Genomic DNA, 230,686 nt, shown 5'->3' with positions numbered 1-230,686 from the left:
AGTACCATGAAGGGTAGAAGGACGTGGGTCATTGCAATCACGACGCCCAACCGGTTGAAGATGAGTGGTACGGGCCCGCTTGTCAAACCAAGGGTTTGAAGCGTCATATTGATGAGGCCATTGTCCTGAAGAATGATGTACCAGGCTGCAGTTCGCACAAGGAGCGAAGTCCAGAGAGGAAGAAGCACAGCTCCCAGTAGCAATTGACGTCTCCAACCATTAGTCGATGCGGCAACCATCGCAAAGGGTAGTCCTATAGCAACACAACATATCGTCACCACTCCGGCCATGATCAGCGTTCGAAAGAGCGTGGTCCGATTGGCGGATTTATCTTCGGGCACATTGATGATACTGCCGTTGGCGTCTCGCTGTAGATCGACAGCCGACAGCAGGTTTCTGTCGGTAATCGTGGTGCCAGCCGCTTCCTGGATTGCAATCCAGAATACCGGATCGCTCCATCGCGGGTCCACCGACACCAGATCGGAGATTGACTGGTTCTCCGCAACAGCGGTACGTGTCTTGGTCATCAAAGTGCGAAAGCCGGACTTTGCGCTGTTCAATCGACGGACCAAGTCGCCGAAAAGCTCATCGTCGCTGACATTTCGGATGTCGTTGGCGAGTGCTAGCTGAGCTGCCGCCGACGGGACAGTTGCTCTGTCCCAATCCTGCAGGGACTCGGATACGGTGGGTAGTGCTCTTGACGCGATAGGATCGGAAACCGCCGACTTCATCATTGTTGCAAGTGGTGCGACGAAGAAAAATGCCAGGAAGAGAGCCAGTGGTGCAATTAGCGCTATCGACTTGATTTGATTTTGGAGCCGAGATGGACGGTTCATGAAACGACCCAGCATTGTTCCGGAGCGAAAGAGGCTATGACCTCTTGCCCTATTTTTGGCGTGATCGCGGTTCTAGTAGCCTTGACCACGAAGGATCCGTTTCCGGCGTCCACTTGTACCTGAAGATGGTCACCGTGATACACAATATCCGCTACCGTTACCTTTAGCTGATTTTTTGCCGCTCCAGGCTGTCCGAGCTCTATACGTTCCGGGCGCACAGACACATTGATAGTGCTTCGAGGTTCCAAGCCTGCGGTAGATGCTACTTTGATTGTTTGACCATCATCCAAAGTGACGTCCACGATGCCATTGGACGATGAAGCGACTGTGCCGCTCACTAGGTTAGTTTCGCCAATAAACTCGGCAACGAATTGAGTTTTTGGCCGGTCGTAAATTTCCGAGGGTTCGCCGATCTGCTCAATCTTGCCATGATTGAAGATCGCTATGCGATCGGACATCGTCAAAGCTTCAGTCTGATCGTGTGTAACAAAGACGATAGTCAAGCCCAAGCGATGATGGATATCACGAATATCCATCTGCATCTGTTCGCGAAGCTTCTTGTCAAGAGCGCCCAACGGCTCGTCCATCAATACGACTTCCGGCTCGAATACCAATGCGCGAGCCAGCGCAACCCTCTGTTGCTGACCACCGGATAATTGTATTGGTCGACGTTCGTGGAAGGCTCCCAGTTGAACCATGTCGAGGGCCTTCGTCACACGCTCGACAATCTCGGCTTTGGAAAGGCCCCTCATCTTGAGCGGAAATCCTACGTTGTCCGCTACAGACATGTGAGGAAACAAAGCGTAATTCTGGAATACAACTCCCATATTTCGCTTATGGGGCGGCAAAGCATCTACGCGCCTGCCTCCGACAGCAATTGCACCGCTAGTTGGATTCTCGAAACCGGCCAGCATCATGAGAAGTGTTGTCTTGCCGGACCCGGATGGGCCCAGCATGCTCACGAACTCTCCCTTGCCAATCGACAGATCGAGATCATCGACAACGGTCATCATACCGAACGCTTTGCTGACCTGGTCGAAATGGATAAACGCGTCACTCATCATAACCTGCGCTGATTCTTGGTAGTCTCGAGGCCAAAGGCTGCTCCGCTGCCCCTGAGGGCAATGGAGCAAGAGATTGCAATCGTTGATTCCTATTGAGCTAGCCAGGCATTGAAACGCTGCGTCAACTCTTCTAGGTTGTCGGTCCAGAAATCCACGTCCAGAGCGATGGCTCCGCCGATGTTTTCATCGGCAGTCGGAAGCTCTTTCTGGAACTGTTCAGGCACCAGCTTCGTCGCCCCAAGGGTCGGTAAACCGTAAGCGATATATTCAGGAAGTTTCGCCTGGTTCTCTGCCTTGCTGGCATAGGCGATGAAATCCATGCCCGCATCCTTGTTCGGGCTATCTTTCAAAATGACCCAGCTATCGATGGCGTATACACTGCCCGGGAACACAAATCCGAAACTCTTGCCTTCGGACCGGTTGATGCCGCTGATACGACCATTGTAAGCAGAAGTCATGACGACCTGCCCGGACGAGAGCAGCTGTAGCGGCTGCGCGCCAGCGTCCCACCAGATGATATCTGCCTTCAATTCTTCAAGTTTCCTGAAAGCCCGGTCAACGCCGCCTTCACTGCTCAAAACTTCATAAACTTGATTAGCAGGAACGCCGTCGGCCATCAATGCGAACTCAAGAGCGTATTTCGGCCCTTTGCGAAGGCCGCGCTTGCCGGGAAACTTCTTCGTATCCCAGAAATCAGCCCATGTCCTTGGCTCTTCTTTGAGCTTTTCGCCGTCATATGAAAGCCCGGTCGACCACACGATATTGCCAACACCACAGTCACTGACTGCTGCAGGAAGATACGCATCCTTCCCGCCAAGCTTCTCCCAATCAATTTTCTCATAAATACCGTCGGCGCACCCTAGCGCTAATTCTTCAGCCTCAACTTCCACCACGTCCCAGTTTGGAACACCGGCCTTCACCTTGGCCTGGAGAACGCCGTAACCGCCCTCCCAACTTTCATCTAAAACTGGCTTGCCGATCGCGGAGGCGAAGGGTTGAAAGAAAATTTTACGTTGCGCGTCCTGAAAATTTCCTCCCCAGGATACAACGGTCAGATCACGGGCCTGGGCACCAAAGACACCTGCTACCAGGACTGTGGACGCTATAATCGAAACTTTGAGTATGTTCATCGGACGCTCCCCTTTGTGCTCTCGATGGCCTATAGCAAAGCACGTTTGAAAACTTTGGAAAGCGGGGTTAACCGAAACGGTCAATATATTCACCATATTTCAGTATAGGGTGAAGGGATTAATAAGTTGGCGGAGTAACCGCGCTGATAATCTCGCTCTGACCGTCGAAGACATTCCGAAACCGATGAGGCACACGGCTATCAAAATAATACCCATCGCCGGGTTTTAGCACCCTCTTCTGGCTTCCGACCGTAACTTCAACCAGACCAGAAAGCACCATGCCAGCCTCCTGTGCTGCGTGAGTAAATTCCTCGCCAGAATCCGCCCCAGGTGCATAACGTTCATGTAACATGAGAAGTTCTCGATTGGGATGGTCCAGACCGATTACTCTATAGGAAATCGTATCTACCTTCCCAATCTCAGCTAAATCTGCCGACGAATAGAAGGGCGAATAAGGAAGGCTGGATTGCAAATCGGAGAAAAAACCGGTCAGTGTTGTCCCCAACGCATCGAGTACTGCACCAAGAGTGTCGATGGACGGGCTCATCCGGTCACGTTCGATCAATGATATTGTGGAGTGAGATATCCCGGAACGAGCGGCGAGTTCTCGAACTCCCAGATCTCGGCGACGACGAAGTTCGCGAAGTTTGCTACCGATTTTAGGCATATATCGTTTTCCATGTTTCTGTGCTTACCCACATTGTCATCGTAAACGCAGGGAGGATACCTGGAGCGAAATTGGTTCACCTGCTTTGGTGATTATAATGAACATATGGTTTGTGGGCAATTGTCGGATAGCCAAGCTTGAAAGATGTTGAGGATGATCATCCCACACAGGAGGTTTTGATGACGTCGCGTCTCGATGCGCTGAAAGGCAAGTTTATTCAAATAAAAGAACCGACACGAGACGCCGTCTCTGATACGGCGCCGGTCGAAAAAATAGTGAAGGACATCATCGCAAATGTCCGAGAACGCGGCGATGCTGCTGTTCGCGAATATTCTCTTGCTTTTGATAAAGCGGATCTCGACCGTTTCGAGGTCACTGAGGAAGAAAAGCTCAAGGCCGTTGCCGACCTTGATCCGCAGACGCGTCAAGACACCGAATTTGCCATCGCCAATGTCCGCCGTTTCGCCGAAGCACAACTCGGCACGATCCTCCCGTTGGAAATAGAGAGCTTGCCGGGCCTGCATCTCGGTCATCGGGTTATTCCGATTGAAATCGTAGGCTGTTACGTACCAGGCGGACGTTATCCTCTTCTCTCAGCTCCGGTAATGACGATCGTCCCGGCCAAAGTCGCTGGTTGTGATCAGGTCATCGCCTGTCTTCCCCCGAATGCGCATCAGGCCATGATTGCAGGCTGTCATCTGGCAGGTGCAGACCGCATCTTCCGCGTCGGCGGTGCACAGGCAATCGCAGCCATGGCATATGGCACGGAGACTATTCCCGCGGTCGACAAAATCGTGGGGCCCGGCAATGCGTTTGTAAACGAAGCAAAGCGTCAGGTTTTCGGCCAAGTAGGTATTGATCAGCTTGCGGGCCCAAGCGAAATCTTCATCGTTGCCGACGAAACAGCCAATCCTGCGACGCTGGCGACCGACATGCTTGCTCAGGCTGAGCATGACGTACGCACACGCGTTGGCCTGGTTACGACAGATCGGAAGCTGGCGGATGAGACCATCAAAGAAGTCGAAAAACAGCTGCGGAACCTTTCCACCGCTGCTGTAGCAGGGGTTGCATGGAAAGATTACGGCGAAGTGACCGTTGTTGACGACGAAGAAACCATGATCGCCTACTCCGACTATATCGCAACAGAGCATCTTCAGGTCCACACACGCGACCCGAAGGCAACGGCGAAAAAGCTGCGCAACTATGGTTCGATTTTCATCGGCGAGCTGGCCAGTGTTGTATACTCCGACAAATGCTGCGGCACGAACCACACACTGCCCACTATGGCGGCGGGCCGTTACACGGGTGGACTTTGGGTGGGCTCATACGTAAAAATTGCCACGCATCAATGGCTGGACGAGCGTGGCGTTGCTGCTGTAGCGCCAGCTGCTGTTCGGCAAAGTGCAACGGAACAGCTCGAAGGACACCGTCGGGCCGCAGCGCTCCGACTGAGCCCTGAACAGTTGGAAACTGTCTAGCTAGCCATCCGGATTATCGCGATGTCGGGAAGAAGCCGCCGAGGTATTTCGGCGGCTTCTTTCTGCTTAACAGGCCCTTCGGAATAAGGGAACGAAGCACTCCACGCCAACCTTGGCGCTTCGAAGGGAAGGCTACCTATTGCTGCTTCGAGAGCACGATGAAATTATTCTGGAGAATGTTAGCGCTGCGACCTGATTGCCAGTCAGAAGTGTGAGAATGCCGAGCCTCCTCATAACAACTTACGATAGCCACGTCATGTTAATCTGAGTGACAACCTAGGTGTTGAAATTAGCACCATTTGGTGATAAATTGACTCAACTGCAGGAGGTAGTTTTATGCGTTCAACCATTAATCTTGATGATAATCTCTTGGAAAAAGCCAGATCCCTGACGGGCACAAAGGAGACAGCCGCTTTGGTCCGCCAAGCGTTAGAAGCACTCGTGCGCGTCGAGACTGGTAAACGGCTTATCGCTCTTGGAGGCACCATGCCGGACGCTGAAGCCGCCCCCCGCCGTCGGAGCTCAGTGAATAAGTGATATTAGCAGATACTTCCATTTGGATTGATCATTTCCGCCGAGGTGATAACGATCTTGTAAAAATTATTGGTAACGATCTTCTGCTTTGCCATCCGGCAGTCATTGGCGAACTTGCTTTGGGCAGCCTACGCGACAGGACCGCTGTGTTAACTTTTCTCCGCGCACAGCGTGAGACTATCGTAGCAACCCACGACGAGGTTATGACTCTCATTGAGAGGCATAACGTTTTTAGCATGGGTATTGGCTACACGGATGCTCACTTGCTCGCTTCTGTCCTACTTGATCAGCGCACATCACTTTGGACCCGAGACAAGCGGCTCAAGCTAGCGGCCCTCAAAGCTGGCGCTGCTCTTTATGAGCCCTTTCATAGTTAAAAAGAATATAACGCCATCCGCTTGATCGGCCGTTTTGATGAGCTCGACCGGGTGACACGGTCTTGAATGGGACCGGAAGCAGAAAGTCCGGTCCGGCCAAAAAATGTGCTAAAGGGGGCATAATGAGCTGTCGGCACAACCACCTGATTGCCAGTCAAGAACCGTGGCTTTGGGAGCCAGTGTCTAACCTTCAATCTTAGCAAAATCATCCCAGCTTAACACCCCAAGCAAATAACGAGTAAATCTTGGCACTTGCAGATTTGTGAGCTGTGTTAAGGGTGTTGTCACGTTAAGTTTCTCTGGCCGGAAAGGCCAGGGGCTCGTAGATATTCAGGCGAAACAGGCCGCAATTTTCCATGCATCGAAAGCTTCGAGGCGATGGTAGCGAATTGTGTGTGCGGCTCGGCGACGAGATGGAACAGAGAAACAATTGCGGGTCGCTGAGTGCATGGAGACGAACCGTTGCAACGCTCCAGTTGACCGATGACCTTGCATGGTTCGCTCCCGTTTCCTAAACGGCAGATGGCTATTTTCGGCCCGATTATTGAGGCCCTTGTGCGACCAATGGTCAAGGCCGGGTGCCACTTCTGCCTTTGCTGCACCGTAGGAGCGGAGCTTATCGGTGATGATCCGTTTGGGAGCAAAGCCATAGCGCTTCATTAACGCCACAAGCAATCGCTTTGCCGCCCTTTTATCACGCCGCTTCTGCAAGATTTCTTCGAGAACGGAGCCATGTTGATCCACCGCACGCCAAAGCCAGAATTTTTCTCCAGCGCATTTGACGACCACTTCGTCCAAATACCAAACATCGCCGGGGCGCGCCTGACGCCGCCGCAAGTTGCGTGTGATCTGGGGGCCGAACTTGGCGATCCAACGACGAACTGTCTCGTATGATACGTCGATTCCACGCTCAAGCAGCATTTCTTCAACTTCACGCAGACTAAGGTTAAACCGCAGATAAAGCCACACCGCATGAGCAACGATCTGTGGCGGAAAACGGTGACGCTTGAAGATGATATCTGATGTCTGCATCGCCAAAATTTACGCCCAAACCGTCAGGCAGGCAACTGCAGCCCAGTTAACGTGACAACACCCGAGGAGCCTATTAAGCCAGACGTCCACCGGCGCCCTCTTTTCCAGATTACCAGAGATAAATGTCCGACGATCTGATTGAGTAACTGTCAAGAATCTGCGCCTTTGCCAATAAACTACAGCTCCTCACTGCATTGAAACCGCCTTATCCAGATTTCTCAATTTCTGCGCAAATCGGTTGGTCAGCCGAGCGAAACGGAATATTTTTGATTTAGTGGAGACCGCCGATTAACTACCTTTTTTTGATACTGCCGTCAAAACCATCTTAACACCGATCAGAATTGGCACAGCAACGACGAAAAGCAGTGCAATTGTGAGAAATGCTGTATTGAAAGCGATCACCGTAGACTGGTTTGCGACTGTCTTCTCCAAAAAGACCATGGACGCCTGCCCTGCACCCACAGTAGTCATCCCGCGGGCCTCGAAAAGTGCCTCACTAGTTCCCAATCGTTCACCTACAGCAGAATATCCAGCTGTAATATGGCTGCCGAGAACCGATACATTGCTTGCAATATTCCGCGTCACTAGAGACTGAAGACAAGCTACACCCAAGAGACCGCCGAACTGGCGACCAGTGTTGAAGATCCCAATCGCAGCAGGGAGGCTGCACGCGCTTACCGTACTGAATGCGATCAAGGTAATAGACAGAAATAGAAAGCCAAGGCTCAAGCTCCGCAGGAGAACGGCGTTCAACATGTCGTCCATTCCGCTGTCGCCTGCGGAGCCTGACAGGAGCCACATAGCGATCATGATCATCACGATCCCGAAGGGTACGGTGACAATTGGAGAGACGCCCAGGCCCTGGAATACGAAGGCAGACAAGAAAAGCGAAAATACAAAAGGAATACTACTGGCGAGCAAAAGAATACCGGTATCCGTTGGCGTGAAAGCCAGGACCGAGATTGCAAAACTCGGAATCAAATAAGTGCTTCCAAACAATGCCGCACCAGCTACAAAACTTACTATGAATGCGAACGTAAAATCGACGGACCTGAAAACACTGAGCTCGAGCAGTCCTTCATCCTCAGGCCGGCTCGCTTGGTGACTAATAAACAGGCAAAGCGTCACCACACCTATTCCGGTCAGCCACCGGATGCGACCTTCATCGAACCAGTTCCAGCGGTCGCCCTGGTTGAGCACATAGACGAGGCAGAAAAGCGTGATTGATGCCAGTAGAAGGCCACTCCAGTCAAAGCGCCTATAGGGAATATAGGTGTCGATGGTTTCTTCTGATAGGAGAACAAGCCCGGCTGCCAGCAATCCGATAGGAACTACTGAGAAAAAAATCCACGTCCAAGAATAGCTGTCCAATAGCCATCCTTGCAGTGCCGGTACGAGGGTCGCCGGTGCAACCACAGCCCCTGTTGCAAACAAGGCTTGTAGAACAGGCTGGCGAGAAGGCGAAAAGTCTCGAAAGATAACGGTTTGTCCGATTACCAGTAGGAGACCTCCCGAAAACCCCTGAAATGCGCGCAGAACAATCAGCAAATCCAATCGGGTCGTCAAGGCAGTGGCCGCACTTGCCAATGTTATCATCACAGTCGCCGCAACAACGATAATCCGCAAATTAACGGTCGTCGCAATCCAAGATGCCATAAGGAACGCGATCATCTTCAGTGTCGTATATCCGATGTCGAGCCAGGCGAATTCGTCGGGAGTAGCGTATACATCACCGATTATATGACCTTTGCCAAGCGTCAAAGCGGTACCCGCAATCGCCTCAGTCAAAGTGGCAATCACAATGCCCGCGAGGAGGAGGCATCCTGTATTCTGCCTGGTTTGGCTCGAGACGCTTGGGGGAGAGAGCATCAATTCTCACTCCCCAAATCGATCTTGACCCGGGCGGAAAGTCCAGGAACCAGACGGCCGGGAAGTGGATTCTGAACAAGTTTGATCTTGACTGGAACACGTTGCACGACGCGGACGAAATTGCCAGTAGCATTATCAGCGGGCAGGAGACTGAAGGCCGATCCGCTACCCGGTGCAAAGCTGTCAACTTTTCCCTCGATAATTGTTCCTGGATAGGCGTCGACCGTTACCTGGGCCGACTGACCGGGTTGAATATTCTCAATCTGTGTTTCCTTGAAATTTGCGACAATCCATACGTCCTTGATTGGGACCAGATCGATCAGTGAAGCTCCAGGGGATACCAGGCGTCCGACGCGAACCTGACGGTTACCAATAACGCCGTCAAAGGGAGCACGGACGACTGTATTGTCGAGATCAATTCGGGCCAGGTCACGCGCAGCCCTGGCTTGAAGCACAGCAGCCAGGGCTGCTTCCTTTTGTGTGGTGAGAACCTTGATACGTGTTTCTTGTGCCTCCAGCGCGGCCTGAGCGCCTAATAAGCCAGCCTCTGCTTTTGACCTCGCAGCGTCACTTTCATCGACCTGAGCTCTGCTGACCGAATTTGTGCGAACAAGTTCACGCTGTCGCTGAGACGCTTTGACCGCGAGAGCAAGATCTGCCTCTGCTGCCCGTTTCTGTGCCGTCGCCTGCTTGACCAGAATATGCTGAAGCTGGATCTCCGCCTCAACATTTTCGATATGTGCCTGTGCCGCCTGCACATTTGCTTCAGCCTGCGCCAGACGTGCGCGGAAATCCCTGTCATCGATTCTGAACAGAACATCATTTGCTCGTACAGTCTGGTTGTCGGCTACATCAACCACGGTGACATATCCGGTCACCTTCGATGCGATTGCAGTCGTATTACCGCGAACATAGGCATTGTCCGTTGTCGTCCGCTCGCTCGAGCGCGCCCACGCCCAGCCTCCCGCAGCGGTTGCAATCGCGCTGAGACAAAACACCAGACCAACGATTTTTTTCTTCTTCCAGGTCATCATCTTGTGCACCAATTGGTAATTGTCGTTACCGTTGACGGTTATGGTAATGTAGGTTACCGGTCAAGCGGAAGTTATTGAAGAAGGCCGATAAAGTGACCGATACGAAAAGCGAACGGACAAAACTTCGACGGAAAACTATTCTTCGTGCTGCAGCGGAGCTTTTCTTCGAGCAAGGCTACGCAACCACCAGCATCGATGCGATCATAGAGCGTACCGGTGGCTCGAAGCGAACGATCTATAGTGAGTTTGGCAGCAAGGAGGGATTGTTCCTGGCTCTGGTTGCCGATAATGCGGATCGCGCGATCTCTGCACTCTCTCTGGACTACACTACCCAAAGTGACTTGCCCGATATGCTGACGACTTTTGGTAACCACCTACTGGACGTTTACATGAGCCCTTCGGTCCTGGGCATTTATCGTATCATCATCACTGAAGCCGGGCGGTTTCCCGATCTTGCGCGCGTGTTTTATGAGAAGGGCCCGGGCCGCACCACGGCTCATCTCGCCAAAGTTCTCCAGGCTGCAGCCGACCGCAAAGAAATTCAGATAGACGATCCTTTGCTTGTTGCCGGGCATTTCGTTGGAATGATCCGGGACAATCTTCATTTACAGGTTGTGCTCGGATTACGACCTCCCCCCACCGAAGGGGAGGCGCAGGCCACTGTCGCCTCTGCTGTAGCGCTGTTTCTTAATGGTGTGCGGCCTCGGTGAGGTTGTTACGCTCAGGCCGAAGCAGAACGCACACATTGGAGAAATCAAGCCTTGGCTGCCACCGGAAGCCGGAACGGCGCGCCGAGGCGATTGAACGCGTTCATCGCGGCGATCGTGATAGTCAAATCGACGAGGTCCTTCGGTTCGAAGGCGGCTGAGGCCGCGGCATAAGCCTCGTCGGAGGCATGGGTCTGGCTGACATTTGTCACTTCCTCGGCCCAAGCGAGAGCGGCCCGTTCCTGATCGGTGAACAGATGAGGCACCTCGTCCCAGACCGGCAGTAGAGTGATCTTGTCCACTGACATCGTTTTGCGCAGATCACGGCTGTGCATGTCAATGCAGTGGGCGCAACCATTAATCTGCGACACGCGCAGAAAGACGAGGTGTATCAGCTCTTCCGGCAGGTTCGTTTTAGCTGTGACGTAATGGTGAACACCATACAGCGCCTTGGCACCTTCGGGTGCGACTTGGGCCCAGTTCATTCGGGACATGTTGTTTTCCTTTCTTGAGGCGCGACTGTTCATAAGCCAGAGAGCCGCCCTTGCTCGGTCAAAAATTAACAAGGTTCAGGAACCGTGTCGTCTGACTACGGTTTGCGCGGGGTCGTCAGGGCGGTATCGTCTGTATCGACGACGAAGACAGCGAGCAGTTTCGCCGGCTCTGTCTTACTGGCATTGGCGGATACATCGTGCAGGTCGCCCGGTAGCTCGGTGAAATTCTGACCGGCGGTAAAGGTCTTCGTCTCGCCACCGTTCACGGCGCTCTGGATCGCGCCTTCTAGGACCGTGGCATAGATCAGCGCGGACTTCGCATGCGTGTGGGCGGAGCTGTAGCCGCCGGGGCCGTACTCGACGAGGACGCCCTTGACGCTCTTGCCTGGAACGTCAGGTAGAGGATGCTCGTACACCAGGGTCACCTTGGCGTCCTTCGTATCGTATACGAGCTCAGGCTTCGTGACGTCGTGAGCCTGAGCTGTGACCAACGAGGCCGCTAGCACAGCGGCAACATAGATGAACCTCTTCATGTTTTTTCTCCTGATTTGCTGTGGGTTAAGCATTAAGCCATTCGGTGATCGTGATCCGGCCTTTGATGTAGTCTCCGCCTGGGACAAGCGATCCGTTGACGACAGGGGCGCCGAAGTAGTCGACTTCAGAGTTCGCTTCGACGACAGGAGCGCTCCCCTTCGCATCGAGATACATCCGGACGATGGATTCGAACGATGCCCGTTCCGGCCCAGCAAGATCGATATTTCCGTTCATCGGTTCGCCTAGCGCAGTCTTCACCAGAGTGGCGGCGACGTCGTCGGCTGCTATCGGCTGTAAGTCGATATCCGGTACCTTCACGCTACCGTCGGCTGAATAGGCGCCGACCAGCGTCTCGATGAACTCATGAAACTGCGTTGCCCGGATGATTGTATAACCCTGGCCCGAGGTTGCGACGGTCTCCTCCTGCACCACTTTGCCCGCCATGTAGGGATTGGCGGCAAGACCGTCCGCGTTGACGATCGATAGGACGACGTGATGGCGCACGCCAGCGGCCTTTTCCGCGTTCGTCAGGTTCCTGCTTGACGTCCCGAAGAAGTCGACGAGTGCTTCCTTGTCAAAGGACATCATGTTTGACACATCAATGACGGCGTCGGCGTCTGCGATGGCTTCTACCAGTCCTTCTCCCGTATAGGCGTTGATACCGTTGCGAGAGCTTGCGATGACGGCGTTTTGGCCGGCGTCCTGCAGCAGCTTCACTACCTTTGATCCGATTAGGCCCGTGCCGCCGATCACGACGACCTTCTTCATCTTGGTCATGTTATTTTCTCCTATGACGAGGCGCGATTGCCCGTCTTGCGTTCGTGGAGTTCAAGGAAGGCGCATCCGCGAGCGGCGATACCGCCGTCGTCGTCAGCACCGAGACCCGCCAAAAGGTCCGCGACCGACACCTTGGCGAGCTCTGCACGATAGGCCTTCTCGGCCTTAAGCATCGCGGCATTAATTTGGCAGGGCTTGGTAAAGTAGCGCTGCGGCAGTGGGTTCGGCCCGCGCTGGCGGATCTCGGCGCACCGAAAGGCGGGGGCCGGTCCCTCGACCGCGAGGACGATGTCCAGGAGACTGATGTCACTAGGCGCCTTTGCCAGCCGATAGCCCCCTTTCGGCCCCGGTGTCGTCGCGACTATCCCGGCGCCAGAAAGCGCTTGCAAATGCTTCAGCAGATAGCTCGTCGACACGCCGTGGAGTTCGGCCAGTGCTGCCGCCGACAGGACGCCGTCGTCGGACAGCCCCGCCAGAAATGCCGCACAGTGGATGGCCTGCTCGACGCCTTCGCTCAGTTTCATGTTACATCTCCTAATCGTAGATATAATTTATCTATGATTAGGTTCATTGTCAATACCTGTTTAGATCGAACGTATTGATCATGGAATTGCCCGCCTTTCGGATAGTAGCGAGTATGATGATCGGTGCCCCCAACGTATAAGCAACCTTCTAAAAATGAAGCTGTCCGCCGTATTTCCAATAGATTCTGACGTTGTGGTGAAGGTTCCAGGAAATGCGTCGGTCATCCGGGTAGCCTTGACTGCATCTTGTAAAAACGCCCCAAACGCAAAACCTCCGCCCCTCCGATCATTTCGCACAAGACGAGAAGGGCAGCACGGGGTGAGATATCGAGCTTGCGGCGATGATGCTGGCTGAAACCAATGGCCTCGCCAGCACCTGTTCAATGAACCCGGCAGTTTTGACGAGGCGCGACGGCCGGTAAACCGCCGCCCTAACATCTGGCGCGCTAGCAACAACTGGTCATCTTCTTCGAAACCGAGGTCGACCCCGGTGATCAACACGAATAGTTCTCAGGCAGCCCATATTGAACGACAGCACATGTGTTTGGCTTGTCATCCCATCGCGGGCAATGGTCAGGGCGTGATCGGTTGAGCGAATATCGCGCACCACCTTCTGCAACATCAAGTCCTCATTGAACCACAGCGATGAAAGGTCTCGACAAACCAGAACTCTTCGATGTTCCCTCTCTCCACTGGCGACTGCTCAAGTCCCTCTCCGAGACGCGCAAGAGCGACACCCACGTCAAAAGACGGTCGCATAAGTTTATTGGGCGGAATATTTGTTAGCGGCTCATTTGTTTTTGACGTAGAGTCAAGAACACGCGCCAATCAGTCTTTACAGATTGCCAGTCAAGAATATTCCGGAGTTGGTTTTGAAAACCTAGGTCGGCAAACGTGAGGCCCGGCGGGGGACGTGCCGGGCCTCGTTTCTGAAAGGCGTTTTGGGGTAATTACCTTTCCGAATTTTCCGCAAAGCTCGAATGGCTGCCTGATTTGGCTCCTACTCAGCCGCGAGCGCTGATGGCGCGGTTGACACGTCTGCTTCTTTCACTGCCCCCTCCGCCGACGGCTGAATTCTGAACCATGCCGCATAAAGGGCTGGAAGGAATAGCAGGATCATAGCGGTCCCGACAGCTGTCCCGCCAATCAGCGTATAGGCCATTGAGCCCCAAAACACTGAATGGGTCAGCGGAATGAAGGCGAGTACGGCTGCTAGCGCCGTCAGGATAACTGGACGCGTACGCTGAACTGTCGCCTCGATGATGGCGTGATAATCATCAAGACCGGCAGACTGGTTTTCCTTTATCTGTTCGGTGAGGATCAGTGTGTTCCGCATCAAAATTCCTGCAAGACCGATCAAACCGAGGATGGCATTAAAACCGAAGGGTTGATTAAAGATCAGCAGAACCGGGACAACGCCTGCAAGCCCTAGCGGCGCGGTCAACATGACCATCGTCATCGTCGACAAGCTCCTGACTTGCAGGATAATGACGATCAGCATTGCTGCAATCATTGCGGGGAAAATCTTTACGAGAGCTACGTTGGCCTTGAGTGACTCCTCAATATTCCCCCCCCATTTCAATGCGGTAGCCAACAGGAAGCGACACTATCAAAGGCTGAAGAGCCGTCATGATCTCTTGAGAAACCTCTGGAGGCTGGGTTGCTTCATCGATATCGGATCGAATGGTCACAACAGACATCCGGTCCCGACGCTTTAAAATCGGTTCCTCCATTCGAATTTCGGTGTGGCCTATCTGATCGAGTGGAATCTGGCGACCATCCCGGCTCATGAGCGAGAAGTCTCCCAATCGGGACGGATCCAGTCTGGTCGACCCAGCGCTTCTGCCCACAACTGGCACATCACGGATGTTTTCGCGAACCTGCGTCACGGGAAGGCCGCTTAGAAGCAACTGCAACTGTTGTGCTGCTTCGACCGGTGACAGGCCGATCAGCTTCAGGCGATCCTGATCCGGTATGAAGCGAACGACCGGCGTGCGGTTACCCCAATCCCGATTGGGCTGACGCACATCTGGCACCGTCTTCATTATGGCAAGCGCCTGTTCCGAGAGCTTGTACAGTTGTGCCGGATCGGGTCCGATGATGCGAAATTCAACCGGAAAGGGTGTATAGGGACCAAAAACAAGCTGCGTTACACGTACGTAAGCTCCCGGCGCAAGACCCTGCGATATAGCTTCGCGAAGTCGGTGTTTGAGTTCCTCGCGTGTTTCTGCGTTCGGCGTCAGAACAACTATTTTTGCAAAAGCCGGATCAGGCAATTCCGGAGCCATGGCGAAGAAGAAACGTGGTGCACCCTGCCCGACATAGCTGGTGACAATCTTTGCTTCCGGTTGCTCCTTCAGCCAATGTTCCAGTTTTTCGACCGTAACCGTCGTTGTCTCGATACTGGTACCTTCAGGCATCCGTATTTCGACCAGAACTTCAGGGCGATCGGACGTGGGAAAGAATTGCTGTTTGACGGCGCCCATACCGACAACCGAGAGCGCCATCAATATACCCACGATCGCGCAGGTCATGTATTTATGACGAACGGCAAACTCGATTGTATGCCGCAGGCGACGGTAGTTTGGCGTATTGTAGATCGCGTGATGTCCGCCTTCCACGGGCTTGATTGCGGGGAGCAGTTTCACACCAAGATATGGCGTGAACACAACTGCGACAAACCACGACACGATCAGAGCGAAGCCCACAATCCAGAATATATTACCGGCATATTCGCCTGCGGTCGAACGCGCAAAACCGACGGGCATAAGGCCAATAATCGTCACGAGTGTGCCAGACAGCATGGGTGCAGCGGTATGGCTCCACGCGTAGGCAGCAGCCTTGATACGATCCATACCTTCTTCCATCTTAACGACCATCACCTCGATCGCGATGATGGCATCGTCGACAAGCAAACCGAGCGCAAGAATGAGCGCACCGAGCGTGATACGGTCAAAAAACCGGCCCGTCTCCAGCATTATGAGGAACACCACGGCCAGCGTCAGCGGAACAGCCAGTGCAACAACAATTCCTACCCGCCAGCCAAGACTGACTAGGCTGACGAAGAGAACCACGCCAAGTGCCATTGCGAATTTGAGCATGAATTCACCGACAGCAGCATCAATATTCACCGCCTGATCGCTTACCTTGTCGAGCGTCATTCCGAGAGGCAGAGACTGCGCAATCGTTGCCGAGCGTTCTTCCAATGCCTTTCCAAGGTCAAGTCCGTTCCATCCCTGTTGCATGACCACACTGAGCATTATTGCGGGTTCGCCCTGATGACGGATCAGATAGGTCGCCGGCTCCTCATAGCCGCGTCTTACTTCTGCAATATCCGACAGCTTTAATGTACGTCCAGCTGAAACAATCGGGGTTTCAGCAACAGACTGGATGCTGTTGTAGGCCCCATCAAATCTTATGAACACCTGAGGCCCGCGTGTATTGATGGAACCAGCCGGCGTGACCGCATTTTGCCGTTGCAAAGCCGTCGCTATATCCTGTGCCGTGATACCAAGTGTGGCCAGCTTCGCGTAAGAAAACTCGACGAATATCTGCTCGGGACGTTCGCCAAGGATATTGATTTTCTTGACACCCGGAACGTGCAGCAGATCCTGGCGAATTGTTTCTGCCTGACGCACGAGGTCGCGCATAGGCATTCCTTTGGCCTTCAGTGCATAAAGGGCGAAACTAACATCAGAATATTCGTCGTTGACGAAGGGGCCAAAGACGCCCGCTGGCAGATTGCGCGCTTCGTCACCGAGTTTCTTGCGGGCCTGATAGAACTCTCCCTCAACTGCATTTGCGGGCGTGTTATCTTTCAACGTGACGGTCAGATATGCGTATCCGGGACGGGTCGTCGTTTCGACCCGATCATACCAGGTCAGTTCCTGTATTCGCTTTTCAAGCGGTTCGGCGACGAGATCCTGCATCTCACGTGAAGTTGCGCCTGGCCACACCGCTGTGACGGTCAAAGTCTTGATCGTAAATGAGGGATCTTCCGCACGGCCGAGGCTCAGAAATGCGTAAACACCTGCAGCCGCCAGCAATATGATGAAGAACAAAGTTACGGCACGTTCACGCACCGCCAATGCAGACAGATTGAAGTTCATTGGTTTGCTACCTTCATCTGTTGCTCGGTTCGAACGGCATCACCTTCCGTGAGGAGATGCGCGCCGAGTGCAACGATCTGCTGTCCGGCTTCGACACCAGAGACGAGAGCATCCTCCTGGCCTATCTCTTCAATTGTCACCGGAACCAGATGGACTGTGGAGGTCGCCGAATTAACGACCCACACGCCAGTTCTGTTTCCATCGTCCAGAACAGCGCTGACGGGAACCGAAATACCGGTAGCCTGACTGCTATCCGAAATCTCGACCGTAACCGTTGACCCAAGAGGCGCAGACGCGGCCGCCCCTTCGAGCACATAGCGCGCTTCATAGGTTCGGGTTTGTGCGTCAGCAGAATCCGATATCTGACGAAGGCGCGCGTTACCGCCACTTTCGCCATTTCCATAGATGTTTGCTCTGGCAACGGATCCGAGCTGGGGCCTCAATGTCTCAGGCAACCAGACGACTGCCTCGCGCGGACCATTGTGAGCAAGTTGAACCACGGTCTGGCCCACGACGACAACCTGTCCCGGTTCGCCCAGAGTGTTTACGACCGTACCGTCAGCATCTGCAGTCAGGACCGAATAGCTGGCTTCGTTTTCTGCAACGCGGGCTTCTGCCTCTGCGGCCGATAGCTGAGCCGCAGCCGTGTCGAGAGCAGCCTTTGCCTGTTCGTAGCGCTGCGGCGTCGCTGCCAGTCCTTTTCTAACCAGGATCGCATAGCGCAGTTCGTCCGCCTGAGCCTGTACGAGGAGTGCCCGTGCGACGTCAACTGCATTTCGCTTCGCAGTCAATGCCAACTGCAAATCTGTCTCATCAATACGCATAAGGGCTTGTCCAGCCTTGACTTGCTGTCCGACGTCCACCAGGCGCTCAACAATTTTCCCCGGCACACGAAACCCGAGATTGCTCTGGATTTTTGCTTCGACCGTACCGGTAAATGAACGTGTCTGGGAGCTGGCTGACTGTGCGGTCACCAGACGCACCAGAGCTGGTGCACTACGTGGATCGGCATCGGTCCGCTCATGGCCGGGTACTTCGAAAAAAATGAACGCAGCGACACCCAATGCAGCAATGCCACTGCCTAATGTCAAAACGTGTTTGCGCTTCATAGCAAGTGGACCTTCTAAACGGACAAATGCGATTGATTTAGATTGCGATTAACATCTAAATTTGTTATAGATGTCAAATGAAATCTAAAGGAGACGGCAAATGAGAGTCAGCCGAGCGCAGGCGGAAGCCAATCGCGAGACAGTGATCGATGTCGCAAGCAGGCTTTTCCGCGAACATGGATTTGATGGCATCGGACTAAAGGACTTGATGAAGGGCGCCGGCCTGACACAGGGGGGCTTTTATAAGCAGTTCGAATCCAAAGATGATCTAGCGGCCAAAGCATCACGCCGCGCGATGGAAGGTGCTACTCGCAGGTGGGCCGACGCTGCTGCGGGCAACGCCGTCCAATTGGAAGCGATTTTGAATCTCTATCTCTCCCTCGACCATCGCGATGAAATTGGTGATGGGTGTCCTCTCGTGGCGCTCGGGGCGGACGTTGCACGCCAAAGCCCGGACGTGAAAGCTCCCTTCGAGGATGGTATCCGCGGCCATCTGGCCGTTCTTGATGAACTCCTCACAAGCACACCGGCCCAAGAAAGAAGCGACAGAGCCATGGCACTGCTTTCCATCATGGTTGGTGCCGTTACGCTTTCTCGCGTTGTGAACGATAAGGACCTATCCAAACGATTTCTCGATGCGGCAGCTGCCGAAGCAAGGCGCATGAGCGGTCTGGCCGGTGCTCCTTCGGAATCAATGGAGTGAAAACGGAGTATTCGTCATGCGTCGTATCGTTGTGACAGGAATGGGAGCAGTCAGTCCCCTTGCAGCCAATGTGCCGGTAACCTGGTCCCGTTTGCTTGCCGGCCGTTCGGGCGTGAAACGACTTTCCGATGACATTGTGGGCGACCTGCCATCGAAAATTGGTGGTGTGGTGCCAACAATATCGGAAGACACTGAGGCGGGCTTTGATGCTGATAGTGTTCTTGCCCCAAAAGATCAGCGCAAGGTAGACCGTTTCATATTATTCGCCCTTGCAGCGGCTGAAGAAGCGCTGAACCAGGCTGGATGGAAACCGGTTTCGGAAACCGAGAAAGAGCGCACTGCTACAATTATAGCATCCGGCATTGGCGGTTTTCCCGCAATTACCGCAGCTGTCAGAACCGTTGACCAAAAAGGTGCCCGTCGTCTTTCACCGTTCACCGTTCCGTCGTTCCTCGTCAATCTGGCGGCAGGACAGGTGTCTATTCGACATGGTTTTAAAGGGCCAATTGGAGCACCGGTAACGGCTTGTGCGGCTGGCGTTCAGGCAATCGGAGACGCCGCACGCCTCATCAGATCCAACGAAGCCGATATCGCGATATGTGGCGGGACCGAAGCCTGCATCAACGAAGTCAGCCTCGCCGGATTTGCTGCCGCAAGATCGCTTTCAACGAGTTTCAATGAAACTCCAGAAAAGGCCTCCCGCCCTTTCGACACCCAACGTGACGGATTTGTTATGGGCGAAGGTGCCGGCGTCCTCGTAATCGAAGCGCTCAGCCATGCATTGGCGCGAGGCGCAACTCCGCTGGCTGAGCTGGTTGGATACGGAACATCTGCTGACGCACATCACATCACCTCAGGGCCCGAAGATGGCAGCGGCGCGCGACGGGCAATCGAGATTGCAATATCTCAAGCGAGCATCCGTCCTGATGATATCGCTCATATTAATGCACACGCAACCTCCACACAGATCGGAGATCTGGGAGAAATAAGGGCAATCAAATCAGTATTCGGCGCCGAGGCCAACGTCGCTGTCAGCGCAACCAAATCGGCGACTGGCCATCTCCTGGGCGCAGCCGGTGGACTGGAAGCGATTTTCACGATCCTTGCTCTGCGTGACCAGATCGCACCACCCACTCTTAATCTGGACGACCCGGATAGTGCCGGTGAAGGTCTCGGGTTCGTGGCGAAAGAAGCCCAGTCGAAAGTCATGGAATATGCACTTTCCAACGGTTTCGGCTTCGGCGGCGTGAATGCCAGCGTACTTTTCCGCCGCTGGAACGACGAGATTTGAAACAGAAACAAAATCCGGACAGACAGGCTTACTACGGTTAGTCGTGAAACACTGAGGACCGCTCCCATGAATCGCTCAAAACCTGATGTCGCTCTTGTCACCGGGGCCTCTTCCGGCATCGGCCTGGCCACGGCAAAAGCATTGCTAAACGCCGGATACCGTGTGTTCGGGACAAGCAGGCGCGCAAATTACGAAAATGCCGACGGCATTACCATGGTGCCTTGCGATGTCACTGATGAGACATCGGTGGGAAAGCTGGTCGAGACTGTCTTGAAGGAAGCTGGCTCGATTGAAGTGCTGGTAAACAATGCCGGCATTGGCCTCCTGGCCGGGGCGGAAGAATCCTCAATCGCTCAGGCGCAAGCCTTGTTTGATGTGAATGTTTTCGGTGTCATCCGTGTTACGAACGCAGTTCTACCCGTAATGCGGAAACAGAAGTCAGGCCGCATTATAAATATGAGCTCGGTACTCGGTCTCATCCCGGCGCCTTACAACGCGCTTTATGCCTCAACCAAACATGCAATCGAGGGCTATTCGGAATCTCTCGATCACGAGGTTCGCACGTTCGGAATTCGGGTGGTTCTGATCGAGCCTGCCTATACTCGCTCCGCCTTTGAGGAAAACGTACTGAAGCCCGATCAGCCTATCGGCCTGTATGAGCCGATGCGCTTTACGATGTCGGAGCACTTGCGCGATCAGATCGCTGTCGGAGATACCCCCGAGACGGTAGCGACTACAGTTCTCGCAGCTGCAACTGCGACCTCTCCCAAGCGCCGCTACCCCGCCGGAAAGCTCGCTGGAAAAATACGATTGCTGCGCCGTCTGGTACCTGAAGCGGCATTCGATAAAAGCCTGCGTAAACAATCGGGCCTACGGGTCTAGTTGGATAGTTATCCCTTAACTTAAGGAATCTCTTATGAAAATCGGTGTCATTGGCGCTGGCAATATTGGTGCTACCCTCGCAAGGAAGCTGGCAGCTTCCGGCCATGAAGTTAAAATCGCAAACTCAAAAGGTCCGGAATCTCTTCGCGCTCTGGCGCACGACATCGGGGCGACAACCGTCACGAAGGAGGGGGCGTTAGAAGATGTCGATGTAGTTATCCTGTCCATTCCATTTTCGAGTTATCGTGAGTTAACCTGTCACTTTCTCAAGGTTCCACGGAACACGATAGTCGTTGATACGTCCAACTACTACCCTTTCCGCGACGGCGTGATTTCAGGCATCGATGGTGGCATACCAGAGAGCGTCTGGGTCGAACTGCAACTTGGACTTCCAGTTATCAAGGCCTGGAATGCTGCATTGGCGACCACTCTGGCCGAACGTGGCAGCCCGAAGGGAACAGCGGGCCGCATAGCGATACCTGTGTCCGGTGATGAGCCAGCTTCTAAATCGATCATCATGGGGCTCGTCGAGGAAACTGGTTTTGATGCAGTCGATGCCGGAGTTTTATCGGAATCTTGGCGTCAACAACCCGGAACGCCCGCCTATTGCACGGAGCTGACCAAGGACGAATTGGTTCTGGCACTGGAATCGGCTGACAGGCTTAAAGCACCAGTTAATCGAGATCGCCTGATTGAGAAATTCATGCAGTCTCAAGGCGGCGTTACACATGATGAAATCGTTGAACTAAATAGAATTGAGACTAAGTAACTGAGCCAGTCGTTTCATTCCCAGATTGCCAGTCAAGATTCTTAACAACCCCACCCTTGCCGATACGCATTGATAGGAACCGAACCAAAGTCCACCGTCTCCTATACACTAGGCTGCTGTAACTTTTATGCTCAGCGTGGAGACGTTCGTTCGCGACATACGCGTTCCATCATCGCTTTACGGCAACACATTTCACCTCAGCGAGGAGTCCCTGGTGCGCGAGCTCAGAGACACCTATCCGGGTCCACGCATAGGTTCCCTTCGGAAAGACCTCGTTTTTGACGGTCCGGAACACGTCCATGTGCTTGGACATTTCGACGTGATAGCTTGTCATTTCCACGATGTCATCGAACGTGCAATGAGCGGCTCCGACGACAATCCGTAAATTGTCCCACATAGCTCTGAATTGCTCTGCCGGATCATGAATGATCTTTAGATCCCTTGTCCGGCCGACTTGGCCGACGACGTAAATTGTGTCTCCGACTTTAACTGCGGGAGCATAACCTGCTCGGCTGACAATTTCTCGCATCTCGTCGGGTATGATGATCTCTCGATCCATAGTGGTCCTCGCAAAGGTTACTTATTGCTAGCGGTCCATGCCTCGCGAATTTTCAAGCGCCGCTGGATTAATAGTCAAAACGGCCGGCGATGTCGGGCAGCCTTTCACTTCGCCCGCCGGAGTGAAATCTGTATATTTGCGTTTGTAATCAAAAACGTTCATCAAACGCTCAAAACGGTAAGGAACCTCACGCGGTTTCAGGCCAATTCGGCCGATAACGCTCTTCATCTTTGAGATAGAGATGGATGCGTTTTCAACGGCTCGTTCCCAAACTCAGATACATGTCTCAAAATAGCCGCGTCACGTTCCCAGACGAGACGCGGCTGGCAGTCCATCGACACAAACGACTTTTGCATAATTCATGCCGCCGCTACTTAGCAGCTTTGGCTGCTTCCTCGATAACCTTTGCGACTGCAGTCGCCTGCGAGATGTAGATTGCGTGGCTGCCCTCGACCTCTGTCACCGTTGAACCAGCACGCTTGTACATCCAGCGCTCCAAGTTGGGGTTTATCGGCATGTCGTCCTTCGCGACGATTGCGTAGCTCGGCTTATCGTGCCAGGCGGCAACAGGTACCTGCGTATCGGTGGCGGCAACGGCGACGGGCATCTGAGACCGGGCCATGAACTCGGCTTGAGCCTTGGGCAGATCTGCTCCGAAATCCGCAGCGAACTTTGACGGGTCGATAAGGAGGAACCCATCCTTCAACGGCTTGATATCCTTGGTGGGTGACGGCATAGACTGGAGCAATTGTGTGGTGCTTTCACCCTTTTCAGGCTGTAGCGCTGCGACATAAACAAGTGCCTTGACCTTCGGATCATCGCCTGCCGCCGTGATGATCGTACCCCCGTAGCTGTGACCGACGAGAACAACGTTTCCGTCCTGCTGATCGAGAATGCGTCTGGTAGCTCCGACGTCTTGTTCCAGACTTGTAAGCGGCTGCTGGACAATGCTGACATTGTAGCCGTCGCGGGTCAGGATGTCATAAACGCCGCGCCAACCAGAACCATCGACGAGCGCGCCATGAACGAGCACAATGTTGCGTGCGTCCGCTAAGGCCGGGGCTGTAACAGCAGTAGAGGATAAAAACGAAACTGCGAGACCAGCCGCTGCTTTGCTAATTATGGACATGATAATATTTCCGTTAATTTTGTGTTTCGAATGACAATACTTCGATCATTGAGCCATGGACATGTCTTTCCCTGTCCAAGAAGAGGCGGATGTGATCGTGGGCGGCTCGGCATCTGTTGGCGTCCTGCAGCGGAACAGGGCAAGACTTCGATACGATCCAATAGCTAGCCGGGATCTGACGTGGAGGTGCGACCTTCCTTCGCCGAGTGCGATAGAAAGCTGCGGCGAGGCGATTTGGTTTAAAACTCTCGCTCATTCCTCATCCTGCCACCGGCGCAGATCCGTCTGATCGTGATAACCCATGCGATCAGGCGTGGTGATAAACTCGATCATCGTGCCCCACGGCGTGCGGCAGTAGCAGACCTTGTTCCCTTGGCCTTTCTCGGTCGTATAGGGAATATCGCGGGGCGCGGTTAGGGGCGAGCCTCCTGCCTTTTCAAAGCGTTTGACCGATGCATCGATGTCGTCGGTATAGACGCCGAAGTGGGTAATGCCGAAATCGCTAGGGCGAACAGGCTGGACTTGTTGGGGGCCGTGCATTTCGAAGAGCTCGATATCGGGGCCGGTTCCGATCTTGACCATCGCCTGTGCACGGACAACGGTGCCTGGGAATGCACCAGTGGCCCGTTCGAATTCGGGGCCCTGCCGCGGCGGATCCTGGGGCCCGAAGGATTGATAGATCACCTGGCCACCGAAAGCTTCTACCAGAAATAATTTTGCTGCTTCAATGTCGGGCACCGTGATGCCGATGTGATTTACGCCGCGAATTTGAGGTGCAGTCATGACAATTTTCCTTTCTTGTTAAATCAATCGAGCGCGATCGAGCCCAATTTGCCCGGATCGCAGCGTTCACTTGGCCTTGAGGAAATCGATGAGAGCAGCGGCCACTTCATCCGGGCGCTCGTCCGCCAAATAGTGACTGCAGCGGGCAATCGAGCCGCCCGTTACATCTGTGGCGAACTCCTTGAGCATCGGGACCATATGCGCACCGAAACGATGCTCCCCGCCAAGCCCTAACGCCGGTATCTCCAGCGGGTGCTTTTTATAGTCAAGCGAAGCGGCATGATCTGCGGTCAGGGTGCGATACCATTCCATGCCGCCTCGGGTGCGGCCAGGGAGGGCCATGGCTTTCGCATAGATTTCGATGTCTTCAGGATTAAAGGTGCTGTGGTCGTAAAACCGCTCCGCCATGAAGGCCGAGACATAGTCGTATTCGCGGCCATAGATCAGACGCTCTGGCAGATCCCGGTTAGCATGGAACGCAAAGTGCCAGATCTTTGCCGTCGCCACCTCCCACCGGCTCCAGCCAGGAAGCGGAACATCGAGGACGGCAAGGTGAGTAACCGCATCTCGATAGATAGCGGCCTGCGGAAGCGCCACCATTCCGCCGATGTCATGGCCGCATACGGCGTAGCGTTCATGCCCAAGGGCGATCATGACCTCGTGCGCGTCGCGCGCCATCGTCGCCTTGTCGTAGCCGTCAAGCGGGCAGTCGGAAAAACCCGCACCGCGCAGATCAATGGCGACCACGCTAAAATGTTCGGCCAGCAGCGGCATGACGTGGTGCCATTCCCACCAGGTTTCCGGCCAACCGTGAAGTAGAAGGATCGCCGGGCCTGAGCCCCCCGTGACGGCATTGATCTTGATGCCATTCACAGGCACCAGCTGCTGGGAAAACCCTTCCAATGTCGGGATCATAACTCTTTTCCGTCGATGTTGATGTTAAACTGAGCTCACGACCAGCTCAGGGCTGATCGAAATCGGTGGCGATCGAGATATCGCGCCAAGCGTCGATATCGCTGCGGAACGAAGCAAGCTTTCGCTCAGCGATCGAATGCGCGACGGGCCCAAGCGGCAGATGAAGCGGGGTGTCATCGGCGTCGGCCGCCTGCAGGATTACCGCGACCGCCTTATCAGGGTCTCCCGCCTGATTGCCGTTATTGGTTTCGCGATAATGCCTACGCGAACTCTCAGCGTATTCCGGCATCTCGTTGGCCGCCATCGTGATCGAACGGCCGAGGAAATCGGTGCGAAACGGCCCAGGCTCGACGATCAGCACGCGGATGCCGAACGGCTTCAGCTCACCGGCGAGCGCCTCGGAAACCCCTTCAACCGCAAACTTGGCGGCATTGTAGTATGCTGCGCCGCCGCTCCCCGCGATCCCTGCGCCGGACGATATGTTGACGATCGTTCCGCCAGAACGTCGCAAGGTCGGCAGCGCTGCTCTGGTGGTTTCGATAAGACCGAAAACGTTCACCTCAAACATTGGTCGATATTCTTCGGACGTGCCTTCCTCGAGCGCGCCAAACAGTCCGTAGCCGGCATTGTTCACAAGTACATCAAAGCCACCGAATGTCTCGACCGCCTTTGCGACTGCGGCTTTGGCTGCCGCTACATTCGTCACGTCGAGCGGCAAGGTGATCATACGGCCGTCGAATGGCCGAGCCATGTCTTCGATCGTTTTGACATTGCGGGCAGTCGCGACAACCTGATCGCCGCGCTGTGCTGCAGCGATCGCGAGCCGTTGTCCGAAGCCGCTCGAGCAGCCTGTGATGAACCACGTTTTCATGACGTTTCTCCACTTGTTTTCGAAGTATGACTTGAATCTATATGTTTATATTTGTACTTGAAGTGACAGTTTTGTATTTTCAATGTTCATTTTTGTAAGGGCTCGGCCGTGGAATGGAGTGATGTAAAAATCTTCCTTGCGATTGCACGATCCGGCACACTCGGCGGCGCTGCGCGTGCTCTTCATACAAGCCATCCGACCGTCGGCAGACGGCTGCGTGCCCTTGAGGAGGCGATCGGCCACTCGCTCTTCCAGCGGACCGCGGACGGCCTCGTGCTTACCGAAGAGGGCCATGGGATCATTACTCTGGCAGAGCAGATGGAAGAAGGCGCGCTGGCCATGGAGCGGCGCCTTGCAGGACAGGAGCAAAACCTCAAAGGCAGTCTGCGTATCTCATCAGCAGACTGGTTCGGTGCCTATGTTCTGCCCCCCATCTTGGCAGATTTCTCGAAAGCCTACCCCAATGTAGACGTCGAGATACTGACCGGCACCCGCCTGTTCAACCTCGCCCAAAGGGAGGCCGACGTCGCCTTTCGTATTGTTCCGTTCGACACTGCCGATGTCGTTCAACGGCGGCTGTTCAGGCTCGAATACGGCGTCTACATCGCCGAGGAGTCGCCTGACCCTGAATATGGCGACGGGACTGGTTTCCGGCTGATCACCCACGATACTTCGACCGGGCAGTTCCCCGATATCGCCTGGCTCGCCGAGAGTTTCCCGAACGCGAGACCCGTGCTGCGATCAAACAACCGAAACGTCCAGGGGCGAATGTGCAAACAGGGCGTTGGAATCGCCGTCCTGCCCCGCGTTGTGGGTAATCAGATCCCGGGTCTCCGCAGACTGGAACTCCCCAAACCCCCGCCGGCGCGAGACGTCTGGATGGGATATCACCGGGACCTGCGACGTCTTCAGCGTCTTCGTGCGTTCATTTCGACCGTCTCAGACCACCTCACAAATGCCTCTGCATGGTAACTCGCCCGAAGAAGATCGGTTCACCCTGCGACGTCGTTTAAATCACTGTGGTGGCAGATAGACGAGGCAGACACGTCACTTGCTGGCCGCAATCTCCTTGTGCCGCTCCACCACAGCCCTCACTATCATTCTCATTAGTCCTTCGACAAAGTGCTGACTGAGACCGACATCATTGGCGATGCTCTTCAGTCGATCCATTTGGCGACGCTCCCGCTCACTATCAATCGCCGGCATCGCCTGTTCGGCTTTCAGGTGGCCGACCTGCTCGGTACAGCGAAAGCGTTCGGCCAAAATATTGAGAAGAGCTGAATCCAGATTGTCGATGCTCTTCCGATAGGAAGCAAATTGCTCTGCCGCATCATGCGTCATGATTTAAATCCTCTCCAGGCAGTTTCAATGGTGCGAAGTGCAGCTCACGAGACGGGATGCGCATTGCGACGTGACAGGGCAATCGTCAACCATATTGCCGAAACCAGAAAGTAGAATGCTCCGACGCCAGCGTAGCCCGCAACCGTGGAGATAGAAGGCTCCTGCGGCATTTGCGCTTGAAAGATGAAGAGCGCCCCGGCCACAGAGGATTGGCCACCGCTCAAAATCATCGCCCACTGACCTCCACTCGTTTTCCAACGCCGCACGGCAGTTCCAAGCTGCAACAGCCCCGAAAAGATCGCCCATAGACCAAAAGCACCGAGAACCCAGTTCATGCTCATTGTTAGCGCCAGGATCACGGCTATCGTCATAAGCGAGCTTGCTGCGACGTTGATCGCCTGGCTTCGGTTGGCGGCAAGACCACCACTCCTTGCAGCATCGAAAACGTTCGCGATTGCATCCCAGGCGGGATAGATGATCAGCAGTGCGGCAGCCACCGCAAAGGAGTGCCGTCCGGCAGTCAATGCAGCCGCGACCCACAGCACTGAGAAGGCCGCTCTGGTAAAGTAGTACTTCTTGAGCCACTGGTCGTTGCCGCGCGGGGCGCGGGAGGTCTGGTTGTTCGACATTGTTTTCTTCCACTTTCTGAACTGGTTGACTAATGGTTCGCACTAGCGTCGTCAGATGAAGCCGATATGCTTGCTAAAGAGGGTTCTCGTTCCATTCAGGACGGCCGATGCGATCTCTTTCGCCGGATAGTTTCCCAGCTGACATTTCGGAACTATCGAGGTCATGCGGGCCGCTGTGAGAGGAACCTCTGCCCCTGCGGCCGTGGATACCCTTGATCCGCATGCTTTTCTCGAAGGTGCCGCCGATCGCCTCCTGCCCGCCCATCGGCCGTCAGGATCGAACTGGTTCGGTTGATTTCAACCTGTCGTGAAGGCGCGATTGCTGATATCGGCATCACTTGTTGGACTTTGCGTCGGCTCATGGATTGTTTTCCTGCGGTTCGCCATTTAATGGCCTTAGATGCCGGCGTACCATTCGTACCCGCGATCTTCCCAATAGCCGCCGTTACCGCCCCACAGGCCGGCGAAGCTGTCGACCAATTCGATGCGCATGATGTACTTTGCCTGTTTGTACCCCAGTTGCCGCTCGACCCTGAGACGCAAGGGCGCCCCGTGGCCAACGCTGAGGTCCTGACCATTCATCTCGTAGGCGAGGATGGTTTGAGGATGAACCGCGTCGATGAGATCGATGCTCTCGTAATAGCGTCCGCTTCCATCGAGCGTCTTTTCGAGCTCGTCCGCACAATGCAACACTACAAAGCGCGCCGTAGGCTCGACCCCGGTCAGGCGCAACAGATGAGCGAGCGGCACGCCCGTCCATTTGCCGATGGCGCTCCAGCCTTCAACGCAGTCATGGCGGGTGATCTGCGTTCGGGAGGGAGCGTTTTCAAATCGGCGAGCGAAAACTCTCGAGGCCGAGCAACAAGGCCGTCGACCTTCAGTCGCCAGTTTGCAAACTTTCCTTCGAGCAGTTCCGCATATTCGTCGCTGTCAGGAGCACTCGTTCCATTGACGCGGAAGGAGGAAGAGATGTCCTTTTCGTCAAACTCACGCGCCAGCGCATCGCGCCCTTGAAGCAGTCTCTGCGCCTTCATGGTCAGGCTCTCGGCTGAGCGAAGGACATTCGCGATATCAGCGTTCTGGTCTAGCAGGTCACAACCTGACAGGGTCAGAGCACTGGCGCCAAGCGTGCCGCCGATGAGAAAGCGGCGCCGGGTAAAAAGCTTGCTCATGATTGCGGGCCTTTTTCCCGGATCGCATAGCGTCCAGTGATCATTGAGCGGATGTTGTTCCAGCTCCCGGACAGGACCACCATTATCAGGTGCACGATTACGAAGACGACAAGCGCCGACGCTGTGATGAAATGGATCGTGCGCGCGGACTGGCGTCCGCCGAAAATATCGACAAGGGACGGCAGAGCGGCATCGACGCCTGGTGACATGGTAAGGCCTGTCAAAACCATCAGAGGCAGGAGGACGACAATGACCGCCAGATAGGTGAGCTTCTGAAGTGCATTGTAATGCCTAGCCTTCTCCCCTTTGGGAAAGCGGAGACGAGCGTGGTCGAGGATTTCGCGAGCGAGGTGGCGCGGCGAAATCTCATGGAGCTTTGGAGCAAGGTCTTTGCGGAAATGTCCGCTCAGCACGCTGAAGCCGAGATAAATAATGCCGTTGATCACGAACAGCCAGGCGAAGAAGAAATGCCAGCGACGTCCGGCCGCAAGATCCTGGAATGAAGGGATGGTTGCCCAGGAGGGAAAAGCGCGTGAGACTTGTTCGCCGTCAGCCTGAGAAACGCCAAGGACGCCTGTGGTGGGTAGTTCCAGGCCTGCAACGCGAACAAAACCGCGCGGTTCGCCGCCTTTGTCATCGGCGCCAATCGTCACGACGGCAGGATCACCGTCGGCGCCAGAATGTCCCCAGTATAGTTCGGGGTGGGCGTTGAAGATCTGCAGCCCGCTCAAAAGAAGGAAACTCAGGCAAAGCACGTTCAGCCAGTGCGTAAGCCGGGTCACAACGGAGTGGCGGCGGATAAAGATCGTCCGAGGATATTGAACATTGTCATTGGAAGCGTGTGCGCTCATCTCAGCGTCTTTCATCTGTGCATTTAGCGGCTGCAGACCAGGCAGCGTCGATCTCTGGTCGCTGGCCGAAGCAGTAAGGCGCCTGCTCCGGCCAGTAGCGGCGTGGTCTTCACATGGGTGGAACCACGCCATTCTTGCCGACGACCACCTGGTGGGCTATCGGGCCTGTTGCAGCCTTTTCGGCGGTGATGAAGACAACGGCGCCAGGATCGAGATCATCCTTGGTGGCCGCGGCAATGGTCACGACCGGTGTCCCATCCGGAATGGCGATCTTCTTTTCCTTGCCATGATAGGTCACGGTGACAGTCCGGCCATCGACGCCTTTAACGGCATCCGCGACCGTCGCATTGGTCATGCTGCTGTCGGGCTTCAGATCCCAGCCGTAGCTCCCCTCGCCTGTGCCTTTCATTGCCGGCGGGAAAATGAGGACCTCAAGCGCGCCATCGCCGCCGTCGGCCTTTGGCAATGATGCGATACCCACAAAATCGCCCGGCTTGATGTCGGTGATCTTTGCCTTGGCAACGCTGGCGACTTTCCAGTCGCCGGCAAGAGCGACATCGACGGTCTCACCTTCGCGGGTCTTCACTTTGAGCGTTGACCCCTGGTAGTCGACTATGCTGCCGCGGACATGGATCGGCGCGGCTTTCTTATCCCCGGCAGATGCGGGTGTCGAAAGGACAGTTACAGAAAGGATGCAGGTCAGCCCGAGGGCCAAGGCTGGGAAAACATTTCTCATTTTTATCTTCCTACTAGTTGGTAGTGTCGCTGACGCGATTGACCCGGGTAGCCTGGCTACCCGGGATTAGTGAGAGACAGTCGGCGTAAGACGATTGAGGGCAGGTTCGAGTATCATTGAGAACACTTCCGGCTTCCCATAGGCCCTCGCCGAGAGCATTGCCCCGTATACAGTTGCCAGAAATGTTTCGGCTTCAACATCCGGCGCACTGGTGAGAGTGAGGGAACCCTCCCTGGAGCCACGCTCAATGACTGAGGTTAGCCATGAAGAGATGAAGCCAAAGAAGGCCGTAACCTCCTTTGCGACCTCCGGCGGCAGGGACGGCAGCTCACCGGCAAGCAGAGCACACACGCAGTAAGGTCGGCTGGCATCCTCAATGCATCTCGACCAGTGGTTTGCATAAACCTTAAGGATGTCGAGTGCATCCGGAACGTTCTGTTCAAGGACTACCACGCTCGCCTGACCATCTTCGCGATACCGCTTGACCAGCTCACGCACCAGATCGACCTTGCTCGGAAAATGGTGGTGAATGCTGGCCTTTCTGATTCCGACCTCTTCCGAGATGTCAGCATAACTGAATCCATTGTAGCCCCCATTCATGATGAGGGTTCGGGCAGAAGCCAAGATGTCGTCGGAGGTCGTTGAAAGATTACTCATGTGTTTTGTCTACCTTCTAGTAGGCAGAACGTCAAGAACAAAATTCCGCTTTATGTCAGCCGTCGGTGGACAGGGTCAGATCAGTCCACGTTTCGATTTCCTGTTTGTCTGGGACTTTTGCCGCCAACCACGGGCAGCTCTCCAATAGCGCCCAGTCCACTTTCCACCCCTTCGCGGTCGCTAACAGTATGAAAAGCGAAACGACCGCTATCAGTAAACTTTTCGGCACCGCGAACGTCCGAAATGAAGGCGCTAAACAGTCCGACCGCTAGCGACCCAATATCGGTCGCCAGAACCAGAAGAGGGCGGCTCCGAAAACGGCCGTTTCAGCCGTGAATGGTCTCTCCGCGTTCAAGCATACCAACAAAATCCCTGATCTTTCGGGCTCTGGTCTCAGCTTTCTTCACCGCGCCAATCCGATGCAAGATCGCATATCGGTTAGCGCCAGTGAGCGTAGCGAAGAAAGCTGCGGCCTTCGGGTTCGCATCGAGCGCAGTCTGCAAGTCCGTTGGGACCTCAGCTTTGCTAGCTGGTGCATACGCCGCCTCCCATCTGCCATCTGCCATCGCTTTATCAATTTCCAATTGCCCAGACGATTGCATGCGCCCCGCCGAGATCAGTTCCAGCGCGCGTTTCCGATTTTCATCCGACCACTTGCTACGCGGTCGGCGGAGTGTAAAGCGGACTAACCAGCTGTCAGCGTCGTACTTGTCGAGTTGACCGTCGATCCAGCCATAGCAAAGGGCACTGTCGATCGCCTGAGCTTTGGTGACGCTTGCGATGCTCGAACCCTTCTTACGAAATCTAACCCACGCACCCTTGGAATCGCTCGGTTGCTCCGCCAACCAGCTCTCCAGTGCAATTTGATCAGCAAATGAAACTATCGGAAGGCCAGAACGCAATTCAGTCATCCTCCACCTTTAGCGCGGTCCGAGGATTCGATAAATATCCGCTTCCGTTAACCCGGGTCCGATAGCTGTCGATCCGCAAACCAACCCTTCGCAGTCATTATTAGTATGAAAAGCGAAACGACCGCTTTCAGCAAACTTTTCGGCAGCCTAAACGACCGGAATGAACACGCAAACCGGTCATGTGCGGATCTGATTGCTAGTCAAGAAGCGAACTTTCGTTAGAGCGTAGACCGCTACGCCTTGAAGGGATGTGAATCTGAGGCCCGTTATTTTCATACTCAATGCGCAGAAATTTTAATTTTTTTGCAGAGACTTAGCAGTTTCATTCGTTGTAAGCGCTGTTTTCAGGCCACGGCTTTGAGATCGTGCGTTGCGGCATAGGCCCAAGGCAGCAGGTCGTCGATCTGGCTATTTGGATGATTGTTGACGATCTTGGTGAGGACGTCTGAGAGATAGGCCAGTGGCTCGACATTGTTGAGCTTTGCCGTCTCGATGAGCGAGGCGATAGTCGCCCAGTGTTCGGCCCCGGCGTCAGAACCGGCAAATAGCGCATTTTTGCGATTGAGGGCAATTGGCCTGATTGACCGTTCGACGACGTTGGAATCGATCTCGATCCGGCCATCGTCGATGAAGCGGGTCAAGCCGTCCCAGCGTGACAAGGCATAGCGGATTGCTTCGGCGAGTTTTGTCTTCTGGCTGATGTAGCCGAGTTGTTCACGCAGCCAGGGAGCGAGGCTGTCGGTAATCGGACGACTTTTTTCCTGACGGGCGACACGACGCTCCTCGTGGGGCCGGCCACGTATCTCTTCTTCGATCCTGTAAAGTTCGCCGATGCGTCGCAGCGCCTCGCTGGCGATGGGTGCCGGACCAGCGGCAGCAAGCTCATAGAAGCGGCGTCGAACGTGGGACCAGCAGAAGGCCAGCGACACGGTGTTCTTTGCCGCGAGCGGGCGATATCCACTGTAGCCGTCTACCTGCAGGATGCCGACGAAACTGTCGAGATGGGCCATCGGTCGTTCGCCTTTGCGATCTGGCGCATAGACATAGGTGACACCGGGCGGGTCATCGCCCTGCCACGGCCGGTCATCTCGTGCATAAGCCCAAAGCTGGCCGGTCTTGGTTTTGCCACGTCCCGGATCGAGCACCGGGGCCGTCGTCTCGTCGGCGAAGAGCTTGGACGATGACTTCAGATGATCGAGCAGCCGCTGATGGACCGGGCGTAGATGCCAGGCGGCGCGACCGACCCAGTCGGCGAGCGTCGAACGGTCGAGGTCGATGCCCTGACGCTTGTAGATTTGCGCCTGGCGATACAGCGGCAGGTGGTCAGCATATTTAGATACCAGCACCTGGGCGACGGTTGCCTCTGTCGGGATGCCGCCCTCGATCAGCCTTGCCGGGGCCGGAGCCTGGACAACGACTTCTTCACAGGCCCGGCAGGCATACTTCGGGCGGCGCAGCACGAGCACCCGGAATTGGGCGGGCACAAGATCGAGCTTCTCGCTGACATCCTCGCCGATCCGATGCAGGTCGTTGCGGCAGCAGGGGCAGGCATGGTTATCGATATCGACCACGATCTCGACGCGCGGCAGATGCGCTGGCAGTGAACCCCGGTTCGTAGGCCGTTTAGCGACCTGCGCCTGGCGCAGAGCAGTCGAGCCTTGTTCCTTCTCTTCCAGCCCGGCAGCCTCGATCTGTTCGGCCTCTTCAAGCCCAAGCAGAAGCTGGTCCTCTGGAAGCGTCTCTGCCCGTCGACCAAAGCGGTGACGCTGTAATTCCTTGATGATCTGCCGCAGGCGGGCATTCTCCGCCTCACGCGAAAGCACCATTGCTTTCAGCGCGTTCAGGTCATCCGGAAGCTCGTCTGCCGTCATCGTCATGGATCGAGAACAGCATATTTTGCCGCTCGGAGCGAGACGCTGAATGGCTCTGATTCAATTGGTCGCGCCCGTTATCCGGCCTTTATCGGCGTGCGCGTTTCGCTCGGCGCATGCACGCGTTTCCAGTCCAATCCTTCGAACAGAGCCGAGAACTGGGCGGCCGTCAGATGCATCACACCGTCTTGCATTCGAGGCCAATGGAACTCGCCATCCTCGATCCGTTTGGCGACCAGGCACACGCCGCTGCCGTCCCAGAAGATCAGCTTGATCCGGTCCGTTCGTTTGGCCCGGAATACGTAGATCGTGCCCGAGAACGGGTCGGCACCCATCTGGGCCTTTACCAATGCCGCCAATCCTTCAGCACCTTTGCGGAAGTCGACAGGCTTGGTGGCGATCATCACTTTTACCGCACCGGACGGGCCAATCACGACTGAGCCTTCAACGCCTGGATGACGGCGGCAATGGTTGCAGCATCGGTGCCAGAGGCAATACGCAGCCAAGCTCCATCAATCCGCAATTCAATGGCCGCCTCCGGAGAAGTTCTTCTTGGCAAACGTGCTTGCCGCGCCCTCTTCGGTTCCGAATTCTCGGGCGACACGACGACTGCTGGTGCAAACATTGGTGCTTGCTCCGGCACCGACAACACATCAAGCGGCTTTCGGGCGAGCCGTCGCCATGTGAACAACTGCTGCGGCGTCAATCCATGCCGCCGCGCCACAGAGCACACCGTGACGCCGGGCTCGCAACTCTCCGCAATGATCTGCGCCTTCTGATCGTCGCTCCATTCGCGACGACGGCCATTGCCTGTGAACACCTCAAACCGGCGTATCGGCTCATCCTTGGATTTAAGCGTAAGTTCTGAAATCGACATATGTCCTAGCCCTCTTTCGAGGTTGAACATCAATGATCAAGCGATGATCCGGAAGGTGGGGTCAGGACAGCGCTTACCATTCGTTAGTTGCGGCTCGCCGCTCCTTCGCCAAAACCGGCTGCCTGTTTGTAAATCCTGCGATCTTGATGAGTGACGCCAATAATCCGACCAGAGCCAGAGCACTCGCCGGCACCAGCATAGCCGCGACAGGCGTCCCGGCCGCATTGGCCACCCATGGCATGAGATTTTGGGCTATGAACCCGCCCAGATTACCAATAGTACTGATTGCCGCGATCGCCATGGCTACCCGCTGTCCGGAGAAGAACAATGAGGGCAGAAACCAAAGGCAAGGAAAGAGCAATGATATACAGGGTGTGCCGATAGACATTGCAACCATACGCATCCAGTTCTCAGGCAGCGCCGTGCTGAGATAAAAGCAGACAAGTCCAAGACACGAAATTGCGATCATTGCAGTGAGTACTGTCTTTTCTTTACGCAAATGACGCGGCACCACAACCAGAGCACAAGCTCCGATAACCCATGGTATTGCGCTAAGAAGACCATTTTCCGTTCCTGATACGCCAAAACCACGCACTACGGTTGGTAGCCAGTATATTACGCCATAGAGGGACGCCAGGATGAGCATGTAGATGATGGCGAGCAGAAGCACCCGCCGGTCCCAAATGACCGCAAGCGGGTTGCCGTGTTGTCCATCTGGCGTTTCCTGCCCGAGCCGCTCCCGCAGCCACTTTCGCTCCAAAGTGGAAATGAATTTTGCATCGTCGGGTCCGTTTGGCAGAAAGACAAGCACGAGAGGGGTCAACAGCACCGCCGGAAGCCCTGTGGCCAGAAAGACCCATTGCCATCCGGCGAAGCCAAGAAAGCCATCGAGATCGAGCAAGAACCCACTGACCAGTGAACCGAACAGGTTGCCAAAAGCGCTACCCAAGGTCAAAAAGCCGAGAACGCGAGCCCGGTATTCTTTGGGAAACCATAATGTGAAGTAATAGATTATCCCGGGATAGGCTCCCGCCTCTGCACAGCCAATCAGAAAACGGAAGGCGGCAAAAAGGCTACCCGACGTCACCCAAGCCGTCGCAATCGTCAAAAGTCCCCAGGTCAAAAGAATTCGCGCCAGCCACAGCCGTGCGCCAAAACGGTTGACCGCATAAGCACTTGGAATTTCAAGCGCCAGATAGCCTATGAAGAACAAAGACGAAGCAAGTCCATAGAGTTGTTCTGTCATGTCCAGTGCGGACACCATCTGCAGTTTTGCGAAGCCCACATTGGCGCGGTCAATAATCGCGATTAGATAAATAAAGACGACGAGCGGCACGATCCGCCAGGTAATTCGCTGAAAAAGCTTCTTTTCGTCGGCAGTGTATATCGCTTGTTTCACGCTTACTCCCCCCTTTCCGTTTGCGTCAATGTGCGGGCGGATCACAGTGGGATATGATTGCGCCAGTTGTCTCGACGTTCCTGCATCTGTGCGAAAGTCTTGCGGTTGTCGGCGGCTTTGCCGATGAGTTCTTGCGCGGTTAATCCCTTTCGCTTCAGATAATCCTCAAGCTCCACCACTGCGTTCGTTAACACACCGAATCCGCGGAGCATGACCTGCGACGACATTTCGATGGCGGAGGCGCCCGCTAACATCATCCGCGCTATATCGAGGCCGGACTGAGCGCCATTTGTGCCAATCAAAGGCTTATCGTCGCCAAGCTTTTGACGGGTGAGAGCGAGCCAATGACAGGTCATCGGCAAATGCCAGGTTCCTCCAACCCCAAGTGTTGTGTCGAGGACAGGTTTGTGTGTTTCGAGGTCGGGGATAAGTCCAAGAAGTCGTCCCGCCATCACCACAGCATCACCGCCCGCGTCAAAGGCTGCCTCGGCAAGATCTGGCACACGCTCACTTTGTCCGGTGATTTTTATCCAGAGCGGAATGGATATGGCCGAACGCACAGTATCGACGATGTGTCTAATGCGCGCCGGATCGAGTTCGGTAGATACCGCGCCTTTCGCCGCCTGACTGGCGTAAGGTGTGCCTATGTTGAGTTCCAGCACGCGCACGCCTGCGGCTTCTATCTGCTTTGCCATGGTGACGGAGTGTTCTAGATCGGCGAGAATTATGCTCGCGACAACGACAGCGTCATCCTTGCTAGCTTCATGATCAAGCCGGGCAGTTTGTTCAAGCCAAGCGTGGAAGGGTTGGGGTGTGAGACCGGAACGACAGGCGATAAACGCATTACGCGGAGCTGCTGCGTTCCAGGCGATACGCTCCCAGTTTTCATCAAGGACCGCATATTCGGCCTGTTGTAACTGCAAGCGAGCGGCATGAGATTCATTGGTGGATTTGACGACAACCGCGCTCGCTCCCGCCTTGATTGCGCGTCGAACGCCATCAGCGTCAATCAGGTGTTCAGCCGATCCTGCGATGACCGGGTTCTTCAACAGAACTGAACCTATCCGCGTTTCCAGTCGCGCGTTTGCCATGACTTTCCATTTCTTTTTGCCGCCCTCCACCCTTTCGAGGATGAAAGGTAAACATACCGGGAATACGTTCCTCAGCTCTCATTGTGCGGTAGCGGATAGTCGTCCGCATTGAGGACCCAATCGGCTTTGAGCGAAAAATCCATCCGAGGCGGGCAAAAAATATCCACCAGGTCGTTCTGGTTTTCGCTCGTTGCTCTGGTCGTGTGAATGACCGGAGGCGGAATGACGAGCGCCGAAGGCGAACCGACCTCGATTGCCTTGTCCCGTCGCCAATCGTTCATGTCCGTAGTCCAAGGCCAGCGCAAATGGTGGATGAAGCGCCCAGCCATTGCAAGAGAACATTGTTCGAAATCATCGTGATGATGCGGTGACATCTTTGCAGGATCGCGTGGGCCAATCTGAGCTGGAAGAGCATTGACCATGAATGTCGTGCAGCGAAAAATTCGACCAAAGCGGCCCGGCTCATCGGAAACGTCCAATGAATAGGAGCGCACTTTCCAACCGCCAGCAGGCTCGGGCCAGGACTGGAAGGGCGGAATATGGTCCCGGGGCGTGTCGTAGGCGTGCGTATTTGGCGCCATCGCTACGAGGTCTTTGGATGCGACTGTGAAGAGCCGGACTACGTTTCCGCCTGTTGGAAAGGTGATGCGACTGTCGCCCGGTGGAATAAATGCGATAGAGCTGCCTGCTACCTCCGTTGTCACCCCATTCCACTCAACCGTGGCGATGTGGTTATGGTCTGCGAGATAAAGGACATACTCGTCGGCTTGAGCTTCGCGTGCGACTACCGTTCCCCGTTCAAGCTCGGAATAGGCGAGCACGAAATTGCATCCACGCAAGAACCAAGTGCGCTCGCCGGGAGCCGTGTGATCAGGAGCAGAGGCATAAAATTCTGCCAGTTGCTCTTCGGCAATAAGGCCAGTGGGGTTCGGCTTGGATGCGGCAGCAAAGAGGTCTGCGCGCGGATCCTTGTCCTTAAACATTGGATTTCCTTTCATTCCCTGGCTGTTGCCAGCATTTGCGCTGCTGATTTGCGCAACAGCGCCTGATCTGATCCGCACACGAAGACGGTGACGCCAAGCTTGTGCCAGCGCGGAACATCAGCGGCATTACCGACAAATAGTCCGACAGCAACGCCGGCTTTCTTGCCAGCGTCGATAACCTGTTCGATGGCTGTATCAAGTTCCGTCGACGGAAAACCCACCCCCATGGATTGAGAGAGATCGGCTGGGCCGACGAAGAGCACGTCGACATCCGGTTCTTGTGCGATTTCGTCCAGTCGATCGAGTGCTGCTTGATCTTCGATTTGCACCATCACCACGTTGTGCGCATCACAATGGGTTCGATATTCGGCAATGCCATAGCTGCCGTAGTTGCCTGCGCGCGGCGAAGGAGAAAGGCCCCGTTTGCCCCGGGAAAAGCGGACAGCATCACAGACAGCGGCGGCCTGCGCCGCATCCATGACATGAGGAACCATGACGCCTTCAAGGCCGAGATCCAATAGCGGCGCAATCCAGTCGGGGGAGTTACCCCACCGACGAGAGAGAAGCGGTAGACCTGCTGCACGTCCGGCTAACGCCAGAATATCCATCTGCGCAATGCTGATCGGGGCATGTTCCTGATCGACGACTGCAAAATCGAGGCCCGCAAAGCCGAGAATCTCAACGATATGCGGTGCGGGCGTCTTGATGAAACTGCCGATCAGCAGTTCACCGTTCCGGATACGAAACCGTAAGCTCGGTTGTGTTTTATCTGAAGGCTGTTTCACCTGACACATCCTCAAATTGTTTGTGTTCCGGCGGCGTCGCCGACAATGCTGTCTTCTTTTCCGGCAATTGGCTGGTCATCCTCGAAGCTGAGATCGCGACCATTGGTTTCAGGAAGAAGTGCGACGGCCACAAGGACGAAGATGTAGGCCAGCATGGCGCACAGAGCCATTGCGTCGCGCAGCGGCAGGAAACCGCCGGTCGCCATCATGCCGACAATTGCGGGGCCGAAAGCACCTGCAGCGCGGCCAAAATTATAGCAAAATGCCTGACCGTTACCGCGGATCGTGTTGGGGAAGAGCTCCGTGAAGTAGGGTCCAAGAGCGGCATAGATTCCGAGCAGTGAGAAGCCAAGCATGAAATTAATGACGAGGGAGAGTGCTCCCATCGGCGGAGTATAAAGAAAGATCGGAATGATAATCCAGTTCAGCACTGTGAACAGGAAGAAATTGCGACGTCGTCCGATCAGATCGCAAAGATAGGCGGCCACGATATAGCCGACGAACGAACCGAAGGTCATGACAAAGACGTAGTAACCAACAGTGACCGATGAAATCTGGTAATGCGACTTGAGGAAAGTTGGTAGCCAGATGAGGATTGAAAACCCTCCACCCTGAATGCCGAGCGCCAGCAATGAACACAGGATCGTTGTCTTCAGATAGCGGGGGTGGAAAATCACAAAAGGACTGATTTTCTCTCCACGGTCGGCAAGCGCCTTGCGGGTCTTGAGAAAGACTTCGGGTTCCTCGACGCCACGCAATCCCCAGAACACCCAGAACGCCGGGAGCGCGCCGATCCAGAACATCCAACGCCAGGCATTTTCAGCTGGCATGGTAGCAAACAGGACTGACGACAACAATGCGGCAAAGCCATAGCCGACAGCGTAGGCGCTTTGCACATTGCCAACCGCTTTGCCGCGATAGGCAGGTCGGATCACTTCGCCCATTAGCACCGCGCCAGCTGCCCACTCACCGCCGAAGCCAATGCCTGACAGAATGCGGGCGACAAGCAATTGTTCGTAGGAATTGGCGAAGCCACTGGCAATCGTAAAGACAGTGAACCAGGCAATAGCGATCTTCATGACGGTGACGCGGCCGATACGGTCGCACATGATACCGGCGATCCATCCACCGATTGACGAGGAAATCAGAGCCGATGTTCCAAGCCAGCCGGCTTCACTGTTGGTAATTGCCCATAAGGCTACCAGTGTCGGGATCAAAAAGCTGAAGAGCTGTGTGTCGAGAGCATCCGTTGCCCAGCCGACATAGCAAGCGTGAAAGGTCTTTCGTTCGGGAGCATTGAGCTCGCGATACCATTGAAACATGTTGTCCTCCCAAAGTCGGGTCTCATTGCACCCGGCTGTTCCCATAGGCGATTATTGTCCCTAATCCTCTTTGTCAGGGTAGGCCGGAGCAATCGATTGCTCAGCCGTTCAGTCCGAGAACATCGGAGGCGTTTTGCGCCACCATGTCGTGAATGTCTCCATCGCGGTAGCCAAGCTCAAGGCAGGTCGCGACGCCGCGACGGAAGCCTTCCAGGGGGCTATATGTTCCAACTTGTCCAAGGTCCGAGCAAAGAATGGTGCGAGACGTACCGACGACATCGATATGCGCCCGGAAATCCTGCCTGTCGCGGGTCTGGAATTTCGAACCGTCGAGGAAGAAGGCCAGCGAATGTTCAACATACGCACCCATGTCGGCAATCTCGCGGGCATCCTCCGGTGTGGCGCCAACGATGTCTTCAGGATGGGTAAAGACCAGGCGTTTGACGCCACGCTTCAACGCTTCTGCGAAAACGGTTCTGGTTTCCGAAACATGGATATGGCCGCTTGCAAGCACCATGTCGTTGGCCGCAATAACATCAAGGACATCGAGAAGTTCGGGAAGCATTCTACCGTCGGCATCGAAAAGTGGAACGGCCGTTGCCGGACGCATTTTCTGGGTGGAGGCAGGGTGCGCCCAGCCGGATGTCTTTTCCCAGCGGAGATGATTTTCAGCGGCCAGCGTGGGAAGCCACACGATTTTCCCGCCTAGCGCTGCGGTATGCTCGACCGCATAGGGGTTAAGCCCGCCAACGACATTGTTGAGCACAATGCTCGAATAAATCTTCGTTGTGAGTTCCGGGTGGTGCTTTCGGATCAGCTGTGCCGCTACGACGCCGGAATAATCGTGATCCTTGGTGACAGCTGCAATGAAACCAGCCTCTGACAACTGGCGCGCAAGTTCGAGGTGATCCAGAGCTCTTGGGGCAATTGACGGACCGCTATGGACATGCGGATCAACGCCGCCGCGCAGAATATCATTGATCTGATGATGAAGCTCATCGGCAGAAGTTGTGTCAGCGGTCGTCATTCCATCCTCCTCAATCATTCTGTTCCGTTCAGCGGAACTTTGTTCTGATTTTTATCACCCAATCGTTTATCAGTGTCAAGCGATATGATTGGACGAGGCGCTCGCTTGAGGCGGGAGGAACGGGAAACGCATGGAAGACAGGAACGCGGCGGAGCCACCAACATTCCCTGTCACAGTTGTTTTCACGATGAGAATCGCTCTGTATAAACGCGCAAGGAACATCGATTGAGGATCTGGTATGGTTGATGACGAAGAAAAAGACGGCGGTAACCTTCAATCCGTAGTTCTAACAATGCAGGTATTGGAGCAGGTCGTCCGCACACCTAAAGGCGTCGGTGTCACCAGCCTTGCAAAAGCCTTAGACACCAGCAAAAGCCGCATTCATCGGCATTTGCAAACACTCGTGCGTCAGGGATATGTGTTTCAGCATGAGGATTCGGAGCGATATGAAGTCGGTCACAGACTGGTTTCATTGGTGCAATCCGTGTCTGATAACGCAGGGATGGTGCACGCCGCCTACGACCCACTTCTCGAACTGCGTGATACGCTTGGTCATTCCGCCGTCGCTTCTCAGCTCACCCCCGACGGCATGCTGGTCATCGCGACGGTTCCCGGTCGCTCACCGATAGAAATTGGCGTGCGCGTTGGATCGCTGTTGTCGTTTCATAGCTCTGCGCAAGGTAAGGTCGCCGCAGCATTTTCGTCCGAGGCCTTTCAATCCCGCGTACTCGCGGGGCAGCTCCAGGCCTGCACGCCCTCAACGATCATAGAACCCACCATTTTAGAAAAGGAATTCGTCGAAATCAGGCGTCAGGGTTGGGCAGTTGCACCTCATGAAACTGCTCTCGGATTGAACACGCTTGCAAGCCCCGTGTTCGACGCATCGGGCATAGTGTGTGGGGCAACCGGCATTGTTGACATGGTGCAGTCAATCGGCGCAGCGCCAACGGAAGAGCAAATAATGAGAACTGTTGAGGCGGCTCGCAAAATCTCGGAGCGCCTCGGATATCAAGTGAAGGACTAGCGGTTTGCACAGAAACAAACATGAGTGACACCAAACAGTAGCTCACTTCCTAAGCGCTCTGATTGCCAGTCAAAATGACGGAACCTTGCGGTTTCTGACTGAACTATCAATACATGATGAACGCCAGGCCAGCGACCACGAACAATGCCCCTAACCATGCTCCGGCTGCAGGACGTTGCCCGGTTCGCAACCACAATAGCGGAAGGATGATGACTGGCGTTGTCGCGGAAATCGTTGAGACCACGCCTGTCTCCCCACCTGACAAGGCAAAGAGCAGCAGCGTCATTCCCATGGCAAGCGACAGAAAGCCTGAGAGCACTGTCAGATAGGTCACCCGCCACGTCAGCGGGTTGCGTGGACGAAAGGCTGTGACGGGAAACATCGAGACGAAGCTGAGGCAGCAGGCCGCCGTTCCGACACGCAGCAGCGAGGCCAGAAACGGATCGATACCGGTTGCCATTACCGGCCGTACGATGATTGATCCGACTGCTTGCCCAAGTGCGGCAAGCAAACCGAACAATAAGCCGACAATCAGAGAGCCTTTTACCGTCTCCCAGGGATGAAGCTGGGTTCGACGGTTATTGAAGAATATCGCCAGGCAAACACCCAGAATGGTGAGGGTAATGCCGGCTACAACCGAAGTCGTAAGTTTTTCACCGAGCACGACCCACCCCAGAACCGCAGCAATGGGAGCATTCATTGCAAAAAGAATTCCGGATCGGCGTGGCCCTAGCCGGTTCAAGGTCACGAAGAGGATCGTGTCCCCTAGGAAGATGCCGATAAAGCCAGACAGGATGAGCGGAAAAGCATTGCCGGAATGGATCTGTTGCCACGTTCCGGTTGCGATCACATAGATAATAAGCAGGCAGCTTACGAAGATCTGGCGCACTTGATTGAAGGTCAGTGCGCCCAAATGGCCAGCAGGTCCAGCCGAGATGAGGCCCGTGAGCGCCCAGCAGATAGCAGTCCCCAGTGCCGCCAGCTCATAAATAGGCATGAAGCCCCTCAGCAAATCCGTGGATTACGACTTAGAGCCTGAATCAAAAATCGCCATTTGTAGCCACACAGGGCGACTTTTGGAACTGGCTCTTAGAATCGCGAAACAAAAACCCTTCTCCCAACTCGCCGTTTCTCCCATCTGACCTTCAATATACTGGCAATGCTATGCTATCCGGCGGCATAATTCCGCAGTGCTTCCCCCAGACGTGCGATACCCGGTTCGATGTTCCCCAGCGGCACCGAGGAAAAGCTGACCCGTGCATGATTGATCTCGGGATCCTTTGCATAAAACGGGTCGCCCGGAACATAGCCAACCTCGAATTTCGGGATTGCGCAGTCGATCAGAAATTTTCGTGCATCAAAACCGTCAGCGAACGTCAGCCAGGTGAACAGACCACCGGCAGGATCGGTGAAACGAATGCCCTGAGGCAGTTCGTTACGCAGTGCATCAAGCATGACATCCTTTTTGTGCCTATAGTGTTTCCGGATGGTTCCGATGTGCTTCTCCAGATCATAGGTTTCCAGGAGATTGGAAATCGCGGTCATATTCAAGGTGCTGCACTGGGTATCGGCGCCAAGCTTGAGCAGCGTGAGTTTATGAATGATCTCTTCGGAAGCGACAGTCCAGCCGAGCCGCAGTCCAGGGGACAATATCTTCGAGAAGCTGCCCAGATAAATGACGCGCCCCTCCTCATCCAGACTTTTCAACGGGACCGGCGGTGGCGCATCGAAATGCACCTCGCGATAAGGGGTATCTTCCAGAATGATCAGTCCGTATTTGTTCGCGAGCCGGATCAGGGCCTTTCGCCGTTCCAGGCTCGTGGTGACGCCCGTCGGGTTGTGATAATCCGGGATTGTATAAAGCAGCTTTGCACGAGGCTGGCGCATCAAATGGGCTTCCAAAGCGTCCGTGTCGAGGCCGTCATCATCCACCGGAACGGTTTCGTATTGCGGTTCGCAGGCCGCGAACGCACCAAGCGCGCCAAGAAATGTCGGGGCTTCAGTAATGATGACATCGCCCTTGTCGATCAGCAGACGTGCCACAAGGTCAAGCCCCTGCTGTGCGCCCTGCAGGATAAGGACGTTGTCCATTGTGCAATGGATGTGTTCCTGTTTCATGCGGTCCGCGATCTGCTGGCGCAGCTTGGGCAAACCGACAGAAAAAGAGTATTGCAGCGCCTCACGGCCAGAATTTACTATCGCCGCGTCGAAGGCGGTCTTGATCGCGTCGAACGGAAAAACGTCCCCATCGGGATATCCCCCACCGAAGAAAATCATCTCGGGATTTGTATTCAAGCTGCGGATAGCCGACGGCTTGATGAAGTCCATACGGGATGCATACTGAATATTCATTTGGCTTGTCTCTGGTCTGGAGAAAGGCGCAGACGGGGTCAGGATCCCGCTGGCAAGGCGAGAAGAACCGGCAGGTGTCGAGCATCGGGAGCCATGTCGAGGTTCATGACGAAATCACAAAGCGCGCGGCAACGTTCCCCTGGCAAAACACGCCCGGCAAGCCCCTCGAACTTGGCTATGACCGCAGCCTCGCTCATCGGATTGGCCATACCTCCCAGTGGAAACTCGACCGTTTCGCTGAACATGCGACCATCGTGCAGCGTCGCCGCGATTGCGGGTTCCGCATTGGCAGCGATTGCGGTATTAATTCCGACATTGGTGAGTGCAAGCCACTGCTCTATCTCTGGAGCAGACCATGCCTCCCGTTCGAGCTCGTCAAGCCCGACCTTGCCATATTGGAGCCGCGCCGCAACGGCATAAGCCAGGCTCATTTGCGCGTCAGCGCGGCTGGCGATGATCTTGCCGCCGCACATGCCTGCCTGAAACTCGCTCATCGCCACATCAATACGAGCGATATCCTGCGGTGCAAGACCGCGTTCGGTCAAAATCTTATCGATAGCGTCGATAGCCGAATGGGTGCCACGGCATGTTGCATAGGGCTTTATGGAGCAACGGTTAACACGCCAGAACTGTCCAAACTCCGCATTGAGCAGATCCGGCCTGGTTTCGCCACGACAAAAGGTCGTAAAGAAATTACCCCAACCTGTGGCATCCAGTACCGAAAGCGGACCATCGAACCCGGAGGCTGCTAGCTTTGCGGCGACGAAGCCGCCTTCAGCGGCACGACCAGCATGTAGTTTCTTGGTCTGGCTACCATCGTGGATGAACGCCCACGTACCACCCGCATATGAACTGGCGATGCCCAGCGCCGAGGCGTGCCGGTCGGCATCCAGGCCGAAAAGTGTACTCGCGGCAGCCGCTGCAGCGAACGCCCCGCAAGTGCCGGTGGAGTGCCAGCCCAGCTCGTTATGGGTTTCGTAGCCGCCGCTGGCTTCCAACATTCGCCGCCCGACTTCGTATCCGGCGAGAACTGCGGTCAGAAAATCCTGCCCTGTGACTGTACCGCGAACCTCGCCCAATGCTGCGATTACCGTAGGCACCACGACAGCGCCCGAATGGTCGCAACCACCGCTGTCATCGAGTTCAAACGCGTGTGCCGAGACACCGTTGACGAAGCTCGCGGTGCGGCTGTCGAGCATCGTCGTCGTGCCCCAGACCGGCGCTGGACCGGTTCCACCGCCATGAACGGGACCAAAGGCTTGCAGCACCGTCTGGGCCTCAAGAGAGGTAATGCCTGCGATCGCCGCCCCAAGCGTATCGAGGATATGGATTTTTGTCTTATGAATCGTCGCTGCCGGAAAGTCGGCAAAGCGCATAGCCGCGACATTCCGCGCCAGCGTCATGGACGGATGGTCAGTCACGGCCCTGTTCCTTACGATAATGTTCGAAGATGTTTAGAGGATGCTGGGTTTCGAGCGGTCCTGCCTGCTCTGCTGTCCAGGCGGCAATCTCGCCGCCGGTGGCGAGCCATACATCGTCATGTTGAAGTATGTGTTGCAGAAGCTGTTCGAGGATGAAAATACGTCCCGGTGTTCCGATCATTTCGGGCCGTACTTGCAGCACATAACAGCGTCCATATTGGCGGTAAGCGTCGAATTCCGCCTTCCAGTTGTGCAGCACGCCCTCATAGGAGCCGATGCGACCCAGCCCTTTGGGAAAAGCGGGGGCGAAATTGAACTGGAAATAAGGCCGATCCTCAAGTTCAACATGAACCGGAATTTCAACCAGAGACGAAGGATGGACATAAGGCGCGTCGTCACCGTTGAGCGAAGCTGACCAGTCGAAACCTGCCTCTTTCAGCACCTGGTCGAAATGGCGCGGCCACAAACCTCGCGGCAGGCGGAAGCCGTTCGGACGCCGTCCTGTCACCTCAGCGAGCGTGTCAGCAGAACGCAAAAGAACATTCTCTCGCGCCTCATACCCGAGCGTCGAAAAATCCTCGAATGCCACACCGCGCGCTGCAATTTCATGACCGGCTCCGGCCACAGTCGCTACGGCGTCGCGATGCTTCATCGCAACCTCTCCCGGAACAAACCATGTGGTCTTCACACCGAGATTGTCGAAAAGCACGCACAGGCGGTCAACACCGCGCGCCGCGCCATATTCCCAGACAGAAAAACTCTTGGCCCGTTCTGCCAGATCCGGCGCGCGGGCAATGGCATCAAGCCCGTCATCGAACAGTACGGTAACCGCTACGGCACAACGCTTGCCATGCGGCCACGGGAAGGTCGGGATCATCGTGTTTCTCCTTCACCGCATGGCGCATTCTGGTCTTTCCACCATTGAGCGATCTCTCGGCCACGCGCGACCCAGACATCGTCGTGAGCGCGAATTGCCTCGAACAGCCCCTTCAGAATGCTGAGCCTGCCCAGTTTTGCCGAGACTTTTGGATGCAGGATTGTCGTCCAGCACAGGCCATCACGGTGAAAGCCCTCGAACTCGGCACGCCAGTTAGCTTCCACAGTGCGGAAATCCGCTATGCGGTCGTGACCGGTTGGAAAATCAGGCTCTTCGAAATAGGCAAGCGCTGTGTAATCGTCGATATCCCAGCGACCCGGAATCTCCACCAATCCCGGTTCTCCGTCGGGACCAGGATGGAAATAAGGCCGATCGTCGCCTCGCATCGAGCTGGAATAAAGTACGCCGAATTCCTTGAGGATCGTTGCGGTATGCGGGCTCCAATCGCCGGAGGGCGTGCGAAATCCAACCGGCTTGATGCCGAGACGGCTTTCAAAAACCTGAGCGGAACGCTGCATGATAGCGAGCTGTTCCGCAGGCGTCCGGTCGATAAACACTTCATGGTAATGGCCATGATAAGCCATCTCGTGACCGGCTTTCAGGATAGCCTCGCAGCGCTCGGGCCACTGTTCCACTACCCATGTGGGAGTGAAGAAAGTAGCAACCAGATCATATTCGGCCAACAGATCCAGCAGGCGCGGCAACGCACGCCACGGCCCGTAAGAGCCTTCGGTAAAATAGCGCAGATTGTCGAGCAGGCTGCCATCGAGCATAGCGCCACCGGTCGGACCATCCAGATCGAAGGCAAGTGCCACCGCCGAACGCTTGCCGGTCGGCCACTTCGGCGAACCGGGACAACGTCCCCTAACACCTAAAACTTCCACCTTCACCTCCACCATTTTAGCAAGTTTTCACCGGGTCGGTGCCGCGTTGAAGCGGAACCGACCTGTCATTTTATTACTGCTGATATTGTGCAGGCCGGTTGCAATCCCGACTGCTATTTCACCGGCTCTTCATTGATCTTGACCGTCTTGACACCGGCAGACTGCAGTTCCCATTTCTTGAGAACAGCGTCGTAGGAACCATCGGCAATCATGTCCTTGAGCGCCTTGGCAATGAGATCGCGCAGTTGCTCGTCCTTCTTGCTGATGGCAATCCCCTGATGCACGGTCGTGAATGGCTCGCCGACGATGGTGTAAGTGTCCGGCTCCAGATTCAGAAGATATGGGAGCGTTTCGCTTCCCTGCACGGCTGCGTCGAGACGTTTCTGGCGTAGCTGGGTACGGGCATCGGCCGACCCTTCCGTGCCAACGATCTTCAGAGCTCGCTTGCCGTTCTTTTCACAAGTTTCCTTGCTCCAGGCTTCCATTTCCTTCGGGAATGAAGTGCGTCGGCTGGCTCCAACTGTCTTGCCGCAGAAATCTGCCGGTGTTTTGTATTGTTCTGCCCGGTCGGCCGTGGTGTAGAACTGGGCACCCGAAGCGAGGTAATCAACGAAATCCAGTGTTTCCCGGCGTCCCGGCATATCTGTCATGCCGGAGATGATCATGTCGGCGCGTCCGGTATTGAGCGCGCTGACCAACTGCTCGAAGCTGATCTCTTCCCATTTGACGGCGACGCCAAGTTTTGCACCGATGGCGTTGCCCAGATCGATATCAAGACCCGTCAGGGTACCCGTTTTCGGATCCTTGAATTCGAGTGGCGGATAGTTCGGGACATTGGCGATAACGATTTCTTTCTTTGCCGCAATTCGCTCCGGCAGATCCTGTCCCGTCGCGGCGTGGCTTGCTGCCATCAAGGCGAGAACGGAAAGTGCAAGCTTGCTCTTGATCATGTCCTTATCCCCTGTTGTGTAAGTCCGATGTTACTTCTTGTGTACGGCTTTGATGAAGTTTTGCGTTCGCGTCTGCTGCGGATTTGTAAGAACCTGTTCAGGCGAACCGATTTCGATGATTTCGCCCTGATCCATGAAGGCGACACGGTCAGCAACTTCACGGGCAAAGCCAAGCTCGTGGGTCACGACGATCATCGTCATCCCGCTTTGTGCCAGATCGCTCATAACACGCAGAACTTCCCCGACCAGCTCCGGATCGAGTGCCGAAGTCGGCTCGTCGAACAGCAGCAGCGTCGGTTGCATGGCAAGCGAGCGGGCGATGGCGACACGCTGTTGCTGTCCACCCGATAACTGGGCCGGATAAGCGTCACGCTTGTCGTAAAGCCCAACCCGTTCAAGAAGTGCATGAGCGCGTTTTCTGGCAACGTCAGGTTTCTCCCGCAGCACCTGTATCGGACCCTCGACTATGTTCTCGGTCACCGTCAAATGCGGGAAAAGGTTGAAGCGCTGAAACACCATGCCTATCGAGCGCCGTTGGCGGGCAACCTCCGCATCGCTCAGTTCATGCAGGTGATTGCCTTCGCGACGATAGCCGATCAACTCGCCGCCGACCCAGATCGCGCCGCCATTCATGTGTTCGAGCTGATTTATGCAGCGCAGGAACGTGCTCTTGCCGGACCCCGAAGGGCCAATGATGCAGAGAACTTCGCCCTTGGCGATCTGGAGGCTAACGCCTTTCAGAACTTCGAGCGTCCCGAATTTCTTGCGCACATCTGCGGCCACGACCAGTGGCCCCTGAGACGAGAGATTTTGCTTTGCGACGTCAGTTGAAACAGTATTTGCCATGTCCATTACCTCCGTCACTTCGATTCACCCGGCGACATGACGCCCTTTGAGAAGTATTTTTCGATACGCCCCTGGATGAGACTGAGTATGGTCACGACGATCAGGTACCAGAACGCAGCAACGATCAGGAGTTCTACGACTCGGGAATTTGCGTAGTAGATGTTCTGGGCGCTGTGCAGGATTTCCGCATACTGGATCACACTTGCGAGCGAGGTGAGTTTCACCATGCCGATGAATTCATTGCCGACCGGCGGCACGATGACACGCATGGCTTGTGGCATGATGATCCGGCGCAGCAATTTCAGGCGTGTCATGCCGATGGTCTGGGCGGCTTCATACTGTCCCTTGTCCACGGAGAGCAGCCCGGCACGGACGACTTCGGCGGTAAATGCGCCTTGCTGGATGCCAAGACCGAGGAGCGTGGCCACAAAAGGCGTCATGATTTCAACGGTCGAGACCGAAAAGACGCCCGGTATGCCCATAGTGGGAAAAACCAGTGCCAGATTGAACCACAACAGCAGTTGCAGAAGTGCTGGAACCGCCCGGAAGAACCAGACATAGCCGATGGAGACATAGGAAAGTAGCGGATTGTCCGACAGGCGCATCACGGCAAACACGATCCCGAGTGCTATGCCCAGCGCCATGGCCAGAACCGACATGATGATGGTGTTCAACAGCCCGGTCATGATGGCCGGTACGGTGAGGAATTCTCCCACATAGTTCCATTCAATCTGTCCGACGGCAAATGCATGGATGATTGCGGCAAGCGCGAGAACCACGACCGCAGCCGCGACAAGACGGCCATAATGGCGTCGCGGTACATGTACCAGATGGCTGATTTGATAAACGTTATCAGTCATTGTTGTTTAACCTTTCGCATTCCGGTCGGCGTCACCTCTGACCCTGAGAACGATCTTCCCGACATGCTGGCCGCTTTCCATGTAGCTGTGCGCACCTGCTGCATCCGAAAGAGGAAACTCCCGATCGATCAGGGGGCGGATACGCCCGGTTTCGACATCGGGCCAGAAATCCTTGAGGACGCCTGACACGATACGCGCCTTATCCTCGACAGGACGGTCTCGCAATGATGTGGTGAAGAGCGAACCGCGCTTGCCCATCATTTTGCCCAGATGAATGTTGGCTTCACGGCCTCCCTGAAGGCCGATCATGACGATACGCCCGTCATGAGCCATCGCGTCGATGTTCCGCTCGAGATAGAGGCCGCCCATATTGTCGAGAATAATATCCGCGCCACGACCGCCGGTTTCGTCCATGATAACCGAAACGAAGTCTTCGTTCCTGTAATCGATGGGACGGTTGGCACCAATACTCCGACAATATTCCATTTTTTCGTGACCGCCCGCTGTCGCAAAGATGCGCGCGCCGCGCGCTCGCCCGGCCTGAATGGCAAAACTACCGATACCTCCCGCCCCTCCATGCACAAGAAGCGTATCTCCCGGCGCGAACCGGGCGATATCGATAATGTTGGACCAGACCGTGCAAGCCGCTTCCGGCAAGGCCGCCGCCGTGATCAGGTCGATATTCGCAGGAACCGGAAGCACAAGGCTTGCGGGCACGCAGACCAGATCCGCATAACCTCCGCCGTTGATCAGAGCGCAAACTCTATCGCCGATATTCCACCCTTTGACGTCGGATGCCATGTCCACGATGATACCAGAGCATTCAATGCCGAGAATGGTCGGGAGCGAAATGCCCCCACCATAAGTTCCCCGACGCTGCAACAGATCGGCATGATTGAGCGCGGTGGCATGCACCTCGATCATGACGCTTCCGGGTGAGAGCCTGGGCGCGGCCACCTGACCGAGATTCAGGACATCCGGGCCCCCGGTGCGGACGAGTTCAACGGCACGCATGGTATCGACTGGAAGAGTTTGCGCCACTGACATGCTCATTTTCCTGCGTCGATCGCCACTTCGGTGACGCCCTGGCGCTCAAGTCCATATTTTTTTTAGAATCTGCTCGTATGTTCCATCCTTTATGAGACCCTGAACCGCTTCGGCCACGCCATCGCGAAGGCCGGTTTCGTTCTTGTCAAAGGCGAGCCCAAACAGGCTTTCCATCAAGGGATTGCCTGCCAGTGCATAGACGCCTGGCTCATCCTGCATCAGATATGCCACATATTCAGGCCCAAGCACCGCCGCATCGAGGCGACCCTGTTTCAGATCAAGACGTGTTGCGGTCGCACCAGCAGTACCATTGACTGTAATCGCCGGTTTGCCAGTTCCCACACAGTTGGCCTCGCTCCATTTCTGCGTCTCAGGAAAAAAGCTTGTCGTGCGCGGTGCCCCGACCTTCTTCCCGCACAGATCGTTCTCGCTCTTGATGTCGCCGCTCTTGGCAGCGAGTGTGAATGGTTGGGCGCCGGTGCGCAGATAATCGACGAAGGTGAGCTTGTCGCGACGCGATGGGTAATCACTGATAGCTGTGCCGATCATGTCGATGCGCTTGCTGGTCAGCGACGTCATGAGCTGTTCGAAGCTCATTTCCTGCCATTCGACTTCGAGCTTCATCTCCTTGGCAAGGCTATTGACGAGATCGACGTTAAAACCGACACGTTCATTGGTAGCCGGGTTCTTGTAGCCCATCGGCGGATAGGTGGTCTCTATCCCGACGATGATTTTACCCGAGCTTTTGACGCGGTCGGGCAGATCGCCCCCGGCAGCCGAAGCGGCGCTGGCACCGGCAACACATGCAATTGCGATACCGCAGCCGAGTGCTTTCAAGATATGCGTAATCCCCATGATAGTTCTCCCATTTTGGTCTGATGCTTCCGGTGTGTTTCACCGGTATTGATTGACGCGTGACCGATGGTCCGTCACGCCTTCTTGTTTTTCCCGAATGCGTTCAGTTCTTTTCCGCCCATTGGCGTTGCAACTGGAGGAGCTGCTGCAGCCGATCAATCTGCTCTCCCACCCGTTCGGGCGCGGTGCCGCCATATCCCTTGCGGGCTGCAACAGCCGCTTCCGGGGAAAGATGCTTGAGGACATCGGCCTTCAGGCGCGTATCGACGGCAGACAGATCATCAGACGACAGATCTTCCAGGCCGATTGCTTTTTCCTCACAGTAGCGCACCAGTGCACCGGTAATTTCATGTGCTTCGCTAAAGGGAATACCCTGTCGGGACAGCCAGTCGGCCACTTCCGTGGCAAGAGTGAAGCCCTCGAACGACTGCTTTCTCAACCGCTCTTGATCGACTTTCATCGTCGCGATCATGCCCGCCATTGCCGGCAGCACGAGTTCAAGCGTGTCGATCGCCTCGAAACATGACCATTTGTCTTCGCTGAGATCACGATTATAGGCGAAGGGTAGTCCCTTGAGGGCAATCAGCATTCCATTCAGCGACGCGATCAGACGTGCTGAACGACCACGCGTCAGTTCCGCAATATCGGCATTCTTCTTCTGCGGCATGATGGACGAGCCGGTGGCGTAGCTGTCATCGAGCTCTATCCAATGAAACTGCTTGGACGACCACAGAAAGACCTCTTCTGCCAGGCGGGAAAGATTGACGCCGAGCATGGCGGTCGCAAACAGAAATTCGGCGACATGATCGCGGCTGCCCACGGCATCGATCGAATTTTCACACGGTGCGTCATAGCCGAGCTCGCTCGCCGACAGCTCCGGATGTAAAGCAATCGCCGACCCTGCAAGGGCGGCAGCTCCCAGCGGCGAGCGCCCTGCTCTCTTGTGCCAGTCGATAATCCGGCCAATATCGCGCGAAAATCCTTGTGCATGGGCCAGAAGCTGATGCCCGAAGGTCACAGGCTGCGCAGGTTGAAGATGGGTAAAACCGGTTGCCAGTGTGTGCTGGTGTGCTTTTGCCTGTGCAACAAGTGCGTCCTGGAGCGAGGCGATGTTTGTGACAAGCGTGGGAGCGATCTGGCGCAGATGAAGCTTGAGATTGTTGGCTGCCTGATCGTTGCGCGAACGCCCGGCGCGCAATTTTCCGCCAAGAGCACCGAGCCGGCTCGTCAGCACGCGTTCCAAAAAGGTGTGAACGTCTTCGTCATCTTCGGAAGGTTGCAGGCGGTTGGCCTGCCAGTCCTTGCCGATAGTTTCCAGCGCAGTCGTGATTTGCTCAGTTTCGATTGCATCGAGGATGCCGGCGCGCTCCAGCTCATGGGCGTGAGCTATTGACGAGCGCAAGTCTTCCGGAACGAGCCTGAAATGGTTTTGGGGAGAACGCGACAGGCGCACGAGTTCGGGAGATGGAGGAGAGCGGAAACGGGCTCCCCAAAGCCTTACAGATTCATTCATGATTGTCCTCCTGACCGGTCGGATAGTTGCAAACGGTCGTTGACTGGACAATTGAATAGATTTCCGGAATGGTAGTCCAAAAAGGAATAGGGGAGCTGATTCAACGATGCGCCAGCATTTGCCAACAACGACGGGTCTTCGTGTATTAGCTGCTCTCGCACAACACGGAACGATTTCCGAAGCGGCAAAATTTCTCCACATGACGCAAAGTGCCGTGAGCAAGCAGCTCAAATCTGTGGAGGATCTGGTCGGCCTCGGGCTCTTCTCGCGCACAAGCCAGGGTCTCATGCCAACCGAAGCCGGAACGGTTTACATAGAACAGGCACGTGTCGCTCTGGGTGCCCTTGAAACTGCCGCTGCACGGGTCATGCACCTGCGCTCCAACAAGCCAACATTGCGACTGCACGTATTGCCAATACTTGGCGACCGTTGGTTTATTCAGCGGTTCGTACAGTTTGCCGAAGCCCATCCCGACATAGACGTTCAGTTCAGTTCATTTGCACCCAGCGATACGGAAGACGAGGCTGATGTCGTCTTCCGTTTTGGTGAGGGTGAATGGCCCGGATGGCATATGGATTATTTTCTCGGTCGCGATGTCGTGCTGGTTGGTTCTCCGCATTGTATCGCGCGTCATGGCGGCATATCGGACCCCATGGATATCGGTAGCTTCCCAATGTTGGAGCACTTGAAAACGCCCCTTTACTGGAACGATTTCGCTATCGCGAACGACATCAGCGAATTTCGCCCAGAGCGAATTCTGAAACTTGGCTATTATTCTCTCGTCATTCGCGCGGCAATCGGCGGGCACGGTCTGGCGCTTATCCCGCAAAGCCTGATCCTTGACGAGCTCGAAAGCGGTCAGCTCGTCAATCCATTGAATTTGCGCTACGACAGTCGCAATTGTTACTGGCTAACAACCCATGCGGACCGCGTCCGCAATCCGCAACTTGAAGTGTTCCGCAATTGGGCGCTGCAAGAAGCTGAGAAGACCGAAAGCAGCCTGATAGTGCGATCGTCGTAGGATTTCCCATTGCCTGGCATAGTTTGCAAATGGGGCAGTTAAATAGGCTTGTCCTCTGAAATAATGCGATTTCCCAACAACCCGATCGCCTGTAATGTGGTAGCATTAAAGACACCCTCCCGACGATGGATGAAACCAATCTCGGTGGCATATTGGCACCGTTCCTGATGAACTTTCCTTATCTGATGCCTGTCTTCAAAGGCCGCTGCAAAATGTCCGGGCAGGAAACCCAGATAATTTCCCGACAGAATAAGCGTTAGCACCGCTTCCAGTTGAAGAGCAGACGGACCGTCGCCGCTTTTATCCTTGAGTGTCGGAATGAAACGTCTGTCAACATAAAGATGCTCTACGCAGGGTGCGGCATCGACAGTCCTGCAGTCCAGTTCCTCATCCGGATTCGCAAAAAATGGGTGTAGGTGTCCACAGTAAAGATAGGAAACTTCATTATACAAGGACGTATATTGCAGGTCTGGATTCCGGTGATAAATCGGTGTGATGCCGATATCGAAAATGTTTCCGCAAATCCCTTTTTCGATTTCTTCTGGCTTTGTTACAATCACGCTGACATGGCAGTTTCTGGCATCGAAATAGCTTATGAGCCATGGCAACGGAGAGTTTTCATCAGTAATGATGTTGTCGATAACCGCAATTCGAAGCAGTTCTTTCTTCTTCTTGATTTTACCAACATCATTCCGAAAATTCTCGATCGATGAAAACAGCTCCGTGCTTGCCCGATAAACTTCGTTACCGTCCTGAGTAAGTTCGAATTTCGAGCCACCGCGAACGCACAGGCGAACACCGAGTCTAATTTCCAGATCGGAGAGCTGCTTGCTGATTGTCGGCAACCCGACGTTCAGCGCCTTGGCAGCACCTTTCAACCCTCCATTGGCAACAATGGTTCTGAAAACTTTCAGTAAACGCACATCGAGATCGGTCATTGGCAATAGATTGGAATCATAGTGGTTTGATACTCGTGAAACCTTCGTTTCCGTCAATGATATCGCCCAATCGGGAGGATGTCTCTATCCTATGGTACCAAACACAGTGTTCTTGCAGGCTTGCCTGCAAGAACACTCCATCGTTACGTGATCAATCGACGGGCACGTCTCAAAAGGAAGGCCTGTTATAACAAGAGGATGGTAGATCGATATGGACCAGAAGAAGCTTCAGGCGCTCCGCGAAAAATATGCCGGGACCGAAGGTGGGGATATTTTTGATCCGGTTTTCCGCAAGGCCGCCAGCGCTCAATTTTCAGAAGCTGGAAAGCGTGCCTTTCCCTATGCAAATGTCTCGACATTTCTCGATCTGCCTCATCTGCCCGATGCTATTGCCGATCCGTCTTTCTGCGGTCTGGAAGCCGCTATTGTGGGCGTACCGATGGACCTTGGCGTAACCAATCGTTCGGGCGCCCGTTTCGGTCCAAAAGCTGTTCGTTCGATAGAAAGAATCGGACCGTTCGATCATGTTTTACAGATGGCGCCCTCCACTGAAATCAAAGTGGCTGATATCGGCGACGTGCCGCTCAATTCGCGTTTCGACCTGGCGCGCTCACATGCTGATATCGAGACGTTTTATACCGCAATCGTGGACGCCGGAATCTACCCGCTTTCAGTCGGTGGCGACCATTCGATCAGCGGTTCCATTCTCCGGGCCCTCGGACGTGAAAAGCCTGTCGGAATGATCCATATCGACGCCCATTGCGACACGAGCGGGCCTTATGAGGGCTGCAAGTTCCATCATGGCGGCCCCTTCCGACAAGCGGTTCTGGACGGTGTTCTAGATCCGCAGAGAACAGTTCAGATCGGTATCAGGGGCGGTGCCGAATATCTTTGGGAATTTTCAATTGATTCCGGCATGACAGTTCTGCATGTCGAAGATGTCATATCACTCGGCATTGACCGGGTGATCGAGATTGCGCGCGAGGTTGTCGGCAAAGGTCCAGTCTATCTTTCTTTTGATATCGATAGCCTCGATCCCGGCTTTGCTCCGGGCACCGGTACGCCCGAGGTCGGCGGCCTGCAGCCCCGTGAGGCAATGCAGATCTTGCGCGGTCTCAACGGCTTGAATTTCATTGGATCGGATGTGGTTGAGGTTGCGCCGCAATATGATTCAACGACCAACACGGCACAGGCTGCTGCCCAAATCCTTTTCATCCAGCTATGTCTGGCGGCAACAGCCATTCAACAAAGAAAACTCGGATGATAAATTAATGGGTTCATCGGCCGGACAAACCGGAAATCCAATACGCGCAAGGTACTGGCTACGGGACTTCCGTCCAAGGATCCTTGTCCGCAGCGACGGTTTCGATGTTAGACGGCCGAAGAGCTAACGGTAAGCCGCTAAAATATAATAATGCTCTCGAACGACCCGGCCTCGTGCTTATCGCGTCCGGCGAGTATACGCTGCACAACACTGATCGCCGCCTTTCCTGTGGTGTTTGCCTCGGAGTGATCAGCAGCAGTGGCATTATCTGGGACTGCCTTTCCAGATTGCCAGTCAAGATCTGGTTGGCCTCGAGGATGATCCTTTCGGCTTTGTGGCGATCAGCTGACGCCGCCGCGCTCATAAAGCAGGATAACCAACCCACCGGACCAGCTGTTTATCTGTATTTCTGCCAACTCCTGTCGTTCGATGCTCCTGCAATATAAAGCCGAACTGTTTTCCCAGCAAAACCGCATTGCGTTAATGCTCTACATTTATTATTTCACTGTATTGCAACCATATGAGGGGCGGCATGCGCATTCAGTATTCATTCGGCACTCCATTTAGCGCGGGAACTGCAAAAAGAAGCATTAACGTCGAGAGTGCAAATTACTTAATACGAAGTTTGACCGCAGATGATGCATCGGGACCATTAATCGATTGGCTTCGAGATTCTCGCGTTATGAATGGTCTTAATCTGCCAATGCGAGAATGGAACGTTCCGACGTTAAAAAAATTCCTGGATTCTTTTGACAATCTCACTAGCCATATAGCGGGTATTATTGATCGATCCAATGGTAGACTGATCGGTTTCTATACGCTCGATGTCAATCTTCTACAGCGTACGGGCCATATCACATCGGCTATTGGAGATATGGACTATGTGGGGAAAAGAGTGTTGTACGAGACCGGGCCGGTTTTCGTAAGGCATATGCTCAACCATTACAATATGGACAAGATTAGCGCCCGCATTCTGGCTTCCAATAGACAGGCACTTTTCAATTTTATGATTCCAGACGTTTTTGTTTTCGAGGCTCGCCTAAAAAAGGAAGTTATAGGAGCAAATGGCAACCGAGAGGATATCCTAATTTTCTCAGCGTTTAAGCAATGATCGATCTGTCATATCAGATATCTCCAACGCCCACGTTGAGTGATATCACATTGAGACGTGGTGGTTTCGTCACAATTTCAGATGCTCTCGATTACGCCGCTACGGGTAAGTCAGGCACGAATTTCTACTCATCAAAAGGGCTACTTACCCACGCGACTTCATATAAGGAACTCCGACAGCAATCCTTGTCAGTCGCTGCACAGTTGCTCGATACGGGTGCCCAGCCAGGCGAGTTCGTCGGAATAATCGCAGAAACCAACCGATCTTTCCAACATGCATTCTATGCCTGTCAGTACATCGGCCTCATCCCGGTTCCAATATCCTTTAACCGTTATATCGGCGGCCATTCAGCTTACCTGGAAAGAGTAAATCGTATAGTTCAAGATTGCCGGGCAAAGATATTAATAGCACCATCATCTCTGATCCAGGCATTTAGAGATGCCGATACAAAAACGACGCATCTGTTGTCCTTTGCAGAACTGGACCTTAAACGTGAATTGCGGCCAGAGGATAGAAAAACCTCTGAGATCGCCTATATTCAATATTCATCTGGTTCCTCATCTTTTCCTAAGGGTGTGATTGTTACACAAACTGCCGCCACAGCTAACGCCACAGCCATTTTGCGTGACGGACTACAGCTACGGCCGGATGATAGGGCGAATTCCTGGCTGCCTTTTTACCATGACATGGGCCTGATGGGCTTCATGATTGCACCTATGTTTGGACAATGCTCTGTCGACTACATGGCGCCGTCGACATTTGTGCGAAGACCGACGCTTTGGCTTGAGTTGATTTCTCGTAACAAAGCCACAATTAGTTTTGCACCGCCTTTTGGATATGAAGCCACAAATCGGGCACTAGCGGTCACGTCAACAACGACACTTGACCTGAGCTGTTGGCGCGTAGCGGGCATTGGCGGCGACACCATCAATGCCGCAATACTGGCAGAATTTGCAGAACGCACCGTACACATGGGTTTTGGTCAGAAAGCTTTTGCTCCTTCGTACGGAATGGCCGAAGCTACATTGGCGATTTCGATGACAGAACCCGGAGCAGGTCTTAATACCATAAGTATCTCGGAAACCGGGCCTGCCGAGCCAAGCAATTTCGTGAAGTGCGGCAAACCACTCCGAAATCTGCAGATAAGAGTTGCTGATCAGAGCGGCTATACGCTGCCCGATGGCGTGCAGGGTGAGCTGCAGGTCAAGGGCGACAGTGTATTCAAGGAATACCTCAATCAGGATGAACAGAGCAGCTCCCCCCCTAATGCAAGACGGATACTTCAAAACCGGCGACTTGGGTTTCATTTATGAAGGACAGATTATTATAACCGGGCGTTTAAAGGATCTCATCATTGTAAACGGCCGGAATGTATGGCCCGACGACATTGAGTGGATCGCTCAAAGAATTTCTGGAATTGGACACGGTGATGTGGTCGCGTTCGAAGGCGAGAATCTGCAAAACCTTACAACGCCACCTATCGTGGTGCTCATACATATCCGTGGAAATCAGCAATTGGTCGAGGAGAAAAAAGAAAAGATCCGATTTGCTATTAGCGAAGAATTGGGCGTCTCTGTCGCGGTTCACATAGTTTCGGCTGGCGCAATCTCGTTAACTAGCTCTGGAAAGATCAGGAGATCAGAGGCCCGAAGAAATTTTCTCACCTCTTGTAGTAATCAACACGTACCGGCTGACCATTATCATGCATCAGCTGAGTCTGGAATATAAACTGTGGTGGCTGATCTGAAGTCTGTTCAAATCGACCTTCTCTGATGAAGAGGCATAGTATCGCCATAAGTTCAAGCATCGCAAACCGTGACCCACCACACATTCGAGGGCCTATGCTGAAAGATATTTGGTTTCCCGTGCTTGAAGCATCGGCAGATAAATCGGCCAAATTTACGTTCCAAAAGGATTGATTTTCACGCCTCTCGCGCTGGATTCCAATCATTGATACGAGAATCTGCTCACCAGCTTCAACGGAATAATCTCCGATCCGATCGTGATCGATGGCTCTACGAGCGATAACTGGTGTAGAGGGAAATATCCGTAAGACCTCCGACACGAAGTTTCGTAAAAGTCCATGTTGTTCAATTTGGCGCCAATCACATTCCTCTAAGGGTGGAAGCCCATTTAGCGCACCGCGCAAACTTTCTTGAAGTTCAGGATTTCTAGCCAAGATGAAGGCGGCCCATCCCAATGTGGCGGCTGTTGTTTCGCTAGCCGCAGCAAAAAACATCGCGACTTCGTGTTCTAGCCTGAAACCATATGAGCCTTCATTGTCCAGTTTTCTCATTGCGTCCAACAGCCCGCCCTGAGTTGCATCGCCCATGCGAAAACTTTGCAAAGCCTTCAAAACACGAGAACGCACTTTCAAAAAATTGCGTGTTTCGTCTGCATTTCGCGGAAACTGGGCCTTTGTCGCAACGAAGGAATACTCGGACCCGAACTGAAGCATAGCGGCAATGTCATCAAGGGCGACACCTGTTTTAACCAAGTCTCTCTGAAAAAAGACGTCAAGCATAATAGAAGCGGCAAGATCCCTTAATACGGAATCGCTTATGTTCTTATCGCCTTGGTTGCTGTTTTTTACAAGAATATCTAAAGCTGATTTCCCAAATAAAACCGAGGTTTGATATGCGCGATCTCTGTCGAGATCTTGATAGATAAGTCTGCGATAATTCCTGACGTATACGCCAGCTTTCGTCATTTTCTGTAAAGCGGGATGCTCCAAAAGTCTGCCGGAACCAATCCATGCTTTTCTTATAATTTTTCGAATTATGACGAAGCACATAGTGCGCAGATTCTATATTCTGAACAATAAATGTCTTTACACCACCCAAAATGAGCGTTGTATCGCGCCTAAACTCGCTATCTGCGGTCTTATATAGGAGATCCGCAAAAGAGTTTGCTTCACTCATGTTAATGTTTCTATCAGATCCGCCAGATCGCGTACTGTCTTGATCTGCATAATCTTAATGGGGTCTATCTCTCGATCGGTGATCTCCTCAACTTCCAACAAAAGCGCTTCAAATGACAGGCTATCCAGCTCTTTGACGTCATTGATCGAGGCATCGTCAGAAATTTTTTCTACCGGCACAAATAAGGATTCAGCCAATATTTTTTTTTGCAATCACCAGCGAATCCATATTGCCACCTGCATTTTACTAAATGACCGTCACATAAGCGCCGTTGGACACGCGATCAAAGAGATCAATCACATCTTCATTCAGCATTCGAATGCATCCCGAAGAGGCCTCCGTTCCAATGGTCCAAGGTTCCGATGTTCCATGTATTCGATATAGGGTATCGCGTCCATTGGAATAGAGATAAATCGCCCTCGCACCCAACGGGTTGTGTGGACCCGGATCTATTCGTTGCGGAAGGTCGGGTGTAGTGCTGCGCATATCATCGGTCGGATACCAAGCTGGCCACTTTGCTTTCCGTCCGACAACGGCTTCTCCAGACCAGCCATAACCTGCCTGGCCGACTGCAACACCATATCGCATCGCCTTTCCGTCTGGCAAAATGAGATACAGGAATTTATCTTTCGTCGAAACGACGATTGACCCCGCTTTCCTGGGATAAGGCGAGACCACCAATTTGGGCTTAAAGCGTTCATCGAACTTCGTTCGGTCGACAATGAGAACCTTGTAACGTTCACCTTGATATCGGCTTTCTAGTTTTTCCAAATCAGCCCGGGACACCACGTCATTACTGTGTGCCGTGCATGCAGCCATTAAAACCGCCGATGCCCCACAGACAATATGCCTTAAACCCGCGCTGCCCATGCCGAATATCTTATACCTTTATAAGCAGCACCTGGTTGAACCAGGTGCTGACTTAAAAATTTACCAGCTGACTTTCATCCCGAGTGATGCGGAAACGTCGTAACTGTCGCCAAAGTTTTCAAATGAGGTGCTAGAACCAACTTCACCAAATAACGAATATTTGTCATTCGACCAATTGTAGGTAAAACCAAGGCCCAATCCGCCCCAAAGCCGCTCATTGCGACTACGGAAATCAACTCCTGACAAGTCTACCTTCGTGCCACCAAGAAACTCATTATAAACGTTGCCGATACCGTATAACGACAATCGCGATACTTTTCCTTCCCCATCAAGCCATCTGCGCTGCTTTTCGAGCGACAGACCAACTCGACCGCGCAAACTATCACCATCTTCTAGATCAACAGTGCTGCCAAATGGATCCACAAAGCGATCAAAATCCACTCTCGAATAGACGAGTTGCGCCTGGGGAGTAAGGGCCCAGTCTTCATTCAGAGCAAACCGCTTACCGATCTCTGCACTGATCGCGTATCCGGTTCCGTTATTACCGTCGACTAACGTCAAATCGCCCAGAGAATTTGAGACAATGTCGGTATCAAACCAGCTCATCTGCGCTTGCCCATCGACATAAAGACCATTAGCGCCATACCAGGTCAGGGTTGCGCCTATGCCGTAGCCCTGGGTATCTATCTCACCATATCCGTGTCTGGATTTTACATCCGAGTTGATTGAGCCGTAATAAGCATTGATCCCACCGATAACCTTACCAGCTTCACTCTCAAACAACATGCCGTCGACGCCGGCCTGAAGCTTGTAGAGGTCGTACTCGTATTCACTTCTAGTTGTGCTATATGCAGGCGCACGCTCACCGTGGCTAGCCTCAATTCGTCCCCAGACACCGTTGGCAGTTACGACAGATTTTCCGCCGTTGCCAAGATAATAGCTCGATTGCGCTGTCGTCACAGGACAACGGAAGTTGAGGCTTGCGTCCTTACAATATATTGTCTCGGCAGGCGGGCTTGGCTCGTTCCAGAACCGGTTCCCCACTCGCTGCTGCATCGTTGGCAACGCATTGAGAACCTGCAATGTTTGCGGATAAGTCTCATAAAGCGGGGCGCCGGGATGATACTTTGGCTCCTGAGGCGCTTCGGTAACTGGAGGATTAACCACGGGCGGCTGGCCACCAGGGGTTTCCGTGGGAGCTTCGGGCTCGGGATCTTCCGGTTCAAGGGGTGCCAAGATCGAGCGAAGATACCAATCATTCGCGCTTGCAGGCCCTTTCCCATCAGCAAGAGCATTTCCAGGACCTTTTACGAGGGCGTTGTATTCGTAAGCACCCGCAATCACCGAGTGGCCGAGAACAAAATCTCCGTTGCTGCTGTCACCGACGACCTGGATAACAGGAATGCCATTGCCAGTGGTAAGAGCGCCTACGCCGCCGAGATTATTTATATAGACCGAAGTGATCCCGGTCACGTTACCATACACAATAAACTTGTCGGCCGGAGAGGAGGAATCTCCGAGGACGACATCGAGCGTAAGGGCACCACCATTAGAGTGGTAATTGCTCAAAGTTGGCTGATTAAAATTGGGCTGGAGAATGCCGCCTATTGAAAGATTGTCAATCCGACCGTCGGCCATGTTGATCATGCCGGAATTATTCGTCGTTCCATGAACCACATAATTGTCGGTTGAAAAGCGAAAAGTCGACCCGCTTTCTATCGTAAGCCCCTTTTCCTCACTGCCAGTTATGTCAATGAGCATGTAGCCCATGGCGTAAGTAGATGTAGGATCAAGGGGGCTGGTCTGATCGTTCGGATCACCAAATGTAATATCAGCGTTGTTTCTCAGTACGACCTGATCCCAATTGCGGAAACCATCGTAAAAACCTGATAGGATGTCGCGAGTGCCACCATCGAAAACAATTTCGTTATTATTGGTCGTGGAGGTAAATTGACTACCTCCTCCTGCAAAAGAATAGGATGAAGGCAGAATGGCGCCTTCTTTGATGATCAAGGAATTATTATCCCCTTGTAAATGAATATTAGTGCTAGCGGTATTTGGAGGGGGCGGGCCGCCGTAGTCCCCTCCGCTTCCGCTATCTAAGATTAACTCTGTGTTGCCGTATGAGATAATCTTGCCATTTATAATGCCTTTATTGACAATTCGAACTGGACCGTTGGATGAGCTATCGGTGTAAAGTGCGGCCTGATCGCCGGATAAAGTTCCGTTAATGGTAACGTCAATGGCGCCACCCGCTAAAATACTAAGGCCCGTATCACCGGAAATCACCGTGTCGGACTGATCAGCATAAACGACGTCAAGGCCCCTAATGTCTAAAGCCAAAGCGCCGGAGGCATTGATCGAGGCTCCGGTCGTAAAACTGATAGATGTATTGACGCCAGAAGCGCCCAGCGTCTGCGGTGAAGTTTCGGTGCCCGAGCACGTATACTCGCCAGGAATGCTTGAGATGCAAGCCGAGGCTGCGGGTGAGGCGAGAGAGACAAGTGCCGTCGTCGAGAACAGCAATGGATACAAACGCAAAGCGCACGCCTTAACACTTTCAAACCGCTTAACTGTTGCGTTCCGATCTCTCATAATTATGCCCCTCTAAATTTCCGTCCATATTTTATATTTATATAATTAAGTGCAAGTCAACGTATTCGCCTTATAAAAACTATAAAGCGTCACATTTTTAAGTGGACCGAGTATTAGCATACTCTAATGTATTAGGTATCCCGGTGCAACAATAGCAGATCTAATGTGTATTTCAGCATAAACCTTGGCATCCCAGGCTTCCATCGCGTACATTGGCTATTCGGACACCTTCATCTTTAGAACGTCTCTTAAATCGATTAATCCTTTTCCAATCGCGCAACTCTGCTTCTTTGCCGAGTGCGGCAGCATCAGCAAAAGAATAGGTTCCGTTTTCAGATACCTAGATTACTAACTTCGAAAGGGCTTCACTTTTAGATTGCCAGTCAAGAACCGTGGCTTTGGGAGCCAGTGTCTAACCTTCAATCTTAGCAAAATCATCCCAGCTTAACACCCCAAGCAAATAACGAGTAAATCTTGGCACTTGCAGATTTGTGAGCTGTGTTAAGCACTCGTTCAATTCAAGGCGAACTAATACCGATTATCTCTTCCTTCCGAGCGCCGAAGCGAGATATGGCGCGCCCACAAGCGCTGCGAAAAGACCAAGCGGTAGCTCATAGGGGAATGTCGCATTGCGCGCGCCAAGATCTGCTATCGTCATCAGCAGCGCGCCGAGGATTGCGGATGCCAGCACATGGCTTGCCGCACGGTCGAACCCCATGCGTCGCGTCATATGCGGAGCCATCAGGCCCACAAAACTCAACGGACCGACGAGCAGCGAGGCAGCGGCGCTTGCAATACAGGCGAGAAGGATGGTCGACATACGCGCCATACCAACGGGGAGCCCCAACGACACAGGCGTCGTTTGCCCGAGTGGCAGGATCGTCAGCCAACGGGTCAGGAGCAGAGCCGCCAATGTCACGCAGACACCCAGAACCGCGAGAAAAATGCCCGTATCGGGCGTCGCGGATGCCGACGAACCGCCGAGCCATGCGAGAATTTGCCATGACCTCTGGTCGCCAATGGCGAGGAAAACACTCAGTACAGCCGACGCGAATGAACTGACGGAAATGCCCGCCAAAAGCAACCGGTTGGGGGAAAGATGTCTCTGGCTCGCAAAGCTGAGGACGACGATCATCGCTGCAAATGCACCTATAGCGGCGCACACCAACAGCTGAAAATTGTTGGGCGTGGCAAACAGGGTCAATGCGATTGCAAAACCAATCCCCGCGCCGCCGCTGACGCCGACGACTTCCGGGCTTGCCAGCGGGTTGCCGGTGAGACGCTGGAGAATGGCGCCTGCCATCGCCAGCAGGCTACCCGCCGCCGCCGCTGCCAGAAGACGCGGCCAGCGCAGAGGCAGAAGTTCGACAAAATCCCTTCCCGTCAGCAACGACCAGCCATCGGGTGTGCGCACCAGCGAAAGCGCGAGGAACGCGGCAATCGCAAGCAAGGCCAGCAAGAACATGGCTTTGGTGGCCGAGGCGCGCGCGAATATGGCTGAGCTGCCGCCAGCCGATGCGGAAGAGCGAACACGCGGGATCAGCCACAGCAGCAGCGGCCCCCCGATCAGAGCCGTCACCGCGCCGGTCGGGAATGTTTCACCGAGACCGGAACCGAGCCATTGCACGCCGCCATCGCACAGCCAGAGCAGAATTGCCCCGGCGAGCGGTGCCGCAACCAACACCGTACCGGGCTTGCGAACACCAAGTCCCCGTACAATTGCAGGCGCGGCAAGGCCAATGAAGCTGACAAGTCCGACATTGGCAGCAACACTCGCCGTCAGCGTGACGGCGACCATCACCACCGCCACGCGCAGCCATGCCAATGGCACGCCGAGCGCCCGTGCGCTGCTATCGCCAATGCCGATAAGCGTCAGGGGGCGGCTCAACATGATCGCGGCAACCAGACCTATGACGAACTGCACCGCCAGCACTTTTGCCGAAGACCAATCCTGCTGGCTGAGCGAACCGCCGTTCCATGTCACCAGCGACATCAGATATTCGCCTTGCGAAAGGGTCATGGCGGCGGAAATTGCGTTGCACGTTACGCCGACAAGCAGGCCCGAAATCACCATAGTCACCGGCTCAAGGCGGCTTCGCCATCCCAGCAGAAAGACGATAGCGGTTGCAAGCCCCGCTCCCGCAAGCGCGACCGCCCAGCGAAACTCATCAAGCAGGGCCGGGAAAAACAATGTGGCCGTGACGATGGCAAGCTGCGCGCCGGACGAAACGCCAAGCGTCGATGGATCGGCAATCGGATTGCTTAAAAGCCTTTGCAGCAGCGCACCGGCAAGCCCCAATGCGGCACCGGCAAAGATGGCGACCGCTGCGCGCGGCAGCACCGCGTAGGCCAGAATGACCTGTTGGGTATTCATTTTATCCGGATTGAACGGAACGGCAGGCCATTGCGCGAATGGCAGAAACGCGCTCGCATTCCACAGACACAGCGCCAACGCGGCCACGATGCCAACCACAGCCGCTACGCTAAAATTCCTTTGCGTCACCGGCTGCCCTCCGGTTGTTCCAGCAGGGCATGTTTCAAAAGGCGCGCGAAGCGCAATCCCGCAGTGATGCCGCCATAAGGATTGACATTACCCAGCATATGAACGCGTCCCTCGCGGACCGGCTGCAGCGAGCGCCAGATCAAGCTGTTACGCAGGCTGTTGCGCGCTTCGACTGGAATATCGGAAATGATAACGATCCGCGCTTCCGGCTTTTCTGCAAGAGCTTCCAGCGGCACGGGAGCCGCGAACGTAAAGCGCGAACGGTCCGTCCACGCATTGGGAAGTCCCAACCTAGACAGAATATCACCGAACATGCTGTCATCGCCGAAAGCGCGAAAATGGCGCGCATCGCCGATATTGATGAGATATGTCGCGCGATCCACGAAAGGCTTCAGCGTCCCTGCGGTTTGCGCAAGAAAAGCTTCCTGCTCGCTTAGAACAGCCTCTGCCTTTGCCCCGAGTCCCAGCCTGCTTCCCAGTTTCGCTACCGCCGCAAGGGCCTTCTGATAGGGTGGTTCTCCCTGCACATAAAACGGCAGGGACAGAACCGTAGCGGTAGCTTTCAGCGCCGGTTCATGCCGGGTGTAGAATGGAGAACTCAGGATCAGATCAGGTTTCAAGAGATAAAGAAGTTCGAAATTCGGCGACCCCCGAAGGCCAAGATCGGTAACCAATGCGGGGATATCCGGCTCGACTGCATCCTTGCGAAACTGAATCAGTTCCGTCGCAGCAATCGGCGTAACGCCAAGTGCTATCACCGTTTCGAGCATTGCCCAATCGATGGCTGCGATGCGCAGCGCCGAACTGGCGCGTGCGCCCTGCGGCAAAGCCAAAGCCGCCAGAAGGCCCAGAGCTTTCCGGCGGCTGATCTTAAGGGACGAGAAACCCGCCCCGTGTTGCGGGTTTTCTACCATGAAAAGGTCAGCGTACTCATATAGGTTCTGCCGTCACCATAGTTACATCCAAAGGAACTGCAACTTGCGACATACTTCTTGTCCGCAATATTCTTGACACTGAGTATCCCCTTTATGCCATCCTTCTGATAGTGGACGGCTGCGTCTACCAATGTCACTCCGTCGAGGTCGTAGGTATTTCCCGTATCGCCGTAGCGTTGGCCCAGATAGCGTACTCCACCGCCGAGGCCGAAACCGTGGAGAGCCGAGCCCTCCTCAAAGGTATAATCCAGCCAAAGGCTTGCGGAATGTTCGGGCACATTGGGCGGGCGATTGCCGTCGTCTTTCCCGCTGACGATTTCGGCCTCCATATATGTGTAGGCGGCGCGCAGATTGAGCCCCTGGGCGAGGCTCGCTACACCTTCCAGTTCCAGCCCCTTTACCTGCACTTCGCCAATCTGTTCGGTCGTTGAGCCACCGCCCGGCAGCGCAACCGAAATCGGTACATTCTGCTGGCGGAGATCATAGACTGCAGCGGCGAAATAACCGTCCCAGCCATTCGGCTGATATTTGACGCCAGCCTCCAACTGCTTGCCCGTCGTCGGCTGCAGAACCCCTGCCGTCGCGGAAACTGCCACCGGTTCGAAGGAAGTTGAATAGCTTACATAAGGCGCAATGCCGTTATCGAAGACATAGCCTATGCCGGCCCGTCCGGTCAGCTCTTCGTCATCCTGATCAAGCGAGCGGGCAACCGGCGTTGCAGGCACATAGTTGGTCGAGGTGCCGCGCGTCGTCGCCCAATCCTGACGCAAGCCGAAGGTCGCACGCCAGTTGTAATAGGTCAGTTCATCCTGCGCATAGATACCGAGCTGCGTCATGCGGGAATCCACATGGGTGTTCACCGAGTCGCGCAACAGCTTTATCGGCCCACCATAGACCGGATTGAAGGCATCGAGAGGCGTTGCGCTCCAGAACTGTGTCTTGGCGCTGTTGTCGAAATAGCGATAGTCGACACCGAAGAGGACCTTATTTTCGACAGGTCCCGTGTCGAACTCCGCGACCAGATTGTTGTCGATATTGAATGTGTTGAGCAGTTCATCCTGAAAGGTCGCCGTTCGGTTGATGGTCCGCCCATCGGCTGCAAGCCCTGCCGTTGCATAGCCAAGCGCCGTATAATCCCAGTTCTGATTGGAGTAACGGGCGTTCTGGCGGAACGTCCAGGTTTCGTTGATGCGGTGCTCCAGCTCATAACCGAGATTGACGACATTGCGATCGGAATCGTCGAAGCTCGGGTCACCGACGTAGAAATGGGGGGGGGAGACTGTAATTTGTGGCATTCAGTGTCAGACTTGGCGGCAGGCCTGAGGGCGAGCTGGGATTGTCATGCTGGAAGCTGGTCAGAATTGTCACTTTGGTATCTTCGTCGGGCTTCCAGGTGAAGGCCGGGGCAATGAAGTACCGATCATTGTCGAGATAATCGGTTTGGGTTCCAGCTTTGCGCACCAGACCCGTCATGCGATAGGCAAGACTGTCATTGTCGAGAACCGGGCCACCCACATCGAAAAATGTGCCGTAAGTATTATAACTGCCAGCCTGAAAGCCGATTTCACCGAACTTCTCGAAAGTCGGGCGTTTGCTGATCATATTGATGAGCCCGCCGGGATTGCCCTGCCCGAACATGACCGAAGCAGGGCCGCGCACCACCTCGATACGCTCCAGCATATAGGGATCGACCGCCGAGGCGCCTGCAGTCCGCATCAGGCGCAACCCGTTCAAGAACTGCACCTGCCGGCCGTCGAAGCCGCGAACGAGAGGCGAGTCAAAACGAGGGTCGGAACCGTAGGGTTCAGAAACAACTCCTGCCGAATAACCAAGCGCTTGCCCCAAAGTCTGGACGCCCTGCGCCCTGATCTGATCGGCTGTGACGACTGAAATCGATTGCGGCGTCTCAACCAGCGGAGTTCCGGTCTTGGTTGCACTGATGCTCGTCTTTGCGACATAGCCTTTTACGGGGGCCGTCGGGTCCTCACGGCTACCTTCAACGACGATGGGTGCAAGAACTGTAGGTGCCGCGGCCTCCTGTGCAAACGCTCCGGTCACAGCGGCAAAAGTGGTACTGGAAATGGCTGCAGCGGACAATAGACCGTGCAATCGGGCTAGGACGCTCACTGGGTTCCCCTCAAAACATAAACTGGACTGCATTAATCATCTTTTGTCGATCGATCCAATAAGTTGAGGGTGTCTTTTTCATAATCATAACTTATGATGCTTACTGCCGTCATAGTTTTGAATTATTCAAAAAAGCACGCAAATGCCGCCAGCTCCGAATAAAAACACTGCCGCCCGCTCCTTCGAGTTGCGCCACTTGCGCTATTTCTGCGCTCTGGTGGACGAGAAGAATTTCGAGCGCGCTGCCGCGCGACTGGGCATCGCCCAACCCGGCCTCAGCCAGCAGATCATGGCGCTAGAGGCAATCATCGGCTCGCCTTTGATCGACAGGTCACGGCGTTCGGTGCAGCTGACCCAGTCTGGCGAGGTGCTTTACCGCGAAGCGCTCAAGATCCTCGCACAGACCGACGCGGCCATGGTGGCAGTCAAACGCGCCGGGCGGGGCGAAATCGGGCAGGTCTCCATCGGCTATGTCGCATCGGCCGCCTATTCCGGCATCGTTTTCGAAACCATCCGTACATTCCGGGCGGAATATCCCGATGTCGCGGTCAACCTCACTGAAATGGAACTGCGAATGCAACTCTCGCGCATTTCGGAAGGCTTGCTGGATATGGGTTTCATCCGCTGGCCCGCCCCGATGCCGCCCGGATTGACCAGCCTAATCGTGAAGCGTGAACCTCTCGTTGCCGTGCTGAATGAAGCCCATGCCCTAGCGAATTGCAGCACACTCCGGCTCGACGCCTTGAAGGGAGAAACCTTCCTCACACCGCGCCAGCCGGCCGACACCGGCTTTCACAGGACGACACTCGAAGCCTGCCGAAGCGCCGGTTTCGATCCAGATATCAATGCGCATGCACTGGATTTCACCGAAATAGCAAGCCGTGTCGCAATTGAACTCGGTGTGGCACTGGTGCCCAAATCTATGAATGCCGTGGGCCTTCCTGGCATATGCTATGTGGATGTAAGCAGCATCACTACGACCTCAGATGTCGCCATCGCCTTCCGAAAGAGCGAATCCTCATTAGCCGCAAGGAGCTTCGTTGCGCTCTGCCGCCGTGCAGCCTAAGAACACTGTTTTGGCCCAGCCCGCCAGAAGCAGTTCGGTGGCGAATGCTTCGGGGCGATGCTGGCGTCCGCGGTCAATGGCGATCAGGATGCATAGAACCGGTTCGTATCGGACCTCGCCGACATTAAGAACTCACTCGATCAGACATTCCGGAAGTAAGATGCATAATCCGGCTGCCATCGAACTCTTCGGGCTCCCAGTCGAAGAGCTTTATGGAAATATGCTGGGTAGGTGGCGGTTCGTTGCAAAGGAGCAGGCTATTGCCGAACTTCGGCGGCTTCCGACGCCGGCAACAGCTGTGGCCGAGTCAGCATTTCGGGCAGAAGCACTGCGACAAGGCGTTCTTTCGACATCAATCGCTTTTCAAGAACCAGATCATATACGCTGCGACCGGTACGTTGCGCCTCAACCGCGATCTCCGTCGCATTCCGATACCCGATATATGGATTGAGCGCTGTCGCAATACCGATCGATTGTTCGACCATGCCTCGCAATCGTTCTGTATTGGCGGTGATGCCGATAACGCAGTTTGCTTCAAGTGTGCTGCATGCCGCAGTGAGATGATTAATCGATCGCGACAGGCTGTAGAAGATGATCGGTTCGAAAGCGTTCAATTGCAGCTGGCCGGCTTCGGCCGCCATTGTAATAGACACATCATTACCGATGACTTCGAAAGCAACCTGATTCACAACTTCCGGAATGACCGGGTTGACTTTGCCAGGCATGATGGATGAACCAGCCTGCCGGGGTGGCAGGTTGATCTCGTTGAAACCGGCGCGAGGCCCCGAAGACAGAAGCCGCAAATCATTGCAGGTCTTCGAAAGCTTGACGGCCACACGCTTGAGTACGCCGGAAATCTGAACGAATGCGCCGCAATCCTGTGTCGCCTCTATCAAATTGGGTGACGTTATCAGTTCGATCCCGACGATATCCGAGAGCCGCGCCCGGACTTTCGCTGCAAAGTCTGGATGAGAATTAATTCCGGTTCCTATCGCTGTCGCACCGAGTTAAATCGGAGCTTTAGAGCTAGATTTCTGTAGGTGGCTCAAAATAGCACTTCGGCGGTGGCTGCTATTGTTAAGCAGAGTGATTGGTAGGGTATACTGAACGGGCGGCTTAACCCAGAGGAGCATTGAACGTCACAATAGACTGGGCGTTAATACTCCCTATAAAACTTGATTCTACGATGGGGCAATATTCATGAAGAAGAGATTTCGGGGGCAGAATTACATTCTGTCGCACGTAATTGGATATTCGATAGATGCAGCTGCCATCTATTTGATGTGCTGGTATTTCGTTAAGAACGGGAACGTCCCCGGAACGGCAGCACTGTTTTTCCTTTTCTATGTAGCGTTCGGCCAATTGAATAGGTTCTACTCTGGCCTGAAGCATGTCCTTTGCTATATTTTTCTCGGGCGAAGAAAGGAAGAAACAGAGCGATTAAAATCCCAGTTTGAAAGCCACGGCATCGAACCCATCACGCTGAAAAATAATGAAGTCGATAATTTTCTGATTTCCTCGGCCGAGGCTGGCAAATATTCGGATAACAAAGAGGCGAGTTCAATGCTCGCTTCTCAGTGGCTGAAAAACCAAGTTCTCGAACTCGGATGCCCACCGATGGAAGCGTGGATTCATCGTGATATGATCAAGAGAGCACTTGAGCCGAACAAGCAGTAGTAAGCTTCGATGGCCCGCATGATCTGCGAGGTCTGCTCCTGCATGCCTGCGCAGATCTTCGCGGATAGGTGACTATCACCATCAGAATATAACGAGGCCAACCATGAGCCGCACGATAATCCACCAAGAGCTTAGCCCCGACGCGCAAACCAAACTGAAATTTTTCAGCGGTCAGATGGATCTGTTATTTGCATCGCGGAAAAATTCTGGATTGATGATGTGCCTGAGCACAACTACCACGCAGAATACTGGGCTGCGTTTACCGACAACGGCTCGATATTCGATAGTTTAGAAACAGCTATTCGTGAGCTTCCCGTGGAGTATCCGTGGCTGGCACCGGAGAAAGGCTAGTGTACCGCGCGATGGACAAGGTCACTAACTACGCGCTCATCGCGTTCATCATCGCAGTTATCGGCGTAGGTCTATACCGGCTATATCCGGAAGCAACTAATCCTTACGTGAACTACTTTGTCGATCACTACTATAAGGATATAACCAATGGCAAATAAGGCGCTGATCGAAGCAATCGCAGAAATTCTCTGCACCGAATGCGACGGTACCGACTTTGGCAGCCTGAGGTTCTTTCCCCGCTACAGGATCACGCCAAGCTTGCTGGCAGCAAGCAGATTTCCGACGGCTGGGAGATGATAGCCCGATTGGGGCGTGGGGATAGGTGCGGCTGGCCCAAGAGCGCATTGCGGAAAAAGTGGTACGATAGCCAACAAGACCGAACACGCATTTTGCACAGTATTGATCTAATCAGCGAATTTTATTCGCTAAACTCGGAGGACGCAGTGGCTCTTACGAACAGGCTAGCCATGCAATCCAGGATACGCCGGACATGGTGGCAAGCCACTATGGGAGATTTTTGCCGCAGGATAAGGCCGCGCTGGCCGCAAAGATACTCAATCAGGTCTGGATGGAAGTGTGAAGAGAACCGCGCCTGACATTTGTCGTCTTATGGGAGCGGTGCTGCACGCAGCCGCTCTCTCACTTCATCGAAGCTCAAGCCGAACCTCGCCAGATACTTGATCAGGCGATCTGCATCGTTGGCGCTTTTCTTCTCCTGCCGCGATTGCGCAAAGAGAACGCGTCCGGCCGCACTTGCCGATTGGCTCTCACCGCAGGTTTTCAAGACCGCAGAGAGTTGCGCTTTGTCGAAAAGGTCAAGCTTATTGGCGCCATCTTTCCCCATCACCATTTCAATAGTCTCATGATCGGGATCTTCGCCCGCTTTTGACCGCCACAGTCGTGAGAGCCTGGCAATTTCCTCTTTGACTTCATCAGCCGTAATGCGTCCCTGAGGAGCAAGTGTGGCCATGCGGGTAATTGAGGCAGACAGATCCCGGAAGTTGGCATGCCAGTGGCCGTGAGGACCGGTTGCGAAATCAAGATAATATTGGCGGGCCTCCTTATTGAAGGTTACGTTCTGCCCTTCCCTTTCCAGATAGCGTTTTAGCTCAAAGTCGACATTCGGCTCGATGTCCTCGGGGCGTTCGCGCAAAGCTGGCAATTGAAACGTCCAGAGATTGAGACGAGCATAGAGATCCTCGCGGAAACGCCCGGCCTGAACATCATCGCCCAGATCGCGATTGGTGCCGGCGATCAGCTGAAACTCTGCCGAGGCTTCCTTGTCCGAGCCGACGGGCAGAAACCGTTTGTCCTCAATGGCTCTCAGACACATCGCCTGTTCATCAAGGCCAAGATCGCCAATTTCATCGAGAAACAAAACGCCCTTGTCTGCCGATTTGAGAAGGCCGGCACGTTCTCCGACTGCTCCGGTGAACGCACCTTTTGCGTGGCCAAACAATGTGGACATCGCCTGATCCCCCCGCAAGGTTGCGCAATTGACCTCTACAAAAGGGCCGGTGACTTTGTGCTGGGCCTTTTTCAGATCATAGATGCGACGCGCCAGTTGCGATTTACCCGCACCTGTCGGGCCTGTCAGCAATACAGGCGCAGTGGAGCGGATAACCACGCGCTCGATCTGATCGATCATCCGGTTGAAGGCCTGATTGCGTGTAACGATCCCCGATTTCAGGAAAGTTGCCGCATCCTCACGTTCCGATGCAAAGCGTTTTGCGATCTCATCATAGCGAGAGAGATCGAGATCGATGATGCTATGCGTGCCAGCAACATCAATTTCAGCATCCGGATCGGCGTCTTTATAGCGCGGCGGGGAAAGCTGCAAAAGGCGTGCGGGGATGATGCGCGCTTCGGTCAGCAGGAACCAGCATATCTGCGCGACGTGAGTGCCTGTGGTGATATTGACCAGATAATCTTCCGCATCCGGATCGAAAGGATAATCGCGGGCGAAATCGCGAAGCTTGGTATAGACCTCCGAGAAATCCCAGGCGTTGGTATAATTGACGATATTGCAGTTGACCTCTGTTGCCGGTGATACCGTGCCAATATCTCCGATAATGCGCTTTGCCAGCGTTTCGGAATGATTGTCGTGCAACAGTTCGACACGATCGATGAACAGCCCCTGCTGCTGGCAAAGCGCAACATTCGGCCTCCAGCGCGACCATCGTTTGTCCCACTTGCCCACATCAAGGGTTGTGCCGAGAATGCTGAAGGCGACGCGTTTTTTCATTTTATCTTTTTGTATAAATGCTTCTATCATGAGATAGAATAATCGAAGCTCGTTCTTTGCTCAACAAATGGTCTCCATATTTCTTCGATTTTTATTTCTCTTCTTTTTCAACATGTTATAAATTTTTTCCGCCATTTTTAAATGCAGCTTCGCAAACTGGCACGCTTCTTGGAATGTAAGGGTCAACGAACATTCAAAAAAGGTGACGCCATGGTGAACAAGGCAATCTTCAAAACTTATCTGGGCAAGCTGCTCCCAGTGACAAACACGGTGAACGAAGCTGGTGCCCCCGCATATAAGCTGACGCCGAAGGAAGCCCTGGCTCAATTCGCAGTTACCGGCACTTTCAACGGAACGTTTTATGTAGATGGCGAAACGCAAGTGAGTGCCCTGCATGAACTCAGCTCCCAGGTCGAGCCAGAATTTCTGGCCAGACTTGCCGTTTATGCTGCGCAAAAAGGCCTCATGAAGGACATGCCGGTCACGCTGCTGGCACTTCTTTCGACCCTCCAAAGCAATGCATTTGCTGCTGCATTCCCGCAGGCAGTGAAGAGCGGCAAGATGCTGCGCGGCTTCGTGCAGGTCATGCGCTCCGGCGCAATGGGACGCAAGTCACTCGGAACAAGGCCAAAGAAAATGGTGCAGGCATGGCTTGAAACGGCCAGCACGCGCCAGCTTCTCAACGCCATGGTCGGTAACGACCCGTCTCTCGCGGATGTCGTCAAAATGGTTCATCCGAAACCGGCAACCGAAGAACGCAAAGCGTTTTACGCCTGGATTGTCGGCAAGCCATACGACTACGCAGCGCTGCCAGTCGAAGTGAAATCTCTGGAAGAGTTTCGGCGCGATTTGTCGAAACCAGTACCGGACGTTCCGTTTCATCTGCTGACTTCGCTGCCGCTGACACGCGAGCATTGGGTCGAGATCGCACGAAACGGAAGCTGGCAGATGGTTCGCCAGAATCTGAATACCTTTGCACGCAAGGGTGTATTCGACGTCGAAGGGATGACAAAGGAGGTTGCCCACCGTCTTTCGGATCCGGAAGCTGTGCGCAAAGCCAGAGTTTTCCCGTATCAGCTGATGACAACGTGGAAAGCGGCGTCGGCAGCGGTACCGGAAGAGGTTCGCGATGCGCTCCAACAGGCAATGGACGCAGCTCTGGCCAATGTGCCGGCGTTGGACGGCCAGGTGGTTCTTTGCCCCGACGTTTCCGGTTCGATGGGATCCAGCGTCACCGGCTATCGCAAGGGGGCGACCTCGGTCGTTCGATGCATCGACGTGGCTGGCCTGATGACTGCCGCGTTCCTGCAGCGAAACCCGAATGCTCGAGTGATGCCGTTCGAATATGACGTTGTCGATGTTCGGCTGAACCGTCGTGACTCGGTCATGACCAATGCCGAGAAACTGGCAAGCATCGGCGGTGGCGGCACCAACTGCGCTGCACCTCTGGCGAAACTTGCCAATGAGCGGACAAAGGTCGACCTGGTGGTGTTCATCTCGGATAACCAGTCCTGGGTAGAGCAGTCGTATTATGGCAGCCCGTCAACAAAGATGCGGGAATGGGCGCGGATAAAAAGGCTCAATCCGGCTGCAAAGCTGGTATGTCTCGATATCCAGCCGTACCAGACGACGCAGGCGCAGAGCCGAAACGACGTGCTCAATATAGGCGGTTTTTCTGATGCCGTCTTCGAGGTGATTGCAGCTTTTGCCAATGGCAAAAGTGGTCCAGAGGCCTGGCTGCAAAAGATCGAAGCTATCGAGCTTCAATAAAGGCAATACTCGCGCCGGTTTCCCGGCGTGAGCAACTGCAACGAATGCCGGTCGAAACTACAGATCGTTACTCTCCAGGTCGCAGGTTCGAATCCTGCCGGGTTCTCCTTTTCTATGGACCCGTAGCTCAGCGGTAGAGCAGGCGTTTCACCAATTCTTGTCGTTGCAGACAATCTAGATATCTGGCGAATGCCTGAGGAACTACATTGGTAAAGCCGCAAGGCAAGCAGATTCAAATTCTGCACTCTCGCAAGAGAGACGGTTTCTCAAAAATTTGTCGCCAGATCAAAGACGGGCAGTTGCGAATGCCGGGTGGAACTACAGCACATCTTTGGGTGGTCTGGCAGGTTCGACTCCTCCTTTGCAACACGCTCTCTGGCACGAGCGGGGCCATCCTAGTTTCGCCCATCGTTGTCGCCGCTGTCCGTCTTCACAAATGCATTTTCGCAAAATGCAAGACATGCCCCTCACCTCGGTGAAGGATCAATTTTAGAAACGAAGACAATTGAGAAGGACTGCAAAAGCAGGAAAGACAATGGTTGAGAAACTCAGCGGCCAGGATCTGATCGATGCAGGATTACTGCAGGGTAGATGGTTTCGTGACGCACTCGATGCCGGAAATGACGTTCTGCGTGACGGCGGATCGCGCGAGGCGGCACTTGCGGCTGCGATGGCGTATCAACCCGCGCCGAAACTACCGCTGAAGGGAGCCGGCGATATCGATATTCACATGAATATCCGGGCTGAAAGTGCTGCGGAACAGGCAAACGTCGAAAATGTGCGCGCAACCATGCGTGAACTCTCGCGCACGCCCGGTATTCGCGCGGCCGCGATCATGCCCGACGCCTGCCCATCCGGGCCGATCGGTACGATCCCGGTTGGGGGTGTCGTCGCTTCTGAAGCAATTCATCCAGGTATGCACTCGGCTGATATTTGCTGTTCGATGGCGATCTCCATTCTTCCAGGGGTAGCGCCGCACGAACTGCTTGATGCAGTTCATGCTGTGACGCATTTCGGGCCAGGCGGACGTCCTCGTGGCGCTCAACTCAAGCCATCCGATGCAACGCTTACAGCTATCGAGGCGAACCCATATCTGAACCAAATTGCAAGTGTCGCTGTTGAACATTATGCGACGCAGGGTGACGGCAATCATTTCGCTTATGTCGGGCAGATGAAGTCAACGGGAGAAACGGCGCTCGTTACCCATCATGGTTCGCGTGCGCCCGGCGCCCGGCTCTACGACCGGGGCATGAAAGTCGCCAATCGCTTCCGCGAGGTGCTTTCGCCGGAAACCTTAAAGCAGAATGCCTGGATTCCAGCCGAAAGCGAAGAAGGAGAACATTACTGGAAGGCGCTCCAGATTGTCCGTCAGTGGACAAAAGAGAACCATTTCGCCATTCACGACATGGCTGTGTCCAGACTCGGAGCGAAAGTTGCCGACCGTTTCTGGAACGAGCACAATTTCGTCTTCCGGAAGTCTGACGGTCTCTTTTATCACGGCAAAGGCGCAACACCGGCCTTCGACGGATGGGCGGACGATGCAACAGACCTTACGATCATTCCGCTCAACATGGCGGAACCGATCCTGATCGTACGGGGTTCGAATGCAGCGCACGGTCTTGGCTTCTCGCCGCACGGTGCGGGACGTAATTTCTCCAGAACCGCACACCTTCGACAGCTGGCTGCGGAATATGGAGCAGATTCACGCGGACTGAGCCCGAACAACATTGCCGATATTCTGGCAAAGGAAACGAGCGGGCTTGATGTTCGTTTCTTCAGCGGTAACGCCGACGTTTCGGAACTGCCCGGCGCTTACAAGAACGCCGCTCAGGTCAAGGCGCAGATCAGTGAATACGGACTGGCCGAGATTGTCGATGAGGTCATTCCCTATGGCTCGATCATGGCCGGCGACTGGCAGAAGAACGCACCCTGGCGTAACAAGAAAAAGGGCTCACAGAAGTCTGAATAACGAGAATGGCCCGGATATCCGGGCCATTCTTTTACATCGATCACAAGCGATAGCTCTTCACCTCATTTCCGCGTTCCATGTTACGGTTTTCAAGATGACGTGCGGCCTTGGCCTCTTCAATTTTGTCCTCCTGGAGATGCTTCAGGACCATTCCAAGACGTTCTAGCGCCGTTGCCTTGTTTCGATGCTGAGATCGCTCATTGCGGGCGATTAACTGGATACCCGTTGGAATATGGACAACACGTACGGCACTGTCGGTTGTGTTCTGGTGCTGACCGCCTGGCCCGCCAGCTCGCAAAGTTTCAAATCGAACGTCATTTGGCAAAATGACGATCTCATCAATTCCTGGCTGCGCGATCCGGCTCACTGATATGAACCAGTTCTGTCGCTTATGCTGCGGTCGAACAAGGCTTTTGAACACCAACCTTATTGTTCCGCAAAATTCTTGCGCAATCTGGTCAGCCGCTTCTCCCTCGATAGTCACCAAAGCGGATTTAGGGCCATGCTTATCGGACGCAATTTCTGCTGTAACGTCGAACAGGCAATCGCGATCTTGTGCCTCTTTAGAAAGGATGTCGATGAAGCGTCCGACTGCAATACGGCATTCAGCAGGCCCACTTCCCGAAGATATAAGTAGATCAACGCTTTTCATTGCGCATCTCCCTCTTATTCCGTTTGTCAGAATTTTTGCGAGAATATCCCGGTCGATTGACGGCTTTCTCGTAAGTAACAAGTGGACGCATAGTTGCAACACGTTCTACCAACTGATGTGCCTCCAGATCCGTCACGACCTGGCCGCAGTCTTTATAGGCGGAGGCAGCTTCTTCAATGAGGAGTGAGCGGTCATCGCAGATCGCCCGCCCACCCCAATCGTTGCGTGCTAATTGCTCTCGATGTGAACGTGAAGTGCCGACACGACCGTGCATGCTTGCCCGATCATATTTACGCCCCGCTCCGTGAGAAACTGCGCCGAGAGACTGATGCACTTCTTCCCGAGCCCGCACGATGTAACTGAGGCTTGCTCTCGATCCGGCAATTGGAACGAGATCGCCGCTCTCAACCGCTGCCGCGCCTTTGTGGTGCACAATCCCCTCGGACCGAACGCGCACCAGATTATGCGGCACATCTGCTACGAGGCGAATATCCGCTCGTAATGCTCGTGCAGCGCGTTCCGCAATCAAGTGGCGGTTCAGTGTTGCCCAGGCGACACATCGATCATGCATTGCCATCCATCGCGTAACAAACGGATCGTCTATCTCAATTCCAACGTTCGGTTTTTCGTTAGTGGCGAGGAATTCTGCAAATAGCGCAGCTCCCACGCCGCGAGAACCCGAATGAACGAGAAGATACAAGCATTGATCGTCGATCAAATTTGCCGAGGATGATCCGGAAACCTGATCGACAGCTTGCAATTCGCAAAAGTGATTGCCGCCGCCAATCGTTCCCAAGGCTTCCGCGAAGAAATCGTGCGGAAGGCCGTGAGCAGATAGCGCGTCCTCTGGATCGCTAACTTTTTGGTGCTCCAGTTCTCTTAGTCGCTGTTCGGCCTTATCGATGCTTAACTTACGCAATGGCAAATCGAGTGCGAATAAAGCCATCCCGCAACCGATATCGTTGCCGATCAATAGCGGATGAAGGCGATGAGAAAGAAGTGCAACGCCTGTTGCGCCGTATTTTCCCGGATGCAAATCGGGAAAAGCAGCAAGTGCCTTTGCTCCATCAAGACGTGACATTTCTTCAAGCTGTCGAAGGGCTTCACCCTCAATCCAACTTTGCTCGGAATAATAACGACGAATAGTTGCCGGAGAATGTCCTCCGGCGTTGATAGAGCCGAAGCTCCCAGTTTGAATGCCCATGATATAAACTCTGGATATGGGATATCGTCTGCTGGCGTAACCAACAGCTCAATCAGCATCCGTCAGTAAAGACTGAATTAGGCTGAAGCCCCAACGGGTCGAAGGATGATGTTTTGCATCGTCGTGCTCCCTTTCCAGATAAAGCCGCATCGGCCGTAGAATAGGCGGCTCATACAAAGCCAATGGCAAGAAATCAACCTGATGTTCCGCAGAGCATGGCCACGCTTGAACGAAAGAACCCAGTTTTTAGTCTATTGTGGTAATGCCGCATCACTAAAGGGCTTACCTGTTTTCATAGCAAATCTTGCCTTTCACCCACATATACAAAAAGCTTGTTTCTTTCTGCATCTCATGCGATATGCGCGGGCACTCCGTATTGCCGCGGCTGCTGAACCCTGGCACCCACGGAGAACAAAATGAACACAATACCCATCTGTCGCACCAGCAACATTGCTGGTCATGAAATTCGGTCGGTCGTAGCTCACGACGAACCGGAACGCAGCTTTGCGCGATCACTTTCGGATCTTGCAAGTGCTTTGCCCTCGCAAGAAGACTTCGCTCGAAAGAATTCCTCGCTTCGTGCTGTCGTAACAACTCCCGACTTCCATCCTGGAAAGCCGGTCCCAGTCGGCGTAGTCGCGGACATTGAAGGCGCTGTACTGCCGCATATGATCGGCTCCGACATAGGCTGCGGTATGCGCATGATTGTCCTTGAAGGCGTCACAGCGGATCAACTATCAATACCAGATCTCGAACATCACCTTCGACATGTCTTCTTTCAGGGCGAGAGAGACATCGCTTTGACGGGAATGGATCGGCACGCAATTTTACGCGATGGACTGCCTTCCAGGTTTACGGCGTGCGTAAAGTCTGGCGGCAGTTGCAGCGAGAAGGCTACGACATCGCCCGCTGCACGGTCGCTCTGCTTATGAGGTTGATGGGACTACAGGGCATCATCCGTGGCAAACCCGTCAAAACCACCGTGTCGGACAAGGCCCCACCATGCCCGCTCGACCGGGTGAACCGGCACTTTTTCGCGCCTGCGCCCAACATGCTCTGGCTTTCTGATTTCACGTATGTGGCCACTTGGCAGGGCTTTGTTTACATCGCGTTCGTGATCGATGCCTTCGCTCGCCGCATCGTCGGTTGGCGAGCAAGCCGGACTGCCCATGCGGGTTTTGTTCTCGATGCCCTCGACCAGGCGCTTCATGATCGGCGGCCCGTCCACCGTGGCGGACTGGTTCACCATTCCGACCGCGGATCGCAATATGTGTCCATTCGCTATTCCGAACGGCTGGCGGAAGCGGGCATCGAGCCGTCGGTCGGGAGTGTTGGAGATTCCTATGACAACGCTCTCGCTGAAACGATTAATGGTCTTTACAAGGCCGAGGTCATCCATCGGCGAGGACCGTGGCGCAACTTCGAAGCGGTGGAGTTCGCCACGCTGGAATGGGTAGATTGGTTCAACAACCGTCGCCTTCTGGAGCCCATCGGCAACATACCGCCAGCCGAAGCCGAAGAACGATATTACGCCATGCTGGACGCACCGGCCGTGGCCGCATAGCTTAAACGAAATGGCCTCCGGCAAACCCGGCGCGGTTCACACCTCCCTCCTACCTGGATCAGAGCAGTATCGGGTTCGCCTCTGGGCGCGCTCAGTCTATTCGCGCAACCAGTTTTCGACCCTCAGAGCACGGATGCGTGAGAATTCTCCGGTATGGGCCGTGACTAACACCACCCCGAGCGCATAAGCATGGGCAGCGATGAGGAGGTCATTCGGACCTATGGGCTGACCAACGGCTTCCAATTCGGCTCGGATTCGTCCAAATTCGGCGTCGGCAGGCATATCAAGTGCGAGCACTTGCATACTTCCAAGAATGGCCTCGATGTGCGCCAGTAGCTTCGGCGATCCTTTCTTGGCGCATCCATAGCGTAACTCCGCTGCCGTGATAATGCTGACGCAAACAGCTTCTGGTCCAACCTCGGCGATGCGTTTGGCGACAGCGCCCTTGGGGTTTCGTGCAAGCTCGGACACGACATTGGTGTCGAGCATGTAGAGCGCGCTCACAGATCGATTTCTTTCAACGGTAGCAGGGTATCGTCAATATCAGGGAACTGATCTTCCGGCCCAAGCGGTTCCAGCCCGGCAAGCACTTCCACCAGGTTCAGGCGACGCACCGGCTCTATGATAAGTCGATCTCCATCGCGATGGATCATCACCCGGTCGCCGGGAAGTTCGAAGTCAACTGGAATGCGCACAGCCTGACTCTTATTGTTACGGAAGAGTTTCGCTTCCCGTGCTGGTGTAGGTTCGGAGTGTCGGAGCTGTGGCATATTGGTCTCCTTTGTATATACACGAGTATATACTTTGCAGCCGGATACATTTCAAGCGGAGCGCGGTCGCTAGCGCGCAATTGTACGTCGTTCAGCGAGATTGCAGTGGTTCATAGCGGGCAAGAAACTATGATGTGGGAAGGCACCGTCTGCGACGGGAGTGCATGACGGAGGAGACGCCATTCTTCGAAAATATATATAAAAAGCAAAAACTTACAAAAAATCGTGTAATCGTTTTTATGGAACTTTTGGATGTGCCGACGTTGACGCCACGCTTCGCCCATTTTTTCACGAGGCCACGCCTTCAACGCTAGGCCATTTTCTCCGACGTGGCGACTGTATCGGGATCACGCTTTGCAATCGCCTGCGGGACGGTTTTCCGTCTCATGATAGATAATGTATGTCCGATATCAGCGCCTTTGAGACAAAACTGGTTTAATTAAGAAGAGAGGATTTTCGGCTCATCATGGCTTATTCAAAGGAAGCGAAGATGAGACAGAAAACCGGGCCACATACATCTGCGGCGGAGAAGACGATCAAGGATATACGTCGCGCGACGCGTAAGCATTATTCGGCAGAGGATAAGATCCGTATTGTTCTGGACGGTCTTCGTGGCGAAGACAGCATCTCTGCACTGTGCCGCCGCGAAGGTATAGCGGAGAGCCAGTATTATAGCTGGTCGAAGGAATTTCTCGAAGCAGGCAAGAAGCGCCTTGCTGGCGATACGGCCCGCTCGGCGACCAGTGACGAGGTTCGGTCACTGCGTCGTGAAAGTCATGACCTGAAGGAGGCATTAGCCGACGTCACACTGGAAAACCGACTACTCAAAAAAAGCATGATCGGGGATGGGGGCGACGACGAATGAGATATCCCGCCACGGAAAAGCTTGAGATCATACAGCTTGTCGAGCAGTCGCATTTGTCAGCCAGGCAGACGCTGGAAAAGCTGGGCATTCCAAGGCCGACCTTCTATCGATGGTATAATCGGTTCCTTACCCACGGTGTCGAGGGGCTGGAAGACCGGACGTCTGCACCTTCGCAGGTGTGGAATCGTATCCCTGATGATATCCGAGATCGCATCATCGCACTAGCGCTCGATCATGCCGACCTGTCACCGCGTGAATTGGCGGTGAAGTTCACTGATACGGAAAGTTATTTTGTATCAGAGGCTTCGGTCTATCGCTTACTCAAGGCTCACGACCTGATCACGTCGCCAGCCTATATCGTCATCAAGGCCAATGACGAGTTCAAGGACAAGACCACGAGGCCGAACGAGATGAGGCAAACCGACTTCACCTACCTGAAGGTCATCGGTTGGGGATGGTTTTACCTATCGACCATCCTCGACGATCACTCCCGCTACATCATCGCCTGGAAGCTGTGCACCAGCATGAAGGTGGATGACGTCACCGATACACTCGATCTTGCATTGGCCGCCTCAGGCTGTGACAAGGTCAGTGTCGAGCATCGTCCCCGCCTGTTGTCGGACAACGGTTCGTGTTACGTCGCATCCGATCTCGGCGAATGGCTGGAGAAATACAAGATCGACCAGGTTCACGGCGCTCCCGGCCACCCGCAGACGCAAGGGAAAATCGAACGCTGGCACCAGACGCTGAAGAACCGCATCCTGCTTGAAAACTACTTCTTCAAGGAGGACCTTGAAGCCCAGATCGCGGCCTTCGTCGAGCATTACAATCATCGCCGTTACCATGAGAGCCTCGACAATCTCACTCCCGCCGACGTCTACTTCGGACGCGGACAGACCATCCTGCTCGAACGCGAAAGGATCAAACAAGACACGATCAAAAAACGCCGCTTGAACCACCAGGCCAAAGCGGCTTAAATCAACCCCTAAACCGAGCCGGAAACTCCAATCTTCAAAAGCACAAATAGTCTCAAATCATTCGACGACGGACAGTCATACACCACCTGGGTTGAGAGCTCTGCTTGCCGAAATACAATGTCTCGTGATGTTCGATTTCTGACGGCGACTCCGGCCCTCCTTTGCAGGCAAGATAGCTCGGGGCCGCTAGAAGTATCCATGGCACTTTAGCTAGCGGTCGCTGTATCAAACGAGAGTCTGGCAACGGTCCAGCATGAGTTCGGATCGCCACGTCGTAGTTCTCTGAAATTATATCCACGAGATGATCCACCGGATACTGCACCAGGCTGACCGTTGGATATCTCGTTAGAAATGAATGGACCATTTCTGGCATTGCACATTGCGCTAGCGATGTGGATGTCGTGTACCGCACGACGCCTAGAGGTTCCGCCACTCTGCACTTCATAGCGGCCTCTGCCTCGTTCGCACGCTCAACGGTCGCAGCAGCGTGACGGTAAAATTCCAGCCCTGCCTCGGTCAGAGAAAAATGTCGAGATGATCGGCGAAGGAGAACCAGAGACAGCCTCTCTTCCAACTGCTTTATTCTGGTGCTTAGCGTCGAAGTAGGAAGACCGAGAGCCCGACCTGCTCCCGTAAAACTCCCGTGCTCCACGATTGTCGCGAAATATCGAAAGTCATTCATGTCTAGCATTCGGTCCCGGTACCTCCTCCAAAAGACAATGTTCAAGGGTGGCTGCTGAACCTCAGCCGATGCACCGTCGAGTTGCTTATGGAAGGATGCCCCCGTCAGCTGCTTTCGTGTCGCCTGCCCTTTGATCGATTCAAAGCTCTAACCTGATTGAAGATCCGAGGCGGGTCTTGGATATAATCTGCGTGTTTTATCGAATTTTGCTATGCCTTTATGAAGCTACGTAATGGGCCGAGCAGTATAACGCTGACCTTAAGCGTCCCATTTCCACGGGTCACCGCGCATAGATGGCGGCTTTGGACACCTGGACCTTGCTAAGGTGACGGGGTCGCGTCGTTTACATTACCGCATACTAGTCAGCCAAAGCATCGGCGACACGCCACATTTCGACTTGAACACGCGCGAAAGATGACCTTGATCTGCAAATCTGCACTCTAGAGCGACCTGAGCCAGCGGCATGCCCCTTTTCAGCATTTCCTGTGCTTTGCTTATACGGAAATCCAGAAGCCACTGATACGGCGTCGCGCCAGTCGCGCTTGAAAGCTCGGATGAAATAACTGACGGATAACCGAAGAAGAGAAAGAGGAGCTTGCCGCGAACATGAACAGGCTGACATTCCGCAAGGGCGAAATTATCTCTCAGCGGGATACGGCATTGACATCCTTGATGATCGGCCGCAGCGGGGTCGTGGCAATCGATGAACGCGATGACAACGAGACATTGGAATTGTCGCGCCTTGCTCCGGGAGACTTCTTCGGAGAACGTGGCGTGCTTCTGGGCGCGCTGGAGTTTGCGGATTATCGGGCGCTGACGGCTGCCGTCATCTACGAAGTCCCCAAAGATAAGATTGCTCAGATCATGCGCGAACGACCTGCAATTGCCGAAGAACTAGCTCTTCTTCTAGACAATCGGACGAGAGCTGAAGAGGCGCTGCATCGTGATGACCACCCGCACGCCAGTGCGCATCAATTAGCGCTTTCTAAGCGGATCAGACAACTTTCCATGGTCTAGGATGATTGTACTCCTCATGCTCGGTGCGGCCGGACGGGGTATAGGGCGCGAAAATTGTAACGCTTATTGACTTATTGCTACGTATCAATAACCTATTATTACGTAGAAACTAGGGCAGCTCCGTGAGCGGACGACGAATTACGCAGAAGGAAGTTGCAGAAAGAGCCGGCGTTGCGCAGGCCACGGTGTCGCTCGTCCTGAATGGCGGACGCGACAAGGTGACCCCCGGAACAGCCGAGCGCATCGAGGCGGCAATTTCCGAGCTCGGCTACCAGCCGAACCGCTTCGCGCAGGCGCTGCGCACCAAGCGCACCTATGTCATTGCCTGTGTCGTTCCCGATCTTGCCAACCCCTTCTACCCCTCTCTGGTCGTCGCGGTGCAGAAGGTGGCGCGCGCCGCCGGCTACGAGGTCGTGACGATCGATACAGAGGGTGAGCTTGCCAACGAGCGCCAGGTCATCCTCGCCGCGCAGCAGGGCCGCTTCGACGGCGTCGTCGGCGTTTTCTTCAAGACCAGCGCGCGCGATCTGGCGCCGCTCGGCAAAAGCGGCGTCCCCGTCGTGCGCATCGAGGTCAGCCCCAAGATCGGTGGACCGCTGCCCATCGATAATCTGTTCATCGACAATGTGGCGGCAGCCCGGACCTTGACACTCCACCTTCTCGAACTCGGCCACCGGTCGATCGCGATGATCGCCGCACCGGGCGGGCCGCAGCAGGTCCGTCTGCAGGGCTATCTGGAGGCCATGGCAACGATTGGCGCGGCGCCGATCGTTCTCGAGGCCGCGCATTTCACGCTGGTGGCGGGCCGTGAAGTCGCAGAACGGCTAATCGAAAGCGGCCGCTCGGTGAGCGCCATCATCGCTGCCAACGACCTGATGGCAATCGGCGTTATGCAGGGTCTCTCGGCGAAGGGACTGTCGGTGCCCGGTGACGTTTCGGTCGCCGGTTTCGACAACATACTCGCCGCGGCGCTGGTCACGCCGGCGCTGACGACGGTGGCGCAATTCCAGGACCGGCTCGGCGCCCGCGCCGCAGAAAAGCTTATAGAGCGTCTGGCAAGCGATGCCTCGGCCCCGGGCCAGGCGGAGGAAATGGCATACGAACTTATCGTCAGAGCTTCGGTCGCTCCGTTTTCGGCGCGGCCGGACCAAACGCATTCAGTAAGGGAGGAAATATCATGACCAGGCTGAAGCTCTTAGCCGCCACCGCATTGATCGCCGGTACCGCACAGATGGCCGCCGCACAGGAGAAGGTCTCCTGGTGGTACGAGCAGGCGACGCCCGACCAGCAGAAGCTGATCCAGCAGAATATCGTCGAGCCCTTCGCCAAGGCGAACCCGGATTACAGCCTCGTCATCGATTACCGCGGCAACGAGCTCGACAAGCAGCTACGCGTCGCGATGCTCTCCGGCAACGGCCCCGACGTCGTCTATACCGCCGGTCCGAGCTATGTCGCGCCGATGGCCCAGTCCGGCCAGCTGATGCCGCTCGACGACTATGCCGCCAAGTACAAGTGGGACGACCGCATCCTGCCGGTATTCCTGAAGATGGGCGAGTATAACGGCAAGATCTACGCTCTCCCCAAGACCTACGAAACCGTCGGCCTGTTCTACAACAAGACGCTGTTTTCCCAGAAGAACTGGCAGCCGCCGAAGACGCTGGACGAGTTGGAAACCGTCGCAGACGCCATGCTCAAGGACGGAATCACGCCGTTTGCGGCCGGCAATGCCGACTGGCGCGGCGCAAACGAGTGGTTCGTAACGCTGGCGCTCAACTCCGTCGCCGGCCCCGAGAACCTCAACAAGGCGCTCCGCGGCGAGATGCCCTGGACGGCTGAACCCTTCGTCAAGTCGATCGATCGCCTGAACTCCTGGTGGCAGAAGGGCTACTTCGGGAAGAACTACTTCTCGGTGACGAGCAGCGAACAGGCCGCCGATGCCATGGCATCTGGCAAGGCCGGCATGATGCCGACAGGCACCTGGCAGTTCCAGAACGTCGATACCTACGGCAAGAAAGCAGGCAGCGAGGCGGGATTCGTCGGCTTCCCGAGCGCTTCGGGCGACCCCGTCTTCCCGCTCGGCATCGGCTCGACTTTTTCGATTGCCACCAAGGCCAAGAACCCGGATGGCGCCGCAGCCGCGATCAATTACGTCTTCTCGCCTGAGGTCTACGGCACGATGAACTCGGCCTGGCAGGGCGAGTGGAACATCCCGTTGAAGGACATCTCCAACGTCAAGATGGCAAGCGAGGTCACGCCGCTCTTCACCGAGACGATGAAGGAACTCTCCTCGTCGGTGAACGACGGCAAGTATGGCTACACCACCTGGACCTTCCTGCCGCCGGCGACCGACAGCTATGTCATCAACGGCATCGAGGAAGTGTGGTTGAAGAAGACGACCACCGCAGACTTCCTCACCAAGATGGACGCATCCTTCCAGAAGGAAATGAAGGCCGGAAAGGCGCCTGCCGTCCCGGCCCGCTGATCGCAACGACAGTGAGGGGGCGGTTCGCGCGCCCTCACCTCCCCGCTCGCGCCATCTGGCGCCAGGCGGCCCGATTGCCTCGAAAGGTAGATAATGCACCGACTTTACGTCTTGCCGACATTGATCATCAATGTCGTCATCATCGCCATCCCGGCGCTGCTGACGGTGGCTCTCGCCTTCTTTGAGTGGGACGGGATCAGTACGCCAGTTTTCGTCGGGCTCGACAATTTCCGTGCCCTTTGGGACGACAGCGTCTTCTGGACGGCGCTGACCAACAACATCGTCTGGACGCTGATCTTCCTGACGGTGCCGATCGCCATGGGTCTGCTTGCGGCAACCATGATGCTTGTCGTGCGCCGCGGCTCGAACTTCTTCCAGGTCATCTATTTTCTGCCCGTCATCATCGCGACGGCGATCACCGGCCGCGTCTGGCAGGGTATGATCTACTCGCCGGTCACCGGCGTCACCGGCCTGCTTCAACGCCTCGGCCTCGACATCGCCAACCCGCTGACCGAAACGTCGAGCGCGCTCTACGGCATCGCCGTCGTCGACCTCTGGCACTGGTGGGGCTTCCTCTGCGTCATCTTCTTTGCAGCGCTGCGCCAGGTTCCGGCCGAGCAGATCGAGGCATCACGCATCGAGGGCGCCACCTTCTTCCAGACGATCCGCTACGTGCTGTTGCCCGGCATCATGCCGACGATCACGCTGATGATGATCATGACCGTCATCTGGTCGTTCCTGGTCTTCGACTTCGTCTACATCCTGACGCAGGGCGGCCCGGCCTTTTCCTCCGAGGTGCTCTCCACCTTCGCCTATCGCTCGGCCTTCTACGACCTCGCCGTCGGCAAGGCGGCAGCGATCTCCGTGGTCATCAGCCTTTTCGGCCTCGCCGCCACGATCTTCTATATCCGCGCCCAAGCGACGGAGTTCGAACAATGAACATTTCCGAAAGCCGCCTCACCTTCGCGATCGTCTACATCACGCTCTCGGTGCTGCTGATCATCACCCTTTTTCCGATTGCGCTGACGGTTCTCAACGCGCTGAAGCCGTCCGCGGAGATCGTCCAGAACCCGCTGGCAGTGCCTTCGGTGATCCGCTGGGACAATTTCACCCGCGCCTGGACGGACGCCAATTTCGGCACGACGCTCGTCAACTCCGCCGTCCTGACCGGGTTGACGATCATTCTCGTCTGCTCGACTGGCTCGCTGACGGCCTATGTTCTGGCGCGCCAGAAGATCAAGCGCTGGAAGGTCCTGACCTTCTATCTGCTGGCCAGCACCACGGCGCCGATCCAGCTCTTCCTCTTTCCGCTCTATTTCGGCTTTGCCCGTTTCGGGCTGATCAATAACCCGATCGCTGTCGCCTTCATCTATACGGCCGTCTATTCGCCCTTCGCGATCATGCTGCTGCGCACCTATTTCCTCGCAGTCCCCAAGGAACTCGAGGAAGCGGCGCTGATCGACGGCGCGACCCACTGGCAGGTCTTCCGCCGCGTCTTCCTGCCGATCGTTTCGCCCGGCATCCTGACAGTGGCGCTGATCATCGGCCTCTATTCGTGGAACGAGTTCCTGATCGCAACGACCTTCCTGCAGGAGCAGGACAGGCTGACGGCCGTCGTCTCCTTCTTCCTGCTCTCCGGCCAATACTCGTCCGACTGGGGTGAGATCATGGCCGCGGCCCTCATCATCATTCTTCCCATCGTAATCCTCTTCGTCCTGCTGCAGCGCCACTTCATCGAGGGAATGGCCGGCGGTTCGGTGAAGGGCTGACAAGGAGTTTTGCATGTCCATTCCCGCAGACTACACGAACCGAGTCTATGCAGGCGTTCTCGGCAAACTGATCGGCGTCTATCTCGGCCGCCCCTTCGAGAACTGGCGCTACAAGGATATTCTCGAAAAGCTCGGACCGATCAACTACTACGTCCACGACCGCCTCGGCGATCCGCTGGTCGTCACCGATGACGACGTGGCCGGAACCTTCTCCTTTCCGCGGGCGCTCGACGACTACGGTATCTCGCCGGATCTTTCCGCCAAAGACATCGGCAAGGCCTGGATGAACTATATCATCGAGGAACGTTCGATCCTCTGGTGGGGCGGCGCCGGCAATTCCACTGAGCATACCGCCTGGCTCAACCTGAAGCGTGGCATTCCGGCGCCGGCTTCCGGCTCGATCGAGGTCAATGGCGCTACCGTCGCCGAGCAGATCGGCGCGCAGATCTTCATCGACGGCTGGGCGCTCGTCTCTCCCGGCAATCCGGCACAGGCCGCAAAGCTGGCACGGGCCGCGGGTTCCGTCAGCCATGATGGCGAAGCGGTCAATGCCGCCGTTCTCTGGGCAGCGATGGAAGCGGAAGCCTTCGTCAGCAAGGACGTCAACCACCTGCTCAATACAGGCCTTGCTCATATCCCGAAGGACAGTCTGATCGCCAAGCTGGTTGCCGACATCCGCAACTGGACCTCAGGCAACGAGGACTGGGAAGCGACCCGCCAGAAGATCGAGGACAATTACGGCTACGACAAATATCCGGGCAATTGCCATGTCGTGCCGAACCACGCGCTGATGATCATGGCGTTGCTGCATGCGCCGCACGATTTCCAGCGCGGCCAGATGATCGTCAACACCTCGGGTTGGGACACCGATTGCAACGCCGGCAATCTCGGCTGCCTGCACGGCATCATGCTCGGCCTCGACGGCCTGGATGCCGGCCCGGACTGGCGCGGCCCGGTCGCCGACCGTCTCTACATGTCGACTGCCGACGGCGGCCGCTCGATCTCGGATGCAGTAGACGTCTCGCTGTGGCTCGCCAATCTCGGCCGCAAGCTCGCAGGCGAGACGGCAAAGCCGGCGCCGAAGAACGGCGCGAAGTTCCACTTCGCGCTGCCGGGCTCCGTCCAGGGCTTCCGCCCGCAGGCCGGCCAGACTGCGCTCGACGGCCTCAAGGTCACCGGCACCGGTTCGGCTCTGGCGATCGACTATCTGGCGCTGGCGCCAGGCCGCGAGGCTGCGGCAACCACGCCGGTCTTCACGCCGCACGAAGTCACCAAGATGCGCACCTACGATCTGGTCGCCAGCCCGCGTATCCACGCCGGTCAGAAGCTGCGCGCCACGCTTTCGGCAGAAGCCGGAAACAGCGGCACGGTCGAAGCCAAGCTCCGCATCCGCCACTATGACGGCAGCGACAACCTCGTCGATATCGACATGCCCGCAGGCAAGCCTCTCGGCCCCGGCGGTTCTGCGACGCTCGAATGGACGGTTCCCTCGACCGGCCACCAGCCGATCGCCGAAATCGGCGTCGTGCTGAGTGCCCCGCAGGGTCGTGCCAACGGCCGCGTGCTCGTCGATACCGTCACCTGGGACGGTTGCCCGGATGTCACCTTCCGTCGTCCCGAAGACGGCGGCGATTTCTGGCGCCGCGCCTGGGTCAGCAACGTGCACTTCTTCTCGAAGAACTTCCCGCAGGATTTCCGCATCAGCCAGAACCGCGGCGAAGGCATGATCCTGCAGGGCACGCGCGACTGGACGGATTACGTGATCGAAGCCGACATGATGCTGCATCTTGGCGAGCACGGCGGCCTAGTGATCCGCGCCGAAGGTCAGCGCCGCTACTATGCGGCCCAGGTGACGCGCCAGGGGCAACTGCAGATCGTCTGCCGCAAGGACGAAAAGCAGACCGTGCTCGCCTCCGCGCCGCTTCACGTCGAGTTCGAGACCCACTTCACGATGAGATTTTCGGCCAAGGGCGGCAAGCTCTCGGTGAAGGTCGGCGACACCGTAGTCGAGGCCAATGACCAGACCTTTGCCGGCGGTTCCGCCGGGCTGATCATCCACGAGGGTGCCCTGTCGGCCACGCGCATCCATATCGGCGCGGCATAAGGAGGACTTCATGGCAAGCGTAACGATCGACAAGGTCGCCAAGCGTTTCGGCAGCGCCGAGGTCATCCACGGCATCGACGCGGCGATCGGCGACGGCGAATTCGTCGTCCTCGTCGGGCCGTCGGGCTGCGGCAAGTCCACCCTGCTGCGGATGATCGCCGGGCTGGAGGACATTTCCGGTGGCACGATCTCGATCGGCGGAAAGGTGGTCAACACGCTGCCGCCGAAGAGCCGCGACATCTCGATGGTCTTCCAGAACTATGCGCTCTACCCGCATATGACCGTTGAGGAAAACATGGCCTTCTCGCTGACGCTTGCTGGCGCCAGCAAGGCCGAGAAGCAGAAGAAGGTCCGCGAGGCCGCTGAGATCCTTGGTCTGGAAAGCCTGCTGCAACGCAAGCCGAAGGCGCTTTCCGGCGGCCAGCGCCAGCGCGTCGCCATGGGCCGCTCGATCGTCCGCAATCCGCAGGTCTTCCTGTTCGATGAGCCGCTCTCCAATCTCGATGCCAAGCTGCGCGTCCAGATGCGCGGCGAGATCAAGAGCCTGCACCGGCGTTTGAGAACAACGATGGTCTATGTGACGCATGACCAGGTCGAAGCGATGACCATGGCAGACCGTATCGTCGTCATGCAGGCCGGGCGCATCGAGCAGATCGGTACACCACTGGAGCTTTACGACCGGCCGGCCAACGCCTTCGTCGCCCAGTTCATCGGCTCGCCCGCGATGAACCTGTTCCCGGCGACCGTATCCGCCGGCCAGCTGGTGCTGGAGGACGGACAGGCCTCCGGTCTCAGCGCACCGGGAGGGGCGAGAGAAGGCCAGAAGCTGCTAATCGGCAAGCGCCCTGGAGAAATCGCCCTCGGCCCGGAAGGGTCACTCGAAGCTATCGTCGAGAATATCGAGCCGACCGGTTCGGAAACCTTTCTCGAACTGAAGCTCGGCAGCCAACTGGTCTCGGCGGTTCTGCGCGAGCGGCCATGGTTCGAGGTCGGCTCTTTTCAAAGGATATCTCTTGGTCAGGGCGCGGTACATTTATTCGATGCGGGAGACCGGCGGCAACGTCTTTTTCCCTAAGCTTTGCAATTGAACGTAAGTCAAACGCATCGTTCGGGTTTCTGGAGTGGCCAACTGTCGAGTCGACAACAAACAAGACTGTGTGCTCAGACAAACGCGGTTAGTCATCTGCGGCGAAAAGAGATGAGTGCTCCTCGGCGAAGGAGCGGTCACTAGTCGTTCGACCGTGCTCGGCCTCTACGGTGCAAGCTCTTTTGGAACCCTGCCTTTCGTTTCACGGCAAAGAGCATCGTTCGCGGAACTACATCGCCCACATTTATAACGTCTGCTTCAAGTAAATGGACTAGAGTAGCTATCTTCGGTTAAGGCAGGCGTCGAACGGGAGTCTCCACGATGCGCGGCGCGGGCACCGCTTTGCCAAACACTCGCGCATCTCCTCCTTGCGGGAGACAATGAGAGTCTGCCTCGTCATAGCGACCATTCCATTCCCGATCGGGGCATACAGGATTCAGCGAAGGATCCACGGGCCGAATATTCATTTTTAGCATTTGCCGTTGCCGCGAGTAAAAAGTCTAAGAATGCTTTTATACCCGAAGCAAGAAGGCCATTCCGCGCTAAGCCACTATTTCATTGGAAGAAACAATCCATTGTGAAATGAGGCGGTTCTCGCTCCCAGGAAGATGGATGATTATCACCGCGACAGCATACCCGGTGAGGATCCGAACCATGAACAACAAGCCAATTAATGTAGCTGAAACGCCGCAAAAACTCGCATCATTGACGAGCGCAATTGCGTTGGCAGTAATTCTCACGGCCCCGGTCGCTAACGCTGCCGATGTCAGCGCCCCCACGCCCCAAATAACCTATCGTACAATCGAGATTGACGGGTCGAAGATCGCCTATCGGGAGATCGGTCCGCACGATAAACCAGCAATCCTTCTGCTACACGGCGTTCCAAGCTCATCGCGGATGTACGACGATCTGATGAGAAGGCTCGGAAACGAGTATCATCTCGTGGCCCCTGACTATCCAGGGTTTGGCAACAGCGAGGCGCCTTCCCCGCAGGATTATACGTATACGTTCGATCACTTGGCTGAGACCATCATCAAGCTGACTGATGCGCTCAAGCTCGATCGATATGTGCTCTTCATGCAGGATTATGGTGCTCCGGTCGGGATGCGCGTCGCTACGACGAGACCCCAATCTGTGATCGGTACAATTTTTCAGAATGGCAACGTCTACGAAGAGGGGCTCGGCCCCATGTGGGAGAAGAGAAAGGCATTTTGGAACAACCGCGGCGAACTCCAGGCTGAAGTTGTTAAACAGCACCAGTCTCTCGCTGTGACCCGAGCCCGTCACCTTGGAACAGATCCTGATATCGAGGCCTATAATCCGGATCTGTGGATGGACGAGTACGCGTATCTCAACAGACCCGGGCAGGACCAGATCCAGTCGGACCTGATTTTCGACTACCAGAACAACATCGCGGCTTACCCGATTTGGCAAAGCTGGTTGCGCGAGCACAGACCATTAACTCTTGTCATGTGGGGAAAGTATGATCCAGCATTTACGGTCGCTGGCGCCGATGCCTTCAAGAAGGATTTACCGGAGGCAGACATTCATATTTTGGATGCGGGTCATTTTGCGATGGATACGAAGTTGGATGAAGTGGCGAGTTTCACGCGAGCATATATGGCTAGACTTCCCCGATGACGCTAGCCGAGATCGGATCAAAAAGCGGCGCGCATTTGAGATTTCGGCCCCCAAGGATCTGTAGTGAGACAACGCCTGATGAGATCGCTACCTTCCAGCGATGATACGTCGGCCGCGTCCTTTGCTTCTGGAAAACCGCTATCTCTGAGGTCTCGCGGCTACTCTGATCTGGATAAATTGCTGCAACTACAACAAAAGCTGGCGCGTCTCCGGATCACTGCTTCTCACATGACCTCCAATTGCCGGAACAGAGTATTGCACAAAACAGCGGTGGTCGGCGCGGCTGCTTGGTTTTAGGCTCTATCCCGATTACGCGCTTTTCGCGCGAACAAAGGCGCAGGTTATGACGGAAAGAGATATTCAATACGCAAGCGATGTCGCCTTTACGGCCTCCGTTAAAGACATTCAAGTCAGGAAAGGGTCACGACGCAGTTACGAGCGAATGGAAACCGGCGGCTCTTGGCAGACCGAGATAACGGACGATCTTGCAGCTTTCATAGAAAGCAGAACGACCGTCTATCTAGCGACCGTTAATCAAGACGGTCAGCCCTACGTGCAGCATAGGGGTGGCCCGCCTGGCTTTCTCAAGGTTTTAAACAATACCACGATTGGTTTCGCCGACTTCTCAGGTAACCGTCAGTACATCACCCAGGGAAATCTTGTCGATAATCCGAAGTCTTTTCTTTTTTTGATGGACTACACCTACCGTCAACGTGTCAAAATTTGGGGTGAAGCGAAAGTAATTGAAAACGACGCGGATCTCGAGGCTCGTCTCAAGCCTGCGGATTACAATGCCCGCGTAGAGCAGGCAATAGTTTTCACAGTGACGGCATGGGATGCGAACTGTCCACAACATATTCCCCGAATGATAGATGAAAGCGTCGTCAAACAGCTGTTAGCGGAAAAGGAACAAAAGATATCAGAACTTGAGGAGAAAATCGCGCTGCTCGAGGCACATACTGGTCCATCAGAGTAACTATCGAAGGTCTGCCGAAGGCTGCTGGCCTGTTGCATCGACGCGTTATCAATTAGGTTGGCATCAAAGGGTCTGGCGGTGAAGTTTGCTTGTCGAGAGTTGAAAACGGCTCTCGTTCTAGGTTGCCACCGCGCGTTCTATACAGAGCCAGGTGATCCGGGCCTCATGGCGCCACTAAGTAGTACCAGCGTAAACATATCGACTTTCTTTGCTCCGGGTAGGGAGCCTGACTCTCAACAATATAAGGAACGAGCCATGAGTGAATTGAAAATCGCCGTCATTATTGGAAGTACCCGGATGGGTCGGTTTGCGGACCACCCCACGAAATGGATTCAACAAATTGCGGACCAACGCGCCGATCTGAACGTCGAGATCCTCGATCTGTTGGACTTTCCCATGCACTTTTTCGGTGAAGAGCGCGCGACCACTGCGGGGAGTGACACTGCGGAGCGGTGGAAGAACGCTTTGCGCGAATTTGACGGCTTTATTTTCACCGTGGCAGAATATAACCATGCGCCAACGGCTGTGCTTAAGAATGCAATTGACCTTGGCGAGTTCATTCACAAGCCGGTTGCTTTCGTCGGTTATGGCGGCGTCGGCGGAGCTCGCGCCGTCGAGCAACTCCGGTTGATCTTCGTTGAGATGAGTGCTGTATCCGTCAAGACAGGTGTTCACATATCCTTCCCCGAATACCTATCAGTTGTCAAAGACGGCAAAACTCTAGGCGATTATCCTCATTTGGAGGAGGCGGCGAAAAACCTCCTCGATCAGCTTACCTGGTGGGGACGCGCCCTTAAGGCTGCAAGGTTGTCTGCGTAGACGCACCCCGCCTAGATTCAGACCCACGCGTCAAAAAAGCAAGTCTCGACTTGCTTAATCAGGGCTGGGAGCGAAGCGCTGCGCTTCCAGCGATCTAGCCGCATCTCACTATGATGGAAATTTGGAGGAAACCGTAATGACCGCTGATTGGCCGCCACTATCGCCTTATCGAACTGGGATAAAGGGGCTATGCCCCCGTTGTGGCCGGGGTCACTTGTTTAAGGGGTTTCTCACCTTGAAATCCAATTGTGAGGTCTGCGGGCTGGACTACACGTTTGCCGATCCGGCGGATGGCCCGGCATTTTTTGTCATCTGCTTTACAAGCGTGCCAGCTGTCGGCATCGCGTGTTGGTTAGAAGTCGCCTACCAGCCGCCTTTATGGGTCCATCTCTTCACGTCTTTTCCACTCGTTGTCCTAGCCTCAATCTTACCACTCAGGCCCTTGAAAGGTTGGCTGGTGAATAGCCAATATTTCTTCAAAGCTGAGGAAGGAAAAATTGACCGGGGCACCCAAGGATAATCCGACTCGAAACGAGGCGACGGTCGACCGCTAGTAGTTATTTATTTAGATGCAGCGCGGCTTGAGGGGACGCTCCGCCTAGCATGTGGGATCGTTGGATCCGATGATACATAACTCAGATCGTCGCGCTCCATTCCTTACCGCCACATAGTGGGGAAGGTCGGGCTAGACCTGCGAGACGATCCGGCTCCCTCGGCTTACGCAGCCTGACACTAGCCCTCATTACATTCATCAAGCGAAACGATGTCTTCGCCAGCTCGAGGCTTCAAAGCCTCGTTCGCGAGCCGCATTATGTTGGCGACCAAAGCGAGAGGCTGCAAAAATGTTCGAAGACATCACTATTGCGCGTTGGCTTGAAGAAGCCATCACATCCAACAGGCGCTCGCCGAGCGGCTTCGGCGGAGCGATACCTTATGAGCCGGAGCAGCATGAAGCGCCTGCTATCTCCCAGCTTGGAGCCGAGCGATATGGTTACTTGCGCGACTATTATGAGCAAATGATAGCACGCTCATTTTGACGAATGCTCGCGCGATCAGTCATGAAAACTTGATTTGAAAGGACGTCTCAGATGAAAACAGTTTCTTATACACTTGAAATAAATCCTGAAGGCGTAGAGCCGGTGCTGACGGCCGACCAAGTTTGGAAGGGTCTTGAGATGAAGGCGAACAACGCACTTCCATTTGTGCCTGGGATGTCTCGTTGTGACGTCATCAGTCGATCGGATAATGGCCTGTTGCGTCAGATCACTCTGCCCACTGGTGATTATGAAGAGAAAATAACCTTTTTTCCACCAGTCCAAGTTCAATTCGAAAGAGTCGGTAGCGATGGTTTCATACAAAACACGATCAGCGAAAGTGAAAAGGGATTGTGGCTCACCTTCACCTTCAGCGTCCCTTTCGCGGGAGCATCGGAAGGTTCTGACGAAGAGCTCGTTCTGATTAACGAGATGCGTCGCAGCTACATTACCGTAGTGGTATCAACGTTGAAGAAAGTCCGTGAGCTTGTGAGTGCCGGCAAGCTTTAGATTCCATTCCCAACCTAAAGTCGTTGTTCTTTATGTCTTAGGCAGCACAATGAAGACGACGGAAGGATGGAGATCAACGTGCCATCCCATTCCCACATGCCTTGTTCAAGACTGCTCTTACTTGAACATGTTTTATAGATCCGTGAACGGCTCCTTCCCCGCCGCTCCACTGCGGTCCTCGCCGCAGTCGCCTGCCCCAGTCGCAGGCTTTGCTGCCTTCGGTACCGCCACCGAGGGCAGCTTTTTTTGCGGATATCAAAGGAGCTTTGATATTAGTGGGGGCGGGTCTCAGGCAATGAATTTCACGACGCCGTCATCGGCCTATCTCAGGCGACACAAGCTCAGCATTGCTCAGCCGAGAGGGCCGAAAGATCCTGCAGATAAGGTCCCGGACGGCGTTTCAAGTCAACACATTACGCGAAAGCTGCCTACAGCCGCGGGACCATTCGGATGAAGTTCAATTCGGAATTCTTTACGACGGCCGCTTCGTCGTCTCGTGAGAACGGCCGGATAGTGCGACCGAAGTACTTTGGTGGCAACAGTATGCCCGCCTTATGTGTGCGAGCGAGCCTTCAGTCACGGATGGCCCTGAAAACGATATAAAATTTTCTTCGGCTCTCTACAAAGGACCAAGCCTTCGCCCGCGCCGCGTGAGCCGCAACGGAGTGGCCTGGCACTTAAAATCGCATGAGCCAATGGTAGATGGCCGCGAAAGAAGGGGCGGGCCAGAGATAGTCTCTTCACGTGATCGCAGGACGTGGATCTCACGTGGACGAGCGAATTTTCGAGTAGTAGAGCCGCAGGGATGCTCACTGCAGACAGCGTGTAATAGAAACCAACTCAGCTAACTTGGTGTCGAAAAGCATCGTCGTCTATCGCAAACTTAACCTTGCTTATCGTAGATTAGGGGCATTTTCATGCTTGGGCCGGGTTGCGGAGCGGCCCGCCATCATCATGGCTGGCTCCACTTGGAGATCGTCACGGGCGCTCCTTTATAAGCCGGAGTGCCTGATTTGGGGTCGAAATCGGAGAGCGCCATCACCTTGTTAAGTTCTGGATAGTAGCCTGCGACCGAGCCCTGTGGAATATTGAATTCAACCGCTATGAAACCAGTCAGGACACGCGTTTTTGAAGGTTTGCCGATGGCCATTCCAGCGACCTGAACTTGCTCCCCTTCGGCGATACCGCGTATGTCCATATCGGCTTTGTTCATAAGGATCACGTCCCGTCTGCCAAAAATGCCCCGATAACGGTCATCTTTGTTATAAATAGTCGTGTTGTACTGACCATGCGCACGTATGGTCGTCAGCACAAGGCACTCGCCGTCGATCAATCGCGCATCGTCTTCAAGCCCTGCAGCAACGAGAAAATTGGCTTTCCGATTTGATGTATGCCACTCACGCCTCGATGCAGGGATATCCAGACGGAACCCGCCTGGCTTTCGTACTCTGACATTGAAGTCGAAGAACTCAGGAAAGACGATCTCGATTTTGTCTCGGATACGGTCATAGTCTTCCACCAGTTCATCCCATGGTATCTCGTAACGCGAACCGATTGTGGCCTTTGCAAGTCCGGCAATGATCGCGGGCTCCGACTTAAGTTCGTCGCTTGGCGGTTTAAGAAAGCCCTTCGAGGCGTGAACCATCGACATCGAGTCCTCGACTGTGACGGATTGTGGCCCGGTACCTTGCAGGTCTTGGTCGGTTCTGCCTAGGACAGGCAGCAAGATCGATGTTTTCGCAGTGAGCAAGTGAGACCGATTGGGTTTTATAGCGATGTGCACGGCCAATTCTAGTTGCCGCATGCCTTCGAACACAGCATCGGGGTCTGGCATAGCGACAGCAAGATTTCCTCCGAGGCAAATGAGTGCTTTTGATTCGCCTGATATGATCGCTTCCAAACTTTCGACTGCGTTATGACCTTTCCCCGCAGGTGGTCGAAAACCAAAAGCTTTCTCGATACCGTCCAGAAGTGCAGCGCTCGGCATTTCAGTGATGCCGACGGTTCGATTGCCCTGTACGTTTGAGTGTCCGCGCAACGGGCACAGTCCAGCCCCCGGCTTTCCAATGTTTCCCCGGAGCATGAGAAGGTTCGCCAATTGCTGAACAATCTCGGTTCCGGCGAAGTGCTGCGTCACACCCATGCCATAACAGATGATGACCCGGTCGGCGCTTACATAGGTATTCAATGCGTTCTCGAACTCGCTAGGTCCTAAGCCAGACCGCCTGTATATCTGATCCCAGGTTGTTCTCTCTACGTCGGCTTTAACCTCGCCAAGTCCGGAAGTATGATCTTCGATAAAATCCCGGTCGAGAAGGCCGGCGCCGCCATCTTCAATATCCAGACGATCCCGCTCAAAAAGCAGTTTCATCAGTCCTTTCAATAGAGCCATGTCCCCTCCCGTTTTGATTTGGTAGTAGGAGGATGCAATAGGCGTTGAGGATAGAGTAATCATCTCGATAGGATTTTGCGGAGCAGCAAATCGTTCCAGTGCGCGTTCGCGCAGCGGATTGAATACCATGATCGGGACACCTCTTTTAGAGGCGTCGTGCAACGTGGTCATCATTCTCGGGTGATTGGTTCCTGGGTTGTGACCGATGCTGATGATCAGGTGACATTTGTCGAAATCAACCAACTCCACAGTACCCTTGCCAACCCCGATCGACTGCGGAAGCCCGACCGAAGTCGCCTCGTGGCACATGTTCGAGCAATCGGGAAAATTGTTCGTGCCAAAGGCGCGAACAAACAACTGGTAGAGAAACGCGGCTTCGTTTGAGGCGCGGCCAGACGTGTAAAACTCGGCCTGATTTGGATCTGACAACTCGCTCAACCGTTGCCCAACCGTATCAAATGCCTGCTGCCAAGATATCGCTTTGAAGCGATCGCTTGCTGCATCATATAGCATCGGTGAGGTCAGACGACCGGAATCTTCTATGCGATGGTCGTCCCAAGCCCACATTTCGGATACGGTGTGGCGCGAAAAGAACTCGGGATCCGCCCGTTTTCGGGTCGCCTCCCATGTAATCGCCTTCGCGCCGTTTTCGCAAAACTCAAATGCAGAGGTATGGTCGGGATCCGGCCACGCGCAGCCTGGACAATCGAACCCTTCCGGCTGATTTGCTTTGAGTAATGCGTTAACGCCAGTCAAAGAGAGTTGCTGTTCCTTAAGGGCCCTGGCAACTGCGTTTAGGGCACCCCATCCTCCTGCTGGCGCACGGTAGTCAGCAATACCCTCCAACTTGTCTTCCGTCATGCTAGCCTCCGATCGGTTATACGACGGAAATGGGAGCCGCATTTTTCTCCGATGTCTTGATCGTCACGGTCGCGATTTGTACGGGAGCAAAAGTAGCCTGTGTAAGTCGAGCCTCTCAACAACTAGCTGCTTTGGACACCAACGATACCAGTCTCATCCAAACGCTGTTCCGATTTCAGCAACTATGAGTTCCGGCCATTGCCGCTAGTGGATGTGCCCTTCGAATGACACCTTTAGAGCAGTCGAGTGATCAACCACCGACATCACCAATCAAAAGGATATGACAATGTCATACGATCGGATTACCGCCCAGAACTCCGCAGTTCTTTTCGTCGACCACCAGACAGGTCTAGCCAACGGCGTGCAGACCCAAAGCCCGCCGGAGTTCAACAACAACGTAAAAGCATTCGCCACTCTTGCTAAGGTCTACAAACTGCCCGCGATCATCACGACCAGTGCTTCTGATGGACCAAACGGCCCTATCATGCCAATCGTGACAAACCTTCTTCCAGAAGCAACCATCGTCCACCGCCCTGGCGAGATCAATGCTTGGGATAACAAGGACTTCGTTGCTGCGGTTAAGAACACCGGGAGAAAGAAGCTGCTGATCGCTGGCATCTCGACCGAGGTTTGCCTCGCTTTTGCAGCGCTATCAGCCAAGGAAGATGGCTATGACGTCTATGCCGTTATCGATGCTTCTGGCACGTGGAACAAGATCGTTGAGGACGCCGCCATTGCACGTATGGTGCAAGTGGGCATCAAGCCTATTACCTGGGTCGCAGTAGGCGCGGAACTTCTCGGCGACTGGCGTTCGGAGCATGGCCAGGAGCATGCGCAACTTATGGGCGATCATCTCCCATTCTCTGCCAACAACATCTCCGGCTATCTAGCGGCGAAGGGCCAGTGAGGGCGACGGCCGAGGGCGCTGTCTGGGGGCGGTTTCATTGCCCGCAGACAGTGCCTTCTGCCGTATCAACATATACACATCCGGATATGAGAACAGGATTTTCGGCCTACCAGCTCAGCTGGTAGCTTTAGAGCCATATTCGGAGATTACGAAGGTATTTGAAATGGAAGTTGGAATTTTCAGCGTTGGCGAAGTCACAGCCGATCCCTCGACGGGTAAGGCGCAGACGGAGCACGAAAAACTCCAGGCTATGGTGAAGATCGCTGTCCATGCCGACGAGGCTGGACTAGACGTATTCGCGATCGGCGAACATCACAATCCACCCTTCGTACCGAGTTCCCCTACCACCATCCTGGGCTACATTGCAGGTCAGACAAAGCAGATCACACTGTCAACGTCGACAACGCTAATTACGACCAATGACCCTGTAAAAATAGCCGAGGATTTCGCAACGCTGCAGCAGCTTTCGGCGGGCCGTGTCGACTTGATGCTGGGACGCGGGAACACGCCCGCCGTATATTCCTGGTTTGGGAAAAACGTTGAAGACGGTGTAGCCCTGACCGTTGAAAATTACGGGCTCCTGCACAGGCTCTGGCGTGAGGATCGTGTGGATTGGGAGGGTAAGTTCCGCACCCCTTTGCGCGGGTTCATGTCCACGCCTCGGCCGTTTGAAGCGAGGCCGCCGCTTGTGTGGCATGGTTCCGTATCGAACCCCGATGTCGCCGAAATCGCGGCGTATTATGGCGATGGATTTTTTACTAACAATCTCTTCGGCCCGGTCGAGCATTTCGGTCGACTTGTGAAACTGTATCGCGAGCGCTTCGCCCACTACGGGCACGGGAAGGCTGAAGAAGCAATCGTCGGCGCTGGAGGGCAGATCTTTATGCACCCCAACTCTCAGGAGGCTGTGGCGCAATACCGGCCTTTCTTTGCCAACTCCAGGATTTATCGAGGTGCCGGGCTCGAGCAGGTCATGAACAACACCTCACTCGCCGTCGGAAGTCCCCAGCAGGTGATCGACAAGGTCCTGACGTTCAGAGAACATTTCGGTCGTTACCGCCGCCAGCTCTTCACGCTCGAAATGGGAGGCGTTCCGCTCAAAACCGTTTTTGAACAAATTGATTTGCTGGCCGAGCGAGTTGCGCCGGTCCTTCGCAGAGAGATGTCCGCGACCCAGCCCGTTTGAGGCTGCATCTCGCTCAGTGGAAATAGATAAGTTCTCGACATTGCAGGCGTTAACGCCTCTTCATACAGACCCTGAGGACGCGCTGGTTCCTGCACCGCCGGGCTAGAAGCTATCGCGCCGTCTCGGCTTTACGAGACCATCCCCTGCGGTGCTTCAAGCTGGCGTCCAAAATGCGGTGGTAGCTTACAATACCCTAAACACTTCCACGTTTAATCATTTGCTGGCGAGGACACGGCGCTTGTAGGTCTCGGCAGGCCGTGGCTTTGCAGCACCAGAGAGCGGAAGCACTCGCGGCTTTCTTTCGGCATGTGTTGTTGTCACACAGCCCTCAAACGATAAAAACTGCGGCGCCGCAAGCGTCGTGGGAAACATTCAGAACTGCAAGAACAGGCGGTTCTTGGCATGAGGTCGCCAAGAATGCTCATTCGATGGCTGAAGCCTTTGTGTCGCCGGATCCTGCAAGTACACATCTTAGTGTCAAAGCGCACCTGTTGAACTGTTGCAGCGGGCGGAAGAAAGCATTTGCGATTTGGGAGCTTAATTAACACTCCAGATACACTATTCTTATGGATGACGCTCGGCGAAGAACTCGCTGTCACCCGTAAGAAGTCACCTTTGATACTGGGTCTTAACGACGAGCGGAGAACATAGCCATGAAGAATTAAACTCGGAGACCTCCCGTGACGAAGAACCCATTGACACCGATCATGCGTATACACATCCGACTGGCGACAGAAGCCAGGGAAGCATCAATCGACGAGAGCCTGATCGCGGAGGCGCGCGAGCTCGGACTAACTGGCGCCGAGATTGACGCGGCGATGCGTGGGGCAAGTTTCAATGCGGTGACTGATGTCGCCGTCAAATATGCCCTTGCTGTCCGCGAGGGGAATGACGTCGCGGCAGACGCTGCAAAGAAGAAGCTGATTGCTTTTACCACAACGGATTTCAGCCGGCAGATCAAGGAAATGCTGTCAGCACCGATTTAAGAGCCGAAATGACGGCTATGTAACAACATTGGTCGTTCCGATCCCGTGATGCTATTTGCAAACCGAGGATGCAGCGAAGTGGCGAAATTATTCAAGGAGGGGAACGCATGGATCGCTGGCAAGCCATGAAAGTATTCGTAAAGGTCGCAGAAGCGGAGAGCTTCGCGGACGCTGGACGTCAACTCCACATGAGCCCTCCTGCCGTGACGCGCGTTGTTTCCTGGCTAGAGGATATCATCGGAACGCGTCTTCTGACGCGCACCACCCGATCCGTAAAGTTGACCGAGTCGGGTAACAGGTATTTCACCGACTGCCAGAGGCTGTTAGCAGATCTTGCAGACGCCGAGGCGGCAGCAGCGGGCGCATTCGCAAAACCCACCGGGACACTCTCTATTACTGCCTCTTCCATGTTCGGCACGATGTTCGTCCTACCTGTGGTCACGGAATACCTGGATGAGTATCCGGATGTGATTGGACGGTGCTTGTTCTTGGATCGCGTGGTAAACATTATCGATGAGGGTATTGATGTTTCGATACGTATCGGCCACCTGCCGGACTCAGGCTTTTCCGCCATTCGAGTTGGCTCCGTGAAGAGGGTGATCTGCGGATCCCCTGACTATTTCGATCGGAATGGCGTTCCTCTCACCCCCTCGGATCTATCTCGTCACCGGATTGTCGCTTCAACGAGCGCATGGTCATCATTGGAGTGGCGTTTCGGTTCGGAGCAAAAGACGGTCGTGCATGTGAGCCCGCGTCTTTTTACAAGCTCGAACGAGGCAGCGATCGCCACAGCGGTCAAGGGATGGGGCCTCACCCGCGTGCTTTCATACCAGATTGCCCCGGAACTCGAACGCGGCCAACTTCAGACAGTTCTGGCTGATTATGAGGAAGAGCCGCTGCCTATTCACGTCGTTCACCCTGACGGCCGTCACGCCTCGGCAAAGGTGCGAAGTTTTGTAGATTTCGCCGTGGCAAAGCTTAGGGCGAACCGGCATTTCAGCTGATTTCTTTTCGACCGCGCGTTGCCGCGCGGTCGCCGTTTCGAAACAGTCTGAGTACCGCCCAGATCTACTTGGCGGCTTCTTCAATGATCTTCACGACTTCGGCCGGGTGGGAAACCATCACGACATGGGATGCGCCACTTACAGCAACCGTTTCTTTAGAGGATGCCCGCTCGGCCATCCATCCCAATGCTTTCGCTGTGATGTTCTTATCCTTCTCACCATAAATGAAGTAGGAGGGAATTTCCTTCCATGCCGCACCTGGCGCCGCCTCAGTAAGGGCCGACAGCGTTACAGGGCGCTGTGTATCGGCCATGAGAGCGGCGACGGCGGCTGGCACATCGGCGGCGAATTGGCCATGGAATTTTGCTTTAGCAATATACATATCCTTGCCACCGTCAGCCAAGATGACGGGTTCGTCGAGTGTCGGCTCCAGCGTACTACCGGGAAATTTAGCACTCAGATCAGCAGCTGACTCGCCGATATCGGGTGCGAAGGCTCCAACAAACACCAACGATTTGACGTTCTTCATGCCTACGGCGGACGCACTGATGACAGATCCGCCATAGGAGTGGCCCACGAGAACCACTGGCATCTTGATGCTTGAAACGATCCTTGCGACGTAATCGCCATCGGTTTTTACGCCTCTAAGGGGATTTGCAACGGCCACTACTTCGAAGCCGTCCTCGTGCAGTCGCGAAATCACCCCATTCCAGCTCGAAGCGTCAGCGAAGGCTCCATGAACTAGAACGACGGTCGGCTTGGGCGATTGTGCACTGGCCGGCGCTGCAACAACGCCCGCGATAAGTGCCGCGGACAGTACCCTCTTGATTGTCAGCATATCGATCTCCTTCTTAGAGAGTTGGCATTTTTTCAATTTGGGTCGCTAGTCGGTTACCACGTGAGAAAGCCGACGTGCATGGTGGGCAGCGGTCAGAGTGCGAGTTCCATCACACCGGCGTCTCCAAGATCCGTCTGTGCGGGGTATGCACTGCAAATAAGGACCTCCTCATCGCCCACTGCAGCCTGAGGCGGCGTTTTATAGGCCACTTTTCCCTTCACCATCCGGGTAGCGCAGGTTCCGCAGGTTCCTCCTCGGCAGCTGTAATCCGGGGACAATCCTTCAGCCTCGGCAAGGTCCAACAACGTGCCACTTCCGGGATGCCACAGTGCCTGCTTTCCAGATTCCGTGAAGACGACGGGGACGTCATTTGTCGAGGGAAGAGCGCCTACAGCGGTCACTGAGCCGATATCTGGGCTACGCTTGACCGAAGCCGGGCCAAAGCTTTCGGCGAAGATCCGTTTGTCTGCTACGCTAAGGGACCGCAGCCCGTCGTAAGTGTCTTGCATGAAAGCGGGTGGACCGCAAAGATAAAAGTCGAAGTCCCCGAATGGCAGGACCTTTTTTAAAAGAGCGATGTTTATGCGGCCGATTTCATCGTAATCAACGTCTTTGACGGCTTCTTCTTGAGAGGACAGCACTCGCGTCAACGACACAGCGCCATCACCCTGCTCGACCAGATCGGCGAGTTCATTTGAAAAGCCTTGTTCCGCCTTGCTTCGCGCCGAGTAGATCATCCACGTCTTGCGCATCTTCTGTTTCCGCCGACCTTCATAAACAATGTGTCGTAGCATCGCCAACATGGGAGTGATTCCCACTCCGGCTGCCAAAAGAACGGCGGGACGCTCTTCTAGGGGATCAATTGTGAATCCACCGGCAGGCGCGCGCACCTCAATGAGTGAACCGACATCCAATTTGTGTAAATGTTGGGAGACCCGCCCCTCTCTTTTTACGCTTATCCGGTAGCCAGCGTCTGACGGCGCAGCCGAGAGCGTGTAGGTTTTGATGACGGGATCCTCATCACCCCCAAGTAGGACACGGATTGGAAGATGTTGTCCTGCCTTATGGGGGATCAGGCCGGCTCCATCACTTGCCGAGAGGTAAATTGACCTTATGACTGAACTTTCATCGACAACCCGATCAACTTTGAACGGCCGCCATGTCTTAGCGAGTTCCGCGGCTTTCAATCGTTCACTCGCTTGGCTCCAGTCACCTGTCATCGTTGAGAACGGGCTCTCGCCTCCATCTCTCGTACTCCAGCGGATCGGCAGTGCTCCGCGGCGTCTTACGATACGCTCTGGGCGAAACGTCCAAAGCCTCTCTGCGCCCTGAAATGCGGCGATTTCAGGTGAGTTCAGAAGAACCTCTGCCCGTCCGCTCAACTGGAGGACGTCACCTGTATGGGCGTCGAGAAACGTCAGGCCGGCGCGGCCATTCAGGGCAATATTTCCAAGAGTGTTGAAGAAAAAATTCCCGTTGAAGTCAGGGATCGTGAAAAGGCCGTCAGCGCCTACCCGGACGAAACCCGGCTTTCCTCCACGATGAGACACGTCGACCTGGCGGTCTCCGCCAACGTCCGCGTAAGAGGCAACGAAAAATGTATCGGCCAGGCCTATTAGAGCTCGAGCCTCATCGTCGAGACCATCTAGAGCCTCCACAACAGGTTCGAAACCCGCCGTCGGATCACGCTCAAAGTGGTGGTCACGATACTGGATATACCTCGGGCAATTTCCGTAGCTATGGATCACTTGCAGATCAAAACCGGCTTTGGTGTGCCGACGGATATTTCCGTTGAGCCGGTTTCGCCTGCGTGTGTGAAGCTCGATGCCAAGGACGCCTATTGGCGCACCTTCGTGGGCACCCCCAAATGCGGGATCGGACTGATCGAATTGGGTACCAATGCTGAGCGTATGCTCATCGCTCGCCCTGAGAAATCCTGGATGCCCGGTCAAAAACGTTGCCCACGGATGGCCGTGACGGTCAACGGCACCAACGACCAGGAAGGGAAGTTGAGGATAAAACTTTTGATGCTGTTCTATCAGACGACTTCTGATGAAGCGGCGCCCTACGTCGTGCATCTTTTCCATGACCCCGACGGACGACTGGATTTCAATCTCGCCCTTGTGCCATGGCGCTTCCGCCAGTTCGTAAACAATCTTTGCATCAGCCGCCATGGCAGTCTCCCAAGGGTGCGTTACGCTGCCAGACCAACCGGCGTCTTCCCGAATTCGACGAAGCCCGAAAGAGACTCGACACGTTCGAGCCAGGCGCGAACATTGGGATAAGCGGAAAGGTCTACGTTGCCCTCAGGAGCACGTGCCGTGTAGCTATAGATCGCGACATCAGCAATTGTGGGACGGTCAGATACAAGCCACTGACGGGTAGCAAGTTCTTGATCCAAGACCGCGTAGAGCGCGTGAGCACGTGCAATGACTTCGTCTGCATTGTACTTCGCACCGAAGACGGTAATCAAGCGGGCGGCGGCGGGACCAAATGCAATCTGTCCTGCGGCAACGGAAAGCCAGCGTTGGATCTGAGCAGCGCCGGTCGGGTCCTCAGGCAGCCAGTCGGACTTTCCAAGTTTCTTTGCCAGGTAAGTGAGGATGGCGTTAGAGTCCGAAATTACGGTCTCGCCGTCTACAAGGACTGGAACCTGACCGAAAGCGTTCATTTTGAGGAACTCTGGCCTTTTGTGCTCTCCCTTCGCCAGATCGACGTCGATCAACTCAAATGGCTGATCAACAAGCGAAAGAAAGAGGCGAGCTCGGTGTGCATGGCCGGACAAGGGATGAAAATACAACTTCATGACGATTTCTCCAGTTCGAGCAACTCCTTGTGAGCCACTTCTGAGCTCCAATTTGCGCAGGTCGGCCCGATCAATGAAGACGGTTTTCACGGAAGTCAGTATTCCACATTTGACAAGCAATTGACGTGGTTATGCCTGTCCGGCACCTCGGCACATCAGTTTGCAGTGGAAATCCAGAACGAGCAGCCTTCGCATCGGTGGCTCTGGTTCCCCCGGCGTGGGGCAACCGACGGCGCAAGGACCTGGCAAGTGGAAATTTGCAAAGGCAGGTCACGCTCACATCGCCTGAGGTCGTCTGTTCGTGACGTTCCTCCTGCCCCAACGGTCGCGGTCGCAGGGCTGCAAACGCGATTTCCCGTGAACAGAATTTTCTGCGTCGGCCGAAATTATGTCGAACACGCCAAAGAGATGGGCGTGGAAGTCGACCGCGAGACGCCCTTTTATTTCCTGAAATCGCCGCACTCCGTCGTCGAGAGCGGAGCGCAAATAGCCTACCCGCCTGGAACCTCGAACTATCACTACGAAATGGAATTCGTTGTCGCCATTGGAAGCCCCGCTTATAAGGTGTCAGTGGAGGACGCGCTTAGCCATGTGTACGGCTATGCAACCGGCCTAGGCATGACCAGACGAGACCTTCAGCTCGACGCGCGAGCTAAAGGTCGTCCTTGGGATCTCGGCAAAGACTTCGAGCAATCGGCTGTGATATCGACAGTCGTGCGGCAGGAGGAATTTGGCGCCGTCGCTGATCAACGAATTTGGCTCGAAGTGGACGGAAAAACATTTCAGGATGCTCAACTGTCCGACCTGGTCTGGCGCGTTCCAGAGCTCATCAGCCATCTGTCGGGATTTTACCACCTTCAGCCTGGCGACCTCATTTTTACCGGCACGCCTGCAGGGGTCGGGGCTGTTGTACCGGTGAATGAAATCCGCGGCGGCATTGACGGCTTGCCTGGTATCGAATTGCACATCGGGCAAGAATCGTGATGAAGTTTTTCGGTTATTTCCGCAGTTCGTCTGCTTACCGTTGCCGCATCGCGTTCAATCTGAAAGGGGTCACTCCCGACTTCGTTTCGGTTCATCTCAGGCGCGACGGTGGCCAGCAAAAGAGATCCGAGTATCGTGCCGTCAATCCTCAGGCCCTTGTGCCAACGCTTGAAGACGGCTCTTTCATACTGACGCAATCTTTGGCAATCATCGAATGGCTGGACGAAACCCACCCTACCCCTCCCCTATTGCCGGCTGATACAAACCAACGTGCTTCGGTGCGCGCATTTGCACAAGCAATCGCATGCGACATTCATCCTCTCCAGAACCTCCGAGTTTTAGATTATTTGAAAACAGATCTCGGCCACGACCAGAAAGCCGCTGACGAGTGGTGCCGACGGTGGATATCGGAGGGGCTGGCAGCATGTGAGTTGCTCCTGCAAAATCGTCCATTTGGTGGCCCTTATGTTTCGGGCGAGGCCCCGGGCCTCGCCGATTTGTGCCTGATCCCGCAGTTATTCTCCGCTGATAGATTTGGCGTAGAAACGACGGCGTTTCGCCAGCTCAAGGCGATCCGTGAACTTTGCGAGACCCATGACGCCTTTGCGCTCGCACACCCATCAAAGCAACCGGATGCCGAAATCTGATTGATGATTGACCCAGAAATCTAGTCTCGGCCGGCGGCATGTCGGCCACTGACCAAGATGGCGTGGAGGGCTCGCCGTATGCCCACAGCAGCAGGAGCCGCCGAATGGCCTCGATTTGTGGAATGCTGCGTTTCTCGTTTTCGGTCTTCAAGTGGAGCCTCTGCAAGCTCATTTTCAATGCGACGAAAGGATGGTCTTTCGCATTTGAAAAGGAGAACAAGAATGTCCCGCATCCCCACACCGGCTACAATCGACGATGCACCAGAAGAATCCCGGCCGATCCTCGAGACCCTTAAGAAGCAGATTGGATCGGTGCCGAACATTTTTCGGCTGGTCTCGAATAGTCCTGCCGCGCTCAACGGACTAACGTCTCTACAAGGTGCACTGGCAAAAGGAAAACTCGCTCCAGCCACCCGCGAACGTATTGCGCTCGCGATGGCGGAAGCAAACGGCTGCGACTACTGCCTATCCGCTCATACGTTTACTGGCACCAAGTTCGCCAAGCTCGACGCCGACGAGATTTTTGCGAACCGCCGGGGCACATCGAATGATCCGAAGGCCGCTGCTGCTGTAGAATTCGCGCGTGTTCTAACGACCACCAGAGGCGCCATCGGCCCAGAGGAAATCGCCAAGGTCCGATCGGCCGGCTACGCTGACGCCGAGATCGTAGAGATCATCGCTCACGTCGCTCTCAACACCTTCACAAATTACGTCAACGAGGCGCTAGAGACTGAGATCGACTTCCCGCGCATCGATAAGGCTGCGGCTTAAAACCGTTAACGCTGCTGCTTAGTACCCATTTGAGGAGCTATCCAATGTCACGACCACCGCTTCCACCGTTCACCAGAGAAACTGCTATTGAGAAAGTACGCCTCGCAGAGGATGGCTGGAATAGTCGCGATGCTGCCAAGGTCGCCTTAGCCTATACCTTGGATACGCGCTGGCGAAATCGCGCCGAATTCGCCAAGAATCGGGCTGAAGCCGAAGCGTTCTTGACACGTAAGTGGAATAAGGAACTCGAATACCGACTTATAAAAGAGCTTTGGGCGTTTACTGACAATCGGATTGCCGTCCGCTACGCCTACGAATACCACGACGACAGTGGCCAATGGTTCCGCGCTTATGGAAACGAAAATTGGGAATTTGCTGAAGATGGGCTCATGCGGGAAAGGCATGCGAGCATCAACGAGCATCCCATCAGTGAAGCTGATCGGAAGTTTCGTTGGCCGCTGGGCCGCAGACCTGATGATCACCCTGGCTTGAGCGACTTTGGTTTCTGAAGCCGAAATAGCTCCGCACCTGCCTTGAGCGCGCCGGTCCCTAAGGATCGACGCGTTTTGCGCGTTACCGTAGCTGGAAGACGAGAATCAGCGCTTGATATATTTCCAGGGCTGAAGGATTCCGTCGATAGTTCTCACTCTCGTGTCTTACGCTCTTCATGAGGCAGACCTCTGTAGAATGCACCGGCGACCGTCCACTAACGGCATCAACTGTTCCAATATGAGGAATTAACAGTCTGGCAGGTGGAGTATATGTTGAATTCAGCCGACGACACTATCGCAGTCCGGGGCTAGTTCGTTTCCTTGTTGTGCGGCGAGAATTAGACAGTGTCTGTTCGAATCCAATGCAACCGACGAGTGATTCTGACCGTTCTACGTCGCAGGTTGATAAGCAACTGCTAACCAAGGGGCAACCATTGTCACTCGCACTCAATGACACAGAAACTGACGCACGCTACACTGGGCTCTTTACTTGGGATCTGAAAGCAGACGCTGTCTATGCTGATGAGATCATGGCAGTTCTCTTTGGCATGGATCCTGAAAAGGCAAAGAGGGGACAGCCGATCATCGAGTATCTTCACAAAATTGTTCCGGCGGAAAAGTCCGGTCTCAAAGACGCGATTGACAACGCGATCCTGTCTGGGGATCGTTACTCCCATAAGTACAAAGTCCTGACTCATGACGGAGATCACGTAGAAGTAACGACTATCGGACAGTGTTTCCGAGATGCTTCAGGCACCCCGTCGGTCTACGCCGGCGTTATGTATCTCGGTTGGCATGATGATCTTTCGGCCGGGCCGGCCTTCTGGCATTGCCTGCGGGCATTGAGCCTCGCTCAAGCTAACAGGCGCCTCGATATAGTGAAGAATATAGAAAAGGCTTTGAAGCTGCTTCGTAAGAAGCTAACCGGGAACTTCGACTTGGCATCGCCTGGGTTGGTGTTTACCGGAAACCGATGAAGTTCTTCGACACTAAGGCCTCGTCTGCGCGGGCATAGAGCACGCTCAAGTCGAGATCACGCTTGCTGGCGATGCGTTTACCTTTACACTCGATCATTCGAGGTGACGGATGCGATAGGAGTGGCCGGTAAGAAGCGTCCCTGCGCCAGCAGCAGGATCGATCCAACGCAAATAGCGATAAGACCTGCATTTGTTATAACGAACAACACGACCGATAAGCTCTCGAAGATTACGTCCTTGCCTGCGCTCGCGATCCTGATCCCGGCCGTCGAAATCGATGTCAAACCAAACGTAAAAGCCCAATATGACGCCGAGAATGGTTGCCTGAGAATCCAAGGCAGGAGGCGCAATATGATCGCAAGTTGCAATATGGCGTAACCCAGAAGCGCGTGCACGAACACATCTGGTACGCTGCCGATGACGCTCAAGTAGGCGACGCTCCCCACTGCAGGCGGTGCAAGTTGGATGCCGAGGGTTGGTCGCAATGCTGCGGTCATTTCGGGCAGGGTATAGAAACGATGCAGAAGAACGGATTCGATAGCGAGCCAAGAAAAGAAACCTGCCCCAAACGCCAGTTGCCCTGCTTCACGTGAACCTAGCGCGCCCAAAACGATCGCAGTGACAAATGAGCCTGCGACCGTTGGCAAATACAAGACAGCAGTAGATGAGGAGGGGTCTCTGGCACCTTGCCATAGTCGACCGGTTCGCCACAGCGCGAAGAAAAAGGTGAACACGAAGCCAGCAACGAACAGCACCTCCGTCAAGAGCAGAGAATAAGGAAGCAGGGCCAGACCAGCGAGCATCGTTGCAACTCCCGCCAATCCCACGTAGCAGCATTGAACGGCATGCTCCGCCTCGGCGAGCGCCGCCGCGGGTGCTAGAACCCATTTGAGCCCATAGAGCACGGTGATGATCAACCACACCGCCACTCCAGACAGACTGAGGAGTTCGCCCGGCAAGGAGGGCAACATCCATGCTTCCGACGCTGTCCGCCATGAACTCCCGAACCCGACCAAGCCTAGCACAATACCGAAGAATGACGCTGGCACTCTCGCCAGCCGGTCAGAAGCGTGATGGCGTCTATTGCTCTCAAACATATCGTAGTTCTCGAATTCCAGGCAGATGGGATCAGCTTCGAATCCCTTGCCTGACTTTGTGGGGACCGACGCTTCAACGAGGGACGATCAAATTCAGCGGCGCGGCCATCGACCGCACCGCTGTGCTTACTTTACTTTTTCGCAGACAACTTACGATCCAGAAAGCTATGGATGAGCGGGGCCATCTCATCCAGCTTGTCCTCAAGAGCAAAGTGGCCCGTATCGAGGATGTGGATTTCAGCGTCAGGCAGATCACGAAGATATGGATGTGCGCCCTCCTCTGGAAAAATCTTATCGTTTTTACCCCAAACGATCAGGGTCGGCGGCTTGCGATCGCGGAAAAACTGCTGGAACTTCGGATAGAGCGGCACGTTCGTTCCGTAGTCATGAAACAAATCAAGCTGGATGTCTTTATTTCCGGGGCGGTCAAGGAGAGCCTGGTCGTGGACCCAGTTATCAGGGCTGATCCGAGTCAAATCTTTTACACCATCCGTATACTGGAATTTGGTGGTTTCGAGAGTGACCAATCCAGAGAGTGCCTCTCGGCTTTCTTTTGAACCATCGGCCCAGTACTTTTTAATCGGGTCCCAGAACTCGCACAGACCTTCCTCGTATGCATTCCCATTTTGTACAATGAGGCCGGTCACCCGTTCCGGATGCTTAAGCGCGAGCCGATATCCGACGGGCGCACCGTAATCCATGACATACATCGCGTAGTGCTTGGCGTCGATTTTACCAAGAAGCCCGTCAATGAGGTCCGCGTAATGTCCGAACGTGTAAGCGAACTTTGTATGATCTGGAGCGTCGCTTTGGCCGAAGCCCGGGTAATCGGGAGCGATTACACGATAGCGGTCCGCAAGTTGCGGGATTAGATTTCTAAACATGTGTGAAGATGTAGGGAAGCCGTGAAGGAGAAGCACAACCGGCCCGTCTTTTGGACCTGCCTCCCGGTAAAAAACATTTACTCCGTCAATTTCCACCGTCCGGTAGTGGACCGTGACAGGCGCGTGTTGCGTAGCTGTGACGGCCTTTGCCGGTTGAGACGACGCGGCATGAGAAAGCGAGACAAAGCTTACGCTTGCCAACATCATGACTGCCAATATGCGTTTCATTTGAGTTCCCCTCAGGTTGAGTGGCAGCGATGTGCTGACCTGGTGAAGAACATAACGGTTCATGCCGCGGCGATAATCGGCAGAATGTGGAAGGATTTATTTCAAATTGTGAAACGGTCGCGCCGCTGAGAGAGCCAGGTCGAGCGGTCGCAACAATAGCGCAGCAGCGGAACCACGTGCTTGATAGCCTGCAATTTGCTTTTGGACCATTCACCCTGCAAAAGATTACGAGATCGCGAGCCGCAGCGCTTTCGACGTCACTCGATGCTTAACGGATGCGGTCTCTCCAAGCTGCTGGAGACACACCAAACTTCGCCTTGAAGACACGCGAAAAGTGGCCTTGGTCCGCGAAGCTGCATTCCAAGGCTATCTGAGCGAGCGGGATTCCTTGACGCAACATGTCCTGAGCTTTGCGGACGCGATAATCAAGGAGCCATTGATAAGGTGTTAGTCCCGTAGAGCGTTTGAAAGCTCGAATAAAGTACCCGACAGAAAGGCCACAAAGGGATGCGATCTCGTCTATCACGACATCCTCGTCTACGCAGCTGACGAAATACTGCGTCGCAAGATCCAGGTGTTTGGCAGACAATCCACCTTTGCGTTCAGTCAGAGGAATGCCTCCGTATCGACATGCCACATGGGCTTTGACCGCTTCGGCAAGATGGTCTATCAGGAGCTTCCTGTGTGGTGAATTATTGGACACCAGCGGAACAAAGGTTTCCGCTAAGCCCTTGAGAACAGGATCGACAGGCCCGTCTTCTATTCGCAACAGTGCAAATGGAACTCGACCTTGTTCGAGCGCAAAATCCCTAAATCCAGCGCTCGAAATGTTGAATCTCACATTGTCGAAGGCGGACTCCGGTCTACACGACCAATTTTCTTCGACGTCCATTATCGCCATGCTTCCGGAAGCGTGCCCGCCATGGAAGACTAGCCGTCCTGAGCGCCAAACACTGTGCCTGAGGTAATCAGTCCTTTGAACAACGACGCTAAACCCGTCAAAGTTCGTAACCGGTTTCGTTTCGTTGTCACTGGCGCCCTGGTTGCCCACCACGTGCACGACATCCATGCCATTAGCTTTGAGCGAATTCCGCTTCATTGATTTGTACATCCTTAAAACGCTGTTCTACCCTGGCGCTCGACGATCACCCTAAGCAAGACCTCGAAGTCATTTGCAGGTGAACAAGCGTGGGATGATGTCGGCACCATGCTGCGGGGTCACACCCCGTAACACCTCCCCACGGTGACCTAGGCAAACCCTAACAGTCGATCCCACAAGACGAAAGAAGCTGCTCTAAAAATCTCGTGGACACATCGCCTCAGTCGGACGTCTAACACGGGGTGTAGACAACATTGTCCAAAATTGGTTGTTTATCTTCAAGACCAAATCTCTCTTCTGGCTAAGGTAAGGTGCAAATTTCCTATTGGCGGCTAAATCGAGAAAAATATGGATCAGCAAGACAGCCCCGAGAAGATACGCGAGCTCATTGCTTCTTCCAGATCGCCGATCGGGCTGGTTATCGGAAACGTCTTTGGCTTAGCTGCTGCACCGACACGCCATACTGTCACGATAAAATCGTCCGCCATCACCCTCACGCATCTCGAGGTGGTTCACGCACTGCGCGAACTAACGACCCCGCTGCCCACAGAAAAAGCACTCCTTCTTTCGTTGTGGCTCACTCCTATGACTGGCCACGAACAATGGAAATGGGGTCATTTCGTCAATTCAGATGACTATCCTGCAGGCTCGATGAACCTGGTCCACCTCGAAGAGGAGACGCAAGGCCTATTCACCAACCCATTTTCCTCCATACAGATTCATTTACCCGAGATGGCCCTTCGTGAGCTATCTAACGATGACCGCGTCCCGGAATTTCCATCTCTTCTTGAAAAAAACTCACACGCCGACCCATTCGTGGAACTTCTTGGCCAGGCTCTCCTGTCAGCTCTTGCGAATAATGATGGCGTCGAAAGTCTGTTGTTTGACCATCTGATTCTAGCGCTCCACAGTCACCTTGTAGAGCGCTACTCCTCTGCGCCACGGCCTGGCGTGAAGTTCCGTCGCCTGAGTATGAAACAGGAGCGTCTCGCAAAGGATTTGCTAACAGCAGATCTGACTGTCGAGCCTTCTCTAGCTGATATAGCAGCACGTCTGGACATGCCTGTCTCTGTCTTTGGCAATGCGTTTAAAACGACAACTGGAAACCCGCCCTTTAGGTGGCTACGAGCGTACAGGGTAAAAGCAGCCAAGCGTCTTCTGAAGGAAACGGCGCTTTCTCTCGCCGAGATAGCGTACTCCTGCGGATTTTCCGATCAAAGCCATTTCACCCGCGTCTTCACAAAGTCGACGGGTGTGACCCCTGGCCAATGGCGTAGAGGCTCTTGAGAAGGGCTTCGTTGATTGCGGCCAGTCTCCTCCTGCCACCAAAGCACTGATTACCGACGTGTGGCCGAGCAGGAAATTGTTACGCAAAGCGGAATAAAGACTTACGCGCTTTGCCAATTATCGAATGCGCTCCGGGAGGTATGGTTTGGACATCGTCTGAACCAAGGAGGACCTCGCCGTGAACTTCGTAGCCAATTTACAACCTGTTAATCGCCGATCTCTTCTCACGGGCGCGCTCGCGACCTTCGCCGTTGCGCCTTTTCTGACATCCAATTCGCTGGCGAAATCTGGGACGATCGTGGACTCGCTCAGGGAAGCGGCAGCCCATGCCGACATCACCACGTATCCGACTCGTGGAAATATTGCCGTGCTGGAAGGCTCCGGCGGCAATATTGCCGTCTTGACCGGCCAACAGGGTAAGGTTCTCGTAGACGCCGGTATCACCGCAACGCGTGCTCGGATCGAACAGGCCCTTTCTAAGCTGGGCGACCAGCCCGTTACGCATCTTATCAACACGCATTGGCACTTCGATCATACAGATGGAAACGAGTGGCTGCACTCGGTAGGCGCGGCAATCATTGCCCATGAGAACACCCGCCGTCACCTGCTTGAGGCCCAGCGGGTCGATGATTGGAACTTCGATTTTCCGCCTTCTCCCTCCGGCGCAATCCCAGCGACCCTGATCACGAGTGACAAGGTCTTGGAGCTCGAAGGCACGAAGATTGCCATCACAGCCTATCAGCCTGCCCACACAGACAGCGACATCTCCGTTTATTTTGAGGAAGCAAATGTCATTCACGTCGGGGATATCTTCTGGAACGGCCTTTACCCGTTCATCGATTATTCGACTGGCGGGAGCATAGACGGAACGATCGCAGCTTCAGCAAAGGTCATCGCTGCAGTGGATGCGGATACCGTCATCATTCCAGGCCACGGCAAGCCGCTTGGGTCGCTGGACGAGCTGAAGCATTATCACGAGATGCTGGCCACCATCCGGGACAATGTCGCAAGGCTGAAATCAGCCGGCCGCTCTGTCGAGGAGGCGGTCGCAGCCAACCCGACCGAGGCTTTTGACGAGCAATGGGGCAAGGCGATCATCAGCCCCGCCTTCTTCACCCGCCTCGTCTACAAGGGCGTCTAAAACCGAGCACGCTTCGATTACTTTCTGATGTTCGAAGCAAGCGAAAGCCACGCCACAGCATGAGGACTAACATGAGTAAAGATCACCCATTTGACGTCTCGCGGAGAGACATCTTGCTCGGAGGCTCAGCAGTGCTGCTGTCCTCTCAAATCCCAGCCTTCGCTGCAACAGGCAACGTACCAGTCACCCGAGAAGGAGAAACGGCAATGACAGAAGCATTCATCACCACCAAAGACGGGGTAAACCTCTTTTACAAAGATTGGGGTCCGAAAGACGCCCAACCGATCGTGTTCCATCATGGATGGCCGCTGTCGTCCGACGACTGGGACAACCAGATGCTGTTCTTCCTCTCGAAGGGCTACCGGGTGATCGCTCACGACAGACGAGGGCACGGTCGTTCACAGCAGGTGAGCGATGGTCATGACATGGACCACTATGCTGCCGACGCCTCGGCAGTCTACGAGCATCTGGATATCAAGAATGCCGTGCATATCGGCCACTCGACGGGCGGCGGCGAGACGGCTCGCTATGTCGCCGACTTCGGTGAACCGCAAGGCCGTGTGGCGAAGGCTATTCTCGTTAGTGCAATTCCACCGCTGATGCTGAGAACACCATCTAACCCCGATGGTACACCTATTGAAGCCTTTGATGGCCTACGAAAGGCATTGGCCGACAATCGGGCCCAGTTTTATCTCGATCTTCCGTCAGGGCCCTTCTTCGGCTTCAATCGACCAGGCGCCAAGATCTCGCAGGGCCTGATCCAGAATTGGTGGCGGCAGGGCATGATTGGGAGCGCCAAGGCCCACTATGAGGGAATCAAGGTATTCTCGGAAACCGACCAGACTGAGGACCTGAAGAAGATTTCAGTGCCGACCCTCGTCCTGCACGGCGACGACGACCAGATCGTTCCCGTCAAGGCGTCCGCAGAACTTGCCGTCAAGTTGCTTAAGTACGGAACTTTGAAGGTCTATCCGGGCTATCCACACGGTATGCTTGCTACCAACTCTGATGTCCTGAACGCGGACATGCTGGCATTCATCCAGAAATAAGTCTCGCCGGGAGGGGAGAGGTGGCCGCCAGCGCTTCTCTCTTTTCGAAAACTCCGGGGTTTGGCTCGTATTCAGCGAGAGTGCAACGAAACATCGAATTCATGACGATCTTTCGATATCCAGAGTCTGCCGAATCTCGTGGATCAAGTCCACGAGCCGGCGGAGCTTCGCCGGGATATTTCGTCGGCCGGGATAGTAGAGACATAAGCCCGGATAAGGCGGGGTCCAGTCACCGAGCACCTGCTCCAGCTTGCCGGCAGCAAGATCATCTTTGACCTGCCACTCACTTAGGTAGGCGAGCCCTGCCCCTTCACGCGCGGCCTGAAGCATAAGGTCGCTGTCGTCGAGCACGAGCTTACCGGGAACGTCAAGCGCGAAACTTTCCCCTCGCCGCTCGAACTCCCAGCGATAGATGGTTCCGCTTGCCATTCGGGCACGGATGCACAGGTGATTTTGAAGATCCGCCGGGACCTGAGGCTTTTCATGACGGCGGAAGTAATCAGACGACCCAACGATAGCGGGTCGGATACTATTACCGATCGGGACGACCACCATGTCGGGAGGAACGGCCTCTCGGATCCTGATCCCAGCGTCGAAGCCTTTGGCATTGACGTCGACCAGGGCGCCCTCCGTAACGATCTCCACCGCCATCTGCGGGTTCAGGCGCATGTACTCCAGGATCAGCGGCGTGAGGATCATCCGCGTTGCGCCCACCGAAGTGTTGATCCGCAAAGTGCCGGTTGCTTCCGCCCGATGTTCATCAACGTGCTCGACTGCGCTTCGGATCGCCTCAAGCGCCGGACCCACGTTTGCCACGAACTGCTCTCCCGCAGCTGAAAGGACAACGCTACGTGTCGAGCGGTTGAATAGCCTGACACCCATGCGGGTCTCTAACGTCGCAATCTGCTGGCTGAGCGACGACGAAGAGATGCCGAGTTCGCGAGCTGCAGCCCGAAACCCGCCTCGGGCAGAGACGGCAAGGACAGCCTCCAGTTCAGCAAGTGAGCCGCGCATCATTGTCCGTGTTCTCCTATCAGCCTGACCGTTTTTGGCCACCTTATCAGGACAGGGCCGGAATGCCAGATATAGCTCGGAAAGCAAAAAGGAGTTTCAGATGCGAAACATCGACAAAATCTATATCGAGGGACAGTTCGTCACGCCTAAGGGCAACGAGATGGCCGATCTCCATAATCCATCCACGGAAGAGAAGATCGGCACAGTCAGGCTTGCCGGCGCCGAAGACGCTCGAGAAGCCGTGGCCGCGGCAAAGCGTGCATTTCCCGCCTTTTCGCGCACGGCGAAAGCTGAGCGCATCGACATGCTTGAGCAGTTGAACGCGGCTGTTCTTGCGCGCGTGCCAGACTTAACCGAAGCCATGGCACTTGAGTATGGGGCGCCGCAAGTCTTCACACGGTTTTCTGTCCCACATGCCGCATCAAGCTTTGCCACTATGGCAGCCGTCCTGGAAGAATATCAGTTCGAACGGAAGATCGGCCGCGCCCGCGTGGTCATGCAGCCGTCTGGTGTCGCCGCGGCCATCACCCCCTGGAACAGTAATATCGGCTTCATCACCTCGAAGCTCGCAACCGCCATCGCCGCCGGTTCGACCATCGTCATCAAGCCGAGCGAGATGAGTGCAATCCAGACGCAGATCCTGACGGAGTGTCTGCATGAAGCAGGCCTGCCGAAGGGTGTCTTTAACATCGTCAACGGGTTCGGCAATGTCGTCGGTGCGGAACTCAGCCGGCATCCTGATATCGCGAAGGTGACCTTCACCGGATCCACGGCGGTTGGCAGGGAAATACTGCGAAGTGCTGCCGATAGCTTCAAGCGCGTCACCCTGGAGCTTGGCGGCAAGGGACCGAACATCATCCTCGATGACGCGGATCTTGACGTCGTCATTCCTGCTGTACTGCGGATGGGCTTCATCAACAGCGGGCAGGCGTGCATTGCGGGTACCCGTATTCTGGTTCCGAACCATATGCTCGACGACGTCCTTGCCAGACTGAAGCAGCAGGCCGAGACTTTCAAGGTCGGCGCTCCGAGCGATCCGGACGCGATGATCGGGCCGATGGTGAGCCAGAAGCAGTACGATCGCGTCCAGTCCTATATCGAGCTGGGGATGCAGGAGGGCGCTAGCCTGCTGGTGGGGGGGCCGGGTCGGCCTGAAGGGCTGCCTCGCGGATGGTTTACGAGGCCGACGATTTTCACCGGCGTCAACAACCAGATGCGAATCGCGCGAGAGGAAATATTCGGACCAGTCCTGTCCGTGATTTCGTACCGCGATGATGACGAAGCCGTTTCGATCGCTAACGACACTCCTTATGGACTTCAAGCCTACCTGCATGGCAGCGACGTGGCACGCATGCAGGCGCTTGCGGACAGGCTCGACAGCGGACGCGTCGTCATCAACGGGGCACCCCACGAACCGCTTGCTCCTTTCGGAGGCTTCAAGCAGTCGGGCATCGGCCGCGAGTATGGAGTGTTCGGCCTTGAGGCATTTCTAGAGCCGAAAGCCGTACTCGCTTAGCTCAGGCACACCCTCGTTCAGAATGGGTCCTGTAATGGAAGCAGGGCCCCCAAGGGCTGTGTTGGTTGTCCTGAAGGTCATTGTCCACCGCGTCGATAATATGCGTCGCGGCGCCGCCGGATGAATTGTCCAGAAGCCCGCCTTCACCTCGAATAAAAGAGTGCTCGTGCTTAACGCAATCAGACGAGAGCTCGCAGGTTGAAGGGCCTGTTTTGTTCCAGGATTTGCCGGAGTTCAACAAGCGCTCGACGCAATACCTCTTGATCAGGTGCAGCACCAAGGGAAATTCTGACCGCTTCCTCTTCCTGCTGATTGTTGGCAAAACTGCCGCTTGGAAGAATCATAATCCCGGCGCGTTGGGCCTGATAGGCAAAATCATTCCCGCGCCACGGTTCAGGTAGCTTGAGCCAGATATGCGAAGCATTGAAATCAGCTCGTAGATCATATCCGGCGAAAATACCGGCGGCGATTTTTTGTCGTGCGTGGTTGGCCTGCCGTATTGAGGCTGCAGTCTTTTGAACGAGTCCGTTGTTTATCCAATGCGTTGCCAAGGCAGCGAACAATGGTGACGCCATCATCGTCATTGCCTGCAGCATGGCGGCCAGTTCGTCAGCATCCGCTGGTGAAGGGCACGAGACGTAACCGAGGCGAAGGGCTGCTGTCACGCACTTGGACAATGTTGCAACGTGCCACGTCATCGCCGGAGCGAGGGATGCCAAAGAGACCTGAGGCTTCGGCAAGAGCGGCACATAGGGTTCATCCTCTATGATCGGGACGCGGTATTCCAACGCGACCTCTGCTATCCGCTGCCTACGGCTCCGCGACATTGTCGCGGTCGTCGGATTGTCAATCGTCGGTGTCACATAGAGAGCCGCAAGGCCCCCAGCCTTCGCAGCTTGTTCGAACGCCTCGGGGACCATGCCTTCATCGTCCATGTCAACAGGCACGAGCTGAAGGCCGATGCGGTTATTCGGCATTGAACCGCCAGTCCAATTCTCAACCTCGCGCTATTGGTCGAAAAGATCTTGGCGTAGTTGCGAGACAACATTACTGGAAAGGAAGATCCATGATCGTAGTCAATGTGGACGATTTCAGCGGTACCGAGCGCTCGGCAAGCGGACCCGGTTGGCAGAGCACACGCCTGCTCGTGAAAGATGACGGCCTCGGCTATTCGCTGCACGACACCCATGTATCGCCTGGAGCTGCCCTGGAGCTCGAATACAAGCATCATGTCGAGACCAACTATTGCGTGGGCGGGGCCGGAGAGGTCGTTGATCTGACGACCGGTACTACCCATCAACTTCGCGTCGGCTCAATCTACACTCTCGATAAGAACGAGCGACACATTGCGCGGGCGTTCGAACAGGGTCTCCATCTCGTCTGCGTGTTCACCCCTGCCCTCAGGGGAAATGAGACGCACAAGGAAGACGGTAGCTATGAGGCGTCATGAGACTGGACACGCAACAGGATCCCGAACATGAAAGCCCTCATTGTTTACGCCCATCCAGAGCCGCGCTCGTTTAACGGCCAGCTCAGGGACATCATCTATGAGACGTTAACCGCGCAAGGCGCCGAGGTCGCAATCTCTGACCTCTATGCTATGGGGTTCAACCCTGTCGAGGCCGCTGAGCATTTTTCCGAGCGCAAGCGATCTGATGTTTTTGATGTTCAGACGGAGCAGCGGCATGCGTTCGAGCGCAATATCACCAGCCGGGATGTTGCCGAGGAGATTGTAAAGATGGAGGACGCGGATCTCGTTGTCTTCCAGTTCCCGATCTGGTGGTTTTCGATGCCCGCCATTCTCAAAGGCTGGCTGGACAGGGTCTTTGTCTATGGTCTGTTCACCAGCAGGGAGCGCTACGACGCGGGGCATTTTCGCGGGAAACGGGCGGTCGTTTCGGTGACAGCAGGGGGGCCAGAATCGACGTTCGATCACAATGGGCGTAACGGAGATTTGGACCTCATCCTGTGGCCATTACACTTTACGCTTCATTACATGGGTTACACGGTTCTCCCGCCATTCGCGGCGTTCGGCATCGCAGCCGCCATTCGATACGATGACGGATCTGCGGATGCCGAGCGATTGGAAAAGTATAAGGGTGGATTGCAACGCCACCTCCTCACCCTTGACAATCAACCACCTCTGAAATTTAACGGCTGGAAAGACTGGAATGAGGATGGCCGTCTACGACCGGAGGCAGCAAGTTACAGCGCGTTCATGAGGCATACTCGATGATCGATAGCCGCCTCAAATACCGGTCGCACCATCAAGCATTAGTCGGCGGCCTCAATCTCCACCGGTGGCCTATATCGTAAACTCGATTGTCGTAACCCAGAGCGAGGCCCCCGCAGGGGTAGGTAGGCAACTTGCCTCCGATCACTGCTGATCACGACGTTCGCAATAGTGGCAGTCGTTCGCTTGAACGTAGAGAGATGTATGGCCGAAATGCCTATCCGCTCCTTCGCAGTCTCTGTTGTCATCCTTCGCAAGGTGACTGTCGGGTATGAGGTCCTGCTCCTGCGTCGCAACGGGACGCTGGTTGGAGAATGGTGCCAAATCTCAGGAGGCATCGAAGATGGTGAAAAAGCCTGGGAAGCGGCGATACGTGAGGTCCACGAGGAAGCCGGTTTAACGTGCCACCAGCTTTATTCAGCAGACATATGTGAGCAATTCTATGAGGCCGATCGCGATGCGATCAGCATGTTCCCTGTGTTTGTCGGCTTTGTAGACGCTGACATGGAGGTCGTGATCAACGATGAACACAGCGAATATAGATGGGTCCAGATCAGCGAAGCCCTCGGCATGGTTCCGTTTCCCGGACAGCGGCATGTCCTTAAGCATGTGGTGGCGGAGTTCTTGGAGCGGGAGCCAGTTCGCCATCTGCTGATACACGGCATCGATAGGTGCGCGTCAACTAAATGAAGGACAGAGCAAAATCAAAAGGGCAACAGCCTCTCGAACATCACGGGGCGCCAATACCGAAACCCATCGCGTTCAACGCCCAAACTTAACACTAGCAGTTTCGGTGCGCTAGTCGAACAAGGACCTTGCCGACAGCTTTGCCGCTCTCCTGCAATTCGTGTGCTTCGGTCACGGCGTCAAGGGGATATGTCTTCGCGATTTGCGGAGAGTATGCCGCAGAGGCAGCGCAGGCCGAAATCTCTTCGGCCGCCTGCCGCATAGCGGCTTCCGGCATCGTATAAACGTAGACGAAACGAAACGAGAATCCGCCGAGCAATGCGGGAAAGAATGGGATGGCTAACTTAGCTTGCGGCGACTCCGTCGAGTAGGCCGAGACGACCCCGTCGCGGGCGAGGCAGGAGATCGCCGCGTCGATGTTTGCAGAGAGATCGACATCGACAATACGATCGACACCATGGTCGCCGGTTGCCGACCGTACTCGCTTTGAGACATCCTCTTCGTGTCTGTTGATGACGAGATTTGCCCCAGCCTGCCGCGCGACCTCTGCTTGGTCTTCTCGGCTCACCGTCGCAGCCACCCATGCACCCGCCCATTTTGCAAGCAGAATTGCCGCATTACCAACGGCCCCTGCTCCACCTTGGACAAGTACTCGTTTGCCGCGCAGGTCGCCGTCCGCGAACAGGCATCGATGTGCGGTCATTGCTGGAACGCCAAGCGAGGCCCCGATCTCAAACGACACGTTGTCGGAAAGCTTTACGGCTTGAAGGGACGGCACGACGACGAATTCCGCCGCAGTACCGAACGGCCTACCCCACTGCGCCATGTAGATCCAGACCCGCTCGCCAATACGCGTATCGGGCACGCCAGAACCGACGGCATCGATGATCCCCGCCCCGTCTTGGTGCGGCACGATCCTGGGAAATGGCATGGCCTTGCCGCCAAATCCGGTTCTCGTCTTGATGTCGGAGGGATTGATGCCGGAGAAGACCATCCTCACGCGAACCTCTCCCGCGCCGGGCTGCGGATCAGGAAGTTCGCCCACGGTCAACACGTCTTTAGCCGATCCCTGTCGGTCGTAAAAAGCAGCTCGCATAACTCACCTTTCGGATATCTGTCCTTAATTAGGTCCAACATGATCCTACTTGCAAGTAGGCAACAGTTTTGCCTATAGGGGTAGGATGTACACTATTGGAGCGCATGATGACTGCTGGCCAGAAGTGCCCCGTCGAAACGACCGTTGAGGTTACAGGCGGAAAATGGAAGCCGATGATCATTTATCGGCTTCTCGCCGGTCCACGACGCTTTGGTGAGCTACGACGCTTGGTCGGCGACCCGAGCCAGCGCTCGCTCACGATGCAGCTCCGCGAGCTAGAAGCCGACGGGATTGTGGCTCGCGAAGTGTTTGCCGAAGTCCCACCACGCGTTGAATACTCGCTCACTCCCTTCGGGCAGACGCTTGCGCCAGTGTTAATGGCGATGCGCGACTGGGGCGCGGCGTTTCAGAAGCGTCATCATTCGACATAGACTTACGCTCTCCCGCGTGGCGCTTCCCCAGAGACCGTCGCGAAACGCTCTACAAAAAAGTCGATCAGTACTCTCACTTTTCGCGACACGTGTGATCCTGGCGGCCGCACGGGTGTTGTCACGTTAACTGGGCTGCAGTTGCCTGCCTGACGGTTTGGGCGTAAATTTTGGCGATGCAGACATCAGATATCATCTTCAAGCGTCACCGTTTTCCGCCACAGATCGTTGCTCATGCGGTGTGGCTTTATCTGCGGTTCAACCTTAGTCTGCGTGAAGTTGAAGAAATGCTGCTTGAGCGTGGAATCGACGTATCATACGAGACAGTTCGTCGTTGGATCGCCAAGTTCGGCCCCCAGATCACACGCAACTTGCGGCGGCGTCAGGCGCGCCCCGGCGATGTTTGGTATTTGGACGAAGTGGTCGTCAAATGCGCTGGAGAAAAATTCTGGCTTTGGCGTGCGGTGGATCAACATGGCTCCGTTCTCGAAGAAATCTTGCAGAAGCGGCGTGATAAAAGGGCGGCAAAGCGATTGCTTGTGGCGTTAATGAAGCGCTATGGCTTTGCTCCCAAACGGATCATCACCGATAAGCTCCGCTCCTACGGTGCAGCAAAGGCAGAAGTGGCACCCGGCCTTGACCATTGGTCGCACAAGGGCCTCAATAATCGGGCCGAAAATAGCCATCTGCCGTTTAGGAAACGGGAGCGAACCATGCAAGGTCATCGGTCAACTGGAGCGTTGCAACGGTTCGTCTCCATGCACTCAGCGACCCGCAATTGTTTCTCTGTTCCATCTCGTCGCCGAGCCGCACACACAATTCGCTACCATCGCCTCGAAGCTTTCGATGCATGGAAAATTGCGGCCTGTTTCGCCTGAATATCTACGAGCCCCTGGCCTTTCCGGCCAGAGAAACTTAACGTGACAACACCGTTGCAGCATCCGTTTCTGCGCCCTCTTCCGCCGACTGGATCGCCAGTACCTTTTTTTGCCGTTGATTGGTCTTCGGATCGAGATTTTCTTGCTCGGGCGCGCTTTTGAGCAGGCTTCTTACCTGATGATGACGCCGTGAGATCGACGTGTGGCAGGTCTCTGGTTGACTGCCCCAAGCTTGACGGGACCTCGTCCGCTTGCGGCTTGTCCACGGCCGCCACAGGTGAATATTCCAGCTCACCGTCAGGATCTGGCCTGAAGGCTGTTTCATCGTGGCGTTTGGTTGTGACCTTGATCGAGAGCTTTGCATGCGACGCTGCGTCAGGCTGCTGCAGGCGATCCGCGGACTCGCCTTCAATATCAGGCACTTCGCTAACCGCACTGTCGCCTTTATGTGACCGCCAGTTTTTGAGCCCCGCAACGAGCCGCTCGCCCCATGATTTCATTGTCGGTTTATCCCCTGTTCCTGCTAAGTGGATATGAAGAGATACGGTCTGTTTCATCTCGATAGCATAATAGCCTAAGCAACGATAAACCGATCACCACCGTATGACCAGACGCAAGTGTTCTGAAGATATTCCACAATCGCGGGGATGGGTTAATTAGGTGAAGACGCGCCATTAACATGGTATTTCCAAAATAAAAACGAACAATAAATAAAATATTTCAAATTAATAAGTATAATATCGTCGTAATATAAACTTACTTAATAGAGCGATCATTTACAGTTATGCTCTCCTCTCAAAAACGAGGAGGATCGTTATGGCGAAGATCGTGGGAACAGAGCATTCCGACAATATTGTGGGTTCGGATGAAAATGACCGCATTTGGAGTCTGGCCGGAAATGATTTTGTCGAAGGCGGGCTCGGCAATGACATTGTTGATGGGGGGACGGGCGATGACGTCCTGACGACCAGTGCGGGCGATGCGTCCGGGTTCGACGAACTCACAGGTGGAGCAGGCAATGACCGCCTCATATTCAACTTTGTCGGTGGCGCCGCTCGTGGTGGAGCCGGGACTGATACGCTCGTCGTGGATCTGTCGAACCAGACGGATGCGGTTGTGTTCAATTCGCCGCAAGGCCACGCTTACTGGGGTGACCCAGCCGTCAGTGACGCCCACCTCTATTTTACGGATCTCGAACGATTGAACCTTCAGACCGGCGCGGGCGGTGACACCATCGACGCATCCGGTTTCTCGTTCGCCAACATTCGGGCGGGGGATGGGGACGATCAGGTCGTGGCCGGAAATGGAAATGACCAGATTTCTGGCGGAGCTGGACAGGATCAAATCCGGGGTTGGGATGGAGAAGATCAAATCCGGGGCGGTAGCGGCAGCGATATCATTGATGGTGGCAATGGCGATGACGACGTTTCCGGCGATGAAGGGAACGATACGCTGCTGGGCGGTCGGGGTAATGACACGCTTTACGGCGATGAGGGCGACGATACCCTCAATGGCGGCGATGGCGCCGATTTTCTGTTTGGTGACCAGGGCTCAGACACTTTGATTGGCGGAACCGGCGACGACATACTCGTCAGTAGCTTCGCCGATGACGACATTATGATGGGCGGCGACGGTAATGACAGTTTTTCGGCGGGCGTGCAGGATAGTTATTATGCCGGTTACTGGTTTCAGATGTCGGGGGGCGCCGGTGACGATACGTTTTCAATTTACTCCGATGGCGGTTTTGGCAGTGTCGACGGTGGCGAAGGCGTCGATACGCTCTCGGTCAATTTTGACGATGTTGCTCCCGGTTTCACCTTTAACGCCGCATCCTACGCCACGATCGAAAAGTTCGATCTCGATGTCCGTTCAGCGACCAGAGGCGCCCAGATATTCGGCGGGGATGGCGATGATCGCATCACCAGTTCCGAGACGTTTCGGGAAGGTTTTAGTGGTCACGACACCTATGATGGTCGCGGAGGCGATGATTATATTTATGGCGCCAGCGGTTCCGACAGTATTCTTGGAGGAGAGGGTAATGATGAACTGAATGGTGGCGACGGTTCAGACCGATTGCTCGGTGGACCGGGCTCCGACGTCCTCTCTGGAGGAGGCGGTTCCGACACATTCATCTGGGATGATGCCTCCGTCCAGTCCACAGGCCTTGACCGGGTCACCGATTTCAACGTGGACAGCGGTGATGTTCTGCTGTTGCGCGGTATCGACGCGATCGCGAATTTTGAAAGTTTTGTCGCCGCATCAGTCGATACAGAAGACGGCGTTTTCGTGAGCACTGACGGTTCGGGAAGCGGATTCATCATCGAAAACGTTACACTTGCGGAACTGACGGAAAGCGATGTCGCCTTCGCCTGAGACGCAACGATCCGGCAAAGCATCATCAAAACAAAATCCGCTTATGGGCGAAACATGGGAGCATGCAAATCCGCATCGCGCATGGGCTCTGAACGTTGCGCGATGCCACGCATCCCGCAAGGGTTTGTTCGCATTCCAGCGACCAGAGTTAATCGTCAGCGGGAGTCAATCCGCCGTCGCAGCGGCCTCTCATTTCAACCGCTGTTCGAAGCGTTTCAGCATCAACAGCAAGCCATCATTCTCCGCGCGCAGCTTTGCAGCCCATTCGCGCTTCAAGACTGCGTTTTCGGTTTCGAGAGAGGACAATTCAATCTGAATATCGGGCTCAGCGACTGTTCGACTTTTCACCTGTTTCCGCCGTCCTGATTTTTTTAACGGGCGTCGAACCGAGGCCTCCTCCTGCGCAATCTCTCCTGCTCTTATGTCTGGTTTTGGTTTTGCAGTTTTGATCGGTGCTTCAGCGGGAATGGCAGTGACAGGTTCGGCCAGGGGCGCGGTTTCAGCCGGTTCCACCTCAGCGTTGCTCACCACCGGCGGGGCGAGAACAGGCGTTACAGAAGCCTCTGGCAACGGGAGTGTCGCATCCGCTTCCACTTCACGGGCTAACGATTTCAAATCGAGATTTCCCCACAAGGAGGCGTTGTCCTTGCGAGCGCGTCTGTTTTTATATTCAACGACAACAGTACGGTTTGGATTTTTCATCCCTGAGTGGCTTTTCCGATAAATTTTACGATGGTGCCCGAAAGGCTCATAGCTGACTATAGACCTCGCTCACGATTTTCAATATTCGATCTAACGAATGGAGTTGTCTTCAAACGTCCGGAAGTCGTGCCTGCCTCACCAAACCCTGACACCCGCAACATAGTTTGGCAAGGACCGGAATATTAGGTCGATCTTAAGCTAGAGCTTCTTCGTTTTGATCTCTGAATTGACCGCCAGAACGCAGTGACGAAAGAGGTATCGAAAACTGAGCAGGCGGCAGGGTGCCGTTGACCACAAAATCACCAATCTGACGCCCGCGGTAAATCAGGGGGTTATGCGAGGAAATCGCCCTTGCATTTCGCCAGAACCGATCAAAGCCACGCCCTCGGCTCAGTGCAGAGGCACCGAGCCCGCCAAAAAGCGCTGCCGTTGCTTCCAATATCTGCGTCACGGTGGATATCTGGGCCTGATAGACTTCAATCTCGAGCCGCGCGCGATCATCTTCGCTAACGTCACCGGAGATGAGCTTCTTGAAAAACCTCTCCGATGCTGTGGCGGCGTTAAACGTCGCTACATTCGCACTGTAGACCTTCGAAACCACTTCTCCGACGACCTGGAGTATTTGAGGATCATGCTTGGCGGTACCAGTATTGCCGTGGGCGTAAGTGCGCTGGCGATTATCGAGATAGGCGGCAGTTTCACGTACCGCGGCGCGTCCTATTCCAGAAAGGGTTGCGAGATGGATAAGCTGATATACGGACGGCACATGAACTGCCCAGCCGACGGTGGGCTGGATGTCTGCTTCTGCAATCGAAACGTGATCATAGACCACCGTGCCGCTGGCCGTGAGCGTTTGACCGAAGCCGTCCCAATCATCGACGATAGTTACGCCTTTCGCATTTGTAGGGACGAGAACGGTGACGACAATATCTCCACGGTTTGCGGTGACATGGATCCAATCGACGTAAAGCGCGCCGGTTGTATAATATTTTGTTCCGTTCAGCTCTAATTTGTTGCCCTCCCCGGTCACGACCGTTGAAAAACTGCCGTGCTGGGAGACGCCAGGCTCGGTATGGGCCGGTGCAAAAAGCGCGCCATTACCGGCTGCTTCGAGCCAGCGTCTGGACCAATTTTTATCTGCATGGTGCAGTGCAATTTCCACAAAGCCAAAGTGACCACGAAGGATCTGCGTCAGATTCGAATCCGCTTCAGACAGTTCCGTCAGCAAGGCGAAAAGGGTCGTCAGACTGGTGCCGTCGCCGCCAAATTCAGTTGGGACGCGAAGCGCGCCAAAGCCACTCTTCCGTAAGAGGTTAACAGCTTCATAAGGAAGTAACCGATCGCGATCACGAGTGATCGCGCCTTGTCTGATTTCATCAAAGACGGGACGAAAGCGCTTTGCAAGCCGTTCGAAATCCTCCGTTGGCACATGCGGCCATACGAAATTGTTGTTGGACATTCGCTGTTCCTGGATAAAATTTTCGGGAATGGGTCTCACCGTGAAGAGGCTGCTTTGCGCAGTCGGGTGTATTCCAGACGCGGAAGAGATTGGAGCAGCTTTCGCGTGTAGATATGATGGGGATGATAGAAGACTTCGTCCGCCGTTCCTTGCTCAACAGCAACGCCATTCTGCATGACGAGGACGCGGTCACTCATATGGTGAATCACGCCCAGATCGTGAGAAATGAACAGGTAACTGACCCCTAGCTGCGTCTGCAAATCGGACAAAAGGTCGAGGATTTGCGCTTGCACAGAGACGTCAAGAGCCGACACGGCTTCGTCGAGGACGATGATCTCTGGGTTGGTCGCGATGGCGCGCGCTATAGCAACACGTTGTCGCTGTCCGCCCGACATGCGCAGTGGCCACTGGTCGAGATGGGCCTTTGTCAGGCCCACGGTCTCGAGCAATTCGGTCGCCCGATTTCGAGCCCGACCGGCGTTATTTGGATCCCCGAGGATTATCGCATCGGTCAGAATGCGCGACACTCGCCAGCGCGGATCAAATGAAGATAGCGGATCCTGATAGACGACCGAGATGCGCCTTCGGATCTGCTGTTGCTCGGCTGGCGTAGCGTGGCTCCATTTTTGCGCGAGAAAGCGCACTTCACCGTCGTCGGGTGTTTCGAGCGCCAGCGCGATGCGAGCCAAAGTGCTCTTACCGGAGCCTGACTCGCCAACGATCCCCAGAGTCTCGCCGCGTCCGAGCCTGAATGACACGTCCTTCACAACTGTACGGCGGACGCCGTCGGGTCCGCGGAAACTCTTGACAATATTGCGTGCGTCCAGAAGCGGCGGTTCGTTCTCTGAACGTTGCCGGTCGGGTGAGGTGAAAAGTTCAGGGGTAAAGACGGGATTGTTTGCTGAAAGGCGCGTGCCCTTTGTGTGCTCGCTCGGGATCGCATCGATGAGTTGTTGTGTGTAGGAGTGCCGCGGTTGGCTAAGGACCTGTTCGCTCGGTCCGGCCTCGACGATTTCGCCACCCTTCATCACGAGGATGACGTCCGCGAGCTTGGCAACCACGGCAAGATCATGGCTGATCAAAATGATGCTGGCGCCGCGGGAGAGCATCTGTCTCAAGACGGCAAGGACTTGCGCCTGCACAGTGACATCAAGAGCCGTGGTGGGTTCATCGGCAATCACGATGTCAGGTTGCAGAGCGATGGCCGAGGCTATGAGCGCTCGCTGGCGCAAGCCGCCCGAAAGCTCACCTGGCCTTTGCCTTGCCCGCAATTCCGGCTCAGGCACACCGACATCTGCTAGTGTCTGCAACACCTTCTCGCGGCGCGTCCGGCGCGTGCCCCAATTGTGAAGCGACAAAGCCTCATCGATTTCCTTTCCGACCGGTCGCAATGGGTCGAGCGAGACCAATGCATCCTGCAGGATAAAACCAACCTTTGCGCCACGCACGCGCCGCCACCATGAATCCGGACGTCCAAGAAGCGTCTGCCCTTCAAGGGTGAGCGTGTCGGCCGCGACGATCGCATTCTCCCCCGCCAGTCCCACAAGAGAACGAGCAGTCACACTTTTGCCGGAACCGGATTCGCCGACGAGCGCGATGCATTGGCCAGCGTGGAGATCAAGATCGACGCTCTTGACGACGTGCTTTCGTACGCCATCTTGATCCGTAAACCAGACATTCAACCCACGGGCTTCCAACAGTTTTTTGCTGGCTGAAGGTCCTGTGGTTCGCGCGATTGAAACTTCGGTATCAAACGTCATCGGCGGGTATTTCCTTCTGCGATATCCTGGAGATACTGGCCGATCTGCGTAAACGACAATGCTACAAGAACGATCGCGAGACCCGGAAATATTTCGAGCCACCAGGCAACCGTGATGTTGGCCTTCCCCGCCTCCAAAAGCGCACCCCACTCGGGAGAGGGCGGTGCAACACCGAGCCCCAAAAAGGACAGACCAGAGGCCCAGACGACAGACTGACCAATGCCAAGAGCCACGAGACCAACCAGTGGGCGGAACGCGTTTGGCGCGATGTGTTGGATGAAAACTGTCCGCCATGGATGGCCGAGCGCTCTGGCCGCCTCGACATAGCCGGACTGCTTCACTTTTAGCGTCTGGGCCCGGATCAGCCGGGCGTATCCCGGCGTGGTTCCCAGACCGACCGATATCAAAAGGCTCGTGGCCGATGGACCGAGCAAAGCCACAAAAAGCAGGGCCAACAAAAGCGTCGGAAACGCCAGTAGTATTTCGAGGATACGGTTTACTGGCTCCGCGATCCAGCGAGGCGCAAGAGCGGTGGTGAAGCCCAGCACTGTAGCGCCAGCGAAAGCTACGGCCATCGCTCCGACGCCAATCAGCAACGATCCACGCGTTCCCCAGACAATGCGGCTATATAGGTCCCGACCAATTTCGTCAGTACCAAGCCAATGATCCACGTTCGGTAACGCCAAGGAAGCCAAAAGGTCGGTATCGAATGCAGAGTGCGTGGAGAGAATTGAGGGCGCGATGGCGGCGATCATAAAGAACAGCACCACAATCGCGGAAAGAACTACGGAAAATGGGGTTCCGACAATCCTCGATAGCACTTTTCCCGCAATTGTTTCGGAACTAGCGCCAGTGGCGATATCGCTCATGCCGCACCTCGCAAACGTGGATCGACGATGAGGTAAATCAGATCGAGAACGAGATTGATCACCACGTACAAAAAGCTGCTGAGGATGACGCAGCCAGACACCAGAGCAAAATCCTTGTTGCTAACAGCATCGACGACGATGGCTCCCAACCCCGGTCGCGCGAATACCGTCTCGACGAGAACGGTCCCGGATAGTAGATGTCCAATCGCCCATCCGCTAAGGGTAACGCCGGGAATTAGCGCATGTCGAAGGACGTGGCGTGCGCGTACACCCCACCCGCTCATGCCACGCGCCCTCGCCGACAGCACAAAGGGTTCGCGCATCGTCCGATCGAATTCGCTTCTGATGGATTGCCCGAGGAAGCCGGCAAGAGGGATGGCGAGCGTCACGGTTGGCAACACGCTATTCATGAAACCTGTTCCCCCGATTACGGGAAACCAGCGTAGCCCGATGGCAAAAACGATCAGCAACAGGATACCGATCCAGTATTGTGGCAGCCCAGCCATGATAGTCTCCGTGGCCGAGCCGAAAGCCCCAAGCCGACGGCTACGTCCGGCTGTGAACAACGTCCAGGGGACAGCGAATATCCAGGCGAGCAAAAGTGCGGAGCCGGCGAGCGTGAAAGTGGGGGCGATCTGCTCGCCGATAATGTTGGCGACCGAGCGCTGCAACTCGAAAGACGTCCCCAGGTCGCCGTGCAGCAACCCGGTTACATAGCCGATATATTGCGTCAATATGGGTTGATCGAACCCATACATCGCGTTGATCGGTGCTAGTTCCTCCGGCGTCCGTGTGATCGTCTGTCCTGAGGTGATGTTGAGCAGAATGGTCGCACGGTCCCCGGGGAGGATCGCCAGCACGATAAAGGTAATGGTCACCGCTCCCCACAGCACGAAGATCGCCGATCCGACTTTCAGCAGCACCGTTCGCAGGATGCCGAAGGCAGGATATGGACGGACCTTAGTGTGCCCTATCGGCACCGTATCAATGATAGAGGTGTCGATAGCCATCGCTCAATCCTTCACGAAGTAGGCGTCATAAAAGTTCAGAAGCCCATTTCCCTGGTCCTGCCAGAGACCTCTCAGGTCTTTTGTGACCGCAACATTGTAGGTGAAATTATAGACGCCGATCGCCACAGCTTGATCGTCAAACCATTTCTGAAGCGCGCCGTATTTTTGAAGCCTCACCTTCGGATTTGCTTCGCGTTGCGCGTCGATGATCTCGGCCTCTACCGTGGGATCATTAAAAAATGAGGTGTTATTGCCGTTGGGGCGGCCGTTGAGCTGATGGTTGTAAACGATGTCCAGAATGTTCGGCGACGGCCAAACCCAATAACCGAAGCTGATTTCTTTTTCATCCGGCTTGGAATAAGCGCCAGCAAAACCTTCCGTTTGTGTCAACGGAATGAGGTTCACTTTGATGCCAACAGCCTTGACCTGATCCTGAATGACCTGGAGAGCCGTCGCACCTTCGGTATTGATAATCGCCTGATTGAACGGGAGGCGCGCCTCCAGGGTCTTGCCATCCTTAGCACGGTAACCATTCGCGTCACGCTCTGTCCAGCCGGCTTCATCGAGTAGTTGGCTCGCTTTCGATGGATCGAAAGAATAGGCAGCGTCCACGTTGTTGTAGAGTGGCGTCGTCTTGCTCAACGAACCATTGCCCTCGAAGGGCGCCGTTCCTTTGAATATTGCCTGTACGATACGCTGACGATCTATGGCGTAGACGAAGGCCTGGCGCAGGCGCTTGTCGGCGAAAGGTCCACGTGCAACGTTGAACGATAGACCCTGCGGTCGGCCCGTCGCAACAAAAGACAGTGTCTGGAATTCTTGTTGCGCGTTCTTCCACTGAACAGACGGTGGTTGATAGGCAACATTGGCTTCGCCACTGATAATGGCGCCCCACCGTGTTGTGGCGTCTGGCACAAATTTCCATTCGAGCCGTTCCGCGTAAGCCGGACCGTTATGATGGGCATTTTCAGGTGCCCAGTTGTAATCGTCGTTGCGCACGAAACTGATGCCGCTGCCACGAGCCCAGTTCTCTATCTTCCAGGGTCCGGTGCCGACAGGCGTTAGGCACTTCTGTTCTTTCGTGTTCTCGGCAAGTGATTTGGGAGATTGAAAACCATAATGGCCATTCGCCAATATGTTGTAGATTTCTGGATTTGGCTCGGAAAGATGGAGTTCGACTGTGAAATCATCGACCTTGGTAAAGCCGGTCATATAGGTGAAACCGTGCCAACCGATGCCTTTTTCCCAAGCCGGGTAGTTTGCGACCACGGCGTCGGCGTTAAACTTGTCGCCATCCGTGAAGACCACATCTTTGCGCAGACGGAAGGTGATCGTTTTGCGATCTTCGGACTCGCTCCAGTTCGTGGCAAGCCAGGGCTTGATTTGCCCGTCATCGCTGTAACTCACGAGGTAATCGAAAACCTGCCGAGAAAGATAGGCCTGTTGGACCCACCCGCCCCATAAGCATGGCGGTTCCTGTTCATGGACGTAGGTGATTGTGCCGCCAGCGATGCGATTGGGATCATCCGCGCCGGTGGCGGCGATCGCACCCGTTGACAGGAAATTGGTAAGCGGCAGTATCGCAATTGTCAGCACGGATGCGAAAATGTTCGCCGTATTCGTCTTCTTCATAATGTCTGCTCGTGAATTGATGAAATCGTAAAGATCAAAGCGCCGGTTCGGGCGATTTCGTAGTCGTTCGTGAGTTGAGGCTGAGCTTGCGGGCATGGTGCGCTTCAGGCAGGCGATCACCGTTGCGAAAGAGTTTTTCGCGAAGCGTGCCGGGGGCGTATTCCGTCTGGGCAAGACCACGGGCTTGAAGGACAGGAACAACGTTATCGACCCACTCGTCCCACCAACCAAGCGTGGTGATTGGCACGACGTTGAAGCCGTCGACGCCTGCGTCAGCCCAGCGCTGAACCTCATCGGCAATTTGCTCCGGCGTGCCGGCAAAGCGACCGGGCAGCAGCGCTGTCTTGACGAGATGCTCACCCCAGGTCGCGTCCAGGTCGAGGTTCGGATTGGCGTCCAAAATGCGCCGGAAGCCGCTACGCACATGCTCGCTGGTGTCGTAGCGGTGTTTCAGTTCGCCGAGCGTTGTATCAGGGGAAATACTGAAATAGTCGATACCGCTCCCGCCACTCAGAAAAGCTTGCAATGCATCGAAATCCGTATTGTCATGGAGATAGGACTGCTTGCGCTTCGCCTCTTCCTCGGTCGAGCCAATTACTGTCGAAAGCGTGACGATTTTCTTTAGCGAACGTGGATCGCGGCCATTCTGCGTCAAGAGATTGTCAAGAATCTCAATATCGCGTCGGGCCGCTTCCGGCGTAGCCGACGGTAAAAAGGTCACCTCGGCGTTTCGCACCGCGAATTCACGACCTGCGGTCGAGTTGCCCGCCTGGAACAACACCGGCGTACGCTGCGGGGAAGGTTCAACAATATGCGGACCGGCCACGCGATACCGCTCCCCGACATGATCGATACGGTGAATGCGGTCGCGGTCGAAGAAGCGGTTGGTGGCCGCGTCGTGCAGGATGGCGCCCTCTTCCCAGGAAAGCTCCCAGAGCTTGTAGGTCACATCGAGATATTCCTGCGCCCAGCCATAGCGGTCGTCATGCGGGGTGATTGTGTCGTAGCCGAAATTCTGGAAGCCATTGGTCAGATAGCTGGTGACAATGTTCCAGCCAACACGACCATTCGTGTAGTGGTCAAGAGATGATAGCTGACGGGCGAAGGCAAATGGATGGGCTTGGATGATGTTGCTGGTGACAGCCAAACCAAGATGCTCGGTAGCCAGTCCAAGCGCCGAGAGAATAGTGATCGGGTCGGCAGACGGAAACTGTGAACCGGCGCGGATCGTGTGTTCGAAATCGTACACACCGGAAACGTCGGCAATGAACAACGTGTCCAAGCGACCGCGCTCAAGGGTCTTCACAACATCCACATAGGGTTCCAGCTTCGAGTAGCCGTATTGCACTTGGCCCTCAGGTGTCCGCCAGTAGCCGTGGGCGTGGTGATTTGGTGTGAGATGGAGAAAACCATTATAGATCAGGGGGCGGGACATCAGCGTGGCCTTTATCAGTCGAGCGAATGCTCCATTCCGCAATGAAGCATTGCTGCCCAGTCAGACGGAAAGGGTGACATTTGAGAGATCACAATTGGCGGACCCGGCCGACAGCGCTGTCCAAATGAGGTTACGAGGTCGGATCCCCGCTAGCCGCGTTTTGTCAGTGTGCCAGAGGGCATAGACGCATATTAAGTACTGTCGGTGAGCACATAAGAGCTATTTTTCTAAAATACATAAAATCTCTAGAAATTATAGTTTCATCAGATTCTGATCCCATAATCGGGAGCCGGCGGGTAAGCATTGCCAAATGCACAGGCAAGCTTGTTCCCTTTTTGTTTCGAATGCTCTAATAAAATACGCATGGACATGTCAGCCGATTACCCGCGGTCCCGTGTTCAAAACCACTCATGCGTGACGAGGACATATGGCAGCGGCCCATCTGGAAAAACTGAATGATCGCCAGCGACAAGCGGTCGAGCATGGCGTCGCCATGCCGGATGGTACGATCGGCGGTCCACTTTTGATCATCGCGGGTGCTGGATCGGGCAAGACGAACACATTGGCGCATCGTGTGGCTCACCTGATCGTCAATGGCGCTGATCCGCGCCGGATATTGTTGATGACATTCTCGCGTCGCGCGGCGTCCGAAATGGCCAGGCGTGTCCAGCGTATCTGCAAACAAGTGCTTGGCGATCATTCGTCCGTCATGACGGACGCTCTGGCCTGGGCGGGAACATTTCATGGAATGGGCGCGCGTCTTTTGCGCATTTACGCCCAACAGATCGGGCTCAGCGCCGACTTTACCATTCATGACCGAGAAGACAGCGCCGATCTCATGAACCTCATTCGTCATGAACTGGGTTTCTCGAAAATGGAAAGCCGCTTTCCAACCAAGGGCACCTGTCTCGCAATCTATTCGCGGGTCGTCAATTCCGAGAGTACAATCGGCGTGGTGTTAAAGAATGCCTATCCTTGTGCCCTTGGTTGGGAAGAGCAGTTGAAACAGCTCTTTGCCGCCTATGTGGACGCCAAACAGCATCAAAATGTGCTCGATTATGATGATCTCCTGCTTTACTGGGCGCAGATGATGTCGGATGCCGCGCTTGCCGAGGATGTCGGTCATCGTTTCGACCATGTTCTGGTTGATGAATATCAGGACACAAACCGCCTTCAGGCATCGATCCTGTTGGCGCTGAAACCGAGCGGGCATGGTCTGACGGTTGTTGGTGATGATGCGCAGTCGATCTATTCCTTCCGCGCAGCAACCATTCACAACATCCTCGACTTTCCCAAGGAATTTTCTCCAAAGCCAGCCGACGTCATCACACTCGATCGCAATTATCGTTCAACACAGCCCATCCTTGCTGCCGGGAATGGAGTGATCAGTCTCGCCCGCGAACGGTTTACCAAGAACCTCTGGACCGATCGTCAATCGGAGCAACGGCCCATGCTTGTAACGGTTCGGGACGAGAGCGATCAGGCGAACTATATTGTCGAGCAGGTCCTGGCGAACCGTGAGGTGGGCGTCAGGCTCAAACAGCAGGCGGTGCTGTTTCGCACGTCGAGCCATAGTGGCGCTTTGGAAGTCGAACTTACCCGTCGCAACATCCCCTTCGTGAAATTCGGCGGACTGAAATTCCTCGACAGTGCGCATGTGAAAGACCTGCTCGCTACATTGAGGTTTGCGCAGAATCCACGCGACCGTGTTGCGGGCTTCCGCCTTTTGCAGATGCTATCCGGCGTTGGCCCGCAAACGGCTGGCAGGATTCTTGACACCATTGCCCTGGACCCGGAACCTTTGCAGTCGCTTGCAGAAATTCCGCCACCGCCAAGAAGTGGGGACGACTGGCCAGCTTTTATTGATCTCCTCTCCAGCCTTCGAAAAGCCGAAGGCGGTTGGCCAGGAGAAATCGGCCTGGCGCGCGTCTGGTACGAGCCCCATCTTGAACGTCTTCATGAAGACCACGATACACGCAAGGCGGATTTGGTTCAGCTCGAACAGATCGCCAACGGCTATCCGAACCGTGAACGCTTTCTCACCGAGCTTACGCTTGATCCACCGGATGCAACGAGCGATCAGGCTGGCGTGCCGCTTCTTGATGAGGACTATCTCATCCTTTCCACCATTCATTCCGCCAAAGGTCAGGAATGGCGCTCCGTTTACATGCTCAACGTCGTTGACGGCTGTATGCCCTCTGATCTGGGGGCGGGAACGACGGCCGAGCTGGAAGAGGAACGCCGCCTGCTTTATGTCGGCATGACACGGGCCCGCGACAATCTTGCTCTCATTACACCGCAACGTTTTTTTACCTATGGGCAAAATGCGAAGGGCGACCGGCATGTATATGCTTCGCGAACGCGATTCATCCCCGCCACACTCCTTCATTTATTTGAGACGGCGAACTGGCCCAAAGTAGCAGCAACCGCCAGCGAAGCCAGCGCGCGCAATGTCCGCATCGACGTCGGCGCACGGATGCGAAGCATGTGGAAGTGATGTTCCGCGTTCCATACGCGCGCGAATGGAAAAACATGCTGTCAAGAAGCCCTTCCAGCCATTGCAAACGCCTAGGTTGAGGAGTGGCGGACATAACAACTGTGCAGCTTAGATCGTATAACAACAACACGGCAGAGATCGCCAGGATGACGCCAACGACCCTTTTCCTGATGGTGAGACAACCTTTGAGAATGGTTTTCTTCTGGCAACGTCCGGTATGATGTGACTCTTTGCTTTGCAGGCGTGACTCCGCTTGACTCTTCGGAAGGCCGGGTGTTTTTGCCGGAAGTGCTTTATCGCTACAGAAATGCCGACAGGATAGCCTCACGCCATTACAATAAAGTCTCTTTCGCCCGCAGCGACAGCCAAGCGGCATGGCTTTTGCTTTAAGCAGACGGGAGACACTTTACGGGAATAAGACAATGTCCAACTCAACCACCATCCATAACGACGGAAATACACTGTTTCCGATCGTTCTTTCCATCGTTGCCGCTGCGGCAACGGGCGTTCTCTGGGCTTATGCGAATCCGATCCAGCTGGTTCCGGGTGTGATCCAGTGGCGCATTTTTGCTTTCCTGCCGCCGCTAGTCGGTATTCTGCTGGGCCGCAAGAGCGGCTTCATCTGTGGTTATCTCGGTACAATCATTTGGTCGCTACTCGCTGGCACCTTTATTCCTGCGCATTCGCTACTCATCGACGGCATCATGGTTGGCCTAACCGGCCTGATCCCCGGCATACTGTTCGATCCGAAGACCACGACTTTCAATCGCGCAACGCTGATTAAAATTGCAGCGACCTGCCTTATTGTTGGCCTCTTGATGGTTGCGGCCGTTTCGGCCAGCCTTGCCTATCTGGGCATTTTCCCGTTCTGGTGGGCCGTCATGTATCTCGGTCTTTCCGATATAGTTCCGATGCTCATCGGCACCCCGCTGCTGGTCGTTCCGGCTCTGAAGATTCTCAAGGGCGCGCATCCGTCCGGTTTCACACGTTTCTGAGAACGGGCCCGGAAAAGTGCTCCAACTGCAGAATATTAAAGTCGGCTTTGGCGATTCCGTACTGGCAATCGCCGAGGCCAGCCTCGAAATCCGTGACGGCGAACGCCTTCTGGTCTGCGGCGCGGGCGGCAGTGGCAAGACCACGCTGCTCAACGCTGCATCCGGCATTGTGCCGCGTCTCATTACCCCGCAGGTTTTTGGCGGCGATGTGACGCTGAACGGCAAGCCCATCTCTTCCATATCGAAGGATGAGCTGTTCAGCACGGTCGGTGTGGTTTCGCAGAATGTGGAAGACCAGCTCTGGGATCTCAGCGTCGAAGACCTGATTGCCTTTCCGCTGGAAAATCGCGGCCTTACCAAAGACGCCGTCCGCACGCGAATTGACGATCTTCTCAACGAGCTGGAACTGAACGCCCTGCGTGGCCGTCGCGTGCTGACCCTTTCGGGCGGCGAGCGGCGCATGGTGGCCATGGCCGCCGCACTGGCTGCCGAGCCGAAGCTCCTGATCCTCGACGAGCCGACCACGGGTCTTGATCCGGCGGCGCGCCATCGACTCGTGCGGGTTCTCAAAAAGCTCGGAGCGGAAATTCCGGCCCTGCTGATTGCCGAACAGGATCCTGCCTCCTTGCAGGCCGTCATCACTGATGTCGGCCTGGTGAAGGAAGGCAAGCTTGCGCCTGTCGTGCCGCTTGCTTCCATCATCAATGATGCGGGAGCCTGGGAAGATGCGGGTGTTCTGCCGCCTGTGGCGGTGCGCAAGCGCCTTGCCGGTGGCAAAGCCGATGGTCAGGTGCTCGTTTCCGTGTCGGGCATCAAGACGCAGCTTCAGCGCCGTGATGGCCAGCCGGTTCTTGAAAACGTGAATTTCCAGATACGGGCGGGCGAGGTCGTCGGTCTGATTGGCAAGAACGGTGCGGGCAAGACCACGCTGTTCCAGTCCATTCTGGGCCTTCAGAAAATTGCGGCCGGTTCTATAACCATTGGCGGCGAGAATGCCGACAAGTGGACGGCGGCCAAGCGTGCCCGTTCGGTTGCCTATCTGCCGCAGAACATGCGCCGGATTCTGTTCAACATGACGGTGCTGGAAGAGGTGGTCTTCGCCATCACAGCGGCAACCCGCGCGCCGAGGGATGATGCCATCACCGCCCGCGCAACGGCATGCCTGTACAAATATGGTCTGGGCGGCCACGAGGAAACCAACCCGTTCGCGCTTTCCTCGCGGCAGCAGGCCTTGCTTGGTCTCGCCTGTGCGGAAGCGGCGGGCGCTTCGGTTGCCATTCTCGATGAGCCGCTTCTGGCACGCGATCTCAACGGTCGCCGTATGCTGGAACTGTTCCTCGAAACCGCACTCAGCGAAAACCGTGCCGTGATGCTGATCTCGCACGATCTGGAACTGGTGGACGATGTGTCGTCCCGTGTCATGATCCTCGATAACGGCCATGTCACTTTCGATGGCGATGTTGATGCATCCTGGGCTTCCGATGCCTATGGCGCACTGGGCTGGCCCAAACCGCGTGTCGTCGAGACGGGAGAAGCCGCATGAAAATCTTCTACGATTTGAACTTCTTCGTGAAGCTCGTCGCGGCTTTTCTGGTCATGCTTGCAGCCTGGCTGGTGCCTGGCTGGCATTATGGCGTGCCGCTGGCACTGGTGACGGTCGGGTTTCTGGTGCTGGTCAAGGTGCCGGGCCTGCGCGGCTATCTCAAGGGGGCGATGCTGTTGACGCTGCTCGTCATGGCGAGCTGGATTCTCAATCTCGTGCTGCAAGGTATGGCCTTCGTGGACACGCTGCCGATTGCCGCCGGTATGGCGGCGCGACTGGTGACGACCACGGCTGCCTTCTACTTTGTAATGGAAACCAGCACGCCGGGTTCCATTCTCGCAGCGGCAAGCGCTGCGCGTCTGCCGCCTATGGTAACGCTAGTGCTGTCGCTGACCTTTGGCATCATCCCAATGCTGCGCGAGGATTTCGAACGTATCGCGGATGCGCAGCGCGCCCGCGGCATGGAAATCGATGACGTCTCCTTCCCGATGCGCCTGCGTTTTGCGCTGGCGCGCGGTGTTCCGCTTCTGGTGCAGGCAATCCGCATGGCGCATGCCATTTCGCTTTCGCTGGCCATTTATGGCTTCGACACCAAGCGCAAGCGCACCACATGGCGCAACGTTGGCCTGCTGGTTGAATCACGGCTCAATACCAAGGACATAAAACGATGACTGAAGACAGCACGAAACTTTCCGGCAATGGACAGGTCTGGACCGTCGATGTGGCAGGCCGCAAGGTCGATCTGCCGATTGTGCCGATCAATCCGAACTTCGCCATTTCCCTGATGATGGTCATTGATCTCGGTGTTCGCTTCGGAAAACATGTGGGCAAAGCGCTGGCCGAAAAGCTGGCGCCACTGAAGCCCGATGTGATCGTCGGCGCTGCAACGCTCGGCATTCCGGTAGCGATTGAAGTGTCGCGCGCGCTTGGTCTTGACGATTATGTCGTGTTGCAGAAGTCGCCGAAAATCCATCTCGGCGATGCACTGGTGCAGACGATTTCTTCCATCACCTCCAAGGGCGAGCAGCGTTTGCTTCTCGATCGTCAGGCAATCCCGCTTCTCGAGGGAAAACGCGTGGTCGTGGTGGACGACGTCGTGGCGTCGGGTTCGAGTCTCAAGGGATCAGTCGAGTTGGTGCGCAAGGCAGGTGGCGAGGTCGTCGGCATCGGCGTCATCCTCACCGAAGCCAAGGACTGGCAGGCCACACTGGGCGAAGATGTGAAGCTACTTCATAGCCTCGCGCATATTCCGCAGTTCGACAATCAGAATGGCGAGTGGAAGCCGATTCTTGATAGCTTTCTGTGAAGACCAACGGAGCCTCGTAACCCTTCACTTTAGGACAGTCGCACCCGGCGACTGTCCTTTGCGGCCTTTGAACTTGGGGGTTCTAGAGCACGTCCGTTGAACGCGGAATCGCGATAAGGATACACTTGTTGGCCGAACTCTGCTTCTATTGCCCCATTGATGATTTAGTCGGTGGCAAAATGACCAGAGCTTTCAGCGACGATCTTCGTAGCCGGGTTTTGGCTGTGTCATGGGATGGCACGTCGGAGCGCTCAGCCGCAGCCCGATTTGGGGTTGGCGGCTCAACAGCTATCGCCTGGATTGCGTGTACTCGGGCTGGTCGGTTGACGCCTGTGAAACAGGGTCGTCGCGGTGGCTCGCGCCTCGATGCCCACGAGGGCTTCATCGTCGGTATGATTGAAGAGGCAAAGGACATTGCCCTCAACGAGATGGTCCTGCGATTGCGTGAGGAGAGAGCCGTTTCCATGGTCGCGGCGCGCTCGATGTCTGGCTGCGAAGGCGCGCTTGGACATTCAAAAAAGACCGCACCTTCATTGGAGCAGGAGCGCCCCGACCTTTTGAAGCGTCGCCACGACTGGTTCGCCAGCCAACTCGATCTCGATCCGGCGCGCCTCGTCTTCATTGATGAAACGGGTCTGAGCACAGATGTCGCGACTTCGCTGACGGGACGGCGAGAGGAATGCCCGCTCTGGTGCGGGGGGCGGTGCAGTCAGAGGCGCAGTTGTCGGGGGTGTCGCCGGTGGTTTCATCGGGGCCCTTACGAAGAGCGGCGTATCGGAAGCAGACGCAATTTTGGCCGGTGACAATCCGGTGGATATCAACGCCCGACCCAAACTCTAGGTCCAGAAAGGTTGACAACGGTTCGACGCGAACGCCGATCCCTATACCGAAGAGGAAATCGAGCGGGAAGGTGCACCAAGTTTGCGTGACGCTGCGCATCCCCAGAGGGATTGCTCACCATATATAAGAATGGAACACTGTGCCTTCCAGTATCGAGCCTCAATCGGGCTGACAGCGTCGATGTCCGCTTCAGATTTGGTACCGACACTTGTCGAATAGGAGCTAGATTTCAAGATTATGGACCTCGGCTCTGCTGGATTAAGGCACTTATCCATTCGACATAATGCAAATCCGAAACAGCTGGAAAGGAGACTGTGAAATGCCCAAATTCATCACTATCGGCTATGGCGACCGGGCCGGATATGATCGGACGCCACAAACCGTCCGCGATGCCGCTCACGCGCAGGATGCAAAGCTGCTTTCTGAAGGCGCGTTGATAGGCATTGCCGGATCACCTGTGCAGGTACGCAATCCCGTTGGCACTGGCGTGCAAACACAGGAAGGTTCATTTATGTCCTCCGCGCTGCCAATCGCCGGATTTGCCGTAATTGAAGCCACCGATCTGGAGGACGCCGTCAAAAAGGTCTCTGGCGTTCCCTGTGCGGTTGCGCATGGCGTCGTCGAGGTTTGGCCATTGGAGTAGACAAGACTGGTACCAAACGGCGAATTGCTATCGGTTATAAAGCGCGGGCACAGCGAAGATGGATTTGAACCGTTTTGCCCGCAATCAGTGCCGGGTCCGATGCGAGAATAAAAGTCTTCGTTCCTTCTTGCCGAAGTGAGACAATCGCCTCCTGTAGCAAGGCCCTAACGCCCGTATTCTCGGCACTGCTGTTGTAAGTGGCCAAAGCTGACATGCATCCGCATGCTCCGATCGGCTGACGCAGCCGAATGGTGGTACTCACTGACACAATGTTCGCGTCGGTTTGAATTTCGCCGACATTCAAGGTCACACAAGCAGACAGATCGTTTTTAACGACAACATCGTCTGCTTCTGCTGACAATGCAGGCGCACAGAAGACTGAAACCGCCAGTACACCTGGAATCAAACGGATCATGTGAGCCTTCCCTCCGATATAGACCGCCATTCAATAATATACCTTATCGAAGCCAATAGCCGGACGAGCGGTGATATCAGTTATCCTTCACTTCGCGCTGCCTCAGTCGTCTAGCTATTGCGAGCAAAAGTATCTTCTCCGCGCGCAACTTCGCCATCAACTCGCGCTTCAGATTAACGTTCTCGATTTCGAGTGATAATAATTCAGCTTGGATATCGGCCTCTGCGACCAACTGATCCTGGAAACTTTGCTTTCGCGGAACCACATTTCGCACGCCAGAGCGAATGGATGGCTTTTTTGCTCTTACGACAACTGCTTCCGTCAGTTCGAGCATGCGAGGCGCTACCGTTTCATCTGGCGTCGTTTCCAGTTGAGAGACCTCAGCGGCAGAAGACGTCGTTACAAGCGGGCTTTCTGCAATATCGACAAAGACGGGCTCCGCTGCCGGCACAGGTTTCACCGCTTTGGTCTCAACCTTGCTTGCAGCCTGCTCAGGCAGATTGGGCGTTAACTTCACCTCCGGCAATGACAGTGGCACATCAGCTTCCACTTCACGGGCAATCGACTTCAGATCGAGACTCCCCCATAATGAGGTCCCAGTCTTACGTGCACGCTTGTTCTTATATTCAACGACAACATTGCGGATTGGATTTTTCATCCGTGAATAACTTCCTGAGAAAATGTAAAGCTGGAGTGCCAAAGGGCCTGTGCCAATACCTATAGACTTTGCTCCCGATTTTCAATCTTCGATATAGCGTTTGGCTATATGAGTAAGCGCTTGAATACCACTTTCTATCTGCTCGTTCTTCTACAGTAAATTGCCTTATTTATACATTAAGTATTGATATCTATACTCATGATCAAATGCTTTACCGCGCCTCAACCCAGGAGAAAACGACCGTGGCTGATGAAAATATTATCGATGCAAATCCCACTGCTACCGAAACCAAAGCTGCCGAGCCTGCTGGCGCTACAAAGAAGACCCGCGCACCGCGCAAGAAAGCAGAACCCAAGTCAGCGAAGGCCGTAGCAACCACGACTGCTAAAGCACCTAAAGCCACTGCAAAGGCGGCGTCTGTTGCGTCACCGCCGGTAACGCGCAAGGTCAAAAAATATACGCCCGCGCAGCGTGCTTCCATTCTTGCTTCCGTAGAAAAGGTGACAAAAAGCGGCAAGACCACTTTGAAAGCTGCACTGCAGCAGGCGGAAGTCAGCGAGCAGACCTATTACAACTGGAAGAATGCCGCTGGCAAAACCGCTGCGCCAGTTGCCGCGAAGATCTCTTCGGGCGATGATCTGAAGGCTCTGGTCACACTGGAAGCGGAAAACCTCAAGCTGCGTAAGGAACTGGCCATTATGTTGCGTGCCGAAAACGCTGAACTGCGCAAACGTCTCGGCAAAGCTTAAGGGCAATAGTACGGCTCATCGCCCTCCCCTGCACCATTGCAGCTTTCAAACGGGTGACCAGTCATGCGGGTCACCCGTTTTGCCCCGAATGCGGGAAATGGCAACCTTGGTTCGCCATTTTGGACATCCCATCAAGATTCTTTCACAATGCCTTGGACTATGAACATGCAGCAAAGGCCAGTGCTATTGATCAATAGAATTGCAGTGCCGATCATTTCGCTACTTTGCATGGGCTTGCTGATTAGCTACATGCAACTCGAACATGACCACGAGCGGATTGATCGTGAAACCGTGTTGCTGACAAATCACTGGACTGGCGAAGTCAGGCGCTGTCACCGATCATACAATTCCGAACTCAGCTGCCAACCCACAACTTTGCAGCCAAGGCTATGGTATCTGTCACTCAGTTCTTTTGATAGTCCAGCCGCAAAAGCAGCCAAACAGGGCGATAAGTCGACCCCGCTGTCCGATTTAATTTTTTACGGCGCATTCGGGCTCGCAATTCTTATTATCTTCATCCTTCCGATGCTGGATCGTAGCACCGAGCAGGATTCCCGGTCTTCACGTAAAAGTGGCGATGCAAGCGACTGAGGCGTGGTTTTGCGCAAACCATACGCTTTTGGCTTTACAGCCTCTCCATCACATCCGTGTCAGGGCATGCTGCATACAGGCATCAGCTCTCAGTATGTTGAATGCAACCGATAAATCCGCGATAGAAGCAGACAGAATTCTATGACCGCTTCCGGCCCCGTTGCTGCGATAAGAAGAGCATTTAACGCGGTTGAAGCAACCGCCACTTGGACAACAAGTTTAAGCGTAGCTGTCTGCTTTCGCTTCCGCGCTCGCAAAGCGCTTTGAACCAGGCACCTCGACGGCTGATGCACTTAATCACGATGATGATCGCGAAACTCCCCAAACGCCGCTAGTAATTCTGCAAGTCCAACTTCAAAGTCATTGAGCACGACTTCGTTTGAGAGCTGGCATTCGCCGCGTTGACCGTGGCTCGCCACGGCGAGAGCGGCACCATGCGTGTAGTCGACCAGTATGTGCGTCCAACGAGCAGAGTTGTTGCGCTCGCTCAACAAGCGGGTTAGCTCATTGGTGATCCTCATGGCATGATCGGGAAAAACCGCGGGCCGCGCAAATATGGCCAAGGTCAGGGCTGGGTAGAGAACAACCTTAAAGTAGTAGGCTGTGAGAAGTCCGTGGGCGCGTGCAAGAGCTTCACCTGTTTCAGGAGCCGCAACGTCAGCATACACATGCTCCGCAAGCGCTTTGATAAGTCCATCCTGATCCTTGAAATGGTGATAGATTGTCATGGGATTGATGCCCACACGTCTTGCCAGTGCGCGCATGGTCAGACCGTCGAGACCGTCGGCATTGAGTATGTCCAAAGCCCCGGAAAGAATGCTCTCCGGCGAAACGGACTTTTCGTTCGCTGTTGGCCTCCCTCGCCCCCTTGCCATCATTTCATAACCTCGTAACGAGACTGGACCAATCCAGAAGGGAAGGCCCTTGTGTCCTTGTGTGCAAGGGCCACATCGCGCTGCCTCCCACCAAAAAGAGGGCGCCCAGTACCAAGCAAGATCGGCACTCTCGTGATCACCATGTCATTTATCATATCCAGTTCCAGGAACGATTGAATGATGCGCCCGCCATCCACATAGGCGCGTTGAGCGCCTTCGGACGTCAGCATTTCCATCATGCTACTGGGCGATTTGTCTGAAAAGCGGACCTTTCCGGTGAGCTCGTAGGGCACCTCTTGTGATGCAAGCTGTTCGGATAGGACCACTACTGGCCGGGTATAGAACCACTCGCCCATGCTTCGGACCGCTTCGTATGTGCCCCGCCCCATCACAATGACATCGATATCTCTAATGAAGTCGTCGTACCCATGATCCTCCCCAGCCTGATCGTGCTCAAGCAACCAGTCGATATCCCCGTTTTCACGGGCAATAAACCCATCGAGGCTCGTGGCGATAAAGACGTGTCCAGTGACCATTACAAACCCCCATAATTATACATCGTATAAATAACGGAGTTCGAACTGTGTCAAGGCACTTGAAGGTCCATTCTTGCACTTCTCGGCCACATAATTGCCTACACGTTTCCTAACCCGTCGTGACTGTCTTGAAGTGTGGTAGTCCGGCGGGTTTGAGCATGCCCGAAATTCATTCCGACGATCAATGGGAAGATATTTCGCGATCGGACCGTTTCCGAACTTCGTGTTAGCCGTTCACGAGCGGAAGTGACGGCTCTCAAAGAGACCTTGCACCTGAACTGCCCTTTCGTTACGTGCGATTTCTGCCGCGTATTATCTCTGGGGTAATCGATCACCTTCCCTTGCTTTGGCAGTATCACATCCACGAGGTGCTCTCGTCGGGATTGCACCGAAGCAAAGGAGACCAAAATGTCCATCAAATCTAACCCTATGGATCATGCCTTCACCGGAGTGAATTCGGTCGCTGACCTTACTCGCGCCGTGGTGCAGGAATTCCTTGCCGCCAGGCTGGTCGGGGATACGGAACGGCTGGCCGCGCTCTTCGCCGACGAGGTCGACTGGCAGCTCGCCAAAAATCCCGTCGTTCCGTGGATTCGAAGGCGGTCAAGCGCTGCCGAATGTGCAGCCCAATTCACAGAATTGATGGAATATACCGTGGCCGAGCATGCGCGTGCCTCTATCGACACTTTTCTGGTCGATGGCAGTGACGCTGTTTTGATGGGGCATATCTCAGGAACCGTACGCATGACGGGAAAATCCTTCGATGGCCCTTTCGCGCTTCATCTCACGGTCGTGGAGGGTCGTATCACGCGGCACCGCCTCTACGAAAACAGCCTGTCGATCGCCGAAGCATGCACCCTATGATCGGTGTACATCGCCCCCACAGGCAAGGCCTTCAATCGGCTTTACGACCTTGCGGTCAACCGGCGCAATATCTCCCCGGTCTCCACATCCGCCGGAAAGAAGGATTCGACCGCCAGTTCCGAAAGCGTGGCGTCGAGCGGCGTGCCGAACACAGTGATGGTGCTGATGAAAGATAGTAACTCGCCGTCGATCCTGAGCCGCAGCGGTACGGCGATGTTAGCGGCCACATCATAAGGTTGAGGGTTGGCGCGTGGCCGACCGGGATAGGCGGAGAGCTCCTTCTCAAGTGTTTCCAGTGCGGGATCGGCCGTCGCGTCGATCTGTATTCTCAGACGCTCGATCAAATGTATACGCCATTCGTCGAAGTTTGCGATGAATGGCGCCAGCCCTTTGGGATGCAAGCTCAACCGCAGTACGTTGACCGGAGGGCTGAGCAGTGCGGGCTCCTCCACGCCTTTGAGGAGCGGCGCAATCGCGGCATTCGCGAGCACCATGTTCCAGCCCTTATCAACGGCGATGGCCGGATAGGGCTCATGGGCTTTCAGCACCATCTCAACCGCCGTCAACGCAGGCTTGAGCGCCGGGTCCTCCAGTGCGCGTTCGCCATAAATCGGCGCGAATCCGGCCGCCACCAGCAACCGGTTACGTTGGCGCAACGGCACCGATAGCTGATCGGCCAGCCGTAGCACCATCTCACGTGAGGGTGCAGAGCGCCCGCTCTCCACGAAACTCAGATGGCGCTGTGAAATCTCAGCCTCCAGCGCGAGGCTAAGCTGGCTCAAGCGGCGGCGCTGCCGCCATTCCCTTATCAATGTGCCTGCGCCCGTCTGCATGATGTTCATCGTCGCTTCTCCAACTGGCGGTTTTTATCATCAGAACCTACACGCCGAAGCCCCAATTTCCTATTACTCCGGGCGCAATCGCCAACGGCTGCGTTCGTGGTCATCTTTTTCGACGCGGTCGACGCGGTTTTGGAGCGGCCAATCTGGGTTCCAATCAACGGAAAAGTTCATGACCCTTCCAATGCCTCCCTTTTTGAAGATTACCCTTCGGCTCGATGCTGCGGTTTCCGGCGCAGCCGCGCTGCTGAAGGCGGCCGGAGCTGGGCGCGCACCTGCGTGGGGCCGAGTACCTTTCGTGACAATAGGTAAATCATAAATGACAGCAAATATGACAACACTGTCTACGGTAACGCATTCGAGCCGCCACAGTACGCAGATTGTCGTCCTCTACCCACGAGTCCCGCCCCCTATTGGAGGGGGAGGCATAGTTTACGGCTCAGTGAGAGCTAATATCCGTGGGACTTTCAGGAGCGCCATGGCGCTTCAGATGAGAGGCTTGCAACATTGATCGGCGCCAGCTTGCCGATAGGTCCGCGCTATCAGGCCACGTTCATTTACAGGCCCGATGCGCAGCACGCGATCTACAACGTCGTCTATGAGGTTCACAGCGCGGTTGTTGACACCGAGTTTGATATCGATTGAGGGTAGTGTTCTAGAATACAGGAAATACCGGCGCAATGAGCTTCCGATACCACCGGTGACGTCGATCTTGGGTGTGCCGAGCGGTTCAAATTCGCTGGTATCAGACAGAGCTTATGAAAGCTCGGAAGCCGGCACCTGCCCTGCCTTTTACCACCCCGTCGAGGCAGAGCATCCTTTTTGGGCGACAGTATTTTCTTGGAAAAGTCCGTCTGCGATCCACTCAAACGCCGGTAAATTGCCGTGTGAACGGCGTTATCAGCTCTCGTCCGCATTTAAAGCGAAACAATCCGCGAGTTGATAAGTTTGAACAATCAGTTCCTTGACAGATCAAAGTGAAGACGCTGCGATTTGATGGGTTAATTAGCGATTGTACTTATCAGCTTATCGGTGTGAACGCCCGATGGTGAAGAAGGATCCGCCAATTGACAGGCACTGTCGCCTATCGTCGTTTGCGACCCATCGGAAACTTTAGAAGCCACGAAACGGCAGAGAGCGTGATGAACATTTCAAACGAGCAGGCACTCAGTTCAGTCGTGGGAAAGCGCATTTTATTCTTCGAGAACGGGTTATTGCTGACGGAAGAAACAGAAGCAAAATTGAAGAAATCTGGCGCGGTTCCGCTCGGGCCTGTTGGTACGTCTGATCAAGCAATTGACGTTATCGAACACCTGTCGGTCGATGCAGTCATTGTCGATGTCGCTCTGAAGCCTGCTGCCGTCACGCCACTAATTACTTATCTGGAAGATAAAATGATACCATTCATATTTGCCCTATCGGAAATTTCCAGCCATGTCGGCGAACCCATTGCCAAATTTGTAATGAGCGCGCGTAAGAGCGATCTTTCCAGGATAGCGGGCGCGCTGTTCCCATCGTCAGCTGCGCGAGAGCATTTGGGCCGCAATGATCAGCTGACTTCGAGAGAGCCTGCTTTGCCAGTTCCGCTGATGAGGTGTGTTGGATGAAGATTGCTACCTACAATGTTAACGGCGTAAACGGAAGGTTGGCCGTCCTATTGCGCTGGCTTGAAGAAGATACGCCAGACATTGTCTGTTTACAGGAGCTGAAAACGCCGGACGAAAAATTCCCGATCAAAGCGCTGGAAAAAATTGGATATGACGCGGTTTGGCAAGGCCAGAAAAGCTGGAATGGGGTGGCAATTCTGGCGAGAGGAAGGACCCCGGTTGTCACGCGACGTGGACTTCCAAGCGAACTCAATGACACGCAGAGCCGCTATCTCGAAGCAGCGGTTGGAGGCGTACTAGTCGGCTCTCTCTATCTTCCGAACGGCAATCCCGTTCCTGGGCCAAAATTCGAGTACAAGCTGAGCTGGTTTCAACGGCTGCACGATTATGCGGCTGAGTTGCTGACACTCGATATACCCATAGTGCTCGCTGGCGATTTCAATGTTATGCCGACCGATCTCGATGTCTACGCGCCGGAGCGCTGGCGCGACGACGCTTTGTTTAGGCCCGAAGTTAGAAAAGCATATGCACAACTGGTTGCACAAGGTTGGACGGATGCGGTCCGGTCTCTTCATCCAAAAGAGCGTATTTACACGTTCTGGAAATATTGGCGCAATTCCTTCGAACGCGATGCTGGGTTGCGCATCGATCATCTCCTTCTTAGTCCCGCTCTGGCACCGGCCCTGAAATCGGCAAGCGTGCGACGCAACCCGCGCAGCTGGCCTCACACGAGCGATCATGCGCCTGTGATGATCGAGATTGAGTTACCGCTTGGTGCCGGCTAATCTGAGACAAGCGTAGCCGCCCGGCGCTCACGAGACCGCGCCGATCGCCGCGCTTCGCGTAATTGTTCGATATCGGGATGCCACCACCCCCGTTCTCGATCTTTGTTTGTTAGTTCATTCTTCCTTGGCCAGTTTCGAATGAGTTCGTCGAGTGAGGGCAAGCGCCAGATCCCCCAAACATAATCGCCGTCGAGACCGGGATAAATGTCGTCGATCGTATCACAGTGCACCAATTCGCCTGTTATCTCCCTAACAACGATAATACCATAGGTCTCAGTTGCAATGGGACGATTGAGCGGTGGCAACGCGTCGGCAGAGAGCGGAATTCGTCGTCGCCTGCGCTCGTTCGCACGTCGACGTGCCCTTTTTTCTTCATCGCTTCCCTTCCGGGCTTCGGCGCGCTTCCGCCGTTCTTCCGGTTCGCCGCGTCTAGCCTCGTTTTCGCTGGCCTCCCAATGTTGGACAAGCTCATCATAGGATGCAAAGGGCAGCCGCCAAACTTTCGCATTATAGTCCCATCGGGCGAAGGATATCTGACGGATTTCTTCAACCAGCCGTCGCGAATATGGCGTTTTAATTCGGAACCCTTCACCGTCGACCGACAAATACGTACTGAGGATCGGCTCGAATTCATAGGCGTCCCTCCCCTTTTCCTCGGCAAAGGGGTTTGCGCGTGAGGCCTCGCGAGCCAGCCAACGATTAATGCGCCGAGACGCCGTTTTCCCAGGAACGATCCAGGCCTTGTTCCAGTCGCTCCATCGTGCACGGGGAAATTCCTTGCGAAAGCGCTGAACTGTCATTCGATCAAAAGGAAATGATATTGTGGCTCGATCATCGTCTCCGGTATCCAGTCGAGTGTTTTTGTCCATCTGCGATGCTCCAGCGTCAGTTGGCTAACTGAACCCAATAAGCGGACCAATGTTTCGTTGGGATGCCGGCACGATCGAGCGACAGGCACTTTCTCTGACCAGTAGCCTTCATGACTTATCGTCACGCGAAGCTTAGGTAATGCCTCTTGAAAACTTTTTTGGAACTTATGCTGCAAGCGGGAGTTTCATGTCTGTTACTTATTTCACTGGAGAAATACAATGAAAATCAGAACGTTAGCGTTCTTGAGCGCTTGTATCATCGCGCCTTCGGCTGTGTTCGCTCAGGACACCGGCAAAACCTCTCCGGAAACTCCAGCGGTGGCAACGCCTGATAGCAACAATCCAGACGCGCCGGTTAAGGGCGCCAACAGCTTTACAGAAGATCAAGCCAAATCAAGGATTGAGGAGGCAGGATACACAGGCGTAAGCGGCCTCAAATTGGACGAAGAAAACGGCATCTGGGAAGCCTCTGCCATGAAAGGCAACGAGAAGCTGGACGTCCAGCTTGACTACCAGGGCAATGTCACAAAGAAGCCAATGTGAAGGTTTGGCTTCCATCCGCCATTTGAACATGGGAGAATTCTATGAAAACCGTTACCGGATTATTTGACAATTACGAAGCAGCCAAGGATGCTGTGGCACGGCTCGAAAACGCCGGGTTCCCGTCAGACGACATTTCCATTGTTTCCCACCACCGCGACGATGACAGCGAGAGTAATGCCGGCTCTGGCGCAGGGGTCGGTGCAGGTCTAGGTGCGGCTGTCGGCGGTGCCGGTGGTCTTTTGACAGGGCTGGGGTTCATGGCGATCCCAGGCGTTGGACCAGTCGTCGCCGCAGGTTGGCTCGCAGCAACATTGACCGGAGCAGTCGGAGGCGCAGTTGTCGGGGGTGTCGCCGGTGGTCTCATCGGGGCGCTTACGGAGAGCGGTGTATCGGAAGAAGACGCTCACTTATACGCTGAAGGCGTTCGTCGCGGTGGCTCACTTGTGACCGCTCGTGTTGCGGATGAACGTGTGTCGGAAGCTGACGCTATTTTGGCCGGTGCCAATCCGGTGGATATCAATGCCCGACGCAAACTCTATGTCCAAGAAGGCTGGCAACGGTTCGACGCGAACGCTGATCCTTATACCGAAGAGGAAATCGAACGGGAACGTAGCCGTTACCTTTAAATCTTGAGCGGGCGAAAGCCCGCTCCCTCGTCGCTATAAACAGTAATTAGCGCGTAAGCCGTGATAACAAAAAGCACGCAACGAATAACGCGGCAACAACGATACCCAACACGACTATACGATCTGAGATTGTAATATCGAACATCTCAATCTCTATTCTTTTCAGTCCAGACCATGAAACCTATGAGCGCGAACAGCGACACCATCATCGCGCCAATAAACCAAACAAACCAGATCATATGTGGTCCTCCCGGCGACAGAACTCGCAAGACGGGAAAATGTTCATTGGGCTCGTATAAATTGAATAATGAGCCCTGATCAGTAGGGTGTGAGGTACTGATCAGGGCTTGCGCATGGAATTGCCATCGGCTTGGAAAGCCATACGCAATTTCGCAAATAACGTGCCCAACTCATTGGACAAGGGGTTGCGTGAATTTCCATACGCTAACGTACGCCAAGTCAGGCGATTAACGCCTGCATCGCAGTACGTTATTGGCTATAGCCGTATCCCGCCAGAGCAATGCCTCCGACCACGCCGATCACCGACCAGCCAAGCATGCTAATGCCCATGAAGCTGTGATAGATTTTATCAGAGACTTTTTTAAAAGCCACCGCGACCAACAAATTCACGACCGCGCCAAAGATCAGGCCGATACCGTTGGCGACGTAGGCGGCGGGGTGAAGTGCCATGCTCTGCATAAAATACGGTCGCAGCAGAAAAGTCGCGCCCAGCATACCTGCGATCAGCACGAAAACTGAGACCATGCCGAAACCGGACCATCGTATTAGCATTGTCTAAACTACCTTTGTCTTAGGGAAGATCGAGCGGTAATGACTCTTGCCTCGTCGATGAACAACCCCTTTTCTCTGAGTAATCCCAAAAAAAAGCCCGCCACTCATGGGGGCGGGCAAGTTCGGTTCTCTCCAATTGACAGATGAAATTTTACTTAAACGCTTAAAAAAAGTAAATCTGGGCAGCGGTTGCGGACTAGCCTGATCCCGCACAAATTTCGCCCAAGACGACGTCCAGCCGTCAAATTCTAGCGTTTTCCCTGCCAGATCATCGCAAGAGCTATCAGTGCTAAAATAGATGTTAGTACGGCTTCAGCCAATATGATCCAACTCATTTGCGTTCCCCATACACAATTGAACGATCCATGGCTTGATCATGCCGGCGAGACAGGCCAAAATTCCCTCAGAGCTACTAAGGCGGTTTTTATACTGAATGCTTAATAAGTGTAAACCCCAGCGGCGTCTCCCAACCCCGCTGGGGTCGCGCGCAGCATTCGTACATTCCGACATTGCTTCGCGCTAGCGCCCGAGAAGCCGTCTCTCGGACGATCAGACAGACAAGGACGACGGCAGGCCGACTATATCGGAAGAAAATACAGCTACAATCTGGATATCCAATTTCGACAGCGCGCCAGTATCCATGACCTTGTTCATCAGAATGACTGCCGCTGCGGTCGTCTTCAACAGCGAAATAACAATCAATTACATATATTTAATCGAAACGCACTTTCCTCAATTTATTATCGCCACCCAAAAAAAATACCCCGCCTCAGCGGTGCAACGGAGGCGGGGTAGGCGTCAGTCTTCCAAGCTTGGTTAAACCGGCAGCCGACACCAACGACTACGAACCACGTTCTTAGGAAAAGGTTCCCTCGGCATCGTTGGAGTTGGCATGCATTGCGGTCATGTCATGTCGAACAACATACTTCTGATGGGCAAGCCTGGCAGCGAGTTCGCAAAGATAATTTCGATCACGCAAACCATGCTCGTAGAGCATCATGACGCAGGATGCGAGTTCACTGGCCGAATAATTCCGGTCGCTTTCCTCGAGGATCACTGCTGCATACGTGAAGCAGCTACGCAGGAAATCGACTTCGACAGGCGTATATATTCGGCTCGCTTCGTTGAAAAACGGCATGTCAGCCTCCTTATACTAAAGGCGTAACTCTACCTTATTAGCGACCGCTAAAAAGCAAAATTTTATCAATTAGTGTTACGTTACGGCGCTGCAGAATATTGAACCCCGCCAGCCGTTTAGCTGACGGGGTATGCGCCTGCCGAAGCGAGCCGCGCCGTAAACAGGCGCATGGCTGTGGCCTGAATGAGCGTCCAAACTGACGACGAGGGCTGAAGTTTCATTTAAAATGAGGTAAAAACTGCATCCGCCCCATCGGCTTTATCGGCTTCTAGTCGCGTAGAAACACAACGTAATCATTCGCATTCCTTATTCTTGACAGTTCATTCCAGAATTCCTATCTTGCCGACATGGCACGATCAAAAGAATTCGATAGAGATGAAGCGCTCAAAGCCGCCATCAATGTCTTTAGAGAACATGGATCTGAAGGCACTTCGACGGAAATGCTTGTAAAATCGATGAAGGTGGGCCGGCAGAGCCTTTATGACACCTTCGGCGATAAATGGCAGCTCTATCGATCAGCGGTGGAACAGTATTCAAATAGCGAAGCTGCGGCCCATATCGACACCCTCGTATCCGAAATGCGCGCGATTGATGGAATTCGCGCAATAGTCTGGCGCGTAGTGGATGAAGCGAACAGGCCATGTCTGGGAGTTAGTTCTATCTGTGAGTTCGGTCAAACTCGACCGGACCTAATTGCCGTGCATCAGGCTGCGGACCGGCGTCTGAAGGAAGCAATGAAGCGGCGTATTACGGAAGCACAGGCGGACGGCGACCTGACAGATCAGGTGTCTTCACCGGAAATCGCAGACTTTATGATCGCCAGTTTTTCCGGCATCCGGATCGCGGCACGCGGGGGTGCCGATCAGAAACATCTTCAATCTTTAGGAACAATGGCTTTGCGCGCAATCAGCTGAACATCCAAAAAAATTTGGCCAATTATGGAACGATCAGTCCAGAAAGGATATAGTCATGAAAGCAGTTGTTATGAGGGAATTCGGCGGGACCGAGGTAATGGAAACGGTCGAGCGCCCCTTTCCTTCAGCGGAACATGGACATGTCGTCGTCAAAGTTGCGGCGGCGGGCGTAAACTTCATGGATATAGGGGTAAGGCAGGGGTCGACCTGGACTGATGTGCCAAACCCGAAGGTGCTCGGCGTTGAAGGCGCGGGCTATGTGGTCGCAGTGGGCAGCGGCGTGGACGAATTTGCGCCAGATGATCGTGTCGCCTGGATCTACGGCCCTGGAAGCTATTCCGAATACATCTCAATATCAGCAACTTCCCTTGTGAGAATTCCGGATATAGTGGACGATCGCATAGCAGCATCCATCATGATGCAGGGGCTCACGGCAAGCCATTTCGCGACAGACTTTTATCCGGTTCAGCCTGGCGACATCGCTTTGGTGCACGCAGCTGCGGGTGGCGTGGGGCTTTTCCTGACGCAAATCATCAAGCGGCGCGGCGGACATGTCATCGGGCGCGTCTCATCCCCGGAAAAAGCGGCGATTGTCAAAGCGGCCGGAGCAGATCATGTCATTGTCGACAGGGACGGACAGTTCGCAAATGAAGTCTTGCATCTTACGGATGGAGTGGGTGTCAACGTCGTCTACGACGGATCGGGACCGAAGACTTTCCAAGACTCCCTCGCCTCACTCCGTCGTTCCGGTACTTTTTGCTGGTACGGACCGGTGCTGGGCGGGCCCGGTCCGCTCGATCTTATGAGCCTGCCGAGAAGCATCAAGATCGGCTACGCCACCTTCTTCGATCACATCCCCACTACCGAACTCTTACGGTCCCGAAGCAAGCAACTTTTCGACTGGATTGAGGACGGTTCGCTGAAGGTCATGATCGGCAACACTTATGCACTTGCCGATGCCCGCCAGGCTCATGCGGATATGGAGAGCCGGGCTACAACCGGCAAACTCCTGCTCATACCCTGACGTTCGTTTGTCCTGCCATATGAATATCATCGGCGCCGGCTTCCGGCGCCGATGAGTCCTGTAGTCGTCAGAGCTTATCCGGACCGGCTGTCATTGTGAGCAGACCGGTAAGAGGAGACGGCTCTTGAGACGTGAGATCGTAGGGGCACGCAGTGGCAAGCGTTGCGAAAGCCATTACGGCGATAATGAAAATCTTCATCTCAACCTCCGTTATTGCGAACCGGAACTCAGGTGAGATCCAGTTCGACTGCTATGTTTCCACGCGTTGCTTTCGAATAAGGGCAGGTCTGGTGAGCATCCTCGATGATCGCTCGGGCAATCTGCGGCTCAAGTCCCGGCAAGCTCACTTTGAGACGTGCCTGCAGAAAATATTCTCCGTCCGTCATTCCGAGATCGACCTCGGCATCGACCGCCGTGTCGGCTGGCAGACGAAGCTGTCGCTTGCCAGCGGCCTTGGTCATGGCGCCGATGAAACATGCCGACCAGCCAGAAGCGAATAGCTGTTCAGGGTTGGTTCCTGGCTTACCGCTACCGGGCGGTGAAAGCTTTACGTCGAGGGCCCCGTCTTCGCTGCGTGTGAAGCCATCACGCCCACCCGTGGTGTGCGTCTTTCCCGTATAGAGAACCTGTTCAATCTTTGTCATGAAACATTCCTTCTTTCGCTTGTCGCGGTCCAAACCGCAGTCGACACGAACCGTCGACCAGAAGGCTTTTAGGGTCTCAGCGTATCCGGGCTGTTTCCGAAGTAACTCGTAGTGTATCAAAACGTAGCCACAGTCTGACTGTACATATTCGCTTACAGAAAACCACGCATACATTTGGCTCCGCTGGGCCTAGTGGAATCTCACTTCCGCAGCCAGACCACCGTCGGTACGGTTATAAAGCCGCACGGAACCGCCGATAACGGTCGCGAGTTCCTGAGCAATGGCCAGTCCAAGACCCGTTCCACCTGTATTCCTGTTGCGTGATTGCTCAAGGCGGAAGAACGGCTGCATGGCTGTTTCCAGTTTATCTTCGGGAATGCCGGGGCCGCGGTCCAGAACCGTAATGACCAGATAGCCGTCCTCTTTTCGCAGGACGCTGATCTCGGCTGCACCAGAGTATTTAATGGCATTGTCTATGAAATTGGTGAGAATGCGCCGCAAGGCATGCGGTTTGGTGGTTGTCGTGCCCTGCACAATGCCCTGCACCGTTACCGCTTTACCCGTGTCCTGATAGTCATAGGCGATACTGTCGATAAAGGAAGATAAGTCAATACGCGATGGCTTTTCACCACTGCCATGCGTGCTGCGTGCATAAGCTATGCCATCCTGAACCAGTTGCTCGATCTCACGCAGGTCGCTGACGAGCTTTTCCTTGTCTGTCGTGTCATCTGCCATGTCGGCCCGCAAACGCATCCGTGTGATAGGGGTTTGCAGATCGTGCGATATAGCGGCAAGAATCTGGACCCGCTCTTCGAGATAATGGGCAATCCGCCCATGCATGGCATTGAATGCCCGCGCCGCGTGCGCCACTTCGCTTGGACCAGCCTCAGTCATGGGCGGTTCATTCTTCTTCGGGTCCAGCGCTTCGGCGGCGGCCGCCAGTTCGCTCAACGGGCGGACAATCAAACGCACAGCAAACCACACGCAAAGGATCAGCAGCGTCATCTGCAGAGCAAATACATAGGGAAGCCACGCGGCTGTCGGCATCACACCTCTTGGTGTTACATCGATTGTCAGCGGCGACCCGTCGGACAATGTCAGATGGGCCTGAAGGCGCTTGCCATTGCCGGGTATCGATTCAACCCGCAACGGAAATTTATGACCAGCCGCTTCTTCTATCCTTTCAGCGATCTCTACGCCGCGCCCGGACATATCGGCAACTCCGGCCTCCCCCGGCCCTAGAACCAGCCGGTAGTTGCCACGGCTAAGCCGGTCAAGCCAATTCGCTCTCTCATTGGCCGGCAGGCGGTCGAGCACCGCAATCGACGTTGCAAGATCGCTTTCAAGGGTTCCCAGCATGACGGCCTTGGCCGACATATAGCGTTCGGCGAACAATATGCTAAAAGACAAGCCATAGGCTACGATCAGCCCGGCGAACAGGACGAGGAAGACGCGCGTACGCAGTGTCTTCGGCCACCATTTCAGACGGCTGTTTCCCTCATCGAATGTGCTCACGTTCGTTGCTCCAATATCTCGACAGGAACTGACAAGACATAGCCTTCCGCCCGTACAGTCTTGATATAGACCGGTTCGCGCGCATCGTCCCCGAGCCGTTGGCGCAGGCGGCTGACCAGAAGGTCGATAGAGCGATCGAACAGTTCCGCATCGCGCCCCTGTGTGAGATTCAGAAGCTGGTCGCGGTTAAGGACGCGCAGCGGATGATCGATGAAAACACGCAGCAGCCTGTATTCTGCGCCGCTCAGTGCGATTTCCGTGCCGTCCTGGTCAAGAAGGTGTCTGCCGACCGTATCGAGCCTCCAGTTCCCGAAAGTGAGCAATTGTCCCGCTTCGCTGATCTGCAGATTCGGGGGCAGCATGCGTGTGCGGCGCAAAACGGCCTTGATCCGTGCAAGAAGTTCACGAGCGGCGAATGGTTTTGGAAGGTAGTCGTCCGCCCCCATCTCGAGACCGATGATACGATCCATTTCATCATCGCGCGCTGTAAGCATGATCACGGGCGTTGACTTGTGTTTGCCCGCGCGAAGCTCTCGACATAACACCAGCCCGTCATCGCCCGGCATCATGACGTCGAGCACGATCAGATCGACCGCATTCGCTTCAAGAAAGCTGCGCATCTGGCGACCGTCGGCAACGGTGGTCGACCGCAAGCCATTCTTTTTCAGATAGCTCGAGACCAGTTCACGAATTTCGCGGTCGTCATCGACAACCAGAATATGATCGATATGCTCCATCGATGCTCTTTCAGCTATTTCCCCTCAAGGTCTTTATTAGTTCCGTGATTGGCTGCTGCGAGTAAAGCTTTTTCCTTGCAGCAGCCGATTAGCGTTCAGCGTTTCGCCACATCCAGAATGGCTTTTGCAAAAGCCAGCGGCGCCTCTTGCGGCAAATTGTGACCGATGCCGCCCGTTATTGTCCGGTGCTCATAATTTCCGGAGAACTTCGCCCTATAGGCGGACGGATCCGGATGAGGCGCGCCATTTGCGTCACCTTCCATCGTTATCGTCGGGATTGCGATGACCGGTCCGGCGCCTAACTGCTTTTCATAAGCGTCGTATTTCGCTTCTCCCTCCGCAAGTGCCAGACGCCATCGATAGTTATGAATGGTGATCGCCACATGGTCGGGATTATCGAATGCGCCTGCAGAGCGATTGAAAGTTGCATCATCGAAGTTCCATGTGGGCGAAGCCGTCTCCCAGATGAGCTTGACGAAATCGCGGGTATGGGCCGCATAACCTAAGCGCCCGCGCTCGGTGGCAAAATAATACTGATACCACCATGACAGTTCAGCTTTCGGCGGCAACGGCTTCCTATTGATCTCCTGACTGCCGATAAGATAGCCGCTTACGGAGACCATAGCTTTACAACGCTCCGGCCAGAGAGCCGCAATGATGTTGACGGTTCTTGCACCCCAGTCGTACCCGCCCAGAATTGCCTTTTCGATGCCCAGCGCGTCCATGAACGCTATCATATCAGCCGCGAGCGCTGCCTGCTGACCGTTACGGGGTGTCGTTTCGGAGAGGAAGCGCGTCGTGCCGTAACCGCGAAAATAAGGAATAAGAACGCGATAGCCCGCATCAGCCAGGATCGGAGCGACATCGACATAGCTGTAAATGTCATAAGGCCAGCCGTGCAGGAGCATTACCACCGGCCCATCGGAGGGGCCGGCCTCAGCGTAACCGACATTGAGAACCCCCGCCTCGACCTGCTTGAGAGGTGCGAAGGTCGTATGTGACTGAGCTTTGGCCGCAATCTGCGATACCGCGGCTTGTGCGTTGGCTAGCTGGGGCAGACCAAGCTCCATGGCTGCTATAGTAACCGCCGCCATGCCGAAAAAGCGGCGGCGCTGGTGATCGATAGTGTTGGCGTCTGTTGTCTTCGACATAGTATTTCTCCGATCTGCGTGAGGTATGATCGGAAAAAAGCGCTCCGCATGTATCCCCAATGTGTCCCTTCCACTTATCGATTGAAAGCGGATGTAGCACGGAGGCGCCCTGATACATTCAGATACAAATGTTTCTCGTGCCCTTTGGAAACTCCGATGCCCCGGTTCCCATTTTGTGTCGTCCTGTAGAGACGGACCGGATTTTCTACATTGCGTTACATTTCGGGCGAAAACCGGACACATCCGGGATACGCACCCTCTCCAGACTGGCCTCGTTGCTGGTCGTGCCGCATCGCCGTCCAGAACCCGCAACCCGGTTTCAGAGGAAACGACGATGACGCTTCTTGCTATAGCCTATCTTGGAGGTGCGCTGACCGTATTCAGTCCTTGCATCCTCCCTATCCTCCCCTTCGTATTTGCCCGCGCCACCCAACCGTTCATGCGCAGTACCCTGCCCATGCTTATCGGCATGGCAGCCACATTTGCATTTGTTGCGACACTTGCTGCAATCGGCGGCAGCTGGGCGATCGACGCAAACAGCTATGGTCGCCTCGCGGCGATCCTCCTCCTCACCGTTTTCGGTTTAAGTCTCGTCTCGCCGCGTGTCGCAAGCATCGTTACCCAGCCCGTCGTCGACTTCGGCAACCGACTGTTGAATGCCTCGTCCACACCCGGCAAGGTTCCGACCATTGCTGGCTCATTCATACTTGGCATTGCAACGGGTCTGCTCTGGGCACCGTGCGCCGGGCCGATACTCGGACTTGTTCTGACAGGCGCAGCTCTCCAGGGCGCAAATCTCCAGACAACTTTCCTACTGCTGGCCTATGGGGCGGGTGCCGCCACCTCGCTTGCCGTTGCCCTGAGTGTCGGCGGCGGACTGTTTGCTGCAATGAAGCGTTCGCTCGGATTTAGCGAAGGTATACGCAAGGCAGTCGGGGTCGCTGTGCTGGCCGGCGTCGCAGCAATCGCGCTGGGCCTCGATACCGGTGTGCTTGCACAGTTGTCTTATGCGAAGACGGCCTCGTTCGAACAGGCTGTCCTGGACAAAGTGAACCGCAGACAGGATGCATCAAAGCCGTTCAAGGCAGCCAGTAATGGCGCGCCAGTCATGGCCGCAAAAGCCGAGGAGCCGTTCCGCAGCGACCTGCCGGTGGAGGCGCGCGCGCCCTCGCTCAATGGCGCGGTAGATTGGCTGAACTCCGAGCCGCTAACCATGGAGCAACTCAGGGGCAAGGTCGTGCTGGTCGATTTCTGGACCTATTCCTGCATCAACTGCATACGCACTATTCCTTACGTCCGCGCATGGGCGGAAAAATACAAGGAACAGGGCCTGGTGGTTATCGGCGTACACACTCCCGAATTCGCGTTCGAAAAGAAGATCGATAACGTGAAAAAGGCCGTCGGGGATTTCAAGATCGGCTATCCGGTCGCAATCGACAGTAATTTCCAAATCTGGCGCGCCTACAACAATAGTTACTGGCCTGCACATTATCTCATCGATGCAAAAGGCCAGATTCGCTACCATCATTTTGGCGAGGGCAATTATCGGGAGACGGAGCAGGCCATTCAGAATCTGCTGCGTGAGGCTGGCGGCGAGAAAGCTGCAAGTGCTCCGGTGGCGCCCACCACTAAGGGTGCGGAAGCAAGCCCGGATTTGCTAAACATACGCTCGCCGGAAACCTATCTCGGTTATGAGCGTGCCGACAACTTCGCTTCTCCCGAACGTCTGCGCACCGACAAAGCTTCAAACTACTCTTTCGGGCAACCGGGTCTTAACCAATGGGGCCTTTCCGGCAGATGGACCGTCGGTGCTGAGCAGGTAACCCTAGACCAGCCGAATGGTGCCATCGCTTATCATTTTCAGGCGCGGGACCTTCATCTGGTCCTGGGTTCGGGGGCTGCCGGCAAACCGATCCGCTTTCGCGTAACCATCGACGGCAAAGCTCCCAATGCGGATCACGGTGCCGACACAGATGCCGAAGGCAACGGGACCGTCACGGCGACCCGGCTCTATCAACTCGTCCGTCAATCGGGCGATGTGAAAGCCCATAATTTCGAAATCAAGTTTCTCGATCCTGGTGCCGAAGCCTACGCCTTTACCTTTGGCTGAACCCTTCTCCCTATCCTCTCAGAAAACAGGAGTATTCAATGAAAAGCCGTTTCCTTCCCATGGCTGTGCTTGCCTTAGCAACCAGCGTGACCGCATTCGCGGCACATGCCGCCGATGTGAAAAACATCGTCATCGTCCACGGGGCAATCGCTGACGGATCGAGCTGGCGCAAGACAACGGAAATTCTGGAAAAACAGGGATTTAACGTCTCGATCGTGCAGGAGCCAATCACCTCGTTGGAAGACGACGTGGCTGCTACCAATCGAGTGCTCGAGCTACAAGATGGGCCGACACTGCTTGTCGGTCACAGTTATGGCGGCATGGTTATAACCGAGGCAGGCCACAATCCGAAGGTTAAAGGCCTTATCTATGTTGCAGCTTTCCAGCCTGACAAGGGAGAAAGCCTGTTATCGCTCTCGGGGTCGAAGCCGCCTGCCGGAACGAACATCAAGGAAACCAATGACGGGAAATTTCTCTACCTCGATCCGAAGGCGTTCGGAAAGGACTTCGCCGCCGATTTGCCAGAGGCTGAGGTTAAGTTCCTGTCTAAGTCTCAGGTCTTCGCTTCCAAGCCGGCTTTTTCGGCAAAAGTCAGCGATCCAGCCTGGAAAGAAAAGAAGAGCTGGTCAGTCGTTGCGACCCAGGATCGTTCGATCAATCCCGAACTCGAACGCGAAATGGCAAAACGTGCTGGCAGCGATGTGACCGAGATCGAAGCAAGCCACGCAGTATTTGCCTCCCAACCCGAGAAAGTTGCGGAAGTAATCGCAAAAGCTGCGAGACAAATCGGGAAGTAGTCGATCGGGCAAGAGATAGCGCATTGCGTCGGCTTAACAACGCAATGCGCTTTCGACGTTTCCGTACGCCTCCCAACCGGATTCGAAGCGGATTTTACGTACGCAAGTTAGTACTGCCAGCTCTTGACCAGTTCGTCATAATCGACAGTAACCGGCTTCTCTTTTTCGTTTTCAATCTTGAGCTGCGGCGCCAGATTGCCTTTTGCTACCGCATCTTTATTCCAGTATTCGAGGTCATGCTCTTCAGCGAGTTTTGGTCCGTATTCACCCTGGACGCCAGCACGTTCGAGGCGGGCCAAAACCTGTTCCTGATCCGCACACAGCGAATCCATAGCTCCCTGCGCCGTCTTTGCGCCCGAAGACGCATCGCCAATGGCCTGCCACCAGAGCTGAGCCAGTTTTGGATAATCAGGCACGTTGGTGCCTGTCGGCGACCACTGCACGCGGGCCGGAGAACGGTAGAACTCGACCAGACCGCCAAGCTTCGGCGCGCGATCCGTGAAGCTCTGATGGTGGATGGTCGAGTCGCGGATGAAAGTAAGACCGACGTGGCTTTTCTTCACGTCGACCGTCTTGGAGGTCACAAACTGAGCATAAAGCCAGGCGGCCTTGGCGCGATCGTCAGGTTTTGATTTCATCAACGTCCATGACCCCACATCCTGATAGCCAAGCTTCATGCCGTCTTTCCAATAAACACCATGCGGCGAAGGGGCGACCCGCCATTTTGGAGTGCCATCCTCGTTAACGACCGGAAGGCCGGGCTTGGCCATATCAGCCGTGAACGCAGTGTACCAAAAAATCTGCTGGGCGATATTGCCCTGCGAAGGCACCGGGCCAGATTCGGAGAATGTCATGCCCTGCGCTTCTGCTGGAGCGTAAGCCTTGATCCAGTCTAGATATTTTTGAATAGCATAGACCGATGCGGGTCCGTTGGTATCGCCGCCCCGTGCCACGCAAGACCCTACAAGTCGCGGCTGATCGTCGACCTTGATGCCCCATTCATCAACAGGCAGACCGTTCGGCAAACCTTTGTCACCATTGCCAGGGTGCTGTCACGTTGTTTGCCATGCGGGCGCGTGGAAGCCGCAAGGTGGATTTCAGGCGAGTTGCAGCGCGGCCGTCCTCCATTGGGTAGTTGCGGCTTGACAGAAGGATCGGATCTGGGCAGCGGGGCGATTTGATTGGCGGGAACGAAATGGTTTCGGACAGCTGAGTAGATCGAGACAAATTGTTGCAGTGATCTGATCGACCTAAATCCTTGCCGGGTTCGTTCACGCTTTCGAAATGGCAGATGCGAATTTTCGGCCCTGTTGTTGAGGCCCTTATGAGAGCGATGCTCAACGGCGGGCATGACCTGACGCCTGGCGGCGCCATAGGATCGCAGCTTGTCGGTGATGATGCGCTTGGGCGCCAAGCCTTGTTTCTTCAGCAAACGGACCAGCAATCGTTCGGCTGCCTTGCAGGGCATATCCGTCCTGATCCACGGCACGCCACAGCCAGCATTTTCTCCCCCAATGTGAACGACAACCTCGTCAAGATGCTACACGTCGCTGGAAGAAGGCGATTTGCGGCGTTTGGCATTCGTAGCATATTCGCGTCGTCGCGCCATTGCAGAATATTCAGATCGCCGAAATATGTCCGATGGAGGGGCACTTTAACCAGCCGCGTGGGCCCGTAAATCCTTGCAACCGTGAGCAGAATGCTCGGCATACTGTTTTGTCGATTTATAGATGCCCAACATATATGAATACCCCCGGCAGAGGGGGCGGACGCAGACCGCAACATACAGTGTGATTTTCTGTCAAGGATTGCAGGCTGAAGAAAAACGGAAGGCTCGGGCGCAGCCTGAAAGCCGTTTTTGTTCCAGCTGCAACGCTTTGCGCTTGTCCATTGACGGAAAATTGCACTGGCTATAGGGGCAAAAGAAAAAGAAAAAGAACAAGCCCGCTAAAAAGCGGGCTTCCTAATATTCTGAAAAATTATGCTTTTGACGGTTTTACGAGCTTGAAGTCGCTATTCACGATGGCTCTTGGATGGAAATCACCTTGGCGTCAAAATTTTTGCATTGGTTATCGTGGCAGATACCGTTTATCCAGATTTGACCGTTTCCGAACATTATTCCCTTATAATTGACGAACAGGTCTTCATACTTTTGCGAAGTGATTGCCTTGGTAATGGCGGGCGTCATAATGCCATCGTAGTGCTGAGCAAAGTCTTTGGCAGTCTTAATATGCAGTTCCTTACCATGGACTTTTACGCCAATCGGGTAACTCACAAGCCCGGCCACGGCGTTAGCATCATGTGCGGAAACGGCTTTCTGTAAGGCATGGATGACCGCTTGGTATTTGGTGTGATCCCCTAAAAGTTCATCAATCGTCTGATTTACGTTTTTGTCCTGCGCGCTTACAGAGGTGGAATATGCGATACTGGCTAGTGCAAAAAGAAAGATCGTACTCTTCTTCATGAGCATCCCCTAATAAAGTCCAGTGACCGTGATACACTGAGACGCTACCACAGAGTATTTCAACATAACAGCTTTGTGAGATTAGATGCTAATCGTTATTATCTGTTATAATATAGCTCGGTTCCGGTTTGGGGGTGAAATGTCACCCTAAGCCCAGTTGCCGTATAAACTGAACGATTGGTGTTCTGAAGCCTGCTCATATCTTCCGAAAGGATCGCCTCAATGAGGTGTCTGCGAATATACGCCTCGCCGAACGGAGAATCCCATTTCGATGAGATTGATTTGCCGACCACTAAGCGTTCAGTGGGCACCGTTACGTTAACCTGCCTACGGACATATCCCAGACTTTGATGCACCGTTTGTAAGCGGATTACAGGCCAGCGATATCGCGCCAGACAGTGTTGGCGGCTTGTCTCAGTAACCGATGATCAGCGGCGTTGAATTTGTTACGAGGAAAGTGGTGAAGATTGTAGATTGGATCGTGTATCGAAGCAAACCTTTGTACATGTCGAGCTGACTTGAAACGCTTCATGCCCCGTTCTCGTCGTCGTGTGGGTTGATGCGAATTCTCGGCCCGATTGTTCAAACCTTTATGCTGGCGATGATCACAGACCGTGAGGCCGATCTCTCGGTTGGCGGCACCATAAGATCCCAGTTTATCAGTGACCATGACGCGGGGAACTGCGCCCTGACCTGACAGCAACTTCCGAATGAAGCGCCTTGCAGCCTTGGTATCGCGACGTTTCTGGACCAGCACTTCGAGCACAAAGCCATCCTGATCAACGGCGCGCCACAGAAAGTGCCGCTCACCATTGATTGTCACGACAGCCTCATCAAGATGCCATTTGTCGCCAAGGCGCGGTGTGCGGCGACGGATTTTATTGGCATAGTCTCGTCCGAACTTTTCAGCCCATTCGCGCACGGTCTTGTGGGTGACGATGACCCCTCGGTAAGCCAGCATGTCTTCGACCATGCGAAAGCTCAGCGGAAACCGGAAGTACAGCCACACTGCTTCAGCGATAATCTCAGGCGGAAAGCGATTGCGGTGGTAAAGTGACGGGCGACAGTCGGGCATGCCATCTTATCCACCGCTGAGCTTTACGACAAAGTTAACGTTACGATGCCGTCTCGTTGGCGTCATACAGAGTGGGAGGATCGTCAATCGACGAGGGTCGGACATTTATATGAGCGATAACCCCATCATATTTTGGGCTCTCAGTGGTTTTTTCGCGCTCGGTGTCATTCTCATAGCTGGTCTGGCGGTGATTTGCTTATCGCACTGGTTTTCCCATTTCCGACGTTCGAACCGTTAGGCGAGCGGTTTTCGTACGGGTAACCGGTTCGCCGACGGAAACCAAAGAAGACGGGCGTCTCAGATCCGGTTCTCAGCAAAGCGCGCACGGAATACCGCTGATTAAGGGGGATCGGAAATATAAGCGTGGGCTGCTCGTACGAAGACCATCGCCGCCAGATTGCAGCGATGGACCTGGCGACAAGTCTGCGGAATGCCGATTCAGATCGGTCGAACGTTTTCCGCCTTGGCTTTGCCGGTTTTACGATCCTGGCCGATTTCGTAGCTGACTTTCTGGCCCTCTCCGAGCGATCCGCCTGCTTGGGCTAAGCCGGAGACATGCACAAAAACATCACTGCCGCCACTTTCTGGCGTGATGAAACCGAAACCTTTGTCAAAATTGAAAAATTTTACCGTGCCCGTTGCCATATGGATCCTCTTAAATGGAGCGAGTTTTGCTTTGCCGACGATGGAGACTATTGAATGCGCAGGGGACGCGCAACCTCGTCGTATCGCTGCCACCCCATCGATTGATCATTGAACCAAGCAGCCGCTGGCCATATGACCAGTAAGAATTCTTGTGAGGAGGCGCAGACTTGAGTGTACTATTCCTGAACGGGTCAGGCAGTTTGATTTGTGACGGTGTTGATGCCGGCCAGATTGAATTTAGTATTGCGGAGCCTGCCGACGGTCCGGATACGACCAGGCGTGGAAAACTCTGGGGGAATAGGCAGGCTATTGCTGCCGCGATGGATGCCCAGAAAGTGCAACTGAAACCTTCCGATGCTCATGATCTCTTATCGCTGGATGTCAAGGAGACTGATCGGCAGGGCGGCATGTCATTCAGTGTCCTGTAGCAGGCTAAGCTAAGTGGCCTTTTTGGATCAGTCAAACATTTCATTCGAAGACGCGTCTTCTGGAAGGATGGCGCGTTCAGATGTACTTGATGCGAGCAGGCTGTACGCGAGCGTCGTGACCCCGACGAAAGCTATCAACATGACAATCACCGCCACCAGCAACCGGACGCGTTGTCGGCGTTTGAAAGATGATTGGCCAGTCCAATCGATCGTTGACGGAGGGTAGTTGTCGTTCATAAGTCGATACTGCGCATAAAAAGGTAAACAAGACTCTGATTGAAAGCCGTGCTTACAAAATTTAACTGTGCGGTAGCGGCTGAAAAAGCATGAACGCTCTCTACATTGCCATGGGCGACTGTTTTTCGAAGAGGGCTGACGCTTTTCGATGGCTTCAGCTGACTTTCAAGCGCTGCGAATTAAAATCAGCTTCGCGATCTCCTGAGGAGGGAGGCTCGGATCAAATCTCTTTTGTTTTCTGCAGTTGCAACAGGGGCGGCGACAATGGCAAGCGCTGGCGTTTGGCTCTTTTGCTCTCGGAAGATTTGCAGGGACTTTTGAGCATTCTGCTGGTCTGAATCCGACACTGGCTCAATGGGCTCGCCGTCAATGTCATGACGCATCGCATCTGGCCGGCTGCACGCTAGATAATACCGCTTCGAGTGAACATAAGCGCCGATAGCGCGACGAAGTGCAGTTACACTTACACCTGGACTGAGGAAAGGTGAAACCTGCTGGAAAAAGCCGATTGCGACCGGGCGAATGGGATCGCCAACGGCGGCGGGTAGAATGCCCAACGGCTGCACAAGCAAATTCGTGATGGCCGTCGCTCTGCGAAGATCCTTATCCGTAGCGGTTACAGGCTTCGAGGCGATTTTCGAGTTTCCGTTCATGCTTTCCTATTCCCCCGCACTCTGGTGGTCCGCTGTCCTATTGAGGGAATGTGAACAGCGTTTGACACCGCACATTCTTATCAGCGTGTGAGATTGTCGACTGCGCGATCGCAAGAATCCAGCATACGCTGCAGCGCACAGGATCATTTGTTGCCAGCCCCAGCAGATTACTGACGATAACTCGCGCGCCAGAACATCTTGCCAGTCAAAGAGCTTTGGTTAAAATAGCAACATCGCCAAATAGGATGTTCCGTGCTGAATGATGAGGAACTGTGCCGTTCAGTGAGCAAACAGAAAATAGTGAAAGTCGAAATTAAGAAGGGTTGGAATGTTTAATTTGCTTGGATTTGAATTTTCCAGTTCGATTATTACAACGCCTGTATCGGTTATTATTGCCATTCTGGCGATTTATCTGGGACTGCGTTGGCTTAAGAGCTTCTTTGTTATGACACCCCAGCAGCACGTGAGAATTCTAGAAACGTTCGGCCGTTACACTGGCTATCGTAAAGCGGGTTTGTCGATAAAATTTCCTTGGCCATTTCAGCGCGCTCGCTCGCCGTTTTCCTTGCAGACGAAACAGATCTCTCTTCAGCTGGGCGTCAAATCCAAAGACAATGCCTTTGTCACCATGCCGATCAGCCTGCAATATCGGGTTATTCCTTCCGCTGTAGAGGCGGCCTTTTACGAGTTGCATAATCCCGAAGAGCAGATCGAGTCCTACGTCGCAACAGATGCGCGCGCGGTAGCTGCGGCTAGAACATTCGACCAACTTTATACTGATCGAGACGAATTCACGCGTACTGTCCGTGAATCTCTGGACGAAGCTATCAATGCATATGGTTATGAGATCCGTGCCGTGTTGATTGATGACCCGCGGCCAACGCCGGAGATGATTTCAGCCTTCAACGAAGTGCTGGCGTCTCAGCGCAGATTGGAAGCGGCGCACAACGATGGAGAGGCAGAAAAGATAAAACGCACCAAGAGCGCGGAAGCTTCTGCTGCTGCAATGTCAATTACGGCACGGGGGATCGCAGCCAGTCGCAGCATTATCGCAGAAGGCAATGCGAGAGCTCTTGCCGCCTTTCGAGCGGATACGACACTGACAGATGCAGACGCCATGGAATTTATGATGGAAATCAACCGGCTTGAGGCGCTAAGAGACGCTGCGTCCCACGGAGGCAAAACTGTGTTGGTTACAGGAGATGCACATGGTGGAAATTATGAGACCAGGGCGCTCTTAGGCGGGTTGGCTAATGAAGACGGTGCGAAATCGGAAAACATTGCGAAACGGGAAACTGGGTTTTCCGGCACCCCCAAAGCACAGACCGCTGCAGTTAAGACAGATGAAGTAGTAGACGAACGGATCAACAAGAAAAATGATTAGTGTTTCGGGTCAAAAGCTTCCTGAAGCAGACGAAGTCATCAGGATTTCTGCACGGAGAAAAAAGCCCGCATTCAGATCATTGGTGGCTGTGTTTCTTTGCGCCATTTCCACGGTACACACAGCTTCGAGTGAAGCGGTCGAAATTGATTTGCAGAACGGACTATCGGCCTGCGTCGATCTGAAGCCCGGGCAGGTGAAGAGGCAGGCGAACATTGTTTCCTTCGACGCGAGGTTTAATTTGCACCGATCAATCGGAATGTGTGGATGCATGTCTGCATTGGTCAATTACACCGCCAGCGTGGACGTCAACGGCATACGCCAGAAGCTGCAGCAAGGCATCATTTCACTTGCACGAGAAGGCGATAAAACACTGATCCTCGCATCGGATCAGAATTTGATTGCAGGTCAAGATGTCCGCGTCGAACTGTCCTGCGCCGGGCCACTGTGACTGAACTGATTTGGCTGTACGAACGCTATCATGACGCGCAGGTTCTGACTATTTTTCAAGCTTGGCGGTCCAGATTTTTTTGGACCAGCACTTCCAGCACAAAGCCATGCCATGAGCCTCAGACACATTCTTAGCCAGATCCAGGCCGATTGTGGTAACTTCCATCGCGGACACTCCTATTCGTCGTTGGTTTGAACAACCACCATTTGGTACCTCGATGCCGTCGCGGGGGGCCATCATGAAAAGGGCAGGGACAAACGCTAGGGGTGCCGTCTTGTATTTGCCGATGTAGTGCCAAATGATTACTTTTTTGAAGCCGCACGTTCAGAAAAATCGAGGCGATTTAGCAATTCTTGTATATCAGTGTCCTGATTTCAGTTGGTATCGGCTTGGATGGAAGTTCGTATTTGGTGGCCGATTCCGCGCACGGATATTTCGAGAGAAGTTAGTGTATAGACGGTTGCGGCTTTGGCAGCATCACAAAATTCGCGCTTGTCTGTCATAAGCTATGAAACTCCCCCTATCTATGAAGGAAAACGAATCCCGTGCAGTTTTTGTTCCCCTTCCTTTTTTTCTTAAGAATCAGAGAGTTTCCCAAGTGATACCATATAGTTAGCCGAAAGCTTTCAGCTACTTAAAAGATGAAAAGCTAACCGGTAGCTACCCGATAGCCATTTTTTACCAGAAGGCTACCAGCTACTAAAAAGATAGCGGATAGCTAGCGGCTACCAAATGATCGCCTTTCCTACGGCATAGCTTGATTTTCGTTGATCATGGCTTTCATACGATCCCGCAGCGACGGTTCAACCAAATGTGGTTGCATACTATAAATGCGGGCGCCGATTGTATACGCGGCGCTTTGCATCATCTGGTCCGTCAGCCAATCCGGGCGATCACCGGGAAAGCCTTTTTCGGTCATCAAAAGATTGACCAGTAATTCAAATCGATCCCTGCATTGATCCTGATCGTCGGGAAGGATGATGTTAAGCCCGGATTTTTTGAGCCTGATGATAAAATCGCAGGCATCACTTACCGCTTTTTGCAAATCGTCTTCGGTTGCTGATTTCTGTACGGTTTCGTCAAGGAAACCACGGTCTATATTGTGCATTGTTATCTCACCCGTTTTTGAAAACTGGCTTGCCTTCCCATTCTGTCATTCGGTACATTCGTCTTGAGCGCAGCAGTGAGGAAACCGTTCCGTTTCTACCCCCATCATTGTTGCGCTCAACCTTTTTGGCGCTCACGCGCATGCTGGTGTCGATAGCCCGATCTGACTAGTCGTCGGGATTATCAACATCGCAACCCACGCCATGGCAGCCCATATAATTGCCTTGCGTGTCAAAGTTCGGATTGCCGTCCCGGTCAAATTGTGGCCGATTGTCTATCTCGCTTTCCTCGCGGCGACGGCGTTCCTTTTCTTTCTTGCGCTCGCGCTTGCGTTCCTCACGCGCTCGGTCCTCGCGTTCCCATTCCCGTCTTTTTTCGTCAGCGCGGGCGCTTTGCTCCATCATGCAGTTTGCGAACGCGTCTGTACCTGGCTTGAAGCCGAAAGAGGCGCATGTATCTTGATCGACCTCCTCCGCTGTAACGCAGCCGGCAACGGCCAACGGGACGAAAGCAAGCAATAAGTATCTGAGTTTCAGCTTTGTCATGAACGCTCCCATAGAAAAATGCTGCTTGGCTGGTTTCAGTTTTGATGACGGCGCATGTGACCGAACGCCTTGTTATCGGCGTCGGGTATAAAGGCTGGACCTACAATACGGATTGAGCGGGAAGGGGCGGGACGAAGCGATTGCGATGGAATTTCAGCCACAGCCACGGGGTCCTGATCATCCGGTTTGACGCCTGGTTTCGGTAAGACAGCATCGGCAAGGTGCTTCGATTGCCTTTTGGCCGCAAAGCCCGAACTGACTTTCCGAACGTAGCCATTCCAGTCGCAGCGTTCGAACTTGCCTTCACCATGATAATCGTAAGCTGTTGCGAGATCCGCATAGACCTCACCAGTCAGGACCGAAACCATATCGGCGGCTTCTTCATTCTGGTCATTGATATAGACCGCCATTGCGTCGGTCTTGCAGATCATCTTGCATTGAATGAGAGCGGCATCCGTGCCGCCCTTTTGCTTGTACTGCGAATTGGGCGTCGGGAAATAATAGCCATCCGACAGGCGCACACAGTATTGAAGGGCATTTTTCGGCCCGCGCACCTTTTTAGGAGTGGTCGAGGCCGGTTGTGATCGCGCATTGCCAGCCGCCGACACGTTCATGGCTTGTGGCTTGGTAGCTGCCCTGGCTGTTCGGCCCGTTCGGGCTTCGGCCCTGCATTCATTATTTGCAGCCGCAGTTGCGCGCAACTCCTGCTGCACCTCATTGATCTTCATACCCACTTCACGACAGGCGTTGAAAAAGCCGCCGCCTGTGTCACCGGGCTTGCAGCCGCGCCCGCGCTGGATCGAGCGCAAAGCCGACAACTGCCTTTGCAGCATCTTCACGGCGGGGCTTTGACCCGAAATTCCAGAGCCGCATGAAGCGGCTATTGCTGTACCGGGAAAAGCCGTGGCTACAACCACCAAGGAAATTGCAGTCAGTTTCGTCATCATGTCCGTTGCCCTTCGGAACTGATTATCGAACAAGCCTCAATTGAACCGGATCGGCCGGAATTTCGGAGTGATACGCAGCGCGTACAAACATCGGGTCGGGCTGCAAGCTCTCCATCATCGCAGTCAGTGCAAGTTGCAGATAAAGCGGTGCATCCGGACGTTCGATTGATTTGAGCGCCGCACGCGATAATCCCAACCGGCTCGCAAGCTGACACTCGGTTGTGTTCAGTCTCTTGCAGACTTCGGCTAACCGGAAGTGGGCCGGTTTTCCTCTCGATACCATTCTCGTTCCCTCATTAAATGCTCACGTTCAAAAATACGATCTACGCCGTTTTGTAGTTGAACGTTCAATTAGCCTTCGCAGATACATTCCCGCGAAAATCTGGACGAGACCGCCAGTCAATGCGCCGTCAACAAAGGGGCCGATGACGGCTATTACGTCGATCCCGGCTGACATTTCTGTCTTGCCAAGGATGAAACTGTGAGGTCATGCTGAAGCGCGACTTTTACAGTTTGAGTTTATGTAGAACGATGTCTGTTTGCGATGAGTTTTTGTCGGAAGACTTCTGCTGGCGTTTTGTACCCCAAACATTTGCGCGGCGTATTGTTGAGGCGATGACTGATGAATACGAGATCTCGGTCACTCAACGTTAGTGGATCAAGGTCTCTGGGGAGCCATCGTCTTGTTCGCCTGTTGGTGTTTTCGACCGTTCCCTTTTGCCAGGGCGACTGCGGATCACAGAACCACGTTTGTGATCCGATCCCGGCCTGCAGGTAAGCCCATTCCGTGAACTCAGTGCCGCGATCAAAGGTGATCGAGCGACGCGCCATTTGGGGCAGGGGTTGGAGTACCCTAATCACACCGTCCATCACCGGCCTTGATTGACGATCATTGTTGCGCAACAGGACGGTAAAGCGGCTCACCCGTTCGACCAGAGACGTTACATTGGCCTTGCCGAACGTCTTGCGAAACTGGATCAAATCACACTCCCAGTGGCCAAACTGCTTACGTCTGGCGATCATGTCCGGGCGGTGCAAGATGCTCAGTTCCGGCGGGAAGCGGCGTCCATGGTGGCGCCGGGCATGACGTGGACGCCGCCTGGCACGCTGTTCAGGCAGATATTTCCAAAGCCCTTCTTTTCGACCGTCGTCGGAATAAACAAACTGATAGATCGTTTCATGACTGACAGAGATGGGGTGGCGCTCCAGTTGCATTCTCCCGGCAATTTGCTGCGGCGACCATCCATCGCTGATGTGCTTGATCACGGATTGACGCAAATGATCAAACCGGATGAGCTTGCGTCGTTTCGAGCGACGTTCACGTGCTTTCTGATCGGCAACCGTGCAGTAATACCCAGTCAGGTCCGTGATCTGATCGTCGACAAATCGATTGCGTTTCAACTCGCGGAAAACGGTTGAGCGATGTCGTCCAAGTTTCTCGGCAATAATATCAACGGAGAGGTTTGCAGCGCGCCAGCGGGCGATCTTGCGGCGTTCATCCAGATCAATATGCGCGTAGGTGCGTTCCATGACGGGTTCCTTGCTTAGGATAACTCATTGTTATCGTTTGCAAGTCGCACTTCAAGCTTGAACCCACCCTGTTATAAACGAAAATTGCATAATTTACATTATGGAACCGATCAGGCGCCTGTTGGCCGCGAGGGGAGCAACAGGATATATCGGCCTATTAATTTTGGAACATAAGCTAACGTAAACACAGCTGACCATACCAGCAGATTGTCAGTCAAAATTCGCATTTTGCATGGCCTAAAAAAAGCCGCATAAAAAAACCGGCGGGGACACCGCCGGTTTTCACATTCCCTCAGACCGCTAAAGCTTTTGTTTTTACGCATGTCTTTATCCCGAAACCGGTTCCCACTTTCGGGAGACATGCTTTATCAGGCCAGCGTATAGGCCGTCTTGACCGTCGTGTAGAACTCGGCGGCATAGCGGCCCTGCTCCCGCGGACCGTAGCTCGAACCCTTGCGCCCGCCGAATGGCACGTGGAAATCGACGCCGGCGGTGGGCAGATTGACCATCACCATGCCCGCTTCCGAATTGCGCTTGAAATGGGTCGCATATTTCAGGCTCGTCGTGCAGATGCCCGACGACAGGCCGAAGCTCGTATCGTTGGCGGTGGCAAGCGCTTCTTCATAATCCTTGACGCGGATGACCGAAGCGACCGGGCCAAAGATTTCCTCGCGGCTGATGCGCATCTGGTTGGTGGCCTCGGTGAAGAGCGCTGGCTGGAGATAGAAGCCCGGCGTTTCGCGGTTGAGGCGTTCGCCGCCAAAGGCAAGCTTCGCGCCTTCCTTGCGGCCGATCTCGATATAATCCATGTCCTGCTGAAGCTGGCTTTCATCCACGACCGGGCCGATATGCGTGCCCTGCTTCAGGGCATTATCGACCACGACGCCCTTCAGCCTTTCGATGGCGGCGGCGACGAACTTGTCGTGGATGCCTTCCGTCACGATGATGCGCGAGGATGCCGTGCAGCGCTGGCCGGTCGAGAAGAAGGCTGAATTGACGACGGATTCCACCGCGACATTGAGATCGGCATCATCCAGAACAACGACCGGGTTCTTGCCGCCCATTTCCAGCTGGAAACGGCGGTTATGCTCGATGGAGGCGGCAGCAACGCGCTTGCCCGTGCCGGTCGAGCCGGTGAAGGTCACGGCCTGAACATCGGCGCTGTCCAGAATGGTCTGACCGACAACCGAGCCCTTGCCCATGACGAGGTTGAGAACGCCCTTCGGCAGTCCGGCGCGGTGCAGGATATCGACAATCGCCCAAGAGCAGCCCGGCACGAGGTCGGCTGGCTTGAAGACGATGGTGTTGCCATAGCAGAGCGCGGGCGCAATCTTCCAGGTCGGAATGGCGATCGGAAAATTCCATGGCGTGATGATGCCGACGACGCCGACCGGTTCACGGGTGACTTCAACGCCGATGCCCGGACGCGCCGAAGGCAGCGTTTCACCGGCAAGGCGCAAGGCTTCGCCTGCGAAGAAATCGAAAATCTGGCTGGCGCGGATGGTCTCACCAATGCCTTCGGCCAGCGTCTTACCCTCTTCGCGCGACAGGAGACGGCCAAGCTCGTCCTTGCGCGCCAGAATTTCGTCGGCAGCCTTACGCAAAATTGCGTGGCGCTCCAGAATGCCGGAACGCGACCAGGCCGGGAAAGCGGCCTTTGCAGCGGCAATCGCAGCTTTGGTGTCGTCGGCGGTGGCGCGGGCATAGGTGCCCACCACATCGTTGGTGTCGGACGGATTGATATTGGCAATGCCGTCGCCGCCAACCCACTCGCCAGCGATCAGATTCTGATGAATTGTCATGTCAGTCGCCCTTTCAAAATCAGATTAAGCCGCGCGATGCGAGATTGCGCATCAGATGCGACGAGCCGAACCGCCATGGGCTGCATTCGGTCGACAGACGTACCGTATTGGTCAGCGCACCAAGCTGCGGATTGGAGATGGTCACCACATCGCTGATCTTGTGCGTAAAGCCCTGCCCCGGCGTGTCACGGTCTTCGACCGGCGCAAACAATGTTCCCATGAACAGCACGAAACCATCGGGATACTGATGGTGCTTGCCGATGGTCTGGGCAACCAGATCCAGCGGATCACGGCTGATTTCCTTCATGGTGCTGCGACCGTTGAGAACATAGCCATCCGGTCCTTCGACCTTCAGCGCCAGTTCCGCCGAGCGCACATCGTCCATCGAATAGGTTTCGTCGAACAGGCGAATGAATGGGCCAACCGAACAGGACGCATTGTTATCCTTGGCCTTGCCGAGCAGCAGGGCCGAACGGCCTTCAACGTCACGCAGGTTCACGTCGTTGCCAAGCGTCGCGCCCCTAACCTGCCCCTGACTGTTGACCGCAAGTACCACTTCCGGCTCCGGGTTGTTCCAGGTCGAAATCGGGTGCAGGCCCACTTCTGCACCATGGCCGACAGCCGACATCGGCTGGCTCTTGGTGAAGACTTCCGCATCGGGACCAATACCGACTTCAAGATATTGCGACCAGACGCCCTCTTCGATCAGTGCTGCCTTGACGCGGGCCGCTTCTTCCGAGCCTGCCTTGAGGTTGCGCAGGCTGTCGCCGATGATTGCGCCGACGCGCTCACGGATTTTTAGCGCCAGATCGGGATTACCAGCCGCACGTTCCTCGATCACGCGCTCAACCATGGAGCGGGCGAAGGTGACGCCGCAAGCCTTGATCGATTGCAGATCGTTCGGCGCCAGAAGGTGGAGAGTATTTTCATCACCGGGCTTGCCCGCAAACAATGTTTCCAGCGAACCGATATCTTGTCCGGCGGTTGCACGCACATGAGCCAGCGCATCGTCCAGTTCGAGCAGGTCACGCATTGTCGGTGCAGCTTTGGTGGTAATGTCGATGACGCGCCCTTCGCGCAAAGTCACCAGAACCGGCCCTTTAGCCGTCGGGCTCCATGCGCGCCCGACAAAAGTTCCCGAAGCGAAAGTTTCATTGCTGCTCACGGTAGAATTTTCCTCACTATCTGGGTTGGTTCAATGGGCCTCGAAGGCCATGGTCAGGATATTGCTTTCAGTCATTTCATTTCTATTGAGGATCCCTACCAATTTCCCTTTTGACAAAACGGCGACGCGGTCACACAGCGCAAGAATCTCGGGAATTTCTGAGGACGCCACGATCGCCGTCAAGCCATCGGTGACCTGCTGCATGATGATTTCATAAATTTCAGCCTTAGCGCCAACATCGACACCGTGGGTAGGCTCATCGAGCAGAAGCAGACGTGGTTTGCTCATCAGGGCGCGGGCGAATATCACCTTTTGCTGATTACCACCCGACAATGTGGAAATCGGTTGACTATCGTTCTCCATCCGGATGCCAAGCATTCTCCGATAGTGCGCCAACCGTCCCGCATCCGCTTTTCTATCTGAAACTGGACCCCGCGCATAAAGACGCAGACTTGAAATGGCTGCATTGTCGAGCACCGAATGCTGAGGCAAAATGCCCGCAACTTTGCGTCCCTCAGGAACCAGCGCTATACCCTTTTTTATCGCCTGACTTGGATCGGATAGGATGAGCGGTTTTCCACACATTTGAATTTCGCCACCCGCAAGCCGACGAGCTCCGTGAATGAGCTCGATAAGTTCTGTGCGGCCTGCCCCCACCAACCCAAAGAGGCCAAGCACCTCGCCTTCGCTCACTTCAAGATCGAGGGAGCGGATCAAGGTCCCATCGCTGACATTCTTCAGGGATAACACCGTCCTGTTATGGCTCACGGCATGATCATGGCGGGCGAAAAGCGCCGGCTTGCCTGTCATGTCGGCAATCAATTGGTCACGTGTCGTGTCAGCTGGACGCCTCTCACTGACGATAGCCCCATTTCTAAGCACGACCATGCGATCACATAGCGACAACGCCTCTTCAAGCCTGTGGGTAATAAAGACGATCGCCGCACCTTGCGCGCGCGCCGCTTTCACGTAGTCACAAAAGCTTTCGACTTCGTGTGGGGTCAACGAAGACGTCGGTTCATCGAGAATGAGAAGTCGAGGTTCACGCGCCGCAGCTTTTGCGATTTCGACCAACTGCTGTTCGCCAGCGCGTAGACCGGAAGCCAAGCGCTTCGGGTCGATGTGGCCAGCGCCGACCCTAGCGAGAATATGGCGCGCCTTGTCGGCCATCCCCGCAAAATCAACAAAGCCAAACGCGTTTTTGGGCATGCGTCCAAGGTGAAGGTTCTCAGCAACGCTGAGAGCCCCCACTACCGAAAGCTCTTGATGAACAAAACTCACCCCAGCCTTGATGCCATCGGCGACATTGCGATATGCAATCGCGGCCTCATCGATCTCGATCGATCCTGCGTCAGCCGCGAGACCTCCAGAGAGGATATGCATAAGCGTCGATTTGCCTGCACCGTTTTCGCCCAGCAAGCCGACGATCTCGCCAGCTCGAAGGTCGAGATCCACGGCATGAAGCACTTTATTGCCAGAAAAGCTCTTGGCAACGCCACGTACTCTCATGACCGTTTTTAGCTCCTCCGAAGAGTGCCGTGTGGCTGTTTTGGGTAAGGACAAGCTATTCGACATTGTCGGGCGTCAACAAATTGCCAGCGACGGGGATCACTTTGGAAGGCGGTTCATGACCCGAGACCAGGAAATTATAAAGATAAACACTGGCGTCGAGAGCTTGCTGATAAGGAGCCTGGTCGAGAAGGCCAACCATTTCGCCGGTCTTGAGATATTGAATATTATCCGGCGTGTGATCAAATCCAACAACGCCGACCTTTCCTGTCAGGTTCAAATCCTTGACGGCTTTGGCCGCGCCGAACGGGCCACCGGCGGTGACATAAACCATCTTTAGGTCTGGATTTGCGGTGCTCATATCCTGCAACAATGAATAGGCAGCCTCTGCCTTGTCCTTGTTCTCAAAGGGTCCCAGAATCTGAATTTCCGGCGCTTTCGCCTTGATATAATCAAGAGCGCCAGCCATACGCTGGTTGTGCTGCGTTGCCCCAAAGTAACCGGTGATGACACCAAGTTTGCCTTGACCATTCATCTGTTTGACGATGAATTCACCAATCTGCTCGCCAGCCGACGTGGCGTTCTGCCCGATAAAAGCGAGACGCTTGGATGGCGTCGCCCCTTCGGCGACGATAGTGAAAACCGGCACGCCAGCATCTGACGCCTCGTTGATGATCCGCGCCGTGCCGTCGAATATCGGCACCACGACAATGCCGTCATACTGTTTGGCGAGCGCACCCTCGACACCCGAAACAACTGCCTCCGCCGACAGTTCGCTGCCCAAATCGATGAAATCCACTTTCGCGTTAAAGTTCGACAAATAGTCGTTCGCCGCCCCGGCTCCTTCGGTCACCGGCGTCCAGAAAGGATTGTTCTGGAACGAAAGAAACGCGATCCGGATTGGGCCTTTGGTGTTTTCAACAGCTGCGACCGTTCCTCCTTTTGGTGGTTCCCCAGCGTGAGAGGGTAGAGCCAAAAGAGCTGTGGTCAGCGCGGCCATGGTGAATGTTCGGATTCTGTCCCAATACATCTAAATTCCTCCTCCAATCGTTATTCGTCTTCATTGCCACGTGTTAAACCATCGATGCCAACGGCAAGGATAATAACCAGGCCCTTGGTGACAACCTGCCAGTAGGCGGCGACTCCAAGCAGCACAAAAGCATTATTAAGAAGCGCCATAAGCAGGGCTCCAATTACGACGCCAATGATGGAGCCGCGTCCGCCCGACAGTGCCGTTCCCCCCAGAATAACAGCCGCAATGACATCGAGTTCGTATCCAATCCCAAGATTTGGATCCGCGCTTGCCAGATTGCCGGACAAAATCAAGCCGCCGAGCCCGGCGAGAAGCCCACAAATGGTAAAAACAACCAAGCGCGTTGCCTTGATGTTGACGCCGGCAAGACGGGCCGCCTTGGGATTATCGCCAATGGCGTAAATCTCACGCCCAATAACGGTGTAGGTGACAAACACGTGGACGATGATTGCAAGCACGATCATTAGCAAAAAGGACACAGGAATACCGAGCAAGCGGCCGGCACCCACAAATTCCGCCAAGCCACCAATCGGCACAGGAATTCCACCGGTCATCAGCAAGGCCAGTCCACGTCCGATTGACAAGACGCCCAATGTTGCAATGAAGGGATTGATCTTGAAGCGGGTGTAAAGAACGCCGTTGATAACGCCGCAAGTAACTCCGGTCAAAAGCCCTGCCGCCAGACCCACACTCTCATAACCAGTGTCGCGTATCGTGATTGCGGCAACGACCGCTGACAGACCAATGACCGAACCGACGGAGAGATCGATGCCACGCGCGATGATCACCAGCGCCTGACCGAGCGCGACTATGGCCACGACCGATGCCTGCCGCCCGACATTCAGCAAGTTTCGAGGCGACAAGAAATAGTCGCTCGCAATTGCCAGATAGATTGCGACAGCAATCAGCATGAGCAGAACCGACGCTTCACGATAGCGCGCAAGCTTCCTCACAAACTGCATGTCTTCTCCCCTTTGTTGATTGCGTCTTTATTCAATGTCGCGAGATCAACGGGTGTACGCACTATTCGCTTCCGGTTCAGGCACCGGGCGGTTGAGACTGGATCGCGCATCAAGCTCGCGGGCCTTGTTTACCCACAGAACCGAAACAAGCGTGATCAGACAGTAAAGCGCTGTAATCACAGCGACTGGCCAGACAGAACCATACCAGCCAACAAGCGCCGTCGCGACCAATGGAAGAGGGCCAACGAAGATGGCACCGGTGACCTCGCGCGCGAAGGCGATGGCGCTATAGCGCACTTCTGTTGGGAATATGTCGCAGTAAAATGCTGGTTGAACGCCAAACGACGACCTGGCACCGATAGCATGACCAATGATAATCAGTACAACCGCAGTCCAGGGCGTCCCGGCGCCAAGCAGTTGAAAATAAAACAGCGAATAGATAGCTGCTGCAGCCGATCCCATCGCCATTATCGGAACGCGCCCGAAACGATCAGACAACGCACCGAAGACGACACACATGACGGCACCAAAGGCACTTGAAAGCATCACGCCGGTCAGAATGATTTCTCGTGAAAACCCAAGTTTGGACGTCGCATAGGCAAGAGTGAAAGTCTGGAAGACATAGGAAAGGTTAGGAGCAAGGTTCGCGCCCATCGCCGCCATCATTGTGCGGGGATGATTGCGAAGCACTTCCAGGACAGGCAATTTCGTGTCGCGGCGTTCTTCCTTCACCTGGACAAATTCCGGTGATTCTGGAACCTTTCGACGTATATAGACGCCGAGAAACAGCACTAGTCCGCTCAGCAGGAATGGAATACGCCAGCCCCAGCTCATAAAGGCGTCTTCCGGCAGCAATGTAAAGAGTGCAAAAACACCCGCGGCCAGAATAGTCGCCACATCCACGGCTGCGGCGGGAAGGCTCGCAAAGAGACCTCGTCTTTCTGCGGCAATCTCGCCTGCCATAACCACAGCGCCGGCATATTCGGCGCCCGCGCCCAATCCTTGCACAACACGAAGCAAAAGAAGAAAGATCGGCGCCCAAACGCCAATGGAGGCATAGGTTGGCAAAAGGCCAATGAGCGTCGTGCTGACACCCATCATCAAGAGCGTCAGCATCAGCACCGGTTTACGACCGATGCGGTCGCCCATCCAACCAAAGACGATCCCGCCAAGCGGGCGCACCAGGAAACCCACGGTATAGGTCGCGAAAGAAGCAATGATGCCCGTCGTAGGGTCAAATTGCGGAAAGAAGAGATGATTGAATATCAATGCGGCGGCGGTGGCGTAAAGTATGAAGTCATACCATTCCACAACTGTTCCAATTGTGCTTGCAAAGATAGTGCTGGCAAGTGCTTTCGACTTGCTTTTTGAACTCGTTTCCACGAGCATTCCTCCCATGAACAGGTCGTTGATAAAGTAGAAAGGCTTCCTCCCGAAACCTCTACCGACGCCGGAAAACCGGCGCTCTTTTCTCTTTGAAAGCCGCGCGCCCCTCCTGCGCATCGACAGTCGCAAAACAGATCGTCTGCAGGTCGCGTTCGTACTCGATGGCTTTTTCGATTGGCATCGAAACCGCTGCCTTGAGGTTGAGTTTCGCGGTTTCCGCGGCAATCGGCGCGCGCGTTGCAATCACGTTGGCAATCTCGCGTGCGCGTATAAGAAGATCCGCCTGCGGCGCGACTTCACTCACCAACCCCCAGCGCTCCGCCTTCTCGGCAGAAATTGGGTCGCCTGTCATAATCATCAATGCTGCATTGGATGCGCCAATGGAATGCGCCAGATGGGCGGCCATTCCCCCACCACCGATCCAGCCGAGCTTGATCTCGGGTGCCGCAAATTGCGCGTTATCAGAAGCAATGCGGATATCGCAAGACATCGCGGTTTCAAGCCCGCCACCAAAGGCATAGCCATTGACGGCCGCAATCGACGGCTTGAGAAGCGCGCGGAATGCATCGCAGTAATCCGGCCGATTGCGGAACTGCCACGGCGTCTCATAGGTATCGAGTTCGCGAATGTCCGAGCCCGCACAGAATGCACGTTCTCCAGCACCCGTCAGAATAACGCAACGGATCGTGTCGCTGTCGTTGCATTCGGTCACGGCTGCGACAATGGCATCGGCCATTTCCGGAGTCACGGCATTGAGTTTTTGCGGACGGTTTAATGTGATGACGGCAACCGCGCCGTCGATTTCGAATTTGATATCTTCAGTCATGGAAAACTACCTTTCACCGCCATGCACGCGCGAAGCGGCGTAGAGAGTTTGCAACTCATTCAACACTGCAGATGCCGGGCGGCGTTCATCGAAAGCCGCCCCCAAAAGCGCTGAAGCCTTGCCCTGAAACGCGACGTAGCCATCATGGCGCGGGCGCACATAAGCCTGTTCCAGCGTGTCCGCTGTGTTGCGATAGAAATTGCCCCATCGCCGGTTCACTCGCTCATCGTGCCAGGCGTCGCGGCGCGATGGCTGGCCTTCATGATCGGGAATGAACCCGGATTGGGCTTCACGGCTCATCAGCCACAAAAGATGGGCTTTGAGCGCCGAGGTGATGTGTGCACGGCGCGAAACACCAATGCCCGTGCCGCCCAATGTCGAGCCAGGACGACCACCAGTGGCGACCCGTGGCGCATTGTGAAATACGACAGACTTTCCGCTTCGCGGCGCGGCATAATTCACATAACCATAGACCAGGGGGCACAATGCAACATCGTCATGCTCGGCCATGTGGCACAATATACCGATGGGATTCTTTTGCCGAACAGACGTTGGGCTGTGCGCCGCAAGTTCTGCCATCAGATCAAAGACCTGCCGCCCGACCTCTTCTGAAACCAATATATCTGGGTCGTCTTCGGCAGGCGGCTCGCCAAATGCGGCAGCGATAGAAAAAAATGACAGACAGGCGTGTGGGCCTGCAAGCGAAAGCGCGACTTTACCGCTTTTTTGCGCGAGGCGAAGCACCTCGTCCCATGTAACAGGAACCGTGTCGACTAGGTCCGGGCGAAGCGCCATGACCTGTGTTGCGGCGTCGAGTGGCAAGGCCCAGTGCCTGCCCGCAAAGCGATAGCTCGTCAAGGACGGGCCGATGCTGGCTTCGCCAAGCTTGGCAACCGTTTCATCGTCAAACACCTCCTCAAGTGAAAGCAGGCAGTCGCCGGACACGGCCTCGCCCACATGGGGATGATCGAGCACCACGAGATCGTATCGCGCGCAAAGATCGGCGATCGGGTGGGATTCAAAACCTTCAAGTGGCTGCTTGTCCCAATGGATCTCCAAACCCGCTTTGATGACATCCGGCAATTTTGATGCCGCAGCCAATGCATTGTAGCCACGCGGATGATCCCAGGTGAGAGCTTTGATCACCTGCATTTTAGATTTTCCCCGATACGATGACGCCCGATTGCTCTAGCGCTTCGATCTTGTCCGCCGCATATCCGGCTTCAGCGAGCACATCGCGTGTGTCCTGGCCAGTTACCGGCGCGCCACGGTCCACTGTCGAAGGCGTTTTGGAAAAGCGGATCGGGAAACCCGGCGTCTTCACCTTGCCTTCGGTTGGATGCTCATATTCGACAAACGTGCCATTATGCTTGATCTGCTCGTCATCTACGAGATCCGCATAACCATAGACAGGTCCACACCAGATATCAGCTGCGCGAAAAAGCTCCAGCCATTCAGCGGAGGTTTTCGTTTTGAGCTTGTCGCGTGTCTTGGCAAAGATTTCATCGCGGCGCTCCCAGGTGTCCACCTCATCACTCATGGTGAGAAAACTGTTTTCGCCGATCACTTCACCGAGTGTTTTCAGCTTCGGAAAAGCGACTATGATAAAGCCGTCAGAGGTTGCAAAAGCACCGTAAGGCGCCCGGATATAGACATGGGCATGTGGCTCTGCCGAACGGGTTTGCGGCTTGCCACCGACGGTGAAAACCGAAAGTTCCTGCATCTGAATGGTGGTGATCGCATCGAGCATGTTGACCTGCACCAACTGTCCCTCCCCCGTACGCTCGCGATGGAGAAGTGCTGCAAGCGCGCCTTCAAAAGCAGTATATGCGGTGATGGCATCCACCAGATATTGGCCGGCGGCGGTTGGCGGCTCGCCCTCACGGCCTGCCGAAAGCATAGCGCCCGACATACCTTGCAAAACGAGATCCTGTCCCGGACGATGGACATAAGGACCATCTTCGCCATAGCCAGAGATCGAAACATAGATCAGCTTTGGATTGATCTTGGAAAGCGACTCGTAATCGACGCCAAGACGCTGTGCGACGCCCGGACGATAGTTTTGCAAAAACACGTCGGCGGTTTTCACAAGGTCAAGAAGCACCTGTTTACCGTCTGGTGATTTGAGATCGACCGCAAGCGAACGCTTGTTACGGTTGAGCGACAGGAAAGAGACATTAACGCGATTGCCTTCGGCACCGCCCGCCGCCACGTGGCGCTGCCATTCGCCTGTCGTCGGCTCAACCTTCACCACATCGGCACCAAGATCGCCCAGCCGCTGCGCTGCAAATGGTCCCGCCATCGCAATTGAACAATCCAGCACACGATAGCCTGATAAAACACCCATGGCAGCTCCACTCCCTGCTCAAATCCATTTGCGTCAGAACCTATCCAATATTTTTGCCTTGTCTAGAGTGAGCGCTAACATTTTTATATTCATATCCTCATGATTTATGCGATAGTGCCACAAGATGGTTTAGCGCTAACATTTTTCAATTGACGTAATGGCGCATATGTGAATAAAGTTTTTACAAGTGAACGGGAGGTTCACACTGGAGGAGAACACATGACCAGAATTCGCTCGGGCCTTGCCCTGAAGGCACTGACATTTGCTGTTTTGTCGGCATCTGCGTTGAGCGCGAATGCGCAAAATCAGGACCGCGCAGCGCTGCTCAGCGCGCTTCCAACCGAAATTCAGGCCCTTTATACCGATGCGGTTGAAGTTGGCCCTTCGGCTTATGGCGATTTCAAAGCGCCGGCCAAGCCGTGGCGTTGGTGCCATTCGGAGTCCTATATGGGCAATCCATGGCGTGTAACCTTCAACAGCGAACTGAAGCGTCTCGTGGATGGCGCAATAGCCGCCGGTGATGTGTCCGAATATGTTGTGTCGGACTCCAATGGCGACGCCACACAGCAGATCTCGCAAATTCGCGCTTTCATCGAGCAGGGCTGTAGTGTCATCACGACAATTGCCGGTTCATCCACCGCGCTCAATGCCGTGATTGACGACGCCTATAAGGCCGGCATTCCGGTCATCACATCCGCTGGTTCCGTCACGACGCCTAATGCCATCAATGTCATGCATAACCAGAACCTCTGGGGCTACCAGATGGGCAAAGGCATTGCAGAAGTGCTCAAGGACGGCGGCACCGTTCTTCAGGTTGAAGGCATTTCCGGTCATCCGCTTGTCCAGCAGGAAAATGCCGGGCTTGAAAAAGCTGTCGAGGAATCCGGCAATCTCAAGATTGCGCGTAAAGTAAGCGGCGAATGGACCGGCACGACAACGAAATCCGCAGTGCTTCAGGCACTTGCCACCACGCCGCAGCAGATTGACGCGGTCTGGTCCACGGGCAGCGAAGCGCGCTTCATTGCGGAAGCCTTCCAGCAGGCAGGTCGTCCGCTCCCCCTGATTGCAGCTTCCATTTCTGGTGATGCGCTCGGCTACTGGAACGCCAATCAGGACACGTTCAAATTCTATGGTGGTGAAGTTTCACCGCATGTTGCTGCACAGAATGCTTTCCGTGTCGCATTGCGCGTTCTTGAAGGGCAGAAACCGCTCGTCAACACGATCATCGCTCCGATGCCGACCGTGACGCAGGCCGATCTTCCTAAGTGGTACAAGGACTGCATGAAGCCGGATTCCGCAGCCATCTTCCCGATCCCGCCGCAGGACCCCTTCCCGGAAGAACTGCTCAATGGCTACTTTTCGAACGGAAGCGCCACAGCGCTTTATGATTTCGCGAAAGTTCCAGCCTCCTGCGCCAAGTAATCTCTTGTAGGTTAACGCCCCAAATGACGTCATTGCCAAAGTCAATTGGCCCAGATTATTGGCCCAGATCATTGGCAATGACTTTCGCTTATCGCATGCAGAAAGTTATTTCACTATGCCAGACGCTGAGCATCCCCCGCTGGGCACGTCCAACATACACAGTCTGCTTGCCGAAGCGGGGCTGCCCAAGATCACGCACGCTCCGGTCAAATCACTACAGGTCGAAAACCTTGAAAAGCGCTATGGTGAAACAATCGCGCTCACCAATGCCAACGTGACTTTCAGCCATGGCGTTCATACGATCTTGGGGGAGAACGGATCGGGCAAGAGCACGATGCTGAAAATACTGTCTGGCGTGGTCGCACCCACGCATGGGCGCGTCATTCTCAACGACAAAGCCGTCTCGGCCAGATCGCCTGCAGATATGAAGGCATTGGGCCTTGCCACGGTTTTTCAGGAAGTTTTGATCGCTCCGCATCGTTCGGTGGTCGAGAATATCTTTCTCGGATTTGACGGGCTCATTACCCGTAAAGTCAGCAAATCAGTACGCGAAAAGGCAGCCCGCGCAGTTCTGTCAAAAATTGCACGCTTTCCGATCGACTTGCACGCAGCGGCTGGCAGCCTGTCACTAGCAGCACAGCAGCTCGTTGTGATTGCGCGCGCCTTCATCAGCCGTCCTTCGATCCTGCTTCTCGATGAAGCAACGGCAGCGCTCGACTATGCAGATCGTGATCTCGTCTTTGAAACAATCGAAGATTATGCTGCATCCGGGAATATTGTGATCTTCATTTCGCACCGGCTGGAAGAGGTGAAACGCCTTTCCGATGAGGTCACGGTGCTGCGCAGCGGCCATGTTGTCGATACGCTCGAAAGGCAGCAGATCAACAGCCAGATCCTTCTGGAACTCATGGCGCCGGAGGCTCATCTCCATGTTGAATGATCACATCATTCTTACCTATGAAAATCTCGTGCTCGCGCCGGGGCGCAAAGCCTTATCCGGTGCGATCCGCGCAGGCGAGATCACGGGGCTTGCAGGTCTTGAAGGCCATGGGCAGGAGCAGTTTCTGCTGGCGCTTGCGGGCTTCAATCAACCTCGTCATTCCAAGGTCGAGATCGTTAGCCGGTCCGGCGACCATAGTGCCTATAGCAATCATCACAATGCAGCCAAATGCGGCGTGGTCTACTTGCCGCGCGACCGGCGCGCGACCGGTATTTTCCCGGCGCTTTCCGTACTCGATAATTTTGGCATGCCTTCCATGCCGCGCTTTTCATTGGGTGGCATTCTCAACCGTCGCAAACAAAAGGAAGAGCTGCAGCGCTATACCGAATTTCTGTCGATCCGCTACCCGGAAATGACTGCACCGATCACGGCACTAAGCGGCGGCAATCAGCAAAAAGTGCTGCTCGCGCGGCTTCTTGCGCTCAAACCGCGCGTGATGCTGCTCAACGATCCCACGCGTGGGGTCGATCTCAACACGCGCATGAAATTCTACGAAGCTTTCCGCAAACTCGCCCGTGAAGAAGGTATCGCGCTCGTCATTCTGTCGAGCGAAATCGAAGAAATCATGCAAATCTGCGACAGCGTTTCAGTGTTCCGCGATTTCGAATGCTCGAAAACCATCACTAAATCCGAAATGTCTATGTCGGGCGTTCTTGCAGCCATGTTCGGGCAGGATGAGGTAGAGCTATGATCGCACCAAACAACGAACGCCGCTTGCTGCGCATCTTCTGCGGCAGTCAGGAAACACGGCTCGCCGCAATCCTGTTCATCATTCTGCTCGTCATCAATATTGTGCTTAACCCGGTGCGCTTCGCACCCTCAAACTGGGGCTCGGTGTTGGGGCTTGCAGCGCCACTGCTGTTGACCTCGCTCGCAATCACCATACCATTCCTGGCCGGGCGCGGCTCGATTGACATTTCCATTGGCCCGCTCGTGGGTTTGATCAATGTCATTCTCGTTCAGTTACTGATCACAAAAGGCGGCATCTCCTCGCCCTTCATCATCATCCCGGCAGCAATTGCACTTGGCATTCTTGCAGGCGCATTCAATGGCCTTCTGGCCGCGATCATCCGTATTCAGCCAATTGTTGCAACGCTTGGCACCTATCTGATTTTTGGCGGGCTGGCGCTCACCATCCTGCCTTCACCATCTGGTTCAGTGCCTCCATGGCTCTCATCTTTGGCGGGGCCATGGTCCATTCTGCCAGTAAGCGCTGCGGTTTTGATATGGATCGGTATCAAACGCCTGCCTTTCTATGAGACGCTTATGGCCGTCGGCAGCGAGGATCGAGCCGCCTACACCGCTGGTGTCAATGTTCCGCTCGTGCGCTTCATCGCCTATGTGCTGGCCGGATTGTTCGCAGGACTGGCAGCATTGTCACTCACAGCGCTCATTGGCTCAGGTGACCCGATCATCGGTCCCGGCTATACGCTGATTGCTATTGCTGCAGTCGCCCTTGGCGGCGTCAGCCTCGCCGGCGGCGTTGGCGGATTAACCGCAGCATTTCTGGGTGCAGCATGTATTTTCCTGCTGCAGAGCATGTTGACGGCCTTCAACGTCTCGACCTTCGTGCTGCAGGCAGTCTATGGCGCAGTCCTTGTTCTGGCTGTCTGCCTCAACTCCGAAAAATTGAAACTCTATTTTCCTCGCAAGGTGGGCAGTCATGATTAAGGCACTGGCTACAAATCGCGCACTGGTCGCCTTCACCGGAGTCCTGCTGGTGTTCCTCTTGGGAGCAGCTCTCATTCCGGGCTTTGCCAGTCTGTTCTCCATCCGCGCCATGCTGGTTCTGGCTGCACTACTCGCTATTGCAGCCCTGGGTCAGACGCTGGTGATGATCCTTGGTGGCATCGATCTTTCCATTCCCTTTGTCATCGGCTTTGCCAATGTCGTTTTCGCCAGCCTCTATGGCGATGGAATGTCACCGCTTGGGGCGGGCGTGATCGTGCTGGCATCAGCGGGACTGATCGGTGCGTTTTCCGGTGCATTATCGGCCGCGCTTTCCATCCATCCGCTGATTGTCACGCTTGGTGTCGGAACAATGGTTCAGGCTGGCGTACAAATCTGGACACGCGGCTTGCCAACAGGTTCAGCACCCGCGTTCATCAATGATTTCGTCTCGCTGGGTGGCAGTATCGGGCCTTTGCCATTTCCATGGCTGATCCCGTTTACAATTCTGCTCACACTTGGCACCGTCTTTGTGTTGCGCCGTACGATTTATGGCCGCAAACTTTATGCGCTGGGTTCCAATATCAAAGCCGCTGAACTGGCCCTGATCAGACCGGTTGTCATCTGGGCAATCACCTTTGCTCTCAGTGCCATGTTTGCAGCCCTTGCCGGCATTTTTCTGCTCGGCTTTACCGGTTCCTCAAGTGCGACGGTCGGCACGCCCTATCTTTTCCAGACGGTCTCTGCGGTTGTGGTCGGCGGAACAGCACTCATCGGCGGGCGGGGTGGATTTGTCGGAACAGTCGCAGGCGCAATCATGCTGATGGAACTGCGCACATTTCTCATCGGCATGGGATTTTCGGATGCCATGGTACAGTCGTCACTCGGTGTCCTCATCCTGCTGCTGGTCGCAGCCTATGGCCGTGACCGCCATATCCGCAATCTTATCTGAAGGAGATTCCGTTGGACGAGAGGCTTGCACGGACAATTGACGCCATCAAAACATCCGGTGCCGATTGGGGCGTTTTCACCAGCCCCGATGGCATCGCCTACGCTTCCGGTCATATCGTCTCCATTGAAGCGGGACCATCGCCCTTTGCCGGCGGGCCCGCCATGGCACTTGTGGGCAAAAATGGCGAATGCGGACTTGTCATCACCAATCTTGAAGCGGAAACACCAAGCTGGGCACAAACCGTTCTCACATATGAAGGTTTCTCATACAAAGAGCCGATCGATATTTTTATCAACTATCTCAATACAGCGCAGACGCTCTTCAGCAAATTCGGTGTCAGTGGAACAATTGCGATAGAGCAGAACAGTTTCCCGCTTTCCTTGCTCCCGCTCATCGAAACACACCGCCCTGTGTCGATTGGCGATGCTTTCAAGCGTCAGCGCATGGTCAAAACAGCAACCGAAATCGCGCTATTGCGTGAGGCGGCACTGACCGCTTCCGCGGGGCAACGCGCTTTTATCGAGCACAGCAAGACAGGCCGCAGCGAACTGGAAATATTCGCCGATATAAGGCTCGCCATGGAAAGCAGGGCCGGTGAACGCCTGCCTCTTACCGGCGATTTCATATCCGGCAAGGAACGCACATCGGCATTCATGGGCTGGCCGACAAACCGTATCGTTACAGCCGGCGACCCGCTCATCTGCGATCTGGCACCGCGCGTCAAAGGCTATTGGGGCGACAGTTGCGCATCGGCGATGCTGGACAAAGCAAGCACCGGGTTTCAGAAACAGTTCAAGGCCGTGAAATCAGCGCTGGATCTGGCAATCGAAATCATCCGTCCGGGCCTTGGCATCGGTCAACTGGATCAAAAATTGCAAGCGAATATCGCAGCGCATGGGTATGGCTATGCGCATCATTCCGGACATTCTATCGGCACGTCTGTCCATGAATGGCCGCGGCTTGTCAGTTATGAAACCGAGCGTTTCAGGAAAGATATGGTTGTGATGGTGGAACCCACCGCCTTCGATCCGGATACTGGCGGTGTGCGGCTCGAATTCATGCTGCATGTGACCGAAAATGGTTGCGATGTTCTGACTAACTTCGAGCATCAGATGGTTATTTAGCCACTGGCCCTAATCTTGAGTTCGAAACCGACATCAATAATCGTGTTTGTCGATGTTTCGCCACGCATGGCTTCAAGCAAAAGCTCACCCGCCTGCCGTCCGATTTCCGCGGAAGGCACTGCAACCGTCGTCAATGGCGGCAGCAGGTGGCGCGAAAGTTCAAAGTCACCAAAGCCGGTAATAGCAAGACGTTGTGGAACCTTGATGCCAATGCGCTGTGTTTCCAGCAACGCACCGGAAGCAAGAATATCACTTGAAAACATGACAGCATCAGCTTCCGGATATTGAGCCAGCGCCCGTCTCAGAAGATCGACACCCGAAGCCATGGCAATCGGCATTTCAGTTGCAACCGTGATGCGTGGCTTCTCATCCGGGAACTGTTGCTCCATTGCCGCTTTGAATGCGGCACGGCGTTCGGCAGCACGGCTGTCGCCTTTCCGAACCACACCGGCAAACACAATATAGCGCCGACCCGTATTGATCAGATGACTGACCATCTCGGTGATCGCCGCCGTATTGGAAAATCCCACCAGCCGGTCTATCGGTTTATCGGTAAAATCCCAGCCCTCAACAACAGGAATTTCCGCACGTTTGAGCAATGCGACACTGCGCTTGCTATGGTGTGTGCCAATCAGAAAAACACCATCCGGACGCCGCCCGAGGAGGCTACGAACGATTTCTTCCTCGCGCTCCAGTCGGTAATCGGTATTGCCTAAAAATATCTGATAACCGGCCTGATGCAGAACGTCGGAAAAATGCTGGATGGTGTCAGCAAAAACGGACGCGGACAGCGTGGGTATGATCGCCGCAACCGTATTGCTTTTATGCGATGCAAGATGGCTTGCCGCGAGATTATGAACGTAATGCGTCTTCTCGATTGCATCCTGAATAAGCTTCCGCTTTTCAGGCATCACAGAATCCGGAAAACGCAACGCGCGCGAAACGGTCTGCATCGAAACCCCTGCAGCCGCGGCCACATCCGCCATGGTCACGCCAGAACCTTTGCGGCGCTGCTTTCGTGGTGTTGGGGCTTCAACGCTCACAGATAGAACGGCCTGACACAGACGGGAGTGCCTATTTCGATGCGTTTGCCCGTATCGGTCAAATTTCCCGTCTCCTTGTTGATTGCGAAGATCGCAATACAATCTCCGTTCTGGTTAGCGACCAGAAGCCAGTTTCCATCCGGTGTCAGCATAAAATTACGCGGAGTTGCGCCACCCGTAAAGCTGTGACCGATCTTTACCAGGTTGCCATTCTCCTGATCCACACGAAATGTAGTGATCGAGTCATGACCGCGGTTGGAACAATAAAGAAAACGACCATCGGGCGAGACGTGAATATCAGCGCCATGCGACTCAACATTCGCTGGCACTGCCGGCAAGGTCTGAACAAGGCGCATCTCATCGCCGTCACGCTCAATGAGCGAAACCGTGGAATTGAGTTCGTTGGAAACATAGGCAAACCGGCTATCGGGATGCTGTGCGATATGGCGAGGACCACTACCGGGTGGCGTCGCAACATTGCTCACCCGCTTGAACCTGCCATCACTATCAAGACGATAGGCAATGACTTCATCAAGGCCAAGGTCGGCAGACAGGAACATGCCGCCTTCCGGTGTTTCAACCACGCAATGCGGGTGGCTGCGTTCCTGCCGGTCGACGACAGGCCCAAGCTTACCCTCGTGACGAATGCTATGTGCAGCCGGCCCGAGGCTACCGTCAGGCAACACTGGCAATGCAACAAGCGACTGATCAGGCCCGCCCGATCCCATCGCATAATTGGCGACAAGCACAAACTTTCCGTCCACGGTCACGGTATTATGCGCAGTTATGCTGCCTAGGGCACCCTGCTTGTTGAGATAAACAAGTTTACCCTTTTCAGCATCAAAGCGATAGGCACTGACCGTTCCCTCGTGCCAGCTGAACACTTCGGAATTTGCATAGATCACCCCTGTATCCGGCGCGACGCTCAAGAATGTTGGATTGTCGACGGAAGATGTCGCGCATATATGCGATGCATCTCCTGTCGTCGTATCGAATGCGTAGATGGAAAGACCTTCGCCACGAGCACCCTGAAAATAAGGGGCTTCGCGGTTAAGCGACCCGACCGCCAGATAAAGCTTCCTCACGCATTCCTCCAATGCAAACTTTCTCCTTAATGCATCACCCATCCGCCATCGACATTCAAGGTCTGCCCGGTGATAAATCCTGCTTCATCAGAGGCAAGGAACATCAAAGCCGAAGCAATATCCCGCGATGATCCGCGGCGCTTAACAGCCTGATGCTCAAGCACGAATTTCGCATAGCCTTCCGGGTCGGGGTGGATTTTCTCGGCATCTGTTGGAAATGCGCCCGGCGAAATTGCATTGACAGTAATGCCATAGGCACCGAACTCGCGTGCCCAAGCGCGCACAAGCCCGATGAGCGCGCCCTTTGATTGCACATAAGGCGAAAGGAGTGGCCAGCCGCCATAGGCAGTCACGCTGGCGATATTGATAATACGACCCCACCCCTTTTCACGCATATGCGGCAGCGCCACCTGGACACAGACAATGCCCGCATCAACATTGATGTGCTGCACTTTCTGCATTTCCTCGAGTGTATAGTCTTCAAATGGCTTGGACGGATAAATCGCAGCATTATTGATTACGACATCAAAGCCACCGGCCTCACGACCAATCGCCTCCAATGCAGGTCGAAGTGCCTGCAAATCCGACAGATCAAGCGCATGGATCGAAAGTCCACTAAGCCCCTCGGCCTCTGCCTGGCCTTTCAGTTCCTCAATCTTCTTCGGATCATGATCAATAGCCACAACCCGCGCGCCAGCGCGCAGAAAATTGAGCGTGGTTTCAAGACCAAGGCCACCTGCAGCACCCGTGTAGAGAATGGTTTTGCCTGCAACGGAAAACGGCGGTGATGCGGTCATGAGCGGCCTCCAATAGCAACGTGATTGCCGGATGGCACCGGATAATCCTCAATTGGCTGTTTCGCGATTGCAGCAATGCGTGTTTCTGTTTCCGCTATGCTCGCCGCATCACCCAGAATACGGAACGTACTGTCGTAACGGCGCTCTTCGCCGTGTTCGAGCCACATCAGCTCGCCGCGGTCGCGCGCTGCGCCATGTCCCAAAACGTGATTGGTCGCAGGTTCGATCCCAAGCGCATAATGCCCGGCCTGCAGATTCTGCCACTCATACATGCAAGGGAACTGATCCTTGCGGGTAACGACTTCAAAGCCGATACCCAGCTTGTCATTGACCAGCGTGACCGGCACTTCACCATTGGCATCGGCACCCATTTCATGCTGCCAGACCTGCTCATGAAACTTCATCTGCGGGGCAGGCAGCGTACGATAGCCCACGCCCTGCTTCTTGTAGTCTTCTCCGGCATGTGCCGCCCAGACCACATCCCTGACAGGCGCCAGATAACGTGAACCTTCGGCCAAAACGGGATGTCCGACATTGATGTGATAGCAGTACATATGTGGAGTGCGATAGAAACCGCGATTGATCACGCGATCCGTCAGCTTGATATCGTTTGTACCGGCCTTGATTTCGATGCGGCGTGTCAGTTCGAGATGCTCACCGAACACGGTTCCCTGTGTGACGACACCCTCGCACCAGAGATAACATTCGTCGCCTTCCCAGCGCTCACCATAGCCAGTCAGTTTTGCAGGAATAGTCCCAACACGGCCATGAATGGAGTGCTTGATCGTCTGGCGCGGCTTGTAATTATAATGGTCCGCCGCCTCCTCATGCATGAAGAGGATATGGTCAAGACCGCATGTCACCATCAGGCCGGAGAAAGAACGCATCCAGCCAAGACCACCTTCGCCCTCATATTCATGCAGTCCCGGATGGCGGAAGCCGGACGGCGAGTGCCAGCCGATGGCCATGCCGCGATAGTCGCAATCAGCAATATCGAGTGCGCGGTCAACAAGAACGGTGAAGCGCAAGCCAGTGCCGGAACGGAACTCCAGCATTCTTATGCCGCGCTCCACCCCGTCTTCAAGCACCATCAGGCGAACGCCTGCAAACTGAGCAAATGAGCCACTGCTCGCGGCAATGTCGCGACGCGACCTCGCCTCTCCATAAAGCTTCACCATTTTGGCACCTTAAATGCTGCGGCATACAGCCATTTCACTCAAAGGCGGGCAGTGTCCAAACACTTGTTTATAGCACCAGCCGCTCCACCTCGCCCCAGGTGGTATTAAAGTCCCTGCGCGCGCAGCTTTCCGTCGAGGAACTTCTTCGCGCGCGGCACATCGGCCTCATCGAGATGTTCGATGATCATCGGAATATTTGGGTGCTTCTGCGCAAGGCGCTTAAGGTATAGGTCGTAGTTTAGCGAACCGAGACCCGGCGCTGGCAGTTCGATTTCGCCAACGCCACGGAAAGTATGGCTTTCAAGTGCATCGGCGTCGCCGATATCGGCATGTTTTTCAGTCTTGTCATCGCCGGAACGTTTGACATCCTTGGCATGACCGATCTTGATCTTGTCGCTCAATGTATCGAACACCTGGTTGAGAATTTCATCCATCCGGTCGATATTGTGCGTTTCAAAATAATTGGTTGGGTCCATCAGCAGGCCAAGGCCCGGATGATCGACCTGCGCAAACATTTTCACTGTTTCCTCGACCGAACCGACGACGTTGTTCACATAAGTTTCGAGCAGGAACATCGCGCCGTGATCGTAAGCAAACTGCGACAGATCAGCGATGACCTTGCGGCATTCTTCAAAACCTTCTTCGGTCTTGTTCTTCGGGTGATGAACCCAATCAGATTCAGTGTTGTAAGTGCCGGTTTCTGAAATCACATAAGGCGTGCCGAGATACTGCGCATGGCGGATAATCTCTTTGAGATAGCCCACGCGACGCTCGCGCTCTGCCTTGTCCGGATGAATGATGTTCGTATAACCGGAAATGCAAGAAATAGGCAGATTGTGATCGCGAAATGTCTCGCGGATTTTAATGCACTTGTCCTTGGTGATCTGCCCGGTGCTCAGATCAATATCCTTGAAATGCATGTCCAGCTGGACCGTATTGAAGTCAAGCGCACGAATTTTTTTAGCTGTTTCCTCAAGAGAATAGGGGAAATAGCCACTGAAAATACCCACCTGCATCATGATCGAAACCCTCCCGTTAAGATACTCTGTTAATGCGCATCTTTCCCGAAAACCGCTTCGCGCTCTTCGGGATGTGCTCGTTTAATTGATTGATATCTCGGACAATTTGACAGTGCGGCCTTCATCGATCGACTTATAGCCAGCCTCAATGAGTGCGACCGTCTTCACATTATCCGCTACTGAAAGCGCTGGCGGTTCGCCAGACTGAATGGCGTATTGCAGCTGCTCCATCACACCGATAAAGGCGTGCGGGAACCACATGGTTTCCCATTTTGGCCTCACCCATTTACCGTCTGTCGTCTTTTTGGAGGCATAAGTCAGCGTTGATGGCGAACCATCCGGCCAGCCAATCGTGCCCTTTGCCACACCATCCGTACCCTCGACCCGCCATTTGATGTAAATATCGCTGTCAAAGCCCTCTTCGCGCGGCCCCGACCAGACGTCTTCCATTGAAACAGCCATCACACCGCTCGGGAACATCAGCGTTGAAACGGTGATACCGTCCTTGTGTTCAAACTGAGTGCGGGGGTCAGTGCGCGTCAGCGTGGTGATGGTGTCAGGTTCACCAAACAGGAAGCGCAGCACATCGAGATGATGCACGCTCATGTTAGCCAGCGTCAGACGGTCGTAATCTTCCAGAAACCCCTGCCAATGCGGGATGGCACGCATCTCGATTGTCGCCATGACAGGCGCGCCAAGCTCAGCCTTATCGAGAATTTGCTTCAATACGCGCATCGACTGGTCGTAGCGCATGTTCTGATTGACCGAGAGGATTTTGCCAGCCTTCGCTGCTTCATCGCGAAGCGCAATGGCCTCTTCAAGCGTCAGAGCCAGTGGCTTTTGGGCGAGAATGCCCTTGATATGTGGCTGCGCAAGCGCTTTGCGAATGAGCGCAGGCTGCTGATCCGGCGGATAAGCAATATCGATGATTTCGATAGCTTCGTGGCCAATCAGCGCTTCTGGCGTGTCGTGCACTGTGGCGATACCCCAGCGCGCGGCGACCTCTTCAGCCTTTGCCTTGGTGCGTGTGGCGATTGCCGCGACCGTAAAGCCCGCTTCCTTATAGGCAGCAAGATGGCACTCGGCCATGATCATGCCTGCGCCGATACAACCAATCTGGTAATCCCGAACCCGCACCTGCGGATCAGGAACAAAGCGCCGCGCTTCGCTCATTGCAACCTCCCATTTTATTTCTAAGCCCGGATATCATCGAAAGATCGACAAACGAGCCCGTCCTCATTCGAGGAAAATGCCAACCTCCATTGGCAGCCTGAGGATTAATGAAGATTCGACGCAGCAGTGTCAACATCATATAAAATCATTTTACGTCATTTATCATCATAATTGATCGGTTTTTGGAACATTCCTTTAAATTCGGAAGTTCGCATATGCAGATTAATGATGTTTTTTGATGAGTGAAAGTCGAGCCAGAGCCAATTTCATTGGGAAAACAGATGGGGGAACCGAACAAGCCTTGCATTTTGCATAAATCGAAATACATCATTTTCCATCATTTGGGTGAGGAGTGTGATTTTGCGTTCCACGGTGAGCGACATTGCCAGAACAGCGGGTGTTTCCAACGCCACGGTGGATCGCGTATTAAACAACCGCGAAGGCGTGAAAGAGCGCACGCGTGAAATTGTCCTCGAAGCCGCGCGCAATCTTGGCTATCTCCCCGGCAGCGCGCCGCTCAACGCAAATACCACGGACCGCGTCAAGCTGGATTTTGTTCTGCCAGCTGGCACAAACACCTTTATCGCCAATCTGCGAGATGAAATTGCGAGACAAGCCTCTCTGCAATCTCAAATCGAGTTGAGAATCCATAGCGTTGAAGGCTTTAACCCTGATACGCTAGCGCTTGCGCTGGAGGACCTTAAGGAACACGCACAGGGCGTAGGGGTTATTGCGTTGGATCACCCGACCGTGCGGGAAGCGATGCGCTCGCTTGCTTTGTCTGGCGTACATATCGTCACCATTGCGTCCGACATCCTGCAGGTGCCACGCGTTTGCTATATCGGCATCGACAATCGCGCCGCAGGTCGCCTTGGCGGGTATATTCTGGGTCGTTTTCTTGGTCGATCCACTGAAGGCAAGATAGCGCTTTTTGCTGGTTCGCTTTCCTATCGCGGCCATGAAGAACGCGAGATGGGCTTTCGACGGGTTATCGCGGAAGAGTTTCCGCATCTCCGTATCGTCGAGCTAAACGAGATCGAAGACAGCAGCGAGAAAGCCTTCACAGAGACCATAGCATTGCTTAAGCGTCATCCAGACCTTGCCGGCATATATAATCTCGGTGCTGGCAATCAGGGTATCGGTCAGGCGTTAATGGATTCGGGTAGATCCGATTCCATCATCTTTATCGGCCATGAGCTGACGCAAGGCACCAAACGGCTTCTTTTGAACGGCGCCATGGACGCCGTCATTGACCAAAACCCGCGAGTGGAAGCGCGAGAGGCTTTGGCCATTTTGACGAGCAGCATCAGAGGTCAACCTTTTGACTCCCATCCGCCACGCATCCAAGTAATATTTAAGGAGAATATTCCAGAGCTTTAGAAGCCCTGTCTATTCCCGATAAAGACGCAAAGGATACCTGTTTCAAAAAACAATTCTAGGTCACTTTCAAGTCGATAGTTTTGAACACGATCCATCAAAGGTCTCACATACATCTAGCTTACCCGCGCGCAACACGCTGGGAGCTGGAACAAGGCGAATAACATGGCACTTCAATCAATCTTGCAATGCGCTGATTGCCAGTCAGAATCTGGTTATCGTTGGAGGAGCGTGGCGCGAGAACTGCATCCTTCGGAGCTATTACCGAGCACTTAAGGCGCACCCACTCTCTCGATTCGATGCCATCGAAACAATCAAGAGCCCACGCGATTAACTTGACGCGCGCTTATCCTCGGCCGTGATGCAATAAGCCGCAGCGAGCCTAGCGTCACCTCACCGTTTGTTTTTCAACGGAACTTCCTCAAGAGCAAGCCGATAGGACGTGCCGTCTTTCCAACCGTCAGCCGATGGATCGGGTGGCGGTGCTGCTTGAGCAAGGTCAACCCTGGTCCGCTTCAAAGAGGCCGTGTTGGTTTCCAGTTGCGTGTCCCGTTTACGAAGCATGCCCGCATCAAGTTGCCCATCGGCAGTAAAACCCATCATCAATTGCGGAATACCGAGCGGAATAGAGGAATTTTCATCTATCTGCCATGTGTGCCATGTTTTGCCATAGGTAGATACGAGCGCGGCAATCGCCGTATGCTCAACCGTTTCAGGGATACCGGGCATAATAAGTTCGCCTGAAGTCGTTTCATGGCGATGACTGTGCCATAGCAGCTTCTCTTTTTCCGGCAGGGTTTTAAACAATCGCTCGGAGACGATATATTCAATTCCGATTAGACGCGAGCCGGCCTTATTTCCGTCGTAGATCACACACTGGAAGAAGTCCTCGTTGATATGCGTGCAATAATGATGCGCTTCGACCTGTCTGCCCATATCATCAGCATAAAAATGGAAGCCGTTCAGATACATATTAATCGCGCTGATCGGACTATCATCCTGCAGGAGATCAGCACCCAACTCCAGCGCGTGACTTTTCAGAGATTTTTTGTCGCCCGCGATTGGATCGCCTTTTTCGGTCGATTGCTCTGCAAAAGCAGAAACGCAGCCACAGCTTAGGAAAGCCGCAGCCGACCCTGCAAGTCCGACAAACCCGCGACGGTTCGGACGAATAATCCGTGTTGACATCGAAAGTCTCCTTTTTAACGAAGTCTTCCTAAGCAATCCGAACCTCCAAAGTTCCCAGCCGCACAAGGCAAGCCACCGACTGTTTGGTGTGGAATACCGAGTTCCGGTCCTGTAAACGGCAAGCTGCCAACAGAACCAGGCCGAATGGGCCTGCCGTCTAATTCATTGTTAAGCTTCAGTTTTAAAGCTCAGCCGGCGCATTAACATTAAGTGATAATATTGCGATACCTAATATTTTTAGACAGCGTATGGTTAATATTCCGAAATAGGAGGCTGACATGCCGTTTTTTAACGAAGCAAGCCGAGTATATAATACTATCGAAGTCACCTTTTTACGTAGTTGCTATACTAATGCAGCCATCATTCTCGAAGAAAGTGACCAGAATTATTCGGCTCATGAACTCGCATCGTGCATAATTTTGCTGTACGAACGTGGACTACGCGATCAAAGTTATATCAGCGAACTTGCTGCAAACCTGGCACATCTTAGATACAGCAGACGCCATCAGATGGATCGGGCAAATTCCAACAACCTCTTTGGAACGTTTGCCTGAGCGAGAGAGTTTTTTCCCAAACTCGTTTCGGGTCTGTGATCGCTTGCCTAAGAGAGCCAAAGCCGATGTGCCACAGCCAATCAGGAGAAGCACTCCGGCTACCTGCTGTCTAACAAGACGTTCGAGCTACACTGTCTTAAAATGTGTTAACCTGGCGCTGGAGGCGTGTTGATATCCGTTTCTGTAAAGCTGCGGGCTTTTTCCAGAATCCGCTCCGCAGCCTCGTACTGTTCGTCGGATACCCTGACTGCGAGGAACGTTCCGCCCTGCTCTATCCCGGCTGAGTATATGTTCGCATCCGTTCACTAAGGCCCGCTTCGACGAGAGAACGATAAACATTCCCGGCGATGCCGCCGATTGCAGCCCCACTAACAGCACCCGTCAGGGTGCTCGCGAGCCAGCCTGCAGCGACGATCCGCCCAAGTCCGGGGATTGCCATCAATCCAAGACCTGTGAGCAATCCTGCGGTCCCGCCCACAAGGGCCCCGGTGCCTGCTGCGACACCGGCTGCATTCTCCGTCAATTCTCCTTCGCTCCCGCTGGATATGATGGCAATTTCTTCGGCATGGATTCCTGAAGCCACCAAAGCGGCAATAGTGAGTTTTGCTTGGAGTGTGTTTGAAAACAACGCACTTACGGTTCGCATTGCGCCTATCCTATTTGTGTAACCGCCTAACACCCGACAGGCGGGTTCGTTCCGTAGTCCCAAGGGGAACAAACTGCTTTTCGATCGGTTAGACAGCGCGACAATCAAAGGAAAGACAATTAAGGGAGTGGAAAATGTCTGATACTCGAGACTGGCTCATTCAATGGCTTCGCGATGCTCATGCAATGGAAGAACAAGCTGAAACGATGCTGAACGGACTCCTTGGTCGTCTGGAAAACTATCCGGACTTGGCCGGACGCATCCGTGGCCACCTTGACGAAACCAAGACCCAGGCTGAGCGGCTTGAGCGTTGTCTCAGCCAACTCGGTGAAGATGCATCCACTTTAAAGGATGCTGGCGGTAAACTGATGGCCATGGGTCAGTCGTCTAGTGGCTTTTTCGCGGGCGACGAGGTTTTGAAAGGCTCCCTTGCGAGCTTCGCATTCGAGAATATGGAAATTGCCTCCTACACGATCCTCATCGCTACTGCCCGCCGATTGAATGAGGAAGAAATTGCAAGGGCATGTGAGCAGAGCCTGCAAGAGGAAATCGCTATGGCGGACTGGCTTCGGTCCAATCTGGATGCGACAACTACCCAGTTTCTGGAGAGGACTTTTGCCGAGAGCGACGCCGCGAAGCGCTAAAAATCCGGCACCACTTCGATGCCCCTTCAATCATCCTCACCGACCTCATCCTCCCCATCATCCGAGACGCTGTTTCTCGGATGCCAGCGCAAAGCGTGGATCTGAATGTACGAATGCGGCGCGCGGCTCCAGCGGCGTTTAGAAACGCCGCTGGGGTTTACGCTTTTTTTAAGCTTTCTTTATAACCACCGGGGGATTTGGCTCTGGGGAAAAACGCGGCACGCTTCGCTTGCATAATTGAGCCATCGGATCGTTCAGTTGTGCATTGGGGAACGCAAATGAGTTGGATCATTTTAGCGGAAGCTGTTCTTACATCTGTGCTGGCACTGGTTGCGCTTGCCATGATTTGGCACGCGGGGCGCTAGCCGATTATACCAGGCAGTGCATTTTTACCCTTGACCGCGGTCCTTGTTCCCCTATCTCACAGCTTTGCGCAGGCTTTCCAGACCGATGGCAACCCAACTTGCGCGAGCCCCGGCTATCGCCCCCCGCAGGCCGGGGCTTTTATTTGAAGCATATGAACTGCGGTCCTTCACCCTTAGTCAATCCCCTGGTCCGGGCACAGCTGGTCATCTCTCATCTGGTTTGATGACGATGAACCGCTTCTTCCTTTCGCGGCGGCAGCATGCGAGCTCATCCGACAGATTGTCGGCATCGTTACAATTCTACAAGGACCCGAGATTTACTAATTAGCGATCCTGCTGCAAACCTTGGTGTGTCGTATTAATTCTGGTATTGGCCTGTTGGCTCTGCTTATCAGGATTGGTTTTGTCGGGCCTTGTGTCAGAATTAGAAAGGGCCTCGTGCTTTTCACCGGATCCCTTATTGCTGCGATTATCTTTAGGTGTAGGGGGGAAGCTTAGCACTCATTTCGTGTCTCCTTCGTTTATCCAACTTTGAAGCGTCAGCATTGTTCCCGGAGCCAGTTGATAGGCATGTCGGTAGGCAAGCATGACCATCTTATTCGAAAGCGGTGGGGAGTGATCTGCGCTCTAAATGAAACCACGTCTTTCGGAAAGGGACATGTGTTTTGGCAGAAACCCACGGAGACGTGAATTTCGCTCAGGGCAGCCGCAACTATAAACTGTAACCATTCTTCGTAGCACGTCGAAACAATGAATCATTTCATGGTTTAAACTTCTTGGCCGGTACTCGACCAAGCGCGAACGCTGGCTTCCGGGCCGTTTTATTTCTTAGTCGCAGGGTCGTGCGTATGGTACACGAGCGCTGACGCTGGGACTGCGCAACGCCGAGCGCATAGGCGGCGTGGCGAAAGTTTAGATATTCAGCAACGGCGAGCGTCTGAATCAGCGATGCCATCGGATCCGACCGCCGAGGATTTGATGCGATCTATCCGCTCGCCTATCTTTCAAACGCCGCCGTCGCATGACTGTTCGTTACTTTCTCGTCGCCACGCCAGCAGCGAAGATGCCCAACAGGGTAAGAAGCGCGATGCCGAGAGTAACGTAACGCGCAGAATCCACCGCAGATTCCCCGCCCGTCGCCATTAACGTGCCGGCAAGCGCGGATGTGATCGAAAAGGCGATAAGCTGCGTAATTGTTATCGCCGCTGCCGCCTTTCCCCCTTCGGCGGAATCGTGTGTGCTGCTCATTGCTGCAACACCCAGCAGCGGCCATGCCAGACCGATCCCGACACCTGCGAACGCGAGTACCGCCGCCCAAATCAGCACCATCGCAATATCGGCATCGGAGACTTGTAGAAGCCCATAAGCGATCAGTCCGGCCGTCAGCAGCAGTGGGCCGAGACGGATGGCGCGACGACGGCCGCCCTCACTCTTGACCGATACAACGAAAAGCTGGGCGATGACCCAAGCCAGCGACAGGACCGCTCCGAGGAAGCCAGCTATCAGCGGCGAGAGGCCCGCCAGTTGTTGGCCGAACAGGGGAATGAAGTTCTCGACCATCACGCCCGCGCTCAATGCCGCGACCGTGAGATAGACCCATTTCAGCGAATTGCCGCGCCGATAAGTGATGTGCGGCAGGATAGTTTCCTTCGACCGCCGCTCCACGACGACGAACAGCCAGAGCAGCGCAAGACCGATCCCAACCATTACCAGCGTCGGCCAGCCTATCGGAACTATGGCGCTGAGGCTGATGGCGATGGTCGCAAGGACAAGTGGAATGAGAGAGGCAACGGAAACAGGCGAACGATGCCCCGAACCCGCCATGCGGGCGAAAGACCGCTGCGCGATGATTCCGAACAGGAGCGAGATTATGCCAAGCGCCCCATAAGACCAGCGCCAGAGGCCGAGTTCCGCGAACACGCCGCCTAGCGCCGGTCCGAACAGTGTCCCCAATCCCCACATCGCCGAGACGACACCCGTTGCCCGCGCCCAATGGCGTTCAGGGAGCGCAGCGCGGATCACCGCGTATCCAAGCCCTGCCAGCAAACCGCCGCCAAGTCCCTGCACGACGCGACCGACGATCAGCAGTTCCATTGTCGGGCTGGCGGCATTGGCCGCTGCGCCGAGCGCGAAGACCACGAACGCCGCAACATAGGCAAGAGCCGGCCCTTTCCAGTCGAGGATGCGGCTGACGAACAGCGATGCCACGATGGCCGAGATAACGAAGGCTGTCGTCACCCACGCATAATATTGCTGCCCGCCAATATCCGCGACGATGGACGGCATCAGCGCGGCTGTAAAATAGAGGTTCATGGCATAGAGCAGAACGCCGCTTGCCATGACCAGAACGATGGCGAGATGACGTCCGGACAGAAGATCGGACCACCGGTCCAGATGCGCTGCAGACGTGTTTGCGGGATCGGCCGGGCCGGCCGGCTTTGGTGAACTATTCATCGGGGATTCTCCGAAAGGGGGGAAGTTCAGTTAGTTGCGCGCCGGAAGGCAAAGGACAGGCCCAGCACAACAAGCGAGACGAGCAGGACAATGCTGGGAGCGACCGCATGGCCGTAATCCGCGTTCACCAGTGTCGTGAGAGACGCGGCGGCCATCACCAACACGCCAAGTCCCGCTCCATAAGGGCGCGTGGAAGCGCGGATCAGCAACAGCCCAGCCGAAAGTTCGAGAATGGCGGTGATATTGTGGAACCAGTCGGGGTAACCCCAAGTCGCGTAGGCCGCCGCGTTTTCCTCTGAGAGGAAGGTATTGCCGTAAGCGCCGAACAGGAAGAACGCTGCCAGAAGCATAGCTAGGCTGGTCGAAATGATGGGAAGGGGTTTGTTCATGTTGCCTCGCACCTTTAAGAACGGATCGGCTGAGACAGCACAGGACTGGACCTACCAGCCGTTCCGAGATAGATTGAATGCTCACTCTAGTTATGATCGGCGCGGGGTCAAGATATATTAGAGCGATCATTCTATGTTTATGGAGGCCCCATGGTCCGCAAGCGCGTTCCCGAGCAGCATGAAGGCAGACGGCAGGAAATTCTCGCAGCGGCGCATCGGTGCTTCTTGCGCCATGGTTTGCAGGGAGCGTCGATTTCGATGATCTGCAAAGAGGCGGCGATGAGCCCCGGCCACCTCTATCACTACTTCCCTAGCAAGGACGCTATCATTGAGCAGATGGCGGATGATTACCTTGCCAGTCTCCACAGCCATTTCTGTGGCCACCCCGAAGGCGAACAGACTGCGACTGTTCTGCTATCGGAATTGTGGAGCATGAAGGTGTGGGACGATCTCGATCATTGCCGCATTTTGTTCGAGTTGTTGGCAGAAGCGGGTCGTAACGAAAGAATCAGGGCCATCCTCAAACAGAACACCGATGGTGTTCGAAAGTTGCTGACAGAAGCGCTGACAGCGGGTCAGGCACGTGGTGAAGTCGATTCCGCTCTTGACCCTAAGCACACGAGCGCGGTTCTGGTGGCGGTCCTCGATGCCGCGCCGATGCTGCCATTGATGACAGCGGACCTTGACTTCGAGGAGAGCCGAAAACTGATCACGACCATGGTCGGCCGATTTCTGAAGCCTCAACAATGAGGCGGATTATGAAAATGGGGGATGGCGGCCGGTCGAAGCATTGGTGCCAGTCGCGCCAAAAACTTCCTTCTAATGTCGCGGAACGCGCCAAGTCATGACAGATTTTTTACAAATAACCGCGCCCGACTTGTCAGGATCGAGGCATATCCCATGCTCAACATCGTCCTGCGAAGGGTTGGCGGCGCCGTAGCACCGGAGGATGCAGAAAGTTCGGCTGTTAGATCCTTGGGCTTCTTCGGCGCTGCTGCGTTCCAATGGGTCAACCCGAAGGCATGGGTCATGGCGCTCGGTGCCTGGGCCACCTATCTTCCGGGTTCTCCCCCATTTAGTACCTCGTCGCAAGCAGCATTGCTGATGGCCGTCATCAACGCGCACTGCGTCGGTATCTGGCGCGTTCGGAGTGGGCCTTCGCCGAATCTCACGGAGCCTGCGAAGCTGCGCACCTTCAATCTCACAATGGCAGCGCTGTTGGTTGTCTCGCTTTATCCAATCGTTGTAACGTAGAGCCAGCTGCTGTTCGCTAAATCGGCATAGAAACAATCTGCAGCGCCAGTCGGTACGGACTACGATTCCGGCTATTCTTGATTCCTCGAATTCAAGATAATCACGTTGAATGCGGACGGAATCTGATGGCAAATGCATGGCAGAGACTTATAGCAGGCTTGGCTATCAGATAGTCGAGCTGCCGCTGGTGGGGAATCGAGCAGAGTGCCGAATTCGTTGCTGAAAATTTGAGAGCTTAGGGCGAAGTTACAACCCTACACAACTTGCGCTAGCTCATCTAGCCACCTCCGAGGTCGCGACGGCTTCGCGATCCATCAAGACACGATCGATCAAACCCCATTCCAGCGCTTCCTCCACCGTCATGAAGCGGTCGCGGTCCATGGCTTGTTCGAACTCTTCATAGGTGCGTTTGCAATGCTCAGCGTATAGCCGGGTCATGCGCTGCTTGGTTTTCAGGATTTCCTCGGCATGGATCAGCATATCCGACGCCTGCCCTTGAAATCCGCCTGACGGTTGATGAATCAGAATGCTGGCGTTAGGTAATGCGGCACGCTCGCCGGGTTCGCCCGCCATCAGTAGGAACGATCCCATGGATCGGGCCGTTCCCATGCAGAGAGTGTGAACCGGGGCACGGATGTATCGCATGGTGTCATACATGGCTAGGCCACTGGTGACGACGCCACCGGGCGAATTGATGTAGAGCTGAATTGGCTTCTTGGGATTCTCCGCTTCCAGAAATAACAGCTGCGCGCACACGAGCGCGGAAACAGTGTCGTTCACCTCGCCATTTAAGAAAATAATCCGCTCACGAAGAAGGCGGGAATAAATGTCGAAAGAGCGTTCGCCACGGCTGGATTGCTCAATGACCATAGGGACGAGTTGCATCGCTTCGCGCATAGGCGAACTCCTGAATTCTAAGTTTTTGATCTGCTGGTCTGAGGCGCTATGATGCGAGCATAAACACCGGACAATTGTTGTTCGCGGCTGGGGGGAGTTGCCGAACTGGTCGAGCGCTTACGAGCTGATGAACAATCCTCAATCGCGTGCCGCCCCGGACATTGTGTCCGACTTGGAATGTCACGATGCTTTCGAGGAAAGGCGCTTCTTCTCCCCGCATCCGATAGCGGACTTCCTTCCCCGGCTCTGCCAAGATAGGGGTAGCATCTGCCAAGTCTTTTTCAGGCAGCCATTGCTCCCGAAACTCTGGAATGAAAATCGCTCGCCAAACCTTCTCAAGGGGCGCGTCTATTTCGTATTCAATTATGAGGTTATCATTGGGCTTCTTAACCTCCGTGGCGCTCATTGGTCCATGTCCTTTAGAAGGTTCTTCAAAGCCTCGATTCGCGCGGGCCAATAGGTTCGATAGTTCGCCAACCATTCCGCGATAAGGGCCAGCCCCTCTGGATCGACCTCATAGTTCACAAACCGGCCCTGACGTTCTTCCCGCACCAGCTTGGCGTTGCGCAGGACAGAGAGATGTTGCGACATCGCCGGCTGACTAATTTCAATACCCTGCCGCAAAGTGACGGCGTTCATGCTACCAGACGCCAGCTTCTCAAAAATCGCGCGGCGTGTTGGATCGGACAAAGCTTTGAATATATCATTCTGGATCATGCCAATAGATAAGCATACACTTATCTGATTCGCAAGGGATTCCATTGTTACAAGCCGATCCACATTTGCCGCCCCAACTGCCACGACACGGATCCGCTCTGCACGATGCCCATAACCTCGCGGCCGAGCTGACGGTCGATAACCGGCCGCCACGGGACAAATGTGAATTAATGGGGATTTCTCGACCACGGCGAACTTGCCACTCGATAGCTGCACGGTGCGTGTGAACTTGCCGCTGACATTCTCGCCGTCCGTGGCGGTACAAAACGGCAGCCCTTTGCTCTGCACCATCTCCGTGCCGACACGGACAACCTCCCGCTCGCGCAAGGTGGCGAGAAGGTAGCGCCTGTAGGAGATGCGGCCATCTGGGGCTCGGGTGGTGTCGCGCTGCTCGACGTTATACTCGCGCCGCTGGTCCATGGCCTCGCGCACCTGCTGACCGAAGCCGGTCGGCGCAAGATCAGTCGTCTCGCCATGGATCAACCGCCGATCGGATCAGGTCGAGCCGTCCGATCCGATCTGCTTGCCCGACGCCGAGCCGAATCCGTTGACGCTACAGGTCGGGGCCCACACACTGCTCTCTTTCAGCGAGACGTCGATTCCGGCATAATAGTCCATGGCTGTTCCTCTCATGATGCTGAGGCCGATCGCTCGGACCTCGTTCCAAAACATCATCATTCTGAGGGACAGCCACCCAACTGGCTACACGTGAGACGCTGGCCCATTACAGCATCTAGGTGGCCGACTACTCATAAGATCGAAGCCAAATACGAATTGAAGCAAGTCCATGTTCATATTGCGTTCGATCTTAGCGTGTCTGCCGGAACAGACCTTGTTCCGGCCCCTAATCCGCTGCAGGCTGATCAACTCGCGCACTTTCGACGTGTTGTCACTACGAACAAGCTTCTGCCAGCAACGAGAGTCCTTTCTTTGCGCCAGCCAGCGGAATGTTCTCAGTATCCTCAGAGAGCGTGACCCTAAGTGTCTTTCCGTTGAGAACCTTCAGCAGGTCTCCTTTCAGGGATGTCTCCGCGCCAAGCATGACCTGGTTGTCGAGCTCCTGTTGCTCAGCTAGCATGGACAGCGATATCTGACCTTTCTCCGATGCAAATTCGACTTCAGCACGCATGCCATCGCGCACCCGGTCCCGGTCATCTACATAGTTCACAGAAAACTGACGATCTTGTATGTCGCAAGTGAGGATCAGGCTTTGCATTCCGGTCTCGGGTATCTCGTAAGAGAGATACAAGAACCTGCTTTCACCTTCGCGATATTGCCAGCGCATCTCCTGTGCCTCAACTGGAAACAGGGACCACATTCCAGCGGCAACTGCCGCAATAAATCCAAGGTAAGATCGTTTCATATTATTGTGCCTCTTTTATTAACCAGCCGACCGTCCGTTATAGACGACCACCGTTTGGCTGCGCAGGAGATAGTGGGTTGCATCAGCTATGAATGACATTATCCGGCAACGCAAGAGCTGGTTCGTTCGAAGTCAACTGGCCAGCTATAGCGCTACGTTCAGGATGAGACGCGAGCGACAAGCTGGATGAGATTCTTATGTCGCGGTCACGCTGACGTTATCAGGCAGATTGTCGCTGGCAAGTTCTCCTTCGTTTTCTGATTGGGGGCGGAACAAGAATTGTGCAGAATCGTATGTGGCCCTTATCAACCAAAGACATCTACGGATGACTTGATGATGCCGCCGCCTTCCAGGCTTCGACGCATTTGCCGACCGATGGCAGCGCGGAATACTTGCAGCAATTGCAGTGCCGGCGGCACTCGCGACCAGAGGGTTTTCATGCTTTCCTTACCATTTCGGCTTTTCCGCACAGCTTGGCCAACACCAATGCGCTGGGACCAACGGAATCCGATCTCATGGAAATATAGATCGGCAAGTTCCGGGCTGATATGATGAAAAACACCTGCGATGGTTCGGCGGACCCGAGCGTTAAACCCCTCAACTGAATTAACGTGGGCGGTATCTCGGACATATTCACGGCTGGAGTGATTGACGGTCTCGTGCGCTGCGAAGCTTTCGCCAATGGCCACGATGCCTTTGCCTCGTCACTCATCAAATGTGCCTGAAGCTCGACTTGTGGCGAAATCGCACCTACGGCAGCTCGCAATGAAAGACCGGTAACAAGATCGGCGCGCGCATCGCCAGCGATGGAGCCGGGAGAACGTCTGCTGGTCGCTGAACAATAGCCACGACTGGTGTCTTCTGCGTTTTTCCTGCCCTTTGCGGCCTCTTCCAGGCGATGGAACATCAGGATGTTTGCGTGGCCTGCCACCAAGATAGAAATGGTCAATCTCTACCGTGCCGTCCAGCATGTTTTCGCGCGCCACCATACGACGCAGAGCATGGCCGATCCGCCAAGCTGTAGACTGTCTCACCCCGAGTGTTTCGGCGAGACGAACGGAGGACAAGCCTTTGTCCGACTGCAGCAATAGCCACATCGCCTTGAGCCAGGTACTCAAGGGAAGTTTCGTGGCGTGCAGGGGCGTATGTGTTGTCGCCGTAAACTGGAAACGGCAGTCGCCGCTGGAGCATTGATACAGACCCGGTCTCGCGCGGCGCTTACCGACGTCGCGGCCAGCTATCGCGATCGAGCGCTTGTAACCACAGGCGGGACAGATCCTGCCATTCGACCATACCATACTTTCCAGCAAATGACGGCAATGCTCCTCGTCCCAAAACGCGGTGACCATGTCATCAACGGTCCGAATATTGGAAAGTGTTGCCAGTATCATTTCAGACATACTTATCTCCAGCAGGACCGACCGAAGAACCGCATGCAAGTCCCTATATTACAAGAAATTTGCTGTCTTTCGTTGATAAGGGCCCCGTACGGTTTTGCACTGCTCTTGTTCCGACCCCCAATTCAGGACTCCGTTCGAAGGGACTCTTCTTAGATGTCGGCTACGTCGCGCAGCCGCACGCCGGAGAAGTTGGCCGCACTCAACGCATCAAACATCGCGCGGCTGCAGATGGGAGGTGCCCCCATATGATCCTGTCGGAAAATACGGGCATCACCCACAACATCCTGTTTAAACACCAAGCTGGCTCCGCCAACGAGGCTATAAAGTTTCTCGTCCTCGTCGGTCTGATAATTGTGGTCGAGCTTAATCCTGACGCGAGAGGAGGCTTCATCCAGGGCATCGAGTCTACGCAGTACATTGCCTAGGTAGTACTGAGGGCCGGGACTCCCGTCAGCAAGGCTGAAGTTGCATGCCACAAATGCAAACGCCTCGGCGTCCATCTGCTCAAACAGTTGCTTCAAAGGTTCCGACACAACCCATATGCCAGCGAATTCTTCCAGATCGCGCGGCATTACGCCCTTGTCCGGTACATGAACCAGGTGGGGACGCTCCAGATACTGATCTTGCATTCCGTTAGGAGGCGAGACGACATTCATCCCTGCATGGATCAGCTTCTCTTCGTTGGCGATTTCTATGCCGGGAACCCTGCCGTTGCCCAAGGAGCTGGCGTCGACCAGGAAAAACTCGCCCTTATGACGTGCGGCTTCGGCTGAAATTCCAATGGCGGTCGGTTGGGTCACGGTGGCTTCCATCATGATTGCGGGGGCAGAAGGGGAAAGCAGTTGAGCCGATGCTAGCCGGGCTTTAGTGCCGCCACAAGTCTGTCAAAATAGTGTTTGATTCACGTGAGTCTCCGGGCTACCGGAATAATTGCCGACAAGATGTGCAATCCGAGAGCCGAGCGGTGGAGCTGCTTGCGCATTGGCATACCCCTCGGGAAGGTGTTCGCCCCCGGGTCTCCGGAGCATATCCAAGATTTCCCTTTTTGGAAACAACGCGTTCCCGGTGTGCACAATAATGTCCTGCGGGTGCACGGCATCAGGGCGGGAGCTATTTCGTACGATTCCGTCAGACAATGGTGAAGCCATGGATATCGGGGAATGAGCCGAGCGCATCGAGAAAATGAAATTCCATAGAGACCACGCGGAAAAATACCTCCGCTGCCCGAGCATTCTTGCGACCACTTAAATTATACCAGGCCAAAGAAAAAGCAAGCAACGTCCGTGGATTACAACCGGGGAAAACACTCCATAATTATGGAGATATATCATAAGAGATTCGCGATCTACAAATGGAACCTTCTTCAAAACTTACACTCGGGTGTTCTTCATCCATTTTTACTCGCGGGGCAGTTACCAAGTGGCGGGCGGACTTCCAATGGTTCGCTTCGATCGACCTGTAGGGGAATCGAACTTTTCGATGATCCGAATACGGATGCCCTTGCTGCCGGAGGATTTCTAGCAATGATTCATCACCCTCGACCTGCAACATTCCATCTGCCCAACACACGAACTGAGATACTGCAATTGGCTCAGCACATATCCACTTCAAAAAGCAGTCTTGAGCCGAGCTTCGTTCAATACATCGACCAATTCGTCCGCGCCACTATTTGGAAGCTACCTTTTAATCTCGTCGTCCCTGTCGTGAACGATAGGACGATATCTACTCTACATCAGGCAGCCCATTTGAATAAGCTTCCATATCTTCTGCGAAAACCCATCCCTGTGGGCAATCAAGGTAGCCTTTGATACTGTCTGGGCGGCACTTGGCCATAATCGTCTGGTATCTGGTTGGCAGTGGCGCAGGCTTTTTGCATAGCTCTCCACCTTTGCATTCTGGACCGTAGTCCATCGGCAGTGCCATGACATAGTATTCGGTATCGTGCATACCTACCTGTGCGGCGGCTCTGATACAGACCAGTTGATTTGGTGCCAATGCTCCTTCAGTCTTGCCCTTGGTGCCAGTGGTGGCAACATCTTTTCTCAGGGACGTGGATTTGTCGTTGGTTCTGCCAAAATAGGCTGCCTTTGCACAATCGCCATAAACACGAACATTGTAATAGTCGCCGCGCTCAGTATTGCCAGCAACGCAATCGCCGTTTCCGTTCGCACCGCAATCTATGCCAGCAGATCGCAGTAAATCCGCCCTGTCACGGCTGGACAAATCACCTGTTTCACTCGCCCCAGCTATAGAATGGGAAAATAAAAATATTGCCGAGATTAATCCGCAGGAAATGGCGCTTAAGCGGTTCCTAGAAAACATTTTGCGAGCTCCGAACTTTACGAATTAATCCGCAATTCAACGATCATTTTCCGAGCAAACCCACACTATTTCGTGATGAAGATCAACCGTATTTCACGGGGCAACGAATATATCTATACACTCGACAATTCAGGTGGAGTTTTCTCCCGATCATTGGGCTCTATACGCTCAATTGGTTAAGCTGTGAGCATTTTTCAATGGTATTGGACGTATATCCGCTTTTGATCCTCGTCCACGTGGTCTTGTTGCGGCATATCCGTAGACGAGGTTCAAAATCGGGACTGATCTGCATGTTCCTGCTACCCTGGACAATGGAACCGTAACGCCCCCAGATCATGACTGCATATTCAGCCTGGCTATGTCCACCAGCGAGCTCTGTTCTCCCGATCACAATGGAAACGTCCGACAGGCGATCGTCAGTTCCGTGACCTTTGGATATGGCAAGGTTCTTATCTTGTTCAACATGCCGGAGAAGACTGCTGATGCGATAAGTGGCTTTGAAACTCAACGCGCGTCGATCGGGCGGACAGTTGGCCGCTCGCGTGAACGACACGACTCACTGCAACCAGTTTGCCCGCTCGACAAGCTCTTCGTTTGCCATAGTGGATAAGCTTATTAAGAAAGTCTCTTGCGCAGTCTAGCTTTTCTGATTTCAAGTGTCGTGCGAATCTGTTGAAGAATTACCATGAGGTTTGCTGTCAGGAGGGTTCTTTGAAAAATTCAACCAACTGGGTGTTGGGCGCGACAGCTCTCCTGACAGTGTTTGCGAAGCCAGTGTATGCTGCGCCTGAAGCGACGTCTTCCACTGTGAAAATTCCTGCAGAGCGTAAGCAATGCGCTTTCAGTGCATGGACGTCGTTCCGTGCAAACGCACCAATCAAAGTGCGTGCAGAACCCAGCATGACCGCGGAAGTAGTTGGACATTTGCCTGTATCGCGGGCAAACGATGACGCCGACACGGCTAGTACTGAGTTCAATGTCGTTGAGGCACAGTCTGGTTGGCTCAAGATAGAAAATGCTTCGGACCCTGTGGAGCCCGACGAGGATGGGCGAACTTTGCCATCCCAGGTGCTCTATCAGGGTATTGGCTGGGTATCTGGGGAGTTCGTCCAGGTGGGTATACAATCTGCCTTGGGTTATGAGCGCCCAGACGCTGGCAGTGCTCTCCTGGTTGATTTTGGAGATGACTGGCTTACCGACGCCGCAGAGATTACTGCGATCAGGGGCTGCTCGGCTGAATGGCTGCTGATTGAATATCGCCTTCGCAGTGTCGACGATGCTTCGGAAGCTTCGCAACAAAGCACGATCGGTGACCGGAAAACAGGGGTGGCATGGTTCCGCGGAATCTGCGAAAATCAGTTCACGACCTGTGATATGAAATCGGTAGATCAGCGCAAGTGAAAACGAACGAGGTAAGGAACCTCAAAAAGATAGACGGACCTCTCGAGAGGCTTCCAGAGTGTCGGCAAGTCATCTCGAATATCCGGTTGTTTAACCTGAACGTTTTTAATTCGGATGTGCCCGCAAATAGCAGTAATTGGTGAATTCAGATGAATTGTTGATAAACATGTGACGTGTTGCTTTTTTGAAAAAGAAATCATTGCAAACTCTCGACAAGCGACGCTAAAGAAACAATGGTCATCATCGAGTGTAGAATATGAATCCTGTCAATCATTGCTTCAGTTTCATTGTATTATTAGCGGCATTCGCATTTTGTTGCAGCCCGGCCAATGCTCAGGCCGGTTTCGATTGTAAAAAAGCATCGACGGAGACAGAAAAGGCGATTTGTTCTGATCCGGAGATTGCTGAATCCGACCGGGGAATGACGGTTTCATATAAATCGCTTCTTGACAGGGCAGGAACGAAGTTAAGGGAGGCGCTTCGTGCAGATCAGGCAGCCTTTCTCAAAATTCGGACAGAGGCTTTTGAAAGTAGTTTAGCCAATCGCGATATGAGGATGCAGAAGCTGCTTGATTACACCGATATGCGGGCAGAATTCCTTAACTGGATCGCTGTGACCGACCAGTTATCTCTTGAAGGCACCTGGAGCAATGCTCAGGGCTCTGTCGTCTTGAAGAGGAAAGCATCTGGTGGTCTGGCAGTGAAAATTGATGTCGCAGATCAAGCTAACGGAAGTTGGGTTTGTAGTTTCGAGGGCGACCTTGAGCAGGGGTACACGGATGAAGCCAAGCTGCAAAGCGCAGGCGGCCCCCTCGTGCTGCGTCTTGATGGAGCTACCTTGAAGATTCCAACGCCTTTTTGTGACGGCTCGACATCAGGTGGTTTCGGCTCTGCGGCAGGGACTTATTTTCACGTTGGCGCAAGCCCGTCTTGATTGCGATCAGTTTGTATGTCCGCAATGCGTGCTCCAGGATTCGCAAAGAGCACGGTACCGCGCAACAATAGCCGGAACTTCGAGCAATCTTGCTGAGATTACTTAAATCAGGGGCATTCATGAACTTCGCTTTTCGCTTCAGATCGGGTCGACTGCTTCTTGCACTGGGTTTGCCCCTTGCCTTGGCAATGCCCAACGCGCCCATATCGGTCCAGGGACAAACTCTCGTTGAAAATGGCTCAGCTGACCCCGCATCGATAGAAGAAAGCCTGAACATCTGGGAACGGCGTCTCGTTCAGGAGGGCCTTGTCCTTACCGGATATTACAATGGTTTTGCGGATGGCGAATTTGATCCAATCAGTCGCAATGCCATTACAAACTACCAGAAGGACCGCAACAGGCCGGCCTCCGGAAGGATTTCCGGCCAAGATGCGCTCGAATTGAGCGATGTTGCCTTGAAGCTTCGCAAACAACTTGGATGGGGGCCTCTGGAGAACTCGCTATCCAGGATGACGCTGTCTTATCCTGGCGCAATTTTGACAAAGCGTGACGAAAATCAGATCGGCGGGGAGACATTACAGTCCGGTGACGGTTCGATTGTGTTGAAAACTGCGCGCTTTGCCAATAGCAGCTCGAGCGACTTCGAGCGTCTTTACGCCAGATTTGTCAATGAAGATGGCAATGCGATTACGTATAAAGTCAAGCGTCCCAACTGGTTTATTGTTTCCGGGGCTAGCCAGAACCGCAAATTCTACACACGCTTCGAAGCGAGCGGCGATGAAGTTCGCGGGTATGATCTCAGCTGGAACGAAGATGAAAACAGCAAGCTGGTCGACAATATCTCGGTATTGATTTCGAACAGCTTCCACCCGTTTGGGGAGAACACATCGGATGGGGATCCAAGCTACCCCACATTGATCCGTCTTGCGAATGCTGCGAGTGCCGATGCACCGGCGACTGCGCCACAGCGACAAAGCACGACAGACCAGTCCACGGCATCGGACGATACGCAACCGTCTCGGACTGCTTCACAGTCCACTTCAACCGGGCTTACTGAACAGCGTGAAGATGCCCTTCCTCCACCCACGGATGGCTCCTTGGTCACCACGGACGGAAAAGGGCTGCGTTTCGTCTACCATTATTTCCCGCCGCAGGATGCCACACTCGATTACGCTTACAAATGGGCGAGCGATACACATCTTTTCCTCAATATTCCGGAGATCAATGCGCTTGACGGGCTTTTTGTGACTCCGCGGCAACTGCATTATGTCACGCGCCAGTGCGATACGATAAACGCGTTTTACGATCCACAAAACAGCGCAATTTTCCTATGCTATGAGATGATTGACGATCTCCTGAAGATGGGACAGTCCTTGTCGAAGGATGCTTCTGATCCTGACGGCTTGGCCGCGGAATTCGTCAAGAACAACCTTCGTTTTATTCTGTTGCACGAATCCGGCCATGCCTTGATAGACCTGCTGGATATCCCCGCTGTGGGGCGAGAAGAGGATTCCGTTGACCAATTGGCAGCTGTCCTTCTGCTTATGGGTGTTGATACGCGTGAATCCAGAAATGACATCGCGCGTGTCCTTCAGCTGGCGTCGGTCTGGTTCAAGATCAACAGCCAGCTGGCAAATACGCCGGATGTTCGGTCATTTGCTGATGAACATTCCCTCGATGCGCAACGTTATTACAATCTGCTCTGCATCGTTTATGGGCGAGATCCAGAAAATAACCGTGCAATCGTGGAAAACGGTATGCTGCCAAAAGAGAGGGCTGCGCGCTGTCAGGACGAGTCATCTAAAATCAGCCGTTCATGGGCGCGCTTGACCGTGCCCCATTTTTCCCCGCGATTCAAACCAAAGGAAGATGACGGTCAGCCCCCTGCGGGAGCCACAACTCCAGGTCAACCTGCTGCCAGAAATCCGCTCGAATGGGATCGCAAGTCAAATCCGTTCGCAAACTAGAATACAGACCCATCCAGTTAAATATTGGGTATTACTGATCGAAGCATGAATCATTTGTCGGGAAGAACTGTTTTACATCCAGCATACAGGTCAGTCGTTATCTGGGACGGCCCATAAAAAGGGATTGAGGTATGCTGTCAAGTGAACACTGTAAAAGGTATTATTTAGGAGTTAATGCTCATATGAAACGTTCCAGTCTCATCCTTGGTTGCATGATGACCATGCTAACGACACTGCCTGCGGTCTCATCAGAAAAGCCTTTGATAGAAATGACCGATGTTGATCGTGACACGGTACCGGCTGGCACACCCGCCGCGTTTGAAGTTGCATTTCCACAAGCAAGCCAGAATGAGGCGGTACGCAAAATTGGAGATGACAATTTTCATTTCGTACCTCTTGCATTCATCCCGCTATCCGACACGAGAACCGCCCTTGTGAGCACCGGTGCAAATGAATGTACAGGAGCCGCCTGTTCCGGGATGAACGCGGTGCATTATCTTGATCACGAAGCCGGAGAACCCAGGTATCCGTTCACACTTCGTGGGGAGTGGTTGAACGTTGGAGCCGTTGGGTCTGTCGGGAATCCTGCAGAACGATGGGGATGGTCATCGGATATCAGTGATGCTCCGGTTCTCTACACAGAAGGTGGCGGTGGCGGACAAGGGCTCTTTTGCTATTACGCCATTCTGACTGAGCTTACGGATTCGGGGCCTTTTGAGCTCGCCAGGATTCCAATCGAATATTCCAACGCAAGCAGCGACGACAATTCGGCACAGATCAACGGTGCCATTACTGCCGCTGACAAAGGCCGGAGCCTCACCGTTTCCTATAAGAGTGGCACGGAGACGTTTCAGGAAATCTACCATCGTACAGAGGACGGTCGCTTCAAGCTTGATGGACAGACACGCGTTCCAAGCTGCTGATTAATCCCCGTCTCCAGATCATGGAGACCTAAACTTGATCATACATCTTCTTTAAATAAACCGCTGATAGACAGGTGAAATCAATGCTTGCAAACGTATTCCCTATTCTGCGTGTGATAACAATGGTGTCTTGCGTCACGGCAACGGGTGTGGCGATGGCCGAAACACCTGCGGGCGAGGATATGGCCGTAAAGGAAATCAGCCAGTTGTCTGAGGCCGATCTTGATATAACAACGCCGGGTGGAAAGTCTTTCATCCAGAAGATTGCACCCGAAGCAGGTACGGCCTGTGCATTGCCGAGCGACAACCGGCTCGATTTTGATCAGGTTTGCTCATGGGCGCTGGCTGCAGAAACCGGGTTCGGCATTTTAATTGGCATAAAGGACAACAGGATCGTCAGCTTTGTTTCGCCTTTCACGCCTGAAAAGGACAATCTGTGGGAATGCAAAGCCACGCTGCAGGACGTACCTGAGAGCGATATGAAAACCTGTAATATCAAATCCGCTTCCCCCGAAAAACGCCAGCATTGGGCATCGAGCTGGGCAAGCTATCTGGACTCAATCAACTAGCAATTTGCCAGAGTTAAAACCGATATCGCCCTGAAAAGCGAGCAAGCGATCAGGAATTCCCTTCAGCTCTAGACCCGGAGGGTAGAGCAATCTGCCTCTTGATGGTCTCGCTTCTTATAAGCATCGGCGCGCGCCCGCCCTGAGCGGCCGAATGTAGTCTAGTTGTTGCCAGAATCCTCAACGTATCGCGAAGTTGCCAACAGGTACGAGTCGAGATCACGGGATCGCACGGCGCGGGACGCGCGCGTCATTCCCGGACTGAGACTTGCCGCTCCAGGTCATGATTGCCGTTAATGGTCCGTCTGGCCTGGCAAAATGCGCACATCCTGCGTCATAGACCGCGTCAGGAATATCTGCGGCCTGTGTCGCACCAATAAAGACACCCTCTTGCCAGATTCTCGCCCACTCCTGTTCGTCATTTGCAAGTTCCGCCCGTGCGGCTTCCAGTTCCGCGCGGCTGTTTGCAAGGATCGCTTGGGCATCTTCTTCGGTAAGCTTACGGCACAATTGTCCGATCATAACCAGACGCTGGATACGTGCATCAGTTCTGGCGATACCTTTGAACCTCTCTTGTGCAAGCGATGCCGACTCTGAAATCTCGGGCGCTCCTGCGATCACCATTAGAAGGAAAACCGATAGCCAAACATTTATTGGCGCTTGAAACCATTTCATCTTTCTATCCTGCGGAACAAACAGAAGGACTCAGCCCTGAGAGACACCGGAGCGCCCCACGAAGGAGGACGTATCGCCTGTATAGAGAAAAAGGCACGATTGTTTCAGTGTTACTGAGTCGACGATATAACTCAATTCATCGCCGCTGCTTGCCGAGGTATGTACTAAAACTTTGGGGAAAACTCTATCCTCACTTTCGAACCGGCCCGAACTGTTGAGTTAACGGGGCCATAGTCAGGGCTGAAAGTCGGGTGCCAAGCTCGGAGCACGTTATCCGATAACCATTCCAGCTCGAGTTGCTCGTCCGCTACCTTGCTGTCGAATTGAACCAATGCATTCACAAAAGAGTTGCAGGGTTCTGATCTGCTGGCCTCCAGCACTGAAACCTGCACCATTTCGGTCCATTGCAAAAATGCACCTGCTTGCGGACATTTGCGAACCTCGACGTGGACAGACTTGTTGGGAGATGGCAAATCGACGACAATTTGGTCAGGGCCGCATGCCGTCAATATGATCAAAAGACAACAGAGATACATGTTTTTCATTATCATCAGCGAAACCTATGTGTTCGAAAGATAACAGACTTATTTTTGTCCAGCTGACCGCATACAACACTCCAGCTGCGCATATACCAGGCCATCTTGATACCGCTGAAATTGATCGTAAGCCTAAATCCCGCCTCTGCCCAAGAATACCGCACCTGCAGCGATCAAACCCTTACGCCAGTTTTTCATATCGATAACCATCAGTCTCTGTAGCAGATTTTCATTTGTTTCCTGGAAAAAGAACCTGCGTTATGGGTGTTAATGTTTTGTACCGGAGGTTTTGGAGATAGCGTTAACCACCCGGCCTGCAGTTCATCTCGGTGAAGGCAGCGAGCTCTTTCTTATCGATGCTAAAGCCGTAAGCCTTGATGGTGAGCTTGCCGATCATCGTATCGTTACACAACATTATTGAAGTGGGCTTTTTTACCGGAAATACTCATATCGCAAATCGCACCAACGCTTTCGTCGTTAGATTCGCCCTTACTTCCGATGAGCAGATCGCAGTTCAGCTTTGCTTTAATACCAAGCTGGTTAAGATCGCTTTCGAAATCGCCGGCACGTTCCGATATCTCTTGCTGATCAGTGATATCGCGGACCTTCAGCGTTTCGGCAACCACTGGCGCTGTCGAAAAAATCAACCCTGCGGCCATCACGCTACCCAATTGGAAATACATGGCTTCTTCTCCTACGCGTTAGCTAAATCTGCAATTCCGGAATAGATTATGAATACAATCACATTGCCTGTGTCTAGACCTTACGTGTGTACGTGGAGCGATTTGTTCGCCTGTTTGGGGTTTTTGATTTAAAGCCGAAATTCTCGGTCTCCGCTCGTCACAATAATCTCCCTTCGAGGGAGGTGTGATGCGGGCATTAATACCCGATCTGCAAACGCAGCAACTTCTTGATGCCGTGGTAGCTGAAACTCAAACTTTCATGCCATGGGCCTTCCTTTGTCAGACGACCGCTTTGCAAAAGAATCCGAACCGGGAATTGCGCGAGACGACGGCCTCAATTTGACCAGTTCCGAACGCTCGATGCGAATGATCACCGTTCCAGAACAGTCATCCGAGTCGCAAAGTCATCGCAAGAGTTTGACATCGCTGGACAAATGAAACCCTGATCGTTTATGCTCGCGTGGTCGATGTTATGGAAAACTGATGAACCCACACGTCTGATTCTTCGCATCTCAGATCATCTCACCGGCTAGTACAGCGAACGCTGGGAAGAAGCCACCAAAATCGAAAATGAGTTTCATAACGGCTAGCGCCGCCTTTCGAAAAGCAACCGCTAGCGAACAGCAATTATTATTATCCTCTCAACCGACGTTACTTATTCTGCAGCGCCTTGACTTGCAGAGCAATACTTCCGCGATCCAGTTCCGAAACAATTATCTCGACGGAAACCTGTGGTTTTAAACGGAAAATTTTGGCGCCAACTCGCTGATAAGCCTGATCTGGTGTTTCAATCCTGCCCACGCAGTTCGAAACGAACTCCGCGACTGCTTTAACCGTCGAATCTTCCAGCACGCACGACCAACTCACCGAGGATACATTCGTGCGCAAAACTACACGGCAAAAATTGCTTCCAGTTAAGGTGAGCTTTGATGGATAAACGTCCACATCCTTCGGCGGCACGTCAGCAGCGACATTTTTAAAGTTAACTTTCGATTGTTTGATGACCTGCTTCAACGTTGAGCAATCCTTCCGAGCATCTAAAGCATAGGCTGAGCTGGATGTGAAAACCCCAACCGATACAAGTGCGGTCATGAACAAAGATTTCATCAGAACCTCCGAATAGCTGAGGCATAAACGATAGAAACCGATCAAACAATCACGTTTATGCCGGACCAAAGCGTGTTTCTGAATGGGTATCCGATCAACGCTTCGATGTGAAGGCGACATTGACCAGCGGGATGGCTTGGTAAACGAACAATAAGTGGAGATTAGCCTGGGTTTGCAATCTGTAGGGAGCGCGCTGACTTTCATTATGGCTGGCGAACCGGCCGCCTGGGTAGGACTCGTGCCACGACAAATTAGGCGCCTCGCCTGCTGCCCCGGGACATGCTCCACAATGTCCTGATCGTAGCGCTTGCGAAACAATTCACTCTGGGCACAATACGCTAAACGATGGCCGGAAATTAATTGATTGCCAGTCAGAACATGCCGGCGCGTTCAGCGCCTGCGAGGTCTTGCGATACCCGGCTTACGCCCCTTCAAAAAGTCACCGCCACTTCCGGCCTCCGGATTGAATTGCCGGTGAGCAATTCTGGTTGCATATCACATACCATCTCCCGGGGCGCGCCAGGCCAGTACACCCCGTCAACGAAATCAGGCTTCCGGTCGGGGAGCGCGGAGAATTCCAGCTCGCCAGCACTGACGTCGTTCATTCCTTCTGGACACCATCGCTGGATGGGAAAATAGATATAATCCCTGGTCACGAAAACCACTCCTTGGTTGAATATCATTCCGGGACCTATCCACTTGAGTGATTGAAGTCTGGCAATATGGGCTCTGTTGCCAGCCAATGTTGAATTAAATACACGCTATGCACAGGGGACTGATTATGAACCCACTCCACCTTATTTTCTAAATTTTGCAGTGACGCGCCATCATTTCGGCGACATCTTCCCGCCCCTCTTCGCGCAGTTTTTTGATCGCAGCACGCATATCTGCCGACCGTTCGTCCTGTCCAAGCTTGAACTTGATCTCCATCTTCTCAATCGGCATTTCGTAGCCTACGATATTGGGCAGACGCCGCTCCAGACCACCGGGACCGAGTTCCTTCATCTGCCACGGCTTGTCACGACCCTTTTCCATATGCTTGACGAGCTCGTGGAGATGTTTGGCGGTCGCTGCTTCCGACAGGATTTTGGGCGCGCCATGGATATGAGCAACCATAAAGCTCCAGGTCGGTGCGCTGTCCCTTTCCGGATAACCGGGATACCATGACGATGATACATAATGACCAGCATCCATCAGGATTGCGATTGATGGCAGGCCGCGTTTCAAAAACTCAACATGATCGTTGGATGCAGCAACATGCGAGACCAGCGTGCCGTTTTCGCCGCGTGTCCGATCCATCATGAAGACGGGGTGCGATATAGCAAGGCCTCCCTCATGGCTGGTGATCAAAGTACCAAGCACCGTTCTATCAACGAGATCGAAAACCTCGGTCGTATCGGACGGCTGGAAATAGGGCTTTGTATAGAGCATCGCTTGTCTCTTGATTTCAGGCGTGAATAGCGGGCAGTCGATCAGACCATGGACACATGGCTTCCAACTGACCTGCTAGTTGGAATAGCGGATTTTCGGCCCCATAAGGAGCAATGAACTGGCTGCCGATTGGCAAACCATCAGACGTTTCGTGAAGTGGGACACTCATCGCAGGCAAGCCAGCAGCGTTGACCGGATGGGTGAAGGTTGTCAGCTCCAGAAACTGCCGGGCAAACCCTTTCCAGTCGGGTGAGCGCACGTCGAGCATCCCAAGCGGAAATGATCCAACCGGCATGACCGGGCTTAACACCACATCGCATTCTTCAAACAGACGACCAAAACTGCGCGCCGTACTGTTTGCGGTCAAACGCGCTTGAATAACCTCTGTCGCAGCCAAGCTATCGCCGTAAGCGGCCAATCCCAGATTTGAAGGCTCAAAATAAAGTTCATTGGCAGGCTTTGCCATTGTCGCGGCAACATCTGCCACTTCAATTGCGGTGTAAACGGCGATCAGTTTTTGTACGGCACCCGCAAGCTCAACGCCGTCAAAATCAGGCTTCACCCGAACAACGTTATGTCCGAGCCGTTCGCACAAAGCAATCGTCGCCTCAAGTGCTGCGACTGTCTGCTCATCC

General features: G+C 54.6%; 213 protein-coding genes and 13 pseudogenes (2 of these 226 running past the window's edge). 91 read left to right on the top strand and 135 right to left on the bottom strand.

Going from position 1 to position 230,686, the window contains the following annotated elements; genetic code table 11:
• The 4 genes and pseudogenes from QLQ11_RS22050 to QLQ11_RS22035 all read right to left on the bottom strand — a co-directional run.
• Window positions 1–851 (bottom strand): annotated as a pseudogene (locus QLQ11_RS22050) (ABC transporter permease); it reaches 345 nt to the left of the window's first position.
• Window positions 833–1,897, bottom strand: a complete 1,065-nt coding sequence (locus QLQ11_RS22045) for an ABC transporter ATP-binding protein (RefSeq protein WP_167836145.1) — start codon at window positions 1,895–1,897, stop codon at window positions 833–835. The pseudogene QLQ11_RS22050 and the gene QLQ11_RS22045 overlap by 19 nt, the downstream one beginning before the upstream one ends.
• Before the next feature lie 92 nt (window positions 1,898–1,989).
• The gene (locus QLQ11_RS22040; protein ID WP_121539295.1) at window positions 1,990–3,030 is read right to left on the bottom strand and encodes an ABC transporter substrate-binding protein; all 1,041 of its coding nucleotides are present in this window, start codon (window positions 3,028–3,030) and stop codon (window positions 1,990–1,992) included.
• Window positions 3,031–3,148: 118 nt separating this feature from the next.
• A complete protein-coding gene (locus tag QLQ11_RS22035; protein WP_121539296.1) occupies window positions 3,149–3,697 on the bottom strand; it encodes a cupin domain-containing protein in 549 nt (182 codons plus the stop codon).
• A 179-nt stretch (window positions 3,698–3,876) separates the two neighbouring features.
• Here QLQ11_RS22035 and hisD point away from each other — a divergent pair, with 179 nt between their 5' ends.
• The 3 genes from hisD to QLQ11_RS22020 all read left to right on the top strand — a co-directional run bounded on the left by hisD (window position 3,877) and on the right by QLQ11_RS22020 (window position 6,086).
• Window positions 3,877–5,175: a histidinol dehydrogenase gene (hisD, locus tag QLQ11_RS22030; protein WP_121539297.1), complete on the top strand. Its 1,299-nt coding sequence runs from the start codon at window positions 3,877–3,879 to the stop codon at window positions 5,173–5,175.
• A 336-nt stretch (window positions 5,176–5,511) separates the two neighbouring features.
• Window positions 5,512–5,712, top strand: coding sequence for a type II toxin-antitoxin system VapB family antitoxin (locus tag QLQ11_RS22025; protein ID WP_010660355.1), 201 nt, complete (start codon window positions 5,512–5,514; stop codon window positions 5,710–5,712).
• Window positions 5,709–6,086: a type II toxin-antitoxin system VapC family toxin gene (locus tag QLQ11_RS22020; RefSeq protein ID WP_121539298.1), complete on the top strand. Its 378-nt coding sequence runs from the start codon at window positions 5,709–5,711 to the stop codon at window positions 6,084–6,086. The genes QLQ11_RS22025 and QLQ11_RS22020 overlap by 4 nt, the downstream gene beginning before the upstream one ends.
• 330 nt (window positions 6,087–6,416) lie before the next feature.
• Here QLQ11_RS22020 and QLQ11_RS22015 read toward each other — a convergent pair whose 3' ends face one another.
• From QLQ11_RS22015 to QLQ11_RS22005, 3 genes are all read right to left on the bottom strand, one after another.
• Entirely contained in the window at window positions 6,417–7,118 is a 702-nt protein-coding gene (locus QLQ11_RS22015; protein WP_283735755.1) for an IS6 family transposase, read from the bottom strand.
• A gap of 288 nt (window positions 7,119–7,406) precedes the next feature.
• Window positions 7,407–8,987, bottom strand: a complete 1,581-nt coding sequence (locus QLQ11_RS22010; protein WP_371836074.1) for an MFS transporter — start codon at window positions 8,985–8,987, stop codon at window positions 7,407–7,409.
• Complete coding sequence (locus QLQ11_RS22005) at window positions 8,987–10,018, bottom strand: HlyD family secretion protein (protein WP_079210513.1); 1,032 nt, start codon at window positions 10,016–10,018, stop codon at window positions 8,987–8,989. Before QLQ11_RS22005 ends, QLQ11_RS22010 begins: the two co-directional genes overlap by 1 nt.
• A 77-nt stretch (window positions 10,019–10,095) precedes the next feature.
• Between QLQ11_RS22005 and QLQ11_RS22000 the strand changes: the two genes are divergently transcribed.
• Entirely contained in the window at window positions 10,096–10,731 is a 636-nt protein-coding gene (locus tag QLQ11_RS22000; protein ID WP_283735400.1) for a TetR/AcrR family transcriptional regulator, read from the top strand.
• Window positions 10,732–10,775: 44 nt separating this feature from the next.
• Here the strand turns inward: QLQ11_RS22000 and QLQ11_RS21995 are convergent, their stop codons facing one another.
• The 6 genes and pseudogenes from QLQ11_RS21995 to QLQ11_RS21970 form a co-directional block, all read right to left on the bottom strand.
• On the bottom strand, window positions 10,776–11,222 hold the full coding sequence (locus tag QLQ11_RS21995) for a carboxymuconolactone decarboxylase family protein (protein ID WP_283735401.1): 447 nt from the start codon (window positions 11,220–11,222) through the stop codon (window positions 10,776–10,778).
• Between the two features lie 95 nt (window positions 11,223–11,317).
• Window positions 11,318–11,755: a cupin domain-containing protein gene (locus QLQ11_RS21990; protein WP_063620584.1), complete on the bottom strand. Its 438-nt coding sequence runs from the start codon at window positions 11,753–11,755 to the stop codon at window positions 11,318–11,320.
• Window positions 11,756–11,780: 25 nt separating this feature from the next.
• Window positions 11,781–12,533: an SDR family oxidoreductase gene (locus tag QLQ11_RS21985; RefSeq protein WP_283735402.1), complete on the bottom strand. Its 753-nt coding sequence runs from the start codon at window positions 12,531–12,533 to the stop codon at window positions 11,781–11,783.
• 11 nt (window positions 12,534–12,544) lie between these two features.
• Window positions 12,545–13,057 (bottom strand): Rrf2 family transcriptional regulator, encoded by a 513-nt coding sequence (locus QLQ11_RS21980; protein WP_121539180.1) that lies wholly within the window; start codon window positions 13,055–13,057, stop codon window positions 12,545–12,547.
• Window positions 13,058–14,057: 1,000 nt separating this feature from the next.
• Window positions 14,058–17,166: pseudogene (locus QLQ11_RS21975) on the bottom strand (efflux RND transporter permease subunit).
• Entirely contained in the window at window positions 17,163–18,275 is a 1,113-nt protein-coding gene (locus tag QLQ11_RS21970) for an efflux RND transporter periplasmic adaptor subunit (protein WP_283735404.1), read from the bottom strand. The pseudogene QLQ11_RS21975 and the gene QLQ11_RS21970 overlap by 4 nt, the downstream one beginning before the upstream one ends.
• A gap of 100 nt (window positions 18,276–18,375) precedes the next feature.
• On the opposite strand from QLQ11_RS21970, the gene QLQ11_RS21965 reads away from it, so the two are divergent.
• The 4 genes from QLQ11_RS21965 to QLQ11_RS21950 all read left to right on the top strand — a co-directional run bounded on the left by QLQ11_RS21965 (window position 18,376) and on the right by QLQ11_RS21950 (window position 21,920).
• Window positions 18,376–18,978, top strand: coding sequence for a TetR/AcrR family transcriptional regulator (locus QLQ11_RS21965; RefSeq protein WP_121539482.1), 603 nt, complete (start codon window positions 18,376–18,378; stop codon window positions 18,976–18,978).
• Window positions 18,979–18,994: 16 nt separating this feature from the next.
• The gene (fabF, locus tag QLQ11_RS21960; protein ID WP_121539481.1) at window positions 18,995–20,269 is read left to right on the top strand and encodes a beta-ketoacyl-ACP synthase II; all 1,275 of its coding nucleotides are present in this window, start codon (window positions 18,995–18,997) and stop codon (window positions 20,267–20,269) included.
• A gap of 66 nt (window positions 20,270–20,335) precedes the next feature.
• A complete protein-coding gene (locus tag QLQ11_RS21955; protein ID WP_283735405.1) occupies window positions 20,336–21,151 on the top strand; it encodes an oxidoreductase in 816 nt (271 codons plus the stop codon).
• A gap of 34 nt (window positions 21,152–21,185) precedes the next feature.
• Window positions 21,186–21,920, top strand: a complete 735-nt coding sequence (locus QLQ11_RS21950; protein WP_121539479.1) for an NADPH-dependent F420 reductase — start codon at window positions 21,186–21,188, stop codon at window positions 21,918–21,920.
• Window positions 21,921–22,089: 169 nt separating this feature from the next.
• Here the strand turns inward: QLQ11_RS21950 and QLQ11_RS21945 are convergent, their stop codons facing one another.
• The 5 genes from QLQ11_RS21945 to QLQ11_RS21925 form a co-directional block, all read right to left on the bottom strand.
• Window positions 22,090–22,449 (bottom strand): RidA family protein, encoded by a 360-nt coding sequence (locus QLQ11_RS21945; RefSeq protein ID WP_235859051.1) that lies wholly within the window; start codon window positions 22,447–22,449, stop codon window positions 22,090–22,092.
• A gap of 400 nt (window positions 22,450–22,849) precedes the next feature.
• Complete coding sequence (locus QLQ11_RS21940) at window positions 22,850–23,608, bottom strand: alpha/beta fold hydrolase (RefSeq protein WP_283735406.1); 759 nt, start codon at window positions 23,606–23,608, stop codon at window positions 22,850–22,852.
• 252 nt (window positions 23,609–23,860) lie between these two features.
• The gene (locus tag QLQ11_RS21935) at window positions 23,861–24,391 is read right to left on the bottom strand and encodes a VOC family protein (RefSeq protein WP_121539475.1); all 531 of its coding nucleotides are present in this window, start codon (window positions 24,389–24,391) and stop codon (window positions 23,861–23,863) included.
• 66 nt (window positions 24,392–24,457) lie between these two features.
• Window positions 24,458–25,306 carry an alpha/beta fold hydrolase gene (locus QLQ11_RS21930; protein WP_121539474.1) on the bottom strand — a complete coding sequence of 283 codons (849 nt, stop codon included), beginning with the start codon at window positions 25,304–25,306 and terminating at the stop codon, window positions 24,458–24,460.
• Between the two features lie 46 nt (window positions 25,307–25,352).
• A complete protein-coding gene (locus QLQ11_RS21925) occupies window positions 25,353–26,177 on the bottom strand; it encodes an oxidoreductase (RefSeq protein WP_121539473.1) in 825 nt (274 codons plus the stop codon).
• Window positions 26,178–26,285: 108 nt separating this feature from the next.
• Here QLQ11_RS21925 and QLQ11_RS21920 point away from each other — a divergent pair, with 108 nt between their 5' ends.
• Window positions 26,286–27,149, top strand: a complete 864-nt coding sequence (locus QLQ11_RS21920) for a LysR family transcriptional regulator (protein ID WP_121539472.1) — start codon at window positions 26,286–26,288, stop codon at window positions 27,147–27,149.
• A gap of 75 nt (window positions 27,150–27,224) precedes the next feature.
• Here the strand turns inward: QLQ11_RS21920 and QLQ11_RS21915 are convergent, their stop codons facing one another.
• From QLQ11_RS21915 to QLQ11_RS21840, 16 genes and pseudogenes are all read right to left on the bottom strand, one after another.
• On the bottom strand, window positions 27,225–27,518 hold the full coding sequence (locus QLQ11_RS21915; RefSeq protein WP_121539471.1) for a chorismate mutase: 294 nt from the start codon (window positions 27,516–27,518) through the stop codon (window positions 27,225–27,227).
• A 44-nt stretch (window positions 27,519–27,562) separates the two neighbouring features.
• A complete protein-coding gene (locus QLQ11_RS21910; RefSeq protein ID WP_121539470.1) occupies window positions 27,563–28,147 on the bottom strand; it encodes a DUF308 domain-containing protein in 585 nt (194 codons plus the stop codon).
• Between the two features lie 396 nt (window positions 28,148–28,543).
• Window positions 28,544–29,319: pseudogene (locus QLQ11_RS21905) on the bottom strand (molybdopterin-binding protein).
• The gene (locus QLQ11_RS21900) at window positions 29,316–30,170 is read right to left on the bottom strand and encodes a cytochrome b/b6 domain-containing protein (protein WP_121539468.1); all 855 of its coding nucleotides are present in this window, start codon (window positions 30,168–30,170) and stop codon (window positions 29,316–29,318) included. Before QLQ11_RS21900 ends, QLQ11_RS21905 begins: the two are co-directional and overlap by 4 nt.
• A 109-nt stretch (window positions 30,171–30,279) precedes the next feature.
• Window positions 30,280–30,906: a hypothetical protein gene (locus QLQ11_RS21895; protein ID WP_121539467.1), complete on the bottom strand. Its 627-nt coding sequence runs from the start codon at window positions 30,904–30,906 to the stop codon at window positions 30,280–30,282.
• Window positions 30,907–30,972: 66 nt separating this feature from the next.
• Window positions 30,973–31,563: a TetR/AcrR family transcriptional regulator gene (locus QLQ11_RS21890; RefSeq protein ID WP_121539466.1), complete on the bottom strand. Its 591-nt coding sequence runs from the start codon at window positions 31,561–31,563 to the stop codon at window positions 30,973–30,975.
• 326 nt (window positions 31,564–31,889) lie between these two features.
• On the bottom strand, window positions 31,890–32,474 hold the full coding sequence (locus QLQ11_RS21885; RefSeq protein WP_121539465.1) for a YdeI family protein: 585 nt from the start codon (window positions 32,472–32,474) through the stop codon (window positions 31,890–31,892).
• Between the two features lie 344 nt (window positions 32,475–32,818).
• Complete coding sequence (locus QLQ11_RS21880) at window positions 32,819–34,351, bottom strand: IS66 family transposase (protein ID WP_371836024.1); 1,533 nt, start codon at window positions 34,349–34,351, stop codon at window positions 32,819–32,821.
• Window positions 34,352–34,422: 71 nt separating this feature from the next.
• A complete protein-coding gene (tnpB, locus tag QLQ11_RS21875) occupies window positions 34,423–34,779 on the bottom strand; it encodes an IS66 family insertion sequence element accessory protein TnpB (RefSeq protein WP_109366349.1) in 357 nt (118 codons plus the stop codon).
• Complete coding sequence (locus QLQ11_RS21870) at window positions 34,776–35,252, bottom strand: transposase (RefSeq protein ID WP_109366348.1); 477 nt, start codon at window positions 35,250–35,252, stop codon at window positions 34,776–34,778. Before QLQ11_RS21870 ends, tnpB begins: the two co-directional genes overlap by 4 nt.
• A gap of 43 nt (window positions 35,253–35,295) precedes the next feature.
• Window positions 35,296–36,621 carry an MFS transporter gene (locus tag QLQ11_RS21865; RefSeq protein ID WP_121539343.1) on the bottom strand — a complete coding sequence of 442 codons (1,326 nt, stop codon included), beginning with the start codon at window positions 36,619–36,621 and terminating at the stop codon, window positions 35,296–35,298.
• A 41-nt stretch (window positions 36,622–36,662) separates the two neighbouring features.
• A complete protein-coding gene (locus QLQ11_RS21860; RefSeq protein WP_209446007.1) occupies window positions 36,663–37,670 on the bottom strand; it encodes a tRNA-dihydrouridine synthase in 1,008 nt (335 codons plus the stop codon).
• Between the two features lie 113 nt (window positions 37,671–37,783).
• Window positions 37,784–38,695, bottom strand: a complete 912-nt coding sequence (locus tag QLQ11_RS21855) for a hypothetical protein (RefSeq protein ID WP_121539305.1) — start codon at window positions 38,693–38,695, stop codon at window positions 37,784–37,786.
• A gap of 11 nt (window positions 38,696–38,706) precedes the next feature.
• Window positions 38,707–39,480, bottom strand: a complete 774-nt coding sequence (locus QLQ11_RS21850; RefSeq protein WP_209446008.1) for an HpcH/HpaI aldolase/citrate lyase family protein — start codon at window positions 39,478–39,480, stop codon at window positions 38,707–38,709.
• Between the two features lie 11 nt (window positions 39,481–39,491).
• Entirely contained in the window at window positions 39,492–40,802 is a 1,311-nt protein-coding gene (locus tag QLQ11_RS21845; RefSeq protein ID WP_283735407.1) for an MFS transporter, read from the bottom strand.
• Between the two features lie 100 nt (window positions 40,803–40,902).
• The gene (locus QLQ11_RS21840) at window positions 40,903–41,829 is read right to left on the bottom strand and encodes a DUF6282 family protein (RefSeq protein ID WP_121539308.1); all 927 of its coding nucleotides are present in this window, start codon (window positions 41,827–41,829) and stop codon (window positions 40,903–40,905) included.
• A 238-nt stretch (window positions 41,830–42,067) separates the two neighbouring features.
• Between QLQ11_RS21840 and QLQ11_RS21835 the strand changes: the two genes are divergently transcribed.
• Window positions 42,068–42,853 (top strand): IclR family transcriptional regulator, encoded by a 786-nt coding sequence (locus QLQ11_RS21835; RefSeq protein ID WP_121539309.1) that lies wholly within the window; start codon window positions 42,068–42,070, stop codon window positions 42,851–42,853.
• 106 nt (window positions 42,854–42,959) lie between these two features.
• Here the strand turns inward: QLQ11_RS21835 and QLQ11_RS21830 are convergent, their stop codons facing one another.
• From QLQ11_RS21830 to argH, 11 genes are all read right to left on the bottom strand, one after another.
• Entirely contained in the window at window positions 42,960–43,850 is an 891-nt protein-coding gene (locus QLQ11_RS21830) for a DMT family transporter (RefSeq protein WP_283735408.1), read from the bottom strand.
• A 170-nt stretch (window positions 43,851–44,020) separates the two neighbouring features.
• A complete protein-coding gene (locus QLQ11_RS21825) occupies window positions 44,021–45,181 on the bottom strand; it encodes a PLP-dependent aminotransferase family protein (RefSeq protein ID WP_209446009.1) in 1,161 nt (386 codons plus the stop codon).
• 62 nt (window positions 45,182–45,243) lie between these two features.
• Window positions 45,244–46,626: an MmgE/PrpD family protein gene (locus tag QLQ11_RS21820; RefSeq protein WP_235859035.1), complete on the bottom strand. Its 1,383-nt coding sequence runs from the start codon at window positions 46,624–46,626 to the stop codon at window positions 45,244–45,246.
• The gene (locus tag QLQ11_RS21815) at window positions 46,619–47,503 is read right to left on the bottom strand and encodes a polysaccharide deacetylase (RefSeq protein ID WP_121539313.1); all 885 of its coding nucleotides are present in this window, start codon (window positions 47,501–47,503) and stop codon (window positions 46,619–46,621) included. The genes QLQ11_RS21820 and QLQ11_RS21815 overlap by 8 nt, the downstream gene beginning before the upstream one ends.
• Window positions 47,500–48,387, bottom strand: a complete 888-nt coding sequence (locus tag QLQ11_RS21810) for a polysaccharide deacetylase (RefSeq protein ID WP_235859036.1) — start codon at window positions 48,385–48,387, stop codon at window positions 47,500–47,502. The genes QLQ11_RS21815 and QLQ11_RS21810 overlap by 4 nt, the downstream gene beginning before the upstream one ends.
• A gap of 113 nt (window positions 48,388–48,500) precedes the next feature.
• A complete protein-coding gene (locus QLQ11_RS21805) occupies window positions 48,501–49,337 on the bottom strand; it encodes an ABC transporter substrate-binding protein (RefSeq protein ID WP_283735409.1) in 837 nt (278 codons plus the stop codon).
• Between the two features lie 30 nt (window positions 49,338–49,367).
• Window positions 49,368–50,183 (bottom strand): amino acid ABC transporter ATP-binding protein, encoded by an 816-nt coding sequence (locus QLQ11_RS21800; protein WP_235859037.1) that lies wholly within the window; start codon window positions 50,181–50,183, stop codon window positions 49,368–49,370.
• A gap of 14 nt (window positions 50,184–50,197) precedes the next feature.
• On the bottom strand, window positions 50,198–51,043 hold the full coding sequence (locus QLQ11_RS21795; RefSeq protein ID WP_283735410.1) for an amino acid ABC transporter permease: 846 nt from the start codon (window positions 51,041–51,043) through the stop codon (window positions 50,198–50,200).
• 6 nt (window positions 51,044–51,049) lie between these two features.
• The gene (locus tag QLQ11_RS21790) at window positions 51,050–52,090 is read right to left on the bottom strand and encodes an NAD(P)H-quinone oxidoreductase (protein WP_235859038.1); all 1,041 of its coding nucleotides are present in this window, start codon (window positions 52,088–52,090) and stop codon (window positions 51,050–51,052) included.
• A gap of 45 nt (window positions 52,091–52,135) precedes the next feature.
• Window positions 52,136–52,945 carry an ABC transporter substrate-binding protein gene (locus QLQ11_RS21785; RefSeq protein ID WP_371836023.1) on the bottom strand — a complete coding sequence of 270 codons (810 nt, stop codon included), beginning with the start codon at window positions 52,943–52,945 and terminating at the stop codon, window positions 52,136–52,138.
• Window positions 52,946–53,048: 103 nt separating this feature from the next.
• Window positions 53,049–54,458 carry an argininosuccinate lyase gene (gene argH / locus QLQ11_RS21780; RefSeq protein ID WP_283735411.1) on the bottom strand — a complete coding sequence of 470 codons (1,410 nt, stop codon included), beginning with the start codon at window positions 54,456–54,458 and terminating at the stop codon, window positions 53,049–53,051.
• Between the two features lie 106 nt (window positions 54,459–54,564).
• Between argH and QLQ11_RS21775 the strand changes: the two genes are divergently transcribed.
• Window positions 54,565–55,479 (top strand): LysR substrate-binding domain-containing protein, encoded by a 915-nt coding sequence (locus QLQ11_RS21775; protein WP_121539320.1) that lies wholly within the window; start codon window positions 54,565–54,567, stop codon window positions 55,477–55,479.
• 38 nt (window positions 55,480–55,517) lie between these two features.
• Here the strand turns inward: QLQ11_RS21775 and QLQ11_RS21770 are convergent, their stop codons facing one another.
• The gene (locus QLQ11_RS21770) at window positions 55,518–56,474 is read right to left on the bottom strand and encodes a LysR family transcriptional regulator (protein WP_147438023.1); all 957 of its coding nucleotides are present in this window, start codon (window positions 56,472–56,474) and stop codon (window positions 55,518–55,520) included.
• Window positions 56,475–56,628: 154 nt separating this feature from the next.
• On the opposite strand from QLQ11_RS21770, the gene speB reads away from it, so the two are divergent.
• From speB to QLQ11_RS21755, 3 genes are all read left to right on the top strand, one after another.
• Window positions 56,629–57,681: an agmatinase gene (speB, locus tag QLQ11_RS21765; RefSeq protein WP_121539322.1), complete on the top strand. Its 1,053-nt coding sequence runs from the start codon at window positions 56,629–56,631 to the stop codon at window positions 57,679–57,681.
• A 532-nt stretch (window positions 57,682–58,213) separates the two neighbouring features.
• The gene (locus QLQ11_RS21760) at window positions 58,214–58,792 is read left to right on the top strand and encodes a GNAT family N-acetyltransferase (RefSeq protein ID WP_121539323.1); all 579 of its coding nucleotides are present in this window, start codon (window positions 58,214–58,216) and stop codon (window positions 58,790–58,792) included.
• A complete protein-coding gene (locus tag QLQ11_RS21755; protein WP_371836022.1) occupies window positions 58,789–60,105 on the top strand; it encodes an AMP-binding protein in 1,317 nt (438 codons plus the stop codon). Before QLQ11_RS21760 ends, QLQ11_RS21755 begins: the two co-directional genes overlap by 4 nt.
• A gap of 347 nt (window positions 60,106–60,452) precedes the next feature.
• Here the strand turns inward: QLQ11_RS21755 and QLQ11_RS21750 are convergent, their stop codons facing one another.
• The 7 genes and pseudogenes from QLQ11_RS21750 to QLQ11_RS21720 all read right to left on the bottom strand — a co-directional run bounded on the left by QLQ11_RS21750 (window position 60,453) and on the right by QLQ11_RS21720 (window position 70,776).
• A complete protein-coding gene (locus QLQ11_RS21750; protein ID WP_371836021.1) occupies window positions 60,453–61,502 on the bottom strand; it encodes a cytochrome P450 in 1,050 nt (349 codons plus the stop codon).
• 207 nt (window positions 61,503–61,709) lie between these two features.
• Entirely contained in the window at window positions 61,710–61,925 is a 216-nt protein-coding gene (locus QLQ11_RS21745) for an acyl carrier protein (protein ID WP_371836020.1), read from the bottom strand.
• A gap of 34 nt (window positions 61,926–61,959) precedes the next feature.
• Window positions 61,960–62,583: a L,D-transpeptidase gene (locus QLQ11_RS21740; RefSeq protein WP_283735416.1), complete on the bottom strand. Its 624-nt coding sequence runs from the start codon at window positions 62,581–62,583 to the stop codon at window positions 61,960–61,962.
• Window positions 62,584–62,643: 60 nt separating this feature from the next.
• The gene (locus tag QLQ11_RS21735; protein ID WP_283735417.1) at window positions 62,644–65,178 is read right to left on the bottom strand and encodes an autotransporter outer membrane beta-barrel domain-containing protein; all 2,535 of its coding nucleotides are present in this window, start codon (window positions 65,176–65,178) and stop codon (window positions 62,644–62,646) included.
• Window positions 65,179–65,716: 538 nt separating this feature from the next.
• Window positions 65,717–67,681 (bottom strand): Fe(3+)-hydroxamate ABC transporter permease FhuB, encoded by a 1,965-nt coding sequence (gene fhuB, locus QLQ11_RS21730; protein WP_283735418.1) that lies wholly within the window; start codon window positions 67,679–67,681, stop codon window positions 65,717–65,719.
• On the bottom strand, window positions 67,678–68,595 hold the full coding sequence (locus QLQ11_RS21725; RefSeq protein WP_283735419.1) for an iron-siderophore ABC transporter substrate-binding protein: 918 nt from the start codon (window positions 68,593–68,595) through the stop codon (window positions 67,678–67,680). The genes fhuB and QLQ11_RS21725 overlap by 4 nt, the downstream gene beginning before the upstream one ends.
• Window positions 68,589–70,776 (bottom strand): annotated as a pseudogene (locus tag QLQ11_RS21720) (TonB-dependent siderophore receptor). Before QLQ11_RS21720 ends, QLQ11_RS21725 begins: the two are co-directional and overlap by 7 nt.
• A 109-nt stretch (window positions 70,777–70,885) precedes the next feature.
• Here QLQ11_RS21720 and QLQ11_RS21715 point away from each other — a divergent pair.
• Window positions 70,886–71,809: a LysR substrate-binding domain-containing protein gene (locus tag QLQ11_RS21715; RefSeq protein WP_283735421.1), complete on the top strand. Its 924-nt coding sequence runs from the start codon at window positions 70,886–70,888 to the stop codon at window positions 71,807–71,809.
• A gap of 257 nt (window positions 71,810–72,066) precedes the next feature.
• Here QLQ11_RS21715 and QLQ11_RS21710 read toward each other — a convergent pair.
• Window positions 72,067–72,816, bottom strand: a pseudogene (locus QLQ11_RS21710) (lyase family protein); the annotation flags it as partial.
• 193 nt (window positions 72,817–73,009) lie between these two features.
• On the opposite strand from QLQ11_RS21710, the gene QLQ11_RS21705 reads away from it, so the two are divergent.
• On the top strand, window positions 73,010–73,486 hold the full coding sequence (locus QLQ11_RS21705) for a hypothetical protein (protein ID WP_283735422.1): 477 nt from the start codon (window positions 73,010–73,012) through the stop codon (window positions 73,484–73,486).
• Window positions 73,487–74,444: 958 nt separating this feature from the next.
• On the opposite strand, the gene rtcR is transcribed toward QLQ11_RS21705, so the two are convergent.
• Window positions 74,445–76,082, bottom strand: coding sequence for an RNA repair transcriptional activator RtcR (rtcR, locus tag QLQ11_RS21700; protein ID WP_283735423.1), 1,638 nt, complete (start codon window positions 76,080–76,082; stop codon window positions 74,445–74,447).
• Between the two features lie 210 nt (window positions 76,083–76,292).
• On the opposite strand from rtcR, the gene QLQ11_RS21695 reads away from it, so the two are divergent.
• Window positions 76,293–77,852 carry a TROVE domain-containing protein gene (locus QLQ11_RS21695; RefSeq protein WP_283735424.1) on the top strand — a complete coding sequence of 520 codons (1,560 nt, stop codon included), beginning with the start codon at window positions 76,293–76,295 and terminating at the stop codon, window positions 77,850–77,852.
• A 535-nt stretch (window positions 77,853–78,387) separates the two neighbouring features.
• Window positions 78,388–79,821, top strand: coding sequence for an RtcB family protein (locus QLQ11_RS21690; RefSeq protein WP_283735425.1), 1,434 nt, complete (start codon window positions 78,388–78,390; stop codon window positions 79,819–79,821).
• 40 nt (window positions 79,822–79,861) lie between these two features.
• Here the strand turns inward: QLQ11_RS21690 and prfH are convergent, their stop codons facing one another.
• Window positions 79,862–80,473, bottom strand: coding sequence for a peptide chain release factor H (gene prfH / locus QLQ11_RS21685; protein ID WP_283735426.1), 612 nt, complete (start codon window positions 80,471–80,473; stop codon window positions 79,862–79,864).
• Window positions 80,460–81,677 carry an RNA ligase RtcB family protein gene (locus tag QLQ11_RS21680; protein ID WP_283735427.1) on the bottom strand — a complete coding sequence of 406 codons (1,218 nt, stop codon included), beginning with the start codon at window positions 81,675–81,677 and terminating at the stop codon, window positions 80,460–80,462. The genes prfH and QLQ11_RS21680 overlap by 14 nt, the downstream gene beginning before the upstream one ends.
• Before the next feature lie 416 nt (window positions 81,678–82,093).
• Between QLQ11_RS21680 and QLQ11_RS21675 the strand changes: the two genes are divergently transcribed.
• Both QLQ11_RS21675 and QLQ11_RS21670 read left to right on the top strand, forming a co-directional pair.
• Window positions 82,094–82,609: an RtcB family protein gene (locus tag QLQ11_RS21675; RefSeq protein ID WP_371836019.1), complete on the top strand. Its 516-nt coding sequence runs from the start codon at window positions 82,094–82,096 to the stop codon at window positions 82,607–82,609.
• Window positions 82,522–83,241 (top strand): annotated as a pseudogene (locus QLQ11_RS21670) (IS3 family transposase); the annotation flags it as partial. The gene QLQ11_RS21675 and the pseudogene QLQ11_RS21670, both read left to right, overlap by 88 nt.
• 96 nt (window positions 83,242–83,337) lie before the next feature.
• On the opposite strand, the gene QLQ11_RS21665 reads toward QLQ11_RS21670, so the two are convergent.
• Both QLQ11_RS21665 and QLQ11_RS21660 read right to left on the bottom strand, forming a co-directional pair.
• The gene (locus tag QLQ11_RS21665) at window positions 83,338–83,745 is read right to left on the bottom strand and encodes a type II toxin-antitoxin system VapC family toxin (protein WP_283735428.1); all 408 of its coding nucleotides are present in this window, start codon (window positions 83,743–83,745) and stop codon (window positions 83,338–83,340) included.
• Window positions 83,742–84,011, bottom strand: coding sequence for an antitoxin (locus QLQ11_RS21660; protein WP_283735429.1), 270 nt, complete (start codon window positions 84,009–84,011; stop codon window positions 83,742–83,744). Before QLQ11_RS21660 ends, QLQ11_RS21665 begins: the two co-directional genes overlap by 4 nt.
• A gap of 490 nt (window positions 84,012–84,501) precedes the next feature.
• Between QLQ11_RS21660 and QLQ11_RS21655 the strand changes: the two genes are divergently transcribed.
• A protein-coding gene (locus QLQ11_RS21655) for an IS3 family transposase (protein WP_283735430.1) occupies window positions 84,502–85,853 on the top strand; the annotation gives its coding sequence in 2 pieces (ribosomal slippage) (window positions 84,502–84,838 and window positions 84,838–85,853; 1,353 coding nt in all).
• Between the two features lie 52 nt (window positions 85,854–85,905).
• Here the strand turns inward: QLQ11_RS21655 and QLQ11_RS21650 are convergent.
• The gene (locus QLQ11_RS21650) at window positions 85,906–86,535 is read right to left on the bottom strand and encodes a LysR family transcriptional regulator (RefSeq protein ID WP_371836073.1); all 630 of its coding nucleotides are present in this window, start codon (window positions 86,533–86,535) and stop codon (window positions 85,906–85,908) included.
• Window positions 86,536–86,883: 348 nt separating this feature from the next.
• The gene (locus QLQ11_RS21645) at window positions 86,884–87,096 is read right to left on the bottom strand and encodes a helix-turn-helix transcriptional regulator (RefSeq protein WP_371836072.1); all 213 of its coding nucleotides are present in this window, start codon (window positions 87,094–87,096) and stop codon (window positions 86,884–86,886) included.
• 45 nt (window positions 87,097–87,141) lie between these two features.
• Here QLQ11_RS21645 and QLQ11_RS21640 point away from each other — a divergent pair, with 45 nt between their 5' ends.
• The 13 genes from QLQ11_RS21640 to QLQ11_RS21580 all read left to right on the top strand — a co-directional run bounded on the left by QLQ11_RS21640 (window position 87,142) and on the right by QLQ11_RS21580 (window position 99,974).
• Window positions 87,142–87,552 carry a cyclic nucleotide-binding domain-containing protein gene (locus QLQ11_RS21640; protein ID WP_283735431.1) on the top strand — a complete coding sequence of 137 codons (411 nt, stop codon included), beginning with the start codon at window positions 87,142–87,144 and terminating at the stop codon, window positions 87,550–87,552.
• A 122-nt stretch (window positions 87,553–87,674) separates the two neighbouring features.
• Window positions 87,675–88,733: a LacI family DNA-binding transcriptional regulator gene (locus QLQ11_RS21635; RefSeq protein WP_283735432.1), complete on the top strand. Its 1,059-nt coding sequence runs from the start codon at window positions 87,675–87,677 to the stop codon at window positions 88,731–88,733.
• On the top strand, window positions 88,730–90,034 hold the full coding sequence (locus QLQ11_RS21630) for an ABC transporter substrate-binding protein (RefSeq protein WP_283735433.1): 1,305 nt from the start codon (window positions 88,730–88,732) through the stop codon (window positions 90,032–90,034). The genes QLQ11_RS21635 and QLQ11_RS21630 overlap by 4 nt, the downstream gene beginning before the upstream one ends.
• A 93-nt stretch (window positions 90,035–90,127) precedes the next feature.
• Window positions 90,128–90,973: a carbohydrate ABC transporter permease gene (locus QLQ11_RS21625; protein ID WP_283735434.1), complete on the top strand. Its 846-nt coding sequence runs from the start codon at window positions 90,128–90,130 to the stop codon at window positions 90,971–90,973.
• Window positions 90,970–91,803 (top strand): carbohydrate ABC transporter permease, encoded by an 834-nt coding sequence (locus QLQ11_RS21620; RefSeq protein ID WP_263825671.1) that lies wholly within the window; start codon window positions 90,970–90,972, stop codon window positions 91,801–91,803. The genes QLQ11_RS21625 and QLQ11_RS21620 overlap by 4 nt, the downstream gene beginning before the upstream one ends.
• A 13-nt stretch (window positions 91,804–91,816) precedes the next feature.
• Window positions 91,817–93,907, top strand: a complete 2,091-nt coding sequence (locus tag QLQ11_RS21615) for an ADP-ribosylglycohydrolase family protein (RefSeq protein WP_283735435.1) — start codon at window positions 91,817–91,819, stop codon at window positions 93,905–93,907.
• A 10-nt stretch (window positions 93,908–93,917) separates the two neighbouring features.
• Window positions 93,918–94,982 carry an ABC transporter ATP-binding protein gene (locus QLQ11_RS21610; protein ID WP_283735436.1) on the top strand — a complete coding sequence of 355 codons (1,065 nt, stop codon included), beginning with the start codon at window positions 93,918–93,920 and terminating at the stop codon, window positions 94,980–94,982.
• A 666-nt stretch (window positions 94,983–95,648) separates the two neighbouring features.
• The gene (locus QLQ11_RS21605) at window positions 95,649–96,635 is read left to right on the top strand and encodes an alpha/beta fold hydrolase (protein ID WP_283735437.1); all 987 of its coding nucleotides are present in this window, start codon (window positions 95,649–95,651) and stop codon (window positions 96,633–96,635) included.
• A 343-nt stretch (window positions 96,636–96,978) separates the two neighbouring features.
• Window positions 96,979–97,611: a pyridoxamine 5'-phosphate oxidase family protein gene (locus QLQ11_RS21600; protein ID WP_371836018.1), complete on the top strand. Its 633-nt coding sequence runs from the start codon at window positions 96,979–96,981 to the stop codon at window positions 97,609–97,611.
• Window positions 97,612–97,866: 255 nt separating this feature from the next.
• Window positions 97,867–98,430 carry an NADPH-dependent FMN reductase gene (locus tag QLQ11_RS21595; protein WP_283735438.1) on the top strand — a complete coding sequence of 188 codons (564 nt, stop codon included), beginning with the start codon at window positions 97,867–97,869 and terminating at the stop codon, window positions 98,428–98,430.
• Between the two features lie 136 nt (window positions 98,431–98,566).
• Complete coding sequence (locus tag QLQ11_RS21590) at window positions 98,567–98,950, top strand: DUF983 domain-containing protein (protein WP_263825665.1); 384 nt, start codon at window positions 98,567–98,569, stop codon at window positions 98,948–98,950.
• Between the two features lie 322 nt (window positions 98,951–99,272).
• Window positions 99,273–99,467, top strand: coding sequence for a hypothetical protein (locus tag QLQ11_RS21585; RefSeq protein ID WP_283735439.1), 195 nt, complete (start codon window positions 99,273–99,275; stop codon window positions 99,465–99,467).
• A gap of 51 nt (window positions 99,468–99,518) precedes the next feature.
• Window positions 99,519–99,974 carry an SRPBCC family protein gene (locus tag QLQ11_RS21580; RefSeq protein WP_283735440.1) on the top strand — a complete coding sequence of 152 codons (456 nt, stop codon included), beginning with the start codon at window positions 99,519–99,521 and terminating at the stop codon, window positions 99,972–99,974.
• A gap of 952 nt (window positions 99,975–100,926) precedes the next feature.
• Here QLQ11_RS21580 and QLQ11_RS21575 read toward each other — a convergent pair.
• Window positions 100,927–103,227: an FdhF/YdeP family oxidoreductase gene (locus QLQ11_RS21575; protein ID WP_371836017.1), complete on the bottom strand. Its 2,301-nt coding sequence runs from the start codon at window positions 103,225–103,227 to the stop codon at window positions 100,927–100,929.
• Window positions 103,228–103,513: 286 nt separating this feature from the next.
• Between QLQ11_RS21575 and QLQ11_RS21570 the strand changes: the two genes are divergently transcribed.
• The 4 genes from QLQ11_RS21570 to QLQ11_RS21555 all read left to right on the top strand — a co-directional run bounded on the left by QLQ11_RS21570 (window position 103,514) and on the right by QLQ11_RS21555 (window position 107,310).
• Entirely contained in the window at window positions 103,514–104,134 is a 621-nt protein-coding gene (locus QLQ11_RS21570) for an isochorismatase family protein (RefSeq protein WP_263825660.1), read from the top strand.
• Between the two features lie 163 nt (window positions 104,135–104,297).
• Window positions 104,298–105,320 (top strand): CE1758 family FMN-dependent luciferase-like monooxygenase, encoded by a 1,023-nt coding sequence (locus QLQ11_RS21565; protein WP_283735441.1) that lies wholly within the window; start codon window positions 104,298–104,300, stop codon window positions 105,318–105,320.
• 680 nt (window positions 105,321–106,000) lie between these two features.
• Entirely contained in the window at window positions 106,001–106,306 is a 306-nt protein-coding gene (locus QLQ11_RS21560) for a hypothetical protein (protein WP_076845957.1), read from the top strand.
• Window positions 106,307–106,413: 107 nt separating this feature from the next.
• The gene (locus tag QLQ11_RS21555) at window positions 106,414–107,310 is read left to right on the top strand and encodes a LysR family transcriptional regulator (protein WP_283735442.1); all 897 of its coding nucleotides are present in this window, start codon (window positions 106,414–106,416) and stop codon (window positions 107,308–107,310) included.
• A gap of 64 nt (window positions 107,311–107,374) precedes the next feature.
• Here QLQ11_RS21555 and QLQ11_RS21550 read toward each other — a convergent pair whose 3' ends face one another.
• The 3 genes from QLQ11_RS21550 to QLQ11_RS21540 all read right to left on the bottom strand — a co-directional run bounded on the left by QLQ11_RS21550 (window position 107,375) and on the right by QLQ11_RS21540 (window position 110,954).
• The gene (locus QLQ11_RS21550; protein ID WP_283735443.1) at window positions 107,375–108,148 is read right to left on the bottom strand and encodes an alpha/beta fold hydrolase; all 774 of its coding nucleotides are present in this window, start codon (window positions 108,146–108,148) and stop codon (window positions 107,375–107,377) included.
• Between the two features lie 92 nt (window positions 108,149–108,240).
• Window positions 108,241–110,322 carry a pyridoxamine 5'-phosphate oxidase family protein gene (locus tag QLQ11_RS21545; RefSeq protein WP_283735444.1) on the bottom strand — a complete coding sequence of 694 codons (2,082 nt, stop codon included), beginning with the start codon at window positions 110,320–110,322 and terminating at the stop codon, window positions 108,241–108,243.
• A 20-nt stretch (window positions 110,323–110,342) separates the two neighbouring features.
• Entirely contained in the window at window positions 110,343–110,954 is a 612-nt protein-coding gene (locus QLQ11_RS21540; RefSeq protein WP_283735756.1) for a glutathione S-transferase family protein, read from the bottom strand.
• 357 nt (window positions 110,955–111,311) lie between these two features.
• On the opposite strand from QLQ11_RS21540, the gene QLQ11_RS21535 reads away from it, so the two are divergent.
• From QLQ11_RS21535 to QLQ11_RS21515, 5 genes are all read left to right on the top strand, one after another.
• A complete protein-coding gene (locus QLQ11_RS21535) occupies window positions 111,312–111,938 on the top strand; it encodes a fumarylacetoacetate hydrolase family protein (protein WP_283735445.1) in 627 nt (208 codons plus the stop codon).
• Entirely contained in the window at window positions 111,938–112,585 is a 648-nt protein-coding gene (maiA, locus tag QLQ11_RS21530; protein WP_283735757.1) for a maleylacetoacetate isomerase, read from the top strand. Before QLQ11_RS21535 ends, maiA begins: the two co-directional genes overlap by 1 nt.
• 222 nt (window positions 112,586–112,807) lie before the next feature.
• A complete protein-coding gene (locus tag QLQ11_RS21525) occupies window positions 112,808–113,356 on the top strand; it encodes a carboxymuconolactone decarboxylase family protein (RefSeq protein WP_263825815.1) in 549 nt (182 codons plus the stop codon).
• A gap of 44 nt (window positions 113,357–113,400) precedes the next feature.
• Complete coding sequence (locus QLQ11_RS21520) at window positions 113,401–113,865, top strand: DUF1348 family protein (protein WP_283735446.1); 465 nt, start codon at window positions 113,401–113,403, stop codon at window positions 113,863–113,865.
• Window positions 113,866–114,281: 416 nt separating this feature from the next.
• Window positions 114,282–114,824, top strand: coding sequence for a PAS domain-containing protein (locus QLQ11_RS21515; protein WP_283735447.1), 543 nt, complete (start codon window positions 114,282–114,284; stop codon window positions 114,822–114,824).
• Between the two features lie 83 nt (window positions 114,825–114,907).
• Here the strand turns inward: QLQ11_RS21515 and tehA are convergent, their stop codons facing one another.
• The 3 genes from tehA to QLQ11_RS21500 all read right to left on the bottom strand — a co-directional run bounded on the left by tehA (window position 114,908) and on the right by QLQ11_RS21500 (window position 118,132).
• Window positions 114,908–115,921: a dicarboxylate transporter/tellurite-resistance protein TehA gene (gene tehA / locus QLQ11_RS21510; protein ID WP_283735448.1), complete on the bottom strand. Its 1,014-nt coding sequence runs from the start codon at window positions 115,919–115,921 to the stop codon at window positions 114,908–114,910.
• 131 nt (window positions 115,922–116,052) lie between these two features.
• A complete protein-coding gene (locus QLQ11_RS21505) occupies window positions 116,053–117,033 on the bottom strand; it encodes an alpha/beta fold hydrolase (RefSeq protein ID WP_283735449.1) in 981 nt (326 codons plus the stop codon).
• A gap of 268 nt (window positions 117,034–117,301) precedes the next feature.
• The gene (locus tag QLQ11_RS21500) at window positions 117,302–118,132 is read right to left on the bottom strand and encodes an AraC family transcriptional regulator (protein ID WP_283735450.1); all 831 of its coding nucleotides are present in this window, start codon (window positions 118,130–118,132) and stop codon (window positions 117,302–117,304) included.
• A gap of 348 nt (window positions 118,133–118,480) precedes the next feature.
• Here QLQ11_RS21500 and QLQ11_RS21495 point away from each other — a divergent pair, with 348 nt between their 5' ends.
• The 3 genes from QLQ11_RS21495 to QLQ11_RS21485 all read left to right on the top strand — a co-directional run bounded on the left by QLQ11_RS21495 (window position 118,481) and on the right by QLQ11_RS21485 (window position 121,609).
• Complete coding sequence (locus QLQ11_RS21495) at window positions 118,481–119,419, top strand: AraC family transcriptional regulator (protein ID WP_283735451.1); 939 nt, start codon at window positions 118,481–118,483, stop codon at window positions 119,417–119,419.
• A 178-nt stretch (window positions 119,420–119,597) separates the two neighbouring features.
• Complete coding sequence (locus QLQ11_RS21490) at window positions 119,598–120,560, top strand: MBL fold metallo-hydrolase (RefSeq protein ID WP_283735452.1); 963 nt, start codon at window positions 119,598–119,600, stop codon at window positions 120,558–120,560.
• A gap of 206 nt (window positions 120,561–120,766) precedes the next feature.
• On the top strand, window positions 120,767–121,609 hold the full coding sequence (locus QLQ11_RS21485; protein ID WP_283735453.1) for an alpha/beta fold hydrolase: 843 nt from the start codon (window positions 120,767–120,769) through the stop codon (window positions 121,607–121,609).
• Window positions 121,610–121,708: 99 nt separating this feature from the next.
• On the opposite strand, the gene QLQ11_RS21480 is transcribed toward QLQ11_RS21485, so the two are convergent.
• On the bottom strand, window positions 121,709–122,623 hold the full coding sequence (locus QLQ11_RS21480) for a LysR family transcriptional regulator (protein ID WP_283735758.1): 915 nt from the start codon (window positions 122,621–122,623) through the stop codon (window positions 121,709–121,711).
• A gap of 100 nt (window positions 122,624–122,723) precedes the next feature.
• Here QLQ11_RS21480 and QLQ11_RS21475 point away from each other — a divergent pair, with 100 nt between their 5' ends.
• Window positions 122,724–124,139, top strand: coding sequence for an aldehyde dehydrogenase family protein (locus QLQ11_RS21475; RefSeq protein WP_371836016.1), 1,416 nt, complete (start codon window positions 122,724–122,726; stop codon window positions 124,137–124,139).
• 179 nt (window positions 124,140–124,318) lie between these two features.
• Here the strand turns inward: QLQ11_RS21475 and QLQ11_RS21470 are convergent, their stop codons facing one another.
• Window positions 124,319–125,116 carry an aminotransferase class I/II-fold pyridoxal phosphate-dependent enzyme gene (locus QLQ11_RS21470; protein WP_283735454.1) on the bottom strand — a complete coding sequence of 266 codons (798 nt, stop codon included), beginning with the start codon at window positions 125,114–125,116 and terminating at the stop codon, window positions 124,319–124,321.
• A gap of 89 nt (window positions 125,117–125,205) precedes the next feature.
• Between QLQ11_RS21470 and QLQ11_RS21465 the strand changes: the two genes are divergently transcribed.
• The 3 genes from QLQ11_RS21465 (at window position 125,206) to QLQ11_RS21455 (ending at window position 127,062) form a co-directional block, all read left to right on the top strand.
• A complete protein-coding gene (locus QLQ11_RS21465) occupies window positions 125,206–125,589 on the top strand; it encodes an ectoine synthase (RefSeq protein ID WP_283735455.1) in 384 nt (127 codons plus the stop codon).
• Window positions 125,590–125,616: 27 nt separating this feature from the next.
• Window positions 125,617–126,375 (top strand): NAD(P)H-dependent oxidoreductase, encoded by a 759-nt coding sequence (locus QLQ11_RS21460; RefSeq protein WP_371836015.1) that lies wholly within the window; start codon window positions 125,617–125,619, stop codon window positions 126,373–126,375.
• Between the two features lie 201 nt (window positions 126,376–126,576).
• Entirely contained in the window at window positions 126,577–127,062 is a 486-nt protein-coding gene (locus tag QLQ11_RS21455) for an NUDIX pyrophosphatase (RefSeq protein ID WP_283735458.1), read from the top strand.
• 91 nt (window positions 127,063–127,153) lie between these two features.
• Here the strand turns inward: QLQ11_RS21455 and QLQ11_RS21450 are convergent, their stop codons facing one another.
• The gene (locus QLQ11_RS21450; RefSeq protein WP_283735459.1) at window positions 127,154–128,155 is read right to left on the bottom strand and encodes an NADPH:quinone reductase; all 1,002 of its coding nucleotides are present in this window, start codon (window positions 128,153–128,155) and stop codon (window positions 127,154–127,156) included.
• Between the two features lie 107 nt (window positions 128,156–128,262).
• Between QLQ11_RS21450 and QLQ11_RS21445 the strand changes: the two genes are divergently transcribed.
• Entirely contained in the window at window positions 128,263–128,586 is a 324-nt protein-coding gene (locus QLQ11_RS21445) for a helix-turn-helix domain-containing protein (protein WP_283735759.1), read from the top strand.
• Window positions 128,587–128,759: 173 nt separating this feature from the next.
• Window positions 128,760–129,461 carry an IS6 family transposase gene (locus QLQ11_RS21440; protein WP_283735755.1) on the top strand — a complete coding sequence of 234 codons (702 nt, stop codon included), beginning with the start codon at window positions 128,760–128,762 and terminating at the stop codon, window positions 129,459–129,461.
• A gap of 37 nt (window positions 129,462–129,498) precedes the next feature.
• Here the strand turns inward: QLQ11_RS21440 and QLQ11_RS21435 are convergent, their stop codons facing one another.
• Window positions 129,499–129,786: a hypothetical protein gene (locus QLQ11_RS21435; protein ID WP_371836014.1), complete on the bottom strand. Its 288-nt coding sequence runs from the start codon at window positions 129,784–129,786 to the stop codon at window positions 129,499–129,501.
• A 491-nt stretch (window positions 129,787–130,277) separates the two neighbouring features.
• On the opposite strand from QLQ11_RS21435, the gene QLQ11_RS21430 reads away from it, so the two are divergent.
• The gene (locus tag QLQ11_RS21430) at window positions 130,278–131,834 is read left to right on the top strand and encodes a calcium-binding protein (RefSeq protein ID WP_371836013.1); all 1,557 of its coding nucleotides are present in this window, start codon (window positions 130,278–130,280) and stop codon (window positions 131,832–131,834) included.
• 189 nt (window positions 131,835–132,023) lie between these two features.
• Here the strand turns inward: QLQ11_RS21430 and QLQ11_RS21425 are convergent, their stop codons facing one another.
• From QLQ11_RS21425 to QLQ11_RS21395, 7 genes are all read right to left on the bottom strand, one after another.
• Window positions 132,024–132,536: a hypothetical protein gene (locus QLQ11_RS21425; RefSeq protein ID WP_283735463.1), complete on the bottom strand. Its 513-nt coding sequence runs from the start codon at window positions 132,534–132,536 to the stop codon at window positions 132,024–132,026.
• Between the two features lie 193 nt (window positions 132,537–132,729).
• Window positions 132,730–133,995, bottom strand: a complete 1,266-nt coding sequence (locus QLQ11_RS21420; RefSeq protein ID WP_283735464.1) for an acyl-CoA dehydrogenase family protein — start codon at window positions 133,993–133,995, stop codon at window positions 132,730–132,732.
• Between the two features lie 35 nt (window positions 133,996–134,030).
• The gene (locus QLQ11_RS21415; protein WP_283735465.1) at window positions 134,031–135,755 is read right to left on the bottom strand and encodes an ABC transporter ATP-binding protein; all 1,725 of its coding nucleotides are present in this window, start codon (window positions 135,753–135,755) and stop codon (window positions 134,031–134,033) included.
• Window positions 135,752–136,624: an ABC transporter permease gene (locus QLQ11_RS21410; protein ID WP_283735466.1), complete on the bottom strand. Its 873-nt coding sequence runs from the start codon at window positions 136,622–136,624 to the stop codon at window positions 135,752–135,754. The genes QLQ11_RS21415 and QLQ11_RS21410 overlap by 4 nt, the downstream gene beginning before the upstream one ends.
• Window positions 136,621–137,634 (bottom strand): ABC transporter permease, encoded by a 1,014-nt coding sequence (locus tag QLQ11_RS21405; RefSeq protein ID WP_283735467.1) that lies wholly within the window; start codon window positions 137,632–137,634, stop codon window positions 136,621–136,623. Before QLQ11_RS21405 ends, QLQ11_RS21410 begins: the two co-directional genes overlap by 4 nt.
• A gap of 3 nt (window positions 137,635–137,637) precedes the next feature.
• Entirely contained in the window at window positions 137,638–139,266 is a 1,629-nt protein-coding gene (locus QLQ11_RS21400) for an ABC transporter substrate-binding protein (protein WP_283735468.1), read from the bottom strand.
• A 34-nt stretch (window positions 139,267–139,300) separates the two neighbouring features.
• Window positions 139,301–140,701, bottom strand: a complete 1,401-nt coding sequence (locus QLQ11_RS21395; protein ID WP_283735469.1) for an NtaA/DmoA family FMN-dependent monooxygenase — start codon at window positions 140,699–140,701, stop codon at window positions 139,301–139,303.
• 427 nt (window positions 140,702–141,128) lie between these two features.
• On the opposite strand from QLQ11_RS21395, the gene QLQ11_RS21390 reads away from it, so the two are divergent.
• The 7 genes and pseudogenes from QLQ11_RS21390 (at window position 141,129) to QLQ11_RS21360 (ending at window position 148,525) form a co-directional block, all read left to right on the top strand.
• Window positions 141,129–143,198, top strand: coding sequence for an ATP-dependent helicase (locus tag QLQ11_RS21390; RefSeq protein WP_283735470.1), 2,070 nt, complete (start codon window positions 141,129–141,131; stop codon window positions 143,196–143,198).
• 422 nt (window positions 143,199–143,620) lie between these two features.
• Window positions 143,621–144,193, top strand: a complete 573-nt coding sequence (locus QLQ11_RS21385) for an aminotriazole resistance protein (RefSeq protein WP_021586547.1) — start codon at window positions 143,621–143,623, stop codon at window positions 144,191–144,193.
• Window positions 144,194–144,209: 16 nt separating this feature from the next.
• Window positions 144,210–145,736, top strand: a complete 1,527-nt coding sequence (locus QLQ11_RS21380) for an ABC transporter ATP-binding protein (RefSeq protein ID WP_283735472.1) — start codon at window positions 144,210–144,212, stop codon at window positions 145,734–145,736.
• Window positions 145,733–146,407, top strand: a complete 675-nt coding sequence (locus QLQ11_RS21375; RefSeq protein ID WP_283735473.1) for an energy-coupling factor transporter transmembrane protein EcfT — start codon at window positions 145,733–145,735, stop codon at window positions 146,405–146,407. Before QLQ11_RS21380 ends, QLQ11_RS21375 begins: the two co-directional genes overlap by 4 nt.
• A complete protein-coding gene (locus QLQ11_RS21370; RefSeq protein ID WP_283735474.1) occupies window positions 146,404–147,042 on the top strand; it encodes a phosphoribosyltransferase family protein in 639 nt (212 codons plus the stop codon). The genes QLQ11_RS21375 and QLQ11_RS21370 overlap by 4 nt, the downstream gene beginning before the upstream one ends.
• A 179-nt stretch (window positions 147,043–147,221) precedes the next feature.
• A pseudogene (locus tag QLQ11_RS21365) lies at window positions 147,222–147,713 on the top strand (IS630 family transposase); the annotation flags it as partial.
• A gap of 488 nt (window positions 147,714–148,201) precedes the next feature.
• A complete protein-coding gene (locus QLQ11_RS21360; RefSeq protein WP_283735475.1) occupies window positions 148,202–148,525 on the top strand; it encodes a transcription initiation protein in 324 nt (107 codons plus the stop codon).
• A gap of 34 nt (window positions 148,526–148,559) precedes the next feature.
• Here QLQ11_RS21360 and QLQ11_RS21355 read toward each other — a convergent pair whose 3' ends face one another.
• A complete protein-coding gene (locus QLQ11_RS21355) occupies window positions 148,560–148,940 on the bottom strand; it encodes a DUF2195 family protein (protein ID WP_283735476.1) in 381 nt (126 codons plus the stop codon).
• Window positions 148,941–149,016: 76 nt separating this feature from the next.
• On the bottom strand, window positions 149,017–149,598 hold the full coding sequence (locus tag QLQ11_RS21350; protein ID WP_283735477.1) for a hypothetical protein: 582 nt from the start codon (window positions 149,596–149,598) through the stop codon (window positions 149,017–149,019).
• 242 nt (window positions 149,599–149,840) lie between these two features.
• On the opposite strand from QLQ11_RS21350, the gene QLQ11_RS21345 reads away from it, so the two are divergent.
• Both QLQ11_RS21345 and QLQ11_RS21340 read left to right on the top strand, forming a co-directional pair.
• Complete coding sequence (locus tag QLQ11_RS21345) at window positions 149,841–150,347, top strand: transposase (protein ID WP_283735478.1); 507 nt, start codon at window positions 149,841–149,843, stop codon at window positions 150,345–150,347.
• A gap of 63 nt (window positions 150,348–150,410) precedes the next feature.
• Window positions 150,411–150,938 carry a hypothetical protein gene (locus QLQ11_RS21340; RefSeq protein WP_283735479.1) on the top strand — a complete coding sequence of 176 codons (528 nt, stop codon included), beginning with the start codon at window positions 150,411–150,413 and terminating at the stop codon, window positions 150,936–150,938.
• Window positions 150,939–151,231: 293 nt separating this feature from the next.
• On the opposite strand, the gene QLQ11_RS21335 is transcribed toward QLQ11_RS21340, so the two are convergent.
• Together QLQ11_RS21335 and QLQ11_RS21330 are read right to left on the bottom strand one after the other, a co-directional pair.
• Window positions 151,232–151,816: a TetR/AcrR family transcriptional regulator gene (locus tag QLQ11_RS21335; protein ID WP_283735480.1), complete on the bottom strand. Its 585-nt coding sequence runs from the start codon at window positions 151,814–151,816 to the stop codon at window positions 151,232–151,234.
• The gene (locus QLQ11_RS21330) at window positions 151,813–152,349 is read right to left on the bottom strand and encodes a dihydrofolate reductase family protein (RefSeq protein ID WP_109365651.1); all 537 of its coding nucleotides are present in this window, start codon (window positions 152,347–152,349) and stop codon (window positions 151,813–151,815) included. Before QLQ11_RS21330 ends, QLQ11_RS21335 begins: the two co-directional genes overlap by 4 nt.
• Window positions 152,350–152,757: 408 nt before the next feature.
• Between QLQ11_RS21330 and QLQ11_RS21325 the strand changes: the two genes are divergently transcribed.
• Entirely contained in the window at window positions 152,758–153,213 is a 456-nt protein-coding gene (locus QLQ11_RS21325; RefSeq protein WP_283735481.1) for a nuclear transport factor 2 family protein, read from the top strand.
• Between the two features lie 41 nt (window positions 153,214–153,254).
• Here the strand turns inward: QLQ11_RS21325 and QLQ11_RS21320 are convergent, their stop codons facing one another.
• Complete coding sequence (locus QLQ11_RS21320; protein ID WP_283735482.1) at window positions 153,255–154,055, bottom strand: helix-turn-helix domain-containing protein; 801 nt, start codon at window positions 154,053–154,055, stop codon at window positions 153,255–153,257.
• A 1,064-nt stretch (window positions 154,056–155,119) separates the two neighbouring features.
• Between QLQ11_RS21320 and QLQ11_RS21315 the strand changes: the two genes are divergently transcribed.
• Both QLQ11_RS21315 and xth read left to right on the top strand, forming a co-directional pair.
• A complete protein-coding gene (locus QLQ11_RS21315; protein WP_283735484.1) occupies window positions 155,120–155,659 on the top strand; it encodes a hypothetical protein in 540 nt (179 codons plus the stop codon).
• Window positions 155,656–156,444, top strand: coding sequence for an exodeoxyribonuclease III (xth, locus tag QLQ11_RS21310; RefSeq protein ID WP_283735485.1), 789 nt, complete (start codon window positions 155,656–155,658; stop codon window positions 156,442–156,444). Before QLQ11_RS21315 ends, xth begins: the two co-directional genes overlap by 4 nt.
• Here the strand turns inward: xth and QLQ11_RS21305 are convergent.
• Window positions 156,441–157,313 carry a hypothetical protein gene (locus tag QLQ11_RS21305; protein ID WP_283735486.1) on the bottom strand — a complete coding sequence of 291 codons (873 nt, stop codon included), beginning with the start codon at window positions 157,311–157,313 and terminating at the stop codon, window positions 156,441–156,443. The genes xth and QLQ11_RS21305 overlap by 4 nt on opposite strands.
• 219 nt (window positions 157,314–157,532) lie before the next feature.
• On the opposite strand from QLQ11_RS21305, the gene QLQ11_RS21300 reads away from it, so the two are divergent.
• Together QLQ11_RS21300 and QLQ11_RS21295 are read left to right on the top strand one after the other, a co-directional pair.
• Window positions 157,533–157,856: a PepSY domain-containing protein gene (locus QLQ11_RS21300; protein WP_283735487.1), complete on the top strand. Its 324-nt coding sequence runs from the start codon at window positions 157,533–157,535 to the stop codon at window positions 157,854–157,856.
• Window positions 157,857–157,897: 41 nt separating this feature from the next.
• Window positions 157,898–158,482 (top strand): general stress protein, encoded by a 585-nt coding sequence (locus tag QLQ11_RS21295; RefSeq protein WP_283735488.1) that lies wholly within the window; start codon window positions 157,898–157,900, stop codon window positions 158,480–158,482.
• 489 nt (window positions 158,483–158,971) lie between these two features.
• On the opposite strand, the gene QLQ11_RS21290 is transcribed toward QLQ11_RS21295, so the two are convergent.
• Window positions 158,972–159,247, bottom strand: coding sequence for a hypothetical protein (locus QLQ11_RS21290; protein WP_283735489.1), 276 nt, complete (start codon window positions 159,245–159,247; stop codon window positions 158,972–158,974).
• 883 nt (window positions 159,248–160,130) lie between these two features.
• Entirely contained in the window at window positions 160,131–160,412 is a 282-nt protein-coding gene (locus QLQ11_RS21285) for a hypothetical protein (protein WP_283735490.1), read from the bottom strand.
• Window positions 160,413–160,759: 347 nt separating this feature from the next.
• On the opposite strand from QLQ11_RS21285, the gene QLQ11_RS21280 reads away from it, so the two are divergent.
• Window positions 160,760–161,326, top strand: a complete 567-nt coding sequence (locus QLQ11_RS21280; protein ID WP_371836012.1) for a TetR/AcrR family transcriptional regulator — start codon at window positions 160,760–160,762, stop codon at window positions 161,324–161,326.
• A gap of 55 nt (window positions 161,327–161,381) precedes the next feature.
• Entirely contained in the window at window positions 161,382–162,350 is a 969-nt protein-coding gene (locus QLQ11_RS21275) for a quinone oxidoreductase (RefSeq protein WP_283735492.1), read from the top strand.
• A gap of 227 nt (window positions 162,351–162,577) precedes the next feature.
• Here QLQ11_RS21275 and QLQ11_RS21270 read toward each other — a convergent pair whose 3' ends face one another.
• The 4 genes from QLQ11_RS21270 to QLQ11_RS21255 form a co-directional block, all read right to left on the bottom strand.
• Window positions 162,578–162,994: an organic hydroperoxide resistance protein gene (locus QLQ11_RS21270; RefSeq protein ID WP_283735493.1), complete on the bottom strand. Its 417-nt coding sequence runs from the start codon at window positions 162,992–162,994 to the stop codon at window positions 162,578–162,580.
• A 189-nt stretch (window positions 162,995–163,183) separates the two neighbouring features.
• Complete coding sequence (locus tag QLQ11_RS21265; protein WP_283735494.1) at window positions 163,184–164,509, bottom strand: HAMP domain-containing sensor histidine kinase; 1,326 nt, start codon at window positions 164,507–164,509, stop codon at window positions 163,184–163,186.
• Window positions 164,506–165,246 carry a response regulator gene (locus QLQ11_RS21260; protein ID WP_283735495.1) on the bottom strand — a complete coding sequence of 247 codons (741 nt, stop codon included), beginning with the start codon at window positions 165,244–165,246 and terminating at the stop codon, window positions 164,506–164,508. The genes QLQ11_RS21265 and QLQ11_RS21260 overlap by 4 nt, the downstream gene beginning before the upstream one ends.
• Window positions 165,247–165,341: 95 nt before the next feature.
• Entirely contained in the window at window positions 165,342–166,397 is a 1,056-nt protein-coding gene (locus QLQ11_RS21255; RefSeq protein WP_283735496.1) for an alpha/beta fold hydrolase, read from the bottom strand.
• A gap of 334 nt (window positions 166,398–166,731) precedes the next feature.
• Between QLQ11_RS21255 and QLQ11_RS21250 the strand changes: the two genes are divergently transcribed.
• On the top strand, window positions 166,732–168,507 hold the full coding sequence (locus QLQ11_RS21250) for a cytochrome c biogenesis protein DipZ (protein WP_283735497.1): 1,776 nt from the start codon (window positions 166,732–166,734) through the stop codon (window positions 168,505–168,507).
• Window positions 168,508–168,545: 38 nt separating this feature from the next.
• Window positions 168,546–169,304, top strand: coding sequence for an alpha/beta fold hydrolase (locus tag QLQ11_RS21245; protein WP_283735498.1), 759 nt, complete (start codon window positions 168,546–168,548; stop codon window positions 169,302–169,304).
• Between the two features lie 107 nt (window positions 169,305–169,411).
• Here QLQ11_RS21245 and QLQ11_RS21240 read toward each other — a convergent pair.
• From QLQ11_RS21240 to QLQ11_RS21220, 5 genes and pseudogenes are all read right to left on the bottom strand, one after another.
• Window positions 169,412–170,347, bottom strand: a pseudogene (locus QLQ11_RS21240) (carbohydrate ABC transporter substrate-binding protein); the annotation flags it as partial.
• Between the two features lie 134 nt (window positions 170,348–170,481).
• Window positions 170,482–170,874: pseudogene (locus QLQ11_RS21235) on the bottom strand (transposase); the annotation flags it as partial.
• A 447-nt stretch (window positions 170,875–171,321) separates the two neighbouring features.
• Window positions 171,322–171,768 carry a hypothetical protein gene (locus tag QLQ11_RS21230; protein ID WP_283735499.1) on the bottom strand — a complete coding sequence of 149 codons (447 nt, stop codon included), beginning with the start codon at window positions 171,766–171,768 and terminating at the stop codon, window positions 171,322–171,324.
• Between the two features lie 370 nt (window positions 171,769–172,138).
• The gene (locus tag QLQ11_RS21225) at window positions 172,139–172,843 is read right to left on the bottom strand and encodes an IS6 family transposase (RefSeq protein WP_283735500.1); all 705 of its coding nucleotides are present in this window, start codon (window positions 172,841–172,843) and stop codon (window positions 172,139–172,141) included.
• 438 nt (window positions 172,844–173,281) lie between these two features.
• Complete coding sequence (locus QLQ11_RS21220) at window positions 173,282–173,488, bottom strand: cold-shock protein (RefSeq protein WP_283735501.1); 207 nt, start codon at window positions 173,486–173,488, stop codon at window positions 173,282–173,284.
• A 167-nt stretch (window positions 173,489–173,655) separates the two neighbouring features.
• Here QLQ11_RS21220 and QLQ11_RS21215 point away from each other — a divergent pair, with 167 nt between their 5' ends.
• Complete coding sequence (locus QLQ11_RS21215) at window positions 173,656–173,916, top strand: hypothetical protein (protein ID WP_371836011.1); 261 nt, start codon at window positions 173,656–173,658, stop codon at window positions 173,914–173,916.
• 422 nt (window positions 173,917–174,338) lie between these two features.
• On the opposite strand, the gene QLQ11_RS21210 is transcribed toward QLQ11_RS21215, so the two are convergent.
• On the bottom strand, window positions 174,339–174,806 hold the full coding sequence (locus QLQ11_RS21210; protein WP_371836010.1) for a ProQ/FINO family protein: 468 nt from the start codon (window positions 174,804–174,806) through the stop codon (window positions 174,339–174,341).
• A gap of 328 nt (window positions 174,807–175,134) precedes the next feature.
• Between QLQ11_RS21210 and QLQ11_RS21205 the strand changes: the two genes are divergently transcribed.
• Together QLQ11_RS21205 and QLQ11_RS21200 are read left to right on the top strand one after the other, a co-directional pair.
• Window positions 175,135–176,190: an SPFH domain-containing protein gene (locus tag QLQ11_RS21205; protein WP_283735502.1), complete on the top strand. Its 1,056-nt coding sequence runs from the start codon at window positions 175,135–175,137 to the stop codon at window positions 176,188–176,190.
• A complete protein-coding gene (locus QLQ11_RS21200) occupies window positions 176,183–176,638 on the top strand; it encodes a DUF2195 family protein (protein WP_283735503.1) in 456 nt (151 codons plus the stop codon). The genes QLQ11_RS21205 and QLQ11_RS21200 overlap by 8 nt, the downstream gene beginning before the upstream one ends.
• 745 nt (window positions 176,639–177,383) lie before the next feature.
• Here the strand turns inward: QLQ11_RS21200 and QLQ11_RS21195 are convergent.
• From QLQ11_RS21195 to QLQ11_RS21135, 13 genes are all read right to left on the bottom strand, one after another.
• Window positions 177,384–177,746: a hypothetical protein gene (locus tag QLQ11_RS21195; protein WP_371836009.1), complete on the bottom strand. Its 363-nt coding sequence runs from the start codon at window positions 177,744–177,746 to the stop codon at window positions 177,384–177,386.
• 166 nt (window positions 177,747–177,912) lie between these two features.
• Window positions 177,913–178,290, bottom strand: coding sequence for a hypothetical protein (locus QLQ11_RS21190; RefSeq protein ID WP_283735376.1), 378 nt, complete (start codon window positions 178,288–178,290; stop codon window positions 177,913–177,915).
• A gap of 35 nt (window positions 178,291–178,325) precedes the next feature.
• Entirely contained in the window at window positions 178,326–179,237 is a 912-nt protein-coding gene (locus QLQ11_RS21185; protein WP_283735375.1) for a DUF2865 domain-containing protein, read from the bottom strand.
• Window positions 179,238–179,756: 519 nt separating this feature from the next.
• The gene (locus tag QLQ11_RS21180) at window positions 179,757–180,767 is read right to left on the bottom strand and encodes an IS30 family transposase (protein ID WP_283735505.1); all 1,011 of its coding nucleotides are present in this window, start codon (window positions 180,765–180,767) and stop codon (window positions 179,757–179,759) included.
• A 368-nt stretch (window positions 180,768–181,135) separates the two neighbouring features.
• Window positions 181,136–182,569 (bottom strand): aldehyde dehydrogenase family protein, encoded by a 1,434-nt coding sequence (locus QLQ11_RS21175; protein ID WP_121537164.1) that lies wholly within the window; start codon window positions 182,567–182,569, stop codon window positions 181,136–181,138.
• Window positions 182,570–182,588: 19 nt separating this feature from the next.
• A complete protein-coding gene (locus QLQ11_RS21170; protein WP_283735506.1) occupies window positions 182,589–183,734 on the bottom strand; it encodes a fumarylacetoacetate hydrolase family protein in 1,146 nt (381 codons plus the stop codon).
• Window positions 183,735–183,764: 30 nt separating this feature from the next.
• Entirely contained in the window at window positions 183,765–185,243 is a 1,479-nt protein-coding gene (locus QLQ11_RS21165; RefSeq protein WP_283735507.1) for a sugar ABC transporter ATP-binding protein, read from the bottom strand.
• Between the two features lie 55 nt (window positions 185,244–185,298).
• Window positions 185,299–186,273: a sugar ABC transporter substrate-binding protein gene (locus QLQ11_RS21160; RefSeq protein WP_283735508.1), complete on the bottom strand. Its 975-nt coding sequence runs from the start codon at window positions 186,271–186,273 to the stop codon at window positions 185,299–185,301.
• Window positions 186,274–186,293: 20 nt separating this feature from the next.
• Window positions 186,294–187,238, bottom strand: coding sequence for an ABC transporter permease (locus QLQ11_RS21155; RefSeq protein WP_283735509.1), 945 nt, complete (start codon window positions 187,236–187,238; stop codon window positions 186,294–186,296).
• 45 nt (window positions 187,239–187,283) lie between these two features.
• Window positions 187,284–188,621, bottom strand: coding sequence for an MFS transporter (locus QLQ11_RS21150; RefSeq protein WP_283735510.1), 1,338 nt, complete (start codon window positions 188,619–188,621; stop codon window positions 187,284–187,286).
• A gap of 58 nt (window positions 188,622–188,679) precedes the next feature.
• The gene (locus QLQ11_RS21145; protein WP_283735511.1) at window positions 188,680–189,450 is read right to left on the bottom strand and encodes an enoyl-CoA hydratase/isomerase family protein; all 771 of its coding nucleotides are present in this window, start codon (window positions 189,448–189,450) and stop codon (window positions 188,680–188,682) included.
• Window positions 189,451–189,456: 6 nt separating this feature from the next.
• Window positions 189,457–190,602: an ABC transporter substrate-binding protein gene (locus QLQ11_RS21140; RefSeq protein ID WP_283735512.1), complete on the bottom strand. Its 1,146-nt coding sequence runs from the start codon at window positions 190,600–190,602 to the stop codon at window positions 189,457–189,459.
• Between the two features lies 1 nt (window position 190,603).
• On the bottom strand, window positions 190,604–191,797 hold the full coding sequence (locus tag QLQ11_RS21135) for a CaiB/BaiF CoA-transferase family protein (protein WP_283735513.1): 1,194 nt from the start codon (window positions 191,795–191,797) through the stop codon (window positions 190,604–190,606).
• Between the two features lie 219 nt (window positions 191,798–192,016).
• On the opposite strand from QLQ11_RS21135, the gene QLQ11_RS21130 reads away from it, so the two are divergent.
• The 6 genes from QLQ11_RS21130 to QLQ11_RS21105 all read left to right on the top strand — a co-directional run bounded on the left by QLQ11_RS21130 (window position 192,017) and on the right by QLQ11_RS21105 (window position 197,963).
• Window positions 192,017–193,219, top strand: coding sequence for a substrate-binding domain-containing protein (locus QLQ11_RS21130; protein ID WP_283735514.1), 1,203 nt, complete (start codon window positions 192,017–192,019; stop codon window positions 193,217–193,219).
• 115 nt (window positions 193,220–193,334) lie between these two features.
• The gene (locus tag QLQ11_RS21125) at window positions 193,335–194,159 is read left to right on the top strand and encodes an ATP-binding cassette domain-containing protein (RefSeq protein WP_283735515.1); all 825 of its coding nucleotides are present in this window, start codon (window positions 193,335–193,337) and stop codon (window positions 194,157–194,159) included.
• Window positions 194,149–194,910, top strand: a complete 762-nt coding sequence (locus QLQ11_RS21120; protein WP_283735516.1) for an ATP-binding cassette domain-containing protein — start codon at window positions 194,149–194,151, stop codon at window positions 194,908–194,910. Before QLQ11_RS21125 ends, QLQ11_RS21120 begins: the two co-directional genes overlap by 11 nt.
• Entirely contained in the window at window positions 194,907–195,890 is a 984-nt protein-coding gene (locus QLQ11_RS21115) for an ABC transporter permease (protein ID WP_283735517.1), read from the top strand. The genes QLQ11_RS21120 and QLQ11_RS21115 overlap by 4 nt, the downstream gene beginning before the upstream one ends.
• On the top strand, window positions 195,883–196,839 hold the full coding sequence (locus tag QLQ11_RS21110) for an ABC transporter permease (protein ID WP_283735518.1): 957 nt from the start codon (window positions 195,883–195,885) through the stop codon (window positions 196,837–196,839). Before QLQ11_RS21115 ends, QLQ11_RS21110 begins: the two co-directional genes overlap by 8 nt.
• 11 nt (window positions 196,840–196,850) lie before the next feature.
• The gene (locus tag QLQ11_RS21105) at window positions 196,851–197,963 is read left to right on the top strand and encodes a Xaa-Pro peptidase family protein (protein WP_283735519.1); all 1,113 of its coding nucleotides are present in this window, start codon (window positions 196,851–196,853) and stop codon (window positions 197,961–197,963) included.
• Here the strand turns inward: QLQ11_RS21105 and QLQ11_RS21100 are convergent.
• The 6 genes from QLQ11_RS21100 to QLQ11_RS21075 form a co-directional block, all read right to left on the bottom strand.
• On the bottom strand, window positions 197,960–199,108 hold the full coding sequence (locus QLQ11_RS21100; protein ID WP_283735520.1) for a LacI family DNA-binding transcriptional regulator: 1,149 nt from the start codon (window positions 199,106–199,108) through the stop codon (window positions 197,960–197,962). The genes QLQ11_RS21105 and QLQ11_RS21100 overlap by 4 nt on opposite strands.
• Window positions 199,003–200,091 (bottom strand): lactonase family protein, encoded by a 1,089-nt coding sequence (locus QLQ11_RS21095; protein ID WP_283735521.1) that lies wholly within the window; start codon window positions 200,089–200,091, stop codon window positions 199,003–199,005. The genes QLQ11_RS21100 and QLQ11_RS21095 overlap by 106 nt, the downstream gene beginning before the upstream one ends.
• Before the next feature lie 26 nt (window positions 200,092–200,117).
• Complete coding sequence (locus tag QLQ11_RS21090; protein WP_283735522.1) at window positions 200,118–200,888, bottom strand: SDR family NAD(P)-dependent oxidoreductase; 771 nt, start codon at window positions 200,886–200,888, stop codon at window positions 200,118–200,120.
• Entirely contained in the window at window positions 200,885–202,066 is a 1,182-nt protein-coding gene (locus tag QLQ11_RS21085; RefSeq protein WP_283735523.1) for an aldose 1-epimerase family protein, read from the bottom strand. The genes QLQ11_RS21090 and QLQ11_RS21085 overlap by 4 nt, the downstream gene beginning before the upstream one ends.
• Window positions 202,067–202,170: 104 nt before the next feature.
• Window positions 202,171–203,085 (bottom strand): sugar phosphate isomerase/epimerase, encoded by a 915-nt coding sequence (locus tag QLQ11_RS21080; protein WP_283735524.1) that lies wholly within the window; start codon window positions 203,083–203,085, stop codon window positions 202,171–202,173.
• Between the two features lie 81 nt (window positions 203,086–203,166).
• Complete coding sequence (locus QLQ11_RS21075; protein WP_283735525.1) at window positions 203,167–204,258, bottom strand: Gfo/Idh/MocA family protein; 1,092 nt, start codon at window positions 204,256–204,258, stop codon at window positions 203,167–203,169.
• 360 nt (window positions 204,259–204,618) lie between these two features.
• Between QLQ11_RS21075 and QLQ11_RS21070 the strand changes: the two genes are divergently transcribed.
• The gene (locus tag QLQ11_RS21070) at window positions 204,619–205,638 is read left to right on the top strand and encodes a LacI family DNA-binding transcriptional regulator (protein ID WP_283735526.1); all 1,020 of its coding nucleotides are present in this window, start codon (window positions 204,619–204,621) and stop codon (window positions 205,636–205,638) included.
• A 390-nt stretch (window positions 205,639–206,028) separates the two neighbouring features.
• Here the strand turns inward: QLQ11_RS21070 and QLQ11_RS21065 are convergent, their stop codons facing one another.
• Window positions 206,029–206,823: an OBAP family protein gene (locus QLQ11_RS21065; protein ID WP_283735527.1), complete on the bottom strand. Its 795-nt coding sequence runs from the start codon at window positions 206,821–206,823 to the stop codon at window positions 206,029–206,031.
• Between the two features lie 278 nt (window positions 206,824–207,101).
• Here QLQ11_RS21065 and QLQ11_RS21060 point away from each other — a divergent pair, with 278 nt between their 5' ends.
• Entirely contained in the window at window positions 207,102–207,377 is a 276-nt protein-coding gene (locus tag QLQ11_RS21060) for a hypothetical protein (RefSeq protein ID WP_121539285.1), read from the top strand.
• A 271-nt stretch (window positions 207,378–207,648) separates the two neighbouring features.
• Here the strand turns inward: QLQ11_RS21060 and QLQ11_RS21055 are convergent, their stop codons facing one another.
• A complete protein-coding gene (locus tag QLQ11_RS21055) occupies window positions 207,649–208,023 on the bottom strand; it encodes a hypothetical protein (protein WP_283735397.1) in 375 nt (124 codons plus the stop codon).
• 134 nt (window positions 208,024–208,157) lie between these two features.
• Here QLQ11_RS21055 and QLQ11_RS21050 point away from each other — a divergent pair, with 134 nt between their 5' ends.
• Window positions 208,158–208,667 carry a ferritin-like domain-containing protein gene (locus tag QLQ11_RS21050; protein ID WP_283735528.1) on the top strand — a complete coding sequence of 170 codons (510 nt, stop codon included), beginning with the start codon at window positions 208,158–208,160 and terminating at the stop codon, window positions 208,665–208,667.
• Between the two features lie 1,236 nt (window positions 208,668–209,903).
• On the opposite strand, the pseudogene QLQ11_RS21045 reads toward QLQ11_RS21050, so the two are convergent.
• The 3 genes and pseudogenes from QLQ11_RS21045 to QLQ11_RS21035 all read right to left on the bottom strand — a co-directional run.
• Window positions 209,904–209,987: pseudogene (locus QLQ11_RS21045) on the bottom strand (LysR family transcriptional regulator); the annotation flags it as partial.
• Between the two features lie 77 nt (window positions 209,988–210,064).
• On the bottom strand, window positions 210,065–211,486 hold the full coding sequence (locus tag QLQ11_RS21040; RefSeq protein ID WP_283735530.1) for an MFS transporter: 1,422 nt from the start codon (window positions 211,484–211,486) through the stop codon (window positions 210,065–210,067).
• Between the two features lie 26 nt (window positions 211,487–211,512).
• A complete protein-coding gene (locus tag QLQ11_RS21035) occupies window positions 211,513–211,875 on the bottom strand; it encodes a DoxX family protein (RefSeq protein WP_283735531.1) in 363 nt (120 codons plus the stop codon).
• Window positions 211,876–212,025: 150 nt separating this feature from the next.
• Here QLQ11_RS21035 and QLQ11_RS21030 point away from each other — a divergent pair, with 150 nt between their 5' ends.
• Window positions 212,026–212,625 (top strand): TetR/AcrR family transcriptional regulator, encoded by a 600-nt coding sequence (locus QLQ11_RS21030; RefSeq protein ID WP_283735532.1) that lies wholly within the window; start codon window positions 212,026–212,028, stop codon window positions 212,623–212,625.
• Window positions 212,626–212,775: 150 nt separating this feature from the next.
• Window positions 212,776–213,129, top strand: coding sequence for a hypothetical protein (locus QLQ11_RS21025; RefSeq protein ID WP_283735533.1), 354 nt, complete (start codon window positions 212,776–212,778; stop codon window positions 213,127–213,129).
• 273 nt (window positions 213,130–213,402) lie between these two features.
• Here QLQ11_RS21025 and QLQ11_RS21020 read toward each other — a convergent pair whose 3' ends face one another.
• From QLQ11_RS21020 to QLQ11_RS20980, 9 genes and pseudogenes are all read right to left on the bottom strand, one after another.
• Entirely contained in the window at window positions 213,403–214,026 is a 624-nt protein-coding gene (locus QLQ11_RS21020; RefSeq protein WP_283735534.1) for an ATP-dependent Clp protease proteolytic subunit, read from the bottom strand.
• Window positions 214,027–214,072: 46 nt separating this feature from the next.
• Window positions 214,073–214,432, bottom strand: coding sequence for an SRPBCC domain-containing protein (locus tag QLQ11_RS21015; protein WP_283735535.1), 360 nt, complete (start codon window positions 214,430–214,432; stop codon window positions 214,073–214,075).
• Window positions 214,429–214,743 (bottom strand): ArsR/SmtB family transcription factor, encoded by a 315-nt coding sequence (locus tag QLQ11_RS21010; RefSeq protein ID WP_371836008.1) that lies wholly within the window; start codon window positions 214,741–214,743, stop codon window positions 214,429–214,431. The genes QLQ11_RS21015 and QLQ11_RS21010 overlap by 4 nt, the downstream gene beginning before the upstream one ends.
• A 47-nt stretch (window positions 214,744–214,790) precedes the next feature.
• Window positions 214,791–215,235, bottom strand: a pseudogene (locus QLQ11_RS21005) (DUF3363 domain-containing protein); the annotation flags it as partial.
• A 3-nt stretch (window positions 215,236–215,238) separates the two neighbouring features.
• Window positions 215,239–215,361, bottom strand: a complete 123-nt coding sequence (locus QLQ11_RS21000; RefSeq protein WP_283735537.1) for a hypothetical protein — start codon at window positions 215,359–215,361, stop codon at window positions 215,239–215,241.
• Window positions 215,362–215,635: 274 nt separating this feature from the next.
• A complete protein-coding gene (locus tag QLQ11_RS20995; RefSeq protein ID WP_283735538.1) occupies window positions 215,636–216,106 on the bottom strand; it encodes a hypothetical protein in 471 nt (156 codons plus the stop codon).
• 305 nt (window positions 216,107–216,411) lie between these two features.
• Window positions 216,412–217,506 (bottom strand): annotated as a pseudogene (locus tag QLQ11_RS20990) (IS1595 family transposase).
• Between the two features lie 149 nt (window positions 217,507–217,655).
• Complete coding sequence (locus QLQ11_RS20985) at window positions 217,656–218,306, bottom strand: imm11 family protein (protein ID WP_371836007.1); 651 nt, start codon at window positions 218,304–218,306, stop codon at window positions 217,656–217,658.
• Between the two features lie 922 nt (window positions 218,307–219,228).
• On the bottom strand, window positions 219,229–219,828 hold the full coding sequence (locus tag QLQ11_RS20980) for a hypothetical protein (RefSeq protein WP_283735540.1): 600 nt from the start codon (window positions 219,826–219,828) through the stop codon (window positions 219,229–219,231).
• 711 nt (window positions 219,829–220,539) lie between these two features.
• Between QLQ11_RS20980 and QLQ11_RS20975 the strand changes: the two genes are divergently transcribed.
• The 5 genes from QLQ11_RS20975 to QLQ11_RS20955 all read left to right on the top strand — a co-directional run bounded on the left by QLQ11_RS20975 (window position 220,540) and on the right by QLQ11_RS20955 (window position 225,622).
• Window positions 220,540–221,229 (top strand): hypothetical protein, encoded by a 690-nt coding sequence (locus tag QLQ11_RS20975; RefSeq protein ID WP_283735541.1) that lies wholly within the window; start codon window positions 220,540–220,542, stop codon window positions 221,227–221,229.
• 256 nt (window positions 221,230–221,485) lie between these two features.
• Window positions 221,486–222,163: a lysozyme inhibitor LprI family protein gene (locus tag QLQ11_RS20970; RefSeq protein WP_283735542.1), complete on the top strand. Its 678-nt coding sequence runs from the start codon at window positions 221,486–221,488 to the stop codon at window positions 222,161–222,163.
• A gap of 119 nt (window positions 222,164–222,282) precedes the next feature.
• The gene (locus QLQ11_RS20965; protein ID WP_371836006.1) at window positions 222,283–224,130 is read left to right on the top strand and encodes a DUF4344 domain-containing metallopeptidase; all 1,848 of its coding nucleotides are present in this window, start codon (window positions 222,283–222,285) and stop codon (window positions 224,128–224,130) included.
• A 182-nt stretch (window positions 224,131–224,312) separates the two neighbouring features.
• Window positions 224,313–225,053: a hypothetical protein gene (locus QLQ11_RS20960; RefSeq protein WP_283735544.1), complete on the top strand. Its 741-nt coding sequence runs from the start codon at window positions 224,313–224,315 to the stop codon at window positions 225,051–225,053.
• An 83-nt stretch (window positions 225,054–225,136) separates the two neighbouring features.
• Window positions 225,137–225,622: a hypothetical protein gene (locus QLQ11_RS20955; RefSeq protein WP_283735545.1), complete on the top strand. Its 486-nt coding sequence runs from the start codon at window positions 225,137–225,139 to the stop codon at window positions 225,620–225,622.
• A gap of 216 nt (window positions 225,623–225,838) precedes the next feature.
• Here the strand turns inward: QLQ11_RS20955 and QLQ11_RS20950 are convergent, their stop codons facing one another.
• The 3 genes from QLQ11_RS20950 to QLQ11_RS20940 all read right to left on the bottom strand — a co-directional run bounded on the left by QLQ11_RS20950 (window position 225,839) and on the right by QLQ11_RS20940 (window position 228,620).
• A complete protein-coding gene (locus QLQ11_RS20950) occupies window positions 225,839–226,294 on the bottom strand; it encodes a hypothetical protein (protein ID WP_283735546.1) in 456 nt (151 codons plus the stop codon).
• Window positions 226,295–227,234: 940 nt separating this feature from the next.
• A complete protein-coding gene (locus QLQ11_RS20945) occupies window positions 227,235–227,513 on the bottom strand; it encodes a hypothetical protein (protein WP_371836005.1) in 279 nt (92 codons plus the stop codon).
• Window positions 227,514–228,164: 651 nt separating this feature from the next.
• Entirely contained in the window at window positions 228,165–228,620 is a 456-nt protein-coding gene (locus QLQ11_RS20940; RefSeq protein WP_283735548.1) for a hypothetical protein, read from the bottom strand.
• Between the two features lie 488 nt (window positions 228,621–229,108).
• Between QLQ11_RS20940 and QLQ11_RS20935 the strand changes: the two genes are divergently transcribed.
• Complete coding sequence (locus QLQ11_RS20935) at window positions 229,109–229,327, top strand: hypothetical protein (RefSeq protein ID WP_210276622.1); 219 nt, start codon at window positions 229,109–229,111, stop codon at window positions 229,325–229,327.
• Between the two features lie 97 nt (window positions 229,328–229,424).
• On the opposite strand, the gene QLQ11_RS20930 is transcribed toward QLQ11_RS20935, so the two are convergent.
• Both QLQ11_RS20930 and QLQ11_RS20925 read right to left on the bottom strand, forming a co-directional pair.
• A complete protein-coding gene (locus tag QLQ11_RS20930; RefSeq protein ID WP_283735549.1) occupies window positions 229,425–230,051 on the bottom strand; it encodes an FMN-binding negative transcriptional regulator in 627 nt (208 codons plus the stop codon).
• A 16-nt stretch (window positions 230,052–230,067) separates the two neighbouring features.
• Window positions 230,068–230,686 (bottom strand): annotated as a pseudogene (locus QLQ11_RS20925) (amidase); it runs 814 nt beyond the window's last position.

The organism is Ochrobactrum sp. SSR (assembly GCF_030067775.1).
Lineage (GTDB): Bacteria > Pseudomonadota > Alphaproteobacteria > Rhizobiales > Rhizobiaceae > Brucella > Brucella teleogrylli.
The sequence above is the reverse complement of the archived record's forward strand: the minus strand, read 5'-3'. Positions and strand labels throughout refer to the sequence as shown.

Bases quoted from the DNA above. Each gene is read 5' to 3' on its own strand.
- QLQ11_RS21460 (WP_371836015.1), top strand. From the start codon at position 125,617: ATGAAAGCCCTCATTGTTTACGCCCATCCAGAGCCGCGCTCGTTTAAC.
- QLQ11_RS21300 (WP_283735487.1), top strand. From the start codon at position 157,533: ATGAAAATCAGAACGTTAGCGTTCTTGAGCGCTTGTATCATCGCGCCT.
- QLQ11_RS21075 (WP_283735525.1), bottom strand. From the start codon at position 204,258: ATGAGCGAAGCGCGGCGCTTTGTTCCTGATCCGCAGGTGCGGGTTCGG.
- QLQ11_RS21725 (WP_283735419.1), bottom strand. From the start codon at position 68,595: ATGGTAGAAAACCCGCAACACGGGGCGGGTTTCTCGTCCCTTAAGATC.
- QLQ11_RS21575 (WP_371836017.1), bottom strand. From the start codon at position 103,227: ATGACGGAAGACAAGTTGGAGGGTATTGCTGACTACCGTGCGCCAGCA.
- QLQ11_RS21855 (WP_121539305.1), bottom strand. From the start codon at position 38,695: ATGTTTAAGGACAAGGATCCGCGCGCAGACCTCTTTGCTGCCGCATCC.
- QLQ11_RS21785 (WP_371836023.1), bottom strand. From the start codon at position 52,945: ATGGGGATTACGCATATCTTGAAAGCACTCGGCTGCGGTATCGCAATT.
- QLQ11_RS21225 (WP_283735500.1), bottom strand. From the start codon at position 172,843: ATGCCCGACTGTCGCCCGTCACTTTACCACCGCAATCGCTTTCCGCCT.
- QLQ11_RS21990 (WP_063620584.1), bottom strand. From the start codon at position 11,755: ATGAAGAGGTTCATCTATGTTGCCGCTGTGCTAGCGGCCTCGTTGGTC.
- QLQ11_RS21620 (WP_263825671.1), top strand. From the start codon at position 90,970: ATGAACATTTCCGAAAGCCGCCTCACCTTCGCGATCGTCTACATCACG.
- QLQ11_RS21330 (WP_109365651.1), bottom strand. From the start codon at position 152,349: ATGGTCACTGGACACGTCTTTATCGCCACGAGCCTCGATGGGTTTATT.
- QLQ11_RS21795 (WP_283735410.1), bottom strand. From the start codon at position 51,043: ATGACTGATAACGTTTATCAAATCAGCCATCTGGTACATGTACCGCGA.
- QLQ11_RS21805 (WP_283735409.1), bottom strand. From the start codon at position 49,337: ATGATCAAGAGCAAGCTTGCACTTTCCGTTCTCGCCTTGATGGCAGCA.
- QLQ11_RS21565 (WP_283735441.1), top strand. From the start codon at position 104,298: ATGGAAGTTGGAATTTTCAGCGTTGGCGAAGTCACAGCCGATCCCTCG.
- QLQ11_RS21430 (WP_371836013.1), top strand. From the start codon at position 130,278: ATGGCGAAGATCGTGGGAACAGAGCATTCCGACAATATTGTGGGTTCG.
- QLQ11_RS21680 (WP_283735427.1), bottom strand. From the start codon at position 81,677: ATGGGCATTCAAACTGGGAGCTTCGGCTCTATCAACGCCGGAGGACAT.
- QLQ11_RS21585 (WP_283735439.1), top strand. From the start codon at position 99,273: ATGTTCGAAGACATCACTATTGCGCGTTGGCTTGAAGAAGCCATCACA.
- QLQ11_RS21750 (WP_371836021.1), bottom strand. From the start codon at position 61,502: ATGACGAAAGCTGGCGTATACGTCAGGAATTATCGCAGACTTATCTAT.
- QLQ11_RS21090 (WP_283735522.1), bottom strand. From the start codon at position 200,888: ATGACCGCATCACCGCCGTTTTCCGTTGCAGGCAAAACCATTCTCTAC.
- QLQ11_RS21245 (WP_283735498.1), top strand. From the start codon at position 168,546: ATGAAAAGCCGTTTCCTTCCCATGGCTGTGCTTGCCTTAGCAACCAGC.
- QLQ11_RS21395 (WP_283735469.1), bottom strand. From the start codon at position 140,701: ATGTCCCGCCCCCTGATCTATAATGGTTTTCTCCATCTCACACCAAAT.
- QLQ11_RS21525 (WP_263825815.1), top strand. From the start codon at position 112,808: ATGTCCCGCATCCCCACACCGGCTACAATCGACGATGCACCAGAAGAA.
- QLQ11_RS21550 (WP_283735443.1), bottom strand. From the start codon at position 108,148: ATGCTGACAATCAAGAGGGTACTGTCCGCGGCACTTATCGCGGGCGTT.
- QLQ11_RS21695 (WP_283735424.1), top strand. From the start codon at position 76,293: ATGGTGAACAAGGCAATCTTCAAAACTTATCTGGGCAAGCTGCTCCCA.
- QLQ11_RS21595 (WP_283735438.1), top strand. From the start codon at position 97,867: ATGAGTGAATTGAAAATCGCCGTCATTATTGGAAGTACCCGGATGGGT.
- QLQ11_RS21590 (WP_263825665.1), top strand. From the start codon at position 98,567: ATGACCGCTGATTGGCCGCCACTATCGCCTTATCGAACTGGGATAAAG.
- QLQ11_RS21570 (WP_263825660.1), top strand. From the start codon at position 103,514: ATGTCATACGATCGGATTACCGCCCAGAACTCCGCAGTTCTTTTCGTC.
- QLQ11_RS21140 (WP_283735512.1), bottom strand. From the start codon at position 190,602: ATGCAGGTGATCAAAGCTCTCACCTGGGATCATCCGCGTGGCTACAAT.
- QLQ11_RS20930 (WP_283735549.1), bottom strand. From the start codon at position 230,051: ATGCTCTATACAAAGCCCTATTTCCAGCCGTCCGATACGACCGAGGTT.
- QLQ11_RS21210 (WP_371836010.1), bottom strand. From the start codon at position 174,806: ATGAACGGAAACTCGAAAATCGCCTCGAAGCCTGTAACCGCTACGGAT.
- QLQ11_RS21110 (WP_283735518.1), top strand. From the start codon at position 195,883: ATGATTAAGGCACTGGCTACAAATCGCGCACTGGTCGCCTTCACCGGA.
- QLQ11_RS21175 (WP_121537164.1), bottom strand. From the start codon at position 182,569: ATGACAATTCATCAGAATCTGATCGCTGGCGAGTGGGTTGGCGGCGAC.
- QLQ11_RS20980 (WP_283735540.1), bottom strand. From the start codon at position 219,828: ATGTTTTCTAGGAACCGCTTAAGCGCCATTTCCTGCGGATTAATCTCG.
- QLQ11_RS21495 (WP_283735451.1), top strand. From the start codon at position 118,481: ATGGATCAGCAAGACAGCCCCGAGAAGATACGCGAGCTCATTGCTTCT.
- QLQ11_RS21465 (WP_283735455.1), top strand. From the start codon at position 125,206: ATGATCGTAGTCAATGTGGACGATTTCAGCGGTACCGAGCGCTCGGCA.
- QLQ11_RS21985 (WP_283735402.1), bottom strand. From the start codon at position 12,533: ATGACCAAGATGAAGAAGGTCGTCGTGATCGGCGGCACGGGCCTAATC.
- QLQ11_RS21135 (WP_283735513.1), bottom strand. From the start codon at position 191,797: ATGGGTGTTTTATCAGGCTATCGTGTGCTGGATTGTTCAATTGCGATG.
- QLQ11_RS21305 (WP_283735486.1), bottom strand. From the start codon at position 157,313: ATGGACAAAAACACTCGACTGGATACCGGAGACGATGATCGAGCCACA.
- QLQ11_RS22025 (WP_010660355.1), top strand. From the start codon at position 5,512: ATGCGTTCAACCATTAATCTTGATGATAATCTCTTGGAAAAAGCCAGA.
- QLQ11_RS21500 (WP_283735450.1), bottom strand. From the start codon at position 118,132: ATGAAGCGGAATTCGCTCAAAGCTAATGGCATGGATGTCGTGCACGTG.
- QLQ11_RS21830 (WP_283735408.1), bottom strand. From the start codon at position 43,850: ATGCCTATTTATGAGCTGGCGGCACTGGGGACTGCTATCTGCTGGGCG.
- QLQ11_RS21050 (WP_283735528.1), top strand. From the start codon at position 208,158: ATGTCTGATACTCGAGACTGGCTCATTCAATGGCTTCGCGATGCTCAT.
- QLQ11_RS21815 (WP_121539313.1), bottom strand. From the start codon at position 47,503: ATGATCCCGACCTTCCCGTGGCCGCATGGCAAGCGTTGTGCCGTAGCG.
- QLQ11_RS22035 (WP_121539296.1), bottom strand. From the start codon at position 3,697: ATGCCTAAAATCGGTAGCAAACTTCGCGAACTTCGTCGTCGCCGAGAT.
- QLQ11_RS21715 (WP_283735421.1), top strand. From the start codon at position 70,886: ATGCCGCCAGCTCCGAATAAAAACACTGCCGCCCGCTCCTTCGAGTTG.
- QLQ11_RS21420 (WP_283735464.1), bottom strand. From the start codon at position 133,995: ATGTCCAACAACAATTTCGTATGGCCGCATGTGCCAACGGAGGATTTC.
- QLQ11_RS21505 (WP_283735449.1), bottom strand. From the start codon at position 117,033: ATGAAACGCATATTGGCAGTCATGATGTTGGCAAGCGTAAGCTTTGTC.
- QLQ11_RS21320 (WP_283735482.1), bottom strand. From the start codon at position 154,055: ATGAACATCATGCAGACGGGCGCAGGCACATTGATAAGGGAATGGCGG.
- rtcR (WP_283735423.1), bottom strand. From the start codon at position 76,082: ATGAAAAAACGCGTCGCCTTCAGCATTCTCGGCACAACCCTTGATGTG.
- QLQ11_RS21145 (WP_283735511.1), bottom strand. From the start codon at position 189,450: ATGACTGAAGATATCAAATTCGAAATCGACGGCGCGGTTGCCGTCATC.
- QLQ11_RS21555 (WP_283735442.1), top strand. From the start codon at position 106,414: ATGGATCGCTGGCAAGCCATGAAAGTATTCGTAAAGGTCGCAGAAGCG.
- QLQ11_RS22040 (WP_121539295.1), bottom strand. From the start codon at position 3,030: ATGAACATACTCAAAGTTTCGATTATAGCGTCCACAGTCCTGGTAGCA.
- QLQ11_RS22005 (WP_079210513.1), bottom strand. From the start codon at position 10,018: ATGACCTGGAAGAAGAAAAAAATCGTTGGTCTGGTGTTTTGTCTCAGC.
- QLQ11_RS21995 (WP_283735401.1), bottom strand. From the start codon at position 11,222: ATGTCCCGAATGAACTGGGCCCAAGTCGCACCCGAAGGTGCCAAGGCG.
- speB (WP_121539322.1), top strand. From the start codon at position 56,629: ATGGACCAGAAGAAGCTTCAGGCGCTCCGCGAAAAATATGCCGGGACC.
- QLQ11_RS21040 (WP_283735530.1), bottom strand. From the start codon at position 211,486: ATGAATAGTTCACCAAAGCCGGCCGGCCCGGCCGATCCCGCAAACACG.
- QLQ11_RS21030 (WP_283735532.1), top strand. From the start codon at position 212,026: ATGGTCCGCAAGCGCGTTCCCGAGCAGCATGAAGGCAGACGGCAGGAA.
- QLQ11_RS21390 (WP_283735470.1), top strand. From the start codon at position 141,129: ATGGCAGCGGCCCATCTGGAAAAACTGAATGATCGCCAGCGACAAGCG.
- QLQ11_RS22045 (WP_167836145.1), bottom strand. From the start codon at position 1,897: ATGAGTGACGCGTTTATCCATTTCGACCAGGTCAGCAAAGCGTTCGGT.
- QLQ11_RS21280 (WP_371836012.1), top strand. From the start codon at position 160,760: ATGGCACGATCAAAAGAATTCGATAGAGATGAAGCGCTCAAAGCCGCC.
- QLQ11_RS21160 (WP_283735508.1), bottom strand. From the start codon at position 186,273: ATGTATTGGGACAGAATCCGAACATTCACCATGGCCGCGCTGACCACA.
- QLQ11_RS21360 (WP_283735475.1), top strand. From the start codon at position 148,202: ATGCCCAAATTCATCACTATCGGCTATGGCGACCGGGCCGGATATGAT.
- QLQ11_RS20970 (WP_283735542.1), top strand. From the start codon at position 221,486: ATGAATCCTGTCAATCATTGCTTCAGTTTCATTGTATTATTAGCGGCA.
- QLQ11_RS21835 (WP_121539309.1), top strand. From the start codon at position 42,068: ATGGTTGATGACGAAGAAAAAGACGGCGGTAACCTTCAATCCGTAGTT.
- QLQ11_RS21775 (WP_121539320.1), top strand. From the start codon at position 54,565: ATGCGCCAGCATTTGCCAACAACGACGGGTCTTCGTGTATTAGCTGCT.
- QLQ11_RS21610 (WP_283735436.1), top strand. From the start codon at position 93,918: ATGGCAAGCGTAACGATCGACAAGGTCGCCAAGCGTTTCGGCAGCGCC.
- QLQ11_RS21660 (WP_283735429.1), bottom strand. From the start codon at position 84,011: ATGCCACAGCTCCGACACTCCGAACCTACACCAGCACGGGAAGCGAAA.
- QLQ11_RS21085 (WP_283735523.1), bottom strand. From the start codon at position 202,066: ATGGTGAAGCTTTATGGAGAGGCGAGGTCGCGTCGCGACATTGCCGCG.
- QLQ11_RS21910 (WP_121539470.1), bottom strand. From the start codon at position 28,147: ATGTCGAACAACCAGACCTCCCGCGCCCCGCGCGGCAACGACCAGTGG.
- QLQ11_RS21950 (WP_121539479.1), top strand. From the start codon at position 21,186: ATGAAAATCGGTGTCATTGGCGCTGGCAATATTGGTGCTACCCTCGCA.
- QLQ11_RS21020 (WP_283735534.1), bottom strand. From the start codon at position 214,026: ATGCGCGAAGCGATGCAACTCGTCCCTATGGTCATTGAGCAATCCAGC.
- QLQ11_RS21205 (WP_283735502.1), top strand. From the start codon at position 175,135: ATGTTTAATTTGCTTGGATTTGAATTTTCCAGTTCGATTATTACAACG.
- QLQ11_RS21630 (WP_283735433.1), top strand. From the start codon at position 88,730: ATGACCAGGCTGAAGCTCTTAGCCGCCACCGCATTGATCGCCGGTACC.
- QLQ11_RS21650 (WP_371836073.1), bottom strand. From the start codon at position 86,535: ATGAATGACTTTCGATATTTCGCGACAATCGTGGAGCACGGGAGTTTT.
- tehA (WP_283735448.1), bottom strand. From the start codon at position 115,921: ATGTTTGAGAGCAATAGACGCCATCACGCTTCTGACCGGCTGGCGAGA.
- QLQ11_RS21955 (WP_283735405.1), top strand. From the start codon at position 20,336: ATGAATCGCTCAAAACCTGATGTCGCTCTTGTCACCGGGGCCTCTTCC.
- QLQ11_RS21405 (WP_283735467.1), bottom strand. From the start codon at position 137,634: ATGGCTATCGACACCTCTATCATTGATACGGTGCCGATAGGGCACACT.
- QLQ11_RS21640 (WP_283735431.1), top strand. From the start codon at position 87,142: ATGAACAGGCTGACATTCCGCAAGGGCGAAATTATCTCTCAGCGGGAT.
- maiA (WP_283735757.1), top strand. From the start codon at position 111,938: ATGAAGTTTTTCGGTTATTTCCGCAGTTCGTCTGCTTACCGTTGCCGC.
- QLQ11_RS21885 (WP_121539465.1), bottom strand. From the start codon at position 32,474: ATGACTGAATTGCGTTCTGGCCTTCCGATAGTTTCATTTGCTGATCAA.
- QLQ11_RS21415 (WP_283735465.1), bottom strand. From the start codon at position 135,755: ATGACGTTTGATACCGAAGTTTCAATCGCGCGAACCACAGGACCTTCA.
- QLQ11_RS21180 (WP_283735505.1), bottom strand. From the start codon at position 180,767: ATGGAACGCACCTACGCGCATATTGATCTGGATGAACGCCGCAAGATC.
- QLQ11_RS21370 (WP_283735474.1), top strand. From the start codon at position 146,404: ATGACTGAAGACAGCACGAAACTTTCCGGCAATGGACAGGTCTGGACC.
- QLQ11_RS20960 (WP_283735544.1), top strand. From the start codon at position 224,313: ATGAAACGTTCCAGTCTCATCCTTGGTTGCATGATGACCATGCTAACG.
- QLQ11_RS20945 (WP_371836005.1), bottom strand. From the start codon at position 227,513: ATGTATTTCCAATTGGGTAGCGTGATGGCCGCAGGGTTGATTTTTTCG.
- QLQ11_RS21425 (WP_283735463.1), bottom strand. From the start codon at position 132,536: ATGAAAAATCCAAACCGTACTGTTGTCGTTGAATATAAAAACAGACGC.
- QLQ11_RS21760 (WP_121539323.1), top strand. From the start codon at position 58,214: ATGCGCATTCAGTATTCATTCGGCACTCCATTTAGCGCGGGAACTGCA.
- QLQ11_RS21125 (WP_283735515.1), top strand. From the start codon at position 193,335: ATGCCAGACGCTGAGCATCCCCCGCTGGGCACGTCCAACATACACAGT.
- QLQ11_RS20940 (WP_283735548.1), bottom strand. From the start codon at position 228,620: ATGAAATCTTTGTTCATGACCGCACTTGTATCGGTTGGGGTTTTCACA.
- hisD (WP_121539297.1), top strand. From the start codon at position 3,877: ATGACGTCGCGTCTCGATGCGCTGAAAGGCAAGTTTATTCAAATAAAA.
- QLQ11_RS21675 (WP_371836019.1), top strand. From the start codon at position 82,094: ATGAACACAATACCCATCTGTCGCACCAGCAACATTGCTGGTCATGAA.
- QLQ11_RS21740 (WP_283735416.1), bottom strand. From the start codon at position 62,583: ATGGGCAGCGCGGGTTTAAGGCATATTGTCTGTGGGGCATCGGCGGTT.
- QLQ11_RS21880 (WP_371836024.1), bottom strand. From the start codon at position 34,351: ATGACGATGACGGCAGACGAGCTTCCGGATGACCTGAACGCGCTGAAA.
- QLQ11_RS21250 (WP_283735497.1), top strand. From the start codon at position 166,732: ATGACGCTTCTTGCTATAGCCTATCTTGGAGGTGCGCTGACCGTATTC.
- QLQ11_RS21000 (WP_283735537.1), bottom strand. From the start codon at position 215,361: ATGGACTATTATGCCGGAATCGACGTCTCGCTGAAAGAGAGCAGTGTG.
- QLQ11_RS21285 (WP_283735490.1), bottom strand. From the start codon at position 160,412: ATGCCGTTTTTCAACGAAGCGAGCCGAATATATACGCCTGTCGAAGTC.
- QLQ11_RS22015 (WP_283735755.1), bottom strand. From the start codon at position 7,118: ATGCAGACATCAGATATCATCTTCAAGCGTCACCGTTTTCCGCCACAG.
- QLQ11_RS21945 (WP_235859051.1), bottom strand. From the start codon at position 22,449: ATGCGAGAAATTGTCAGCCGAGCAGGTTATGCTCCCGCAGTTAAAGTC.
- QLQ11_RS21475 (WP_371836016.1), top strand. From the start codon at position 122,724: ATGCGAAACATCGACAAAATCTATATCGAGGGACAGTTCGTCACGCCT.
- QLQ11_RS21195 (WP_371836009.1), bottom strand. From the start codon at position 177,746: ATGCACAATATAGACCGTGGTTTCCTTGACGAAACCGTACAGAAATCA.
- QLQ11_RS21605 (WP_283735437.1), top strand. From the start codon at position 95,649: ATGAACAACAAGCCAATTAATGTAGCTGAAACGCCGCAAAAACTCGCA.
- QLQ11_RS21375 (WP_283735473.1), top strand. From the start codon at position 145,733: ATGAAAATCTTCTACGATTTGAACTTCTTCGTGAAGCTCGTCGCGGCT.
- QLQ11_RS21915 (WP_121539471.1), bottom strand. From the start codon at position 27,518: ATGACGCATGATGCGGCAGAGCAATTTGCTTCCTATCGGAAGAGCATC.
- QLQ11_RS20950 (WP_283735546.1), bottom strand. From the start codon at position 226,294: ATGAAATGGTTTCAAGCGCCAATAAATGTTTGGCTATCGGTTTTCCTT.
- QLQ11_RS21450 (WP_283735459.1), bottom strand. From the start codon at position 128,155: ATGCGAGCTGCTTTTTACGACCGACAGGGATCGGCTAAAGACGTGTTG.
- QLQ11_RS21350 (WP_283735477.1), bottom strand. From the start codon at position 149,598: ATGAAAAATCCAATCCGCAATGTTGTCGTTGAATATAAGAACAAGCGT.
- QLQ11_RS21155 (WP_283735509.1), bottom strand. From the start codon at position 187,238: ATGCAGTTTGTGAGGAAGCTTGCGCGCTATCGTGAAGCGTCGGTTCTG.
- fabF (WP_121539481.1), top strand. From the start codon at position 18,995: ATGCGTCGTATCGTTGTGACAGGAATGGGAGCAGTCAGTCCCCTTGCA.
- QLQ11_RS21220 (WP_283735501.1), bottom strand. From the start codon at position 173,488: ATGGCAACGGGCACGGTAAAATTTTTCAATTTTGACAAAGGTTTCGGT.
- argH (WP_283735411.1), bottom strand. From the start codon at position 54,458: ATGAATGAATCTGTAAGGCTTTGGGGAGCCCGTTTCCGCTCTCCTCCA.
- QLQ11_RS21400 (WP_283735468.1), bottom strand. From the start codon at position 139,266: ATGAAGAAGACGAATACGGCGAACATTTTCGCATCCGTGCTGACAATT.
- QLQ11_RS21165 (WP_283735507.1), bottom strand. From the start codon at position 185,243: ATGAGAGTACGTGGCGTTGCCAAGAGCTTTTCTGGCAATAAAGTGCTT.
- QLQ11_RS21025 (WP_283735533.1), top strand. From the start codon at position 212,776: ATGCTCAACATCGTCCTGCGAAGGGTTGGCGGCGCCGTAGCACCGGAG.
- QLQ11_RS20955 (WP_283735545.1), top strand. From the start codon at position 225,137: ATGCTTGCAAACGTATTCCCTATTCTGCGTGTGATAACAATGGTGTCT.
- QLQ11_RS21190 (WP_283735376.1), bottom strand. From the start codon at position 178,290: ATGACAAAGCTGAAACTCAGATACTTATTGCTTGCTTTCGTCCCGTTG.
- QLQ11_RS21355 (WP_283735476.1), bottom strand. From the start codon at position 148,940: ATGATCCGTTTGATTCCAGGTGTACTGGCGGTTTCAGTCTTCTGTGCG.
- QLQ11_RS21615 (WP_283735435.1), top strand. From the start codon at position 91,817: ATGTCCATTCCCGCAGACTACACGAACCGAGTCTATGCAGGCGTTCTC.
- QLQ11_RS21545 (WP_283735444.1), bottom strand. From the start codon at position 110,322: ATGGCGGCTGATGCAAAGATTGTTTACGAACTGGCGGAAGCGCCATGG.
- QLQ11_RS21335 (WP_283735480.1), bottom strand. From the start codon at position 151,816: ATGATGGCAAGGGGGCGAGGGAGGCCAACAGCGAACGAAAAGTCCGTT.
- QLQ11_RS21705 (WP_283735422.1), top strand. From the start codon at position 73,010: ATGAAGAAGAGATTTCGGGGGCAGAATTACATTCTGTCGCACGTAATT.
- QLQ11_RS21690 (WP_283735425.1), top strand. From the start codon at position 78,388: ATGGTTGAGAAACTCAGCGGCCAGGATCTGATCGATGCAGGATTACTG.
- QLQ11_RS21800 (WP_235859037.1), bottom strand. From the start codon at position 50,183: ATGGCAAATACTGTTTCAACTGACGTCGCAAAGCAAAATCTCTCGTCT.
- QLQ11_RS21200 (WP_283735503.1), top strand. From the start codon at position 176,183: ATGATTAGTGTTTCGGGTCAAAAGCTTCCTGAAGCAGACGAAGTCATC.
- QLQ11_RS21015 (WP_283735535.1), bottom strand. From the start codon at position 214,432: ATGAGCGCCACGGAGGTTAAGAAGCCCAATGATAACCTCATAATTGAA.
- QLQ11_RS21845 (WP_283735407.1), bottom strand. From the start codon at position 40,802: ATGTTTCAATGGTATCGCGAGCTCAATGCTCCCGAACGAAAGACCTTT.
- QLQ11_RS21295 (WP_283735488.1), top strand. From the start codon at position 157,898: ATGAAAACCGTTACCGGATTATTTGACAATTACGAAGCAGCCAAGGAT.
- prfH (WP_283735426.1), bottom strand. From the start codon at position 80,473: ATGAAAAGCGTTGATCTACTTATATCTTCGGGAAGTGGGCCTGCTGAA.
- QLQ11_RS21470 (WP_283735454.1), bottom strand. From the start codon at position 125,116: ATGCCGAATAACCGCATCGGCCTTCAGCTCGTGCCTGTTGACATGGAC.
- QLQ11_RS21935 (WP_121539475.1), bottom strand. From the start codon at position 24,391: ATGACTGCACCTCAAATTCGCGGCGTAAATCACATCGGCATCACGGTG.
- QLQ11_RS21520 (WP_283735446.1), top strand. From the start codon at position 113,401: ATGTCACGACCACCGCTTCCACCGTTCACCAGAGAAACTGCTATTGAG.
- QLQ11_RS21925 (WP_121539473.1), bottom strand. From the start codon at position 26,177: ATGAAAACGTGGTTCATCACAGGCTGCTCGAGCGGCTTCGGACAACGG.
- QLQ11_RS21890 (WP_121539466.1), bottom strand. From the start codon at position 31,563: ATGAGTAATCTTTCAACGACCTCCGACGACATCTTGGCTTCTGCCCGA.
- QLQ11_RS20995 (WP_283735538.1), bottom strand. From the start codon at position 216,106: ATGAAACGATCTTACCTTGGATTTATTGCGGCAGTTGCCGCTGGAATG.
- QLQ11_RS21115 (WP_283735517.1), top strand. From the start codon at position 194,907: ATGATCGCACCAAACAACGAACGCCGCTTGCTGCGCATCTTCTGCGGC.
- QLQ11_RS21485 (WP_283735453.1), top strand. From the start codon at position 120,767: ATGACAGAAGCATTCATCACCACCAAAGACGGGGTAAACCTCTTTTAC.
- QLQ11_RS21275 (WP_283735492.1), top strand. From the start codon at position 161,382: ATGAAAGCAGTTGTTATGAGGGAATTCGGCGGGACCGAGGTAATGGAA.
- QLQ11_RS21940 (WP_283735406.1), bottom strand. From the start codon at position 23,608: ATGTCCATAATTAGCAAAGCAGCGGCTGGTCTCGCAGTTTCGTTTTTA.
- QLQ11_RS21270 (WP_283735493.1), bottom strand. From the start codon at position 162,994: ATGACAAAGATTGAACAGGTTCTCTATACGGGAAAGACGCACACCACG.
- QLQ11_RS21600 (WP_371836018.1), top strand. From the start codon at position 96,979: ATGACGGAAAGAGATATTCAATACGCAAGCGATGTCGCCTTTACGGCC.
- QLQ11_RS21540 (WP_283735756.1), bottom strand. From the start codon at position 110,954: ATGAAGTTGTATTTTCATCCCTTGTCCGGCCATGCACACCGAGCTCGC.
- QLQ11_RS21840 (WP_121539308.1), bottom strand. From the start codon at position 41,829: ATGACGACCGCTGACACAACTTCTGCCGATGAGCTTCATCATCAGATC.
- QLQ11_RS21065 (WP_283735527.1), bottom strand. From the start codon at position 206,823: ATGTCAACACGGATTATTCGTCCGAACCGTCGCGGGTTTGTCGGACTT.
- QLQ11_RS21735 (WP_283735417.1), bottom strand. From the start codon at position 65,178: ATGAGAGATCGGAACGCAACAGTTAAGCGGTTTGAAAGTGTTAAGGCG.
- QLQ11_RS21325 (WP_283735481.1), top strand. From the start codon at position 152,758: ATGTCCATCAAATCTAACCCTATGGATCATGCCTTCACCGGAGTGAAT.
- QLQ11_RS21480 (WP_283735758.1), bottom strand. From the start codon at position 122,623: ATGCGCGGCTCACTTGCTGAACTGGAGGCTGTCCTTGCCGTCTCTGCC.
- QLQ11_RS21035 (WP_283735531.1), bottom strand. From the start codon at position 211,875: ATGAACAAACCCCTTCCCATCATTTCGACCAGCCTAGCTATGCTTCTG.
- QLQ11_RS21435 (WP_371836014.1), bottom strand. From the start codon at position 129,786: ATGAAACAGCCTTCAGGCCAGATCCTGACGGTGAGCTGGAATATTCAC.
- QLQ11_RS21895 (WP_121539467.1), bottom strand. From the start codon at position 30,906: ATGAGAAATGTTTTCCCAGCCTTGGCCCTCGGGCTGACCTGCATCCTT.
- QLQ11_RS21930 (WP_121539474.1), bottom strand. From the start codon at position 25,306: ATGATCCCGACATTGGAAGGGTTTTCCCAGCAGCTGGTGCCTGTGAAT.
- QLQ11_RS21900 (WP_121539468.1), bottom strand. From the start codon at position 30,170: ATGAGCGCACACGCTTCCAATGACAATGTTCAATATCCTCGGACGATC.
- QLQ11_RS21230 (WP_283735499.1), bottom strand. From the start codon at position 171,768: ATGAAGAAGAGTACGATCTTTCTTTTTGCACTAGCCAGTATCGCATAT.
- QLQ11_RS22010 (WP_371836074.1), bottom strand. From the start codon at position 8,987: ATGCTCTCTCCCCCAAGCGTCTCGAGCCAAACCAGGCAGAATACAGGA.
- QLQ11_RS21755 (WP_371836022.1), top strand. From the start codon at position 58,789: ATGATCGATCTGTCATATCAGATATCTCCAACGCCCACGTTGAGTGAT.
- QLQ11_RS21965 (WP_121539482.1), top strand. From the start codon at position 18,376: ATGAGAGTCAGCCGAGCGCAGGCGGAAGCCAATCGCGAGACAGTGATC.
- QLQ11_RS21455 (WP_283735458.1), top strand. From the start codon at position 126,577: ATGGCCGAAATGCCTATCCGCTCCTTCGCAGTCTCTGTTGTCATCCTT.
- xth (WP_283735485.1), top strand. From the start codon at position 155,656: ATGAAGATTGCTACCTACAATGTTAACGGCGTAAACGGAAGGTTGGCC.
- QLQ11_RS21790 (WP_235859038.1), bottom strand. From the start codon at position 52,090: ATGTCAGTGGCGCAAACTCTTCCAGTCGATACCATGCGTGCCGTTGAA.
- QLQ11_RS21825 (WP_209446009.1), bottom strand. From the start codon at position 45,181: ATGGACTTCATCAAGCCGTCGGCTATCCGCAGCTTGAATACAAATCCC.
- QLQ11_RS21060 (WP_121539285.1), top strand. From the start codon at position 207,102: ATGCCGTTTTTTAACGAAGCAAGCCGAGTATATAATACTATCGAAGTC.
- QLQ11_RS20965 (WP_371836006.1), top strand. From the start codon at position 222,283: ATGAACTTCGCTTTTCGCTTCAGATCGGGTCGACTGCTTCTTGCACTG.
- QLQ11_RS21580 (WP_283735440.1), top strand. From the start codon at position 99,519: ATGAAAACAGTTTCTTATACACTTGAAATAAATCCTGAAGGCGTAGAG.
- QLQ11_RS21870 (WP_109366348.1), bottom strand. From the start codon at position 35,252: ATGTTCAACCTCGAAAGAGGGCTAGGACATATGTCGATTTCAGAACTT.
- QLQ11_RS21290 (WP_283735489.1), bottom strand. From the start codon at position 159,247: ATGGTCTCAGTTTTCGTGCTGATCGCAGGTATGCTGGGCGCGACTTTT.
- QLQ11_RS21970 (WP_283735404.1), bottom strand. From the start codon at position 18,275: ATGAAGCGCAAACACGTTTTGACATTAGGCAGTGGCATTGCTGCATTG.
- QLQ11_RS21625 (WP_283735434.1), top strand. From the start codon at position 90,128: ATGCACCGACTTTACGTCTTGCCGACATTGATCATCAATGTCGTCATC.
- QLQ11_RS21260 (WP_283735495.1), bottom strand. From the start codon at position 165,246: ATGGAGCATATCGATCATATTCTGGTTGTCGATGACGACCGCGAAATT.
- QLQ11_RS21185 (WP_283735375.1), bottom strand. From the start codon at position 179,237: ATGATGACGAAACTGACTGCAATTTCCTTGGTGGTTGTAGCCACGGCT.
- QLQ11_RS21055 (WP_283735397.1), bottom strand. From the start codon at position 208,023: ATGCGAACCGTAAGTGCGTTGTTTTCAAACACACTCCAAGCAAAACTC.
- QLQ11_RS21340 (WP_283735479.1), top strand. From the start codon at position 150,411: ATGCGGGTCACCCGTTTTGCCCCGAATGCGGGAAATGGCAACCTTGGT.
- QLQ11_RS21080 (WP_283735524.1), bottom strand. From the start codon at position 203,085: ATGATGCAGGTGGGTATTTTCAGTGGCTATTTCCCCTATTCTCTTGAG.
- QLQ11_RS21010 (WP_371836008.1), bottom strand. From the start codon at position 214,743: ATGATCCAGAATGATATATTCAAAGCTTTGTCCGATCCAACACGCCGC.
- QLQ11_RS21385 (WP_021586547.1), top strand. From the start codon at position 143,621: ATGTCCAACTCAACCACCATCCATAACGACGGAAATACACTGTTTCCG.
- QLQ11_RS21410 (WP_283735466.1), bottom strand. From the start codon at position 136,624: ATGAGCGATATCGCCACTGGCGCTAGTTCCGAAACAATTGCGGGAAAA.
- QLQ11_RS21120 (WP_283735516.1), top strand. From the start codon at position 194,149: ATGTTGAATGATCACATCATTCTTACCTATGAAAATCTCGTGCTCGCG.
- QLQ11_RS21130 (WP_283735514.1), top strand. From the start codon at position 192,017: ATGACCAGAATTCGCTCGGGCCTTGCCCTGAAGGCACTGACATTTGCT.
- QLQ11_RS21255 (WP_283735496.1), bottom strand. From the start codon at position 166,397: ATGTCGAAGACAACAGACGCCAACACTATCGATCACCAGCGCCGCCGC.
- QLQ11_RS21440 (WP_283735755.1), top strand. From the start codon at position 128,760: ATGCAGACATCAGATATCATCTTCAAGCGTCACCGTTTTCCGCCACAG.
- QLQ11_RS21980 (WP_121539180.1), bottom strand. From the start codon at position 13,057: ATGAAACTGAGCGAAGGCGTCGAGCAGGCCATCCACTGTGCGGCATTT.
- QLQ11_RS21445 (WP_283735759.1), top strand. From the start codon at position 128,263: ATGACTGCTGGCCAGAAGTGCCCCGTCGAAACGACCGTTGAGGTTACA.